Source organism: Saccharothrix sp. NBAS 001 (assembly GCF_056640475.1).
Genome location: NZ_CM153251.1, coordinates 7819749 through 8045078, shown reverse-complemented (window position 1 = coordinate 8045078; position 225330 = coordinate 7819749). Strand labels below are relative to the sequence as shown.

Here is a 225330-nt window from a genome sequence, read left to right as displayed (position 1 = left end):
GTTCCGGAAAACGGCTCTGCCAGCGGGCAGGAGGTCATCGGATGAGCCGTGCCACCGCCGGAGCCCGCCCCGCCGAGACCGAGCCCAAGAGCACACCACCCACCACAACGGCCGACCCCGCCACCACACAACAGGACGCGGCGCGTGGGCTGTCGTCGGCTCTGCCGGCCGGCGGGAGGTAGTCGGGATGAGCCGCGCCACCGCCAAAACCCGTCCCGCCGAGACCCAGCCCCGAGAGCACACCACCCACCACAACGGCCGCCCCCACCGCGAAACAGCAGGACGCAGCACGCAACCTGCCGTGCCTGGCGGCGGAAATCGACTCTGCCAGCGGGCGGGAGGTCATCGCATGAGCCGCGCCACCACCGAAACCCGCCCCGCCGCGACCAGGCCCGAGAGCACACCACCCACCCCGGCGGTCGACCCCACCACCACACGACAGGACGCGGCGCGCGGCCTGCCGTGTCCGGTCGCGGAAGGTGGCTCTGCAGGCCGGCGGGAGGTTGTCGGATGAGCGTGAAAACCGAGTGGGACGAGACCGTGCAGGCGTTGCTGATCGGCGCGCACCGGGCCGGCGCGGAGCCGGGCGAGCTGCTGGACCGGTGTGCCGCGCTGGGGGTGGCCGCGCACGCCGCCCGGCTGCCGGCCGTGCTCGACGTGCTGCCGCTGGCCGCCGCGCCCGTCTCCGCCGACCGGGTCGCGGACCGGGCGGCGCGGTCCGTGCTGGCGCAGATCCTGGCGCTGGACGACCAGATCCTGCTCACCGAGTGGTGCGGCCTGGCCGCCGCGCGCGGGGTCGTCGCGCACCCGAGGGAGCTGCCCGCGCTGCTCGGCCTGGCCACCGGCCACCCCGGGCTGCGCCAAGCGGTCGGCAAGGTGCTCGGCGCGCGCGGCCGGTGGCTGGCGTCGGTGCGGTCGGGCTGGGTGTGGGCGGTCGACGGCTCGTCCGACGAGGTCGACCTGGAGTCGGTGCTGGACCTGCCCGGCACCGCGCGCACCGCCGCGCTGCGCCGGGCCCGCGCCGCCGACCCGGCGGGCACCCGGGGGTTCCTGGCCGCGCAGTTCGCCGCGCAGCGCCGGGCGACCGACCGGCAGGCCCTGGTCGCCGCGCTGGAGACCGCGCTCTCGGCGGCCGACGAGCCGCTGCTGGAGCAGGCCCTGGACGACCGGGCGATCGGCGTGCACGACGAGGCGCTGCGGCTGTTGCGCGGCATCCCCGGTTCCCGGTTGGCCGAGCGCGCCGCGCAACGCCTGCACCGCGGGCTGTGGCTGACCGGGGACGGGTTCGACGTGCAGAGCGAGGAGCTGTGGACCGAGCGCGACCCGGAGCCGGAGGAGTCCCGCGACCTGCTGCGGGACGGTTCGGAGACGGGCGTGGCGGGCCGGTTGCGCGGTGCCGCGGCGAGCGTGCCGCCGAGCCACTGGACGAGCCGGCTGGGCACCGACGACGCGGGCGCGGCGAGCGAGTTGGAGCGCGGACCGTGGGCGGCGGCGCTGCTGCGCGGCGTGGCGCAGCGGCTGCGGTTGGCGGCGGACGCCGGGCCGTGGGCGGTCGCCGCGACCCGGACGCTGACCGGCATGGAGCAGCTGGAGATGCTGGCGACGCTGCCCGGCGAGCTGGCCGCCCGGACCATCGCCGAGGTGTCCCGCAACTGGAACTACGACCTGCTCGACCACGCCTGCTCGCAACTGCCCGCGCCGTGGTCGCCGGCCGCGACCGAAGACCTGCTGGCGCGCTACGCCGACATGCGCGACCCGAGGTGGCGGGCGGGCCGGCCGCCGGCCGTGCTGCTCGCCCGGGGCGACGCCGAGGTGCTCGGCGCGCACTGGGCCGCGATCACCGCCCGGTGGCCCGAGCAGACCGCCGACCTCGACGTGCTCCGCCTGCGGATGCAGCTCCGCGACGCCTTCACCCCCCGACCGGAAGGACACCTCCCGTGACCACCGAGACCGTGCTGCGCCCGTCCGCGGAGCAGGAGTACGCCGCCGAACTCGACGCCGTGGCGCGCGCGGACGACCGGGCGCGCCCGCCGCGCTGGCGGATGTCGCCGCAGGCCGTGGTCCGGTACGTGCTGGGCGGCACGCTGCCGGACGGCACGGTGATCACCCCGAAGTACGTCGGCGACCGCCGGCTGGTGGAGATCGCCGTCGGCACCCTGGTGACCGACCGCGCGCTGCTGCTGGTGGGCGTGCCGGGCACGGCGAAGTCGTGGCTGTCCGAGCACATCGCGGCGGCGGTGAGCGGCGACTCGACCCGGGTCGTGCAGGGCACCGCGGGCACCGGCGAGGACTCGGTGCGCTACGGCTGGAACTACGCGCGGCTGATCGCCGAGGGTCCGAGCGAGGCGGCGATCGTGCCGAGCCCGGTGATGTCGGCGATGCGCGAGGGCGCGGTGGCCCGGATCGAGGAGCTGACCCGGATGCCCGCCGAGGTGCAGGACTCGTTCATCACGATCCTGTCCGAGAAGTCGCTGCCGGTGCCCGAACTCGGCATCCAGGTGCAGGCCGTCGCCGGCTTCACGGTGATCGCGACCGCGAACGACCGCGACCGCGGCGTGAACCAGATGTCGTCGGCGCTGGCCCGCCGGTTCAACACCGTCGTGCTGCCGCCGCCCGCCACCGAGGACGACGAGGTGCGGATCGTCTCGGCGCGCGCCGCGCAGCTCGGCCGGGCGCTGGAGCTGCCCGCCGAACCGCCCGCCCTGGACGAGGTGCGCCGGGTGGTGCGGATCTTCCGCGAACTGCGCAACGGGTCCACAGTGGACGGTCGCACCCAGCTGAAGAAGCCCAGCGGCAGCCTGTCCACCGCCGAGGCGATCTCGGTGGTGACCAGCGGCATGGCGCTGGCCGGGCACTTCGGCGACGGCACGATCACCGCCGACGAGCTGGCGTCCGGTCTGCTGGGCGCGGTGGTGAAGGACCGCGTCTCGGACACCACCGCGTGGCAGGAGTACCTGGAGGCCGTGGTCAAGGAGCGCGCCGACTGGCGCGACCTCTACCGAGCGTGCCAGGACCGCTGATGGCCCGTGGACTCCCGGACCGGGTGACCCTGCTCGGCATCCGCCACCACGGCCCCGGCTCGGCCCGGATGGTGCAGGCGGCGCTGGCGCGCGTGCGACCGGAGCTGGTGCTGATCGAGGGCCCGCCCGAGGGCGACGCCCTGCTGGCGCACCTGCCGGACCTGGTGCCGCCGGTCGCGCTGCTGCTGCACGACGAGGCCGAGCCGTCGAGCGCCGCGTTCTGGCCGTTCGCGGAGTTCTCGCCGGAGTGGCGGGCCATGGTGTGGGCGCACCGCAACGGCGTGCCGGTGCGGTTCTTCGACCTGCCCGCCGCCGCGTCCCTCGCCGACGACCGCGCCGACGACCGCGCCGAGGACGGTTCCGCGCGGCCCCGGACCGCGCTCGACCCGCTGGGCGTGCTCGCCGAGGCGGCGGGCTTCGACGACCCGGAGCGCTGGTGGGAGGACGTGGTCGAGCACCACACCGACCCGGCCGACCTGGCCGAGGCGGTGACGGAGGCGATGACCGCGCTGCGCGAGGAGTTCGCCGACGAGGTCGACGCCCGGACCCTGCGCCGGGAGTCCGCGATGCGCCAGAACCTGCGCAGGGCGCTGAAGGACACCGACGGCGCGATCGCCGTGGTGTGCGGGGCGTGGCACGTCCCCGCGCTGACCGCCCTGCCGCCGGCCGCCGCCGACGCTGCGGCCCTGAAAGGCTTGCCGCGCAAGAAGATCTCCGGCACGTGGGTGCCGTGGAGCCACGGGAAGCTGGCCACCGCGTCCGGCTACGGCGCGGGCGTCGACTCCCCCGGCTGGTACGCCCACCTGTGGGAGTGCGCCCCGAAGGGCGACGCGGTGGCCCGCTGGTTCTCGCGGGCGAGCGCGGTGCTGCGCGCCGAGGACCTCCCGGCGTCCACCGCGAGCGCCGTGGAGGCGGTCCGCCTGGCCGACGCCCTGGCGGCGATGCGCGGCCGCCCGTCACCGGGCCTGTCCGAGGTGATGGAGGCCGCGAAAGCCGTGCTCTGCCACGGCGACCAGGTGCCCCTCGACCTCGTCCACGCCCGGCTCGTGGTCGGCGAACGCCTCGGCGAGGTGGGCGAGGACGTCCCGACCTCGCCGCTGGCCGCCGACCTCAACCGGCTGGCCAAGCGGCTGCGGCTGCCGTTCGACGCGACCCCGAAGCCGATCCGGCTGGACCTGCGCAAGGACACCGACCGGGAACGCTCGAAACTGCTGCGCCGGCTGGAAGTCCTGGGCGTCGCGTGGGGCACGCCGGACACCACCCGGACGCTCGGCACGTTCGCCGAGGCGTGGCAGCTGCACTGGCGGCCCGAGTTCGCGGTGGCGCTGGCGACCGCCGCCCGCCACGGCACCACGGTGGAGGCCGCCGCCCGACAGGTGCTGACCCGCCGCGCGGCCGACTCCACCCGCGTGGTCGACGCCGCCGGTGTCCTCGGGCAGGCCGTCGGCTGCGAGGTCGACCGGGCCGTGACCGCCGCCCGCGCCGCGCTGGACCGCTGCGCCGCCGCCGCGACCGACGCGCTGGAACTGCTGGCCGCCCTGCCGGACCTCGCCACCACCGTCCGCTACGGCTCGGTGCGCGGCACCGACCCGGAACTGCTCCGGGTCGCCCTGCACGGCCTGCTCACCAGGGGCGCGGTCGGCTTGGCGGTGGCGTGCCGCGCGGTGGACGACGACACGGCCGAGCGGGCCGTGGCGGCCGTCGACGGTGCGGACGACGCCGTGCGCCTGGCCGCCGACGAGGACCACCGGGCGACCTGGCGGCGGGCGCTGGAATCCCTGGTCGCCATGCCCGAGGCCCACGGCCTGCCCACCGGCCGGGCCACCAGGCTGCTGTGGGAGGCCGGGGCCCTCGACTCGGACGCGGTGGCCGCGCGGCTGCACCGGGCGGTGTCCCTGGCCACGGGCGCGACGGCGTTCGTGGCGGGTTTCCTGCGCGGCTCGGCGGCCCTGCTCACCGCCGACCCGAGGCTGTTCGGCGTGGTGGACGAGTGGCTGGCCGGGCTCGCGGGCGCGGACTTCGAGGCCGCCCTGCCGCTGCTGCGCCGCGCGGTCACCGACTTCACCCCGGCCGAACGCCGCATGCTCGGCGACCGGGTCAAGGGCACCGCCGCGGCGGGCCCGGACGCCGCGGACTGGGACGAGCCCCTGGCCGCCAGGCTCGCCGCCCACGTCCGGACCCTGCTCGCCACCACCTGACCCACCCACCAGCCGAGGAGTCCGCATGACCGACGAACGCCTGCGCCGCTGGCGGCTGCTGCTCGGCGGGGCGTCCGGCGACCTGGGCGCCCTGGCCGAGGACGACCGCCGCCGCGACGCGGCGCTGACCGGCCTCTACGGCGGCGGCGCGCCCACGACGGCGACCGACGCCCCCGACGCCAACGGCAAGCGCAGCGCGGGTCTCGGCGGTTCGTCGCCGGTGCTGCACCGCTGGCTGGGCGACATCCGCACGTACTTCCCGACCTCGGTGGTCCAGGTCATGCAGCGCGACGCGGTGGACCGCCTGGGGCTGCGCCAACTCCTGCTCGAACCGGAACTGCTCTCCGCCGTCGAACCCGACGTCGCCCTGGTCGGCACGCTGGTGTCGCTGTCCTCCGCGATCCCGTCGCGCACCAGGGAAACCGCGCGCGCCGTGGTGCGCAAGGTGGTGGAGGACATCGAACGCAGGCTGGCCGACCGCCTGCTGGCCGCCGTGCACGGCGCGATCGACCACGCGAAGCGCACCAGCCGGCCCCGGCTGTCCGACGTGGACTGGTCGCGCACGATCCGCGCCAACCTCAAGCACTACCAACCGGATCAGCGCACGGTGGTGGTCCAGGACCTGGTCGGCAACACCCGGCGCAGCCGGTCGGCGGCGCTCAAGGACGTCATCCTGCTGGTCGACCAGTCGGGGTCGATGGCCGAGTCGGTGGTCTACTCGGCGGTGATGGGCGCGAGCCTGGCCTCGCTCAAGGCGGTGGACACGAAGCTCGTCGTGTTCGACACCGAGGTGGTCGACCTGACCGAGGAGCTGGACGACCCGGTCGACCTGCTGTTCGCCACCCAGCTCGGCGGCGGCACGGACATCAACCGGGCGGTGGCGTACGGGCAGTCGCTGGTGCGCCGGCCGACCGACACGGTGCTGGTGCTGATCAGCGACCTCTACGAGGGCGGGGTGGCGCGCGAGTTGCAGCGCCGGGTCCGCGAGCTGGTGGCGAGCGGGGTGACGGTGGTGGTGCTGCTGGCGTTGTCGGACAGCGGGACCCCGGCGTACGACCACGAGCTGGCCGCGAAGCTGTCCGACCTCGGCGCGCCCGCGTTCGCCTGCACCCCGGACCGGTTCCCGGACCTGCTGGCGACGGCGCTGCGCAAGGAGGACGTCGCGACCTGGGCGGAGCGCAACGACATCGCGGTGGGCCGCTGACCCGCCGGACTAGCGGATCACCACCCGGCCGAGCGTGACGAACGGCGTGCCGAGGGTCAGCACGGCGGTGCGGCCCCGGTCGTCGGGGCCGGCCAGCCACAGGTTGCCGGTGCGCCGGACCTGCTCGCGCACCCGCTCGGGCATCTCGGGCAGCCGCAGGAACGTCCGGTCCGAGCCGTCGGTCTCCAGGTACGCCTGCCGGCCGACGCGCGCCCGTCCGGGCACGAACGACACGGCCACCTGGTGCCACGGGAACGACGCCACCAGCCGCCGCATCACCCGCCGGCTGAAGAAGTGCCGCAACCCCGGCGCCGCGAACTCGATGCACAGCGGGATCAGCACGAACACCCAGCGCGACCCGATCCACATCGACACCAGCCACAGCACGCCGAACGACAGCAGCGCGATGGCGATGAACCCGACCGCGCGGCGATCCGCCCGGGTCAGGCACCGCTGCGTCCACTCCTCGCCCACCACTGCTCCCACGAAACCAGATATTTCCGTCACCGGCTGGGCTAGCCGAAAAAATGATCATCAAAACCCCCGGAGACAAAACTCTCAGCAACCGGCCGCACCCGGACGATCACGCCACGACACCACCGCCCGGTCGCAGCCCTCGGTCAGCGCCGGCGGACCCGGGCCGGGAACAGGCGCGGAACGCCGCCGAAGGTGACCACCGTGTTGCCCCACCGGTCGGGGGCGACCAGCCACGCCCGGCGGTACCGGCTGATCCGGCCGCGCGCCAGCGGCCCGGCGCTCACGTCCAGCACGAACGACCGCTCCCCGTGCACGACGAGCAGCCCGTTGCGCCAGTGCACCCGCACGTGCTGCCACTCCCGGTCCGACAGCACCGGGGCCAACGGTCGCCGCCGGGCCGCCGCCACCACCACGACCACCACCGAGAACCCCAGCAGGACGACGGGCAGGTCGGACCGCACGTCCGCGACGTACACCAGGGCCAACTGCCCGCCGAACGCGAGCACGCCGAGGACGACCCACGCGAACGCCCGTCGACTTGCGATCTCCAGGCAGTGCCGGGTCCACTGGTCATCGAGCGCCGCACCTTCGGTGGACGGCTTCTTCGGCACGACCACGGGCACCTCCGCCAAGGCGGAGACCAGGCTAGAGCCACTACCCTCGCCACGTCAGCGGGCAACCACGAAGCGATCCCGGCGCCGGGCCGCGACCCGGCCGGGGCCGCGGTCCCACGGGGTGATCCGCCGATAGAGGGACTACCGCGCACGGCAGCCGGCAAGTTAGGCTGCCCTAAGTTGGGAGGTGAGCGGTGACCGAGAACCGTCGACCGCCCGCCCCGCACCCGGCGGAGCGCGCGCGGACCATCGCCGCACGGGGTGGGCGCGCGGCCCTGCTGCCGTCGGACGGCACGGAGAACCGGGTGGCCCCGGTGCTGCACCACGTGCACGCCTGCGGCGACGCCACGATCCTGCTGCCGGACGAGCACCCGCTGACCGGGGCGGCGCGCGGCACCGAGATCACCGCCATGCTGGAGATCGCCGACCACGCGGCCGTGCAGCTGCGCGAGCCGGTCCGGGGCCTGCTGTGGATCACCGGCTGGCTGCGCACGCTCGACCCGCAGGAGGCGCGCACCGCGTGCCTCGACGTGGCCGACGAGCGCCCGGACCCGCGCCTGCTGGACGTGGGCCACGGCGCGTCGGTGCTGCGGCTGAGCCCGGCGTCGCTGGTCGTGGCCGACGCGGAGGGCACGACGTCGCTGCGCCCGGAGCTGTTCGCGCAGGCCGACCCGGACCCGTTCCACCGGCAGGAGGACCACTGGCTGCGGCACCTTGAGCTGTCGCACCGCGACGTGGTCGGCCTGCTCGCCGCGCACCTGCCCGAACAGCTGCGCGGCGGTCACGTCCGCCCGCTCGGCCTGGACCGGTTCGGGCTGCGGCTGCGGGTGGAGGCCGAGCAGGAGGACCACGACGTGCGGATCGCGTTCTCCCGCCCGGTGGCCACGGCGGGCGAGCTGGCGGTGGAGCTGCGCCGGCTGATGGGCTGCCCGTTCCTGGCGCAACGGGGCTAACCTGCGCTGGTGATCGAGGAGCAGCCCGCGAACCACCGCGCGTACCGGATCGAGATCGTCCTGGTCTTCGCGGTGACGCTGGGCCTGTCGGGGCTGCGCAGCCTGGTCCGCCTGGCGGACAGCCTGCTCCAGCCCAAGCCGCTCAACCAGCAGTCCGTGGCGATCAACGTGCCGCAGGCCCGCTTCGACCTGCTGGACCTGCTCGCGCAGCTGCTCGGCGTGGTGCAACTGGCCGCGTGGGGCGGGCTCGGCCTCTACCTGCTGTGGCGCGGCGGCACCAAGCTCAAGGCGCTGGGCCTGGACCGCACCCGGATCGGCCCGGACGCGCTGGGCAGCCTGGGCCTCGCGGCGGTCATCGGCATCCCGGGCCTGGCCCTGTACTTCGCGGCCTGGAAGCTGGGCCTCAACCTCGCCGTCCAACCGTCTACTTTGGACGAATCGTGGTGGCGCGGCGTCACCCTGGTGCTGGCCGCGTTCGGCAACGCGTGGGCCGAGGAAGTCCTGGTGGTCGGCTACCTGCTGACCCGGCTCAAGCAGCTGGGGTGGCGGTCGAACACCGCGCTGCTGGCCAGTTCGGTCCTGCGCGGCAGCTACCACCTGTACCAGGGCTTCGGCGGGTTCGTCGGCAACGTGGTGATGGGCCTGGTGTTCGGCAAGGTGTTCCAGCGCACGAACCGCCTGTGGATCCTCGTCGTCGCGCACACGCTGCTCGACGTGTTCGCCTTCCTCGGCTACACCCTGTTGCGCGGCAAGGTCTCCTGGCTCCCCTGACCGGCCCGCGCCTCCCTCGCCCGAGGTAGCGCCGCCTCAACCGACAGGTTGACGCGCGCGCAAACGGCCCCTTGTGAGCATGGGCCGAACACCGGCAGATGAGGGGACGATCCGAGTGTCGACACCGCACAAACGCGTTCTGGCGCTGGCCGCAGGGCTCGCCGCGACGACCACGCTGCTCGTGGCCCCGGCCGCGAGCGCCGAACCGGCCACGACCGGCATCAAGATCACCATGCCCGCGCTCAGCGGGCGCTACCCGGTCGGCACCACCGACCTGCACCTGGTGGACGACGCCCGCCAGGACCCGTGGCGCCCGACCGAGAAGCGCGAACTCATGGTCACCGTCACCTACCCGGCCAAGCGCGACGGGCAGCGCGCCGACCTGATGACCGCCGGCGTGGCCCCGAGGCTCGGCGGGTTCGTGTCCGGCCCGGACTTCCTCGACGTGCCGCCCGGCACGGTGGACTGGGTGGGCTCCAAGCGCCAGGCGCGCACCGGGGCCACCGCCGACCGCTCGGGCGACTGGCCCGTGGTGGTGTTCTCGCACGGCTACGGCGGCGGCCGGGAGATCAACGCGGGCCTCACCGACGACCTGGCCAGCCGGGGCTACGTCGTGGCCTCGATCTCGCACACCGGCGAGTCGATCGCCGTGGAGTTCCCCGGCGGCCGGGTCGTGCCGAACGTGATCGACCAGCAGCACGACCCGCGGTGGAAGGAGGCGATCGACGCCCGGGTCGCCGACAGCCGGTTCGTGCTCGACCAGCTGACCAGGCTGGAGCGGGGCGACAACCCCGACGCCGAGCGCGACCCGCTGCCGCGCGGGCTGGCGGGCTCCCTGGACCTGTCGAAGGTCGGCATCTTCGGCCACTCCTACGGCGGCTACACCGCCGCCGAGGCGATGTACCAGGACCGCCGGTTCGACGCGGGCATGAACGTCGACGGCTCGATGGCGTGGGGCCCCGACGGCTACGGCGAGGCCGTCAAGCACGGCCTGGACCGACCGTTCATGCTGGTCGGCGGCGACATCGTGGACCCGGCCACGGGTGAGGTCTTCCAGCACTCGCACCTCGACCCCCGGCTGGACCCGACCTGGGGCGTGTTCTGGACCAACCAGCGGGGCTGGAAGCGCGACCTGCACTTCGACCGGAGCACCCACTACAGCTTCACCGACCTCCAGATCGTCGCGCCGCAGCTGACCTCGGTGCTCAAGCCCGGCAAGAAGGAGGAGCTGGTCGGCGCGATCGACGTGAACCGCTCGCTCAAGGCGCAGCACGAGTACTTCGGCGGGTTCTTCGACCACCACCTCAAGGGCCGCGACGGCCGGCTGTTCGGCCCGGCGGGCCCGGCGTGCCACCCGGACACGAGGTTCATCGCCTGACCTGCGGCCCGCCTATGGTGGACCCATGTTGACTCTCGCCGACGAACTGGCCCTGTTGGCCTACGACGACGACGGCACGTGCCGGCTGGGCCAGCCCTCCCTGGGCTACGGCCTGGCCGGCGCGGTGCTGGTGGAGCTGGCCATCGCGGGCCGGGTCGACGTGGTGGACAAGCGGGTCGCGGCGCTGAGCACGGTCCCCGTCGGGCACCCGGTCCTGGACGCGGCGCTGACCACGATCGCGGACGACAAGCTGCGCAGGCCCAAGGACTGGGTGCAGAAGCTGGGCAAGGGCATCACCGACGACGTGCTGGACGGCCTGGCCGACCAGGAGGTGCTGCGCCGCGAGCAGGACAAGGTGCTGTGGGTGTTCCCGCGCACCAGGTTCCCGTCGCCCGGCGGCGTGGAGCCGCCGCTGGAGACCGAGGTCCGCCGGCGGCTGGCCAGGGCGGTCGAGACCGACGACGAGGTCGACCCGCGCACGGCCGCGCTGTGCTCGATCATCAAGGCCGTCCAGTTCGACCGGAAGGTCTTCACCACCCAGCCGCGCGACCGGGTGAAGAAGCGGCTCAAGGAGATCTCCGAGGGCGGCTGGGCGGCGGACGCCACCCGCAAGGCGATCGAGGAACTCCAGGCCGCGCTGACGGCGGTGATGGTCGCCGTGATCATCCCGTCCACCATGACCTGAGCACCGGCTCAGGCGACCAGCAGGAACCTCTCGGCGGTGCGGGCGGCGGCGGCCACCACCGCCCGCGCGGTGCCGGCCGAGTCGATCAGCGACGGGTCCAGTTCGGTCGCGGAGACCGCCGAGTTCTCCACGATCCACCGCAGCGGCTCGGCGAGCGCGCCGGCCAGCGCCCGCCACCCGGTCACGTGGGCCGCGTCCCCCGCCGCCATGAGCGCGAGGCGTTCGCCGATCTCGGCCAGCCCGGCGCCGCCACCGGGCAGCACCCCGTCGTAGGCGGCGCTGCGGACCGCGCGCACGGTCCGCTCGACCCGCCCGACGTCCGCCGCGCCGGCCCGGAGGTACGCCCCCGTGTCGACGAACGCCGCGAGCGGCTCGCCGGTGCGGGCGCCGATCACGATCGTGTCCCGGTCGGTGGCCACGACCTTGGCCGCGTGCCCGAACGCCGTCACGTCGGCCGCCACCACCAGGTCCGCGTCGAGCACCAGCCCGCCCACGACCGGCTGCAACCGGCGGACCATCGCGGGCTCCGCGGTCACCACGACGATCGGCCGGTCCGGCTCGGAGTGGCGCAGCAGGTCCGACAGCAGCCCGTCGGACAGCTCCTCGCACACCAGCAGCAGCGGCCCGTTGCGCCGCTTGCCCAGCGGCGCGAGCACCCGGTCCACGAGCCGCCCGGCGAACAGCATCACCGACGCGTCGGCGAACACCGCCTCCCGCCGCGCGGGATCGGTGGCGAACTGCGCCGACGCGTACCCGCCGGTGAACCGCAGCCCCCGCGCGACCTCGTAGGACAGCCCGCCCCGGGTGCTCTCCTCGACCAGCACCGCACCGCGCCGCCCGGTCATCGTGACCACGTCCGCGACCAGGCCGCCGATCGTGTCGTCGCAGGCCGCCGCGACGGCCAGCCGGGTCAGGTCGGGCATCACCAGCGGCTGCGCCGAGGTGGCGACCAGCCGGTCGGCCAGCTCCGCCGCCTCCCGCACGCCGCGCAGCAGCCGCACCGGGTTGTGGCCCTCGCGCATGGCCTCGACCAGCCGGGTGACCGCGCCCTGCGCGACCGCGACCGCCGACGCGCCGCCGTCACCGCACTCCCGGTGCACCTGCGTGATCAGCTCCCGCACGTAGGACGCGCCCAGCGAATCCCGGGGGTCGTCCGGGTGGAAGGCCGACGCGATGGACGCCGCGTCGCCCAGCTCGACCGGCCGGCCGTCCACGAACACCACGGCCCGCCGGCCCAGCGGACCCAGCGTCCGGCACACCGGCTCGGCCGCCGCCCGGAAACCGCGCGCCACCAACAACTGCCCCGACGTGTACGACGCCGAGCGCCGCACCGCCACCGGCACGCCGCCGGCCCGCGCCACCCGCAGCGCCCCGCCGGCCGCCTGCGCGAAGAACTGGGGCGTCTGGTCCGGCCGCCGCCGCCGGACCTCCCGCGACGCGTAGGAGAACAGCTCGTTGACGTCGACCCACCCGTCGCCGTCGAGGTCCGCCGACCCGCTCGACAGCCCCTCGATCAGCACGTCGGTGAACAGCGACGCGCGCGGTGCCTCCAGCGAGAGGGTGTCCTCCTCGAACGCGTACTCGTAGGCGTTCGACGCGGTCAGCACGACGTACCCGGTGGCGGCGTCCAGCACCGGCGCGTCGCCCGCCTTGAACCCCTCGACGAACGCGCCGCTGAAGCAGCAGTCGAGCACCAGGATCCGCCCGGCGGCCCGGCAGTCCTCCAACTGCTCGTGCACGAACGACCGGGGCACGGCGCTGCCGGCGGGCCGGTCCTGCACGGTGTTCGCGGCGGCGAAGTAGAGCCGGCGGGTGGGCGTGGCCAGGCCGTGGCAGGAGAAGTAGACCAGCACCAGGTCGTCCGGGGACCGGGCGGCCAGCACGTCCTCCACGGCCCGCCGGATCTCGTCGTCGGCCGCGTCGCGCAGCACCCGGACCTCGGCGAACCCGCCCACGTCCGGGTCTTCGAGCAGCGCGGCGAGCCGCTCCACGTCCTGGGCGGGCGCGCGCAGCCGGCTGAGCCGGACGTCCTGGTACTCCCCGGTGGCGACGAGCAGCGCGTAGCGCCCCACGTCAGCCCTCGACCTCCGGCGCGTGCTCGGTGAGCCACTGCTCGACCAGCAGCTTCTGGGTGCGGGCGTCGCCGCCCTGGACGGTGATGGTCGAATCGCCCTTCTTGATCACGACCTTGCGCGCGCTGCCGCGCTGCACGAACGCCGTCACCACGGACGCGACGGCGGCGGCCACGGCGGCCGGCACCGCGCCGTTGAGCAGGAGTTCGGCGAGGGCCGTCCCGGTGCCGGACTTCGCGCCCTCGGGCAGCGCGGCGGGCGCGTGCCGGACGTCCACCCGGGCACCTCGCAGCAGTTCGTCCAGCAGCATGTTCGTCGCCGTCGCGGCGCTTCCCGGCGCGTCGACCGTCAAGTGGAACAAGGCGATCCCCTCCCCTTAGGTGCACGATCATCCCAGTCCCGGAGCACGCCGAGACAGTCCACGTCACAACGCAACGTTTGCACACAGCAAGTACCATCGGGCTTAACGAATCGCTGCATTCAGCCGTTCATACGATCGAGTTTCGCCAAGCTAGGCCACTCAGAGCTGCATGTTTCGCCACTGTCGAGTTACCCTCGCCTACGTGACTGCGCACATCGCCCAGACGGATTCCACCGACGGCGCGCCCTCGCCGGCGCCGAGGGTCGACAGCGAGGTCGGTCCACTGCGGACGGTGCTGCTGCACCGGCCCGGCGCCGAACTCAAGCGCCTGACCCCGCGCAACAACGACCAACTGCTGTTCGACGGCGTGCCGTGGGTGGACCGCGCCCAGGAGGAGCACGACGCGTTCGCCGAGGTGCTGCGCGGCCGGGGCGCGGAGGTGCTGCTGCTGTCGGACCTGCTGGTCGCCGCGCTGCACGACGACCGGGCGCGGATCGCGGGCATCCACAGCGCGGTCAACGAGCGCCGGCTGGGCATCGACCTGGCCGACGCGCTGCGCTCGCACCTGGAGTCGGTGTCACCCGACCAGCTCGCCACCGCCCTGATGACCGGCATGACCTTCGAGGAGCTGCCGGCCGCCGAGGGCGCGTCGCTGGTGCGCAAGATGCACCACCCGATCGACTTCGCCGTCGACCCGCTGCCGAACCTGCTGTTCACCCGCGACTCGTCAGTGTGGGTGGGCGACCGGGTGGCCATCACGTCCCTGGCGCTGCCCGCGCGCGACCGGGAGACCGCGCTGACCGACCTGATCTACGCCTACCACCCGAGGTTCCGCAAGACCGGCCGCGCCTACGGGGCCCACTCCGCGCCGGTCGAGGGCGGTGACGTGCTGCTGCTCGCGCCGGGCGTGCTGGCGATCGGCGTCGGCGAGCGCACCACCCCGGCGGGCGCGGAGTCGTTCGCCCGGTCCGCGCTCAGCGACGGGCTCGCGCACACCGTGCTGGCGGTGCCGATCACCCAGGAGCGCGCCACCATGCACCTGGACACCGTGTGCACGATGGTCGACCGGGACGCCGTGGTGATGTACCCGGCGGTGCGCGACAACCTGTTCGCCTACCCGGTGCGCTCGGACGGCAACGGGGGCGTGGTGGTCGAGGACCGCGCGCCGTTCCTGGACGCCGCCGCCGACGCGATGGGCATCGCGAAGCTGCGGGTCATCGACACCGGCCTGGACCCGGTGACCGCCGAGCGCGAGCAGTGGGACGACGGCAACAACACGCTCGCCGTCGGGCCGGGCCTGGTCGTGGCCTACGAGCGCAACGTGGAGACCAACGCCCGGCTGGAGGACGCGGGCGTCGAGGTGCTCCGGATCAGCGGCTCGGAGCTGGGCTCGGGGCGCGGCGGGCCGCGCTGCATGTCCTGCCCGATCGACCGCGCCGCGCTGGTCTAGAAAAGCCCGGGAAGGTTTGCCTATCTTTACCGAAGGTAGCCAGACCTTTCTTAGGCGGGCCTTTGTGAGGAAAGCCTCGGCATAATTTCGACAGCCTTGCCTGCAATGCATTAAACCGCATTCTCGGCTAATCTGTGCGCATGGCCTCCAACGTGAAGAAGATTCCAGCCCGCACGTCGAAGTTCCACGACCTGCTCCAGGAGCAGGTGCGCCACGAGTTCACCGCGGCGCAGCAGTACACGGCGATCGCGGTCTGGTACGACAACCAGGACCTGCCCCGCCTCGCGGCGCACTTCTACGCGCAGGCCCTCGAAGAGCGCAACCACGCGATGATGATCGTCCAGTACCTGATGGACAGCGAACTCAAGGTCGCCATCCCGGGCGTGGACGAGGTCCGCAACGACTTCGCCACCGCCCGCGAGCCGGTCGAACTGGCCCTCCAGCAGGAGCGCACGGTGACCGACCAGATCGTGACGCTCGCCCGCACCGCCCGCGACGAGGGCGACTACCTGGGCGAGCAGTTCCTGCAGTGGTTCCTCAAGGAGCAGGTGGAGGAGGTCGCGTCGATGACCACGTTGCTGACCGTGGTCGACCGCGCCGAGGGCAACCTGTTCCACGTGGAGAACTTCCTGGTCCGCGAGGCGAGCGGCGACGAGTCCGACCCGACCGCGCCGCGCGCGGCCGGCGGCGCCCTGTAACACCCCCACGAGGCCCGACGCGCCGCCCGTCGAACCCGACGGGCGGCGCGTCCCTCGCGTCCGGGCGGACTCGGCAGCCGCTGCCCGGCCGGCCGGTCCTGATTCCGGTCACCGGGTCGCCGCCGTCGAGGAAATAGAATTCGCAGCGAGTGTTCCCGGTCACTTACCAGGTGCACCGGTGGAGGTCCTCCACGACATCGGGGTACAGCTCCCGCAGCCGCGCCCGGGAATGGCCGAGGCGCAGCCCTTCCGGGGTCCGCACGCGGACTTCCACCCGGATCCGGGCCACCGCCCCGTCGGCCACCGCCACCCAGCCGCGCGCTTTCGCCAAGACCGCCACGGCCCGCCGTCCACGAACGTGCCGTGCCTGCCGCCCGTCGCCACGGCGCCCTCTCGGCGACACCGGCACGCCGTCGCCCGATGCCCCGCGACCGGCCGGCGGCCGGACCGAGGGCGGCTCGCCTGCTCAGGTCCGCGTTCGGGTCACAGCACGGGCAGCGGCCGGAACACCCCGTCGGCGTCCGGCGTGAACTCCTGCACGGCCACCACCGCATCGGCCGGGACCGGGCCGTAGACGTGCGGGAACCACGGCCCGGACTCGTCGCCGTCGCCGGGCTCCCACAGCACCGGCAGGCCCTCCGGGTCGATCACCAGCAGCACCAGGTCGTGCCGGCCGGGGAACATCCGGTTCGCCGGGAGGTGGACCGTGCCGGGGTCCGAGCAGTGCACGAAACCGTCCGGGTCGAGCGGGATCGCGCCGGCTTCCCGGTCGCGCGCCCACTCGGCCCGTGCAGCGATCCGCAGCAACATCCGTCCACACCTTCCCCTGATGTTGTCCACAACCTTATCCACAGGGTTCTGTGGACAACTGGGGTGCAGGCTGTGGACAACTACCTCAACGTGATCTGCCGGCCGCGCAGACCGTCCCGCGAGCGCCGCTCGGCCTCGGTCAGCGGCTCGTCGTCCAGGCTGGTCAACGCGTCCAGCAAACGCTTGCCCAGGCCCTCGGCCGGGGACGCCCACTCGCTGGAGTGCATCTCCCGGTCCAGGTCCCACACCGGCACCAGCAGGCCGTGCGCCCGGAACGACCCCGCGTACCGGGAGCCCTCGCCCAGGTCCAGCTCGCCGCGCACGGACAGCCGGGCCAGCGCCGCCAGCAGCTGCTCCTCGGGCTCCGGGCGCACCCAGCGCAGGTGCGCCTTGTCGCCCGCGTCCACCCAGTACGCCGCGTGCACGCCCGGCGCGTCGACCCGCTCGGTCGGCAGGATCGCCGCGTTGGCCCGCTCCAGCGACAGCGCCACGTCACCGGTCGGCTCGTTGTCCGGCGGCATCCACCACGCGAAGTCGGTGTGCAGCTCCGGGGTGATGGTCGCCTCCGGGTCGAGCAGGTCCTGGAGCCGGCCGGGGGTCGCGGCGTCGTCCGGGCCGACCACCGGGAGGGCCTCGCCGGTCTCGGCGGTGAGCACCCACTGGACCGCGCGGGCCAGGTCCCGGCTCAAATCACCCGAACGTGTCTGGACCTGGAGGCCGACGAACGCGGTGCCGTCGGCGCGGACCAGCGCGGCGGCGGCCATCGGCAGCACCGAGGCCAGCACCACCTCGCGGTCGGCGTCCTTGAGCGGCAGCCGCACCGTCGCCGAGGGCACGAACTCGCGCAGCGCGATCAGCTCGGTCTCCGCCGCGAGCCCCTGGAACGGCCGGGCCACGATGACGTCCGCACCGCCACCGGTACCGCCGTGGCACGCCTTGTAGCGCTTGCCGGAGCCACACGGGCAGGGTTGGCGCGGGTTGACGCCGTCCGCCGACTGGTTCTTCACGGCCGTCCGCTTCGCCACCGCCGCCTCCTTCAGGTCGTGCCCGTCAGGGCTGGTCGGGCGTCAAGTTAGCCGCTAGCACGCCGCGTGTCTGCGCCGGGTTGTTGGTCGCCAGGAACCGCACGCCGCGCTCGACGCACAACGCGATGTCAGCGGGCTCGTCCACCGTCCAGCAGTACGCCCCGCGGCCCCGCTCCGGGTGGCGTTTGAGCAGGTCGACGCCCGGTCCGGCGATGTCGGCGAAGGCCGGCAGCCGCGGCGGCCAGCGCCGCCCGAACAGCAGCACGGTCGGCACGGCGGGCGCGAGCGCCTTGAACCGCCGAACCGCGGTCGCCGAGAACGACATCATCACGGCGTCCACCCGGTGGCCGGCCAGCAGCTCGGCGAGCCGGCGCTCCACCCCACCCCGGTAGCGGACCGGGTGCTTGGTCTCCACGAACAGCCGCACGCCGCTGTCCGCGACCAGCTCCAAGAGGTCCACCAGGGTCAGCAGCGGCGCGGGTTCGTCGCCGAGCTTCGTGCCGTAGTCGTGCCGGCGCAGCTCGTCGAGGGTCATCGCGCTCACCACGCCGCGCCCGTCGCTGGTGCGGTCGATGGTGCGGTCGTGGACGCACACCAGGTGCCCGTCGCGGGTCAGCCGGACGTCGCACTCGACGCCGTCCGCGCCCTGGGCGATCGCCAGCTCGTACGCGGCGAGGGTGTGCTCGGGTCGGAGCGCGGACGCCCCGCGGTGGGCGATCAGTTCGGGCGGCACGGTGGGGAATGCTCCTGGTGGAGTACCGAACGGGTCAACTCGGCTACTTCTGGTCACGGATAGCTGAATATTTGAAAGAACAACCACACTCCAATGGACGCGAGCCGCGCTCAAGACCTACCGTCCGTCACCGTGACACCCTTCGACCAGCACGATCCGGCCTTCATCGCCGATCCGTACCCGGTGTTCGCCGAGCTGCGCGAGCAGGCCGAGGTGCACTGGCACGAGGAGATGGGCGTCGCCGTCGCCGTGTCGCACGCGTCCGCGTCCGCCGTCCTGCGCCACCGCGGCCTGGGTCGGCTGTGGACCGACGCGAAGCCCGTCGAGGAGTTCACCGGCTTCAACCTGCTGCACCGCAACTCGCTGCTGGAGAACGAGCCGCCCACGCACACCCGGCTGCGCCGGCTGGTCGCCGCCGCGTTCGGGCGCGGGCACGTCGAGCGGCTGCGGCCGTGGATCGCCGAGCTGGCCGACCGCCTGGTCGACGAGCTGGTCGCGAAGGTCCGCACGGAGGGCCGCGCCGACCTGCTCTCGCACGTCGCCGCGCCGCTGCCGGTGGAGGTGATCGCCGAGCTGCTGGGCGTGCCGGCGGCCGACCGCGCGCTGCTCCAGCCGTGGTCGAACGCGATCGTGAAGATGTACGAGTACGACCTGGCCCCGGACAAGAAGGCGGCGGCCGAGCGCGCGGCCACCGAGTTCGTGGCCTACCTGCGGGAACTGGTCGCACTGCGGCGCACGACGCCCGGCGACGACCTGGTGTCGGACCTCGTCGCGGTCACCGACACGGACGGCGCGAAGCTCACCGAGGACGAGCTGGTCGCCACGGCTGTCCTGCTGCTCATGGCCGGCCACGAGGCGACCGTCAACGTCATCGGCAACGGCGTGCACGCCCTCCTGGCCCACCGCGACCAGTGGGAAAGGGTGGTAGCGGATCAGTCCCTCCTCTCCACGGCGGTCGAGGAACTGATCCGCTACGACTCGCCCCTCCAGCTGTTCGAGCGGACCGCCACCGAACGGGTGGAGATCGCCGGGTTCGCGGTCGAGGAGGGTCAGAAGATCGCCGCCCTGCTGGGTGCCGCGGCCCGTGACCCGAAGGTGTTCGACCGGCCCGACGTGCTGGACGTGAGCCGCACGCCCAACGCCCACCTCGGGTTCGGCATGGGCATCCACTACTGCCTGGGCGCGCCGCTGGCGCGGATCGAGGTGCAGGCGGCGCTGTCGTCGCTGAGCCGCAAGCTGCCCGGCGCGGTGGTGGCCGCCGAGCCGCGCCGGCGGGCCGAGTTCGTCATCCGCGGCCTGCACGAGCTGCCGCTGGGCGAGGGCTGACCACGGCATCCCCCCGGCTGGTCAGTGCTTCCGGTAGGTGCGCGGGAGCGTGAACCCGCGCTCCTTGAGCACGGTGCGCAGCCGGTCGGGGTAGTCGGTGATGATGCCGTCCACGCCGTCGTCGATGAGCTTGTTCATCGTGGCCGGGTCGTCGACGGTCCACGGGACCACCTTGACGTGGTACCGGTGCGCCTCGTCCACGAGGGCTTTCGTGGTGAACGGGACGTAATCGGGGTCGCCGACCTCGCCGTTCTGCGGGTTGCCGTGCACCGGGGAGAGCGCGGACGCCCCGAAGCTCTTGACCGCTCGGACGACGCTGCCGCCGAAGTCCTCCAGCTTGAGACCGCCGGTCCACGGCGAGCCGGGGCGCAGGAACTCCGGCTGGGTGAGCGCGACCAGCGGCAGCCGCGGCTCCTTGCGGTGCCACAGCATCAAGGTGCCCCAGTCGAAGGACTGGATGGTGACGTTGCGGTAGAAGCCGGACTTGCGGACCTCGCGCGCGGTGACCTCCACGAACTGCTCGCGCGGCGCGGTCTCGTGCGGGGCGGCGGCCTCGACCTTGGTCTCGATGTTGAACTTCACGTCCCACGCCCGGTACCGGCGGGCGAGGGCGAAGAGTTCGGCGAGGGTCGGCATCTTCGCACCGGGCGAGGTGACCTGGCCGGGGAAGTCCGGGTGCGGGCGGGACCCGCAGTCGAGCGTGCGGACCTGCGCGAAGGTGAGGTCCTTGACGTACTTGCCCGCGTACGGGAACGCGGGGTCACCCGGCGTGGCGGGTGCCGTGTCGGCGCACTTGGCCGGGTTGGTCTTGCGGTCGTGCGTGATGACCTCGCGCCCGTCCTTGGTGATCTGGACGTCGAGTTCGAGCGTCGTCACCCCGGTTTCGAGGGCCCGGCCGAACGCGGCGAGCGTGCTCTCCACCGTCAACCCGATCCCACCCCGGTGGGCTTGGAGGTCGAACCCCTTCCGGTGGTGCGCCTGAGCCACACCGGGCCCGAGCAACGCCCCGACCACCACGACAGCCACCGATACCCCGAGTGCCCGCATGGGGCCACCGTGGCACGCCGACCGTCAGGAACCCAAGCCCCGCCGGAAGAACGCCCACTGAACAGCGGGGAACGTCAACACGCCACCGGCAGGGCACTTGGAATCACGCACCCCGACCACCGCACCGACAAACGCCACTTCCACGCAGTTGCCGTTGCTCCCGCCGCCACTTCGACTGCTCTTGCGCCACACCAGGCCGGTGGAGTCCACAGTGGACATAGACATCGCCTCTTTCACTCGGCCAGGACCCGCTCCAGCAGGACGACCGACTCCTCAGGGCTCAACGCCTGGTTCGCCAAGTGCCCGAACGCCATCTTAGCTTCGACCGTCAGCCTTTCCTCCTCCATGTGCAGCGAACCGAACGGGTGCTCCACGTAGAGGACGGACGGGTCGGCGGCGTCGGGGAAATTCAGCACGGTGAAGCCCCCTTCCATCGAACTGTGCGCGCCCCTCTCGTTGGGCAGCACGCGGACGGTCACGTTGGGGAGAGCCGCCATCCGGACCACGTGCACCAACTGCTCGCGCATGGTCTCCGCGCCGCCGACCAGCCTGCGCAGCGCGGACTCGTCGATGATCGCGTCCAGCCGCAACAGGTTCTCCGGATCGGTCAGCCGTCGTTGCCTGATCTGCCGGACTTTCAGGTCCGCCTCCAGCCAACGCCTGGTGCGCTGCAACGGGTGCGCCTGGAACACCGCGCGGGTGTACTCGGTGGTTTGCAGCAGACCGGGCACGACCGCCATGCAGAACTCCCGGATCTCCCCCGCTTCCGTCTCCACGTCGAGGTAGCCCTGGTTCTCGACGCCCAGCGAGAGCCACCAGCCGGGTTCTCGGGCTCGGACGGTTTCCTCGACCAGTTCGGGGTCGAAGTGGTCGTAGAGGTCCATCATCGACTTGACGAGGTGGACGTCGACCAGGGTCTCGCCCTTCTCGATCCGGTGGAGGGCGGACCTGGTCTTGAACAGGGCCTGGGCGGCGGTGTCGAGGGTCATGTCGGCGGAGGTCCGCATGCGGGCGAGCTTCCTGCCGAGGCGGCGTCGACGGAACGGTGGTTGGGTGCTCACGACATCGAGTATGCCGGCGAAATGATCGAATTCGGGATTCCCGAAAGTGTTCACCTCAAAGGGTGTTCGTCCCGCCCTCACAGTGGTCCCCATGGAAGCGAACCTGTTCTCGTTGGTGCCCGAGTCCGACCCTTCCCTCATCTTCGCGTGGGGGATGGAGATCGTGGACGACGACCACACCGACACGGTCGTCTACCGCCGCGACCCCGCCACCGGGCGCACCCTGGTCGCCCGGCACCACTCCGCCGAGGCCGCCCTGCGGCGGTGGAACCGGCTGGTCCCCCTGCGGCTGGTGTGGGAGTTCGAGGACGGTGACGTGTTCCAGGTCACCGGAGCAACAGAACGGCGCTGAGCGGCGTCCAGTAAGCGGACGTGTCACGTGACCAGGACGGGAGAGCGGTTTGGACGCGGCGTCGTCGTTCGACCGGTTCGTCCACGAGAACCAGCAGGGCCTGGTCCGGTACGCCGTGCTGCTCTCCGGCAGCAGCGCCGACGCCGAGGACATGGTCCAGGAGGTGCTCGTCCGGGTGTACCCGCGCTGGCCCGACCTGACCCCGGCCACCGCGTACGCCTACGTCCGGCGCGCGGTGACCAACGAGTACCTGTCCTGGCGTCGTCGCTGGAGCACCCGGCACATCCGGCCCGCCGGCGACGACCTCCCGGAAGGCGAGCACGTCGACCGCCCCCGCGACGATCGGGACGAGCGGTTGTGGCGGCTGCTGCGGGAGCTTCCGCGCCAGCAGCGGGCCGCGGTGGTGCTGCGGTACTACGAGGACCTGACCGACGAGGAGATCTCGCAGGTCCTCGGGTGCCGTTTGGCGACCGTGCGGTCCCATGTCAGTCGTGGCCTGGCCGGGCTCAGGTCGGCGATCGGGATGCCGGAACGCGCGTGGAGGGGCCATGACTGAGACCGAGGACGAGCTGCGCCGGATGCTCGGCAGGCGCGCCGACCGGGTGCGCTCGACGCTGTCCGGTCCGGCGATCCGCGCCCGCGCGTCGGCCCGCCGCCGCCCCCCGCTGCGCCGGTTCGCGCCGCTCATCTCGGCCGCCGCCGTGCTCGCGGTCGTGGTGGTGAGCCTGGTGCTGATCCCGCGCGGTCCGGGCGCGTCCGAACCCGGACAGGTGCCGACCGTCGCGCCCACGACGACCACGTCGGACTCCGTCCGGGTGAGCCCGACGCCGGAATCGGTGACGACCAAGCCGGAGTCCCCGAGCAGCACGATCACCACCAGCCGGGTGGAGGAGGGCCCGACCCGGACCACCACCAGCCCGGAGTCCGCGAACTGATTTTCGGAGAACTTCCCCGGGAGGTGCCACAGATCGGCACCGGGCCGCGTGGAGATGGGGACACCACCGGTGATTCCAGGAGGATTTCCCATGCGTTTCCCGACCGCCCTACGTTCCCGCCGCGCGCTGGTGGCGGCTGCCGTCGCGATCGGCGTGCTCACCGCCGGCGGCGTCACGATGACCGCGCTGGCCGACCCGTCGCCCACCGTGCCGGCACCGATCAGCGTGACCACGAAGCCGGGGTCGTCCACCCCGGATACGCCGGTCAGCACGGTCACCACCAGCCCGGGGGCGAGCGAGCCGACCAGCGCCGTGACCACGTGGCCGGAGCAGCCGACCAGCACCGTGACGACGAAGCCGGAACACCCGAGCAGCACGGTGACCACGAAGCCGGAACAGCCCACGACCACCGTGACGACCAAGCCGGAACACCCGAGCAGCACGGTCACGACCAGCCCGGGTGCCACCATCTCACCGACCCCGTAAGACCGATCGGGCGAGCGCACCGCCGGCCTCGGCGGCCTTTCCGCCGCCGAGGCCCATTCGCAAACCCGCGAAGTCTTCACTAAATTGGGTGAAGATCTCGGAAAACTGTTCCCGACGGTGACCAGATTGATCGACTGGCCCACTCCTACGCCAACCGGACCCCCGATGGAATCACCCACATGACAACGGCCGGCAAACTCCGACAGCCGCTACCGGCAATATTGCGGAAAACATCACCGAAGGGCCGTTCAGGCGCTTTTTGCGCACCTGGACAAATGTTATCGTCGGATGTTCGACGAGTACACCGCAGGGGCGAAGACCATGGGGTTGACCAGGCTGGCGGGAGATTGCGACAACGACGACTGTCCCACCGTCTACCTCACCGACCAGGGCACCGTGGCCGTGCGCGGGCTGGTCCTGACCGAAACCGGGGGCACCGACCCGTCACCCGGTGAGGCGATCGTGGAGATCTCCCGCGCGCTCTTGCTGGAGGCGGCTCGTGCGGCCCGGTGAGGGCGAACTCAAGTCCGGCCGGAACTGGTTGGTCGCGGACGCCTGGGACCGGCAGTGGGAGAACTTCTCGCGATCGGCGTTCCGCCTGGAAACCCTGCCGGAGTACCGGGTCGCGGCCGAGCGGGGGCTGTTGGAGCGATTCCTGGCGGACGAGCCGATGCCGGCCGGCTACAACGCCGCGTGGCACCGGCGGGTGGCCGAGTACCGCGACTCCGGGAGGTCCGTGCAACGGGTCCGGGTGGTGACCCGGCCGTTGACCGACTACCAGCGGCGGCAGTTCGCGTGGGCCTACCCGGGCAACGTGCGCGCGGGCGAGGACGTCCGGGTGTGGGACCTGACCGGGCGGCCGGACCCCGGCGTTCCGCTTTCCGACTTCTGGATCTTCGACGACAGCTCGGTCGTGCTGATGCACTACCGGGACGGCGTGCAGGTCGGCCGGGAACTGCTGGCCGGTGCGGAGCCCGCCGAGTACGTCCGGCGCAAGCAGGTGGCGTTGGCCGGCAGCGTCCCGTTCGCCGACTACCGGGGTCGTCCGCCGAGTTGAGCCGCGATGCCCGCTGAAGATCCGGCGGCGGTCCGGAACGAGGCGTCCGAACCGCTCGACGCCGTCGTGCAAGCCGGCACGATCCACGGCGGCGTCCACCTGCACCACGCCGAGCGTGCGGTGCCGCTGCGGCAGTTGCCGATGGCCCCGGTGCGCTTCGTCAACCGGCTCGAACAGCTCGGCTCGCTGGACGCGTGGTTGGCGGGCCGGACCGAGCGCACACCCGGCTCGGTCATGGTGACCGCCGTCGCGGGCGCCCCGGGCACCGGGAAGACGACCTTGGCCGTGCAGTGGGCCCATCGGGTCCGGCACCACTTCCCGGATGGCGATCTCTACCTGGACCTGCGTGGCTACGGTCCCGGCCGGCCGCTCACCTCGGGCCAGGCGGTGGAGTTCTTCCTGCACTCGCTCGGCCTGCCGACCGAGCGCATCCCGCTGGACGTGGACCTGCGCGCCGCCCTCTACCGATCGCTGCTCGACGGGCGGCGGGTGCTCATCGTCATCGACAACGCGGCCGACGCCGCCCAGGTCCGGCCACTGATCCCCGCCTCGCCCACCTGCCTGACGGTGATCACCAGTCGCGACAGCCTGTCCAGTCTCGTCGCCGTGGAAGGGGTGCGACCTGTCGTGCTGGACGTGCTCACCCCCGAGGAGTCCTTGGAAATGCTCGGCCGGATGATCGGCGACGCCAGGGTGCGCGGCGAACCCGACGCGGCGCTGCGCATCGTCCGCCGGTGCGGCTACCTGCCGCCGGCCCTGCGGATCGTCGCCGAGCGGCCGGCCGACCAGGACTACCTGCCGCTGGCGGAACTGGCCGACGAGCTGGACGACGAATACGGCAGGCTCGACGCCTTGGCGTCCGGTGACGACGACCTGGCCGACGTCCGAGCCGTCTTCTCGTGGTCCTACCACCGGCTGCCGGACGAGGCGGCGCGCCTGTTCCGCCTGCTCGGCCCGTACGCGGGCGCGGACATCGGCACGGCGGGCGCGGCCGCCCTGTCCGGCCGCACGAACCGGCAAGCGCGCCGGCTGCTCGGCCGGCTCGCCGGGGCCCACCTGGTGCAGCAGGTGTCCACCGACCGGTACCGGCTGCACGACCTGCTGCGCGCCTACGCCACCGAACGCGCCGAGCAGGACGAGACGCCGGCCGAGCGGCGGCAGGCGGCGCGGCGGATCACCCGGTGGTACCTCCTGTCGGCGGCCAACGCGCGCCGGTCGTTCCTGCCGGACCTGGACCTCGGGCCGGCCGACGAGGAGGACGTGCGCGACCCGGTCGACCCGCTGCGGTTCACCGACCGGGACGAGGCGATGGCGTGGTTCGAGACCGAGCGGTTCAACCTGGTCGACGCGCTGCGGCAGGCGGGCGCGCTCGGCGAGGACGACCTGGCCGCCAAGCTGCCGAAGGCGATCGCCGGCTTCTTCGAGATCCGCGCCTACTGGTCGGACTACCGCGACGTGTACGCGGCAGGCCTGCGGGCCGCGCGGGCCGCAGGTTCCTCCCGGTGGGAGTTGGCGAACCTGGTCGGCCTGGGCGATGCCGACCGCATCCTGAACCACGACGCGGCGGCGATGGACAGCTACCGCGTGGCGGCGGCGTTGGCCGCGCGGGTCGGCAACGGGCGCAGCGAGGGCTTCGCACTGCGCGGCATCGGCCTGCTGCACGAGCGGGCACGACGGTTCGATGACGCGATCGGGTACTACGAGCGCGCTCTCGCCACCCTGCACCGCGCGGGAGCCCGGCGCGGCGAGGGCATGTGCCTGCTCAGTCTCGGCGACTGCCATCGCGCCCTGGACCGGGTGGACCGGGCCGTCGACTTCGCGCTGCGCGCGCTCGCGGTCTTCCGCGAGACCGACGACCGGCTGACCCGGGGATTGGCGCTCACCTCGCTGGGCCGGTCCCTCCTGGCCCGAGGCCGGCCGCCGGAGGCCATCGCACGGCACCGGGAAGCGCTGGCGATCTTCCGCCAGTACGGGCACCCGCACAAGGAAGCGCTGAGCCTGCTCGCCCTCGCCGAGGCGCTGGACGCGTCCGGCGAGTCCGCCGAGGCCCGCGACGGACGGGCGGAGGCGCTGCTGATCCTGGAACGGATCAACGCGCCCGAAGCCGCTCAAGTGCGCGACCCGCCGACGCCGTGACGGGCCTCAGCGCGGCGAACCCGAGGCCCGGACGGCGCGCAGGAGCGGTTCCGGGGCGTCTTTCACGCCCACCAATCGCATCCGCCGCAACGCACCGGCCGGCACCGGCAGGAGCAGGGCGGTGATCCGGCGCACCAGCACGGCGGTCAGGATCGCCACGGCGGCGGCCAGCAGGTCGGCGACCGCGTGCAGCAGCACGCCGTCCGCCAGCGCCTGCACGCTCGACCGCAACGACCACAGGAACGTGCCGGCGGTGAACAGCACGGTGAACGACCACAGGCCCCACCACCAGCGGACCAGGCGGGACGGTCGGGGCCGGGCGTCGGCGGGCAGCCGCAGCGCGGCGTGCTCCAGCTCCGCCGCGATCGAGCCGGGCACCACCAGGTTCAGGCCGGGGATCAGCACCCCGGCGAGCACTTCGCCGTCCGACCGGGACGTGCCGTAGCCGGCGGCCGACGCGGCGGCGTTGCGGGCCCGGCGCAGCCACAGCAGGGTGAACAGCAGGCCGGCCGCCGCCGTCGCGATCGCGACGATGGACGACGCCCGGACCATCGCGTCGGAGACGTCGACGGTGCCGGCGGCCAGCGCGCCGTGCCTGCTGAGCAGCAGCAGCACGTACCGCCAGATCTCGCTGCCCGCCGCCCACAGCGCGGTCAGCCCGGCCAGGCCGAGGGCGCGCGACGCGGTCCGCGCCAGGCGCTGCACCTGCTCGACGGAGTCGGCGGGCTTGGCGTCGGTGGCCACCGACGTGGGCCAGCGCCACGCCAGCAGCGGGAAGCCCCACCGGGGCGGTACCGGGTAGGACGGCGGGCCGCCGTACGGGCGCGGCGGCGGGGCCAGCCGACGGTGCGGGTACGCGCCGGGCGGCGGGCTCGCCACCCAGTCCACGCGCATCGGCTGGAGGGCCATCTCAGATGACCTCCGGCTCCGCGCCGTCGACCTCGGCGACCAGCGGCCGGCCGGCCGCCGACCACACCTGCATGCCGCCGTCGACGTTGGTGGCGTCCCAGCCGTTGGCGTTGAGGTACTGCGTCACCCTGGCGGACCGGCCGCCGGCGCGGCACACCACGTAGAACTCGCTGTCGCCGGGCAGGTCGTCGAGCCGGCCGGCGAGTTCGCTCATCGGGATGTGCAGCGCGCCCGGCGCGTGGCCGGCCGCCCACTCGTCGGCCTCGCGCACGTCGAGCAGCACTTTGCCCTCGGGCAGCTCCGCCGGTACCGACGACACTTCAACGCTGGGAACGGTCACGGCGTTCATGCTGCCACGACCCCCGGTAAGCGGGGGATAAGGAGGGGCCGCTCCCCCGTCACCCGGACGGGCGGAGCGGCCCCGGAAACCCGCGACCGGGATCAGTGGCCCACGGCCTTCTCGGCGCCCACGCCGGTCAGCGCGCGGACCTCCATCTCGGCGTACTTCTCCTTGTCGTCCTCCTTGGACAGCACGGTGCCCAGCCAGCCCAGGAAGAACGCGATCGGGATCGACACGATGCCGGGGTTGGACAGCGGGAACAGGTCGAAGTGCGCGTTGGGGAACATCGACGTCGCCTTGCCGGACACCGCGGGCGACAGGACGATCAGCGTGATGGTCACGACGAGGCCGCCGTAGATCGACCACAGCGCGCCGGAGGTGTTGAACCGCTTCCAGAACAGCGAGTAGAGGATGGTCGGCAGGTTCGCCGACGCGGCCACCGCGAACGCCAGCGCCACCAGGAACGCGATGTTCTGGCCGTTGGCCGCGATGCCGCCGAGGATGGACACGATGCCGATCACGATCGCGGTCCGCCGCGCCACCTTGACCTCGGCGTCCTTGTCCTCGGCCACGCCCTTCTTGATGATGTTGGCGTAGATGTCGTGCGCGAACGACGCGGACGCGGTGATCGTCAGACCGGCCACCACGGCCAGGATCGTGGCGAACGCGACCGCCGCGATCAGCCCCAGCAGCAGCGGCCCGCCCAGGGCTTCGGCGAGCAGCGGGGCCGCGGAGTTGGCCTTGCCGGGCGCGCCGAGGATCTTGTCCGGCCCGACCAGCGCCGCCGCGCCGTAGCCGAGCACCAGCGTGAGCAGGTAGAACAGGCCGATCAGCCAGATCGCCCAGACCACCGAGCGGCGGGCTTCCTTGGCCGTGGGCACGGTGTAGAAGCGCATCAGGATGTGCGGCAGGCCGGCGGTGCCGAGCACCAGGGCCAGCGCCAGCGACAGGAAGTCCAGTTTGGTCGTCCCGGACGCGCCGTACTGGAGCCCCGGGCCGAGCAGCTTCTCGCCGGCCTTGGGCGCGTTGTCGACCGCCGCGCCGAGCAGCGACGACAGGTTGAAGCCGTACTTGCCGAGCACCCAGAAGGTCATCACGGCCGCGCCGACGATCAGCAGCACCGCCTTGATGATCTGCACCCAGGTGGTGCCCTTCATGCCGCCGATCAGCACGTAGGTGATCATCAGCGCGCCGACGACGGCGATCACCGCGGCCTGGCCGAGCTTGTCGTCGATGCCGAGCAGCAGGGCGACCAGGCCGCCCGCGCCCGCCATCTGCGCGAGCAGGTAGAAGAACGACACCGCCATGGTGGACGTGGCCGCCGCGGCGCGGACCGGGCGCTGCCGCATCCGGAAGCTCAGGACGTCGCCCATCGTGTACTTGCCGGTGTTGCGCAGCAGTTCCGCGACCAGCAGCAGCGCCACCAGCCACGCGACCAGGAAGCCGATGGAGTACAGGAAGCCGTCGTAGCCGTAGACCGCGATCGCGCCCGCGATGCCGAGGAAGGACGCGGCGGAGAGGTAGTCGCCGGCGATCGCGATGCCGTTCTGCGGACCGGTGAACGCGCGGCCGGCGGCGAGGTAGTCGGCGGCGGTCCTGGTGTTGCGGCTGGCCCGGATCACCACGAACAGGGTGGCGATCACGAAGACCGCGAAGATGCCGATGTTGAGCAGGGCGTTGTTGTTCACGCCTGACCCCCTTCGAGCTTGTCGCGGAGGGCTTCCGCGCGGGGGTCGAGGTTCTTGTTGGCGTGGCGCACGTAGAGGGTGGTGATGACGAACGTGGAGACGAACTGGAGCAGGCCGAGGACCAGGCCGACGTTGATGTTGCCGAGCACCTTGGTCGACATGAAGTCGTGCGCGTAGTCGGCGAGCAGGACGTAGACGAGGTACCAGACCAGGAACAGCCCGGCCATGGGGAACACGAAGTTGCGGAGCCTGCGGCGGAGTTCGACGAATTCGGGGCCGGACTGCACTTCGACCCAGTCGTGGGCCGCTCCGGCAGGGGTCGGGCCGTCCGAGGCGTTCTCGGTGGTGCTCATGATCCCCTCCTCGCGCTTGTCGACGGTGTGAACGGCACGTAACCCTCCCGGTGCGTTCAGATACGGGCTGCACCGTAGGGAGACGTGGGTCACGTCTGAAAGACCCCGTCCGTGGACTTGCGCTCAACAGTCGGGTGATGCGATGAGCGGTAGGAATGCTGAGACGAACAGACCGTCCCATGATCAACTCTCCGGTCACCTGATCGAGAGTTTGGACATCACCCGACCGTGAGATGTACCGCCACGCAGCGGTCAAACCGCAGGTCCGATCGGGTGGCGCAGCACCACGGCGGCCCCGCCCGCGAGGAGCAGCAGGCCCGCCGCGACCCAGCCCGCCGGGGCCACCCCGGTGGCGAAGAACACACCCCCGAGGACCACCACGCCGACCGTCCCGCCGAACTGCTGGGCGGTGTTGATCAACCCGGACGCCGCGCCGGTCTCGGCCGGCGCGACCAGCCCCAGCGCGGCGGTGAAGAACGGCGCGGTGAACGTCCCCGCGCCCAGCCCGCACAGCGCCAGCGCCACCGGCAGCGGGCCGGGCACCAGCACCAGCCCGACCACCATGACCCCGAGGCCCCAGAACAGCACCCGCGTGCCGTGGCGCGGCACCAGCCACGCGCCCGACGCCCACGACGCGACACCCAGCCCCACCGACCACGGCAGCAGCGCCAGCGCGGCGCTCAGCACGTCGGTGTGCAGCCACAGCACCACCACCAGCGGCAGCCCGGTCATCACCGCGAAGAACAGCCCCGCGCACGCCAGCGCCGCGGTGAAGTCCCGGCGCAGCAACCCGGCGACCGGCGCGGGCCGCACCCGTTCCTCCACCAGCAGCGGCACCAGGGCCAGCACCACCACCCCGAGCGGCACGTTGACCAGGAACGCCGCCCGCCACGACCAGGCCGCGGTGAGCAGCCCGCCCAGCACCGGCCCGCCGACCGCGGCCAGCCCCATCACCGGCCCGATCGCGCCCAGCGCCCGGGACCGCTCGGACTCGTCGAACGTGGCCCGGATCAGCCCGAGCGTCTGCGGGATCACCAGCGCCGCCGACGCGCCCTGCACCACCCGCCAGGCGATCAGCACGTCCGCCGACCAGGCGCCCGCGCAGCCCGCCGACGCGGCCACGAACCCCAGCAGCCCCCACCGGAACACCCGCCGCCGCCCGTGCACGTCGCCGAGCCGCCCGCCGACGACCAGCAGCAGCGCGAACGGGAGCGTGAAGGCGGCGGTGAACCACTGCTGGTCGGACTCCGGTCCGGGCAGGTCGGCGTGCACGGCGGGCGCGGCGACCTGGGTGATCGTCGCGTCCAGCAGGTTCATCGCCTCGGCGGTGAGCAGGGCGGCGAGGCCCGCCCACCGCAGGCGCGTCGGGTTCGTCATGCCGCGAACCTTCCGGTCGGCACCGGATTACTTCCAGCCACTGCGGGAAGACTTCGGAAAAGTTCCACGATCACGGTCTAGGATGCCGAATCGTGCTGGACGACCTGGACCGCGCGTTGGTGCACGCGCTGCACGTCAACGGCCGCGCGCCGTTCAACTGGATCGGCGCGGTGCTCGGGGTGTCCACCCAGACCGTGACCCGCCGCTACCGCAGGCTGCGCGCCGAGGCCGGGCTGAAGGTCGTCGGCCTGCCCGACCCGAACCACGCGGACGGGTCGCGCTGGCTGATCCGGCTCACCGCGAGCCCCGCCACCGCGCGCGACATCGCCGAATCGCTGGCCCGGCGGCCCGACACGTCGTGGGTGAAGCTCACCTCCGGCGGCACCGGGATCTCCGCGCTGATCACCGGGGATTCCCTGCTGGTGCAGGACATCCCGCGCACCGCGAGCATCACCGCGGTCTCCGCCCACCACCTCCTGCACACCTACCTGGGCGGCCCGACCGCGTGGCACGGCCGGGCGAAGGCGCTGACCCCGCACCAGCAGGCCAAGCTCACCCCGCCGAAGTCCCAGGACGGCCAACCGCTCGCCGACACCGACGCCGCCCTGCTCGCCGCGCTGCGCCGCGACGGCCGGTCCAGCCAGGCCGAACTCGCCGAGGCCACCGGCTGGTCACCGGTCACCGTCGCCCGCCGGCTCACCGCGCTGACCGCGAGCGGCGCGGTGTTCTTCGACGTCGAGATCGACTCGGCGCTGTTCGGCGCCACCACGCACGCCGTGCTGTGGCTGTCCGTGCCGCCCGCGCACCTCGACCACGTGGCGAGAACCCTGGCCACGCACGAGGAACTCGCGTTCGTCGCGGCCACCACCGGCCCCACCAACCTCACCGCCCAGGCGCTGTGCCCGACACCCCGCGCCCTGCACCGCTACCTGGTCGACCGGATCGGCGCCATCGAGCACATCACCGCCATCGAAACCGCGCCGGTGCTGCGGACCGTGAAAGCGCTCGGCTGACGCGATCGACACGTCCACCGTTTCACAAATTCACGCTATCGAGTGGCAAAAGTGCCCCGGGCCGCCGTTTCCGGAAAACCGGGTAACAACCGGCACAACGTTCTCGATGAACCGTCGTCCGACCTGATCCACCTGGTAGGAGCGGGTGGACGGGGAATTCCGGCGCGCCGCCGAACGTGCCCGGCCGCGCAGCCGCCGAAAGGGGCGCGGCGGTCCGCCGGGCGCGGGGGACCGCCGCGCTAACTCCACGGCGCGGGCGGGTCCCGCCGGTCCGGGCCCTCCGCCGACGGGCTGAACCGCTGCTCCCGGTCCCGCATGAACCCCAGCGGATCCGGCGCGTGCAGGCGCAGCAGGATCTGGCTCACGTCCTCCGGCCGCCGCCGGGCGGTCAACCGGCTGATCATCACCATCGTCAGGAACGACACCGGCACCGTCACCAGCGCGGGCATCGAGAACACCGACGGCGCCCAGCCGCCCGTGTACGAGCTGACCACGGTCACCGCCTGCGACCCGATCACCAGCCCGCCGCCCACCACCAGACCGGCGATCGCGCCCACCCACGTCAGGCCGCGCCACCAGATCCCCAGCACCAGCAACGGGCAGAACGTCGACGCGGCCAGCGCGAACGACATCGCCACCGTCAGCGACGCGTCCGCGCGCGGCAGCAGCAGCGCCAACCCGATCGCCACCGCGCCGGTCAGCACCGTCGCCCACCGGAAATCGCGCACCTTGCCCGGCAGGATGTCCGTCGACACCACCCCGGCCACGCTCACCACCAGGCCCGACGACGTGGACAGGAACGCCGCGAACGCGCCCGCCGCCACGATCGCCCCCAACACCTGGCCCAGCACGTTCGGCTGCATCGTGTACGGCAGCAGCAGCACCGCCGCGTCCGTCTTGCCGGTCACCAGCAGTTCGGGCAGGTACCGGCGGGAGATGATCCCCAGCACCGTCGGGAACAGGTAGAACAGGCCCAGCAGGTAGAGCACGTGCAGCGCGGTCCGGCGGGCCGCCTTGCCGTCCGGGTTGGTGTAGAAGCGCACCAGCACGTGCGGCAGGCCCATCGTGCCCAGGAACGTCGCGAAGATCAGCGAGTACGTCTCGAACAACCCGCCCAGGCCACCGGTCTGCGGTTTGAGCCAGTGCTCGTTGTCGGTGGGCGAATCGTCCACCACCGGCACCGGCGACCCCTTGGCGAAGCTCAGCACCGTGCCCTTGCCGATGGTGTAGGTGCCCGGCGTCCAGTACACCTCGCCGTCCGCGCGCCCGCCGTTGACCTGGCCGGACGCCGACAGCTCCATCGGCACCACGACCTGCACCCGCACCTGCTCGGCCGTGGTGACCGTGACCGCCTCGTGGAACCGCAGCACGCCCGCCTCGTCCACCGACTGCGCCCCGTTGCCCGGACCGCCCAGGAACACCGCGAACAGCACGAACGTCGGCGCGGCGATCGCGAACAGCTTGCCCCAGTACTGGAACGCCTGCACCAGCGTGATCGCGCGCATCCCGCCGCCCAGCACGTTCACCACGACGATCACCGTCACCACCGCGCCGCCCAGCCACGCGGGCAGACCGGTGATCGTGTTCAGCGTCAGCCCGGCCGACTGCAACTGCGGCACCAGGTACAGCACGCCGATGCAGATCACGAAGAACGTGCACACCCGGCGCAGGTACGGCGAACCCAGCCGCGCCTCGGCGAAGTCCGGCAGCGTGTACGCGCCCGAGCGGCGCAGCGGGGCCGCGACGAACAGCATCATCGCCAGGTAGCCCGCGGTGAAGCCGATCGGGTACCAGAGCGCGTCGATGCCGTCCTTGAGCACCAGCCCGGCCACGCCGAGGAACGACGCCGCCGACAGGTACTCGCCGGAGATCGCCGCCGCGTTGCGGGTCGCCGGGATCGCCCGGCGCGCCACCAGGAAGTCCGGCGTCGTGTTGGCCCGGCGCGAACCCACGTAGCCCAGCAGGAACGTGATCGCCGCGACGACCACGACCAACCCCAGGCTCCACAGGTTCTGGATCACCGGTCCACCGAGCTGACGAAGTCGTGTTCGTGCCGTTCGGCGAGTCTTCGGTAGGCGTAGCCCACCCCGTAGCAGAGCGGGAACGGCAGCACGCCCAGCATCAGCCAAGGCAGCCGCACGCCCGCCAGCTCCACCTCCGACAGGACCGGCACGAAGAAGAACACCAGCGGCAGCAGCGCGAGCAGCACCAGCGTGCCGCCGCCGAGCAGGAACGCGGTCTTGAGCTGCTGCCGGATCAGGTCGCGGATCAGCTTCTCGCCGACGCTGGTCTGCTCCTCCAGCTCGATGATCGTGCGCAGCACCCGACCCCGGCCGCGCGGGTCGGCCAGCACCACCCGCCGCCGGCGGTTCTTGCGCGCCGCGACCGACAGCCAGGCGTCCCGCTCCCCTGGCTGCGGTTGGTCGGGCTGCCCCGGCGGGCCGGAGTGCTTGCTCATCCCCAGCTGCTCTTGGGCGGCCGGACGATCCGCTCCTTCAGCTCACGGGTGTGCCGCCGGCTCACCGGCAGCTCCTTGGCGCCGTCACCGGAGCCGATCACCACCGCGTAGCCGTTCGACGTCATCCGCAGCTCGGTCACCAGCGGCAGCGCCACCAGGAAGGAGCGGTGGATGCGCACGAAACCCGCGTTCTCCCAGCGTTCCTCCAACTGGGCCAGCGGGATCCGGACCAGGTGGCTCTGGCCGTCGTTGGTGTGCAGGCGCGCGTAGTCGCCCTGCGCTTCGACGTAGCGGACGCTGGCCCGGGGCACGAGCTTGATCGTGCCACCCAGCTCGACCGGGATGACCTCGTCGTCGGTCGGTTCCTGCGCGACCGGCTCCGGCGTGACGGCCGGCGTCACCGCCACCCGCTCCACCACCCGTGAGATCGCCTTGTTGATGCGGTCCTCGTTGATCGGCTTGGTCACGAAGTCCAGCGCGCCGACCTCGAACGCCACCACCGCCTCGGAGTGCTCCACGCCCGTGACGAACACCAGCGCCGGCGGCGCGCGGAACGCACCCAGCACCCGCGCCAGGTCCGTGCCGCTGAGCCCCGGCATGTTGATGTCCGCGAACACCGCGTCGACCGGCGGCAGGCCGGCCTTGGTGCGGTCCATCACCTCGGGGTCGTAGTCACCCCGGAGGATGCGCAGGGCCTCGGCGGCGTCGAAGGCGGTGAGCACGCGCCGAATGTGCGGGCTGCTTTCGAGCAGATACTTGATCTCGCTCAGACCGGGTGCCTCGTCGTCCACCGCCAGAACGAGGAGGCCGGTGTTGTCGTGGGTACTCACTGTGCCGCGCATCTTGCCCATTTGGGCCGGGCCGTGTCTACGTGGGGTAGGGGGTGTGGACGGGACCGTGACCTCGGACCGCGCTACAACCCGAATCGCGACCAGCGCGCCCGCTCCTCCAAAGCGGCCAGCGCGGCCGGTACGAAGTCCCCCGATCGGGTGGTGCCACCGGCGAGCCCGAGGCGCGCGAGGAGCGGCCGGCGGGGTTCCGCGATCACGATCTCCGCGTCCGGGTAGCGCTTGGCGACGACCGAGCGGAGCGTGCCGATGTCGTCCACCAGGCCCAGGTCGCGGGCACGCGCCCCGGTCCACACCTCGCCGGTGAACAGCTCGTCGTCCGAGCCGGTGAGCTTCGGCCCGCGGCGCTGCTTCACCCAGGAGGTGAACTGCGCGTGCAGGTCGACGTGCAGGCCCTTGAGCCACTCCACGTCCTCGGGCTTGACCGGCTGGAACGGGTCGAGCCGGACCTTGTGCTCACCCGCGGTGAAAACCCGCCGCTCGATCCCGTGCCGCTCCAACAGCCCGTCCAGCCCGAACCCGGCGCTCACCACGCCGATCGAGCCGACCAGGGACGTGCCGTGCGCGAAGATCTCGTCACCCGCGCAGGCGAGCCAGTAACCGCCGGAGGCGGCGAGATCCTCGCAGAACGCGAGCACCGGAACCCGCTTCTTGCTCGCCAGCTCCCGGATCCGCTCGGCGACCAGCGCGGACTGGGTGGGCGCGCCACCCGGCGAGTTGATCAGCAGCGCGACGGCGACCAGCCGGTCGTGGTCGAAGGCCCGGGTGAGAGCGCTCTCGACGCTCTGGAGGCTGATCGTGTTGCGCGCCATCGGCGTCGGCGTGGGCGTGATCACCCCGTGCAACCGCACCGCGGCCACCACCGGACCGCGCTCGGCGCGATCGCTGACGATTTTGGGCAACCGGGCCGCGATCTTGTCCGTCACGCTCATGCGTCGACCTTACGTTGAGGGCCGGGAACGGGGGTGGCGGAGCTAACATCGGCCAGTGACGTTCAACCCGATCCGGTGGCTGGAGCGGTACGTCGAGTGGTGGGACGACCGAGGCCGGCAGAACGCGGACGGCCCGACCTCCATGCACATCTACTGGATGTGGATCGTCTGGTCGGTATGCGCGGTGATGCTGGTGACCACCCTGGCCATCGCGGCCTCCTGAGCCTCACCGAGTCGGCCCGCCCAACCAGTCGGCCCCACCCCCGTCAAGCCGCCCGAACGCAACGTCACGAACCCCGCATCATGAGCCTCGCGTCACGAGCCCCACGTCACGAACGTCACGAACGTCACGCCACGCACACCTGAACGCCACGCCACACCACATCACGTCAAGCCGCGAACGCCACGCCAAGCCACACGCGTGCTCACCGCCATCGACGCCAACGCCACTCACGCCCGACCACCACCCCGCCACCCAAGCCAGCCCGGCCAGCGGACCACCGGACCGCCAGACCGGCGCAGCGCCAGACCGGCGGACCGCCCGACCACCACCCAGGCCAGCCCGGACCGGCGGGCCTCCCACTCCGGACCGCGAGTTGCCGGCACTCAGCGCCTCCGTTGGTGGATTCCCGCGATCCGCTCCGAACAGCGAACTTCGCGCACGCCACGCCGCACCTCGCGCTCAGCACGCCGCGCCGCGCACTCAGTGCCTGCCCCACACGCCGCGCCGCGACTCGGGCCGCCACGCATTCAGCACGCCACATGCAGCACGCACGTGCCACGCCACGCACGCGGTGCCCAAACCGCCGGGCCGCACCAATCGGGCCCGCTCCGGACACCGCAACGCCGAATCGCCGCACGCAGTGCCCCACGAGTCGGACCGCGCCACTCGGGCTTGCGCCACGAGTCGGACCGCGCCACTCGGGCTTGCGCCACGTCTCGGGCCGCGCCACTCGGGCTTGCGCCACGTCTCGGGCCGCGCCACTCGGGCTTGCGCCACGTCTCGGGCCGCGCCACTCGGGTTCCCGCGCCCTCGGGATCTCGCGCCCTCGGGGCTGCCCGCCACTCGGGGCCGCCTGCCACTGGGGGCAGCGCGCCACTGGGGGCAGCGCGCCACGGACACCCGGCCCTGATCGCGGGAATCCACAAACGCAGGAATCCCAGGTCCGGATCCCGAGCGCAACCCCGCGCCGCCAAGCCAAGCCAGGCCGCCCGCACCGCCCAACTCCCGCACCGCCCAACTTGCGGCCGTCATGCACCCGGCCGCAGCCTGTCGCATCCCCTGCCGACTGCCGCGCGCCGGATTCCCCTCGCGCCGGCTGACCCGGCACCGGCTCGGCTCGCCCTGCGTCGGCTCGCCCTGCGTCGAGCGGCCTGGTGTCGACCGGCTCGGTGTCGGTTCCTTTGTGCTGCTGACCGGGCTGTTGGGGGAATCGCTCGTGGGCCTTCGTGGCTTGCGCCTCGCCGTGGGGGCCGCTTCCTTCGTTTACGGCAACGAAATCGGTGGGCGGAAAGTGCCCGCGCAGTTGTCGCTCGATCGGATGATCATTCGAAACCGCTGGTCAGGCGCGCACCACGGGCTGTTCCGACGTCTCCTCCAGTTTAGGGGGTACCAGCGGCAGGTTGGTGCGGACACCCGGCGAGTACTTGGGCACCTTCAGGATGATTTTCATGCCGGCGTCCGGCGCGGTCTCCACGACCAGGGCGTAATCGTCGCCGAAGACCGCCCTCATCCGGTGGTTGATGTTGCCCAGGCCGACGTGCGCGCCGGTCTGGTGGGCGTCCTTCAGGTCTTCGAACAGGCGGTCCGGGTCCATGCCCAGGCCGTCGTCCTCGACCGAGATCAGCGCTTCGGCGCCGTTGTCCTCGGCGATGATGGTGAGCAGCCCGCCGCCCGGCTTCTTCGCCAGGCCGTGCCGGACCGCGTTCTCCACCAGCGGTTGCAGGACCAGGAACGGGAGCACGACCTGGAGGACCTCGGGGGCGATCTTCAGCCTGACGTTGAGCCTCGGGCCGTACCGCGCCTGTTCGATGGTCAGGTAGCGGTGGATGTTGGTGAGTTCGTCGGCCAGCGTGGTGAAGAACCCGTCCGTCCGGAACGAGTACCTGGTGAACTCGGCGAACTCCTGCAGCAGCTCTCGCGCGTGCGACGGGTCGGTGCGGATCAGGGACGAGATCGTGTTCAGCGCGTTGTAGACGAAGTGCGGCGAGATCTGCGCCCGCAGCGCGCGGACCTCGGCCTGCGCCAGCGCCTGGCGGGACTTCTGGAGGACCTCCAGCTCCAACTGCGTCGAGACGAACCTGGCCGTCTCCTCCGCCATCCGGATCTGCCGCTTGTTCGCCACGCCGCTGACGACGATCAGCGTCCCGGCGACCTCGGATTCGACGATCAGCGGCACGATCACCGCCGAGTGCAGCGAGCACGGTCCGGGGAGTTCGCAGTCGAGCTTGCGGTGTTCGACGTGTTCCTTGTGGCACTCGCCGATGGCCCGCTCGATGTAGGTCCGCAGGAATTCGTAGTGGTCGTTGGCACCGCCGTCCCACGACAGCAGGGTGCCCTCGTGGTCGGTGATGCCGACGGCGACGCACCGCAGCATTTCGCGCAGGTGGGGTGTGGCCTTGTCCGCCGCGTCTTGGGTGAGCCCTTCTCGCAGGTCAGCGGACGCCTTGGACATCCGGTGCAGCATGTCCATCACGGCGTCTTCGACCGACGTGCTCACCCGGCGGGCACGGCACAGCATCACGAACAGGCCCAGCACGGCCAAGGTCGCGATGACACCGAGCACCGCGCGCTCGGTCAGGAGGTCACGCACGGCGTCCATGCTGTGCCGTGCAGTGGCCTCTAAGCAAGGGGTGGTGCACCGGATCGGGTAGACATCCGATGAATTTACCTTCGGAGGGTGGCCCACGGCACACCCTCTGTCGCCCCTCCCACCTGCCCGGTGGAACGGGTGCCACCCGGCGGTCCGCAGTTACCGCGCTGTTGGACGCGTTGCCCGCACGCCGATGACACCCCCTGTGCCGGCGTTCCGGGTGCATACTTTCCCCATCGGGTGACTTGTCACCTGACCAGTCACTCTTTGCACACGGAACGGCGAACGGCCGGCGGGGCGCTACTTCAGCAGCCGGGACATCCGGCGGTCGGCCAGCGGCTTGCCGCCGGTCTGGCACGTCGGGCAGTACTGGAACGCCTTGTCCGCGAACGACACCTCACGCACCGTGTCGCCGCACACCGGGCACGGCAGCCCGTTGCGCGCGTGCACCCGCAACCCGGACCGCTTCTCGCCCTTCAGCCGCGCCGCCGACTGCCCGACCGACCGCGCGACGGCGTCCGTCAGCACCCCGATCAACGCCTCGTGCAGCCGGTCCAGTGCCTCGGCGTTCAACTTCCCCGCCGTCGCATAAGGCGACAGATGGGCCGTGTGCATGATTTCGTCCGAGTAGGCGTTCCCCACCCCGGCCATGAGCGTCTGGTCCGTCAGCGCCGTCTTCAGCCGCTCGGTACGCCCCGCGAACAGGTCCTCCAGCTGCGTCCGGGTCACCGACAACGCGTCGGGCCCCAACCGGGCGATGCTGGGCACGGTCTGCGGGTCGGTGGTCACCCACGCGGCGAGGCCCTTCTTGGTGCCCGCCTCGGTCAGGTCGAACCCCGGCCCCTGCCCCGGCGGCCCCAGGTGCACGCGCAGCGCCAGCGGCCCCTTGCCGGGTTTGAGCGGCGCGGCGGACATCGTGTCGGACCACCTCAGCCACCCGGCCCGCGCCAGGTGCACGATCAGGTGCAGCCCGTCGCAGTCCAGGTCGAGGTGCTTGCCGTGCCGCCCGGCACCGGTCACGGTGCGACCTTGGAGGTCGGTCCACGGTGGCGTGAAGGTTTTCAGGACCTGCAACGACGCCACGTCGACGCGGTGCACGACGCGCCCGACGGCGTGTTCGCGCAAGTGGTCGGCCAGCGCCTCGACCTCGGGTAGTTCCGGCACCCGACCAGTGTCACCCGGGAAACCCGATCAGTCGACCCCGGCCAGGGGAAACGCCGGCCGGGGTGTGCCACCGGACGGGTGTCAGTCGACCGGTTGCAGCGGGCCGTCGAGGTCCGGCAGGGAGTACATCTCGATCTTGCGGGCCACGTTGGAGACCTCGTTGCGCACGGTCAGGAACCCGCGCACGGACCCCACCCAGCGCTCCGGCGGCAGTTCGTCGGTCTTCTTCGCCTCGGCCGCGACCAGCCACGGCCGGCGCACCGCCCACCGGGCCGGGAAGAACAGGAACACCAGGACCAGGGCGAAGATGAGCCACGCCGGCACGACGACGTCCTGCGGTGTCCAGGCGACCAGGATCACGCCCATCACCACCACGAACGCCAGCATGAGCACGCCCGGCCCGTGGCCGCCGCTCACGTCGTGCTCGAAGTCGGCGTCGGCGGACGGGTTGCGCCACTCGATCTGGCTGCGCACCGTCCACATCCGGCCGTCCGCACCGCGCACCAGCCGCGTCATCACCGTGCTCCTCAGCCTTCGAACGATCACTCAGCGGACTCAACGCTACCGGCAAACCGTTGCAACCAGCGGGTGAACCCGGCGGTAGCCGGCCGTGATCAGGACGATTTCAGCGGGCACGGCGTCGGGTGCAGGGTCACCGTCGTCGGGGTGACCGACGGCGTGGGCGTGACGACCGGCGTGGTGGTCGTGGTGCCGACCAGGGCGGTGGGCGGCTCGGCGGCGGTCGTGCCGGAGGACTGCGGGTCGCCCGGCCCTTCGAACAGCCGGAACGCCTCGGAGGTCGTGGTCGTGGCGGCGGCCGACCCGGGCTCCTGCGCCCGCGTGGTCGGGTTCCCGGTGCGCGCCGGCCGGGTCTCGGTGTGGGTGGTCACCCTCGGCCGCTCGACCGGCGGCTGCGCGGGCGGGGGTTCCGGCGAGGTCTCGCTGGTCGGCGAGCCGGTGATGGTCGGCGCGGTGGAGCGCAGTTCGAGCACGTCGTGGCCGTTGGGGCGGTCCGGGGAGGCGTCCACCAGGGCCGGTCCGGGCGCGCCGGTGAACGAGCCCGCGACCACGCCGAACAGGCCGACCGCGACCGACGCCGCCGACGCCGCGAGCACCAGCTTGACCCGGCCGGTGAGCCAGGCGGCCTTGCCCAGCACGGCGGGGCCGAGCAGCGCGGTCGCGGCGACCGGGACGGCGATGCTCGCCGCGTGCGCCCGCAGCGTCGAGCACACCTCGGTGAGTTCGGCGTGCAGCGAGTTGCACGAGGAGCAGGTCTGGAGGTGCTTGCGGATCCGCCGGTGCTCCGCGCCCTGCACGCCGCCGGCGGTGTAGTTGCCGAGCTTGGCGACCACGGAGTTGCACGCGCGGGGCCCCACGTCCTCCGCGAGGTGCGCCTGGAGGTAGGCGGCGCGCAGGCCCTCGCGGGCGCGGCGGGCCAGGGCGGCCATCGCGTTGGGGCTCAGGCCGAAGCTGGGCGCGACGGCGGCGGGCCGCTCGCCCTCCACCTCGACCTGCCACAGGACGGTCCGCCAGCGCTCGGGGAGGCTGGTGAACGCGCGCGAGATCAGCGCGTGCTCGGGTCGGGCGGCGGTGGCGTCCGGGAACGGCTCGACCCGGCGGGACAGCTCCTCGTCCTCGACCGGCACGTCCCGCCGCCGTCCGCTCCACTCCCAGGCGACGCGGCGGGCGACGGTCAGCAGGTAGGTGCGCACGTGGTCGGTGGGCCCGGTGCCCCGGCGGATCGCCTGGAGGACGCGGAAGAACGCCTCGGCGGTCAGGTCGTCGGCTTCGGCGTGTTCACGGACGTGCCGGAGGGCGAACCTGCGGACGGCGTCCGCGTGCCGGGAGAACAGCTCCCCGAACGCCGAGTCGTCGCCGGACCGCACCCTGGCGAGCAGTTCCCGGTCGAAATCGGCATCACCGGCCATCCCGCCCGGCACCTCCCGCCCGCACTGTGGTCCGAGGTCAAGATGCCACAGCCGGCTCCGACCGGCCCGAAGTGATAGCGACCCGATACCGAAGACCCGACACCCGGCGTGGGCCGTTCGGAGCAGTGGACCACTCTGGGTATCCCAACGCGCACTGCTAGCGCTCGGTGACGGACCGGTTACGGGTAGGCGTCAGGTGATGGGCGGCCCCGCCACGTTGGGCCGTTCGACCGGTAGTGTCCCGCCTCGTGGGCGACTGGCGCACAAGGGCTTCGGCCCTCCTCCCCGAGTTGAGCGCGGTCGTCGAGCGCGAGTCGTGGTCCTGCCACGTGTTCCTGTCGGAGCTGTGGCAGCTCGCGGCCGAGGCGCACCGGGCCGGGGACCAGGACGTGCTCCGGCGCGTGTACGGGTTCGCGCACTGGTGCTTCCGGCAGCCGGAGCAGTTCCTGGCCAACGCGTCGGTGGTCAGCTTCTACGAGCACGTGTTCGACGAGTGGGAGTTGCGCGACGAGGTCGCGCCCTGGCTGCCGACCGAGGTCGTGGACAAGGTGCGGCCGCTGTGGGAGTGGCGCTGGCCGGCCGAGCGGTTGTCCGAGGTAGACCGGCTGCTGGGGGCGACACCACCCCCCGGTCGCAATGTGGTTTGAGGCGTGGTCTATAGTTCTTCGTGTCAGGCGGATGTAGCGCAGTTGGTAGCGCATCACCTTGCCAAGGTGAGGGTCGCGAGTTCGAGTCTCGTCATCCGCTCTCGGTGAGGAAAAGGGCCCCGGGTTCGTTCCGGGGCCCTTTTTCGCGTGTTCCGGGTGTGATCCGGTCGGTCCGGGCCGGGCGTCGGCGGGTGATCGCCATTAGGTTTGGCGGCGAAGGCTTTTCCGACGTTCTGGATACGGAGTCCACCACCATGGCCACCACCCGCAAGGCGACCACGCACTGGGAAGGCAACCTGCTCCAGGGCAGCGGCACCGTGACGCTGGAGTCCTCCGGCATCGGCTCCTACGCGGTGTCCTGGCCGTCGCGCGCCGAGGAGGCGAACGGCAAGACCAGCCCCGAGGAGCTGATCGCGGCGGCGCACTCGTCGTGCTACTCGATGGCGCTCTCGCACGGCCTCGCGCAGGCCGGCACCCCGCCCACGCAGGTCGACACCTCCGCCGAGGTGACCTTCCAGCCGGGCACCGGCATCACCGGCATCCACCTGACCGTCCGGGCCGCCGTGCCGGGCCTGAGCGCCGACGACTTCGCCGCGGCCGCCGAGAACGCCAAGCAGAACTGCCCGGTCAGCCAGGCGCTGACCGGCACCACGATCACGCTGACCGCCGAACTGGCGCAGTGAGACCGGGGTACCGGCTCGACACCCCCGAGGTGTCGAGCCGGTACCGACACCCCGGAACGATTTGACCCGCCTGGGGGATGGCGGTAGTCAAGGTCAATGCTCACCGCAGCGGGGGGTCCGGCGCGGCTCGCCATCGGCGCATTAGCAGGCGCCGTGTTCGCCGCGCTGTTCGCGCACGGAGCCATGTCCGAAGCGCCCCAGGCGGTCCAGCCGGTCGGCGACGCGCACATCGTCGTCGTGTCCAACAGCGCGCAGCCCGGCCGGACCACCACGACCGCGGCCACGTCGACCGCCGGCAGCCGGTCGAGCGCCACGACGACCACCACCGCGTCGAGCACCACCACGACGACGGCCACCACGACCACGACGTCCGCCGCGACCACCACCGCGACCACGACGACGACCCGGCCGACCACGACCACCACGCGACCGACGACTACGACATCCCGAACCACCACGACGACCACTAGGCCGTGTGGATTGATTTTCTGCTGATCAACCTGCCAATGACTCACTCAGCGTGTTTTGGCAAGATCCCGGTGTGACGTTCAGCCAGGAGCCTGACCAGTCCCCGCAGAACAAGTCCCGACCGACCAACGACGCACCGACCCTCCGCATGTCGCCCGTCGCCACCCGGAACCGCCTCGCCGCGGCCTCGAAGACGCCTTCCGCCTCGACGGTCGCGACCGCGGAACGGACGTCCATGGCCGGAGTGCTGGCCGCCATCCCGTCGCCGGCCTCGCGGTCGACCGCCCCGGCCGCACCCCGGACCGCACCCCGGACCGCACCCGCGCCGAGCCCGGCCCCCGCGCCCGCCTCGAACGGCGTGCCGGCCGGTACCGGGGTCGACGGCGGGGCCGAGGCCGAGGCGGACACCGGAGTCGCCGCCCCGCCCGGGGCGGGGACGCCGGAGGCCGCGCCCGTGGACGCGGTGACGCCCGCCCCGATGGCCGGATTCCTGCCGGCGGTGGCCGCGCCGGTCGTGCAACCGCTCGTGGAACCGACCGCGGTGTCGGCCGAGCAGGATTCGGCGCGTGGCCTGTTCACGCCGGCGGTCCCGGTGGACGAACCGGTGGCGGACGTGCTGTCCGCAGCACCTCCTGTCACGCTCGCGCCCATCGCGCCCAAGCCCGTCGTGGCCCCGCCTGTCGCAGCACCGCCGGTCGCAGCACCGCCGGTCGTGGCCCCGCCCGTCGCACCGGCTGCCGTGGCGCAGTCGGCCGTGGCGCAGTCGGTAGCCGAAGTGCAGGCCGCCGTCGCCGCCAAGCCGGTAGCCAAGCCAGTCGCCAAGCCGGTGGCACCGCCCGTCGAGGAGCCCGCGCCACCGGTCTCGCCGGCGCAGGCGGCTGCCCCGACGGTCGTGTTCGCGCCCGTCGCCGCACCAGCACCAGCACCAGCACCCGCTCCGGCACCGACGCCCGCTCCGGCGGCGGAACCGGCGGTGGAACCGGAGGCTGCCCAGCCGGCCGCGCAGGTGAACGGGGCGGCCAAGGGGAAGTCCAAGAGCGCGTTGCGGCGGATCGCGCGGCGGATCGTCGGGCCGACCATCCTGACCAAGCGCAACTGAAAGGCGGCCCCACCGGCGTGCGGGGCCGCCTTCCGGCACCGTCGGATCAGGCGGCCACGACCGGGATCGTCTGGCCACCCTGGCAGTTGCCGCACGTGCCGACGAACAGGACGCCGCTGCCGGACCCGTACCTCCACGGGCCGTGCAGCACCGCCAGGTACGGGCCGGCGGGGACGTTGTGGAAGTCCACGCGGCCCTGGGCGTCGGTCCGGGCCGTGCCGACGACCGCGCCCGTGATCGAGTCGGTCAGCCGGACCTCCAGGTCGGCCACGGCCTCGCCCGCGTCGACGGTCCGGTCCTGGTCGCGGTCCTCGTAGTAGAACAGCCACGTGTCGGCGGGCGGCGCGGCGACGCGGGTGAACGCGCCGGCCTCGGGGTAGCCCTTCGGGGCGTCCGGGGAGTCGGGGCCGAAGTCGCAGGCGAAGCTCGCGGCCCCGTACCCGGTGGCCTTGTCGGGCACGGTCCCGCTGATCACGTAGGTGCGCGTCTGGCCGGCGGGCACGGTGACGCCCGGCCGCTCCCAGGCCAGGTCGCCCTCGTCGAGGTCGACCAGGTGCGGGCCCTCGCCGCCGCTGCGGTCGCAGCCCGACTTGATGCCGGCCACGTCGGTGGTGCCGGTGTTGGTCAACGTCACGGTGACCTGCGCGCGGTCGCCCACGGCGTGGTCCGCCTGGTCGAACACCGCCGAGGCGGTGAGCCGGTCGCTCAACGGCCGCTCGGCCCGGTACTCGACCTGCTCGTCGCCGTCGACGTCCACCTCCGTGCCGCGCGGCAGCACCCAGCCGTCCGGTGCCTCGTGGACGAACACGCTGTACCGCCGGACCGGCAGCCCGGTGAACGAGAACCGGCCGTCGGCGTCGGTGCGCGCGACGCGCCGGTTCGGCAGGCTCCAGTCCGACGCCTCGACGCGCACGCCCGCGAGCCCCTCACCGGGGTCGGCGACCTGGTTGCCGTTGCGGTCGCCGTAGACCCGGCCGCCGATGCTGCCGGTGGCCGAGTCCGGCGCGGTGACCGGCACCCGGACCTCGACCTCGTTGTTGGTGCGGTCGGCGTCGCCCAGGTAGAAGATCGAGAACCGGACGACGGGCGCGCCCTGCCAGTTGTAGATGCGGCCGGTGCCCGCCGCGGTGACCGACGCGCCCGGCGCGAGGGTGGCGCCGGGGTAGCGGACCGCGTCGAGCCCGCTGAGGCTCAGGTAGGAGCCGGACGTGGTCGCCGTGCTGACCGACACGTTGGTGGCGACCGCGTCGCCGAGGTTGGCGACGGTGACCCGGACCGGGATGTCCTGCCCCACGAGGTAGGGCCCGCCGGGCACCTGGACGGTGATGGCCGGGTCCGGGCCGGGAGCCGCGTGGGCGATCGACGTCGTGCCCAACACCAGGCCCAAGGCCGCGACGAGCACGACCGGACCGCGCGCCGAAAGGCGCGCTCGCTGCGCTGACAATCCATTCCCCCTGGAAGACGGGTGCACGCGCGGGCCTCGGTCCGCGACCTCCGCTCGCCCGCCGGCACCTACCGGCTTGTGGTTCGGACGCTAATGGAGCCCGCGCCCCGGTAGTTCGCCCGAAGGCGAAGTCCACCGGAGAGGACGAACGTGATCACCGCGCGGTGATCGGCACGGCGTCGTCGTTTTCCGCACGCACCAACGGATGTCCGGCTATCGGCCGATGCACGGCGGTCGCCGGGCGGGTACCGGGCCGGGGCGCGGGCCGTGGGAGACCTCCCCCGCGCGGAAGATCCACGCGGACGGAATTGCTCCGATCGGCCCTGGCGGACTGGGCCACAAAGACCAGCGCGAAGGCGAGCGGGGCTCTGTTCGGGCGGGTGGCCGCACGTGAGTCCGGCTCACTGACGGCAACGACAGCATCACAAGTGGCGGATGCCCGAAAGCCCGACCGGCCCATAGGTCACAATGGCGACCGCGCGGCTACTTTGGAGGGGCGGATGGCCTGGCAAGAGGACCTGGCGGAGCTGGACAGGACGTTGGCGGAGGGTCGGATCAGCGCCGACGAATACCGCCGGCGTCGTGACGAGCTCCTGGCTTCCGCCTCGGGCGCGGCGCCGCAACAACCCCCGCAGGGCAACGGCCCGTTCGGCGCGCCCTTCCGCTGGGAGGCGTCGCAGCCGCCCCAGGGCGGCCCGAACCCGGACGCGACCCAGGTGGTGACGCCCGGCCAGCCGCCGGTGCAGCCGCCGCCGAACCCGGACGCGACGCAGGTGGTCAGCGGCCAGCGGCCGCCGGACGCGGAGCGCACCCAGTACGTGCGCCCGGTCGCGCCCCCGCCGAACCAGATGCCCCCGCAGCCGCCCCAGCAGGGCGGTTGGGGTGGCGGCGCGGCCCCGGCGAACACCCCGCCGTGGGGCAACGACCAGGGTTTCGGCGTGGTCGGCGAGCAGACGCCGAGCTGGATCGCGCAGGGCCCCGAGGTGTTCGACGAGAGCGGCGGTGGCGGCGGCAAGAAGTGGCTGGCGATCGTCGGGATCGTCGTGGTGCTGGCGCTCGTCGGCGGCGGCATCTGGTTCTTCACCACCCGGGACGCCAACAGCACGGCCGGTGGCGAGACCACGCAGACCTCCGGTCCGCCGCCGACCACGACGACGACCAAGCCGAAGGACGGCCTGGAGGTCGCCAAGCTGCCGGGCGTGAGCCAGGACCAGTCGGGCGTGAAGAACTTCGCCGACGTGGTGGCGGGCAAGCTGCTCACCGCCGACGAGAACGAGGCGTACCAGGCGTCCGGCGCGGGCCGGTCGCGGCTGGGCGGCTCGGTGGTCTCCGGCGGCGCGATGTACACGCAGGTGCTGACCGTGAAGATGAACGGCCCGGCCGAGGCGAAGACCGCGCGTGACGCGCTGGGCGTGCTCCAGGCCAAGTTCGCGATGCAGCCTTACAGCGGCACGCTGCCCACGGGCGTCACGGCGTTCCAGGCCCCGCCGGCGGGCAACGGCCTCGGCGTGGCGCGCGCGCACTACATCTCCAAGGACGTCGTGGTCCGCGTGCAGGTGACCGGCAAGGACATGGCGCAGGTCACCAAGGCGTTCGACGAGCTGCTGCTGGCGCAGATCGAGCAACTGGCCGTGGATGCCTGATCGGCGGGTCGCCGGCAGCGCGGTGGTGGTCGGCGGGCCGGGCGCGGCGAGCGCCCTGGCCCGCTCCTACCGGGAGCACCACCCCGACCACGAGTTCGTGGTGCTGGTCGCCGACGCGTGGGAGGACGCCGGGGAGCTGCCCGGCGTCACCGTGCTCGCGGCGCGCGACCTGGGTGTGCCGGCGCGGGAGTACCTGCGGGCGGCGACCTGCGGCACGTCCGAGGGGCTGGTCCGCTTCGCCGCGCCGCTGCTGGTCCGCCGGCTGCTCGACGTGTACGACCTGGTGGTGCACTTCGCGCCGGACTCGCTGGTGCTGGGCCCGCTGCCGGACTTCCCGGCCGGCCTGACGCTGGTGCCGAAGCTGCTGGCGCCGCTGCCCGACGACGGCCGGCACCCCCGGCTGGTGGGCGGGTTCACCGAGAACTTCGTGGCGGTGGGCCGGGACGCGCGGGCGTTCGCGGACTTCTGGGCCGACCGGGCCCGCGCCGACCTGGTCGCGGACGCCCCGCGCGGGTGGGCCGCCGACGCCGCCGCCCTCTTCCCGCACCACGTGGCCCGCGACCCCGGGCTGGGCGTGGCCGCCTGGAACCTGCACGAACGCGAACCGTCCCGGGCGCTGGTGGTCGACTTCACCGGCCACGAGGACCCGTGGCTGACCGCGCCGGGCCACGACCGCGTGCTGCTCTCGGCGCACCCGGGCTGGCGGCGGCTCTACGAGCGGCACACCCCGGCCACGGCCCGTTCGGCGTTCGACGCGTTCCCCGACGGCGAGCCGATCACCGACGTGATGCGCGCGGTGTACCGGGAAGCGCTGCGGGTCGAACCGGACCCGTTGGACGACACCCCGAGGACCCCGCCGCCGCACGCGTTCGACGGCACCGCGTTCCGGGAGTGGCTCGTCTCCCCCGCCACGCCGGCGCAGCGCGCGTCCGGCATGAACCGGCTGCTGCACGGCGTGTGGCAGTCCCGGATCGACCTGCGGGCCGCGTTCCCGCGCCCGCTGGACGCCCTGGACCCCGGTTTCCGCGACTGGTGCGCGCGGCACGGCGTGCACGAGGGCGTGCCGGTGTGGGCGCTGCCGACCGCGCCGGTCGAGCCGGCCGCGCCGACGGCGGAGTTCGGCGTGAACGTGGCCGGCTACCACACGGCGGAGCTGGGCATCGGCGAGATGGGCCGGGTGGTCCTGGACGTGGTGGCCGCCGCCGGCGTGCCGCACGTGTCCGTTGTGGACGAGCACTCGGTGAAGGGCACCGCGCGCACGGGCGTGGCCGCGCCGGACTCGGTGGGCCGGCCGAAGTACCCGGTGAGCCTGATCACGGTCAACGGCGACTTCACCCGGTCGCTGCTGGAGGCCGACCCCGAGGTGGGGCACGGCCGGTACCGGATCGGCCTGTGGGCCTGGGAGCTGGAGGAGTTCCCGCCGACCATGCACCACTTCGGACTCGTCGACGAGGTGTGGACGGTCAGCGATTTCGTGCGGCGGGCGGTCGAGCCGCACTCGCCCGTCCCGGTGCGGACCGTGCCGGTGCCGGTGGTGGAGCGCGCCCTGGTGCGCGCCGAGCCGCGCGCGCCCGGTGAGACCACGGGCTTCCTGTTCGCGTTCGACTTCAACAGCACCGCGCAGCGCAAGAACCCGTGGGGCGTGGTGACGGCGTTCCAGCGCGCGTTCCCCGGCCGCGCGGACGTGCGGTTGGTCGTCAAGTCGACAAATGCCCACCTCCACCCGGGCGCGGCGGAGCGGCTGCGGCTGCTGGTCGCCGACGACCCGAGGATCACGCTGGTCGAGCGCTACCTGAGCGCGGGCGAGCTGGCCGAGCTGTACGCGTCCAGCCACGCCTACGTGTCGCTGCACCGCAGCGAGGGCTTCGGGCTGACCGTGGCGGAGGCGATGGTGCGCGGCCTCGCGGTCGTCGCCACCGACTACGGCGGCACGGCCGAGTTCGTGAACGCGTCGGTCGGCTGGCCGATCCCGCACGGCATGACCACCGTCGGGCCGGGCTGGCCGCCGTACCAGCCGGACGCCCGCTGGGCCGACCCCGACCTGGACGCCGCCGCGCGCGCCCTGCGCGAGATCGCCGACGACCCGCAGGAGGCGCACCGGCGCGGCCTGGCCGCCCGTGATCACCTGCTGCGCACCCGGTCGTTCGACGCCGCCGCCGCGTGGCTGCGCACCCGGCTCGACGCCGCGCACCGGACGTGGCTGGACCGCACCACCCCGCCGCACCGGCCGCCGCTGGTGCGCGCCGCGCGGCGGGTGCTCGGCCCGGCGGCCGGCCCGATCCGGCACGCGCTGGGCCGGGTGGAGGCCATACTGGACCGGCGATGACCGCTCACGAAGAGGCCGACCCGGACGCCAAGAACGTGCTGCCGCCGGTGCACGAGTCGCTGCTGCCGACCGAGCACGCGCTGCACCGCCCCCGGCACAGCGCCACCCAGCGGGTGTCGTTGATCTGCGCGGTGGTCTTCCTCACCCTGCCGGCGGTCGCGTTCGTGCTCGGCGCGCACCCGCGCGAGTTCGAGAACCGGGCGCTCACCGGGTTCCCCGGGATCACCGAGATCGAGAAGCTCCAGCCGTGGGCGAGCGACCACCTGCCGTTGCGCGAGCAGGCGATCGGCCTCTACGACGCGATCAGCCGGGGCGTGTTCGGCGAGCCGCCCGCGCGGCCCAAGTCCGACCAGGGCGGCGCGGTCATCCCGACCGAGACCAGCAAGCCCGCCAAGCCCAAGCGCCCGCCGGTCACCTTCCCGGACGTCGTGGAGGGCACGAACGGCTGGCTGTACCTGGGCAACGAGCTGGCCAGCCACTGCGCGCAGTCCTTCGCCACCGACGAGATCGTGCGCCGGCTGCGGACCCTGCGCGACGGCGTGACGGCGTCGGGCCGCAAGTTCGTCGTGGTGGTCGCGCCGGACAAGGCGACCCTCTACCCGCAGAACCTGCCGCCCGACCTGCCCGGCCGCGAGTGCCACCGCGAGGTGGTGGACGAGTTCTGGGCGGCGGTGTCCAAGGAGGACTACGTCCTGGACGTGCGCAAGGACCTCAAGGACTGGGGCGAGCGGCTGGGCACCCCGGTCTACGGCCCGGTGGACGCGCACTGGGGCGAGGAGGGCGGCGTGGTGACCGCCCGCCGGGTGGCCGAGAAGCTGCGGCCCGGCCTCACCTCGACGTGGCGGGTGGACGAGGGCCCGGCGTGGCAGTCGGCCGCCGACCTGCCGCCGCTGATCGGCCGCACCGGCACCACCACCGGCCTGTCCTACCGGATCCTGCCGGACGGCAAGACCTCGCGGACCCGCGACGACACCTCCCGCGACCTGAACAAGCCGTTGCGGCTCAACACGACCAGCGGTCCGGGCACGTACGCGCCGAAGGTCGGGATGCTCAGCGACTCGTTCACCATCCGCACCACGAAGTACCTGGGCAGCGCGTTCGGCGACCTGACGATCATGCACCACGGGCAGCTCGCGGCCGACCGGGGCGAGGCCGCCGGGAAGATGCTCGCCGACACCTCGGCGGTGGTGGTCGAGGTCGCCGAGCGCAGCCTCGCGGGCGGCACGTTCAGCCTGCTCAACCCGGTCGTCGTGGACACCATCGTGAAGGAGTTGCAGGCCAAACCGGTCCGCTGACCCGGTTGCGGCCCGCCCGCGCGGGCGACTGGCCTAGACTGCGCTCAGCCGCTCTCGGCGACTTCGCCCGCAATCTTTCGTTGGACGGTCCATGTCGCAAGCACGCCTGGCGGACGCCATCGTCCGCCTGGATAAGCACCGGAACCTCAACCTGCCGCTGCGCTCGCGGGACGTCTTCGGCAGATTCCTGCTGCGCCTGCTGTGGAAACGGCAGCTCAAGTGGCAAGTGGACTTCAACCTCGCGGTCCGCGACGCGGTCGACGCGCTGAGCCAGGGCGGCGGCGCGAACAGCGGCGCGGCCACCGGTGACGAGCTGGAGCAGCTGCGCGCCGCCGACCAGAACATCATGGCGGGCCTCAACCAGCGGCTGTACGCGGCGATCGGCGGTGTCCGCACCGAGGTCACCGACCTGCGGCTGCGGCTGGTCGACCGGGAGACCGCGACCGACGAGGTGACCGCCCGGCTGGACCGGATCGAGCGCCGGCTGGCCGAGCTGGACTCGGCGGCGCTGGACACCCGGCTGCGGCACGCCCAGCTCGACCTGTTCCTCGACCAGGCGCGGGCCACCACCCCCGAGGTCGAGGTGACCGCGGTGCCGGAGCGGGCCGCCGGCCTGGAGATCCCGGTGGCGCACCTGCTCGACGGCCCCGAGGAGCGCGTCCGCGCCGCCCGCGAGGTCTACCTGCCGGTGGTGCGCGCGGCCGGCGGGCCGGTGCTGGACGTCTCGCCCGGCCGGGGCGAGTGGCTGGAGGTGCTGCGCGCGGCGGAGGTGCCCGCGTCCGGCACGTCGGCCAACCCGTTCGTGGTCAAGCACTGCGCCGAACTGGGCCTGCCGGTGGCCGAGGCGGACCCGCTGGACGCGCTGGCGCGCACCGGCCGGCGCTCGCTGGGCGCGGTCACCGCGTTCCGGTTCGCCGAGCGGCACGACCCGGCCGAGCTGGCCCGGTTCTTCGACCTGTCGGCCCGCGCGCTCGCCTCCGGCGGCGTGCTGGTGCTGGAGACGCCGAACCCGGAGGGGCCTGGCCTGGCCGACTTCCACGTCGACCCGTTCGCGCGGCGGCCGGTGCACCCGACGTTCCTGCGGTTCCTGGCCGAGGTGGCCGGGTTCTCCCGGATCGAGGTGCGCTACCCGGACAGCGGCCCGCTCGACGGGTGGCCCGCCACGCCGCCCGCGACCGACGCGGCGCGGGCCGGCCGGTACTGCCTGCTCGCGTGGGTGTGACCATGCGGGTGGGCATGTGGAGCCCGCTGCCGCCCGAGCGCAGCGGGATCGCCGACTACACCTACGAGCTGCTGGGCCCGCTGGGCGACGAGGTGTCGCTGACCGCCGTGTCGCGGTCGGCCGCCGCGTCCTCGCCGGTGCCGGTGGTCCCGCCCGCCGAGGCGACCGGGCTGCCGGTCTACCAGATGGGCAACCACTCGGGCGTGCACTCGTGGATCTACCGGCGGGCGCTGGCCGAGCCGGGCGTGGTGGTGCTGCACGACACCTCGCTGCTGGACTTCCACCAGGGGTTCCACGGCGGCCTGGGCACCGCGGGCTTCCGCGACGAGCTGGTCTACGCGCACGGCCCGATCTGGGGCGACCCGGGCGACCCGGCGCTGCTGCACGGGTGGCCGGCGGTCGAGGCGGACGGCACCAAGTACCTCGACGCGATGACGATGACCCTGGAGCGGCGGCTGCTGGCCGCGAGCAAGGGCGTCATCGTGCACGACCCGTACACGGCGTCGCGGCTGCGCGGTCGGTACCCGGGGCTGCCGGTCTCGGTGGTGAACTCCGGCGCGCCGGTCCGCGGCGACGCCGAGCGCGCCTCGGTGCGGGCCCGGTTCGGCTGGTCCGACGACCACGTGGTGTTCGGCGTGTTCGGCGGGTTCAACCGGATCAAGCGGATCCTGGTGGTGGTGCTGGCGTTCGCGCAGGCCCGGCGGCGCTGGCCGCACGCCCGGCTGCTGATCGCCGGGCACGTGGACTACCCGGACGTGCACGCCGACGTGCTGCGGGCGCTGGAGCAGTACGGGCTGGCGCACTCGGTGCACCTGGAGCTGAGCCCGGCCAAGGACGACTTCGAGCGGCTGATCGGCGCGACCGACGCGGTGGTGAACCTGCGCTGGCCCACGGCCGGCGAGACCAGCGCGGTGATGATGCGGGCGTTCGGCGCGGGCCGGGCGGTGATCACCAGCGACCTGCCGCAGAACCGGCACTACGACGAGGAGTTCTGCTTCCGGGTGCCGCTGGAGCCGCAGGCCGAGGCCGAGGCGCTGGCCACGCTGATGGAGCGGATGATCGTCGAGCCCGGCGAGGTGCGGGCGGCGGGCGGGCTGGCCCGCGACTGGGTGGCCTCGGCCGCGTCGTGGCCCGCGGTGGCCCGGCAGTACCGGGCGGCGCTGGAGGCGTCGGCCGACCACGTGCCGCAGGTGGCGCGGGCGGCGGTGCCCGCCGACGTGACCGCGCCGCTGGAGGTCGCCACGCCGGGCGTGAACCTGTTCGCGGACATGCGGGCCACCACCGGGCTCTCCGAGTCGTTCCGGCGGGCCGGGCTGGCGCTGCTGGACACCGACGCGGGCCTGACCTACACCGAGTTCAACTCGCGCGCGCCGGTCCGCACGGTCGCGGTGCCGCGCGCGATGTCGGAGCTGCGCGGCGGCAAGGACTACCCGGTCGACCTGTGGATGGTGAACCTCAACGAGTTCCAGCTCATCCCGGACTCGGCGCTGGACCGGTACACGATCGCGCTGTGGGCGTGGGAGCTGCCGGAGATCCTGGACTACACGCTGGTCCAGCTGCCCCGCCTGGACGAGCTGTGGGTGGTGTCGTCGTTCGTCGGCGACGCGTTCCGGACCGTCACCGACATCCCGATCACGGTGGTGCCCAACGTGATCCCGGAGATCTCGGCGCGGCCGGACCGGGCGCGGTTCGGGCTGGCCGAGGACGCGTTCGTGGTGCTGTTCACGTTCAGCGCGTCCTCCAGCGACGCCCGCAAGAACCCGTGGGGCGTGATCGAGGCGTTCCGCCGGGCGTTCCCGGCGCACGAGCGCGGCACCTCGGCGCACCTGGTGATCAAGGCCATCGACCTGGACATCTTCCCGCTGATGGCGGCGGCGCTGGGCGACGCCGTCGCGGCCGTCGGCGGGACGCTGATCTCCGAGGACCTGAGCCGGGCCGAGATGGACGCCCTGCTGGCGTCGTGCGACGTGTACGCGTCGCTGCACCGCTCCGAGGGCTACGGCCTGGGCATGGCCGAGGCGATGATGCTCGGCAAACCGGTCGTGGCCACCGGCTACGGCGGCAACACCGACTTCATGCCGCCCGGCGCGGCGGCGACCGTCGGCTACGGCATCCGCCCGATCACCGCCAAGGACCACCGCTACGACAACCGGTTCGCCGACTGGTACCGGCCGGGCCAGCTGTGGGCGGAGCCGGACGTGGCGCAGGCCGGCCAGTGGCTGCGGCGGCTCGCCGACAGCCCCGGGCTGCGGGCGCGGATGGGCGAGCGGGCGCGGGAGGCGATCCGGGCGCACAGCGGCGCGGACGCCGTCGGCGCGGTGATGCGCGAGCGGATCCACCGGATCTACCGCGAGGGCAGGCACCTCGGCGGCGTGCACCGCAAGCGCGATCCGCGGGGATGAGCCCGGTGGCCCGGCCCGCGCGAGCGGGTCGGGTCAGCGGTTCTCCAGCTCCACCAGGCGCGCCTCCAGCGCGGCCAGCCGCCGGTGCGACCTGCCGAGCCGGAGTTCGGCCTCGCGCAGCGCGGCCCCCAGGTCTTCGATGTGCGCGGCGTCCTTGGCGCGGGCGTCCTGCGCCTCGCGGACCGCGTTCTCCAGCCGCCGGATGTAGCCGATCTCGGCCACCCGGGCGAGCCGCTGGTCGGCGTGCTCGGCCCGGACGAACCGGTCGAACACGTTCGCGGGCGCGGCCAGCACGGTGCGCGCCTGCTCGTCGGACTCCAGCGCGTAGAACCGGTTGAGCCCGTCGAAGAGGACCGGCGCGTAGCCGGCCGCGAGCAGCAGCGGCTCCCAGCCCTCGTGGCTGGGCGTCGGCGAACCGGGCTCGGTCGCCTCGACCAGCACCACCCGGGGTGCGTGCCGGGTCCAGTCCGCGCCCTCGATGACCGCCCGCTCCGCGCCCTCGACGTCGATCTTGAGGAAGTCGACCGGGCCGGGGAACTCGTCGAGCACGGCGGCCAGCGTGCGCACCTCGACCTCGACGTCGACCACCTGGAACTCGGCGCGGTAGCCCGCGGCCAGGTCGTCGTCCAGGGTGGACCAGCCGGAGCGGTCCTCGACCACGTGCAGGGTCGCGGTGCCCTCGGCCGCGCCGAGCGCGACGGCCAGCGTGACGTCGTCCGGGCGGGCTTCGCGCAGGCGCTGCGCGTGGTCCGGGATCGGCTCGACGTTGATGCCGCGCCAGCCCAGGTCGTAGAAGTGCTTGGTGACCGAGTCCTGGACGGCGTCGGCCGCGCCGACGTCGACGTAGCGGCCGGTGGTCCGCCCGTGGAACAGCCGGGCGAGGACGACGTCCTCCCCGTTCTGCGCGTAGGAGATCACCGCAGACCGGCCTTGCGCGCTTCCACGTCCAGGTCGTGGTCGACCATCATCGCGACCAGCTCGGCGAACTCCACCTGCGGCTTCCAGCCGAGCTTCTCGTGCGCCTTGGCCGCGTCGCCGACCAGCAGGTCCACCTCGGCCGGGCGGAAGAAGCGCGGGTCCTGGGTGACGTGGGACTCCCAGTCCTCGATGCCCGCGTGGGTGAACGCGGCGCTGACGAAGTCGCGCACCCGGTGCGTGACACCGGTCGCGATCACGTAGTCGTCGGGCTGGTCCTGCTGGAGCATCTGCCACATGGCCTGCACGTAGTCGCCGGCGAAGCCCCAGTCGCGGCGCGGCTCCAGGTCGCCCAGCACCAGGGTGTCCTGGAGGCCGAGCTTGATCCGGGCCACCGCGTTGGTGATCTTGCGGGTGACGAACTCCAGGCCCCGGCGCGGCGACTCGTGGTTGAACAGGATGCCGGAGCAGGCGTAGAGGCCGTAGCTGTCGCGGTAGTTGACGGTGATGTCGTGGCCGAAGACCTTGGCCACGCCGTACGGCGACCGGGGGTAGAACGGGGTGGTCTCGCGCTGCGGGGTCTCCCGCACCTTGCCGAACATCTCGGAGCTGGACGCCTGGTAGAACCGGATCGGGTTGTTGGTGCTGCCGCCCGCCATCCGGATGGCCTCCAGCATCCGCAGCACGCCCAGGCCGGTGACGTTCGAGGTCAGCTCGGCCTGCTTGAAGCTCAGCGCGACGAACGAGATGGCCGCGAGGTTGTACACCTCGTCCGGCTGGGTCTGCTCGACCGCGGAGATGAGGCTGGTCAGGTCCTGGAGGTCGGCCGAGACCACCTCGACGAACGGCAGTTCCTGCTGCACCAGCTCGGCGCGCGGGTTGCTCTGGCCCTTGACCAGCCCGAACACCTCGTACCCCTTGTCGTGCAGGAGTTCGGCGAGATATCGGCCGTCCTGACCGGTGATACCGGTGATCAATGCACGCGCCACCGCGCAAGGATAGCCGTGGGCGAGTCCTCCCCTTCACCCGATCCGGGACGGTCGGCGGGGACAGGGGTTGGTCGCGCCGGCCGCAGGCAACCCCCGTCCCATGCGCGGCGTCTCTTCTGGTGATGACATCCCCCGACCGACCGGAGAAGCAGATGTGGCTTGCTGTGAGCCTGGTCACTTTGGGAGCGGTCACATTTTCGGCGCGCGCGGTTTGGACACTGCGGTGCGTATCGAAAACAGACCGGGATCGTCCCCGCATTGAGACCACATCGTCCACCTAGGCCCTATGGGGGATTGTGCGCTTGCCGTACGATCTTTTTCGGGTCACCAGACCTGTGCCTGCTAGGGGACCTCAGATACAGAGGTAGGTGCGCCATGGATCTCGCACTGAGCAAGGTCATCGAGCTGCGCGAGAGCGGTTTCCAGTTCCTCCACCTCCGGGACGAGGACGGACAGCTCGATCGCATCATGGCGTTCAAGCAACGCAGAGGGTTCATCGACTCGATCCTGTTCTGGTCCGAGACCGAGGCGCGCGCAGGCCGCCTACCTGCGGTTCGGGACAGCACCAGGGCCGCCCAGGCGGTCTGGATCTACGAGGGTCCGCTGGTCGAGGCGGTCGACCGGCTGCTCGACCTGCCCGAGCCGGGTTCCCGCAACGCGCCCACGCTGATGAAGCGGACCGCGTCGGATCTGGCCGTTGTGACGACGCTGCCGTTCAAGCTGAAGCTGCCGCCGGGCGCCATCGCCTGACCACCGCTCGATCCCGGGCCCCGCGTGAAGAACGCGGGGCTTCTTGGGCTGGTCACCCTCCGTGCATTTTTCCGGCCACCCGATCGCTTTACGTGACGAGCATATGCACCCTCGCACGCGGGTTCCCAGAATGTGCGACGAATACGACCAATACCCTGGGTTACCAGAGGTATAACAATTCCTCATACTGTCGGGTTATGGCCGACGGGGGCTCACCAAACCCGATTCGTACGCGAGCACGACTAGTTGCGCCCGATCCCGCGCGGCCAGTTTCGTCATCACCCGGCTCACGTGAGTCCGCGAAGTGGCCGGGCTGATGACCAGGTGTGCGGCGATCTCGTCGTTGGACAGGCCGCCCGCCACCAGCGCCAGGATCTCCCGTTCCCGGGCGGTCAGTTCGCGCAGCGCTTTCGGATCCGGCCGGCGGTGCTCCGGGCGGGCCGCGAACTCCTCGATCAGGCGACGGGTGACGCTCGGCGCGAGCAGCGCGTCCCCCTGCGCGACCACCCGCAGGGCGTGCAGGAGCTCGACCGGGTCGGTGTCCTTGAGCAGGAAGCCCGACGCGCCGCCGCGCAGCGCCTCGAAGACGTACTCGTCGACGTTGAACGTGGTCAGCACCAGGACCTTGACCTCCGGCAGCTCGGCGCAGATGTCGCGGGTCGCGGTCAGCCCGTCCACGCCGGGCATCCGGATGTCCATCACCACCACGTCCGGCCGGTGCTCACGCGCCAGCAGCAGGGCCTCCGCGCCGTCGCCGGCCTCGCCCACCACCTCGAACCCGTCCTCGGTGTCCAGCAGCAGGCGGAAACCCGCCCGCACCAGCACCTGGTCGTCGGCCAGCACCACCCTGATCACGCGCCACCTCCCACGGCAGAACCGCACGCACCTCGAACCCGCCCTCCGGCCGGGGGCCGGCGGCCAACCCGCCGCCCAGCGCCTCCACCCGCTCCCGCATCCCGCGCAGCCCCGACCCCGCGCCCTGCCCGGCCTGCGCGCCGCCGGTGCCGTCGTCGCGCACCGAGATCTCCAGGTGCCCCGCCCCGTCGCGGCCGGGCTCGGCGCGGGTGAACGTGATGGTGATCGCCGTCGCGTCCGGGGCGTAGCGCAGGGCGTTGGTCAGCGACTCCTGCACCACCCGGTAGGCCGCCGCGTCGACCGGTGCCGGGACCTCGCCCGGGTCGCCGACCACGCGGGCCTTGGGGACCGGGGCGAGGAGTTCGGGCAGCCGGGACAGCGAGGGCACGGGCGTGACGCCCTCCCCGGTGCGCAGGACGCCGAGGGTCGCGCGCAGGTCGTCCAGCGCGTGGCCGGAAGCCTCCTTGATGGCCCTGAGCGCCTTCACGGCCTCCTCGGGGCGGCGGTCCGCGACGTGCGCGGCGACGCCGGCCTGGACGTTGATCATGGCGAGGCTGTGCGCGACCACGTCGTGCACCTCGCGGGCGATCCGCAGGCGTTCCTCTTCCATCCGGCGATCCCGACGTTCGGCGATGCGCACCCGGCGCAGCGACAGGAGCGCGAACGCCGGGACGACGATCAGCGGGCCCCCGTGGCCGGTGACGTAGTAGAGCCACGTGGACACCCCGGTCACCGCGATGACGGCGACCGGGAAGCGGCGACGCCACAGCAGCGGCACGAACGTCGCCGCGAACCACACCCACGCCAGCCAAGCCACGGCACGACCGTACGGGAGCGCCACCAGCGAGGACATCGCCCGCCAGGCGTGCCCGCCGCGTACGACCCCGGTCGTACCCCGGGCGGCACCGCCCCACGGCCCGTCCTGCGGCACTGCGGCCACCGCTCCGGGTGAAGAAGTCCACTCGGAGGAGGTAGCGAGCTTGATCCGAGGGGCCGAACTGCGAAATTTTCCGCTCCATGGATCTCAGGAAGACCTCGTGGCCGGCCGGCGGGACGACCGCGACCCGGGACGTCGACTGACCGATCCACCCGGAGCCGGAACGGTCCCGGCCCCCTCCCCCTCGGGCCGGGGCCGTTCCAACCCCAGTCCCACTCCGACCCGGTCCCGCCGGGTCCAAGGCCCCGGCGGTCCGGGGTCAGCGGCCGGCGGCGTAGCCCTGGTTGCCCCGGGCGTTGGCGGCGGCGCGCAGGAAGCCGGTGCCGGGGTCGCGGGCCACGGCGGACATCCGGCCGAGGGACCACGGGCCCGCGTCGACCACCTCGTGGCCGCGTTCGCGCAGCGTCGCCAGGGCCGCCGCGCCCAGGCGCGACTCGACCACCAGCTCGCCGGGCGTCCAGGCGCGCGGGTAGAACGAACTCGGGAACGCGTTGCTGTGCCACATCGGCGAGTCGATGGCCTCCTGGAGGTTCAGGCCGCCGACCGTGTGCGCCAGCCAGAACCCGAGCTGCCACTGGTCCTGCTGGTCGCCGCCGGGGGTGCCGAAGCCGACCGCCGGTTCGCCGTCGCGCAGGGCGAGCGTCGGGGACAGCGTGATGCGCGGGCGCTTGCCGGGGGCGAGGGTGTTGGGCAGGCCCTCGTCCAGCCAGAACATCTGCGCGCGGGTGCCCAGGCAGAACCCGAGCGACGGGATGGTCGGGGACGACTGGAGCCAGCCGCCGGACGGGGTGGCCGAGACCAGGTTGCCCCAGCGGTCCACCACGTCGATGTGCACGGTGTCGCCGCGGACCGCGCCGGTGCGCGAGACGGTCGGCTCGCCGAGGGCGCCGCCGCCGTCCACCCCGGCGGCGGGAGCGCCCGCCCGCACGTGCGCGGGGAGCACCGGGTCCAGCCCGCCGGGGGAACCCGGGCGCAGCTCGCGCGACGCCGTCTCGCCGACCAGCGCGGCGCGGGCCTGCGCGTAGTCCTTCGACAGCAGCGCCTCCAGCGGCACGTCACCGCTGTCGCCGTACCACGCCTCGCGGTCCGCGAACGCGAGCTTGGCGCACTCCACCGCCAGGTGCACGGTCTCCGCGGTCGGCAGGCCGTCCACGTAGGACAGCCGGTCGGCGAACGCCTCCAGCAGCCGCAGCTGCTGCAACAGCACCGGCCCCTGGGACCACCCGCCGATCTTCGCGACCGTCCACTCGCCGAAGTCCGCGGTCACCGCGTCCTCGTAGGTCGCCTGCCACGACGCCATGTCCTGCCCGGTCAGCACGCCGGCGTGGTCGGCGCCGGAGTCGTCGCGGAACGCGGTCCGGCAGAACTGCTCGACCTGCGCCGCCACGAACCCCTGGGACCACGCCCGCCGGGCCGCCTCGATCTGCGCCTCGCGGTCGCTGCCGGCCGCCTCGCCGGCCGCGAGCAGCCACTCCCAGGTGTCGGCCAGCTTCGGGTTGCGGAACCGGGCGCCCGGTCGCGGGGCCTTCCCGTCCGGCAGCCACAGGGCCGCCGAGGACGACCAGTGCTCCCGGAACAGGTCCGACACCGTCTCGACGGTCGCCGAGACGCGCTCCAGCAGCGGGAACCCGTCGCGCGCGTACCCGATGGCGTACCCGAGCACGTCCCGCAGCGACTTGGTCCCGTGGTCGCGCAGCAGCGTCAGCCACCCGTCCCACGCGCCCGGCACGGTCGCCGCGAGCAGCCCGCTGCCCGGCACGAGGTCCAGGCCGAGCCCCCGGTAGTGGCCGGTGGTGGCCCCGGCGGGGGCGACGCCCTGGCCGCAGAGCACCTTCGGGGTCGCGTCGCCCGCCGCGGTGAACACCACGGGCACCTCGCCGCCCGGACCGTTCAGGTGCGGCTCGACGACTTGCAGGACGAAGCCTGCGGTGACGGCCGCGTCGAACGCGTTGCCGCCGTCTTCCAGCACCGCCATGCCCGCGCTGGAGGCGAGCCAGTGCGTGGACGCGACCATGCCGTGGGTGCCGACGAGTTCCGGGCGGGTTGTGAACACGCGGACAACCTACGTGGACATCCCATCTTTGGTTAACCTCGCGAACTAAATTGTGTCCTGATGTACGACGGTCGGCTCAACCCGCTGCGGCGGGCTGCTTGCGCCCCAGCCCCTGGAGGGCCAAACCCGCGCGGTGCAAGGCATCCGCGTCGAGGTGGTTGCGGGTGTCGAGCACCACGGCACCGTTCATCAGCCCGGCCACGCGGCCCCAGTCGAGGGCCCGGAACTCGGGCCACTCCGTGAGCAAGACCACCGCGTCGGCGTCCCGGACCGCCTGGTAGGCGTCGTCCACGACGGTCATCCCGACCAGCGGCCGGCTGATCTCGGGGTCGTGCGCGACCAGCTCGGCCCCCTCGAACGCGAGCAGCTCGGCCACCGCGAGCGCGGGCGAGTCCCGCAGGTCGTTGGTGCCCGCCTTGAACGCCAGCCCGAGGATGCCGATCCGGGCGCCGGCGAGGGTGCCGCCGACCGCGTCGCGCACCTTGTCCACGACCCGCTGCTGCTGCCGCCGGTTGGTGTCGATGGTGGACCGGACCAGCTCGAAGTCGACCCCCACCGACTCCGCGATCCGGACCATGGCGTGGGTGTCCTTGGGCAGGCACGACCCGCCCCAGCCGGGTCCGGGCCGCAGGAACGACTGGCCGATCCGCCGGTCGTAGCCCATGCCGTCGGTCACCGACGAGACGTCCGCTCCGACCAGCTCGCACAGCTCGGCGATCGCGTTGACGTAGGACAGCTTCATCGCCAGGAAGCAGTTGGCGGCGTACTTGACCATCTCGGCGCTGGCCGCGTCCATCAGCACGGTCGGCGCGCCGAGCTTGGCGAACAGCGCGGCGACCCGCTCGGCGGCCTGCGGCGAGTCGGAGCCGACGACGATCCGGTCGGGGTGCAGGAAGTCGCGCACCGCGCTGCCCTCGCGCAGGAACTCCGGGTTGGACACCACGGCCACGTCCTCGCGGCCGAGAAGCCCCGCGACCCGGGTCGAGGTGCCGACCGGCACGGTGGACTTGCACACCACGACCGTCCCGTACGGGAGCACTTCGCGCAGGTCGCGGGCCACCGACTCGACCGCGGACAGGTCCGCCGCGCCGCCCGCGCCCATCGGCGTGGGCAGGCACAGGAACACCACCTCGGCGTCGGCCACGGCGGCCCGCGCGCCCTCCACGAACTCCAGCCGCCCGGCGGCCTGGCCCTCGGTGACCAGTTCGGTCAGGCCCGGTTCGAGGATGTCGACCTGACCGGCGCGCAGCCGGGCGACCTTCAGCGTGTCCACGTCGGCGCAGACGACCCGATGCCCCAGGGAGGCCAGGCAGGCCCCCGTGGTCAGGCCCACGTAACCCGTTCCCACGACCGCGATCCGTCGGACGAACATATTCCAGACGGTCGCAGCCGAAGTTGGCCGTGGGTCGAACGCAAGTTGTATGCGGAGAGTGAGGTAGGTAGTCCTCTGGGGGTACGCCGAAACAGCCCTGGCGGCGGACGCGCGGGCACCTCCGGTACGTGCATCGTTCAGGTATGGAACTGCTGCTGATCTTGGCGATCTTCGCGGGGCTGGCGCTGGTCGCCGCCGTGCCGTTGGTCGCATTGCTGCACCTGTCCGACCACAAGCAGCTGAACGGCCGTTAACCTCCGGACCCGGCAGAGTCGCTGGGCAACGGAGGGTGTGGCATGCAGATCGAGGCAACCGCGGCGATCGTGACCGGCGGGGCGTCCGGGCTGGGCAACGCGACCGCGCGGGCGCTGGCCGCGAAGGGCGCGCGGGTGTTCGCCCTGGACATCCGGGTGGACGACGCGGAACCCGTCGAGGGCGTCACCTACCTGGCCGCCGACGTGACCTCGGAGGAGGACGTCCAGGCGGCCGTCGACACCGCCGCCGGCTCCGGCGTCCCGCTGCGCGTGGTGGTGAACTGCGCGGGCATCGGCCCGTCCACCCGCACCGTCGGCAAGTCCGGCCCGCACCCGCTGGACCTGTACCGCAAGGTCATCGACGTGAACCTGGTCGGCACGTTCAACGTGCTGCGGCTCGCGGCGGCGGCGATCGGCAAGACCGAGCCGCTGGAGCACGGCCAGCGCGGCATCGTGATCAACACCGCCTCGATCGCGGCCTACGACGGGCAGATCGGCCAGGTCGCCTACGCCTCGTCCAAGGCGGCCGTGGTGGGCATGACGCTGCCGGCCGCGCGCGACCTGTCGTCGGTGGGCGTGCGGGTGATGACGATCGCGCCGGGCATCGTGGACACGCCGATGCTGGCCACCGTCTCCGAGGAGTTCCGGGCGGGCCTGGCGGCGGGCGTGCCGTTCCCGAAGCGGCTGGCGCTGCCCGAGGAGTTCGCGCGGCTCGCCGTGTCGATCGTGGAGCACGACTACCTCAACGGCGAGGTCATCCGGATGGACGGCGCGCTGCGGATGGCCCCCAAGTAGGTCCCTAGAGGTCGCCCGCGAACGGCAGGCCGGCCATCGCGTCCGAGGTCATCCACTCGCGCAGCGCGTGGGTGGCCCGGACGTCGTCCTCGTTGTACTCCAGCAGCCGGCGGCGCTGGGCCGGGTCGGGCGGCGGGCCGTCCATGCCGACCGCGTCGCGGTACCAGCGCATCGAGTTCTCGCCGCCCGCCTCCGGGTCGCGCCAGGAGAACCCGGCGACCGGGGCGATGGTCTTGAGGCCCTTGCCGTGGGCGCACAGGAACTGCTCCTGGACGATGCCGAACAGGTCGACCCACGAGTCGGACGTGATGAACTCGCGCACCTGGGCGGTGGTCGGGATGCCGGGCCGCCCCTTGAACCGCTCGGCCGAGCCGAGCAGCCACCGGTTCTCGGCCAGCTCGTTGTAGCAGTAGGCGCGGAAGCTCAGGCCGCGGGCGCGGGCGCGCAGCCGGACGGCGGTCAGCCAGCCCCAGAACTCGGCGAACGACCGGGCCTCGTCGTCGCAGGGCAGCGGGTCCCAGGTGGCGAACGCGCGGTAGCCGGGCTCCTCGCCGACGTCCGCGCCGGACAGCAGGCAGCCCCACATGTACGCGCCCAGGTCGCCGAAGCTCTCCATGTCGACGTCGACCTCGACGTCGGCGCGCGGCACGTCCATGTACGGCACCCGCCGCACGACGGTGAGGTCGCGCAGCCAGGCCCGCGCCAGGATCACCGCGTCCGGGTAGAGCATCCCGACCAGCGGGGTGACCGGCGGCTTGTGCGGGTCGAGGGCGGCCAGGTCGTCCACCGTGGACACGCCGATCCGGCGCAGCGCCACGGCGTCCTCGCCGCGCACCACCAGGCTGACGTCCCGCGAGGTCTTCAGGTCGACCTCGCACACCGGCCACCACGGGCAGGACCGGCACTCGACGATCCGCGACGGCCGGGCCAGCGGGTGCGCGCCGGTCACCGCGGCCGTGGCGACGGCCAGCCGGTCGGAGAACCGGGAGTCGTACTCGGCCAGCGCGGTCCGGCCGCCGGGCCAGGTGGGGGCCTCCAGGTCGTGCCAGACGACGACGTCGCCGTCCATGCCGACCACGCCGCCGTAGGACCGGCCGGCGGCGGCGAACCCGGACGCCTGCAACTGGCGCTGGGCGTGGGCCAGGCGGAGCTGGTCGCGGGGCTGCGGGCGGACCTTGCGCAGCGGGTCGACGCGCGCGCCGCCGGGCAGCGGGTGCGACAGCGGCGACGTGCGCGCGCCCGTGCCCGGATCGGTGACCTTGTGCCGCACGACGAGGACCGGCACGTACCCGGTCGAGTCCTTGACCAGCAGGTCGATGCCGCCGCGCCGGCCGCCGCGCTCGTCGCGGGGCAGCATCGCGCCCCAGATGAACGGCACCCCGGCGCCCATCGCGGCGGCGGTGACGCGTTCGCGGTCGCCGCTGGGCACGTCCTGCGGGATCTCCATCAGGTCGGAGCCCACCACTCGGCCGAGCGCCTCGGCGACCACCCGGCGGTGCTCGGTCGCGTCGGCCTTGCGGAGTTGGCCGGTCGGGTCCGGCGCGGCTTTCGGCGCGTCGCGCATCGCTGGATCGTGTTCGAGGTGCACCCGCCGCCGGCAACGAGTGACCACGCCGGCGTCCAACTGCACCTGGGAAGTCACGGCAAGTAGGGTATGCCGCCGCGCCGACGCTTGTACCGGCAACCTGATGGACCGGATTCGATCTTTTGTGCACGACACCGGTCCGACCTCTACTGTTCGGGTGAGGAGGTGTGCGGCGATGGCACGCGAACGGAGCAAGGGCTTCACGCCCGGCCGGGCGAAGAACCTGGTCGGCGTGGCCAAGGTCGTGGCCCCCGCGCTGATCCCCGTGGTGGCGCCGCTGGCGGCCCGCGCGGCGGCGGTGGTGAGCGACCGCTACGACCAGTACCGGGCCCGCAGGCTGGGTGTGCCGGTGGGCGAGCTGTCCCGCTACTCCGGGCACGGCGCGCGCCTGCACGCCCGGATCGCCGGGTTCGCGGGGGCGCTGGAGGACGTGCGCGCCCAGGACCGCGAGTACGTGGAGAGCACCGAGGCGCGGCTCACCCAGCTCACGGCCGCGGTACGGGCTTCCGAACGGATGCCCGCGCCGCGCCGCAAAGCCGCGCACCGCGCCGTGGGCGCGGACCTGGACGCGCTGGAAGCCGAGCTGCTCAGGCGCCTGGGCGTGTCCTGACGATCTGCTCCACGGTGAGCAGGGCGGTCTCCTCGGGCCCGAAGCAGACCTCCTCCATGACCTCGGCCACGCGCTCCTCGCGCCGGATCATCGGATCGCTGCGCAGGTCGCGGGCCAGCGACACGCACAGCCCGACCATGACCACCGCGAACGGCAGCGCGGCGATGATCGTCAGGTTCTGCAGCCCGGTCAGCGCGTTCGAGCCGCCGACCAGCAGCATCACCGCCGCCACCGCGCCCATCAGCACGCCCCAGAACACCACCACGCCCCTCGACGGCGTGAGGGAGCCGCGCTGCGAGAGCGTGCCCATGACCACCGACGCGGCGTCCGCGCCGGACACGAAGAAGATCGCCACCAGGATCATCACCAGCACGGAGGCCACGCCCGCGAGCGGGAACTGGTCGAGCATGCCGAACAGCTGGCTCTCCGCCGACGACTCGCCCGCCAGGTCGGTGCCGGTGCGCTGGAGGTGGATGGCGGTGCCGCCGAACACGCAGAACCAGACCAGGCTGACCGCGCTGGGCACGCCGATCACGCCGGTCACGAACTGCCGGATGGTGCGGCCCCGGCTGATCCGGGCGATGAACATGCCGACGAACGGCGTCCACGAGATCCACCACGCCCAGTAGAAGATCGTCCAGCCGGACAGCCACGCCTCGGTGGCGTCGCCGCCGGACGCGGCGGTGCGGCCCGCCATGTCGGCCAGCTCGCGGAAGTAGTCGCCGATCGCGGCGGGCACCAGGTTGAGCACGAACACCGTCGGCCCGACCACGAACACGAACGCCGCCAGCACCACGGCCAGCACCATGTTGGTGTTCGACAGCCACTGGATGCCCTTGGCCACCCCGGACACCGCCGACGCGATGAACACCGCCGTCAGCACCGCGATGATGCCCACCAGGATCGCGTTGCCGACCTCCCAGCCGGCCTTGGTCAGGCCGCTGCCGATCTGGAGCGCGCCCAGGCCCAGCGACGCGGCCGAGCCGAACAGGGTGGCGAAGATGGCCAGCACGTCGATCGCCCTGCCCGCCGGGCCGTTCGCCCGCCGCTTGCCGAGCAGCGGGGTGAACGCGGCGCTGATCAGCTGGCTGCGCCCGCGCCGGAAGCTGCCGTAGGCGATGGCCAGGCCCACCACGGCGTAGATCGCCCACGGGTGGACGGTCCAGTGGAACAGGGTGGTCGCCATCGCGTTCTGCAGCGCCGCGTCGCTCTGCGCGGCGACCGTGCCCGGCGGTGGTTTCACGAAGTGGGACAGCGGCTCGTTGACGCCGTAGAACATCAGCCCGATGCCCATGCCCGCGCTGAACATCATCGCGATCCAGGACACCGTCTTGAACTCGGGCTCCTCGTCGTCGCGGCCGAGCGGGATCCGACCGTACCGGCTGATCGCGAGCCACAGCGCGAACAGCACGAAACCTGACGCGACCAGCACGAACGCCCAGCCCAGGTTGCGGATGACCCAGTCCAGGGCGGCCTTCGAGGCGGCGGCCAGGGACTCGGTCCCGAAGACGCCCCAGCCCAGGAAGGCGAGGGTCACGGCGGCGGCGACCCCGAACACGACGGGGTCGAGGCGGGGTCGCCGCCCGGCCCCCGGTTCACCTGGCAGCGACTGTTCGACGGGTTCAGACACGGTCTTCACGGGTAGCCCTTACCACCGTTCGGCGCAACCCAAACCCCTCTACGACCGGAGCGCCTCACACCTTCGGGCGCCGGTCTCCTACGCTCTGTGCATGACCAGAAGTCCGGCCTCGACCCGCCTCGCGCGGGCCGTTCTACTGGCCGTGACCTCTGCCGCACTCAGCGTGGCCGCGCACGGGGCGGCCGGGGGCGATCTGACCGAGTTCGCGCCCGCCCTCCCGCTGACCGCGCTGGTCGCCCTGGCGGGCACCGCCCTGGCCGAGCGCGGGCGCAGCCCGTGGACGATCCTGGCCACGCTCGGCGTGGCGCAGGTCGGCCAGCACGCGCTGCTCAGCCTGGGCCACCACGTCCCCGAAGGGCCGGGGCTGGGCTTCGGCCCGCTGACCATGACCGCCGCGCACGTGGTGGCCGGGCTGCTCACCGGGCTGCTGCTGGCCCGCGCGGACAGCGCGCTGTCCGCGCTCGCGTCGGCGGTGTCCCGGCTGGCCCCGGTCCTGGTCCCGTTCGTACCCGTCGAGCACCGGACGTGCCCGCTGCCGTCGTCCACGACGCCGGACACGTTGACCGCCGTGGTGCTGCGGCGGGTGAACGGGCGTCGTGGCCCACCCGTACTCCTGATCACCCGAGCCGGATAGCCACACCCCTCTGGTCAATCAGGAGAGACAACTCCATGTCGACAAATCGTTTTGGCGTGCGCACGTTCGCCAAGGGCGGTGCCGTGCTGGCCGCGGCGGCCTTCCTCGCGCTGGGCACGGCGGGCCTGGCCTCGGCGCACGTGACCGCGTCCACCCCGAAGGACGCCGTCCAGGGCGGCTACACCAAGGTCACCATCCGGGTGCCCAACGAGCGCCCGAACAACGGCACCGTGAAGCTCGAACTCACGCTGCCCGCCGAGTACCCGCTGGCGTCGGTCAGCACCAAGCCCACCGCCGGCTGGAAGGTCGAGGCGGTCAAGGGCAAGCTCGACAAGCCGGTGCAGGTCCACGGCCGCGAGGTCACCGAGGCGGTCCGCTCGGTGGTGTGGACCGCCGACCCGGGCGTCCGGATCGAGCCGGGCCAGTTCAACGAGTTCGACCTGTCGGTCGGCCCGCTGCCGGACAACACCGACAAGCTGCTCCTGCCGACCAAGCAGACCTACGACAACGGCGAGGTCGTGGACTGGAACGCCCCGCCGCCCGCCGAGGGCGCCGAGGAGCCGGAGAAGCCCGCGCCGGTGCTGAACCTGGTCAAGAAGACCGAGGGCGCGGACCACCACGGCGACGCCGGCAACGCCTCGGCCAAGACCGACGACCACGCCGCCCCGGCGGCCGGCCAGGACAACACCGCCCGCTGGCTGGGCGGCGCGGGCCTGGTCGTGGGCGCGCTCGGGCTGGGCTTCGGGACCGGGGCCGTGCTGCGGTCGCGCCGCGCGGGCAAGCCGAACGCATGAGGCGCGCGCTCTCACTGACGCTGGCCGCGTTCCTCGCGGGCGGTCTGGCGCTGCTCGGCACCGGCACCGCGTTCGCGCACAACGTGCTGGTCGGCAGCGACCCGAAGGACGGCCAGGCGTTGGAGGCCGGACCGGCGGAGATCACCCTGGTGTTCGACCAGCCGGTGCAGGGCGGTGACAAGTTCAACACCATCACCGTCAAGGGCCCGGACGGCAACCGGTGGGAGGACGGCGGCGAACCCGTCATCCGGAACAACTCGGTGATCTTCAAGGTGCGGCCGCTCGGCCCCGCCGCCGAGTACCAGGTGGGCTACCGGATCCTGTCCGCGGACGGGCACCCGGTGACCGGGAACCTGAAGTTCTCCACCACCAAGGCCGGCAACGGCACCCCGAACGCGGCGACCGAGACGGCGCAGGCGGCCACGTCCTCGTCCTCCTCGGACCAGGGCGGCGTGCCCATCTGGGCGTGGATCGCGGGTGCCGTGGTGCTGCTCGGCGGGGGCGTGTTCTTCGCCCTGCGCGGCGGCTCGGGCACCGGTCCCGGGGAGTCCACGCGGCGATGACGACGAACCGGACCACCACCCCCGCCAACCGGTACTGGGTACTGGGCGGCCTGCTCGGCGGCGGAGCCGTCGGCGCGTTCCTGGGCCTCGGCCTGTCGACGACCCCGGTGGACGTCGGCATCGCCGAGCCGGGGGTGGTGGTCCAGTTCGCCCAACCGCTGGTCAGGACGTTGCTGGACCTGTCGGCCACGGTGGTCGTCGGGTTGAGCCTGCTGCCGAAGCTGCTCGGGTTCTCCCGGCCCGCGCTGACCGAGCCGGTGCTGCGCGTCGCCCGTCCGGGCGCCGTCGTCGCAGCCGCGGTGTGGGTCTTCACGGCGTTGCTGTCCATCGTCATCCGGGCCTACGAGACCCGGCCGGACGTGCCGGTGACCATGGCGTCGGTGGTCGACTACGTGCAGCGGGTCGGCGCGGGGCAGGGGTTGCTGTTCAGCGCGGTGTGCGCGTTGATCTACCTGTGGATCGGCGTCCTGGCGGTGCGCAAGGGCGAATCGGTGCCCGCCGAGCTGCGGATCCTGGTGTCGATGTTCGGGCTGCTGCCGCTGCCGGTGACCGGGCACGCGTCGAACTGGAAGTACCACGACTACTCCATGATCTCGATGGAGTTGCACGTGCTGGGCGCGGCGGCGTGGACCGGCGGGCTGGGCGCGCTGATCGTGCTGGTGGCGCACCGCCGGGGGCTGCTGGCCGACGCGCTGCCGAAGTTCTCGAAACTGGCCACGGTGAGCCTGGTCGTGGTGTCGGTGACGGGGTTGTTCAACGGCTTGCTGGAACTGGCGCTGAACCCGGTGATCACGTTGCCGGGCTCGTTGTTCACCACGTCGTACGGGCTGATCCTGGTCGGCAAGATCGTGTGCGCGGCGGTGCTCGCGGTGCTGGGTGCCAACATCCGGTGGCGGATGCTGCCGCACATCGCGCAGCACAAGACGACGGCGATCGTGGGCTGGGCGGCGTTCGAACTGGCCGTGATGGGCATCGCCTTCGGCTTGGCGGTCGTGCTTTCCCGCGCCCCCGTCGCCTAGGCGTGGAAAATGGCCGCCGAGAGCTTTTCCAGCCCCGTGTAGGCGGTTCCATGAGGGATCACCAGGTGGCTGAGGTCGAGGGCCGACAGTGGACCGAAGTCGCCGTCGAAACCGCGGATGCCGCGCATTTCGAGGACTTTCAGCCCGGTGAGCCGGGCGAGCGGGGCGACACTGCGCACGCGCATGTACGTCAGCGACAAACTGATCAACGACAACGGCAGCACACCCAGGTCGACATCGCTGAAGTCCGACAGGTGCAGGGACTCGATCCGGCCGAAGACGCGCACCGCGTTGACCGGCGCCGCCCCGTCGACCGGGTGGCTCAGGCTCAACGACCGCACGCTGTCCAAGCGGTCCAACGCGGACAGGCGCGCGTCCGCGTAGCCGCCGATCAGGCAGTACTCCAGGGCCGGCAGGTCGGCCAGGGGCGACAGGTCCTCGGTAGTGTCCAGACCCCGTAGCCGGAGGTAGGACAGGCGCCGACTCGCGCCGAGCGCGCGCAGGTCGTGGGACTTGCCCGGGTCGACCTCGACCGCCAGCGACACCAGCTCGGGGAGGTCGGCGAAGACGGCCAGGTCCTCGACCACCTCGCGGTGGTCGAGGCGGATCCCCAGGGTGGTCAACCCGGACAGCCGCCGGACGTAGGGGATCAGCTTCCGGGAGTTGATCTCCAACTTGCCGCCGTCGAGCAGGGAGTCCGCCAGGACGACGTCGGCGAAGCGCTCCGGGTCGAAGTAGTGCCACGACCGGATCAGCTCCTCGTGCACCTCGCCCCGGTGGTCGCGGGCGTAGCCGGCGAGCAGCGGCAGCGCTTCGGCCGTCCCGGTGAGCGCGGCGGACCGGACGACCGCGACGGCACCCGCCGTGGACAGCTCGTCCAGGTCGGTCGGCAGGTAGCGCAGCACGCGGTGGCCGATCGAGGCCAGCGACCTCGTCTCGGTCAGGCTGCGCGGTGGGAAGAGCTTGTCCTGCGCCAAGGCGTCGATCCGGGCGCTCACCTCGGGCGCGATGTCCCGCACGGTCTCCAGGCAGGCGGTGGCCAGGAGGCGGAAGTGCCGGGCCTTCGCGGGCTCCTGCTCGCCGCGGTCGACGATGCCGGTCAGCAGGGCGCTGGTCTGCGTGGTCGTCGCGTGGCCGCACGCCATCACCACCGTTTCCCACCAGGTGTCGAGGTGGGCGTGCGAGACCAACGTGGCCACGTGGTGCTGTTGGATCGCCTCGTCGGCGGCCAGGTATTCCAGGAAAGTCCGGTGGACGAAGTCGACCTTCCCCGGAACGGGCTCCCGCAGCACGCCGCTGCGTTCCAGGAGGTGGTTGAAGACGGGTTCGGGCTCGGCGGCGACGTTGGGCATTCCGGGCAGTTTGCGCTCGATGTGCGCCAAGGCGTCCGCGGTCGACAACTCCACCTTGTTGGCCAGCGTGAGACGCCAGGCCAGGTCGCGCAGCAGTACCCGTTTCTCGGTGTCCCCCAGCAATCCCGGGATGCCGCGCTCCGCGTCACGCAGGTGCAGCAACATCGCCAACGCCTTGGCGTACAGGTCCATCCGGTTTCGCGGCAATTCCGAGCGGTGCGAGAGGTTCAGGGCGCACAACATCGCGCACAGCAGCGGGCTCGCCGCCAACTGGCGCAGGTGCGGGCGTTCGAGTTGGGCGCGCAAGCGGTGTTCGGCGTCGCCGACCTCCGCGCCGGACAGCTCCGCCGCCTGGTGCCAGCGCCGGACGAAGTCCAGGACGTTCGCCGGGTTCATCGGCTCCAGCGTCACCGCCCGGAACTCCTCGGCCGCCAGCCACCGGCTGTCCGCCGCCGCCGTCCGCGCCGTGACGACCACGTAGGTGTCCGGGAACGTCGAGAGCAGGTCGCGCAGCCACACCCGCACCTCGCGCCGCCGCGCGGCCGGCACCTCGTCCACGCCGTCGACCAGGAGCATCGCCCGGCCGCCGGCCAGCAGCCGGTGCACCCACCCGACCGGCATGACCTGCGCGATCATCGGGGTGCACTGCGCGACGAAGTCCTGCGGGTTGGGCAGGTCGCCCTCCGCGAACGTGCGCAGCCGCACCACGAACGGCACCCGGTCGTGCCACCCGGCCGGCACGTCGGACAGCTCGCCCAGCGCCGCCCGCACCGCGAGCCAGTTCAACAGGGTCGTCTTGCCGGAACCGGCGTCCCCGCGCAGCAGCACCCGGGGGTTGTCGCCGATCGCCGCCTCGACCGGCACGCCCTCCGCGTCCCGGGTCTCGTTCCTGGCCAACGGGTCGAACCAGTTCTCCGACCGCACCCGGTCGCGCCGCGCCCTGGCCGGACCGGGCGAACCCGACACGCTCAGGCTCAGGTACGCGACGGTCAGCGCCAGCGTCGGCTGCTCGTCGCCGGGCAGCCCCAGCAGCTCCAACCGGTCCAGGGTGGTGGCCAGCCTGGCCAGGTACTCGACCCGGAACGCCTCGTCGTCGTCCGTGCCGGCCGGGGCGTAGAGGCTGGTGGTCGGGGTGCGGGCGAGCAGGTTCTCCAGCTGGTCGGCCTGGGCGGTGAGCCTGCCCAGCACCTCGGCCAGCGCCGCCGGCTGGAACGACGGCAGGTGGCGGACCACCTGCACCAGGTGCCGGCACGCCAGGTCCAGCGCGAGTTCGTGCAGCTCCTCGGCGCGCGGCGTGAGCAGCGCGGCCCGGCGCGGGAACTGCGCGCGCACGCGCTTGGCCAGCACCTCGGCGTCGGCGTCGGCCGCCAGCAGGGCCTCGTCGGACAGGTCCACGTCCGCCAGCACGTCGGCCACGCCCAGCACCGCCGCCTCGGCCTCGGCCTCGGGCACGTCGGCGAACCGGCCCGACAGCACCGGGACCAGCTGCTCGGCCACCTGCTGCCCGATCCGGCCGACCAGGTTCTCCAGCTTGCGCTGCCGCAACGGGCCCTTCAGCTCGGCCTGCGCCAGCTCGGCCAGGCTCGCCGACCGCTCGAACGCCGCCTTGCGCCGGCGCAGCCAGGACTTCGCGCCCGCCGACGCGATCGTGCCGCCCAGCTTCAGCGCGGCGCTCTCCAACCCGACGATGACCGCCTCCCCTCTCGGCCTGATGCATAGCCGACCGGGCCGCCATCGCCGCCGCAAAAATGTCGTACTCCCCTGGTCTACTCGAAGCATGGACCGACTCATCCTGGTACTGGGGGCCACCGGGTCGACCGGCCGGCGGGTGGCCGCCCGGCTCACCGCCACCGGGCACCCCGTCCGCAGGGCGTCGCGGCACGGCGACGTCCGGTTCGACTGGACCGACCGCGACACGTGGCGCCCGGCGCTGGCCGGCGCGCACGGCCTCTACCTGATGGCCCCGCACGAACTCCCGGTCGACCCCGAGTTCCTGGGGGAAGCCGTCGGGCAGGGCGTCCGCCGGGTGGTGCTGCTCTCCAGCCGGGGCATCGAGGAGATGCGCGACCAACGGCTGCTCGCCGCCGAGCGGGACCTGCGCGCCTGCGCCGCCGACGCGACGATCCTGCGCGCGGACTGGTTCGACCAGAACTTCGACGAGGGCTTCTTCCGCCCGGCGGTCGACGCCGGGCGGCTCGCCGTCCCGCTCGGCGACACCCCTCAGGCGTTCGTGGACGCGGGCGACATCGCGGCCGTCGCCGCCACCGCGCTCACGACCCCCGGCCACGAAGGCCGCACCTACGAGGTGACCGGTCCGCGTGCGCTGCCCTTCGCCGAGGCGTTCGCGCTGATCGGCGCGGCCACCGGCCGCGACCTCGCCTTCGACGGCACCCCGGAGGGCTACCGCGCCCAGCAGGAGCGGCTCGGGATGCCCGCCGAGCGGACCGAGGCCGAGATCGAGGCCTACGCCCGGCTGCGCCCCGCCGGGGCGACCGAGGTCGTGCCCGAGGTGACCGGCCGGCCCGCAGTCGACTTCGCCGGCTACGCCACGCGGGCATGGGGCTCTGTGCGGTGAGTGGACCGTTCGGTGCGGTGAGCTGCGCCGAGCGGGCTAGTCGGTGATCAGTCGCGCTGTAGGGTCCTCGCGCAGCTTGCCCAACGTCGCCATGGCCTGGTGGCCGCGCCGGTCGAGTTCCTTCGCGTCGATCCAGCCGTGCGCGAAGTAGCGGTAGTCCTGGGCGAGCTTGACCAGTTCGGCCAGGTAGTCGGCGGAGCGGCGACGGCGGTCCTCGTCGAACGACGCGAGCAGCGGCAGCTGGGTGTCCACGACCTCGTCCAGCATCCGCGCCGCCTCCAGCGCGCGCTTCGTGCGCCTGCGCCGAGCACCCACCAACTGTCCGATCACGTGCACCTCACCGCAGTCACGCAGCCCCCGTCGCTGCGTGAGTCGGAATCGGCGGCCCGGGTGTTACCGGTTCGTTCCCCCACGTGCGCGAGTTCAACGGTAGGGCGACCACGGGGTCGTGGTATCGCCGGCGCGCAGCGCCCGGAGGCGTCGGCGCAGCTCGTCCCGCACGTCCGGGTGACTTCGCAGGATCGGCAGCACGCTGGTGGTCAGCTTGAGTTCGCGCACGTCGCGCAGCACCGGGAAACCCGGCCACCGGGTCACGTCGAAGCCGTACACCCCGGCCAGCTGCCGGTACCACCGCGCGGGGTGGCCGAACCGGGCCACGCCGACCGGCAGCGTGCTCAGGTCCCACTCCCGGGGCCCGATGCTGGTCGAGTCGAAATCGCAGATCACCGGCCCGGCGGGGCTCGGGATGAGGTTGCCCGGGTGCGCGTCGCCGTGCACCACGCCCTCCGGCAGCGCGGTCGACAGGCCGGCCAGCCGCGCCTCGGCCTCGGCCACCCGGTCCTCCAGGAACGCGCGGTCCGCCGCGGACAGCTCCTCGGCGTCGGCGATCCGCCGGCGCACGTCGTCCAGCGGCGACCAGCGCGGCAGCTCGAACGGCGGCGCGGGCAGCGAGTGCAGCCGGCGCAGCAGGTTCCCCAGGTCACGGCCGTCGACCGGCGGACCGGAGGAGGGCACGGTGTGCCAGATCGTCGCCTGGTGCTCGCCGATGGCGAGGGGCTGCGGGAACTCCTCGACCAGCCGCACCGCGGGCACGTCGTGCGCGGCCAGCCAGCGGGCCACCCGGACGACCTTCGCGGCCCGGTGCCGCAGGGCCATCGACCCGACGATCCGGACCACGACCCGGTCGGCGGGGAGGTCGAACACGGCGTTGGAGGTGAACTTCACCAGCCGCGCGTCGCGGTGCGCCAACCCGAGGTCGGCGCAGATCCGCTCCAACACGGCGGTCAGCGTGGCGGGGGTGAACCTGCCATCCAGCGCGACGCCCAGGATCAGGCCGCGCTGTCCGTGCCGGTGAACTTGGCGACCCGGTCGGCCAGTTCACGTGCGTCCGGGTTGTTCCGGCGCTTCTCCGCCTCGACCTGCAACGGGACCATGCGGTCCTTGGTGCGCACCGACTTCAGCCCCTCGGACAGGTCGATGGCCTGCTTGCCGATCCGCGCGCCGTGGTCGATGTCGCCTTCCAGCAGGTGGTTGATCGACAGCGCGGTCAGGTTGAACGACCGGCTGCGGCTCATGTCCTCGCCGAACCCGTTGATGGCCTTGGACAGCGCCGGGATCGCGATGCGGGTGTACTTCTTCGCGTCCACGGTGAGCGCCAGCTCCGTGTGCACCGTGCCGATCATCGCGGACAGGTCGTTGGAGTCGAAGAACTTCGCCCACGCGGGCGCTTCGCCGATGTTGGCGCGGGCGAACTCGTCGCGCGCCCGGCCCAGCAGCTTGAGCGCCTGGTCGTCGGAACCCATCTTCGCGTAGGCCCACGCCTCGTTGGCGCACAGGATGCCGACCGCGAGTTCGGAGCCGGAGTTCTGCGCGGCCAGCTGGCCGAGCTGGAACACCTTCAGCGCGTCGTCGGGCGCGTTCTGGTGCAGGTAGACGCGGCCCATCCGGTACAGGATGTTCGCGACCAACTCCTCCTTGCGGCCCTGCTTCGCGAGCCCGAGGGCCTGGCCGAAGTGGTTGCGCGCGGAGTCGTACAGGCCGGTGTCGAACGAGGTCCAGCCGGCCAGGTTGTGCAGGTCGGCCAGGGCGACGTAGAGCCGCTCCTTGACCAGGTCGGTCGCGTTCGCGCCGAGCATCTGCTGCCCCCACGACAGCTGCGCGACGACGGCGTCGCGGCACGAGCCGCCGCCGTACTGGTAGTCCAGCGTGCGCAGCGCCCTCGTGGCCGCTTCGACCTGTCGGACGTCGGTCATGCCGATCCGTCCGGGGGCCGGTGTCTGCGCGGGCGACGATGCCCAAGACCCGGAGTCCGTGCCGAACACGGCCGCACCCACGGTGATGGCGGCGGCGTGCGCGAGGAACTTCCTTCGCTTCACCGACTCGTCCTCCTCAGACTGGGGTGCCTCCGCGGTCGCGGCCACCCGCACTGCCGTGGCCTCGTCGTAGGCGAGGCCCATGTATCCCCTGGGGACACCCAAGCCCTGGGCGATCCTGGCGAGGACGTCGTAGGCCATGACCTGACGCCCCTTCAAGATCTCCGAGACTTCGGACTGCGACTGGCCCGTCAGCGCCGCGATCTGGCGCTGGGACACGCCGTGCCGTCGGAGCAGCCGGTACACCGAGCTGATCTCTCGTCTGGCCAGCGCGTCCCGCATCTCCTGCTGGTCCCAGACATCCGGAGTAACAGGAGAGCTTTGCGAACCGATGGTGTTCAATTGCGCCCCCTCACAGTCCTTTGGGCGTCACCGGCAGAGTAGGGGCACTCCCCCAAGTGCAGGAAGTACCGATCGGCGAGGCTGATCGGCCCTGCCGAACTCCACTGACCGCTTACCGTGGAACGACCACCGGCCAGCGCTATGACGTCCCGATCCGGGTTGAATCATCGCAATCTAGGTTCCGGTAAGCGAGTGAGCACGGAGAGGAACTCGGCTGTGGACCTGATCGAGCGGGCGGTGACCACCTCAGGTGGGTCGGCAGCGCGCGCCGTCGCCACGGCTGCTTCTCCGGCTTCCCTGACTGTCCCGGAGTCGACCGACCTCGACTCCGGATGGCGCGGCTCGACCGGGCAGCGTCGCTGGTGGCGGATTCGTTGCAGTGACGTGGTGGACCGGGAGCGCTGCCTCACCGTGCTGGTCGACCAGGGCCGCGTGGTCCTGGTCGGCCCGCCGGGTGAGACCGCGGTGCTCTCGGCCGACCAGCTCGTGCAGCTCAGGGCCGCGCTACGCGAAGCCGCCGAGCAGGCGGAAAGGTGACGGTGACGTTTCGGTGGACGAGATCCTCGGACAAGTTCTTCGCAACGCGGTGTGGGAGCGGCTGGACCTGCTCAACGAGCTGGCCAACGAGGCCGACGCCCCGTCCCTGCTCTCGGTGGCCAGGTCCGAGCTGCCCCGGCTGACCGAGGGGTGGCGGGCGCTGCTGGCCTCGCACGAACCCGACGAGAAGGGCAACTGCCCGGAGTGCTCCGGGCGGTGGCGGCAGCAGAAGAGCCCGTGCTCGGTGTGGCGGGCGGCGTACGAACACCTGGTCGCGGGCGGTCTGGCCCCGCGTCCCGCTCGGCACCTGCGCTCCGCGCCGGTGACCCCTCCGGTCACCCGGTCGCGACGTGCGGCGGTGGCCCGAGCCCACTGAACGGGCGGCCCCGACCTGTCGTTCCCCCGACGCGACACGGTCGAGCACCCGCCTACTGGCCGGCGGTCCGGGACGTGCGAACCCCCGACCGCGACGAACGGACCGCCGGCCGGCCAGAACTTCCCGACCGACAACTCCACAAAGCATCCGCGGGCCGGTGTTGTGCACCTCCCTCCCCGACCGGCACTGGTCCGCGGGCACCACGTCGGCCCCGATTGTCTGCCCCTCCCGCGCAGACAATCGGGGCCGGTTCCACGCTCAGCGCCGGGTGCCGGTGAGCCAGGTGAGGTGGCCGGTCAGGCCGGGCAGCAGCCGGCCGGCCAGCTCGAACGCCTTGAGCTGCCACGGGAACACCCGTTCGGCGCGGTCGCGTTCCACCACCCGGAGGATCTCCACCGCCACCCGCTGCGGTGTCACGGTCGGGATGAGCCGGGCGATGGTCGGGATGCGGTCCTCGGCACCGGGGTTGTTGGCGAAGTACCGGCTGCTCACCTTGCCGGGCACGACCTCGCTCACGCCGACGCCGGTCCCCTTCAGGTCCAGCCGCAGGGCGGCGGTCAGCCCGCGCAGCGCGTACCGGGACGCGGCGTAGCCGGTCGCGCCGGGCCACGGCAGCCGCGACACCGGCGAGTTCACGTTGACGATCCGGCCGCTGCCGCGCTCGCGCATCCCCGGCAGGAACTCCCTGGTCAGGTGCATCGCCGCGGTGAACGGCAGGGCGGTCATCGCGTCGAGTTCGGCGGGCGGCGTCTCGTCCAGGAACAGCCACCGCCCCGCGCCCGCGTTGTTGACCAGCACGTCCGGCACGCCGTGCGCGGCCACGACCTCCCGGGCCAGCGCGCGGACCCGGTCGCCGTCGGCGAGGTCGGCGGGGATGGCGACCGCCCGCCCGCCGAACCCGGAGATCCTCCCGACGACCGCGTCGAGCGCTCGCGCGCCCCGGGCCACCAGGACGACGACCGCTCCCCGCCGGGCGAACACCTCGGCGGCGGCGGCGCCGATGCCCTGCGACGCCCCGGTGACCACGACGATCCGATCCCGCACCAGCACAAATCCTCCTAAGCGACGGACCGGACCCGGACGACGAGCCCGGCCGCACACAGTGTGGCCAGTGCGGACACCAGGAACAGGCCCCGGTAGCCGCCCAGCCCGGCCAGCACGAACGACGTCAGCAGCGGCGCGACGACCTGCGGCAGCGAGTTGGCGATGTTCACCACGCCGAGGTCCTTGGCCCGGTCGGAAGCCGCGGGCAGCACCTGGGTGAGCAGCGCGAGCGCCACCGCCCAGTACCCGCCGAACCCGACGCCCAGCAGCGGGGCGGCGATCAGCGCGGCCGGCCAGGTCGGCCACACCGCGAGCAGCAGCGCGGCCACCGCCATCACGCCGGCGGCGGCGAGCACGAACGGTTTGCGCCGCCCGTTGCGGTCCGACCAGGCCCCGAACCAGAACGCGCCGCCGGCCAGCGCCACGCCGTAGAGCAGCATCAGCACCAGCAGGCCGTCCTCGGGCGAGGGGTGGTGCACCTCGTCGCCGAGGAAGTACAGCAGGTAGAGGGTGCCGAACGCGTTGCCCAGGTTGATCATGAAGTGGCAGCCCCAGGCCCACGCGAAGTCCGGGTGCCGGCGCGGCGAGACCCACAGCTCGCGCCACCGCAGCGCGGGCCGCTCGGTCAGCCGCGCGTCGGGCGTGCGCAGCACGAACACCAGCGCGCCCACCACGACGACGGCCGCGCACGCCAGGTAGCCGCTGGTCAGACCGCTGACCAGGACGGTGACCACGATCGCGCCGAGCACCGTGCCGAGCATCTGGCTGATGCCGACCAGGCCGCCGACCTTGGCCCGCTGCCGCACCGGCACCCGGTCGGGCACGGCGGAGGTCAGCGCGGCCAGCATCCCGTTCAACCCGGCCTGCACCAGGCACCAGCCGACCACCAGCACCGCCACCGAGGACGCGGTGGACAGCACGGCCAGGCCGAGCGCGCCGACCAGCGCGCCGCCCAGCGTCCACGGGTGCCGCCTGCCCCACCGCGCGGTGGTGCGGTCCGAGGACAGCCCGACCAGCGGGTTCACCACCAGCGCGACCAGCGCGCCGACGCCCATGACCAGCCCGAACACCGTCTCCTTGGACGTGCCCGCGAGCAGTTCGGCCTGCTGCGGCAGCAGCACCTGGATGGGCGCGTAGATGCCCAGCCACAGCCCGAGGTTGGCCAGGAACAGCAGCACCATCCACGACCGGCGGACCGGGACGACCGGTTCGCCGAGCGGGTCCGCCCGGTCGGGCGTCACGTCGGGGGCGGTCATCGGCCGATCCGGTCGCGGTACCAGGCGAACGACGAGCGGGGCGTGCGCTCCTGCGTCCCGTAGTCCACGTGCACCAGTCCGAAGCGCTGCGCGTACCCGGCGTCCCACTCGAAGTTGTCCATCAGGGACCAGGTGAAGAACCCCCGCACACCGGCCTGTTCGGCGGCGGCGATGTGTCCGTCCAGGTAGGAGATCCGGTCCTGGTCGTCCACTTCGGCGTAGCTGCACCCGCTCTCGGTCACGTAGACCGGGGGCAGGTCCGGGTACCGCGCGCGCAGCTCGGCGATCACCTCGCCGAGCCCGGACGGCACGACCGGCCAGCCGAACCCGGTCTTCGGGTACTCGTCGATCTCGACCAGCTCGAACGGCAGCGGGTTGCCCTCGCCCGGCGCGCGCAGCCGGGTCGGGTTGTAGTAGTTGACGCCGTAGAAGTCGAGCGGCTCGGCGGTGATCGCCGGATCGCCGTCCAGCAGCGGCAAGCGGTCGGCCAGCTCCGGCGGGTAGTTGCCGGTGAGCAACGGGTCGGCGAACAGCCAGTTGTGCAGGGCCGAATAGGCGGCTGCGGCCTCGGCGTCGGCGGGCGTCTCGGGCCACGCGGGCGTGTGGTTGTTGGCGGTGCCGACGGCCCGCGCGCCACTGGCCCGCAGCGCGCGCACCGCCAGGCCGTGGGCGAGGTTGAGGTGGTGGGCGGCCGGCAGCGCGTCGTAGAGCAGGGTCCTGCCGGGTGCGTGTTCGCCGATGGCGTAGCCCTGGAGGGTGACCATCGCGGGTTCGTTGACCGGGATCCACATCGCGACGCGGTCCGCGAGCAGGTCGCCGACTGCGGAGGCGTACTCGGCGAACCGGTACGCGGTGTCGCGGTTGAGCCAGCCGCCGGCGTCCTCGACGGTGAGCGGGGTGTCCCAGTGGTAGAGGGTGGCGACGGGCGCGATGCCGGCGTCGAGCAGGGCGTCCACCAGCCGGTCGTAGAAGCCGAGGTCGGCCAGCCTCGGCCAGGCGACGGAGAACCGGTACGCGCCGACGCCGAGGTCGCGCATCAGGGCGATGTCCTCGCGGTAGCGGTGGTAGTGGTCGCAGGCGACCGCCCCGGTCTCGCCGCTCGGCACCGGGAACTCGTCCCAGACCGAGGGCACCCGGCCGTCCTCGCGCAGGGCGCCCTCGATCTGGAACGCCGATGTCGAGACACCCCAGAGGAAACCGTCGGGCAAGGTCACGTCGCGCCTCCCAAACATGAAATGGATTCGGATCGTAGGCGTGTTGCGGCCCAACTGGAAGTGCGGGAGCCGACAACCGGGCACTATGGAACCCCGCACACCATCGACCAGGAGTCGCCGTGACGAGTTCGACCCCACTGCGCCGGCAACCGGTGCAACAGCGCAGCGCCAAGCGCGTCGAGCGGATGCTCGAAGCCTGTGCCTCGCTCATCGAGGAGGTCGGCTACGACGGCGTGACAACCACGCTCATCGCGGAACGGGCCGGGGTCGCGGTCGGCTCGCTCTACCAGTTCTTCCCCGACAAGCGGGCCGTCGTGCAGGCGCTCACCCTGCGCAACCTGGAGAAGTTCATCCAGACCGTGGACGGCCGCTTCACCTCGACCACGCTGGAGCACTGGTGGGACGCCGTCGACTCGATCTTCGACGTGTACGTCTCGATGCACCGCGAGGTGCCCGCGTTCAGCAAGCTGCACTTCGGCGACGTGGTCGACATGCGCCTGCTGGACGACCGGCGGGACAACAACACCGTCATCTCCGACCGGATCGCGGAGATGATCTCGACCAAGTTCGACATCCCGCTGGCCGAGCTCCAGCTGCCGATCTCGATCGCGGTCGAGGCGGCGGACGGCGTGCTGAACCTGGCGTTCCGCCGCGACCAGGCCGGTGACCAGCGCATCCTGGACGAGGCCAAGGCCCTGGTCCGCGGCTACCTGTCCACCCGCCTGCCGGACTGACCCCGGCGCGCCCGGCCGGGTCAGCCGAACGACCGCTGTTCGCCCCGGTAGGTGGGCACGGTCCGGGTCACCACGTCGCCGTCCACGACGTGGTAGTGCGTGAACCGCTCGGCCGGTTCGCCGGCCTTCGCGTGCCGCAGCCACACCCGGTCCCCGAGGACCAGCTCGTCGGCGGCCCGGCCGACCACCGGCGTCTGCACCTCGCCCGCGCCCTCCAGCGCCAGCAGCTTGAGCCCGGACGGCAGGTACGGCGTCGGCTGACGATCGGGGGTGGCCGTGCCGGAGGCGATGTACCCGCCGGAGAACAGCGTGGCCACGTGCTTCTTCGGCCGGCGCACCACGGGCAGCGCGAACAGCACGGCGGGCCGAGGCCGGAAGCCGGTGTAGCCGTCGAACAGGGTCGGCCCGATCAGCCCGGACCCGGCGGCGAGTTCGGTCACCGACTCGTCGGCCCCGGTCACCTCCAGGCTCCCGGTGCCGCCGCCGTTGACGAACTCCAGGTCCGCGACCCGGCGCACCGCCGCCACGGCCGCGCCGCGCCGGTCCACCAGTTCCGCCGCCGACCGCTTCTGCATCCACCGCAGCGCGAGCCCGCGCAGCGGCTGTCCGGGCGGGGCGTCGCCGAGCCCGGCGATCTGCCCCTCGTAGGCCATCACGCCCACCAGCCGGAACCCCGGCCGGTCGGCGATCCGGCCGGCCAGCGCCCCGGCGTCGCGCGCGGTGTGCACCGGCGAGCGGCGCGGGCCGACGTGCAGGCCGGGCACCGGTCGCCACGACACGTCCAGCTCCAGGCACACCCGGATCTCCGGGTGGCCGGACCCGAGCGCGGCGGTGACCAGGTCGAGGTGGGCGGTCGAGTCGACCACCAGGGTGATCCGGCGGCGCGCGGTCGCGTCCAGGGCGAGTTCGCGCAACGCGCCGTGGTCGACCGTCGGGTACGCGACCAGCAGGTCCTCGGAGACGTCCAGCGACGACAGCCACAGGGCCTCGGCCAGTGAGTAGCACATCACCCCGGCGTAACCCGGCCGGTCGAGCACTCGTTCGAGCAACCAGCGGACCCGGACCGATTTGCTGGCCACCCGCACCGGCTTGCCGCCGGCCCGGCGCGCCACGTCGGCCGCGTTGTGGTCGAACGCGCCCAGGTCGGCGACCGCGAACGGAGGGTCGAACTCCTTCGTCGCGCCGTCGAGGCGGCTACGGGGTTGCATGGACCTACGGTACTTGAAAGGTGAATTGTTTTCACCTACGGTTCGTGGATTGAGTCACACCGGAGGTGACATGGGTACGCCGTGGACGAACTGGGCGCGCACCGCGACCGCGAACCCGCACCGCGTCGAGCACCCGGCGAGCGCGGACGAGCTGAGCGACGCCGTCGCGGCGGCCTCCAGCCTGCGCCCGCGCGGCAGCGGCCACTCGTTCACCGGCATCGCGGTCGCCCCCGGCACCGCCCTCGACCTGGACCGCTGGACCGGCGTCACCGACGTCTCCGGCACCCTCGTCACGGTCCGCGCGGGCACCACGATCCGGCAGCTCAACGCCCTGCTCGACGCCCTCGGCCTGGCCATGCCCAACCTCGGCGACATCGACGCGCAGACCATCGCGGGCGCGACCAGCACCGGCACCCACGGCACCGGTGCCAAGCTCGGCAGCCTGTCCACCCAGATCACCGCCCTGGAACTGGTCCTGGCGAACGGCGAGCGGGTGCGCTGCTCGGCCACCGAGCGCCCCGACCTGTTCGCCGCCGCCCGGGTCGGGCTCGGCGCGCTCGGCGTGATCAGCACGATCACCCTGCGCTGCGTGCCCGCGTTCGTGCTGCACGCCCGCGAGACGCCCGGCCGGCTCGACGCGATCCTGGAGGAGTTCGACCACCTCACCTCGGTGGAGGACCACGTCGAGTTCCACTGGTTCCCGCACAGCGACGACGTGATCGTCAAGCGCAACAACCGGGTGGACGAGCCCGTCGCGCCGCTGTCGAAGTTCCGGCGGTTCTACGAGTACGAACTGATGGAGAACGGCGCGTTCGGCCTGGTCTGCCGGGTCGCCAAGACCTTCCCCGGCACCGCGCGCGGCCTGAACCGCTTGTGCGGCAAGCTGATCTCCGAGCGCGTGTACCGCGACGTCTCGCACCGCGTGTTCGTCACGCCGCGCCGGGTCCGGTTCGTGGAGTCCGAGTACGCGGTCCCGCGCGAACAGCTGCACGCCGTGCTCACCGAGCTGCGGCGGGCGGTCGCGAAGCTGGACCACGGCGTGATCGTGCCGGTCGAGGTGCGGGTGGCGCAGGGCGACGACATCTGGCTGTCCACCGCGCACGGCCGCGACAGCGCGTACATCGCCGTGCACCAGTACGTCGGGATGCCCTACAAGCGGTACTTCGACGCGTTCGAGAAGATCGCGACCGCGGTCGGCGGCCGGCCGCACTGGGGCAAGCTGCACACCCGCGCCGCCGCCGACCTCGCGCCGGTCTACCCGCGCTTCGCCGACTTCACCCGGCTGCGCGCCGAACTCGACCCGACCGGCAAGTTCGCCAACGACTACCTGGACCGGGTGCTCGGGAACGCGTCGGCCACCGGCGTCGACCCGGAGATCACCTCGTAGACGTGGCCGGCGGTCTCCGGCCGCCGCAGCACCTCCGCGACCACCGCCGCCACGTCCGCGCGCGGCACCACCCCGCGCAGCAGCTTCTCCGACACCTCGACCAGCCCGGTGCCGGGGTCGTCGGTCAGCCGACCGGGCCGCAGGATCGTCCACGCCAGCGGGCGGGCGCGCAGGTCGTCCTCGGCCGCGCCCTTGGCCCGCAGGTAGGCGTCGAACACCTCGTCGCCGGTCACCCGGCCGATGCCGGTGGTGCTGATCTGCACGAACCGGGACACCCCGGCCACCTGGGCGCCGGCCGCGAACAGCCGCGCCGCCCCGAGGTCGACCGTCTCCTTGCGCGCCACGCCGCTGCCGGGACCCGCGCCGGCCGCGAACAACGCGGCGTCCGCGCCGCCCAGCACGGCGGCGAGTTCGTCCGACGTGGACGATTCGAGGTCGCACAGCACCGGCTCACCGCCGGCCGCGCGCACGTCGTCGAAGTGCGAGGGGTTCCGCACCAGCGAAACCACCTGATCACCTCGCCGGGACACCAGCCCGGTCGTCAGCAGTGCGATCTTGCCGTGGCCACCCGCGATCACCAGACGCATGGCCTCGACGGTAGATCAGGAAGCCGTGGTCAGCAGCTGCTCGTAGACCAGTTCGTTCACCCAACGGGTGGTCGCGGTGTCCTCGACCGGCACGGTCTCGTTGCGGCCGGCCACGTCCGTGGACAGCTCGCACTCCTCGTCGGCCAGCAGCACCGAGACGCCGTAGCGGCGGACCCGGGGCAGGCAGTTCGCCAGGTAGTCGTGGGTGAACGCGACCGAGGAGGGCAGCACGGCCGCCGCGTTGCCGAACCGGGCGAAGGGCACCGCGGAGGCCAGCGCGGTGCGCCAGTGGCGGGCCACCGCGAGCACGCCGATGATCCGCACGGCGGCCGGTGGCACCCGGCCGTCCATCTCGGGCCACACCCAGGTGGACACCGTGGTGCGGTCGGACTCGGGGCCCGTGCCCAGGCAGACGCGCTCGGCGTGCGCGTCGGCGAGCAGTTCGGCGACCACGATGACCTTGCGGCCCATCAGCACCATCTCGGGCAGCACCACGCCGTGCCAGCCGAGGCGCACCGCCGCCGCGGCGGCCAACTCCTCCACCGAGCCGGGCAGTTCCGGAACCGGGATCGCGATGGACGACAGCGCCCGTGCGTCGCCGGTGTCCGCGATCCGTGCTGGTGTGCTGCTCACGCCAGGGCCTCCTCGGCAACCACGGCGGTGGGCCCCGCCGCGTTTCGACTCGTGCTCTGCATAAGACCTACCACCCGTCAACTCCGCCGCCCCCCAGCTCAACGGGCCCCTGCGATCGACGGCGCGGACGCATCGGTAACCGGTCGATACCGCCTGGAGGGAGTTCGGCCCGGCCATGCTGCCGTCCGGGTGACATGTGGGGGCCCGGACCCCCGGAAAAGGTGCTCAGCGTGCACAGCCCACGCACGCGCCGGCCACCGACGTGACCCACGCCACCACAAGCACCCCCGCCGGACCGACCGTTCACCGCCCGAAATCGACCGACCGACCCCGCTTCGACCGCTCACCGGGGCGAACCGGTGCCGCCCGGCGGGGCGGGCCCCCCAACGGCCCCGCCGGACAGCACCGCCGCGACCTGGAGGAGGGAGAGTCCCCCGGTCGCCGCGCGGGGCCGTCGACACCCCCAAAGCCGACGGGCCCACCGGCAACTATGCCCAGCGACCGGGCCCGCCGGAATCGGCCCGCGTGGTCAGTTGTGGTCAAACCGCGCGCACGCGTGAACGGCGGCCCGGCGCGGCCCACCATTGACCGCCATGGACACCCGCTTGGTCGTGCACACCGATCCGGGACTGGACGACGCCCTGGCCCTGGTCTACCTCGCCGGTCGGCGCGCCGACCTGGTCGCGGCCGGCAGCGTGCACGGCAACCTGCCCGCCGACGCCGCCGCCGGCAACGCCCTGCGGGTGCTCGAACTGCTCGGCCACCAGCACGTCCCGGTGGCCGTCGGCGCGGACCGGACGTGGCACGGGCGGCGGCCCGAACCCGGGCTGAGCGGCCAGGTGGTGCACGGCCGCGACGGGCTCGGCGGGCGCAGCGGGCCGCCCCCGGCGGGCCGGCCGGTGCCCGGCTCGGCCGCCGAGCAGCTGGTCCGGCTGGCCCGGGAGCGGCCCGGCGAACTCACCGTGCTGGAACTGGGCCCGCTGACCAACCTGGCGCTCGCGCTGGACCTGGAGCCGAGGCTGCCCGCGCTGGTCCGCGAGGTGGTGTGGATGGGCGGCTCGTTCCGGCTCGACGGCAACGTCACGCCGTTCGCCGAGGCCAACGCGTTCCACGACCCGGAGGCCGCCGAGCACGTGCTGGCCGCCGGGTTCCCGCTGACCGTGGTGCCGGTGGACGCCACCGACCCGGCCTGGGTGGACGCCGCGTGGCTGGACCGGGTCGCGGCGGCGGACACCCCGGTCGCCCGCCGGGTGACCGCGTGGATCGGCCACTACGTCGAGGTCCAGACGTGGGAGCACGGCGTGCGCGGCTGCCACCTGGACGACGTGGTCGCGGCGGCGATCGCGGTCGACCCGGCGGTGGCCACCGAGACCGAGCTGGTCGAGGTCACCTGCGAGACCACCGGCCACTGCCGGGGCCGGCTGCTCACCGACCGCCGGCCGGTGAAGTTCGGCGTGGCGCTGCCGCCCCGGCCGCCGGTCAAGGTCGTCCTCAAGGCCGACACCGGGCTGGTGCTCGACCGCCTGCTGCGCACGATCCTGACAGGATCGGCCACGTGACCGGGTGGACCGTGGAGCAGGCCGGCGCCGACCGGATCCCCGACGACGAGCGGCGGGGTGCGCCCGCCGGGCAGTTCTGGCCGTGGGCGGCGGCGAACCTGGGCATCTACGGCATCACCACCGGGGTCTACGTGGTGGCGCTCGGCCTGGCCTGGTGGCAGGCGCTGATCGCCATCGCGGTCGGCGTGGCCCTGTCGTACCCGCTGGTGGGGCTGGTCGCGGTGGCCGGCGCCCGGGGCGGCGCGCCGACCACGGTGCTGTCCCGGGCGGCGTTCGGGGTGCACGGCAACGCGCTGCCCGGCGCGTTGAACTACCTGGCGCTGGTCGGCTGGGAGACGTTGGCGGTGTCGCTCGGGGCGCTGTCCGCGCGGACCGTGCTGACCCGGCTCGGCGCGGACCCGGACGTCTCGCTCGTGGCGGGGTTCGTGCTGGTGACGGGTGCCTCGGTGGTGCTGGGCGGGTACGGCCACGCGGTGATCCTGCGGGTGCACAAGTGGATCACCGCCGCGCTGGTGGCGGCGACGGCCGGCTACCTCGCGCTGGTGCTGCCCGACCTCGACCTGACGGCCCTGCCGACCGGCGGTGGCGGCTCGCTGCTCACCGGCGTCACGATCGTCGCCGCCGCGACCGGCCTGGGGTGGGTGACCGGCGGCGCGGACTACAGCCGCTACCTGCCGCGCGACTCGTCGGCGAAGGCCGTGGCGGGCTGGACCGCGCTCGGCGGTGCCCTGCCGCCGCTGGTGCTGATGACGGCGGGCGTGCTGCTCACCGCCGACCCGGCGCTCGCCGCCGACGCCGCCGGCGACCCGATCGGCGCGCTCGCCGACCGGCTGCCGACGTGGTTCCTGGTGCCCTTCCTGACCGCCGTGCTGCTGAGCCTGGTCGCCTCCGGCACGCTCGGCGTCTACTCGTCCGGCCTGGCGCTGCAGGCCCTCGGCGTCCGGATCCGCCGCCCGCTCACCGTCGTGCTGGACGGGGTGCTGGTCGTGCTGTTCGGCGGGTACGTGGTGTTCGGCGCACCGAGCTTCCTGGGGCCGTGGCAGGCGTTCCTCACCGCGCTGGGCGCGGTCACCGCCGCGTGGGCCGCCGTGTTCGCCACCGACTTCCTGCTGCACCACCGGACCGGCCACGACCCGCACGCCCTCGCCGACCCGGCCGGCCCGTACCGCAGGTTCCACGCGGCGGGCCTGATCGCGCTGGTCGCGGGCGCGGCGGTCGGCTGGTTCGCCGACCCGGTGACCGGCTTCGCGGCCGCTGCCGCGCTGCACGGCGTGCTGACCACCACCGTGCTGCGCCCTAGGTCCCCGGCCGGGGGCGGACGGACTGGACGCGCTGGATGATCTCGTCGGCGCGCGGGTCGGAGAGCAGGTCGTACAGCTCCCACGCCCGTTCGCGGGACGCCTGGCCGCTCCCCCCGGTCGTCTCCGCCAGGTCGGCCTGGCGCAGCAGGGCGTCCGCCTCGCCCCGGCGGTCGCCACCCCGGCGGAACGCGGCCACCGCGCGCCGGGCCTCCGCCGGGTCGCCGCGCTCCTCGGCCAGCTTCGCCAGCTTGAGCCACGCGCGGCCCTGGCCGTCGAAGATGTCCAGGGACTCGAACAGCCCCAGCGCGGTGCGCACCTGCTCCCGCGCCGCGTCCGGGTCGCCGGGCAGCGCGTCCACCCGGGCCAGCAGGACCTCGGCGGTGCCCTCCTGGTCGCCGACCTCGGCGAAGATCCGCAGGGACTGCTCGGCGCGGTCCAGCGCCTCGGACAGCCGGCCCTCGTCCACGGACAGGAACACCAGCCCGGCCAACGTCCACGCCTGGCCGTAGAGGTCGTCGCGCCGCCGCCGGACGTCCAGCGCGTACTCGTACCGGGCACGGCTCGCCTCGAAGCACTTCTGCTGGTGGAACGCCTGCGCGAGGTTCGTGCACACCCAGGCGTCCGCCTCCGCGTCCAGCGCGCGGCGGGCCGCCCGCAGCGCCGCCTCATGCGTCTCCAGCCACACGACCGACGGCTTGCGCACCTGCAACCAGTCCCACAGCACCACGGCCAGCTGCCACGCGGGCGTCCACTGCCGGTACCGGTAGGCCAGCCGGATGGTCGGCGCGAAGTTCTCCGACTCCTCGTCGCACCAGGCCAGGGCCGCCAGGTCGGATACGAACCGGCCCGGCTCCACACCCTCGGCCGGGCGCGGCAGCGTGAACGGGAGCGTCCGGTGCGGCGCGAGCATCCGCCCGGCGGCCCGCGCGGTGTGCACGTACCACTCGACCAGCCGGCGCGCGGCCTCCGCGCGCTCCTCCTCGGTGTCCTCGGCTTCGGCGCGTTCGACCGCGTACGCGCGCAGCAGGTCGTGCAGCCGGTACCGGTCCACGCCGCACGGCTCGACCAGGTGCACGCTCGCCAGCTCCTCCAGCAGCCGCCGCGCGACGGGCTCGGCAACCCCGGCCAGGGCCGCCGCCGCGGGCACGCCCAGGTGCACGCCCCGGTAGAGCCCGAGCAGCCGGAACACCCGGGCCGCCGGGTCCGGCAGCTCCCGGTAGGACCAGCCGATCACCGCGCGCATCGCCGTCGACCGGTCGCCGGTGTCCAGGCTGTCCAGCCGCTGCTGCTCGTCGGCCAGCCGCGCGACCAGGTCGTCCACCGGGTGGCGCGGGTGCCTGGCCACCCACTCGCCCGCGATCCGCAGCGCGAGCGGCACCCGCCCGCACCGCTCGACCAGCGCCGCGAGCGCGTCGGCCGAGGTCTCCGCGCGGTCGCCGACCACGCTGTGCACCAGGGACGTCGACTCGTCCGCCGACATCGGCCGGACGGTGACCCGGGTGACGCCGGTGCGCACCGCCAGGCCGGTCAACTCGCGCCGGGAGGTGACCAGCACGGTGCACGACGCCGAGCCCGGCAGCAGCGGCTCGACCTGCTCCTCGCGGGCCGCGTTGTCCAGCACGACCAGCACCCGCCGGTGGTCCAGGGCGGAGCGGAACAGCCGGGAGCGCTCCTCCAGGCCGGTCGGGACCTCCCGCAGGCCGAGCGCGGTCAGGAACTCCTCCAGCACGTCCGCCGGGTGCACCGGGGCCTGCGCGGGCGAGTAGCCGTGCAGGTTCGCGTAGAGCTGACCGTCCGGGTACCGCTCCTTCACGTCGTGCGCGACCCGCAGCGCCAGGCTGGTCTTGCCGATGCCGGGCGGCCCCTCGACCACGACGACCCGCGCCGACCCGTCGGCCCGCTCGCCGTCGACGGCCGCGTGCAGCAGCCGCAGCTCCTCGGCCCGGCCGACGAACGGGCTGACCACGGCGGAGAGCTGCGCGGGCCGCCGGCGCAGGGTGGCGATCAGCCGCCCGCCCGCGCCCAGCGCCCGGTCGACCTGCTCGGCGAGGTCCAGCTTGGGCGCGCGCCGCCCGCGTTCGACGCCCGCCAGGTGGCTGGGGTCGTAGTTGGTGTGCTCGGCCAGCGACCGGAACGACCGCCCCTGCTCCTCCCGCAGCCGCTTCATCAGCTTGCGGAACGGGTCGTGCTCGCCGGTGGTCAGCACCGCACCACCGCCGCGTAGTACGGGTACCGCCCGCCGGCCTCGACCGGTTCCGGCCCGTCGGGCACCCAGCGGGGCACCGGCACCAGGCCGGGTTCGACCAGCGTCCCGGCCGGGAGCAGCGCGGCGACCTCCCGCCGGGAGCGCAGCGTCGGGGCGCCGGGGCAGCGCGCGGCGATCCCGTGCAGCGCCGGTTCGGTGTCCGCGCTCGGGTGCGACAGGACCAGCAGGCTGCCCGGCGCGAGCCCCGCGCGGTAGCCCGCGACCACGCCCGCCGGGTCGTCCGCGTCGCGCACGAACTCCAGCACCGACACCAGCAGCACGGCGACCGGCAGCCCGAAGTCCAGCCCGGAGCGCGCCGCCTGGGCCAGCACCCGGTCGGGCCGCCGGCAGTCCGCCTCGAACACCCCGACGCCGGCCGCGGCCAACGTCGTGTGCGCGACCACCTCGGGGTCCACGTCGACGCACACCACCCGGCAGCCCAGCCCTCCCACCAGCGCGAACGGCGAGTCGTCGCGGGGCGCGCCGCACCCGACGTCGAGGAACTGGCGCACCCCGTCGGCCACGCAGAACCCGACCGCGCGCCGCAGGAACGCCCGGTTCTCCCGGGCCAGCCGGCCGGGTCCGGCGGACAGCGCGGCCGACAGCGCGGCGATCCGCTCGACCAGCCGCCGGTCGGGGTCGTAGTTGGCGATGCCGCCGAGCAGCCCGTCGTACACCCCGGCCATGGTCGGTTCGCCGAGGTCGCCGCTCATTGCCCAAACCCTGGTCCCCACCCGGCACCGGGGGCAAGCGCCGCCCGGCCGACTCCCGCGCGCCCGCGCGCGCACCGTGCGACGTAGATCACCACCGGTGCGCAGGCCGCCACCCCCGAAGCGGACCCCGAACCAGCCGAGCGCGCACGGCGGAGAGTGACGCACATCACCAATCGAGACACGGCGCGCGGCCCGGACGGACCAGCGGTTCCGCTAGCCCGAACGAGTGGTCTACGCCACAGCGACACCCGGATGCCGGAAAAGCGAAGAGGCCCCGCGCTTGCGGGGCCTCTTCGTTCACTTCTACTCTCGAACCCTGGAGTGAATCCCGGATTCCGAGTGGGCGAGGGGGGAGTTGAACCCCCACGTCCTTTCGGACACACGGACCTGAACCGTGCGCGTCTGCCATTCCGCCACTCGCCCGGAGCGACGTGGAGAACACTAGCACGGCCCTCGTCCGGGTTACCAATTGCCCCGTGTACCGCCACGTCACCCCGGATACGATCGGTCCCGAGAAGTCGACCGAGTCGGAGGGTTGCCGTGGGCCGCGTACAGCGCTTCGAGCGCCGTCTCGAAGGCATCGTCGGCAACACCTTCGCGCGTGTGTTCGGCGGCAACGTCGTCCCGCAGGAAGTGGCCCAGGCCCTCGAACGGGAGGCCGAGGTCAACATCCGCGAACTGGCGGGTGGCAGGCTGCTGGCGCCGAACCACTTCATCGTCCTGCTGGGTCCCCAGGACCACGATCGGCTTGCCGGTGACGGCCAGGATGAACTACGCATCACCCAGCTTCTCGGGGACTCCGTCCGGGAGCACCTCGAAGAGAGCGGATGGGATACCTATGGTGACGTCGTAGTCTCCCTGGAGCGCTCCGACGCGCTGCACACCGGACAGTTCCGAACCAGCTCGTCCGTCGACCCCGATGTGAAAGTTTCCAGCCGACGGTCAGCACCACCTCGCACAGGAGACGGATCCATGAGCCAGCCTCCCGGCTACGGACAAGGACAGGGCCAACCCGGCTACGACCCCTACGCGCAGGGCGGCTACGGCCAGCAGCAGGGTTATGACCAGCAGCAGGGCTACGGCCAGCAGCAGCAGGGCTACGACCAGGGATACGGCCAGCAGCAGCAAGGCTACGACCAGGGTTACGGCCAACAGCAGCAGCAGGGCTACGGCCAGCAGCAGCAGCAAGGCTACGACCAGGGTTACGGCCAGCAGGGCTACGACCAGGGCTACGGCCAGCAGCAGCAGGGTTATGACCAGGGCTACGGCCAACAGCAGCAGCAGGGCTACGACCAGGGTTACGGCCAGCAGGGCTACGACCAGGGCTACGGCCAGCAGCAGCAGGGCTACGGCCAGCAGGGGTACGACCAGGGCTACGGCCAGGCCGGCTACCAGGACCCGGCGCAGGGCTACGCCCCTCCGGCCGTGCAGTCCGGGCCGCGCCAGCTCAACGCCACCCTGCACCTGGACGACGGCTCGAACCGGACGTACAACCTCAAGCAGGGCGGCAACGTGGTCGGCCGCGGCCAGGAAGCGGACTTCCGGCTGCCCGACACCGGGGTCTCCAGGAGGCACCTGGAGATCACCTGGGACGGGCACAGTGCCATGCTCGCTGATCTCGGTTCGACAAACGGGACCACGGTGAACGGCACTCCGGTGCAGACTTGGCAACTCGCGGAAGGCGACGTCGTCCGCATCGGCCACTCCTCGCTGGTTTTCCGCACCCAGGGCTAGTGGTCGAGACGGGCGAAGGCGTGACGGCACTCAAGGCAGGAGCGGTTACAACCGGTGCCAGAGCTGGTGATGCAGCTGACCAGAGCGGGCTTCCTCGTCCTGCTCTGGTTGTTCGTGTTGGCTGCGCTGAGGGTGGTCCGGTCCGACCTGTACGCGGCGTCGGGACAACGCGTTCCGACGCCCGGAGTACTGCGTAGAGGAGCCAAGAAGGCCGCGAAGGGGAACAAAGCACCCCGTCAACTCGTCGTGACGCACGGCGCGCTGGCGGGCACCCGCATCTCCCTGGACGGCAGGCCGATCCTGATCGGCCGCGCGGACGACTCCACGCTCGTGCTGGACGACGACTTCGCGTCGACCAGGCACGCGCGGCTGTCCATGCGCGGGACCGACTGGTACGTGGAGGACCTGGGCTCCACGAACGGCACCTATCTCGACCGGGCGAAGGTCACGGCCCCACTCCGGGTCCCGCTCGGCTCCCCGATCCGGATCGGCAAAACGGTGATCGAGCTGCGCTCATGACCCTCGTCCTTCGATACGCGGCCCGCAGCGACCGGGGCCTGGTTCGTTCCAACAACCAGGACTCCGTGTACGCCGGCCCCCGCCTGCTCGCGCTCGCCGACGGCATGGGCGGACACGCCGCGGGCGAGGTGGCCAGCAAGGTGGTCATCGCCGCCCTGGCCCCGCTCGACGACGACGAGCCCGGCGACGACCTGCTCGGCCAGCTGCGCGAGGCGGTGATCGCCGGCAACGGCGCGATCTCCGAGCTGGTGCAGTCCGACCCGGACCTGGACGGCATGGGCACCACGCTCACCGCCGTGCTGTTCGCGGGCTCCCGGCTGGGCATGGTGCACATCGGCGACTCGCGCGCCTACATGGCCCGCAACGGCACGTTCACCCAGATCACGCACGACGACACGTTCGTCCAGTCGCTGATCGACGAGGGCCGGATCACCGAGGAGGAGGCGGCCACGCACCCGCAGCGGTCGCTGCTGCTGCGCGCGCTGACCGGCCACGAGGTGGAACCGCGCCTGATGGTGCGCGAGGCCCGCCCCGGCGACCGCTACCTGCTGTGCTCCGACGGCCTGTCCGGCGTGGTGAGCCAGGAGACGCTGGAGGAGGCCATCCGCATCCCGGACCCGCAGGCGTGCGCGGACCGGATGATCGAACTGGCGCTCAAGGGCGGCGGGCCGGACAACGTGACGGTCGTGATCGCCGACGTGGTCGACGTCGACTTCGGGGAGGACGTCCCGATAGTGGGCGGCGCGGCCGGCGACGGCAGCGACGACCCACCTCCCCCCGACTCGCCCGCCTCGCGGGCGAGTTCGATAACGGGGCCCCGGCCGATCCCGCAGCGGGTCGAGCCGCCGCAGCCGCCGGTGGACCCGCGCCGGGCGCGCGGCAACCGGGTCAAGGCGCTGGCCCTGGTGGTGTTCCTGCTCCTGCTGCTGGTGGCGGCCGGTCTGGGCACCCGCTGGTACGTGCTGCGCCAGTACTACGTGGGCGCGGGGTCCGACGGCCAGGTGTCGGTGTTCCGGGGTGTCCCGGGCAGCTTCCTGGGCTTCGACCTGCACACCCAGGTGGAGGGCTCCTGCCCGCCCGGGGCGCAGGCGTGCGAGCCGATCACCGTCGACGACCTGAAGGTCTCCACGCGGGACGTGGTGCGCAACGGGATCACCGACGTGGACGGCCTGGAGGGCGCGCGGGAGGCCATCCGCCGGCTGCGCACCGAGCAGACGCTGCCGTTCTGCCCGAAGGACCAGACGACCTCGCCGGCGACCACCACGACCACCACCCCGGTGGACCCGTCGGCAACCACCACCACGCCCACCACGTCCACCACTCCGGAGGGCACCCCGCTGCCCTCGCCCGTGCAGAAGCCGGGCACGGATTGCCGGAAGGGTCAGTAGACGTATGGGTTCGCCGGTCCCCGGCGCGGAAGGCACGCCACCCGCGACGGCGGGAGGCAGCGCACCGCTCGCGGCGAGCAGCACCTCGCCGGGGTTGAAGCCGCCCACCAAGCGGTCCACGGAACTGTTCCTGCTCGCGTTCGCCGCCGGCCTGGTGACGATCGCGCTGATCCTGGTGGAGGCGAACCAGGAGCAGGAGCTGACGATGAACATCGTCTGGCTCGGCCTGGCCTACATGGGTCTGCTCACCGTCGCGCACCTCGCCGTGCGCTGGTGGGCCCCCTACGCCGACCCGGTGATCCTGCCGTGCGTGGCGATGCTCAACGGCCTGGGCCTGGTGATGATCCACCGGATCGACCTGGCCATGGCCGACGTGAAGCTGCCCAACAACGCGGTGTGGTCGCCGGCCGCGCCCAAGCAGGTGCTCTGGACGGCCATCGCGCTGGTGCTGTTCTGCACCGCGCTGAAGGTGCTCTCCGACCACCGCACGCTGGCCCGCTACGGCTACACCTTCGGCTTCCTCGGCCTGATCGCGCTGGTCCTGCCAGGTGTGCTGCCGAGCTTCATCGCGCCGGAGATCAACGGCGCGAAGATCTGGCTGAGCTTCGGCGCGTTCTCCATCCAGCCGGGCGAGTTCGCCAAGATCCTGCTGATGGTCTTCTTCGCCGCGTTCCTGGTGTCCAAGCGCGAGCTGTTCACCACGGCGGGCCGCCGGTTCCTGGGCCTGGACCTGCCCCGGGCGCGCGACCTGGGCCCGCTGATCGGCGCGTGGCTGATCGGCGTCGGGATCATGGTCTTCCAGAAGGACCTCGGCTCGTCGTTGCTCTTCTTCGGCATCGTGCTCGTACTCCTCTACGTGGCGACCGAACGCGCGGCGTGGGTGGTGATCGGCGTGGTGCTGTTCTGCGTCGGCGCGGTCATCGCGTGGAAGATGTTCAGCCACGTCCAGATCCGGGTGGCGAACTGGCTCGACCCGTTCGCGGACGCGACGAACAAGGGCTACCAGATCGTCCAGTCGCTGTTCGGCCTGGGCACCGGCGGCCTGTTCGGCGCGGGCCTCGGCGGCGGCCGGCCGGACCAGATCCCGGAGGCCAACACCGACTTCATCACCGCGGTGATCGGTGAGGAGCTGGGCTTCGTCGGCCTGGCCGCGGTGCTGCTGATCTACACCGTGTTCGCGATGCGCGGGATGCGCGGCGCGCTGGCCGTGCGGGACACGTTCGGCAAGCTGCTCGGCGGCGGCCTGGCGTTCGCGGTGGCGTTCCAGATCTTCATCGTCATCGGCGGTGTCACCAAGCTGATCCCGATGACCGGCATCACCGCGCCGTTCCTGTCCTACGGCGGGTCGTCGCTGCTGGCCAACTACATCCTGGTCGCGCTGCTGCTGCGGATCTCCGACGCCGCGCGCTCGCCGAAGGCCACGCCCAAACCGCGGCCGCAGCAGCCCGCGATCGCCGACCAGTTCACAGTCATGGTGGAGCGTCCCAAATGAACACACCGCTCCGCCGCGTCGGCATGGCCATGATGGTGATGATGCTGCTCCTGCTGGCCAACGCCACGTACGTGCAGGTCATCAAGGCCGACGACTACCGCAAGGACCCGCTCAACCGGCGGGTGGTGCTCGACCAGTACTCGCGCGAGCGCGGCCAGATCATCGCCGCCGGCGGCGAGCCGCTGGCGACCGTGGAGAAGACCACGGACCGGCTGCGCTACCTGCGCAAGTACGCGGGCCCGGCGTTCGCCCCGGTGACCGGCTACTTCTCCACGGTGTACGGCGCGGGCGGCCTGGAGCGGGCCGAGGACGACCTGCTCAACGGCTCGGACGACCGGCTGTTCACCCGCCGGGTCTCGGACCTGATCACCGGCCGCGACCCGAAGGGCGGCAGCCTCCAGCTCACCGTGAACGCCGCGCTCCAGCAGGCCGCCTACGACAACCTCCAGGGCGTGACCGGCGCGGTGGTGGCGATCCGGCCGCAGACCGGCGAGATCCTGGCCATGGCGTCCACCCCGACGTTCGACCCGAACACGCTGGCCAGCCACGACGTGGACGAGCAGCAGACCGCGTGGAAGGGGCTCAACGCCCCGGACGCGGGCCTGCCGCTGCTCAACCGCTCGGTCGCGGGCCTCTACGCGCCCGGCTCGACGTTCAAGCTGGTGGTCGCGGCGGCGGCGCTGGCCGACGGCAAGACCAAGGACAGCGAGGTCGACGGCCGCCCGGTGATCACCCTGCCGGGCACCAACACCACGCTGCCCAACTTCAACGACACCAACTGCGGCAACGGCGTGACGGCGACCCTCCAGGAGGCGCTGGCCAAGTCGTGCAACACCGCGTTCGCGGTGCTGGCCGACCAGCTGGGCAAGGACAAGCTGAACAAGCAGGCCGCGAAGTTCGGGTTCGACGACGCGGACCTGAAGGTCCCGCTGGCGGTGGAGACCTCGACGCTGGGCCCGATGAAGGACCGGCCGTCGGTCTACCAGACCGGCATCGGCCAGCGCGACGTGCTGGTCACGCCGCTGGAGAACGCGGTGATCGCGGCCACCATCGCCAACGGCGGGGTGCGGATGAAGCCGCACCTGATCCACAAGGTGCTCGCCCCCGACCTGTCGGTGATCAGCGAGGACAAGGGCGACGACGTCGGCGACGCGATGGAGGTCGAGCACGCCCGCGCGCTGCGCGACATGATGATCGAGTCGGAGAAGAACACCTTCCAGGGCGGGCGGCTGTCGGGCGTGACGATCGCGTCCAAGACCGGTACCGCCGAGCGCGGCGAGGACGTGAAGGCGACCAAGCCGAACGCCTGGTACGTGGCGTTCGCGCCGGCCGAGAAGCCGGAGATCGCGATCGCGGTCATCGTGGAGAACGGTGGTGACGTGGGCCTGTCCGCGACCGGCGGGCGGGTCGCCGCGCCGATCGGCCGCGCGGTCATCGGCGCGTATCTCGGGAGTCGATGATGCTGACCTCCGGCCAGTTGCTCGCCGAGCGGTACCGCTTGTCCAAGCGGATCGCGGTGGGCGGCATGGGCGAGGTCTGGGAGGCCGCGGACACCCGGCTGGACCGCAAGGTCGCGGTGAAGGTGCTCAAGGCGGAGCTGTCCGGTGACGCGGAGTTCCTCAACCGGTTCCGGATCGAGGCGCGCACCACGGCGTCGCTCAACCACCCCGGGATCGCCGCCGTGCACGACTACGGCGAGACCGCGGCGGTGCCGGACGGGCCGGAGGACACCGCGTACCTGGTGATGGAGCTGGTCGAGGGCGAGCCGCTGGCGGCGGTCATCGCGCGCGGCCGGTTGACCGCCGAGCGCACGCTGGACGTGCTGGAGCAGGCGGGCAACGCCTTGCAGGCGGCGCACGAGCGCGGCCTGGTGCACCGGGACGTGAAACCGGGCAACATCCTGGTGACGCCGACCGGCAAGGTGAAGATCACCGACTTCGGCATCGCGAAGGCCGCCGACGCGGTGCCGGTGACGCACAACGGCATGGTGATGGGCACCGCCCACTACATCGCGCCGGAGCAGGCGCTCGGGCACGCCGCCGAGCCCGCGAGCGACGTCTACGCGCTGGCCGTGTGCGGCTACGAGTGCCTGACCGGGCACCGGCCGTTCCGGTCGGAGAACGCGGTGACCGTGGCGATGATGCACATCAGGGACCTCGCCCCGCCGCTGCCGCCGGACGTGCCGCCGGGGCCGCGCGCGCTGATCGAGGCGACCCTGGTGAAGGACCCGCGCCAGCGCTACCGCAACGGCGGCGAGTTCGCGGCGGCGGTGGGCGCGATCCGGGCCGGCCAGCCGCTGCCCGCGCCGACCGGGCTCGCGATGGCGGTCGGCTCGGCCCCGATCCCGCAGCAGTTGCCGCCGCAGATGCCGCCCCCGCAGCCGCCGCAGGCGGTTTCCCAGCCGATGGGACAGCTCACCCACCCGTCGATCCCGTTGACCCATCCGGGCTCCCGGCCGGGGATGCAGCCGGTGCCGCCGCAGGTGAACACTCCGCGCACGGGCGCTTTCGGACCGTTGCCACCGCCGCCTGGGCCACCGGGGCGCAATCGCGCGCTGCTGTGGGTTATGGTCGCTGTGCTGGTGGCTGTGCTGCTGGTACTCGGCGTGGTCATCCTGCGCGGGTTGGGCAAGGACGACGAGGGGCCCGGTGGGACGAGCCAGCAGGGCACCACGAGCGCCCGAACGTCCCCGCAGGACTCGACCGATCGTCTCCCCGGCAGGCCGAAGGTCACGATCGCGAAGGCCGATTTCGTCGACCTCCCGGCCGACGAGGTCGAGAAGAAGCTCTCCGGGTACGGCCTGGAACCGGAGGTGCGCGCCGAACCCGGCGGCGCGCCTCGGGACCAGCACAAGTGCCTGGTGTCGGACGTGAGCCCGACCGGTGAGGTTGCGATCGGCTCACGGGTGACGGTGACGTGTGTACCGACGTAACGGCCGAACGGTACTAAGGCGGACGGAAGCGATGGCAGGACCGTTGACGAGGAGCGGGACGAAGCACTGATGAGCACTCCGCGACTGCTCTCCAACCGCTACGAACTGGGTGAGACCCTCGGCTACGGCGGTATGTCGGAGGTCCACAAGGGCCGCGACGTGCGGCTCGGCCGGGACGTGGCGATCAAGGTGCTCCGTGCCGACCTCGCCCGCGACACCCAGTTCCAGGAGCGGTTCCGGCGGGAGGCCCAGAACTCTGCGGCGCTGAACCACCCCGCCATCGTCGCGGTCTACGACACCGGTGAGACCAACACCGAGTACGGCCCGCTGCCCTACATCGTCATGGAGTTCGTCGACGGGCGGACGCTGCGCGACATGGTCAAGACGCAGGGTCCGCTGACCGGCAAGCGCGCCATGGAGATCATGGCGGACGTCTCGGCGGCGCTGGACTTCAGCCACCGGCACGGGATCGTGCACCGGGACGTGAAACCCGCGAACGTGATGATCACCCGGGCCGGCGCGGTGAAGGTGATGGACTTCGGCATCGCGCGGGCCGTGCACGACGGCCAGGCGGCGGTGACCCAGACGGCCGCGGTGATCGGCACCGCGCAGTACCTGTCGCCGGAGCAGGCCCGCGGCGAGGCGGTGGACGCCCGGTCCGACGTGTACGCGTCGGGCTGCGTGCTGTTCGAGCTGCTGACCGGCGAGCCGCCGTTCACCGGGGACTCGCCGGTGGCGGTGGCCTACCAGCACGTGCGCGAGGACCCGAAGCCGCCGTCGTCGCTGAACCCGAAGGTGACGCCCGCGCTGGACGCGATCGTGCTCAAGGCGATGGCGAAGGGCCCGGCCAACCGCTACCAGTCGGCCGCCGAGATGCGCGCCGACCTGGTGCGCGTGCTGTCCGGCCAGCGCCCGTCCGCGCCCGCGGTGATGACGCCCGAGGACCGCACCGCGGTGATGAACCAGTCGCCGCGCACCGAGGTGGCCTCCGGCGGCCGGCACCGCCCGTCGGCGCTGCGCGAGGAGCCCGACGACTACGACCCGATCGCCGAGGAGGAGGCGGAGCGCAAGGCCCGGCGCAAGAAGACGATCATGATCACGCTGGTCGTCCTGCTCTGCGTCGCGGTGCTCGCGCTGGCCGCCTGGATCACCACCTCGCTGCTCAAGGGCGATGAGAACTCCGGCTCCACCAAGGTCTCGATCCCGGACCTGAAGGGCCAGACCGCGGCGTCCGCGTCCGACGAGCTGCGCCGGCGGAACCTGGAACCGGTGCTGGAGAACCGGCCGTGCCAGCCGCAGGCCGGCGGGGCGCCGACGTGCACCGCCGAGCAGGTCGGCCAGGTGCTGGAGACCGACCCGCCGTCCGGCCGCGAGGTCGACAAGTACACCAAGATCAAGGTCGTGGTCGGCGCGCCCGCCGAGGCCGTCGTGGTCCCCGACGTGCGGAGCATGTCCCCCGCCGACGCGCAGAAGACGCTCGAAGAGGGCAACTGGGTCTTCAAGCAGGCCGCCGAGCCCACCGAGGTCGAGGACGCGAAGCTGATCGGCAAGGTCGCCGACCAGAGCCCGGCGCCGGGCACCAAGGCCCCCAAGGGCAGCACGATCACGGTGACCCTGGGCAAGGGCCCGGACACCGTGCAGGTGCCCGACGTGACCGGCCAGACGCTCCAGCGGGCGCGCGAGACGCTGGAGGGCAACGGGTTCAAGGTGCAGACCAAGGACGTGGACAGCCCGAAGGACCAGGGCGAGGTGGTGGCCCAGAACCCGGTGCCCGGCCGCGCCGAGAAGGGCTCGATCGTCACGCTCAGCGTGTCCAAGGGCAACCAGTTCCTGATGCCGGACCTGACCGGGCTGACCGAGGGCCAGGCGCGGTCGAAGCTCGGCCAGCTCGGCTGGACCGGCGACCTGAACGTCTCGGAGCGGGTGCCGACCACCGAGCTGGGCCAGGACAAGAAGATCGCCGAGACCGAGATCAAGACCGACCAGCCGGTGGGCAAGAACGCCCGGATCAACGTGAAGGTGTTCGACTTCAAGATCGGCAGCACCACGACCCGGTAGTCCCGGACGTGGGAAGGCCCCCGTGCTCCGCGGAGCACGGGGGCCTTTTCGGATCGTCAGACCTGGCGGGCCGCCGCGGCCAGTTCGCGCATCCCGTTCTCCAGCTGGGCCACCGTCCCCTCGGGGACCTCGAACCCGCACACCGCGAGCCAGTTGGCGAGCATCCGGTGGCCGCCCTCGGTGAGCACGGACTCCGGGTGGAACTGGACGCCCTCGACCGGCAGCTCCCGGTGCCGCATGGCCATCACCACACCGGTGTCGGTGCGGCCGGTGACCTCGAACTCCGCCGGGATGGTGTCCGGCAGCACGGTCAGCGAGTGGTACCGGGTCGCGGTGAACGGGCTGGGCACGCCGGCCAGCACGCCCACCCCGTCGTGGTGCACGACGGAGGTCTTGCCGTGCAGGAGTTCCGGGGCGAGGTCGACGGTGCCGCCCCACACCGCCCCGATGGCCTGGTGGCCGAGGCACACGCCGAACACCGGGACGCCGCGGTCCGCGCAGTGGCGGATGACGTCCATGCTCCGGCCTGCCTTGTCCGGGGTGCTGGGGCCGGGGCTCACCAGCACGCCGCCGACCTCGCCGACCTCGTCGAGTTCCACGGCGTCGTTGCGCCGCACCACGCACTCGACCCCGAGCTGGGCCAGGTACTGGACGAGGTTGTAGACGAAGCTGTCGTAGTTGTCGACCACGAGCACGCGCATGGCCGCCAGCGTAGCCGTGACCAACCTCTCGCCAGAAGTGAGCTTAGGCTCACCTAATCTATACTCATGACACGTTCTCTGCGCGTCGCCGTCGTCGGCGCGGGCCCTGCGGGCATCTACGCCGCCGACATCCTGACCAAGTCGGACGCGGACGTCTCCATCGACCTGTTCGAGCGGATGCCCGCCCCCTACGGCCTGATCAGGTACGGCGTCGCGCCGGACCACCCGCGGATCAAGGGCATCGTGACCGCCCTGCAGCGGGTGCTCGACCGGCCGGAGATCCGGTTCTTCGGCAACGTCGAGTACGGCGTGGACGTGAAGCTGGAGGACCTGCGCCAGTTCTACGACGCGGTCGTGTTCTCCACCGGCGCGGAGAAGGACCGGCCGCTCGACCTGCCCGGCATCGACCTGGACGGCTCGCACGGCGCGGCCGACTTCGTCTCCTGGTACGACGGCCACCCCGACGTACCGCGCGACTGGCCGCTGACCGCGTCCCAGGTCGCCGTGCTCGGCGTCGGCAACGTCGCCCTGGACGTCGCCCGCATCCTCGCCAAGACCGCCGACGAGCTGCTGGTCACCGAGATCCCGGACAACGTCTACCAGGGCCTGCGCACCAGCCCGGTCACCGACGTGCACGTCTTCGGCAGGCGTGGGCCCGCCCAGGCCAAGTTCACCCCGCTGGAGCTGCGCGAACTCGACCACTCGCCCAACGTCGAGGTCATCGTGCACCCGGAGGGCATCGACTTCTGCGCGGCCAGCATGGCGGCCATCCGGTCGAACAAGCAGGTCGAGATGGTGGTCAAGACCCTGCAGGAGTGGGCGATCCGCGACGTCGGCGACCGACCCCGGCGGCTGCACCTGCACTTCCTGGAGGCCCCGGTCGAGGTGCTCGGCGCGGACGGGTCGGTCGCGGGCCTGCGCACCGAGCGGATGCGGCTGACCGGCGACGGCGGCGTCGAGGGCACCGGCGAGTTCACCGACTGGCCCGTGCAGTCGGTCTACCGGGCGGTCGGCTACCTGTCCACGCACCTCGCGGACCTGCCGTTCGACCACACCTCGGGCACCGTGCCGCACCAGGCGGGCCGCGTGCTCGACCTCGACGACCAGGCCATCACCGGGGTCTACGTCACCGGCTGGATCAAGCGCGGCCCGATCGGGCTGATCGGCCACACCAAGGGCGACGCGCTGGAGACCGTGACCAGCCTGCTCGCCGACGCGCCGAACCTGCCCGAGGCCCCGGTGGTCGACCCGCACGCGGTGGTCCGGTTCCTGGAGCAGCGCGCGGTCCCGTTCACCACGGTCGACGGCTGGCGCAAGCTCGACGCGCACGAGATCGCGCTGGGCGCGGACCAGGGCCGCGACCGGGTCAAGGTCGTGGACCGGGGGGCCATGACCGACATCTCCCGCGCCTGACCTCGACGGACAGCGCACAGCCGGAGCCCCGTGCGCGGGGCTCCGGCTGTCGTGTCAGGGCTACTGGGCGGTCGTCACGTTGTTGAACGGCAGCTTCGGCTCCGCCCACGGGAACACCACGAACATCAGCAGCGCCACCACCCCGGCCACCAGGACCAGGGCCTCCAGCACGCGCAGCGGCAGCGGGCCGGGCAGGTGCCGCCAGATCCAGCCGTACATCACTGCTCCTTGAGTTCTTCGGGCACGAACCCCGGTGCCTTGGGGTACGCCTGGGTCAGCACCGCGTGCACGATCAGCCGCTGCTTGTCGGAGAACCTCGGGTGGCAGGTGGTCAGCGTCATCAGCGCCGCCTGCTGCGCCTCCGGCGCGGTCCCGGTGAAGTGCGGCACCGCGTTGATCACCTCGCCCTGGGTGGGCAGCACGATCTCCTGGCCGACCGTCTTGTCGTAGGAGCCGCCCAGCGGCGAGACCTTCGCGCAGTTCTTCGCCTTGGCCTTGTCGCCCGCCGCCCAGCCGGCGATCTCCGAGGACTTGGGCAGCATCCGGTAGACGAACCAGTTGGTCTGCGTCTCGACCACGATCGCGTCGCACGAGGCGAGCAGGTCCAGGTCGTTGAACGGCGCGCCCTTGCCGACCCGGTGGCCGGCCACCGCGAAGTTGCCCGGGTTGCCGGGCAGCGCGGTGTTCACGTAGTGGCCGGGCCCGATCTCCAGGTCCTTGTCGGTGGTGCCCTCGACCACGGAGAACTTGTAGTCCGGGCCGAACACCGGGATGTACATCTTGGCGAACGCCTGGCCCGCGATCAGGTCGTACTTGGCCTGCCGCTGCTCGTCGGTGGGCTCGACGGTGTTGGCGTTCCACTTGTCGTCCAGGGCGTGCGTGGCGTCGTCCTGCTTGCCGGCCGAGATGAGGTCGGTGACGTACACCTCGTAGACCACGAACAGCAGGATCACCAGACCGGCCGTGATCAGCAGCTCGCCCACCGCGCGCACGGTCTTGCGGCCAGCGCTGTCCTTGGGGCGCGTCGGAGGCTCCTCGTAGTCGTCTTCGTCGTCGTAGTACTCGTCGTCGTAATCGTCGTACTCGTCGTCGGCGTAGTCGTCCACGACCGGCGCGATCACCTCGGTCGGCGGGTCGACCGGCCGGGGGCGGCGCGGAGGTGCCGGCCGCGCCCCGGGCCCGCCCTGGGGAGGCCCGCCCGGCACCGGTCCGCCCTGGGGAGGCCCGGGTGGGACGGGTGCCGCGCGCGGGTGGTTCGGGCCGGGTGGCGGCGGGAGGCTGCCGGAGAACGCGTTGGTGTAGCGGGTCGCGTCGGCCGGTGGTCCGGGGCGGGGCGGGCGGCCCGGCGGCGGGCCGGCCTCGCCGCGGAATGGGAGGTCGCCGCCGTCGAGCCGGCCGCTGAGCGACGGGGTGTCCGGGCGGGGCTCGGGGCCGCGCGGGTCGACCGCCCGGGGGTGCCCGCCGGGGGGTGTCGGGGGCCTGCGGACCGAAGGTTCGTCCCAGCTCCCCGAAGAGATCGAGGTGACCTCCTCCGGCTCCGGAGGAGGGGCCGTGCCGGGCCGGCGGTCCCCTGGCCTGGGACGAGGCGACCGTCCCGGCGGCAGGCCCGACGGGCCGCCTCGCGGCGGGGGCGGGTCGTGGCTCACCGAAAATCCTCCCGGTCCGAACGTTCCAGAACTGCGCAGTGCTCTTCAGTGACCTGCTCGGCTACGTTAACGTGTTCATCCAGCAGTGGACGTAAACTCGCGCCACTGGAGGCTCATCCACCCCCGTCAGGCGAGGACAGAATGCCCAAGTCCAAGGTCCGCAAGAAGGCCGTGTACACGGCGCCGACCGATCGCCGCACCCCGGTGAAGGTGAAGGCGGCCGGTCCGTCCCACCCGGTCTACATCGTCGTGATGCTCGGTCTGATGCTGCTCGGCCTGGCGTGGCTGGTGGTCAACTACATCGCGGGCGAGAAGGTCCCGGTGATGATGGACCTCGGGAGCTGGAACTTCGGCATCGGGTTCGCCCTGATGATCGTCGGACTGCTGATGACCATGCGGTGGCGCTGACCACGCGCTACGCCACGTGGCGGACGGCCCGGACGTGCAACACGTCCGGGCCGTCGTGCGTCAACCGGTAGTTCACCCAGTTCACCCGAGGGTCACCGAAGCACAGGGGTGTAACTCATCCCCAATGGGGACAACTCCTGTGGACAACTTTGCGCCAATTTGCACAAGCGCCGGTAGAGCCCTCCAGTTGTCCACATGCGCGACACTCGACGGCGTGACCGAACCTCGTTCCTGGGCCCCGAAACCGGCCGTCGTCGGCGTCGCCTGGGCGCTGGCCGCGATCGCCCTCCTGGCGGCCGTGCTGAGCGCCGAACCCACCACCAGGCTGCTCCTGGGCACCGCGACCGCCTTCGTGGCCGCCCTGGCGGCCTACGGCACGTTCCTGCGCCCCAAGCTCGCCGTCGACGACACCGGGCTGACCGTGCGCACCGTCACCGGGCCGCGCCACCTGCCGTGGCACGAGGTGAAGGTGAAGCTCGCGCGCACCCGCCGGCTCGGCCGCGAGGTGACCACCCTGGAGCTGGACTGGGAGCGCGGCGAGGACGAGCAGCTGTACGTGCTCACCATCACCGACCTGGGCGCGGACCCGCGCGACGTGGCCGACGTGCTGCACGCGCTCAGGCCGTGAGGTCGACCGCGAACCCCGGCACGGCGACGTCCACCGGCCCCGGGTAGCCCTGCGCCGCGGCGGCGGCCGACACCTCCGGCGACGAGTCCGGCCACAGGTGGGTCAGCACCAGCCGGCCCACCCCGGCCGCCGTCGCCCACCCGCACGCCTGGCGGGCCGTGGACAGGAACGGCGCGTTGTCGGCCGGGCGCACGGCGTCCGGGAACGTCGCCTCGGCCAGGAACACGTCCGCGTCCCGGGCCAGGTCCACGATCGCCGGGCTCGGTCCGGTGTCGCCGGTGTAGGCCAGGACGTGCCGGTCGGTGCTCAGCCGCAGGCCCGCGTTCGGCACGAAGTGCGGCAGGTCGAAGGTGTCCACCCGGAACGGCCCCAGCTCGACCGGGCCAACCGCTTGCCCCCCGATCGCGTGGAGGGTGTACGCGCTGGTCAGCGGCACCTGGTCGAGCGCGAGCACCCGGTCCAACGCCCCGGCCGGCGCGTAGAGCGGCAACGGCGGCAGGTCGTCGTCCCCGAGCGCACGGGCGCGCAGCAGCGGGTTGAGGTCGGCGCAGTGGTCCGGGTGCCCGTGCGTCACCAGCACCGCGTCGACGGCGGACACCGGGAGCAGCGACAGCAGCGCCGGGAAGGTCGCGTACCCGGGATCCACCAGCACGGTGAACCCGTCGTGCGACACCAGGTAGCCGCTCGCCGCGGCGGAGGCGGAGGGCCACGCGCCCACCCCGCCCAGCACGGTCAGCCGCAAAGGTCAGCCCAGCTGGCCGGTGCGCACGAACGCCATCACGACCAGCAGCACGACCGCGCCGACCACCGCGGCGGCCTGGTACCGGTCGCGGTTCGCGGTCGGGGCGTAGATCAGCCCGGCGGCCACCGCCGCGCCGACCACCAGCCCGCCCACGTGGCCGAGCAGCGAGATGCCCGGCAGGGTGAAGCTGAGCACCAGGTTCAGGCCGATCACGCCCAGCGCCGAACCGGGGTTGAGCTTGAGCTTGAGCACGGCCACCAGCAACGCGCCCATCAGGCCGTACACCGCGCCGGACGCGCCCGCCACGGGCGTGTTGATCCCGCCGAACAGGTACACCGCGACCCCGCCGCCGAGCAGCGACACCAGGTACAGGGCGAGGAACCGGACCTTGCCGAACGCCGGTTCCAGCTCACGCCCGAGCACGTACAGGGCGATCATGTTCAACCCCAGGTGCGCGGGCCCGTAGTGCAGGAACCCGGAGGTGACCAGCCGCCACCACTCGCCGTACCAGATGCCGACCGGCCACAGCACGAAATCGGCGAACAGCGGCGAGGCGGCGTTGTTCGACACGCTGCCCGCCTGGACCGCCGTCACCACGTAGGCCAGCACGTTCAACGCGACCAGCACCGGCGTCACGACCAGCTTGGCGGAGAACTCCGCCCCCACGAACGTCTTCCCGCGCCGGACCGTGCTCCGGCTCTCGGCCACGCAGTCGACGCACTGGAAACCGACCGACGCCTCGCGCAGGCAGTCCGGGCACGCGGGGCGGTCGCACCGCGCGCACCGCAACCCGGTGGCCCGGTCCGGGTGCCGCACGCAGACGGCGGCACCGACCGGGTCACCGGGGGCAGTGGGCGAGGTCATCGCGTCAGGAGGCGCGCTCGATCGAGACCTTCTCGATCACCACGTCGGTGACCGGGCGGTCGCCGGCACCGGTCGGGGCGCCGCCGATGGCGTTGACCACGTTGACCGACTCCTGGTCGGCCACCTCGCCGAAGATCGTGTGCTTGAAGTTCAGCCACGTGGTCGGCGAGACCGTGATGAAGAACTGGGAGCCGTTCGAGTTGGGCCCGGCGTTCGCCATCGCCAGCAGGTAGGGCTTGTTGAACTGGAGTTCCGGGTGGAACTCGTCCGCGAACTTGTAGCCGGGGCCGCCGCGGCCGGTCCCGGTCGGGTCGCCGCCCTGGAGCATGAAGCCCGCGATGACGCGGTGGAAGATCGCACCGTCGTAGAACGGACCGGTGGCCTCCCCGCGCGCGTTGGCCTCGGAGTAGTCCTTGGTCCCCTCCGCCAGGCCGACGAAGTTGGCCACCGTCTTGGGCGCGTGGTCGGGGAAGAGGTTGATCCGGATGTCACCCTGCGAGGTGTGCAGGGTGGCCGTCACCTTGGTCCCGACGAGCGAGTCGTTGCTGTCTGCCACGTACACCATCGTGCCATCCGGGGGCGGGAAGGTTCGGGAAGGGGCAGGATGGGTATTGCCGGAGGGTGACTGACCGACAGCTTGTGGAGCGCGACATGGACGAGGTGGACGCAATGGCCCGAGCCGGTGAATCGGTGGGCAAGGCGGTCGGCACGGGTCTTCGCGCCGTCCGCCGCGGAGCCGTCCGCGCAGGTCACGCCGGTGCCGACGCCGCCGTCACGTGGGCCGAGCGGGCGGAGGGCAAGCTCGCCGAACGCGGCGTCACGGCCGAGCACGTGCGCGGCGTGGTCGCGGACCGGGCGGGCGCGCTGGTGGAGAAGGCCGAGGAGGTCGAGAAGTCGACCCGCAAGACCCGCAAGCAGCTGGCGAAGAAGGCCAAGGGCGTCCGCAAGGACGTGACCAAGGTCGCCGACCGGGCCCGCAAGGAGACCAGGTCGCGCGCGAAGGACGTGCGCAAGGCCGCCAAGCAGGCCCGCAAGGACTTCGCCGCGGCGCAGCAGCCGAAGAAGAGCCGCAAGTGGCCGTGGCTGCTGGGCCTGGCCGCCGCGGTGGCCGTCGCCGGGTACGTGGCGCTGACCCGCCGCCCGGAGGAGGTCCACCTGGAAGAGGTCGACGAGCAGGTCGAACCGCCGCCCGCGACCGAGCGCACGACCGCCGAGCACGCCGCCCGCAACGGCCGCCCGGCGGACCAGAGCGTCACCGACCGGCACTGACCGGCCCGGCCACGATCGCGCCGACCACCTCCGGCGGAGGCGGCCGGCGCGGTCGCACGCCTACAGGCCCAGGTTCCCGATCACCGTCTCGGCGATCCGCTTGGCCTTGATGGTCTGCTGCTGGTTGCTGGTCACGACCACCGCCGCGCCGCCCTTGGCGACCGCGTAGACCGCGCCCTGGTCGCCCGCCAGCGAGCCGCCCGCCCAGCCGGCGGGTGCCGACGCGGGGCTGGAGTCCGCGACCGGCGCGGCCCGGTCGACCACCGCCTTCGCGGTCTTCGGCTCGCCCTCGAACACCCAGACGGACAGCTGCACGTCGGTGGCGTTCGCGTAGAAGAAACAGGCCGGTCGGGGCTGGTCGGCGGACAGCCGGACTTTCCGCACCAACTGCCCGTTGGCCTCGGCGACGAACGCCGTCTCCAAATACGGACACGTCCCATCAGCGGTCGGCTCCGGCACCGCCGGCGGGCCCGCCGGTGCGGGCGCGCTCGATTGCGCGCTCGACGTGGCGGGCGGGGTCGTCGGGCCGGTCTTGGCCGGTTCCGCGGTGCCGCAGGCGGTCAGCGCGCCGAGGACCAGCAGGGATGGCAGGGCAATGCGCAGCGCTCGGTTCATAGGGCTGCCAGTCAATCAGAATCCCAACAGCTAATCGACAGGGTGACGACCTAGGCACGCACCGTTATGAGGGTTAGCTTGTCCTTACCCCTGCCAGGCCGCCCTGCGATGTGAGGACTGACCCTGATGAACGTCTTTGACCGCGGTCGTGATCACGCCCTAGCTGTGTTCCGGATCGTCGTCGGCGTGTTGTTCGTGTGTCACGGGGCACAGAAGTTGTTCGGTGTGCTGGGCGCCGAGGAAACGGTGTCCATCACCTCCTGGCCGGGCGGTCCGGCCGGGCTGATCGAACTCGTCGGCGGTGTGCTGATCACCCTCGGACTGGGCACGCGCGTCGCCGCGCTGGTGTCGTCCGGGGCGATGGCGTACGCCTACTTCGTGGTGCACCAGCCCGCCGGGCTGCTGCCGATCCAGAACCACGGCGAGCTGGCTGCCGTGTACTCCTGGGTCTTCCTGCTCCTGGTGTTCACCGGCCCCGGCTCCTGGGCGCTGGACAAGGTGATCGCCTCGCGCAAGCAGCACGACAGCTCGGCCAGTCTGGCCAACGCCTGAGGAGACTGGACGCCGGAAGGCCGGGAGTCGCACCGTCGCGACTCCCGGCCTTCCGGCATTCGGTAGCCGGTCCTACTTCTTGTTCACCCGGTAGCGCACGTGCGTCACGAGATCGGTCCCGCGCACCTCGACCGGTTCCAGGTCCAGGTCGCCCACCCCGGTGAACAGCCGCTCACCCGATCCGAGGACGACCGGCGCGATGTGCAGCGACAACTCGTCCAGCAGACCGGCGGCCAGGTACTGGTTCACGGTCGACGCGCCGCCCGCGATCGACACGTCCCGGTCGCCCGCCGCCGCCCGCGCCCGCCGCAGCGCCGACTCGATCCCGTCGGTGACGAAGTGGAACGTCGTCCCGCCCAGCATCTCGATCGGCTCGCGCGGGTGGTGGGTCAGCACGAACACCGGCCCGTGGTACGGCGGCTCGTCGCCCCACCAGCCGCGCCAGTCCGGGTCCCACTCGCCACGACCGGGGCTGAACATGTTGCGGCCCATGACGTACGCGCCGGCCGACGTCAGCGCGGCCAGCTCGGCGGTGTGCTGGTCGGCCTGCTCGAACATCCAGCGGTGCAACCCGTCCGAGCCCTCACCGATCGGGTGATCGAGGGACTGGTTGGGCCCGGCGACGAAACCGTCCACCGACACCGCGATCCCGCACGTGACCAGGCCCATGCCGACTCCTCCGGTATCGCACCGCAGCGGGCGAAAACGACAAAAGGCCCGCGCGGCACGCGAGCCTTCAGTACGTGGAGACGAGGGGAATCGAACCCCTAACCCCCGCCTTGCAAAGGCGGTGCTCTGCCAATTGAGCTACGTCCCCTCGCGAGGAGCGGCAGATGTCCGCCCTTCGCGGGTTCAGTCGGTCGGAGCAGTGGCCTCGCGCCACAGGTCCGCGTCGGCCTTGGCCGAGCGGTTGCGCTTGACGAAGAACAGAACCGCACCGGCGACGGCGACAAGTGCGATGATCTTCTTCACAGCATTTCCCCTCTGCAATCCTGCGGAACTTCCGGTGGGCCTAGGAGGACTTGAACCTCCGACCTCTTCATTATCAGTGAAGCGCTCTAACCGCCTGAGCTATAGGCCCTCGGGGCAACGACCGCAACAGTACACGATCCACTGTCGTGGCCCCAAATCCGGGGTCACTCGCGCTCGGACAAGGTCACTTCCAGACCACCCGCGAGATCGGCCGACACGTTGTAGACGAACGCGCCGACCGTCGCCAGCGCCGTGAACAGCACGATGTTGACCGCGCCCACGATCGCCGCCACGCCGAACACCCGGCCCGCGCTGATCAACGGGTCGCCGGACGCCTCGTTGCCCTGCAGCAGGTCGTTCGCGGTGTTGTTGATCTTGTCCCACACGCCCATGCCGTTCAGCACGCCGTACAGCACGCCGACCGCGACCAGCCACACGAAGAACAGCGCGACGCTGAGCACCAGGGCGAGCTTGAGCACCGACCACGGGTCGACCCGCTTGACCTGGAGGCTCGCCCGGCGCGGACCCCGGCCGGGGCGGCGGGCCGACGGCGCGGACTGCGCCGGCCGGCCGTTCGCCGCACCGAGGTTCACCGACGTCCGGGCCGAACCGCCGAGCAGACCGCCCGGCACGGCCGAACCGGGCGCCACCGGGCGGGCCACCGCCACCGTGTCCGGGTCGGAGGCCGGGTACGCGGGCTGCGCGCCGACCTCCACCGTGGGCTGCTCGGGTGCCACGTCACCCGGCCCGACCTGCTGCGCCTCGCCGTAGCGCGCGTCACTGGTGACCCGCTGCCAGGGCGGCGGGGCGGCGGGCGCCTCCTGCTCGGCCGCCGCGGGCTCGGCCGCCGGTGTCCCGCCGGCCGGCGTGGCCGGTGCGGCGGGCGTGGCGGCGGCCGCCGCGGCGGGCCCACCCGATGAGGTCTGCACCGCCGGCTGCTCCGGTGTCGACTCGGCACTCGGCCGGGTGATCACCGCGGTCTTGTCCTCTGGCTTCTCGGGTGAACTCACGAGCAGTCCTCAACCTCTCGTTCGCGCGCTAGTTGGCAGGCTCGGCGTCGACCGATTCCCCGCCGTCACCATTGGGGACGTCTCCGGCCTCGTCCGCGTTGCGTGCCACCGCGATGAGAGTGGTCCCTTCACCGAGGTTCATCAACCGGACGCCCTTCGTCTGCCGGCCCGCTTTGCGCACCTCCACGGCGCTGGTCCGGATGACCCCGCCCGAGGAGGTGATGGCGTACAGCTCGTCGTCGACGTCGACGATGAGCGCGCCGACAAGCCTCCCACGCCGGCGGTCGTGCTGGATGGTCAGCACGCCCTTGCCGCCGCGACCCTGGACGGGGTAGTCCTCGATCGGCGTGCGCTTGGCGTACCCACCATCGGTGGCCACCAAAACAAACAGGCCCTCCTGCACGACACCCATCGACAGCAGCTCGTCGCCGGTGTTGAAGCGCATCCCCAGCACACCCGAGGTGGCGCGGCCCATCGGCCGCAGCGCCTCGTCACCCGCGTGGAACCGGATGGACTGGCCGTCGGCCGACACCAGCAGCAGGTCGTCCTCCGCCGAGCAGAGCACCGCGCCCACCAACTCGTCGTCGTCGCGCAGGTTGATGCCGATAAGACCACCCGATCGGTTGGAATCGAAGTCGGACAGCTTCGACTTCTTCACCAACCCCTTCTTGGTGGCCAGCACCAGGTACGGCGCCACCCCGTAGTTCTTGATCTGGATGACCTGGGCGATCTCCTCGTCCGGCTGGAACGCCAGCAGGTTCGCCACGTGCTGGCCGCGCGCGTTGCGGTTGGCCTCGGGCAGCTCGTACGCCTTGGCCCGGTACACCCGGCCCTTGTTGGTGAAGAACAGGATCCAGTCGTGCGTGGAGCACACGAAGAAGTGCTGCACGATGTCGTCCTGCTTGAGCTGCGCGCCCTGCACGCCCTTGCCGCCGCGCTTCTGCGAGCGGTAGAGGTCGGTCTTGGTGCGCTTGGCGTAGCCCGTGCGGGTGATCGTGACGACGACGTCCTCGACCGCGATCAGGTCTTCCATCGACACGTCGCCGTCGAACGGCACGATCTTCGTGCGCCGGTCGTCGCCGTGCTTGTCCACGATCGCCAGCAGCTCCTCGCGCACGATCGCGCGCTGCCGCTCCGGCTTCTCCAGGATGTCCTTGAGGTCCGCGATCTCGACCTCGATCTCGGCCAGCTGGTCGATGATCTTCTGCCGCTCCAGCGCGGCCAGCCGGCGCAGCTGCATCTCCAGGATCGCGTTGGCCTGGATCTCGTCGACGTCGAGCAGCTCGATCAGGCCGGTGCGCGCGATGTCGGGCGTCTCCGACCGGCGGATCAGCGCGATCACCTCGTCGAGGTGGTCGAGCGCCTTGACCAGGCCGCGCAGGATGTGGGCGCGCTCCTCGGCCTTGCGCAGCCGGAAGCGGGTGCGCCGGACGATGACCTCGATCTGGTGCTTCACGTAGTGCCGGATCATCTGGTCCAGGCGCAGCGTGCGCGGCACCCCGTCGACCAGCGACAGCATGTTCACACCGAACGAGTACTGGAGCTGGGTGTGCTTGTAGAGGTTGTTCAGCACGACCTTGGCGACCGCGTCCCGCTTGAGCGTCACCACGATCCGCATGCCGATGCGCTTGTTCGACTCGTCGGCGATGTTCGCGATGCCGGTCAGCTTCTGGTCGCGCACCAGGTTCGCGATGTTCTCCACCAGGTTGTCCGGGTTCACCTGGTAGGGCAACTCGGTGACGACCAGGATGGTCCGCCCCTTGCTGTCCTCGTCGATCTCCACGACCGCGCGCATCTTCACCGAGCCGCGACCGGTCCGGTAGGCGTCCTCGATGCCCGCGGTGCCCAGGATCTGCCCGTAGGTCGGGAAGTCCGGGCCCTTGACCCGGGCGATCATCGCCTCCAGGGTCTCCTCGTCGGGCGCGTCCGGGTTGTCCAGCGCCCACACCACGCCGTCCGCGACCTCGCGCAGGTTGTGCGGCGGGATGTTGGTGGCCATGCCGACCGCGATCCCGGACGAGCCGTTGATCAGCAGGTTCGGGATCCGCGACGGCAGGACGACCGGCTCCTGGATGCGGCCGTCGTAGTTGTCCCGGAAGTCGACCGCGTCCTCTTCGATGTCGGCCAGCATGTGCATGGCCAACGGGGTGAGGCGGCACTCGGTGTTGTGGCTGACGAAACCGTCCGTGACGAAGGCGTGGTCCTCGGTGTCGACGCGGAGGCTGAACACCGCCCGGACGCCGGCGTCCGTGACGGACTCGACCGCCGCGTAGTAGAACCGCCCGTCCACCAGAGGCTCGACCACGTCGAGCACCTCGCGGTTGGTGATCCGCGCGGAGATCTGGTCGTGGTCCCGCTCCCACCGCTCCACGCGGTCGACGTTGTGCCGGCGCAGCCAGTCGCGCTCGGTCCACCGGGTCGCGCCGTGCGCGCGGATGTAGTCGCCGACGAACGGGACGTGGTCACTGCTCATCGCCCGGCTCTCCGCCGGGATCGCGCCCAGGACGGCCATGAGCTTGTCCTGCTTGACGCCGAGGAAACCGACGTTGCGCGCGAACAGCCGGGCGTCCCGCCGATTGGTGACGACGACCTTGATCTCGCCGTCCTCGTAGTCCACCAGCGAGCTGATCACGCCGAACTCCAGCAGCAACTGCTGGACCTCGCGCGCGAGTCGCGAACTGCGGGTCGAGTAGGACACCTGCACGGTGTTGCGCGGCAGGGCGGAGGCCGAGCCGTCGCCGGTGAACAGCGACGCGAGGAAGATCCGCTTGGTCCCCGTGCCCCCCTGCCAGACGAACTCGGGCACCTGCTTGGCGGCGCTGCGCTGACCGGACATCGGGCCGAGCACGCTCGACCGGAGGCTGGTCAGCTCCTGGACGTCGAGTTCGTGCAGGACGGACCCGGACTTGATGGTGCGGCTGTAGGCGTAGCGCGCCCCGCCGACCACGAGGTCGTAGGCGGCGAGCACGCCGGCGAAGTAGTCCGCGTCGACGTTGTTGAAACCCGCGCGGTTCTCGGAGACGTACCCCTCGCTGACGAACGCGCCGGCCAGCAGCGCCTCGGCTTCCTGCTCGGGAGTGAGCGCCACCGCCTCGTCCTGCGGCGCGCGCTGCAGCACCACGCGGTCGCCCGGCTGGATCTCCTCCAGCAGCTTCCACAGCAGCGTCGGCACGCCGAGCACGCTCACCAGGCAGAGCACCGGGTGGTTGTGCGTGCCGTTCAGCTCGTACCCGTTGCGGGTGCGCAGCTTCAGCGTCGGGTGCTCGCCCGAGTGGAACAGCACGTCGGCACGCACCGGGTCGCCGTTGCGGTCGAGCACCTTCAGGTCGATCGGGTTGTCGCTGTTCGGCAGCGCGCCCGGCACGATGTCACCGATGCGCGGCGTCGAACCATCTGCCAGCCGAACGCGACTTTCAGATGACACGCAGTAGCGCATGGCGGCTGCCGGGTCGTTGCCCTGGGAGCCGAAGTTGCCCTGGCCGTCGATCAGCGGGTACCGCAGGGCCCACGGCTGGGCGAGGCGGACCAGCGCGTCGTAGATCGCCGAGTCGCCGTGCGGGTGGTAGTTGCCCATCACGTCGCCGACCACGCGGGCGCACTTGTTGTAGCTGCGGTCCGGGCGGAAGCCCGAGTCGAACATCGAGTACAGGACGCGGACGTGCACGGGCTTGAGGCCGTCGCGCACGTCGGGCAGCGCCCGGCCGACGATCACGCTCATCGCGTAGTCGATGTACGAGTTCTGCATCTCCTGCTGGAGATCGCGCGGCTCGGTGCGGTCACCACCGCCAGGAGGCAGCGTCGTCTCAGTCACGGTTCTTCTTTCCTCTTCGCCGGCCGGGGTGGACTAACGCAGACGCTCAGACGTCCAGGAACCGCACGCCCTTGGCGTTGCGGGTGATGAACGAGCGGCGCGCCTCGACGTCCTCGCCCATCAGCACGCTGAACAGCTCGTCGGCCGTGGCCGCGTCGTCCATGGTCACCTGGAGCAGCACCCGGTTGGCCGGGTCCATCGTGGTCTCCCACAGCTCCTCGGCGTTCATCTCGCCGAGACCCTTGTAGCGCTGGATGTTGTCGTCCTTGCCGATCTTCTTGCCCGCGGCCAGGCCCTGCTGGATCAGGCCGTCGCGCTCGCGGTCGGAGTAGGCGTACTCCGGCTCCTGCCGCTGCCACTTGATCTTGTACAGCGGCGGCTGCGCGAGGTACACGTGCCCGGTCTCCAGCAGCGGGCGCATGAAGCGGAACAGCAGGGTGAGCAGCAGGGTGCGGATGTGCTGGCCGTCGACGTCGGCGTCGGCCATCAGCACGATCTTGTGGTAGCGCAGCTTGCTCAGGTCGAACTCGTCGTGGATGCCGGTGCCCAGCGCGGTGATCAGCGACTGGACCTCGTTGTTCTTCAGCACGCGGTCGATGCGCGCCTTCTCCACGTTGATGATCTTGCCGCGGATCGGCAGGATCGCCTGGAACATGGAGTCCCGGCCCTCCTTGGCCGAACCGCCCGCGGAGTCGCCCTCCACGACGTAGATCTCGCACTCCTCCGGGTTGGTGGAGCGGCAGTCCTTGAGCTTGCCGGGCAGGCCGCCGATGTCCAGCGCGCCCTTGCGGCGGACCAGCTCGCGGGCCTTGCGCGCGGCGATCCGGGCCTGGGCGGAGGAGACCGCCTTGGTGACGATCGTCTTGGTCTCGTTCGGGTGGCGCTCGAACCAGTCGGCCAGGTGCTCGTTCGCGGACTTCTGCACGAACGACTTGGCCTCGCTGTTGCCCAGCTTGGTCTTCGTCTGCCCCTCGAACTGGGGCTCCTTGAGCTTCACCGAGATGATCGCGGCCAGACCCTCGCGGATGTCGTCGCCGGTGAGGTTGGTGTCCTTCTCCTTGAGCAGCTTCTTCTCGCGCGCGTACTCGTTGACCACGCGGGTCAGCGCGGCGCGGAAGCCCTCTTCGTGGGTGCCGCCCTCGTGCGTGTTGATGGTGTTGGCGAAGGTGTAGACCGACGGCGTGTAGCCGGTGTTCCACTGCATCGCGACCTCGACTTCGAGGTCCTCGCCCTTGGCCTCGAACGAGATGACCTTCTCGTGCACGGCCTCGCGGGTGTGGTTGATGTGGCGGACGAAGTCCTCCAGGCCGCCGGGGTAGTGGAACTTGCGCTCCTTGACCGCCGCGACGTGGCCCTCGGCGTCGGCCTCGGCGTCGGAGTCCTGCACGCGCTCGTCGCGCAGGATGATGGTGAGCCCCTTGTTGAGGAACGCCATCTCCTGCAACCGGCGCGAGATGGTCTCGATGTTGTACTCGGTGGTCTCGAAGATCTCCGGGTCCGCCCAGTACGTGATGGTCGTGCCGGTCTCCTCGGTCGCCTCGCCCTGGCGCAGCTCGTGCGCGGGCTTGCTGGCCTCGAACCGCTGGTTCCACGTGAAACCGTCGGTCTTGACCTCGACGTCGATCGCGGTCGACAGCGCGTTCACCACGGAGATGCCGACGCCGTGCAGGCCGCCGGACACCGCGTAGGAGTCGCTGTCGAACTTGCCGCCGGCGTGCAGCTTGGTCAGCACCACCTCCAGGGTGGGCTTCTGCTCCACGGGGTGCATGCCGACCGGGATGCCCCGGCCGTCGTCGATGACCCGGACGCCGCCGTTGGCCAGCAGGGTGACGTCGACCTTGGTCGCGTACCCGGCCATGGCCTCGTCGACGGAGTTGTCCACGACCTCCCAGATGAGGTGGTGCAGACCGCGCTCGCCGGTCGACCCGATGTACATGCCGGGCCGCTTGCGGACCGCCTCCAGACCCTCTAGGACGGTGATCGAAGACGCGCTGTACTCATTCTTCTTGGCTGCCACGGGCCTGGTGTCTCCTCGGACGTCAAGCGACTCGCCACCGGAGGGTGCGACGCTGCGGTCACGCTATACCCCTCGATTCTACTGGGCGAGACGTCCAGAAACCCACCAAGGACACCCCTGGTTTGCTCACAGACGGCCCAAAGTGAAGACGCAAGGGTCCGCGAGGCGGTTGCCGGGGTGTGAAACGGCTGCTGAGCGCTCACCGCGCCGTAGAATCGCCGCTGACGCCCTGGCGAAGCTCACCCGTAGGTGTCACGTGGTCCGCGGCCCGGAACGTGCCTGGGCCCGTACCGCCAGCTGGGTGCCGCCGGCCCCTGCACCTTGAGCTTGTGCACGACGCCGTTGCCGACACCGGCCGCGATCCGCTTCAGCAGCTCCCGCTGCAGCAGTCGCAACTGGGTGGCCCACGCCGTGGAATCGGCCTGGACGGTCAACTCTCCGTCACTGAAAGCGACGGGCTGCGCGTGCTCGGCCACGTCCTCGCCGACCAGTTTCGGCCACCGGGCGAACACCTGGCCGCCTGCCAACCGCTCGGTCCACCCCCGGTCGGCGGCGATCCGGGAGGCCAGCCTGCCCAGCGGCTGCGGGTCCCGGTCGTCCGGCCCCGGCCCCGACCAGCGCCGCCGGCGGCGACGGGCGGCGCCACCCGACGAGCCCTTGCGGGCGACCCGCGAACCGCGCTCCTTGGCCGACGCCCGCGCGGCCTCCAGGGCGGCCCGAGCGAGGTCCGACCCCCTCAATCCACCCCCTTGTGTGACTTCAGGTGTGGACAGGTGCCCTTCTGTGGCCGAGTTATCCACACCATCCACAGGGTTGTCCCCAGATGTGGGTCCAATCACACCCGATTGGCGGATCTCCTCAGGCACGGTGCACCTCCCCGTGGCGAACCTCGAAACGCGCGCCCTCCAGCTCCTCGGGCACGTCCTCGGCGACCGCCGCGGTGATGAAAACCTGCTCCGCCGCCGCAGCCACCTTCGCCAGTTGCCGCCGCCGATCCCGGTCGAGTTCGGCGAACACATCGTCCAGCACGAGCACCGGCTCGGAGCCCTCGACACGCAGCATCTCGTAGCCGCCGAGCCGCAGGGCCAAGGCGAAGGACCATGACTCTCCGTGACTGGCGTAGCCCTTCGCGGGCAGCTCGCCGAGCGCCAGCTCCAGGTCGTCGCGGTGCGGGCCGACCAGGCACACGCCCCGGTCGATCTCCTGCCCGCGCACCCGGCGCAGCTCGGCCAGCAGCGCTTCCTCCAGCGCCGCCCGGTCGTGCGTGCCCGGGAACGCCTCGCCCAGGCTCGACCGGTACCCGATCACCGCCGGCCGCGACTCCGGCGCGACCTCCGCGTACGACCGCGCCACGTGCGGCGCGATGTCGGCCACCAGGTCCAGCCGGCCCGCCAGCAGCTCCGCGCCGTGCCGGGCGAGGTGCCCGTCCCACACGTCCAGCGTGCCCACGTCCGCCGACCGCACCGACCGGATGCTCTTGAGCAGCGCGCCGCGCTGCTTCAACACCCGCTCGTAGTCGCTGCGCACACCGGCGTAACGAGGAGACCGGGTGGTGAGCAACTCGTCGAGGAACCGCCGCCGCTCACCGGGGTCGCCGCGCACCAGCGCCAGGTCTTCCGGCGCGAACAGCACCGTGCGCAGGATGCCCAGCACGTCACGCGGGCGCGGCACCGGGCCGCGGTTGATCCGCGCCCGGTTCGCCTTGCCCGCGGTGATCTCCAGCTCGACCAGCAGCTCCCGGCCCTCGTTGACCACCGCCACGCGCACCACCGCGCGCGCAGCCCCGTGCCGGATCAGCGGCGCGTCGGTCGCCACCCGGTGCGAGCCGAGGGTGGCCACGTAGCCGAGCGCCTCGACCAGGTTCGTCTTGCCCTGGCCGTTGCGCCCGACGAGCACGCTCACCCCCGGCTCGAACGCCAGGTCCGCCTGCTCCCACGATCTGAAGTCCGCGACTTGCAGGTGTCGGACGTACAAGGCTCAGCTCTGTGTGCTGCCGGAACCGGAAGAGGGACCGGCAGCCTGCACGGCGTGGCCGCCGAACTGGTTGCGCAACGCGGCGACCGCGCGCATCGCGGGCGAGTCGTCCTGGCGGGAGGCGAACCGGGCGAACAGCGCGGCGGAGATCACCGGCGCGGGCACCGCGTGGTTGATCGCCTCCTCGACGGTCCACCGGCCCTCGCCGGAGTCCTCGACGTGTCCGCGCAGGTCGTCCAGCTCCGGGTCCGAGTCCAGCGCGCGGACCAGCAGGTCCAGCAGCCAGGAGCGGACCACGGTGCCGCGCTGCCACGCCTTGATCGTGGCCGGCACGTCCTCGACCAGCTTCGAGGCTTCGAGCAGTTCGAAGCCCTCGGCGTAGGCCTGCATCAGGCCGTACTCGATGCCGTTGTGCACCATCTTCGCGAAGTGCCCCGCGCCGACCTTGCCCGCGTGCGCGAAACCCTCCTCGCGCGGACCCTCCGGGCGCAGCGCGTCGAAGATCGGCATCGCCCGCTCGACGTGCTCGGCCTCGCCGCCGACCATCAGGCCGTAGCCGTTGTCCAGGCCCCACACGCCGCCGGACACGCCGGCGTCGACGTACGCGATCCCCTTGGCGTCGAGCGCCTCGGCGTTCTTCGAGTCGTCGGTGAACCGCGAGTTGCCGCCGTCGATCACCAGGTCGCCGGGCGCGAGCAGGTCGCCGAGTTCGGCGATGGTCTGCCGGGTGATGTCACCGGCGGGCACCATCACCCACACCACGCGCGGCGCGGCGAGCTTGTCCACCATCCCGGCCAGCGAGCCGGCGTCGGTCACGTCCGGGTTGCGGTCGTAGCCCACCACCTCGTGACCCGCGCGGCGGATCCGCTCGCGCATGTTGAAGCCCATCTTGCCGAGGCCGACGAGTCCGAGCTGCACGGTCGTGTTCTCCCCTGGGTCTTGGTTGATCAGCCGGGCAGGCGCACGGGCATGAGCAGGTAGAGGTAGCCGGGCGCCACGTTGCCATCCTCGTCCACCGGCTTGAGCAGCGCCGGGCGGCTGGGTGTGGTGAACGACAAGTGCGCCTTGGGGGTGCGCACCGCCTGGAGGCCCTCGTGCAGGTAGGTCGGGTTGAACGCGATGGTGACCGCGTCGCCGGTGTAGTCGACCGGCAGCTCCTCCTCGGCGCTGCCCTCGTCGTCACCGCCGGCGGAGAGCTTGAGCACCGAGTCGGCGAACTCCAGCCGGACCTGCGTGCCGCGCTCGGCGACCAGCGAGACCCGCTTGATCGCCTGCACCAGCGAGTCGACCTCGATGATCGCGGCGGCGGAGTGCTCGGTCGGCAGCAGCTGGCGGTACTTCGGGAAGTCCGCGTCGAGCAGCCGGGTGGTGGTGCGCCGCCCGGTGCCGGACAGGCCCAGCAGGCCGTCGTTCGCGGCGAGCGAGAGTTCGATCTTCGCGCCGGACGCGCCGAGCGTCTTCGCGGAGTCGTTGAGCGTCTTGGCCGGCACGAGCACCGCGACCTCGCCGAGCGAGTCGTCGGGCTGCCACTCGAACTCGCGCATCGCGAGCCGGAAGCGGTCGGTGGCGACCAGGGTCAGCTTGCCCTCGCCGATCTCCAACCGGACGCCGGTCAGCATCGGCAGCGTGTCGTCCTTGCCCGCCGCGACAGCGACCTGGGAGACCGCCTCGCCGAACACCTCGCCGGGCAGCTGGCCCGCGAGCTGCGGCATGGACGGCAGCTGGGGGTAGTCCTCGACCGGCATGGTCGGCAGCGAGAAGCGCGCCGAGCCGCAGCTGATCGTCATCCGGGAGCCGTCGACGGCGATCTCGACCGGGTGGTTGGGCAGCGCCTTGGTGATGTCCGCGAGCAGCCGGCCGGAGACCAGCGCCTTGCCGCCGTCCGCGATCGTGGCCGGCACGCCGCACTGCGCCGAGACCTCGTAGTCGAACCCCGAGACGGTGAGCGCCTCGCCGGAGCCGTCCTCCGCCCCGGCGTCGAGCAGAACACCACCGAGCACCGGGACCGGCGGCCTCGACGGCAGGCTGCGCGCGACCCAGGCGACGGCGTCGGCCAAGCCGTCGCGCTCGACGCGGATCTTCATGAGGCGTCCTCTCTCAAAGTCCTCAAGTCGGCATGGTCCACGACAACAGCGAGCGTTGCGGTGGGGGTTGGGGAGCCGCGTCCCTCGCCGGATCGTTCCGACCCTCGGCGCGGAGGCTCCACCGTAGAGCGTCGGGGAGCGGTTCGTCACCTCGGGGCCACACCCGGGTTCCCCCGGGGGCGGCGCCCTGTCCCCGGGCCCGACCCCCGCTGTTTTTTCTTTGTTCTTCTCTTCAAGGGAAGACAACAGCAACAGCAGTAAGGGTTGTGGATTGTGTGGACAACAGGCGTTCTCGCAGCTCGTCACCCCCTTGGAGGTGTGGACGAACACGGGTTGTCACCCGGGGACAGATCGCCGCACCCGGGGAGAACTACGGCGGTGCTCCGTTCGGTCCACAGATGAGCCGAGTTGTCCCCGGGTGTATCCCCGGGTGTGGGCGGGGTTGTACCCGGGTGCTGCACAGGGTGATCGTGGCCTGGATCTCCCCCGATCGGCGACTTTTGCGGCCCTGTGGACAACCGGAAGCCGCCGGTTCACCTGGAGATCGCCCGCCACCACCCGGGGTCGGCCCCGGGTTCGAGCGCCCGCGGACCTCGTTCGGCGAGCCCGTCGAACGGCCGCGGACAGCCCGGAACCGCCCCTCCGCGAACGTTTGCGCCCCGCACGGCGAGCGTCCCGGCACCCGTCACCGGACCTCGCCCCCGGCCGTCCGGCACCCGGGCGCGAGCCCGATCCGGGCCCGCCGCACCCGGGGCCGGCCCCGACCCGAGCCGCCCGCACCCGGGTGCGCCGCCCCGTCCCCGGGTGCGGGCGGAGGCCCCCGGGGACGGGGCGGCCGAGCCGCGCGGCGCGTCAGCCGACCGGTCGCGGCGACCGCCCGGCCCGTTCGGCGGTCGCGGTGGCGTCGGCGGTCTCGCGCAGCACCCGGTCGAGCCGGTCGGTCGCGGCCTCGGCGGCGTCGATCGTCCGGGCCGCTTCCTCCGCGGCCCGCTGCGCGGTCTCGGCCGCCCCGACCGCCGCGTCCGCCTCCCGGCGCAGCCGCCGCGCCAAGTCGAGCCGCCCGGCCCGCTCGGCCGCGTCGGCCCGCTCCCCGGCCAGGGCCGCCGCGCGCCGCGCCTGCGCGCCGGCGTCGAACGCGGTCGTGGCGACCAGCTCGGCAGCGGCGACCGACTCGGCGTCGTGCAGAGCGGTCGCCGGACTGCTCGGCTTGTACGGCGTCACCGGCCCGCGTCGGGAGCAGCTCAACGCGCCCGGCCTCACCCAGGAGTCGGCGACCCTGGCCGACTACGAGGAGCGCGCGACGCGAATCACCGACTGGTCGCCGCTGCTGGTGCCGGGCCTGCTCCAGACGCCGGACTACGCCCGCGCGTTCATGCTGGACGACGGGCTCACCTCCACCGAGGTCGAATCGCGGCTCGCCGCGCGGCTGCGGCGGCAGGAGCGGCTGGACCGCGACGACGTCCACTACACCGCGCTGCTCGGCGAACCGGCGTTGATCGGCAACGACGACATCCACCGGGACCAGTTGGCCGCCCTGGCGGTCGCCGCCGAGCGCCCGAACGTGACGATCCGGGTGGTGCCGACCCGGTCGATGCCACGCCTGGGCCGCGTCGGTGCCTTCATGGTCTTGGACATCCCGCCGCAAACCGTGGTGCACGTCGAGATGGCCCGCTCGGGCGCGTTCCTGGACGCCGAGGCGTTCACCACTCCTTATCTCCGTCGCGCTGGACGACTCGGGGAGGTCGCGCTCAGTGCGACACTGTCGCTGCGTCGGATTGTCGGTCTGCGAGACGAAGTGGGTGTGTGATTGATGCGGCTACCTGCACCGATGTGGCGGAAGTCGACCCGGTCGCAGTCCCAGTCGAACTGTGTCGAGGTGGCCTCGCTGGGGGACGGTGGTGTTGCGCTGCGGGACAGCAAGCTCGGCGCGGCGAGCCCGGTGCTGGCGCTCGACCAGGCCGGGGCGGCGGCGTTCCGCGACGCGGTCAAGCGCGGCACGTTCGACCCGGCCTGACCTCCGGCCACAACGCGACGCGGCGGCGACCTCACCGGGTCGCCGCCGCGTTCTCGTCTCGGGGTGGATCCGCCTCAGGGGGTGTGACGGGCGCGCTGCTTGATGCGCGAGGTCAGCTCCTGCACCTGCTCGTACACCCGGCGGCGCTCGGCCATCTCCTTGCGGATCTTCTTGTCCGCGTGCATGACGGTCGTGTGGTCGCGCCCGCCGAACGTCTGGCCGATCTTCGGCAGCGACAGGTCGGTGAGTTCGCGGCACAGGTACATGGAGATCTGGCGGGCCTGGGCGAGGACCTTCGTCTTCCCCGGGCCGCACAGGTCGTCCATGGTCACGCTGAAGAACTCCGCGGTGACCGCCATGATGGTCGGCGCGGTGATCTCCGGCGCGTGCGAGTCCGGGATGAGGTCGCGCAGCACTATCTCGGCGAGCTGGATGTCCACCGGCTGCCGGTTCAGCGACGCGAACGCGGTGACCCGGATGAGCGCGCCCTCCAGCTCCCGGATGTTGCGCTCGATCCGCGACGCGATGAACTCCAGCACGTCGGCGGGCGCGGCCAGGCGGTCCTGGGCGGCCTTCTTGCGCAGGATCGCGATCCGGGTCTCCAGCTCGGGCGGCTGGATGTCGGTGATCAGACCCCACTCGAACCGGGTGCGCAGCCGGTCCTCCAGCGTCTCCAGCCGCTTGGGCGGCCGGTCGGAGGACACCACGATCTGCTTGTTCGAGTTGTGCAGCGTGTTGAACGTGTGGAAGAACTCCTCCTGGGTGCCTTCCTTGCCCTCCAGGAACTGGATGTCGTCCACCAGCAGCACGTCGATGTCGCGGTAGCGCCGCTGGAACGCGACCTTCCGGTCGTCGCGCAGCGAGTTGATGAAGTCGTTGGTGAACTCCTCGGTCGACACGTACCGCACGCGCATCCCGGGGAACAGCCGCTGGGCGTAGTGCCCGACGGCGTGCAGCAGGTGGGTCTTGCCCAGCCCGGACTCGCCCCAGATGAACAGCGGGTTGTACGCGCGGGCCGGCGCCTCGGCGACCGCGACCGCCGCCGCGTGGGCGAACCGGTTCGACGCGCCGATCACGAAGGTGTCGAAGTTGTACTTCTCGTTGAGCCGGGTCTGCGACGAGGCCGGGTTCGCGGGCCGGGTGAACGGCGTGCCGCTGGGCGCGCCGCCGCTGAACGTGGGCCAGATCTCGGTGACGGCGGCGAGCGCGTCGCCCTCCTCGTCGACCTCTTCGTCGGTCTCGGACTCCTCGGTGCCGACGACGCCGGCGGGGCCGACCGGCAGTTCGGTCTGCCCGATGCCGTTGGTCGGCGGGCCCGGCACGGGCATCGGCATCGGCTTGATGCCGGGCACGGGGATCGGCGTGGTCGGCGGGCTGTTCACCGGTTCGGGTGAATCGACCTTCACCGCCAGGGACACCGCCCGGCCCAGTCGGCGCGACAGCGCGGCCGTGATCGGCTCGCGCAGCGCCCGCTCGATCGCCTCTTTCGCGAAGTCGGAAGGCGCGGCCAGCAGCGCGGTCCCGTCGAGCAGACCGATGGGGCGGGTCACGCGCATCCACGCGCGTTGCTGCGGGGACAACGTGCTGGCTGCCAGCTCCTGCACGACCTGCTCCCACACGCGACCCAGATCGGCCTGGTGGTCGGACACCTCAGCGCCCCCTCCCCTCGGTGTGACTGCCCTGCGGTCGGTCCCCGGGGACCGACACGACGTGGACACGGAGAATAGAGGCATCCACAGAGTTATCCACAACTGTGCACGAACGGCGCGTCGGGTCGCAGCGGATCCCCCCGTTGCTCCCGAACACCCAGCGGTGCGTGTCACGACGTCCCGTCGGCCCACGGCTGCCCGCGAAGGCAGCACGCTAACAAGGCGCGGGCCATGCCACAAGACGTAGGTCGTCGCAAGCGTTTTACGTGCCCGGCACGTCGCGGACCGTGGCCGCGCCCACCCTACCGGGGACCCCGATTTGAGTCCCGCACCCGGGGCTGCGTACCCTGGAACTGTCTCCGCTTGCGAGGCGTGCTCTTTGCGCGCGCCCATGGACCCGCTGGGGACGACCACAGACGTTAAGCACCCGGGAGTCCGACCGTGAGCAAGGGTAAGCGCACTTTCCAGCCCAACAACCGCCGCCGCGCGAAGACGCACGGCTTCCGGCTGCGTATGCGCACCCGTGCCGGTCGCGCCATTCTGGCCGCGCGCCGCAGCAAGGGCCGCAAGCAGCTGTCCGCCTGATCGCCGTAGAGCCGTGCTTCCCGCGGCCAATCGGCTGACCCGCAGCCAGGACTTCGGCCTGGTGGTCCGCCGAGGCCGCCGGGCCGGCCGGCCCCGGCTGGTCGTGCACGCCCTGATGCCCGGAGTCCCGGACTCCGCCGACATCGGGGGGCGACCGCGTACCTCGGCGCAGCCCACCTTGGACCAGTCCAAGGTGGGCTTCGTCGTGAGCAAGGCCGTGGGCAACTCCGTGGTCCGGCACCGGGTCAGCCGCAAGCTGCGGCACCTGGTGCGGGACCGGCTGCCCGGCCTGCCCGCCGGCACCTCCCTGGTCGTGCGCGCGCTCGCGCCGGCCGCCGCGGCGAGCAGCGCCGAACTCGGCGACGACTTCGACGCCGCGTTGCGCAGGCTGCTGCGATGACCGAGCGGGTGAGCCCCGTGACACGGGTGTTGCTGCTGCCGATCCAGTTCTACCGGCGGTTCATCTCCCCCGCGTTGCCCCCGACCTGCCGTTTCCACCCGAGTTGCAGCACCTACGCGGTGGAGGCGCTGACCGTCCACGGTCCGTTGCGCGGCTCCTGGCTGGCCATCCGCCGGCTGGGTCGCTGCGGACCCTGGCACCCTGGTGGCCTGGACCCCGTTCCGCCGAGGCGAACCACGGTCCCCGACCTTCCTGCCGAGGAGTAGCTAGTGCTCAACTTCATCTACTACCCGGTGTCCTTCATCCTGTGGTGTTGGCACTGGGTGTTCGGCCACGTCTTCGGCGAGTCGAGCGGGATCGCATGGGCGCTGTCCGTGGTGTTCCTCGTCTTCACGCTGCGCGCGCTGCTGTTCAAGCCGTTCGTCGGCCAGGTGCGCTCGATGCGCAAGATGCAGGAGTTCGCCCCCGAACTCCAGAAGATCAAGAAGAAGTACGCGAACGACCGGCAGCGCCAGGCGCAGGAGATGCAGAAGCTCCAGTCCGAGCACGGGGTGAACCCGCTCGGCGGCTGCCTGCCGATGCTGGTGCAGATCCCGGTGTTCATCGGTCTGTTCCACGTGCTGCGCTCGTTCAAGCCCGGCTGGGGCGAGGTGTACTTCTTCGACGCCCAGGGCGTCGAGTCGTTCGTCCAGGCCAAGCTGTTCGGCGCGAACCTGTCGACGTTCATCACCATGCCGGCCGACGAACTGGCGAAGTTCGCGACCGAGCGCAACTCGGTGCTGTTCGTCGCGATCCCGCTGATGATCGTCGCCTCGATCGCCACGCACTTCACCGCGCGGCACTCGGTGGCCCGGCAGACGCAGGTGGCGGCGGAGAACCCGCAGACCGCCATCATGAACAAGCTGACGCTCTACATCTTCCCGCTGGGCGTCCTGGTCGGTGGCTTCTTCTTCCCGATCGCGATCCTGCTCTACTGGCTGAGCAACAACGCGTGGACGCTGGCCCAGCAGTACGTCGTGTACCACCGCATCGACCGCGAGGAAGCGGAGAAGAAGGAAGCCGCGACGCAGCAGCGCCAGGCGCTGGCCCCCAAGCCGGGGGTGAAGCCCAAGCCGGGCGCCAAGCCCGTGGCCGGTGCCAAGCCCGCCGCCGGCGCGAAGCCCGCTGCCGGTGCGAAGCCGGCCGCCGGGGCCAAGCCCGCCGCCGCGAAGAAGCAGGACACGCCGCCGTCCGACTACCCGGCCGAGGCTGACGAGCCGGCGACGAACGGCGCGCCGGCCACCGAGATTCCCGGTCTGAGCCCAGACCGATCCCCAGGCAAGAAGCAGGGCAACAAGAGGCGTCGTTGACCCTGGAGAGGAGACATCGTGTCGGAGACGTTGCAGGCGACCGACGTGGACGTGCCCGAGGCCGAGGCCCCGCAGGCGCGGTCGGGGAGTTCGGAGGACCTGCTCGTCCAAGAGGGCGACATCGCGGGTGACTACCTGGAGCGGCTGCTCGACCTGCTCGACTACGACGGTGACATCGACCTCGACGTCGAGGCGGGTCGGGCCATCGTCAGCATCGACGGCGGCGACGACCTGGAGAAGCTGGTCGGCCCGCGCGGCACCGTGCTGGAGTCGTTGCAGGAGCTGACCCGGCTGGCCGTGCAGCAGGAGACCGGCGTGCGCAGCCGGCTCATGCTGGACATCGCCGGGTGGCGGGCCGGCCGGCGGGCCGAGCTGGCCGAGCTGGGCAAGACGACCGCCGAGAAGGTCGTGGCGAGCGGGGAGAAGGTGCGGCTGCACCCGATGACCCCGTTCGAGCGCAAGGTCGTGCACGACGCCGTCGCGACGGTGGCGGGCGTGCACAGCGAGAGCGAGGGCGAGGAGCCGCAGCGCCGAGTCGTGGTGCTGCCCAAGCCCTGAGCGAGGTTTGCGGAGCGGCCCCCGGTTTCACGTGAAACCGGGGGCCGCTTTCGTTTGTACCGGGAGCCGTTCAACCACGTTGCGCCGTCGGTGGGCGGTGCGGTCGAAGGCCGGTGGGCGGCCTCCGGCCCGGCCTCGGCGCAGCCGGTTGCCCTGTTGGTCGCCTTGTTGGCCGCGGCGTTCGGGGATGGTGGCGGGGATGTGCCGTCGACGGAGTTCGGCGCGGATGGCGCGGGTGGAGTAGCCCTCGTCCGCGAGCACCCGGGCCGGCCGAGCCGCCGCACGCCCCGGCCGATGGCATGATCGCCCGGCTCACCGTGCCCGTCGCACGACCCGACCCCCGAGCCAGACGCGGTCGCACGACGGGCACCGGCCGCGTGCTGGTGGGCGCGCACGATGTTCGAGTCGACCGACCGCCGGGTTCGTCTGTCAGCTCATGCCTGCGCAACCACGACCCGAGATCAAATCAAGATCAGCCAACCCGGCTATGAGGGCAGGCTTTAACGGCGGCTGAGGATCAGGTAGCGCTCGTCGGTGGTCGGGCCGCCCCACAGCGCGGGGTCGTCGAGCACCTGGAGGTCGGCCTCCTGCCGGTAGCGGCGGACCAGGGTGGTGCAGTCGTCGGGTCCGGCAACGTCCACAGCACGTGGCGCGCCAGGACGACATCGGCGGACGCCGCCGGGTACGGCGGTGCGGAGGCGTCGCCTTCGCGGAACGTGGCGGTCGACCCCTTGGCGATCGCGGCGGCGACCATGCGGGGCGAGAGGTCGAGTCCGCGGACGTCGTGGCCGGCGTCGGCCAGGAGCACGCTGAGACTGCCGGTGCCGCAGCCCAGGTCGACCACGCGCGACCCCGGCGGCACCAGTGGCAGCAGGATGCTCCCCCACGCCGCGCGCACCGCCGGGTCGCGGAGGCCGTGGTCCGGCTCGTCGTCGAACGTGTCGGCCTGCCGGTCCCAGAAGTGCCGGCTCTCTTCGCGCAAATGCTTCACATCGTCGAGTTTCACGTGAAACGGTCCGAGGATGACTGAGATCGTCCGGAAGCTTCGGGTCGCGGCCTACGCGGTGATCATCGACGACGACGACCGCATCCTGCTCTCCCGGTGGCTGGGCCCGGAGCGTCCGCGCTGGATCCTGCCCGGCGGCGGGATCGACCACGGCGAGGATCCCTACGACGCGGTGATCCGCGAGGTGTTCGAGGAGACCGGGTACCGGGCCGAGGTTCAGCGGCTGCTCGGTATCCAGAGCGTGCGGGGGCCGCTCAACCTCGACGGCGACGACCTGGACTACCACCGCCTGCGGATCCTGTACGAGGCGAAGGTGGTGGGCGGCGAGTTGACGTTCGAGGTCGGCGGATCGACGGACCAGGCGGCCTGGGTGCCGCTCATCGACCTACCGGAGTTGGACTACGTCGAGTCGGTCGACGCCGGTCTGGAGCTGTACCGGAAGCGGCCGGCGGACGGGCGGCCGAGCGGTCTGACGTGACCGCTCCCCCGTTTCACGTGAAACACGGTCGTTCTGGTCACGTCGATTTGGCGTGTCGGCGGGGTGATCCGTCATAGTGGGCGTCGGCACATCTGGCGGGCGTTCGACGCCCCCGCGAACCCCCCATCAACCCACCGGCTCAGTACCGCCGTGTGGTTTCACGTGAAACGACGGAGACATGGCCGTAGCTCTGGAGGACCGCGCGAAGCGGGTTTTCGGTGACCACTACCCCCAGGCGGTCGCCTTCTGGAACCTGCTCGTGGAGCACGGGGTCGAGCGCGGACTCATCGGTCCGCGCGAAGTCGACCGCCTCTGGGAGCGGCACATCCTCAATTCGGCCGTCGTCGCGGAGTTGCTTCCCGAGGGTTGCCGCGTGGTGGACGTAGGCTCGGGCGCGGGCTTGCCGGGGATCCCCCTGGCGATCGCCCGCCCCGACCTCGACCTCACGCTCCTGGAGCCCATGGCTCGCCGGGTGGCGTGGCTGACCGAGGTGGTCGACGCGCTGGGACTCAAGACCGAAGTGCTCCGTGGACGGGCCGAGGAGGTGGCGGTGCGGGAACGGCTGGCCGGCAGCGATGTCGTGACAGCTCGCGCCGTGGCTCCGCTGGAACGGCTCACCCGGTGGTGCCTGCCGCTGGTGCGACCGGGTGGACAGCTGGTCGCTCTCAAGGGCGAGAGCGCCGCGGAGGAACTGGAACGTGACGCCGAGGCGGTGCGGCGGGCCGGCGGGATCCGGCCCCGAGTCGTCGCCTGCGGTGGCGATGTACTCGAACTGCCGACAACCGTCGTGCTGGTGGAGCGCGACGAGCAGGCGAGCCGCCGTGACGGCGCGCGTCGCAAGAGGAAGGATCGGTGACCGTGTACCCCGACCCCCTGCAACCGGTGTTCCAAGCGGCCGGTGTTTCACGTGAAACCGACCCCGCGGGCGCGGTAGGTGCGGGTGAAGTACTCCGCCCCGACACCGCACCGAGTGTCAGCGGACCGACTGCCAACGGCTCGGACGACAACGCAGGAGACAGCACCGTGTGGACCCCCATCGCGGAGGAAGCAGCGCGCGCTACCCGTGTTCTGCACCCCGACTCCCTCCAACTCCCCCGCCCCGCCCGCCGTCGCGTCCTCACCGTCGCGAACCAGAAAGGCGGCGTGGGCAAGACGACCAGCACGGTGAACGTGGCCGCGGCGCTCGCGATCCACGGCCTCAAGGTCTTGGTGATCGACCTCGACCCGCAGGGCAACGCGAGCACCGCGTTGGCCGTCGAGCACCGGTCCGGCACCCCCTCCGTGTACGAGGTGCTGATCGGTGAGATGTCCGTCGCCGAGGCCGCTCAGGTCAGCCCGACGTCGCCCAACCTCTACTGCGTGCCGGCCACGATCGACCTGGCGGGCGCCGAGATCGAACTCGTCTCGATGGTCGCTCGCGAGTCGCGGCTCAAGGAGGCGCTGAGCCCCGAGGCGCTGGACCCGATCCGCCCGGACTACGTGTTCATCGACTGCCCGCCGTCGCTGGGCCTGCTCACCGTCAACGCGATGGTGGCGGCCCAGGAGGTCCTGATCCCGATCCAGTGCGAGTACTACGCGCTGGAGGGATTGGGGCAGCTCCTGCGCAACATCGAGCTGGTCCAGGCACACCTCAACCCGACGCTGCTCGTCAGCACCATCCTGCTGACGATGTACGACGGGCGGACGAAACTCGCCGACCAGGTCACCAGCGAGGTGCGCGGGCACTTCGGCGATACGGTCCTCAAGACGGTGATTCCGCGCAGCGTGAAGGTGTCGGAAGCACCAGGATTCGGTCAGACGGTGCTCACCTACGACCCCGGTTCCCGGGGTGCGATGAGCTACCTGGACGCGGCACGGGAGATCGCCGAATACGGCGCGGAGATGGGGTCGGCATGACGGAGCAGCGCAAGGGTGGGTTGGGTCGCGGGCTCGCGGCCCTGATCCCGAGCGGTCCACCGGTTGGTGCGCCGACACCGGCCAGGGCGGGTTCGAACGGGAACGGCACCACCCCTGCGCCCTCCCCCGTCGACGCCTCGCCCTCGGGCCAGGTCGCCGGCGCGGTGTACCAGGAGCTGTCGGTCACCTCGATCCGCACGAACCCGAAGCAGCCGCGGCTGGTGTTCGACGAGGACGCGCTGCGCGAGCTGGAGCACTCCATCCGCGAGTTCGGCCTGATGCAGCCGATCGTGGTGCGGGCGACCGGGCCGGACACCTACGAGCTGGTGATGGGTGAGCGCCGGTGGCGTGCCACCCAGCTCGCCGGCCTGAAGACGATCCCGGCCATCGTCCGGCACACCGCCGACGACGTGATGCTGCGGGACGCGCTGCTGGAGAACATCCACCGGGTCCAGCTCAACCCGTTGGAAGAGGCGGCGGCGTACCAGCAGCTGTTGGAGGAGTTCGGCGTCACGCACGAGGAGCTGGCCGACCGGATCGGCCGCAGCCGGCCGGTCGTGACCAACACGATCCGACTGCTGAAGCTGCCCCTCCCCGTGCAGCGGCGGGTGGCGGCGGGCGTGCTGTCGGCCGGTCACGCGCGGGCGCTGCTCGGCCTGGAGGACCCGGGGGTCCAGGAGGAGCTGGCGACCCGGATCGTGGCCGAGGGCATGTCGGTGCGGGCGACCGAGGAAGCGGTGACGCTGGCGAAATCGGCCGAGCCGTCGAAGGCGAAGCAGGTGCGCCGCAAGCCGATCCAGGCACCGGGGTTGCAGGAGCTGGCGGAGCGGCTGTCCGACAACTTCGACACCCGGGTGAAGGTCGAACTGGGTCAGCGAAAGGGCCGGATCGTGGTCGAATTCGGGTCCGTTGACGATCTTGAACGGATCATCCAGCTCATGTCGCCAGAAGCGACAAATCGGACTCGTTCATCCGACGTGTGATCACCCACGGGACTTATGTCACGGTGACGATGACGGCCCGTATCCAATCGGATACGGGCCGTTTCCTTACTACTGAGCAATGTTCAACGTGAAACAGCGCGCTCGATGAGCCCCGCGTAGATCTCCCCCAGCGACGCGCCGGCCGCCTCGACCGCCATCGGCAGCAGCGACGTCTCGGTCAAGCCGGGCGAGACGTTCACTTCGAGGAAGTGCACCGTGCCGTCCGCCGCGACGACCGCGTCCGTCCGCGACACGTCCCGCAGACCGAGCAGCCGGTGCGCGGCCACGGCGAGTTCGCCGACCGCCTGACTCGTCTTGTCGTCCAACCGCGCGGGCGCGTGGAAATCGGTGAGGCCGGCGGTGTAGCGCGCGGTGTAGTCGTAGATGCCGCTCTCCGGCACGATCTCGACGGCCGGCAGGGCGTACGGCCCGTCGGGCCCGTCGACGACCGCCACCGCCACCTCGACGCCCGCCACGTACCGCTCGGCCATCACCGTGTCGCCGTACGCCAGGCACCCGACCATCGCGGCGGGCAGGTCCGCCGCCTCGCGCACCACCTGGGCGCCGAGCGCCGACCCGCCCTGGTCGGGCTTGAGCATCAGCGGCAGGCCGAACCGCTCGACCAGCGCGTCGAGCACCGGCTTCGCGCCGAGTTCCCGGAACGTCGCGTGCGGCAGCACCGCCCACTCCGGCGTGGCCAACCCGGCGCGCGCGATCTCGCCCTTGGCGGTCGGCTTGTCCCACACCCGTCGGCACGCCCGCGAGTCCGTGCCGACGAACGGCACGCCGACCAGTTCCAGGATCGTCTGCACCGAGCCGTTCTCGCCCTCGCCGCCGTGCAGCGCGACGACGACGGCGTCGGGCCGGTGGCCGCGCAACCGGGTCAGGAGCTGGGCGTCGGCGTCCCACTCCTCCACGACCAGGCCCGCCGAACGCAACGCGGCGGAGAGCCTGCGACCGGATCGCAGGCTCACCTCGCGCTCGTGCGACAGACCACCGGACAGCACGGCGACCCAGTGGTCAGACAACGTTCTTCTCCTGCGGTGTGGAGCCCGTGCCCGAGGGGCTCAGGCGGTGTCGGGCGAGGGGTTCTGCGGCCCGGAGACGGCACGAGCGGCCGTGGGGCCGAACGTCTCGTGCAACTCCATCTCGTCCTTGATCACGTTCGCCAGCCGGCGCACGCCCTCGCGGATCCGCTCCGGCGTCGGGTAGCAGTACGAGATGCGCAGCTGACGGCTGCCCAGCCCGTCCGCGTAGAAACCGGTGCCGGACGCGTACGCCACGCGCTGGGTGATCGCGCGCGGGAGCATCGCCTTGGTGTCGACGCCCTCGGGCACGGTCAGCCACACGTAGAACCCGCCGTTCGGCTTGTTCCACGTGGAACCGACCGGCATGTGCTGTTCGAGCGCCGAGATGGCCGCGTCCCGGCGCTCCCGGTACGCCTCGCGGTAGGTCTTGATCTGACCCTTCCAGTCGTGCGTCGACAGGTAGCGCGACACGATCAGCTGGTTGAGGGTCGGCGGGCACAGCGTGGCCGACTCGGCGGCCAGGACGAGCTTCTCGCGCACGGCGTGCGGCGCGAGCACCCAGCCCACCCGCAGCCCCGCCGCGAACGTCTTGGAGAACGACCCGAGGTAGACCACGTTGTCCGGGTCGGTGGACCGCAGTGCGGGGTACGTGGTGCCGTCGAAGCCGAGCAGCCCGTACGGGTTGTCCTCGACCACGAGGATCCCGTGCCGCCGGCAGATCTCCAGCACCTCGGCCCGCCGCTGCACGGCCAGCGTCACGCCGGCCGGGTTGTGGAAGTTCGGGATCGTGTAGAGGAACTTGACCCGCCGGCCGGCCTTCTCGACCGCCAGGATCGCCTCCTGCAGCGCGGCGGGCACCAGGCCGTCCGCGTCCATCGCCACGTGCACTACCTGCGCCTGGTAGGCCGAGAACGAGCCGAGCGCGCCCACGTAGGACGGCCCCTCGGCCAGCACGACGTCACCGGGGTCGCAGAAGATCCGGGTGACCATGTCGAGTCCCATCTGGGAGCCGACGGTCACCACGACGTCGTCCGGGTGGCCGGCGATGCCCTCCAGCGCCATCACGTCGCAGATCTGCTCCCGCAGCTCGGGCACGCCGTGCGCGGAGCCGTACTGGAGCGCGACCAGGCCGTCCTGGGCGATCAGGTCGCCGATCTCGACCGAGAGGGAGTCGAGCGGAAGTGCCGCCAGGTGGGGCATCCCCCCCGCCAGGGACACCACCTCGGGCCGGCTCGCCACCGCGAACAGCGCCCGGATCTCCGATGCCGTCATCCCCGCCGTGCGCGCCGCGTACCGGCGCAGGTGGGGATCGAGGCTTCTGGCGCCCTGCTTGGCGGGCTGTCCGGGTAGGTTCACGGGGAACTCCGACGTAGTAGTGGTTACCGGCGGGTTTGTTCCCGGCTGAGTGTAACCGCCGTCCCGTTCGGGGCATCTGTCTTCCAGACGGGGGTCACATCCGCCTATCCTCGTAGGGGTTGCATTCGGGGGCTTGGGAGGTCGGAGTGTCGCGACGCGTTGTGGGCGTCACTCTGGACAACCTGGAGCACCTCTCCAAGCACAGTCGGACGTGCGTGTTCTGGGAACTGGCGCCACACCTCAAGGAGCAGGCCGAGGAGTACGGCGACACGGAGTTCGAGAAGGAAGCCTGGGTTTCCAGCGTCCTGCTCGAATGGGGTTCGTGCGGCCGGATCATCCACCTCGACGGCATCCCGGCCGGTTCGGTGTTCTACGCGCCGCCGGCGGCCGTGCCCCGGTCCCTGGCCTTCCCCACCTCCCCCGCCAGCCCCGACGCGGTGCTGATGACCGGGCTTGAGGTGCTGCCGGAGTTCCGCGGCGGCGGGCTCGGGCGGGTGCTGGTGCAGACCGTGGCGAAAGACCTGACCCGGCGCGGCGTGAAGGCCATCGAGGCGTTCGGGGACAACCAGCCCTCCGACGACGAGCGGTCGTGCGTGACGCCCGCCGACTTCCTGCTCCAGGTGGGCTTCAAGACCGTCCGCCCGCACCCCAAGTGGCCTCGGCTGCGGTTGGAGCTGCGCAGCGCGTCGTCGTGGAAGGAAGACGTCGAGGCGGCGCTGGAGCGCCTGCTGAGCACGGTCTCCGTGTCCACGGCCACCGCGGAACCCAGCTTCCGCCCGGTCTGAGCCGACCGGGCCCCCGCCGACGCGGTCGAAGCCGGTGGCCGTAGCCGCCGGCGGCGCTGTGCTGCGGTGGTGCCAATCGCCCTGGTGGTCGCCAAGGACCCCGGCGGTCCTGGAAGCCGGATCCGGCCGCTCGGCACGGCGGCGCTTGCATGTGCTCTGACCTGCTTTTATGCCACGTCGATTGACATGCAGGTATTTACCTGCCGTCACGCAGCACCTGGGGGTGCTGGAGGCCGCGAACCTGATCACCACCGTCCACCGGGGGCGGGAGAAGTTGCACTACCTCAACCCGGTGCCGCTGCACGAGATCCAGCAGCGGTGGATCGAACGTTTCGAGCAACCGCGACTGCGGGTGCTCAGTGCGATCAAACGACAGGCTCGACCCGGGAACACCGCCGCTCCGACGGCTCCGGGATCGTCGACGTGGTCGGCGAGATCGTCGTCAGCGAGCCGCCGCACCGCCTGGTGACCACGTGGCGGTCCCCGGACGGCGCAGGCGCGGTCTCCACCGTCACCTACGCCGTCCAGTCGCACGAGGGCGTCGTGCGGCTCACCGTGACCCACGTCGGACTGTCCGACGAGACCGCGTTCTCCGAGATCTCCGACGGCTGGCCGGCCGTGCTGTCCAACCTCAAGTCGTTGCTGGAGAACGGGCAGGCGCTGTCCACCGCGCCGTGGGAGGTGCCGGTCGGATAACGCGGGGGGCACGCGCCCGGTGATCGGATTAGTTTGACCGCGTGCTGTACGCGATCCTCGCCGTGATGACGGCCGTGTTCTTCGTCCTCGGTGTGCGTCGCGACCGCAGGCGGGTGGCCAACGCCGTCTGGCTCGGCTTGACCCTGGTGTTCGGGTTCCTGTGGCTGGTGTCGCGGGACGACCTGCCGCAATGGCTCAACGACGCCATCGGGTACGCGGTCGCGATCACCCTGCTCGGCTCGGTGCTGGTGCTGCCGGTGGCGCTGATCGTCAACGGGCTGATGATGGTGCGGCGCGAAGGCCGGTCGCTGGGCAACCTGCTGTCGCTGCTCACCGGCCTCGCGATCATCGCGTTGGTGGTGGTCTTCGTGTTCGCCCTGGCCTCCGGCCGGACGTGGGTGCACGCGGTCGTCGGGTCACTGGTGATCGTCGCGGTGTACGTCGCCTTCCTGTTCGTCAGCCTGCTGATGTACTCGATCATCTACGGCAAGACCGGCCGCCGCACCGGGTTCGACGCGGTGATCGTGCTCGGCGCGGGCCTGATCGGCGACCGCGTGCCCCCGCTGCTCGCGGGCCGGCTGGACCGGGCGCACAAGGTCTACCGCCGCGAGGTGGCCGCCGGACACGCGCCGGTGATCGTCGTTTCCGGTGGTCAGGGGGCGGACGAGGACACGTCCGAGGCGGCGGCGATGCGCGGGTACCTGCTGGAGCGCGGGGTGCCCGACGCGGTGATCGTGCTGGAGGACCGGGCGACCACGACCGAGGAGAACCTGAAGTACAGCAGGGCTTTGCTGGACGAGCGCGGGCACACCGGCCGGACCGTGGCGGTCACCAACAACTACCACGTGTTCCGGACGGCCGTGCTCGCGCGCCGGTTGCGGATGAAGACCGAGGTCATCGGGTCGCGCACGGCGTGGTACTTCTGGCCCAGCGCGTTCCTGCGCGAGTTCGTGGCCATCCTGGCGAGGCGGCCGGTCCCGCACGTGCTGGTGTGCGGCGTCCTGGTCGGCCTCTACCTGCTGCTGGTGCTGCTCTGAGACGACGGCTCGATCGCCGCGAGCAGTTCGAACATGCCGGAGGACGGGTTGTCGTGCGGGCACTCGGTCTGGTCACGCGCGTGGCGGCGGGCGAGGGCCGCAGCGCGTTCGGCGGCCGTTTTGCGCAGCGGCATGTACTTGTCGGCGTCGATCCGCTTGCCGCTGCGGCCTTCGAGCTTGCGGCTGTGCCGTTCGGCGGCGTCGGTGTTCTGGTGCGAGGTGCACTCGGTGAAGTGCAACGCGAGCCACAACTCGAAGCAGGGATTGGAGATCGCCAGTCGGATGCCGTGCTCCTGCGCGAGGCTGACGGCCTGCCGGAGATTGGGGTGGTGCTGGGGCCACTCGACGTCGAAGACGCACCAGCACTCGTCGACTTCCTTGTCGGCAGAGCGCGCGATGGCGAGTTTCACCAGGGTGAGCGGCACGCCGGAATCGGGGTCGATCTCGACGTTGATCGCGGTGTTGCCCTTGACCTCGGGTAAGCGCTTGAGACCGTTGATGTAGTCGGGTTCGGAAGCGATGCCCTCGCAGAAGACGACGATGGTCTTGCGCTCCGGCCTGGTCGCTGTCTTGCGGCGCAGGTCTTTGCCGCCAGTCCTCCGGCTGCGCGTGGTCAACCGATCAATCCCAGCGCGCGGAGGACTTCGGTGCGGTCCACGTCCGGCAGAGCCCCGAACCTGCCGTGCAGGTAGGCGTTTTCGAGGTTCTGGGACTTGCGGACGCGTTCCCCGGCGAATTCGGCCAACGCGCCGAGCCTGGTGGTGCCGGTGGTGGACTTCTCGGTCAGCCAGACCTCGTCGCGGTTGAGGTGGTTGAGCAGGCTGGTGTCGTGCGAGGTGAAGACCAACTGGGCACCTTTGGGGTTGGTCGTCGGGTCGTGGAAGAGCCGGATCAGTTCGGCGGACAGGGTGGGGTGCAGGCTCGCGTCCAGTTCATCGAACAACAGCAGCGAGCCGTGGCGGAGCGCGGTCAACACCGGGCCGATGAGGCTGTACCAGGTCCGGGTGCCTTCGGACTCGTTGCTCAGGTCGAACGGCACGCGCTGGTCGTCGGTGCGGTGCACCAAGCGCACCCTTTGCCGAGGTGGCGCAGTTCTGTAGGTTCGACGCTCTCCCGCCGCGGTCGACCCATCCTTTTCGATCACCACGTCATCGATGCCGAGATCGGCCAGGCGGAGCATCGCCAGGGCCTGGGCGTGCTCTTCTTGAGCAGATCGGAATAGATCGTTCTGCCCGTCGAACCACCGAGCGGTTGATCGGGTGTCGAAGGAAGAAGATGGTCCGGTGCTCTGTGGTAGGCCAAGAGCTTGAAGTTCGAGCAGTTGATCGCCAAAGCTGTTGATGAGGGGCTCTCTGAACCTCCGGGCAACTGAAAGCGCCAATGAGCAGGGGGCGAGGAGTTCACGGGTGCCGGACAAGCCGCCGAGGCCGCGCTGAAGTTTGAGGTCGTCCCCCTCACGCTCGAAGATCCGCCGCCGCTTCTTTTCCGGGTAGTGGAACAGGCCCTCATAGTGGACCCGGTGCTGATCGAGTTCGAGCACGTACTCGAATCGGACACCGTCGATGACCAACTCCACGGTGAACTCCGACGGCCGTTCCGGGCCATCGGCGAAGGCGAAGGGCTCGGTGGGGATCCGGTCGTCCCAGAAGCGCAGCGAGTCGGCTACCGCCACCGTGAGCCAGTGCAGCGCGATGACCACGTTGGACTTGCCGGAAGCATTGGGGCCGAAGATCGCGGCCACCGGGAGCAGGCTCTCGCCGAGGTTGGGCACCGGGCGTGCTTCTGGGCGGTCGAGGTCGACGGCGACCATCGAGAGTTCGACCGGGTCCAGGATCGAGCGGAAGTTCGCCACCTCGAACCTGATCAACACGGTGGTCCCTCTCGGTCTCTCTGTCGCAGTTACAGGCCAATTTTCGTCAAGTATGGACGAAAACGGCCAGTTGTCGACCTGTCGGGCGCGCTCAGCCGCGCCGCGCGGTGACGAACGACTGCCACCTGACCACGGGGAAAGCGATCACCGGACCGGTGGGGTTCTTGGAGTCCCGGACGGCCATGCGGGAGCCCGTGGAGGCGATCTCCACGCAGTCGCTGTTGCCGCCGCCGCTGTGGCTGCTCTTACGCCACGCCAGCCCCTTGGTCATCGCGGTCCTCTCGACGGTCGTAGTGGTCCGCCCAACGGGCCAGGACCGACCGGGATTGTTCCGCATCGAGCGCCATGCCTGCGAGTACCTCTCGTTTGCGCTGGTACGCCCTGATCGCCTCGGGTTCTTCGACGAACACCGTGGCCACGTCGGTTTCGCTGTAGGCGACCGGGCCGACCGGCGGCTTGAAGGTCATCAGGTTGAACGGGTGGGACAGCGCCGGGTGGCCGCCGGTCGACACCGGGATCACGCGCAGCCGGATGCGCGCCCAGTCGCACATGAAGTGCAGCCGCATGACCTGGTCGTGCATGATCCGGTTGGTGCCGATCCGGGCCGCCAGGCTCGACTCGTGGACGAAGAACTCGACCGCCGGCGAGTCCGGGCCGGTCAGGACGGACTGGCGGTTCATCCGGCCCGCGAGCATGAACGACAACTCCTCCGCCGCGTCGGCTCCGTTCTGCGCGATCACGGTGCGGGCGTAGTCCTCGGTCTGGAGCAGGCCCGGCACCAGCATCGGTTCGTACTTGCACATGGTGAGCGCCGTGCGCTCGTGGAGGGTGAGGCACGTCAGGTTGTCGGCGAGCCTGCCGTCGTGCGTCCTGAGGAAGTGGCCCAGGTCCCGTTCCTGGATCAGCCGGCGGATGCGGGTGCGGCTGGCGGCGTCTATCTCCAGGCGGCCCAGCAGCGCGCCCAGGTCGAAGTCGCTGGCTCCTCGTTGGCCGTGCTCCAACCGGCTGACCTTGCTCGCCGACCAGCCCAGCGCCTTGGACAGCTTGTCCGCCCGCAAATTGATCCGGGTGCGGGCGTCGCGGAGTTCCGCACCCAGCTCACGGCTGCGGACGGTGGTGGCGCGTTCCGTTCTCATGGCGTCCGACGCTAGTGGGTCCGCCTGCACGTCATGCCTGATCAGGGGCGGAATCCACCCCGTCGCATCAGCTCCCTACCGGGCTTGCCCGGTGGTCAACTCGTGGCGCATCAGGTCGTCCAGGGTGAACGTGCCGGTGGGCTGGTCGTCCTTGCCCAGCAGGTAGAGGCGCTTGACCGCGACCAGGATGCCCTCGGCCACGACGTCCCGGAACGACGGGTTCGCGAGCCTCGCCCGGTCGCCCGGGTTGGTCAGGTAGCCGACCTCCACGCGCACCGCGGTGCACCTGGTCATCCGGAGCATGTCCCACGTCTTCGGGTGGGTGCCGCAGTCGAGCATCCCGGTGCGGGCGATCAGCTCGCGCTGGATGAAGCCCGCCAGCGCCTCGCCGACCGTGGACGACGTGCCGTTGCCCGTCCCGAAGTGGAAGCTCGCCACGCCCGCCGCCAGCGCGGACGGGTTCGCGTCGCTGTGCAGCGACAGGATCAGGTCGGCGCCCGCCTCGTTGGCGAACTTGGCCCGCTGCCCCTCGTCCGGGCAGTGGTTGGGCCCCCGGGTGAGCAGGGCCTCCATGCCGGTCGCGGCCATCTTGCCTTCGAGCAGCCTGGCCAGGTCGAGCATCACGTCCGCCTCGGACACGCCGTCGACCACGACGCCCCGGTCCGGCCCGCCGTGACCCGGGTCGATGATGATCCGCTTGCCGGACAGCCTGGGGCCGGCCTTGCGCACCCGCTCCTGCTCGCGCAGGAACACCGGTCTGCCGCCGCGCACCTTGGGCTGCAACTGGCGCAGCGCCCGCACGGTGTCCGGGCCGCACATCCCGTCGCTGATGAGCCCGTAGTCGCGCTGGAAGCTCCTCAGCGCCTGCTCGGTCTGCTGGCCGAACTCGCCGTTCGCGCGCCCGGCGTCGTAGCCCAGTTCCAGCAGGCGCTCCTGGAGGGCGAACACGTCGTCGCCGGTCACCGGCTGGGACATCAGGAACGCCAGTGGGCGGTCGCCCAGGCGGAACGTGGCGTCGCGCAGCGCGCGGTACGTGGCCGGGCCGACGATGCCGTCGGTGATGAGACCCCGCTGCTGCTGGAACGCGCGCACGGCGTGCTCGACCGGGAGGTCGAACACCTGCGACGGCTGCGGATCGGACAGCAACCCGAGCCTGGTCAGCGTGGCCCTGACCTCGGCGACGTCCGGACCGAAATCCCCGCGGCGGAGTAGCGGCATGTACCCCTCGTTCACTATGGCGCCGACGTCCGTCGACGCGCTGGTTGACGCCTCATTGTGCCTTGCCTGAACGGATGACCCACGTTGGGCTACTGGGAGTGGTTACCCGCACGAAAAAGCGTGACCCGTCCGTCCTTCGTTGGACGGACGGGTCACGCTCCGGGTTGCACTCAGGCCAGGACTTCGGACAGGTCGTTGAGCAGCGCCGCCTTCGGCTTCGCGCCCACGATCTGCTTCACCGGCTTGCCGCCCTGGAACAGGATCATCGTCGGCACCGACATGATCTGGTAGTCCCGCGCGATCGACGGGTTGGCGTCGATGTCGAGCTTCGCGACGGTGATCTTCTCGGCGTGCTCGGCCGCGATCTCCTCCAGCACCGGGGCGACCATCTTGCACGGGCCGCACCAGGTCGCCCAGAAGTCGACCAGGACCGGCTTCTCGCTCTGGAGCACGTTCTCGAAGAACGTGTCCTTCGTCACCGGCACGGTGGCGCCTGCCATGTTGTTTCTCCTCTGTCCGGAAGGGTTCTAGCTGGTGGTAACGGGCTCGCTGTAGCCGCCGCCGACGTGCTCGGCGGCCAGCGCGGCCTCCGGGGTGCCGTGCTCGGCGAGCCAGCGCTCCGCGTCGATCGCGGCGGAGCAGCCCGACCCGGCGGCGGTGATCGCCTGCCGGTAGGTGTGGTCCACCAGGTCCCCGGCGGCGAAGACACCGGGGAGGTTCGTGTACGTGGTCTGGCCCTCGACCTTGACGTAGCCCGCGTCGTCCACGTCGATCTGGCCGCGCACCAGCTCGCTGCGCGGGTCGTGGCCGATGGCGACGAAGAAGCCGGTGAACGGGTGCTCGCCGACCTCACCCGTCCGGGTGTCCCTGACCTTGACGCCGGACACCGTGCCCTCGCCGAGCACCTCGGTGACCTCGGCGTTGAGCAGCCACTTGATCTTCTCGTTGCTCCGCGCCCGCTCCAGCATGATGCGGGACGACCGGAACTCCTCGCGGCGGTGGATGATCGTCACCGACCGGGCGAACCGGGTCAGGAACGTCGCCTCCTCCATCGCGGAGTCGCCACCGCCGACCACGGCGATGTCCTGGTCGCGGAAGAAGAAGCCGTCGCAGGTCGCGCACGCCGACACGCCGCGGCCGAGCAGTTCCTGCTCACCGGGGACGTGCAGGTAGCGCGCCGCCGCGCCCATGGCCAGCACCACGGTCTTGGCCGCGTAGCGGGTGCCGTTGGCGGTGACGTACTTGACGTCGCCGTCCAGTTCCACCGACTCCACGTCCTCGGCGCGCAGCTCCGCGCCGAACCGCTTGGCCTGCTCCCGCATCTGCTCCATGAGGTCGGGGCCCATGATGCCGTCGCGGAAGCCGGGGTAGTTCTCGACTTCGGTCGTGGTCATCAGCGCGCCGCCGTACTGCGAGCCCTCGAACACCAGCGGTTCGAGCTGCGCGCGCGCCGCGTAGACCGCGGCGGTGTACCCGGCGGGCCCCGATCCCACGACGATCAGGTTCCGAACGTCCGACACCCTCGACCTCCGTTAGTCGTGACAGGCGTTGCCTGCACTGCCTTCAACGGATCGTAGGGTGCCGTGATTCCTCCCCGGTCGGGTGAGGTGGGCTACTACGGGGTGATGTTGCTCTTGGCGAGCACGCCGTTCGGGTTGTCCGGACCACACGTTTCAGGGTCGAGCACCACGATCTGGAACGCTCCGGGCTTGCCACCGGGCAGGATCGCCATCACGGCGTCGCGGCCGTCGAGGGTGATGGGGCTGACGCCCAGCGGCCGGGAGCCGACGATGTCGCCGCCCTTGAGGCAGCCCGCCAGCTTGTCCTGGTTCTCCAGGGGGCCGTAGTTCTGGGCCTTGAGCACGTCGCCGAACACCGGGCCGAAGTCGTTGCCCTTGACCGCGAGCGGGGACGTGCCCGGCCCCGTCACCGGGGTGTTCGTCCTGGTCTCGGGCCGCGCCTGGACGTCGCCGGATGGCGGCGCGGCGCTGTTGCCCTGGGTCGAGACCACGACGACGCCCACCGCCACGGCGGCGGCGGCGAGCAGGCCCGCACCCCAGCCGAGCTGCTTCTTGCGGCGCTTGGCGGCCAGGTCGACCACCGGCGCGACGGGGCGCGCCTCCTCGGCCAGGGCCGCGTCGATCCGGTCGGCCACGTGCCTGGGCATCGGGATCGGCGGGAGGTCGCGCAGGTCGTCGAGCGTGGCGTCCAGGGCGGCCAGGACGGCCTGCGCCTCGGGGTCCTGCTCGACCGCCGACCGGAGTTCGGCTTCGCTACGGGGGTCCAGGACCCCGGCGTGCAGATCGGCCAGCAGGTCGACGGACCACGGCGGCCCGGAGCGCCGCACATTGCCGGTCATCGTTCCTCCAACTGACGTCCCTGTTGCACCTGCACATCGGTGACTGGGACGTTCGCATCTGCACTTTGGTTCCGGAGGTGCCCCAGAACTTTGGCCAGCTTCGCCCGGCCCCGGGCGCACCGCGACTTCACGGTGCCCTCCGCGATCCCCAGGAGCTGGGCCGTTTCGGCCACCGAGTAGCCCTCGACGTCGACCAGCACGATCGGCGCGCGTTGCTCCTCCGGGAGTTCCGCGAGCGCCTCCTGGACCACCAGCCGGGTCTCCCGCTCGGCCATCGCGTCGCGCGGGGCGACCGGCTCGCCGGGCCCGGCCTCGGGCAGCGGCACGGTCGGCCGGGTCTGCCGCCGGCGCATCCGGTCCAGGCAGGCGTTGACCACTATTCGGTGCAGCCAGGTGGTGACCTGCGACTCGGCGCGGAAGCTCGCGGCGGCCCGGAAGGCGGAGATGAACGCCTCCTGCAACGCGTCCGCGGCCTCCTCCGGGTCCCGCAGGGTGCGCAGCGCCACCGCCCACATCCGATCTCGGTGCCGTTTCACCAACTCCGAGAACGCGTGCGGGTCGCCCGCGGCGTGCGCCGCGATCAGGTCTGCGTCCGAGCTGGCTGCGGCGGTCACAGGTCAGAGGGTATCGGCCCTCGTGCGTGTTGCTCCGGTCACCCGTTCAGTGCAGCACCCGGGGTGTCGGACGCGGTGGGTTCCGGTTCGGCCGCTTTCCGGCGCAGCCGCTCCCGGCCGAACGCGACCGCCCACACCACCAGCGCCGAGCCGGCCAGGGCCAGCAGGACCACCTCGACCCACGCCGGCGCCTCACCGTCGACCGTGAGCACCGACCCGGCCAGCAGGAACGCCGCCAGCGGCAGGTACAGGCTGGTGCGCTTCGGGGGCATGCGGGGGTCCTCTCGCGGCCGGGCTACTGGGCCCGGGTGTAGACCAGTTCGGCGATCTCGGACTTGTTGTTGCGCCCGCTGCCACCGAGCTTGGTGATCCACACCAGCACGTGCTGGGTCGCGTCGTGGTCGTTGAGCTGGATCTGGGTCTGCCCGGCGGACAGCGTCGCGGTCGCGATGACCTTGGTCTCCTCCAGCGGCGCGCCCTCCGACGCGGCCACCCGGATCTCCACCACGGTGCCCTCGCTGGGCGAGGTCACGGTCACCGACGCGAGCTTGACCTGCTCGGCGAAGCTCGCCATCAGCCCGATCCCGGGCTTGAGCGACGGGAACGGCTGGAAGTAGTTCTCGGTCTGCCAGACCGTGGTCGGGTTGTTGTCCACCGCCCGGTTCGCGCGGTTCGCGTTGTCCGGCTGGTTGGTCACGTCGTAGACGCCCACGGCCGCCGGCTGCACGGGCCCGGCCGGGGTCGGCGCGGGCGGTGCCGGCTGGCCCGAGCCCGCGGGCGTCGACTGGCCGATCACCACCGTCGGCCCGCCGCCCTTGGACGGCGAGTCGCTGAAGAAGCCGACGATCTGGAAGCCCAGCCACACCACGACCGCCAGCGTGGCGATCGCCAGCACCGCCACGCTGATCATCAGCTTGCGCTTGTGGTCCTTGCCCCGGGCCGGGCGCTGGGTGGTCCACACCGCGCCGTCGTCACCCGGTTCGGGCACCGGTGCGATCAGCGCGGTCTGCGCCTCGGACTCGGCGATCTGGTCGAGCACCTGGAGGATCGCCGCCGACGTGCGGATGCCGCCCACGCTGGTGTCCTCCAGCGAGCGCACCGCCACCGACGACAGCTCGTGCGGCACGTACGGGTGCAGCGCGCTCGGCGCGACCACCGCCCCGTCCGGCCCGGTCGGGGCCACCGGCACGCCCTCCGGGCCGCCGGGCAGCGCCCACCGGCCGGTGAGCAGCAGGTAGAGGATCGCGCCCAGGCCCTTCACGTCGTCCCGGGCGATCGCGTCCGGCCGGGGGCCGGGGAACGCCAGCCGCAGCCGGCCGTCCGAGGTCACCCGGATCCGCTGCGGGTGGTCCGCGCCGAGCACCAGGCCCGCGTGGTGCGCGCCCTCGATGGCCGCGCCCAGCGGTTCCAGCAGCCGGGTCGCGGCGCCCGCGGGCAGCGGGCCCTCGGCGATCAGGTCCATCAGGTCCGTGCCCTGGGTCCACTCGGCCACGACCATGCCGAGGATGCCCTCGTCGAACCGGATCCCGGTGCCGGGGGTGAGCACGTCGATCACCCGCGAGACGCCGGGGTGGGTGAAGCTCGCCGCGTGCATCGCGCGCTCGACGGTCCGCTTGGCGCGGGCCAGCGCGGCGTGGTCGGCCGGGTTGCCGACCAGGATGGTCAGCGCCACGTCCCGGTTGAGCTGGCCGTCGCGGGCGCGCCACAGGTGTGCGTCACACCGCCGGTCGATCCCCGACTGGGCGAGCAACCGGTAGCGACCGTCGCCGATGACCCCGCCGGGTACCAGCGAGGTGTTCTGGATCGGGCCGCTGCTCACGCGCCCGAGGGTACGGGAATCGGCAGGAAGGGCGCGGTCATCGCCGCCGCACCAGTCGGCTGATCTTGTCCATCACCGGCTTCACCTCGGGTACCCGGAACACGGCCAGCAGCGCGAAACTCAGCGGCAGCCCCACGATCGTGAGCACCACCATCTCCACCCAGGCGGTGGACACCGGGCCTTCGGTTCCCAGCAGCCGCACGGCGAGCCACGCCGCGCCCGCCGCCACCGCGAAGCCGATGGCCGAGGCCACCACGGTCAGGCAGATCGTCCACGCGGTGTACCCGGTGCGCAGCCGCCCCAACCGGATCCGCAGCCACAGCTGGCCGACCAGGCACCCGACCACGAAGCTCAGCGACATGGCGATGGAGACGCCGACCGCGAGCTTCTCCGGCGGGGAGAACGCGAGGAACGCGTAGAGCAGCGCGATCCGGACCACGACGATGATCCCCTGGATCAAGGTCGGCGTCCGCGCGTCCTTCAACGCGTAGAACACCCGCAGTTGGAGCAGCGTGATCGCGTAAGGCACCAGCCCGAACGCGGACAGCGCCAGCGCCATGCCGATCCGCTCGCCGCCGATCAACCCCGACTCGCCGTGCGAGAAGATCGCCAGGCCGACCGAGAGGCCCGCGACGGTCATCAGCGCGCTGAACGGCATCAGCAGGATCGACGACATCCGGTTGCCGAACGACAGGTCGCCGACCAGCGCCTGGGTGTCGTTCGCGGCGGCGGCCCGCGACATCTTCGGCATCAACGCCGTCAGCAGCGAGACGCCCAGCACGCCGTAAGGCACCTGCGCGACCAGCCACTGGTAGTTGTACGCGGTGAGCGCGCCCTCGGCGTTCAGCGCGACCCGGGTCAGCACGATCATGCTGACGAACCCGAGCCCCACGTAGATCAGCACCCAGAACGCCAGGCCGCCGAACTCGGCCAGCCGCCGGTCCCAGCCCCACCGCCAGCGGAACCGGAAGCCGGAGCGCTTCATCGCGGGCAGCATCACGGCCGCCTGGACCGCCACGCCGAGCATCGTGCCCAGGCCCAGCACCAGCAGCTTCGGCTCGCCCATGCGGACCGGGTCGAGGGTGATCTCCCCCGGCATCAACCAGTACACGGCCAAGGTCGCGATCACCACGACGTTGTTCATCACCGGCGCCCAGGTGGGCAGGCCGAACACGTGCCGGGTGTTGAGGATCGCGCCCAGCAGCGCCGACAGGCCGTAGAACACGATGCCGGGCAGCACCAGGTAGGCGAACGCCGTCACCAGCGCGGGGTTGGCCTTCGAGTTGCTGTCGATGAACAGCGAGGTGAGCAGCGGGGCGCAGGCCATCGCGATCGCGGTGCCGACGCCGAGCACCACGACCGACATGGTGATCAGCCACTGCGCGTAGGACTCGCCGCCGTCCGGGTCCTCCTTCTCGGCGCGCACCAGCAGCGGGATCGCCACCGACGTGAGCACGCCGCCCAGGAGCAGCTCGTTGATCATCGTCGGCAGCGTGGTGGCCGCCTGGTAGGAGTCGTTGAGCATGCCGGAGCCGATGATGGTGATCAGCATCAGCTTGGACAGCAGCCCGGACGCCCGGCTGACGATCGTGGCGATGGCCATCGAGCCGGAGGCCCGTGCCACCGAGGGGGGCTTCGCCTGCTCGACCACCGTGGTTGTTCCGCTCAACTCGCGCTCGACTTCTCGGGGGTGACGCCCGAGGCGTCGTTGGGCACCGCCGCCGCGGCGGCCCGCGATGCCTTCGCCCGCCGGTAGATGCGCCGGGCGGACAGCAGGACCAGCAGGGCGCCGGCGAGGACGGTGATGACGATGGTGATCGTCCCGTACGCGGAGGAGGAGACCTCCAAGCGGGCCCGTTCACCGAGTTCCACGCCGTCCGGCGTGGTCAGCCTGATGTGCACCGGGAACCGGCCGGACCGCTGCACCTCGACCGGCACGGTCAGCTGCCGGTCGCCGCCCGCCGGCAGCAGCTGGTCCGGGAGCTGCTGGGTGACGATGCCAGGGGTCTCCTCGACCACGATCCGGACCGTGATCCGCACGTCCAGCCGGTTGCGGATGGTCACCGGGATCGGGCTGTCGCCGGAGGCGAGCAGGATCGGGCTGTTCGGCTCGGTCACCGACACCTTGCCGCGCAGGCCGGCGATCTGGTTGTCCGCGACGCCCAGCGCGGCCCGCGCGCCCGCCTCGTTGCCGCGCCACGCGCCGGAGACCGACCGCAGCAGGCTCAGCCGCAGCGGCGCGACCAGCTCCTCGGGCTTGGTGGACTCCCGGTCCTGCTGGCTCATCGCGTTGGACAGCTCCTGGAGCTGCCGCCAGGACGCGGCCACCTCGGTGGTCACCGCGGGCGGCACCTCCTGCGCGCCCGCCTCGACCGGGTAGCTCAGCGCCGCGGGCGGCTCGGTCGTGCCGCCGAGCAGCGACTGGAGCCCGACCGGGGTGGCGAACCCGGAGCCGACCAGGGACTTGGTGACCTGGAGGAACGTGTTGACCTCGCCGGTCGGCGCGTTCCACCGGCGCGGCGGGCTGATCACCACGTTCTGGCCGTTGGCCTGGAACCCGGTCCGGTAGGCCAGCGCGGCGAGCGCGTTCTGCACCGACACCGGGCGGGTCTCGGTGGGCGTGGTGATGCCGCCGGACAGCGGCCGGGGCACCGCCGCGCCGCGCAGCGCGTCGGAGACCATGCCGTCGATCCGGATGGCGGCGATCTGCTTGCCGCCCGCGTCGAGGGTGACCGGGCCGCTGCCCGGCGTGCCCGCGACCGCGGACTGGTCGACCACCATGGCGGTGACGCCCTGCTCGGCCAGGTCGGCGAGCGTCTGCTGGTCCAGCACCCCGTCCTCGGGCCACGCCAGACCGGGCTGCGCCTGCACCTCCAGCACGGTGAGGACCTCCTGCGCGCCCTTGGTCGCCAGCGCGACCAGGTCGGTCAGCCGGGCCCGGGACAGCGCGACCAGGTCGGCGTCCGCGTCGGGCAGCGCGATCACGCACCGGCCGCCGGCCAGCAGTCGCAGCTGGGCCAGCCACAGCTCGGCCTCGTTGCGGCCCTTGCCCGCGCCCTGGCCCTGCACCTGGTAGCCCTTGCTCATCGCCCGCACGGTGCGCAGCAGGTCCGGGTCCACGCCCAGGCAGACCGCGCCGCCCAGCGGCCCCTCCAGCGCCGACTCGTACGCCTTGAGCAGGCCGTACAGCCGGCCGCCGAGGGCCAGCGAGGAGGCCAGCTCGTCGTCGGCGAACACCGGCTCCAGCCCGCCGGAGAGCATCCGGGGGCGGTCGGCCAGCGGCCACAGCAGGGTGATCTTCGCCGGGTTCGGCGGCACCGAGAGCGCCGCGCCGTCCGGGACCGCGAGCACCGGGAGCAGGGTGCTCAGCGCGGCCAGCCGGGCGCGGTAGCCGCGGTCCAGGCTGCCGTTGATGTTGGCCAGGATCGGGTACACGCCCGGCTGGTCGATGCGCAGCGAGGTGTTCTCCGGCCCGCGCACCGGCACGGTCAGGCTGAACGGCTTGGTCTGGCCGATCTTGAGGTCGTCGGCGATGCGGGTGAACCAGGGCTGCACGGATTCCGCGTCGGTCGGCTCCCGCAACGCCTGCCGGACGGCTTCCTCGCTGGTCAGCGCTTCGCCGCGCTCCAGCCGCAGTTCCAGGTCGGAGATGTCGCGGTCACCGACGTTGACGATCTTGCCGCTGATCGTGACCGAGCCGGTGGCCGCGGTGACCACCCTCGGCGACAGGTCGTCGATGTCCAGGCGCAGCAGCGGCTGCGCGGTGTTGCCGGGCTGGTAGGACGCCGGGCGGGTGGCCCACACCTGGGTCGCGGGCGCGGGCTTGACCGGGATCCGGCCGCCGTCGGCCGGCGCCGCCACCGCGGGCGTGCCGACGACGAGCATCCCAGCCGCCGCGAGCGCGGACAGCAGCCGTTTCACGCCGACTCCGCCCCGTCCGCCCCGGCGTCGGCGAGGCCGGGTCCGGCCGGTGCCGAGTCGAGCAGCTCGACCGCGCGGCGGACCAGCCGCCGTTCGTCCGCGTACGCGAGCCGCTCGTCCAGTTCGCCAAGAGGCACCCACGCCACCTCGGTGACCTCCACGTCTTCGTCGGAAAGCTCGCCGCCCAGCGCTTCGAGGAGGAAGTGGTGGACGGTCTTGTGCACCCGGCGGTCCTCGGCGACGAACCAGTAGTCGATCGAGCCGAGGGGCCGGAGCACCTTGCTATGAATACCGGTCTCCTCCGCGACCTCGCGCACCGCGGTCTGTTCCGCGGTCTCGCCGGCCTCGATGTGCCCCTTGGGCAGTGACCAGAGCAGCCTGCCACGTCGGTCCAGCCTGCCGATGATCGCGGCGGCCCGGTGGAGGTCGTCCAGCACGAGTCCGCCCGCCGAGGTCTCGTCCACCGTCTTCAGGCGGCGGCCGCGACGCCGGTTCCGGCGCCTCGGCTTGGGACCGCCGGAGCGACCGGACGAGTGGGGCATGGCCCTGATGGTAGTGGTGAGCAGCGATTACAGGGCGTTGCTCCCCGATTGCCGGCGGTGATCGACTTCGGGGTGCCGGGGCCGGCGGCGGCGGTCGACGCGTGCGGGACGCGGCCGCCGTACCAGTACGCTGGCTCTTCGTGTCCGAGCCGAACGTGTCCACCGATGTGGTGGAGCTGCTGAGCGCCTTCCCCGTGGCCGATGAACTGGCCGGGCGGTTCGCCGCCGCGGGCCACCGGCTGTACCTGGTCGGCGGCAGCGTGCGGGACGCCCTGCTCGGGCGGCTCTCCGGCGCGTTCGACCTGGACTTCACCACCGACGCCCGACCGCCCGCCGTGCAGAAGCTGCTGTCCGGGTGGGCGGACGCGATCTGGGACACCGGGATCGCGTTCGGCACGGTCGGCGCGACCAAGCACGGCCAGACCGTCGAGATCACCACGTTCCGCGCGGACGCCTACGACGGCGTGACCCGCAACCCCGAGGTGACCTTCGGCGACACCGTCGAGGGCGACCTGGTGCGCCGCGACTTCACCGTCAACGCGATGGCCTTCGACCTGGTGAACCGCGAGCTGGTGGACCCGACCGGCGGGCGCGCGGCGCTGGCCGCGCGGGTGCTGGACACCCCGGCCACGCCGCAGGAGTCGTTCTCCGACGACCCGCTGCGGATGCTGCGCGCCACCCGGTTCGTCTCGCAGCTCGGGTTCACGCCCGCGCCGAGGGTGGTCGAGGCGATGACCGCGATGGCGGGCGAGCTGGGCCGGATCACGCCCGAGCGGGTGCAGGCGGAGCTGTCCAAGCTGCTGACCGGCGCGCGCCCGCGCGCGGGCGTCGAGCTGATGGTGGCCACCGGGCTGGCCGACGTGGTGCTGCCCGAGCTGCCCGCGATGAAGCTGGAGATCGACGAGCACCACCAGCACAAGGACGTGTTCCACCACTCGCTGGTCGTGCTGGACCAGGCGATCGACCTGGAGGACGGGCCCGAGCCGGACCTGGTGCTGCGGCTGGCCGCGCTGCTGCACGACATCGGCAAGCCGGACACCCGGCGGTTCGAGGAGGGCGGCGGCGTCTCGTTCCACCACCACGAGGTGGTCGGCGCGAAGATGGTCCGCAAGCGCTTGCGGGCGTTGCGGTACTCCAAGGAGGTGGTCGAGGACGTCGCCCAGCTCGTCTACCTGCACCTGCGGTTCCACGGCTACGGCACGGGCGAGTGGACGGACTCGGCGGTGCGCCGGTACGTGACCGACGCCGACCACCTGCTGTCCCGGCTGCACAAGCTGGTGCGGGCCGACTGCACCACCCGCAACAGGCGAAAGGCGAACTCGCTCCAGCGCACCTACGACGAGTTGGAGCGCCGGATCGCCCGGATCGCCGAGGAGGAGGACCTCCGCCGGGTGCGGCCGGACCTCGACGGCAACGAGATCATGCGGCTGCTCGGCCTGCCGCCGGGACCGCAGGTCGGGCGGGCGTGGAAGTTCCTCAAGGAACTCCGGCTGGACCGCGGGCCGCTGGACCACGACGAGGCCGTGGCGGAGCTGTTCGCGTGGGCCAGGGCGGAAGGAATCGAACCACTCGGGTGACTGATGGCTGAATCACCCGCTTTCCGTTAGCCAAGTGACAGGCAGTTGCGGGACCATGACTGTGTGCGTCGGACGCACACTGGGGGTGGTTTCGGATGAACACGTGGGGACTGTCGGCCGAGGGCGTCACGCGGGAACAGGGCCTGGCCGCGCTGAGCGACCAGCAACGGGCCGTGCTGCGCTGCCTGGCGCGCGGGTTGGCCGACCACGAGATCGCGCGCGTGCTGGCGGTGAGCCAGCGGCACGTCGGGACGGTGGTCACCGAGATCCTGCGCGCGCTGAACCTGCGCGACCGGATGGCCGCGGTGGTGTTCGCGCACGAGACGGGCATCATCCGGCTGCCCGTGCCGGGGAGCCCGGGTTAGCGCGCCCGGCGGTTGAGCACCAGGTAGGCCAGCGCGCCGACCAGGTAGGTCAGCGCCGCGGCGACGATCAGGCCGGGTGAGCGGCCGTCCAGGGGGACGACGGCCGCGGCGGCCGAGATCGCCACGACCTGCATGATGTTGAACAGGGTGTCGTAGAGGGCGAACACCCGGCCGCGGATCTCGTCGCCGATGTCGCCCTGCACGGACGCGTCCACGCACAGCTTCACGACCTGGCCCGCGAAGGTCAGGAAGAACGAGGCGGCCAGGATGGTCGGCAGCACCATCGGCAGGCCGAGCGCGAGCTGGGCGACGGCGGCCACGCCGAGCGCGCCGCAGATCACGCCCGAGCGGCCGAGCACGTCCACCAGCCGGTCGGTCACCAGGCCCGCGACCAGCAGGCCCGCGCCGCCGGTCAGGGCGACCTCGCCGAGACCGGCGAGGCCGGCCTTGAGCGGGCCGAAGTCCTCCAGGCCGTTGCGCATCAGCAGCAGGGTGAGCAGCAGCGAAGCCCCGAACGCGGCCCGGTGGGCGAGCAGCGCGGCCAGCGACGCGGTCACCGAGGGCGCGCGCCAGGCGGCCCGGCCGCCGTCGAGCAGGCCCATCGCCACGGCGGTCATCGTCCGGCTCGGCTCGTCCACCTCGTCCGGCCCCAGCGCGCCGCGCCGGAACCGGGCCGCCAGCACCGCCGCGACCAGCGGCCCGGCCACCGCGCACGCCGTGGTCCAGGCGGAACCGCCGTCGCCCGCGCCGAACAGCTCGCGCAGCCCGACCGCGCACCCCGCGCCGAGCACGGTGGTCAGCGAGCCGAGCGTGGTGACGAACGCGTTGGCCTCGACCAGGTGGTCGGGCTCGACCACGTGCGGCAGCGACGCGGACAGGCCGGAGCCGACGAACCGGCTCACCCCGGTCACGAACAGGGCCGCCGCGTACAGCGGCACGCCGTCCAGGCCGAGCCCGACCGCGCCGGCCGTGAGCAGGATGAAGACCGCGCGGGTGAGGTTGGCCACGACCAGCACCCGGCGCCGGTCCCAGCGGTCCAGCAGCGCGCCCGCGAACGGGCCCACGACCGAGTACGGGAGCAGCAGCACGGCGAACCCGGCGGCCACCGCCAGCGGGTCGGCGTGCCGCTCGGGGTTGAACAGGACGGCCCCGGCGAGCCCCGCCTGGAACACGCCGTCGCCCCACTGGCCCGCGACCCGGGTGGCGAACAGCCGCCGGAAGTCGGCGGTCGCCAGGAGCTTGCGGGCACCGAGGTGGTGCTTCGCCGTGGCGGGACCGGCAGTCGTCACCCGTCGAGCCTATGCCTTGCAACCGCGAAGGCCGGACCCGCAGTGGGTCCGGCCTTCCCGGGCCAGACGCCCGGTCGCCTCTCGGCGGGTTGCGCTACGCGGCTCCAGCCGGACGGTATTCCGCGAAGGCAGTTTATGTTGGGCCCGGGGGACTCGATGGCGCCTGACGGTTCGTACAACGACAACGGTAACCCGGATGTTCCGCTCCCGGTGTGATGTACATCGTCTGGGATCATGGTGACCGTGCGCCCTGATGCGGAAGTCGAACCGGGTTCCCTGCTGGTCGCGGCGACGAGCCTGACCGACTCGAACTTCCGCCGCACGGTGGTCTACATCATCGACCACCGCGGCGAGGGCACCCTGGGCGTCGTGCTCAACCGGCCCAGCGAGGTGGCCGTGCACGACGTGCTGCCGGCGTGGGGTCCGCACGTGACCCGGCCGCAGGCGGTCTACATCGGCGGCCCGGTCGAGCAGAAGACCGCGCTGTGCCTGGCCGCGCTGCGCACCGGCGAGGACCACCAGTCGCTGGAGGGCGTGGTGAACGTGCACGGCCCGGTCGCGCTGATCGACCTCGACTCGGACCCGGACGCGCTGGTCGAGAAGGTGCGCGGGCTGCGGGTGTTCGCGGGCTACTCGGGGTGGGGCGAGGGCCAGTTGGCGGGCGAGATCGAGCGCGGCGACTGGATCGTCGTGCCCGGCCTGCCCGACGACGTGCTGAGCCCGCCGAACACCGACCTGTGGGGTCGGGTGCTGCGCCGCCAGGGGATGCCCACGGCGCTGCTGGCCACCTTCCCGGTCGACGTCCGCCGCAACTAGCGGCGGCGCGCCCGGGTGCGGGGTCGCGGGGTCAGGCGCGCTGGAGCACGCCGCACGCGCCGGCGCACGCGCAGCCGCCGCAGCCCGAAGGCGCGGGCTCGGGCAGCGCCTCGGCCGCGCGGTGGCCCAGCACGCCGCCGGCACCGGCGATCACCAGCGAGCCGACCAGCCCGAGCAGGCCCACGACCAGCGCGGACGACGAGTCGACGGCCACCGCCGCGGCCGTCACCAGGGCGATCGCGCCGGCCACCACCGTGGGCACCGCGGCGACCTTGTTGGCGAGGGTGAACGCCTCGTCGTCACGCAGCGTGGCCTTGGTGCGCACCCCGAAGAACCGGTTGCGGTGCAGGCGACCGCGCATCCCCAGGACGCCGACGGCCCCGAGTGCGCCACCGACCAGCCCGAGCACGACAAGCAGCACGATGTTCACACCGTCGAGGGTAGGCGCGGGCGTCGGCCGGGAACGCACCAGGTCCGCCGAACGTGGTCACCCGACTGAGCGCTATCGCGTCGATCACCGGCCCGGCAGGCTCAGCACACATGAGATTTCGATCTTGCCTGGCCGTCGCGGCGCTGGTCGTCACGACGGCCGTGGCCGCCGCCCCGGCCGCCGCCGCCGCTCCGGCTGCCCGCTACCTCGGCTTCGCCACGCTCCCGCACAAGGTCGCCTTCGAGGGCACCACGGTCGGCGGCCTGTCCGGCATCGACCGCGACCCCCGCACCGGTGAGTACGTCCTGATCAGCGACGACCGCTCGAACACCAACCCGGTGCGTACCTACACCGCGCGGCTGGACGTGGACGAGACCGGCGTGCACGACCTGGCGCTCACCGGCACCACGGCGCTGCGCCGCCCGGACGGCAGCACCTACCCGCCCAACGCCGTGGACCCCGAGGACGTCCGGGTCGACCCGCTGACCGGCGACTACTGGTGGTCCCAGGAGGGCAACCGGTCCGCGACGCCGATCCAGCCCTCGATCGAGCGCTCCACCCGGTCCGGCGCGCACCGCTCGACCCTCCCGCTGCCCGCGAACTACGCGATCACCCCGGACGCGGGCCCGCGCGGCAACCGCGCGCTGGAGGCGATCACGTTCGACGGGGCCGGCGCGCTGCTCACCTCGGTCGTGGAGGGCCCGCTGCTGGAGGACGGCGAGGAGTCGACCGCCGAGCACGGCTCCCTGGCCCGGATCACCGTGCAGACCCGGTTCGGGCACGTGCTGTCCCAGCACGTCTACCCGCTGGAGCCGCTGTTCGCCGCGCCCGAGCCCGGCCCGTGGGGCCCGGACACCGGCGTGCCCGCGATCCTGTCCGACCCGCAGCGCCCCGGCCACTACTTCACCCTCGAACGCAGCTGGGTGCCCGGTTCGGACTACAAGGTGCGGCTCTACGACATCGACCTGTGGGGCTCGACCGACGTGAAGGGCGTGCGCAGCCTCCAGGGCTCCGACGCGAAGCCGGTGCGCAAGAAGCTGGTCGCCGACCTGCACGACTTCCCGCTGCCGCTGATCGACAACGTCGAGGGCCTGGCCTGGGGCCCGCGCCTGGCCTCCGGCGAGCGCACGCTGGTCCTGGTCAGCGACGACAACTTCGCCGCCGAGGAGGTCACCCGGTTCATCGCGCTGGCGATCCGCTGACGCGACCGCGCGGCGGCGTGCCCGTCGCCCCGGAGGACTCGGCGCTGTCACACGGACGGGTGACGTCCGTGGTGGCGGGCCCGCTGCTCCGGGGCGGCGACCCCCGCGCCGCGCGGATCACCCGGTTCATCGTGCTTGCGCTGCGCTGATACCGTGGAGGACATGAGCACGGCCCGCCTGCTCCTTAGCTAGCCGCGCGGACCCACAAGGGTCGGCGCGGCAACCCCTCATGCCTGTCCTGGGCTGGGGGGTTTCGTCGTGTCAGGGGCCGGCAACCGAAGGGAAGACCCGAGATGAGCACCGACGCGTCCGAGACGCCCGCGTTCCGCTACACCGCCGCCGTGGCCGGCGAGATCGAGCAGCGGTGGCAACGGGAGTGGGAGGAGCGCGGGACCTACCACGCGCCCAACCCGGTCGGGCCGCTCAAGGGCGAGGTGCCGGCCGACAAGCTGTTCGTGCAGGACATGTTCCCCTACCCGTCGGGCTCGGGCCTGCACGTCGGCCACCCGCTGGGCTTCATCGGCACCGACGTGTACGCCCGGTACCACCGGATGAACGGCCGCAACGTCCTGCACACCATGGGTTTCGACGCCTTCGGCCTGCCCGCCGAGCAGTACGCCGTGCAGACCGGGCAGCACCCGCGCGCGACCACCGAGGCGAACATCCGGACCTACCTGCGGCAGATCCGCCGGGTCGGCCTGGGCCACGACGAGCGCCGCCGGATCTCCACCATCGACCCGGGCTACTACAAGTGGACCCAGTGGATCTTCCTGCAGATCTTCGAATCCTGGTTCGACGACCGGGTGCGCAAGGCCCGCCCGATCGCCGAGCTGGAGGCGGAGTTCGCGGACGGCGCGCGGGCCACGCCGGACGGCCGGCCGTGGGCGGAGCTGACCGGCCCGGAGAAGCAGAAGGTGCTGGGCGGGTACCGGCTGGCCTACCTGTCCGAGGCGCCGGTCAACTGGTGCCCCGGCCTGGGCACCGTGCTGGCCAACGAGGAGGTCACCGCCGACGGCCGCAGCGAGCGCGGCAACTTCCCGGTGTTCCGGCGCTCGCTGCGCCAGTGGATGATGCGGATCACCGCCTACTCCGACCGCCTGATCGACGACCTGGACCGGCTGGAGTGGCCGGAGAAGGTCAAGTCCATGCAGCGCAACTGGATCGGCCGCTCGCACGGCGCGCGGGTGCGGTTCGCGGTGGGCGGGCACGACGTCGAGGTGTTCACCACCCGCCCGGACACGCTGTTCGGCGCGACCTACCTGGTGCTGGCCCCCGAACACCCGCTGGTGGACCGGATCGCCGCGCCGGACCAGGTCGCCGCGATCGCCGAGTACCGCCGCGCGGTGGCCCGCAAGTCCGACCTGGACCGGCAGGAGAACAAGGACAAGACCGGCGTGTTCACCGGCGCGCACGCGGTGAACCCGGCCAACGGCGCGGAGATCCCGGTCTACGTCGCCGACTACGTGCTGATGGGCTACGGCACCGGCGCGATCATGGCGGTGCCCGGCCAGGACCAGCGCGACTGGGACTTCGCCACGGCGTTCGACCTGCCGATCATCCGGACCGTGCGACCGGCGGACGGTTTCGACGGCGAGGCGTACACCGGCACCGGCCCGGCGATCAACAGCGGTTTCCTGGACGGGCTGGACGTCGCCGAGGCCAAGAAGACCATCATCGACTGGCTGGAGGAGCACGGCCGGGGCGAGGGCACCGTCCAGTACAAGCTGCGCGACTGGCTGTTCTCCCGCCAGCGGTACTGGGGCGAGCCGTTCCCGATCGTCTACGACGAGGCGGGCACGCCGATCGCGCTGCCCGAGTCGATGCTGCCGATCGAGCTGCCGGACGTGGACGACTACTCGCCGCGCACCTTCGACCCGGAGGACGCGAACTCCGAGCCGTCGCCGCCGCTGTCGCGCGCGGGCGAGTGGGTCGAGGTCGAGCTGGACCTGGGCGACGGGCCGCGCAAGTACCGCCGCGAGACCAACACCATGCCGAACTGGGCGGGCTCCTGCTGGTACCAGCTGCGGTACGTGGACCCGACGGAGACCGAGCGGTTCGTCAACCCGGAGAACGAGCGCTACTGGCTGGGCCCGCGCCCGGCCGAGCACGGCGTGGACGACCCGGGCGGCGTCGACCTGTACATCGGCGGCGTCGAGCACGCGGTGCTGCACCTGCTGTACGCCCGGTTCTGGCAGAAGGTGCTGTTCGACCTGGGCCACGTGTCCGGCGACGAGCCGTACCGCCGGCTGTTCAACCAGGGCTACATCGAGGCGTACGCCTACCGCGACGACCGGGGCGCGCTGGTGGAGGCCGCGCAGGTCGAGGAGCGCGACGGGAAGTTCTTCTTCGAGGGCGCCGAGGTCAAGCGCGAGTACGGCAAGATGGGCAAGAGCCTGAAGAACGCCGTCACGCCGGACGAGATGTGCGACCAGTACGGCGCGGACACGTTCCGGCTGTACGAGATGTCGATGGGCCCGATGGACGTGTCCCGCCCGTGGGCGACCAAGGACGTCGTCGGCGCGCAGCGCTTCCTGCAACGCCTGTGGCGCAACCTGGTCGACGAGGAGACCGGCGCGCTGCGGGTCACCGAGGACCAGCCGGCCGAGGACGCGCTACGGCTGCTGCACAAGACGATCGCGGGCGTGCACGACGATTTCGCGAACCTGCGCTACAACACGGCGGGCGCGAAGCTGATCGAGCTGAACAACTACGTCACCAAGCACTTCGCGGGCGGAGCGCCGCGCGTGGTGGCCGAGCCGCTGGTGCTGCTGCTGGCCCCGCTGTGCCCGCACGTGGCCGAGGAGCTGTGGTCGAAGCTGGGCCACGCGCAATCGCTGGCGCACGGGCCGTTCCCGCAGGCCGACGAGCGGTACCTGGTCGAGGACACCGTGGAGTACCCGATCCAGGTCAACGGCAAGGTGAAGGCCCGGGTGGTGGTGGCCGCGTCGGCGTCGCAGGACGAGGTCAAGGCGGCGGCGCTGGCCGACCCGAAGGTGGCCGAGCTGCTGACCGGCGAGCCGCGCAAGGTGATCGTGGTGCCCGGCCGACTGGTGAACGTCGTGCTGTGAGCCGACGTGCGGGGCACCCCCGTCCACCTCGGTGGCGGAGTGCCCCGCACGTGGTGCGGCCCGGTTCCGGCGACCGCTCGCGGCCGGGCCGGGTCAGCCTCGGTCGTCGGACGTGTGCCGGTGGTTTTCGGTGAACGCGGCGAATGCGCGTGCTGGGAACAGCAGGACGGCGCTCGCGTCGCCGAGCTTGCTGTCGCGTACGCCCACGGTCGTGTCGTCGGCACAGGTGCCGATTTCGACGCACTGACCGTTGGTGGCTGATCGGGTCGACTTGCGCCAGGACCACGTGGTGGTCATCTCTTCAACTCCTCGCGGATGCTGCCGATCATCGCCGCCGAGTCCGATTCGGGGAGCGCCAACTCCAGCAGCCGCCCTGCCACGGCGACGTACTCGTCGATTTCCTCGACATTGTCCCGGTACCGGCCGCCGATTCGATCCTCCACGTAGACGACGCCGGGATCGCGGGCGATGGGGAACTCCATGACCGTGAACGGTCCGTGCAGCGCCGGGTGCACGCCCGCGGTGTACGGCAACACCCTGATCGAGACGTTGGGCCGCTGTGCCGCCGTGAGCAGGTGGTCCAGTTGGCGGCCGAGCACGAGCGGGCCGCCGATCTGCCGGCGCAGAACGGCTTCGTCCACCACCGCGACCAGTTCGACCGGGGACTCCGCGCGGTCGAGGACGTCCTGTCGCCGGATCCGCAGGTCGAGCCTGCGGCGGAGTTCGTCGTTGGAGAGCGTCGTGTCGTGCCCCCGCAGCAACGCCTCGGCGTAGGGCGCGCACTGCAACAGGCCGATCGTGGCCATCGCGTCGTAGGTCAGGATGCGGCTCGCGCCCTGCTCCAGTCCCAGGTAGAGGTCGAAGCCGGGCGGCAGGGTCATCGACTCGTCGGGCTCGAACACCGAGGTCGTCGTCCTGGCCTGGACGATCAGTTCCTTGAAGCCCTCGACCAGGTCGGCCGCGCCGTAGAACGGCAGCAGGATCTCGACGTCGGTGAGCTTGGGCAGGTTGCGGCCGGACTCGAAGTGGGCGATGCGCGCCTTGGAGTTGTCCAGCCGCTTCGCTGCGTCGGCCTGGCTCAAGCCGACCGTCCCGCCGGGCAGGACGACGGATTCGCGCAGCCGCCGCAGTTCGAACGCGATGTAGCGGCGCAGCACGGTGGGCGTCGTCGTCAACGCCATGGAACACCTCTTCACCCGATCGGATACCTAGTGCAGTAACCGATTACCTCGTAATCTGATACTGAGAGCAAGGTTACATCTACTGCGGATGGGCACACGTTCCCACGGCGGCGGCTCCCCGATCGTGAAGGGTCCGCGAGCTGGCGGCCGGTGCCGGATCGGGAGAGGGGCCGACGTGTCGGTGAAGGTGTACGGGGACGCGGGACCGGTGGTGCGACCGTGACGTGGCCGCAGACCCAGATCGTGACGAGCATGGGGCTCCACCTGGACGACAGCACGAGCGTCGACCTGCGGGCGGGTCGGGAGTCGTCGGCGTTCCTGGCCATCGGCAACGGCATCGAGATCACGTTGAGCGCGGCGCACGTGCGCACGCTGTTCGAGCGGGCGGCCGACGTGCTGGGCGACCTCGGGCAGCTCGAACGGGCGGAGCGGGTGCTGGAGGACGTCTACCACGCCGGCGCCCAGGCGCGGACCGCCGGCGAGTCGGCCGCGCGCCAGGCCGAGGCCGCCCGGCGGGCCGGTGCGGACGAGCAGGCCGACGCGGCGCGGGAAGCGGCCAGGGTCGCCGGCGACGCCGCCGGGCGCGCCCAGGCCGCGGTGCGGACCGCGGCGGAGGCGATGGACCTGGCCGACGACGCGGCGGCGAAGGCCGCGCAAGCGGCGACCGCAGCGGCCGAGGCGGCGGCGCTCGCACAGTCCGGTCCCGCTTTCGCGCGCGGTGGTCCCGTTACGGGCCGGTGAAGCCCATCTCGTCGAGGATCTGGGCCAGCATCGAGTCGAACATCGGTTCCGGGTTGGCCACGGCGAACGGGAAGCGCCCGAACACCTCCAGCGCGACGTGCCCGTAGAGCCGGACCCAGGACTGCGTGATGTGGTAGACCGCGCTCAGCGGCAGCTGCCCGACGTCGACCGGGACACCGCGCGCGTTGACGGTCTCGATCAGGACCTGTTGGAACAGCGTCAGGTCCGCGTGCAGGTCCGCCGGCACCGGGTCGCCGTGGTCCTGGTGCGCGGAGTGGCTCGCTATCAGCCGCCCGGCGACCTCCAGGAAGACCCGGCCGAACTGGTCGCCGACCTGGCTGCGGTCGTCCGGTCGGCACGCGCCGAGCTTGGCCTCGGTGGAGGCGAACACCAGCGCGAACTCCTGCGGGTGCGCCAGCGCCCAGTGGCGGAAGCCCCGGCACACCGCGTAGACCTGCGCGGTCACGTCGTCCTCGGGGATGCGGGCCAGGCCCGCGTCGAGTTCCGCCGCGAGGTCGGTGCAGATCTCGTCGGCGAGGTGGTGCAGCAGGTCCTCGCGCGAGTCGTAGTACCGGTAGAGCGCGGGTGCGGTGATGCCGAGTTCGCGGGCGATCGCGCGCAGGGTGACGGCGTCCCGGCCGTGCGCCACGAGCAGGGCACGCGCCTGGCGGCGAATGTCACGCTCCGTCTCGGCACGCAGCCGCTCTCGGCGGGTGGCCTCGGTCATATGTCACCCCATCGGGTTGTGCATGGTGTTCACCAGTTGTACGGTCGGTCACAACTTCAGTAAACGGTGTTCACAAAGTTGACGCCATTCACGCCACCGTAACGCATCAGCCTGGGAGGACGCGTGTTCGCGAACTGGGGATCGCTGGCGTACCGCCGCAGATGGGTGGTGTTGATCGCGACGGTGGTGCTGGCGGTGACCGGCGGCGTGTGGGGTCTCGGCGTCTTCGACAAGCTCAGCCAGGGCGGCTACGACGCGCCCGCCAGCGAGTCCGCGCGGGCCAACCAGGTGGCCCAGGACGCGTTCGGCCGGCAGGGCGGCGACGTCGTGGTCGTCTACGACACCGTCGACCCGGCCCTGCTCGGCAAGATCGCCGACCGGCTCTCCGGGCTGCCCCGGGACGCCGTGCTCCAGGTGCAGCCGCCGTTCCCGTCGGCCGAGGCGGGCAAGTCGCTGGTCGCGATCACCTTGCGCGGCGCGGATTCCAACACCCACGTCAAGCAGTACGAGCAGATCGCCGACAAGCTGGCGGTCGACGGCGTGACGCAGCAGGTCGGCGGTCTCGTGCCGACCCAGAAGGCCATCAACGACATGTCGTCGTCGGACCTCACCAAGGCCGAAGCCGTGTCGCTGCCCATCGTGCTGGTGCTGCTGGTGATCATCTTCGGCGGCCTGGTCGCGGCGTCGCTGCCGGTGCTGGTCGGCGGCCTGTCGATCATGGGGTCGCTCGGCGTGCTGCACGCGATCTCGTTCGGCGCGGAGGTGAACTCCTTCGCCGTCAACGTGGCCAGCCTGCTCGGCCTGGGCATGGCGATCGACTACGGGTTGTTCATGGTCGGCCGGTTCCGGGAGGAGTTGGCCGCCGGGCGCAGCACCGAGGACGCGGTCAAGCGGACCGTGATGTCGGCCGGCCGCACGGTGGTGTTCTCGGCCACCCTGCTGGTGATCGCGCTGTCCGGGCTGCTGCTGTTCCCGCACGGGTTCCTCAAGTCGCTCAGCTACGGCGGCATGTCGGCGGTCGCGATCGCCGCCGTGGTCTCGCTGACCCTGCTGCCCGCGCTGCTGGGCGTGCTCGGCCACCGGGTGGACAAGCTCGGCGTGCCGTGGCGGAAGAACCGGACGCCGTCCGAGCGGGGCTGGCGGCGGCTGGCCGGCCAGGTGATGAAGCGGCCGGTGCTGTTCGCGCTGCCGATCATCGGCGTGCTGGTCGCGCTCGGCACCCCGTTCCTGGGCGTGAAGTTCGGCGAGGTCAGCGAGAAGGTGCTGCCCGAGGGCAACACCGCGCGGGTCGCCGCCGAGACGATCAGCCGGGACTTCGCCGGGCTCGCGTCCGGCGGGATGAAGATCGTGGTCACCGGCGACCCGGCGCAGGCCGACGTCCAGGCGTTCGTGGGCCGGATCGGCGACGTGCCCGGCGTCGGCGACGTCCGGATCGCCGCCGAGCCCAAGGGCGGCGTGTGGCTGCTCAACGCCGGCCTGGAGCACGACCAGCTCTCCGACGAGTCCAAGCAGGCGCTCAAGGACGTCCGCGCGCTCGCCCCGCCCGGCTCCGGCGAGGTGCTGGTCGGCGGCAGCACGGCGGTGGTGTCCGACAGCCTCGACGCCATCCGGGACAAGCTGCCGTGGATGGTGCTGCTGCTGGTCGGCGCGACCTTCGTGCTGATGTTCCTGGCGTTCGGCTCGATCCTGCTGCCCGTCAAGGCGGTCGTGGTCTCCGCGCTGTCCCTGTCGGCCACGTTCGGCGTGCTGGTGTGGGTGTTCCAGGACGGCCACGGGGCGTCGCTGCTCGGCGTCACGCCCGCGCCGCTGGAATCCGGGATCGTCGTGCTGATGGCGGCCATGGTGTTCGGCCTGTCCACGGACTACGAGGTGTTCCTGCTGTCCCGCATGGTCGAAGCGCGCGGTCGCGGCGCGTCCACCGAGGAGGCGGTGACGGTCGGCCTGGCCAAGACCGGGCGGGTGATCACCGCCGCCGCGCTGCTGCTGATCGTGGTGACCGGGGCGTTCGCGTTCTCGCAGATCACCATGATGCGGTTCGTCGGCGTCGGGATGATCCTGGCGCTGGCGCTGGACGCCACGGTGGTGCGGATGCTGCTCGTGCCGGCCGTGCTCAAGCTGCTCGGCGACGCCGCGTGGTGGGCCCCGGGACCGTTGCGGCGCATCCAGGAGCGGATGGCGATCCACGAGGACGCGCCCCCGGTCGAGGAGGAGAAGGTGCCGGCCCGGGTCTAGCCGGGGACCGGTTCGAACGCGACGGCCGTGGCCTCGAAGCCCCGGCCGTCGTCGTTGAGGCCGCTGAGGTGGAAGGTCGCCAGCACCGAGTTGTCCGCGCTGTCCAGCAGGGTCGTGGTCTTGCCGCCGGCCAGGAACACCCGCCGGTCGCCGGGCGCGATGGCCAGGCTCTTGACGCCCAGGTCCAGCTCGGTCGTGGTCCCGGCGTCGGTGTCGACCACGGCGACCTTCCGGTCCAGCGCCACGTAGACGTGCCGGCCGTCCGGGGTGACCGCGAGGCTGCCCGCGCCCTCCCCGACCGGCATGGACCACACGGCCTTGCGGGTCCTGGTGTCGATCGCGGTGATCGTGCCCGGCTTGTCGCCCAGGTGCAGCGCGCTCACGTAGACCTGGCGGCCGTCCGGGGAGATGGCGAGCTGCTGCGGCAGGCCGCCCAGCTCGACGGTGGTGATCACGGTGGCGGACTTGGTGTCCAGCACGCTGACCGTGCCGTCCTGCGCGTTGGCCACGTACAGCTCGTCGCCGTCCGGGGTGACCACGATGCCCTGCGGCTGGCGGCCCACCCGGGTCGTGGCCACCACCCGGAACGGCTCCAGCTCGACCGCCGCGACCACGCCGCTCCCGGTGACGTACAGGCGTTGCCCGTCCGGCCGCAGCACGGCCTGCGCCAGCTGCGCCCCGGTGTGGATGCGGCCCACCACGCCGGCTCCCGGGTCGACGGCGGTGATCACGCCCGCCCGGCCGTTGACCACGTAGATCCGCCGGCCGTCCGCCGCCACGGCCGCGCCGGTCGTCCACGCGCCCGTGTCGTCGTGCGAGAGGACCGCGCCGGTCCGCGTGTCGAGCACCTCGACCAGGCCGTTGTGGCCGATCAGGTACGCCCGCTGGGCTTGCGCGCCGGCCACCGCGACGACGGCGGGCGCGGGGGTCTGGGCGGCGAGGGCGCAGCAGACGAGCAGAGCCGCGATACCGAGGACCGCTCGCTTGTTGGCCATGCACGAATCGCAACACCGGTCGACGCGACCGGCCACCGTGGTCCTACGGTCGAGCGGTTTCTTCGCTGGAACGGGTGACTTCAGCGGCGTGTCGGATCGACTGCCGCCCGCGACGGCGGGGCGGGCGGCAGCGCGCCACAAGTGCGTCCGGCGCCGGTCGCTCGGGGGGCGAAACGACCGACGCCGGACTCCTGCCGGTGCGGTGCACCGGTGGCCTGTTCCCCCGACGTCGTAGAACTACCACCAGGTTGACGCAAGGTGGGGCGTTTTGGATCCCGTGCGCTACGAATTTGCCGAAATTCGTCGCGTTGCCACCAACTTGGCGTAACGGGTGCCCGCCGTCAGGAGGACGAGCCCGGCACCGGTGAACGCCAGCACGCGGGCGATCCCGTCGAGCGCGGACAGGTCGAAGAGCAGCAGTTTCGCCACCGCCGAGGCCACCAGGACCAGGCCCGCGACCCGCAGCGACCGCACGTCGATGCCGCGCACCAGCAGGACCAGCGCGGCGACCGTCCACGACACGGTGACCACCGAGTGGCCGAACACGAACCCGGTCGCGGTCTGCGCCACCGACAACGCCGCGCACATCACCACCCCGGCCGCCGCGTAGAGCACGACCAGGCCGATCCCGATCCACGGCGCGGGGTTGCGCTTGAGCACGTCGAGCTTGACCGCCGCCCACGGCAGCACGACCGCGAGCACCAGCAGCACCGAGGAGGTCAGCAACCCGGTGACCAGCCGGCCGGTGCCGATCTGGTCGGCCTGCTGGACGAGCAGCAGCCGCAGCGGCACCACGTGCGCCGAGGTCAGCACCAGCCCGACCCCGCCGAACAGCGCCGACCCGAGCAGCGCGCCGCGCGACTCCAGGCGGGTGGCCAGCAACGCCAGCAGCAGCGCCTCCCCCAGCACGACGGCGGCGCGCGGGCTCGCGTCCAGCGCCACCGTCGTGGTGACGAACAGCGCGAACACCCCGACCCCGGCGACGCCCGCGGCGAACGGCGCGGGCAGCGACTTGCGGCCGAACAGCCACAACCCGACCATCAGCACGGCGATCACGCCGGCCAGGCCCGCCGCCCAGGTCCGGTCCAGGACGGCGGTGGTGAGCAGCGCGGGCATCGGCGAGCCGAGCGCGAGGCCCAGCGCCGTCCGGTCGTCCGGCCGGACGCGGGCGGTCAGCACCGCCGACGCCACGCCCGCCAGCGCGGCGGCCAGCGCGACGCCCGCCAGCACGAGCTGGTCGTCCGTCCGGCCGATCGCGATCACCGTGGCGACCAGCGGCGGGATACCCGCCGTGACGGCCAGCGCCGGCCAGTTCCGCTTGAGGTGCACCGGACTCGCGGCCATCTTCAGCACCAGCAGGAACGCCACCAGCAGCGGCGTGAAGCCCTGGGTCAGGATCGGCGCGCACACCGCGCCCGCGCCCACCACGCCGATCGCGAACACGACCGAGTCCCACCGCATGGCCAGCAGCAGCCCGCCGGCCGCGACGGCGAGCCCGGCCGTCAGACCGGCCCCCTCGGGCAGGTACTCGTAGATCGAGGTGGCGGCGACGACGTCCAGGTACAGCACCGCGAAACCGGTCGCGGCCACCGCGAACGCCCCGGTCCGCGCGGTCTCGCTGCGGTGCAGCCGCAGCGCGGTGCCGATCAGCGCCGCGCCGAGCAGCGCGCCGCCGACCACGCGCGGCACCGGGCCGAGGTAGCCGCGCTGGACGGCCAGCACGAGCAGCATCACCACGCCGAGCAGGGTGACCGCGCCGCCGACCCAGGCCAGCAGCTTGCTGCCCGCGCCGGGCTTGCTCAGCCGGTCGAACAGGGTGGGGCGCGGCGGGCGCGGCGGCAGTTGCGGGCCGCCCCACGGCATCGGCGCGGCCTGCGGCATCGGCTGGGGCACTGGTTGGGGCATCGGCTGGGGCTGCGGCACCGGGTGCGGCAGTGGTTGCGGCGCGGACGGCGACCACGCGGGCGGGCCGTAGCCGGAGCCGACCGCCCCGGGCCACTGCGGCGCGACCGGGGCCGGTGCGGGGGCGGTGATCGTCGGGGTGGTGCGGACGGCCCGCAGCTCCACGCCGACCGCTTCGAGTCGGCGGCCGAGGTGGCCGAGTTCGTCCGCCAGCTTCAGCAAGGGGTCCGGTCCGGTCATGTGACCAGGTTCGCGGCAAACCGGTGTATCCGGATCCGTACCTCTACTCAACCGGCCGTACCGAACAGGTCACGGCCACTGAATCGAAACACTTGACAACGACCCCTGTGTAACCGATTAACTGACCCCTGTAATCGATACCACGTGACCGAGGAGGTGCGCAGCGTGACCACGATCAAGGACGTCGCGCAGCACGCCGGCGTCTCGACCGCGACCGTGTCCCGCGTCCTCAACGGCCACGCCGCGCCCACCGAGGAGACCCGGACCCGCGTCCTGGCCGCCGTGGACGACCTCGGCTACCGGCCGAACGCCCTGGCCCGCAGCCTGCGCACGACCTCCACCACCACGCTCGGCCTGGTGATCAGCGACCTGCTCAACCCGTTCTTCGCGGAGATCGCCCGCGCGGTCGAGGAGGAGGCTCGCGCGCACGGCTACTGCGTGATCGTCGCCAACGCCGACGAGTCCGCCGACCAGCAGGCCACCTACGTCCGCACCCTGCTCGACCGCCGGGTCGACGGCCTGCTGGTGTGCCCGGCCACCGACGACCCGTCGTGGATCGCCGAGGTCGAGGCCCGGGACGTGCCGCTGGTCCTGCTCGACCGCACGGTGCCGGGCGCGACCTGCCCGGTGGTCCGCGCGGACGGCGCGCAGGCGCTCGCCGACCTCGCCGCCGCGCTCAAGGCCGCCGGTCACCGCCGGGTCGGCGTGATCGCCGGCCCCGCCGACACCAGCACCGGCCGGGAGCGGCTGGAGCAGTTCGGTCGCGGCGGCCTGGACCTGGAGGTCGTGCACGGCGATTTCCGCCGGGAGAGCGGGGCCCGTGCCGCCGCCGCGCTGCTCGACCTCGCCGACCGGCCGACCGCCCTGGTCGCGATGGACAACCTGATGGGCCTGGGCGCGCTGGAGGAGCTGCGCCGGCGCGGCCTGAAGGTGCCGGCCGACGTGGGCCTCGCGGTCTACGACGACCAGCCGTGGTTCCCGCTGCTCGACCCGCCGATCACGGTGGTCGCCCAGCCCACCGTGGAGATGGGCCGGGCGGCGGCGCGCAGCCTGCTCGCGCTGATCGCGGGCGAGCAGCCGGCCGACGTCCGGCTCAGCGCGCGCCTGGTGGTGCGCGGTTCCTGCGGGGAGGCGACCGGTGCTGCTTAGCGCCCGGGGGATCACCAAGAGCTTCACCGGCGTCAAGGCGCTCGACGGCGTGGACTTCGACGTGCGGCCCGGCGAGGTGCACGTCCTGCTCGGCGAGAACGGCGCGGGCAAGTCCACGCTGGTCAAGATCCTCGCGGGCGTCCACGCGCCGGACAGTGGAACGATTCAACAGGCCGCCGGCACCCGCCTCGCGGTCATCCACCAGGAACTCGCCCTGGTCCCGGCGCTCTCGGTGGCGGAGAACCTGTTCCTCGGCCGCCCACCGCGCCGGTTCGGCTTTGTCGACAAAGCGCGAATGCGACAAGACGCCGAACGCCTGCTGGACCGGGTCGGCCTCGCCGTGCACCCGGACACCCCGGTCGGCGAACTCGGCATCGCCGGGCAGCAGATGGTGGAGATCGCCCGCGCGCTCGACCTGGACGCCCAGGTCCTGGTGCTGGACGAGCCGACCGCCGTGCTCACCGACACCGAGACCGACCGGTTGCTGGGCATCATGGCCGGCCTGCGCGAGCAGGGCGTGGGCCTGGTGTTCATCACCCACCACCTGGACGAGATCCGGCGCGTCGCCGACCGGATCACCGTGCTGCGCGACGGCCGCAGCGTCGGCACCCTCCCGCGCGGCGCGACCGTCGACCGGATGATCGAGCTGATGGTGGGCCGGGCCATCGCCGAGCAGTACCCGCGCCGCCGCGAGCGGCCCGGCGAGGTGCTGCTCAAGGTGGCCGGGCTGACCCGCGCGGGCGCGTTCCACGACGTGTCGTTCCAGGTCCGCGCGGGCGAGGTGGTCGGCATCGCCGGCCTGGTCGGCGCGGGCCGCACCGAGGTGGTGCGCGCGGCGTTCGGCGTCGACCGCTACGACTCCGGCCGGGTCGAGGTCGCCGGCCGCCCGCTGCCCGGCCACGACGTCGGCGCGGCGCTGCGGGCCGGGCTCGGCCTGGTCCCGGAGGACCGCAAGGGGCAGGGCCTGGTGCTGACCTCGACGGTCGGCGAGAACCTCGGCCTGGTCACCCTGCGCACCACCGCCCGCTTCGGGCTGGTGGACCGGGCGGGCCGGCGCCGGCGGGCGCGGGACATGGCGGCGGCGCTGCGGGTCAAGACCTCCGGGCTCGACCAGCCGGTGCGCGAGCTGTCCGGCGGCAACCAGCAGAAGGTCGTCATCGGCAAGTGGCTGATGGCCGACCCGAAGGTGCTGGTGCTCGACGAGCCGACGCGCGGCGTGGACGTCGGCGCGAAGGTCGAGATCTACGAGCTGGTCAACCGGATGACCGCGGCCGGCCGCGCCGTGCTGCTGGTGTCCTCCGACCTGCCCGAGGTGATCGGGATGAGCGACCGGGTCGTGGTGATGGCACAGGGCCGGGTCGCGGGCGAGCTGCCCGCCGGCCCGACCCAGGACGAGGTGATGGCGTTGGCCGTTCAGGAGTTCGAGGAATGAGTTCCACTGTGGACAGTCGGGTGCCGGCCGGGCGGGCGGCGCTGTCGGTGCGCCGGGCGCTGGCCGACAACGGGGCGCTCGCGGGCCTGCTGGTGATGGTGGTCGCGCTGTCGATCCTCGCGCCGTCGTTCCTGAGCACCCAGAACCTGCTCAACGTCGGGGTGCAGGCGGCCGTGGTCGCGGTGCTGGCGTTCGGCTCGACGTTCGTCATCGTCTCCGGCGGCATCGACCTGTCGGTGGGCAGCGTGGCCGCGCTGTCGGCGATGGTCGGCGCGTGGTCGTCGGCCGACGCGGGCCTGCCCGGACCGCTCGCGCTGCTGCTCGGCCTGCTGACCGGCGTGGTCGCGGGCCTGGTCAACGGGGCGCTGGTGGCCTACGGGAAGCTGCCCGCGTTCATCGCCACGCTCGCCATGCTCAGCGTCGCGCGCGGCCTGACCCTCGTGGTGTCCCAGGGCAGCCCGACCGCGACCCCGGACGTGGTGGGCTTCCTCGGCTCGAACCTCACGCCGTACCTGCCGATGCCGCTGCTGGTGATGCTGGTGTTCTTCGGCATCACCGGGTTCGTGCTGTCGCGCACGTACTCCGGCCGCGCGATGTACGCCATCGGCGGCAACGAGGAGGCCGCGCGGCTGTCCGGCATCGACACCCGCCGGCAGAAGCTGGTCGTCTACGCGCTGTCCGGGCTGTTCGCCGCCGTCGCCGGGATGCTGCTGGCGGGCCGGCTGTCCTCGGCCGGGCCGCAGGCCGCCGCCGGCTACGAGCTGGACGCGATCGCGGCCGTGGTGATCGGCGGCGCGTCGCTGTCCGGCGGCGTCGGCCGGGCCACCGGCACGCTGGTCGGCGCGCTCGTCCTGGCCGTCCTGCGCAACGGCCTCAACCAGTTGCAGGTGTCGCCGTTCTGGCAGCAGGTCGTGATCGGTTCGGTGATCGCGCTGGCCGTGCTGCTGGACACCCTTCGCCGCCGTACCCGATGAACCCGATGAGAGGAAACCGAAAGATGAAGCTCCGCGGTGTCGCCGCGCTGTCCGCGCTCGCGCTCGCGCTGACCGCGTGCGGTTCGGGGACGCAGGCCGGCGGTGGTGGTGGCGAGGTCACCATCGGGCTGGCCGTCTCGACCCTGGACAACCCGTACTTCGTGGCCCTCAAGCAGGGTGCGGAGAAGGCCGCCGCCGAACTGGGCGTGAAGCTGACCGTGGTGGACGCGCAGAACGACGCGACCAACCAGGTCAACCAGGTGCAGACGTTCACCACCCAGGGCGTGCAGGCGATCATCATCAACCCGGTCGACTCCAAGCAGGCCGGCCCCGCCGCCAAGGCCGCCGAGAACGCCACCATCCCGCTGGTCGCGGTGGACCGCTCGGTGGACGACGGCAAGGTCGCCTCCGAGGTGGCCTCGGACAACGTGCAGGGCGGCACGCTCGCCGCGATCGAACTCGGCCGCGCCACCACCGGCGAGGTCGTGCACCTCCAAGGGATCCCGGGCGCGTCCGCGTCCCGCGACCGGGGCCGGGGCTTCGAGCAGGGCCTGAACTCCGGCGGCATCAAGGTCGTCGCCGGCCAGCCCGCCGACTTCAACCGGGCCAAGGGCCTGGACGTGATGACCAACCTGATCCAGGCCAACCCCGGCATCAAGGGCGTGTTCGCCGACAACGACGAGATGGCGCTGGGCGCGATCAAGGCGCTGGGCGACCGCGCGGGCAAGGACGTGCAGGTCGTCGGCTTCGACGGCACCCCGGACGGGCTGAAGGCGATCGAGGAGGGCACCCTGGCCGCGACCATCGCGCAGCAGCCCGACGTGCTGGGCCGCAAGGCCGTCGAGCAGGCGGTCAAGGCGGCGAAGAAGGAGCCGGTGCAGGAGGTCGTCGACGTCGAGGTCAAGGTAGTGACCAAGAAGAACCTCGCCGAGTTCAAGAAATGACGGTGTCGCCGAAGTGACGGTCCTGGTGCTGGGCTCGGCCAACGCGGATCTCGTCGTCGCGGTGCCCCGGCGGCCCGCCGGCGGCGAGACGGTGCTCGGCGGCGACACCGCCGTGCTGCCCGGCGGCAAGGGGGCCAACACGGCCGCCGCCGCCGGCCGGCTGGGGTGCGACGTCGCGCTGGTCGGCGCGGTGGGCCGGGACCAGTACGGGGACCTGCTGCGGCGCTCGCTGGCCGAGGCCGGGGTGCGGACCGACCTGGTCCGCACCTCGGACCGGCCGACCGGGCTCGCCTACATCACCGTGACGCCGGACGGCGAGAACTCGATCGTCGTCGCGCCCGGCGCCAACTCCGACGTGGCGGAGTCCGATGTGGACGGTCTGTCGTGGGACGGCGTGACGGTCCTGGTGTGCTCGCTGGAAGTCCCGTTGGCGACCGTGGTGCACGCCATCTCGGTAGCGGCCTCTCGTGGGGCGAGGCCGGTGCTGAACCTGTCCCCGGTGGCGCGGGTGCCGGCGACGACGCTGGCGCTGCTGGACCCGCTGATCGTCAACGAGCACGAGGCGCTGGAACTGGCCGACTCGTTCGAGGGGCTGCTCGACCTCGGTCCGCGCTCGGTCGTGGTGACCCTGGGCGCGCGCGGCGCGGCCGTGGTCACCGCGTCCGGCGTGGTCGAGGTGCCCGCGCCCGAGGTGACGCCGGTCGACACCACCGGCGCGGGCGACGCGTTCGCGGGCGCGCTGGCGGCCGGGTTGGCGAACGGCGAACCGCTGGTCGACGCCGCCCGGTACGCGGCGCGGGTCGCGGCCACGTCGGTGACCAGGGCCGGCGCGCAGCCGTCCTACCCCGGGCCGGACGAGGTGCTGGGGTGAAGCGGGCGGGCATCCTGCACGCCGCGCTCAACGCCGAACTCGCCCGGCTCGGGCACACCGACGAGGTCGTGGTGGCCGACTGCGGCCTGCCGATCCCGGCCGGTCCGGCGGTGGTGGACCTGGCGTTCACGTTCGGCGTGCCGACGTTCCTCCAGGTGCTCGACGGGGTGCTGGAGGAGCTGGTGGTGGAGCGGGCGCTGGTCGCGGGCGAACTGGACGAGCGCAACCCGTCCTGCGCGTCGGCGCTGGCGCGGCGGCTGCCGCTGATCGACCGCGTCGACCACGACGAGTTCAAGGCGCGGGTCGGCGGAGCCCGGCTGGTCATCCGGACCGGCGAGGCCACGCCGTACGCGAACGTCCTCCTGAGGTGTGGTGTTCCCTTCTGATCCGGTGCCATCCTGGGTCCACCGCACGGGAACGGGGGTGGGGTCGTGCTGCACGACTGGCGGATCGAGCCACGTGAGTACGCCCGCCAGGAGGAGCGGCGCGGCCGCCGGCACGCGTACCGCGAGCTGACCCCGCAGCGCACGGCGCTGGTGGTGGTCGACATGGTGCCGTTCTTCGTGGAGGCCAACGCCTACTGCCGGGGCGTCGTGCCCAACATCGCCCGGCTCGCCGAGGCGTTGCGCGGCGCGGGCGGCGTCGTGGCGTGGGTGCTGCCGGCGGCGGTCGGGCCGTCCGAGTGGGCGGTGGGCTTCTACGGGCCGGCGGTCGCCGCCGTGTTCGCCGCGTCCGGCGGCACGGGTCCGCTCGCCGACCGGCTGTCGCCCGAACTGCCGGTGCGGGCCGAGGACCTGATCGTGGAGAAGACCGCGCCGTGCGCGTTCTTCCCCGGCCGGTGCGCGCTGCCGGAGCGGTTGCGGGCGCGGGGCGTGGACACGGTGCTGATCACCGGCACGGTGACCAACGTGTGCTGCGAGTCGTCGGCGCGCGACGCGAGCACGTTGGGGCTGCGGGTGGTGATGGTCGCCGACGCCAACGCGGCCCGCCGCGACCAGGACCACAACGCCACCCTGCACACGGTCTACCGGTCGTTCGGCGACGTGCGGCCGACCTCGGAGGTGCTCGCCCTCATCGCGGGCTGAGCCGGAACGGCGGTGGTGGGCGCCGCGTCGCAGGTGTGTGCTGCGCTACCTGGTGGTCGTAGGGGCGGGATGTGCGGTCGTCGCGCTGTTCTTACCGCTGGACTACGGCCGGCCGGAGGCGATCGACTATCCGTTGATCGTGCCGGTGGCGGTGGTGGTCGGGGCGGCGATCGGCGCGCTGCGCGGGTGGCGGGTCTTGGCGGCGGTCGCGGCCGCAGTGGCGTTCGTCGCCGTGGTGGTGGCGGTCGTGGTGGACGTGCGCAACGGTCTGCCCGCGCGTGACCTGCCGGTTCTGGCCGTGGGGGCGTTGGCGGTGGCGGTCGGCGCGGTGGGGTCGGGCTCTGGTGCGCCGTGGCGGAAGCAGTTGGTCGGAGTCGTCGCGGGGGTCGTGGTGGCGGGGGTGGCCCTGATCGCGCCCGGAGCGGCCGACGCCGCTGCGGCGGCGTCCGTGGTCGGTGCGGCCGGGCCGGTGGCGGAGGTGGCCGAACGGCCCGGTGGCCGGCGGTGGGAGTGGCAGCCGGGCGCGCCGGTGACCGAACTGGTCGCGGCGGGCCGAGGGGTCGCGGCCGGGCTGGAGAACGGCGTGGTCGTGGGCCTGAACGGCGCGGACGGCACCGAGCTGTGGCGTTACGAGCGGCCCGGCGCGCGGGTCGGCGGGCTGGTCGCGTCGGCGGACCGGCGGACGGTGCTGGCGCTCTACAAACGTGGCCAACGTCCGGCGAACCGGCTGCTGGTGGTTTTCGACGCGGTGACCGGTGCGGTGCGCTTCGAGCGGGTGGTGGACCGGCTGGGGCCGGGTGGGCTGAAGGCCGGCGCGAACGTGTACGTCGTGGACGACAACTCCGCGATCACCGCCCACGACCTGGCGACCGGCGAGGTGCGCTGGCAGTGGACCGGGGTCGAGGAGTGCGGCGCGCCGCAGGCGAACATCGCCGGAGTCGGCCGGGAACGGGTGTCGCTGGCACTGGACTGCGGCGACCGGCTGGCCGTCGTGGGCCTGGACGAGAACGGCGGCGAGGAGCGGTGGCGGCACGAGGTGCCGCTGGTCGCGGAACGCCTCGCCGTGACGCGCCGGGTGGAGGCCGAGGCGAACGCGGACGGTTCGGTGCTCGTGGTGGAGATGAGCGGGCAGAAGCTGCCCGCCGACGCGATCACCAACGGCCTCGTGGACACCGCGACCGGCAAGCTGGTCCGGCTGGAGGGACCCGCGTCGAAGGTCGTCGTGACCGCCGGGCCGAGGCCGTTGATCAGGGACCAGGACAAGGCCGAGGTGCTGGACCTGCGGGCGGTCGACCCGGACACGGGCGCGACCACCGCGCTGGACATCGGGAGCTGCCCGATCACCCGCGCGGAGACCACGACCGCACACACCTACCTGCGGATCTGCTTCGGGCGTGAGTCGGGCCTGACCGTCGTCACCCAGGACCTGGCCGGCGGCCCGGCGTCCGCGATCCCGCTGGGGAGCTTCGGCGCGGGCAGCGGAATCGACGCGCGGCTGGTCGCAGCAGCGGGCGGCGTGGTGCTGGCCGGCGCGGCGTCGTGGAAGAACCCGATCCCGATCGTCGGGTTCGCTCCCTGAAGCCTCCCCCAGGAGGTGGCACCGCACCTCGGCGGACGGTTGGCGACCACCCCCGGCAGGTCGGCATCGAGGCCGAGCCGGAACGGTGGTGGTTGGAGCCTCGCTGCCGGAGGGCGTCGTCCCGGTCGTCGGCTTCACTTTCCTGAACACCGCAGGGTGGATCGGGACCCGGCCTGGACGAAATCTCACCTCGGCGCGGTGGCAACTGGACGGGGTGGCACCTGGACGGGGTGGCACCTGGACGGGGTAGCCGGCAGGCTCGCTGCGGCGGTCCGGGATCACGGCCGGGCCTTCGGCTCGGTCGCCGGAACTCGATGACGATCAACTACCCCTGGATGCGGGCGGCAGGCTCGTCGGCACTGGTGACGTCGGGTGTCGCCGCGAGCATGATTGCTGCCATGATTCCGAGCAGTGTGAGCGATATTCGGATTGACCTCCACGGGAATCGTGGCACGCTGGCGCACCTCGACGTCCACATCCTGGGGGCGCCGATCCGGCGGAATAGGATGGGAACAGGGGGGCAATGACCTACAGCACCACCACGGGGTTAGAGCCGGAACAGACACACGAACGTGTCCGGCGCATCAGCCGCATAGCCACCGTCCGGCCGCACCTCGGACGACGACCCGTCCTGTCGCTGTCCGACGCGGTACGCCTCACCCTCGTCATGTTGCGCCACAACACCACCCAGGCCGTACTCGCCGACCTTTTCGGAATCTCGCAGCCGACCGTGTCACGCACATTCCGACGCATCGCGCCGCTCATCGGAAAAGTCCTGTTCCTGCGCCGGCCTGTACTGTCCGACGCCACCTGCGGACGCCTCGTGCTCATCGACGGCACCCTCATCCCGACCGGCAACCGCGCAGGCCACGAGCACAAATACAGCGGCAAGAGGCACAAAGCCGGCCTCACCGTCCAGATCCTGGCCGACACCAACGGCACCCTCCTCGCCGTGTCCGAACCCTGCGAAGGACGAACCCACGACCGGACAGCGCTGCGCGAAGTCGGCTGGGAACACGACCTCGCAGCCGCGACACTTCTCGGCGACCTCGCCTATCTCGGCACCACCGTCATCACCCCGGCCAAGAACCCAAAGACTGGGACCTGTCCCCCGGCGAACGGGAAAGCAACAGGAGAATCGCGGCCATCCGGTCCGCCGTGAACACGCCATCGCCGACCTCGAACAATGGCGCATCGTCGCCATTGGTTGGCGGGGCCACCTCGGCAAACTGCCCAACGTCATCCGCATCGTGTCCGCACTGGAATTCTACCGACTCGGCTGGTGACGCCGGGAACCGGATACGAATAACGCTCTGTGTCCGCCGGTTGTCGCCAGGGCATCGATTTCCTTCCTTGGGGATTACATCTTCCGCGACCAGATCTACCTCTGCGGAACGCGGCGGGCATGGTGCGACGGAAACGTTCACCCCGACGGTCAGGAAAGTGGGCCCGTTCGAAGGGGTTGCGGCAGTGGGCGATCCGCCCCAGGGCGATCAGCGAGTTGGCCCTGTCCGGATAGTCGCCACCGAGCTGATCACGATGCTGATCGACAAGTGCGGGCGCAACTCACCGACAGTGATCATGCCGGTGATCGCATAGTGCGGTCAGAACTCACTGACATCCGTGGTCGTCCGGGTGTGGCCGCCTTCGGCCCCGCTGGGCGGAGTGGCCCGCGTCGGCCCCGGCTGGTCTGGCAGGCGACCACCAGTCCGCCTGAACTCCGTGTCTGGCGTCTCGCATCGGCGGGCGACTGGGGCGGCTGGCTGTGGGTGGGCGACTGGCTGTGGGTGGGCGACTGGGTGGTGGGCGACTGGGGCGGCGGGTGGTTGGGGTGGTGGAGAGTGGCTGTGGGCGGGTGGCTGGGGTGGCGGAGACGGGCTGCGGCTGAGGTCGTCTTCGGTGGGTGGCCGTTCAGTCGTGGGCGTGGTGGCTGTGGCTGTGCGGGTGGCGGGTGGCGGGTGTGGTGGGTGCCGGTGGGTGTGGTGGGTGTGGTGGGTGTGGTGGGTTTGGGTTGTGGGGTGGCTGCCGGAGGCGGGTTACGGGTGGGTTTCCTGCGGTAGCGGAGTGGGCGGAAGTGGCGTTGGCTGTTCACGTCCCGTCGACCCGAAGGGTATGGTCTAGACCATGTCGAGCGCGCGGCTGAGCGGTGTCGGTGTCAGTTCCGGTCGGGCTTCCGGGCCCGTGGTGCGAGTGGCCGAGGCGCTGGGTGAGCCTCCGTCCACACCGGCTCCCGACGACTTGGCCGCCGAGGCGGCGCGCATCCGGCCGGCGGCCGACCTGGTCTCCGAACGCCTCTTCACCCGTGCCGCCCAGGTGAGCGGTGACGCCAAGGCCGTGCTGGAGACGACCGCCGCGATGGCGGCCGACCCGGCGCTGCTCTCCCAGGCCGAGAAGCTGGTGGCCGAGAAGTCGCTGCCCGCCGCGCGCGCCGTGCACCAGGCCGCAGCCGGGTTCATCACCGCGCTGGAGGCCGCCGGCGGCTACATGGCCGAGCGCGCCCGCGATGTGCAGGACGTCCGCGACCGGCTGGTCGCCGAACTGCTCGGCGTGGCCGCGCCCGGGGTGCCCGAACTGTCTTCGCCGAGCGTCCTGGTGGCCCGCGACCTCGCGCCCGCCGACACCGCCGGCCTCGACCCCGCCAAGGTGCTCGCCCTGGTCACCGAGGAGGGCGGCCCCACCTCGCACACCGCGATCCTGGCCCGCTCGCTCGGCATCCCCGCCGTGGTGGCCTGCCGGGGCGTGCTCGCGCTGGACGCCGCCGCGCTCGCCGTCGACGGCGACACCGGGACCGTCGAGGAGTCCGACGGCACGGTCCTCGCCGCGAACACCGGCGAGAAGGCCGAGTGGAACGGCGTCGGCGTGCTGCGCGACGGCCTGCGGGTCAAGGTCCTGGGCAACGTCGGTTCGCCGGGTGACGCCGAGGCCGCCGCGGCCGGTGGCGCGGAGGGCGTCGGCCTGTTCCGCACCGAGTTCTGCTTCCTCTCCTCGACCGCCGAGCCGACGGTGGAGGAGCAGCGCAAGGCGTACGCGGCGGTGCTCGCGCCGTTCGCCGGCAAGCCCGTCGTGGTGCGCACGCTGGACGCGGGCGCGGACAAGCCCTTGGCGTTCCTGGAGCCCGACCCCGAGCCGAACCCGGCGCTGGGCGTGCGCGGGCTGCGGGTCGCCTTCGACCGGCCCGACGTGCTGGACCGGCAGTTGGAGGCGATCGCGCTGGCCGCCGGCGACAGCGGTGCGGACGTCTCCGTGATGGCCCCGATGGTCGCGACCGCGGCCGAGGCCTCCTGGTTCGTGGAGCGGGCCCGCAAGGCGGGCATCGAACGGGTCGGGGTGATGATCGAGATCCCGGCGGCGGCGCTGGCCGCCCGGGAGATCCTGGCCGTCGTGGACTTCGTGTCGCTGGGCACGAACGACCTGGCCCAGTACGTCTTCGCGGCCGACCGGCAGGTGGGCGCGGTGGCCGCGCTGAACGACCCGTGGCAGCCCGCGCTGCTCCGGCTGATCAAGCTGGTCGGCGAGGCGGGCACGGAACTGGGCAAGCCGGTCGGCGTGTGCGGCGAGGCGGCGGCGGACCCGTTGCTCGCCTGCGTGCTGATCGGGCTGGGGGTGACCAGCCTGTCGATGAACCACACCGCGCTGGCCGGGGTCGGCGCGAAACTGGCCGGCACCAGCTTCGACCTGTGCCAGCTCGCGGCCCGGGGCGCGCTGTCCGCGGCGGACCCGGCCACCGCCAAGCTCGCCGCCCGCGCACCGCACTGAGCAGCCCCGCCTCTGGTTCTCCCTCATCTTCGCCTGCCTCCTGTTGTCGTCGGGTTGACGACTTCCACGATGGACGAAGGGGGTCGCGGGATGCCAGGGGTGTCATGCCGGCGGGTGATGTGTGGTGTTGTCGGCGGGAGCGGACGTCACTCGATCAGGTCGGGGAGGGGCCGGCTGCGGCGACCAGGGCTTCGCACACCGACCTGATCAGCGGGTGGTCCTCGGCACCTTTGCGGACCGCCGCGAACACCCGGCGCAGCGGGGCCGCGCCCACCACCGGCACGCCCCGCAGCGCGTGCCGGGGCACCAGCGCCACCCCCGCGCCCGCCGCGACCAGCGCGCCGATCGCGCTGAAGTCGTTGGACGTCCCGGTGATCCTCGGCGCGAACCCGGCGTCGCCGCAGGCCAGCTCCACCACGTCGCGCACCGGGTTGCGCGGCGGCGTGGCCACCCAGTCGTCCTCGGCCAGCCGCCGCAGGTCCACCGGCCGCCCGTCGGCCAGCGGGTGGCCGGGCGGCAGCACCACGTCGAACGGCTCGGTGTAGAGCGGGAACCTGGTCAGCCGGCCGTCGTCGCGCCGGGGCCGGTACTCCTCGGTGATCGCCAGGTCGATCTCGCCGTCGAGCAGCAGCGGCACCGACGCGTCGCCCTCCACGTCCCGCACCCGCACGACCACGTCCGGCGCGGACGCCCGCAGCGCGGCGAGCGCGGGCGCGACCACCAGTGTGATCGCCGAGGCGAAGCTGGCCACGTCGACCAAGCCCGAGGTGCCCGACGCGAGCCCGGCCAACGTCGCCTGGGCGCGTTCCAGCTCGGCCGCCACCGCGTTCGCGTGGCGGACCAGGAGTTCACCGGCCGAGGTCAGCGACACCCGCCGGCCGCGTCGGCGCAGCAGTTCCTGCCCGACCTCGGACTCCAGCGCGGCCAGTTGCTGTGACACGGCCGAAGGGGTCAGGTGCAGCGCCTGCGCGGCGGCGGTCACCGTGCCGTGATCGGCCAGTGCCCGCAGCACGCGCAGCCGTCGAGGATCGATCACCCGCCCATTGTCCGGTCGTCGCCGGTTCCCGCTCGGCCCGCCCGCCGGTTCGCTCCGACGGGTCAGCCCGCCTCGCGCATGATCGCGCGTGCGGCGACGAACGCGTCCACCGCCCGGTTCACGTCGTCGGTCGAGTGGGCCGCCGACATCTGGGTGCGGATCCGCGCCTTGCCGTGCGGCACCACCGGGTAGGAGAACCCGATGACGTAGATCCCCTGCTCAAGCAGCAGATCCGCCATCCGGGACGCCTCGGCCGCGTCGCCGATCATCACCGGGATGATCGGGTGCTCGCCGGGCAGCAGGTCGAAGCCCTCGGCGGTCATCCGCTCCCGGAACAGCTTCGTGTTCTCCCGCAACCGGGTGAGCAGCTCGCTGGAGGACCCGAGCAGGTCCAGGGTGGCGATCGCGGCGGCGGTGATCGACGGCGCGAGCGAGTTCGAGAACAGGTACGGCCGCGACCGCTGGCGCAGCATCTCCACGATCTCCGCACGCCCGGAGGTGTAGCCGCCGCTGGCCCCGCCCAGCGCCTTGCCGAGCGTGCCGGTGACGACGTCCACCCGGTCCTGCACGCCGAACAGCTCGGGCGTGCCGCGCCCGGTCGGCCCGGTGAAGCCGACCGCGTGCGAGTCGTCGACCACGACGAGCGCGTCGTAGCGGTCGGCCAGGTCGCAGATCTCGTCCAGCGGGGCCAGGTAGCCGTCCATGGAGAACACGCCGTCGGTGGCGATCAGCCGGTACCGGGCGTCGGCGGCGTCCTTGAGCTGCCGCTCCAGGTCGTCCAGGTCGCGGTTCTTGTAGCGGAAGCGGCGGGCCTTGGACAGCCGCACGCCGTCGATGATCGACGCGTGGTTCAGCTCGTCGGAGATGATCGCGTCCTGCGCGCCGGTCAGCGTCTCGAACAGCCCGCCGTTGGCGTCGAAGCACGAGCTGTACAGGATGGTGTCCTCGGTGCCGAGGAACTCCGAGAGGCGGCGCTCCAGCTCCTTGTGCGGCTCCTGGGTGCCGCAGATGAAGCGCACCGACGCCATGCCGAAGCCCCAGCGGTCCAACCCCTCCTTGGCCGCCGCGACCAGCGTCGGGTGGTCGGCCAGGCCCAGGTAGTTGTTGGCGCAGAAGTTCAGCACCTCGTCGCCCGCGCCGACCCGGACGGCCGCGCTCTGCGGGGTGCCGATCACCCGTTCCGCCTTGTAGAGACCCGCCGAGCGGATCTCGTCCAGGCCGGTACGCAGGTCGTCGCGCATCGCGCCGTACATTCAGTGTGCTCCTGTCCAGTCGAGGATGACCTTGCCGCACTTGCCCTCGCGCGCGGTGGCGAACGCCTCTTCGTGCGCGGTGTGGTCGAACCGGTGCGTGATCACCGGGGTCAGGTCGAGGCCGCGCTGGAGCAGCACGGACATCGAGTACCAGGTCTCGAACATCTCGCGGCCGTAGATCCCCTTGATGTGCAGCATCTTCAGCACGACGCTGCTCCAGTCGACGGCGAACTCCTCGGCGGGCAGGCCCAGGATCGCGATCCGGCCGCCGTGCGCCATGTTGCCGATCATGTCCTGGAGGGCCACGGGCTTGCCGGACATCTCCATGCCGACGTCGAAGCCCTCGGACATGCCCAGTTCGAGCTGCGCGTCCGCGATGGCGTGCTCGGCGACGTTGAGCGCGAGGTCCACGCCGACCTTGCGGGCGATGTCCAGCCGGTGCTCGCTGACGTCGGTGATCACGACGTTGCGCGCGCCCGCGTGCTTGGCGACGGCGGCGGCCATGATGCCGATCGGGCCCGCGCCGGTGATCAGCACGTCCTCGCCGATCACCGGGAAGGACAGCGCGGTGTGCACGGCGTTGCCGAACGGGTCGAAGATCGCGGCCACGTCGAGGTCGACGGGCGTGCGGTGGACCCACGCGTTCTGCTCGGGCAGGACGACGTACTCGGCGAACGCACCGTCGCTGTGCACGCCGAGCCCCCTGGTGTGCGCGCACAGGTGGCGGCGGCCGGCCTTGCAGTTGCGGCACGTGCCGCAGACCAGGTGGCCCTCGCCGCTGACCAGGTCACCGACCTTGACACCGGTCACCGAAGGCCCGGTCTCGACCACCTCGCCGACGAACTCGTGCCCCAGCACGAGGGGCGTCTTGATGTTGTGCGCCGCCCACTCGTCCCACGAGTCGATGTGCAGGTCGGTGCCGCAGATACCGGTGCGCAGGACCCGGACCACCACGTCGGTGGGCCCGGGGGTGGGGTCGGGGACGTCCACGAGGGACAGTCCCGGCCCGGCGGCCGCCTTGACCAGTGCCTTCATGCCGGCAGTGTGCCTCCGTCCCGCTTGTGCAGTCCATCAGGACTTTCTGAACTCGCTTGTAAGCTCCGCTTCACTGGTGATGTTGCGGACCATGCCGCCGAACACCAGACCGTGGAACGGCCAGACGGCCCACCAGTAGAGGTGCCCGGCCAGCCCGCGCGGCACGAAGACGGCGCGCTGGCGGTAGGTGGACCCGCCCTCGCCGTCGTCGGCCACCTGGAGTTCCAGCCACGCCAGACCCGGCACCAGCATCTCCGCGCGCAGCCGCAGCAGGTGCCCCCGCTCGATCTCCTCGACCCGCCACCAGTCCAGCGCCTCGCCCACGTGCAGGCGCCGCGGGTCCCGCCGGCCGCGCCGCAGCCCGACCCCGCCGACGAGCCGGTCCAGCCACCCGCGCACCGCCCAGGCCAGCGGGAACGAGTACCAGCCGTGCTCGCCGCCGATGCCCTCGACCACGGCCCAGAGCCGGTCCGGAGGGGCCTTCGTGCGCTGCTCGCGGACGTCCGCGTAGGACGAGCCGCCCGACCAGTCCGGGTCGGAGGGCAGCGGGTCGGAGGGCGCGCCGGGCAGGGACGCGTTGGACCACCGGGTCTCCACGTCGGCGTCCATGATCTTGGCCAGCGCGAGTTCCACGGCCTGGTCGTAGCCGGTGGTCGGGCCGGGCAGCAGGCGCAGCACGTCGTGCTCGCGGCACACCACCTCGTGCACCAGCGACTCGATCAGCGGTGCGGCGATCGAGCGCGGGACCGGCGTCACCAGGTTCACCCAGTGGGATGACAGTCTCGGCGTCAGGAACGGCACCCCGACGACCTTGCGCGGCAGCAGGCGGGCGACCCGCGCGTACCGCACCATCATGTCCTCGTAGGTCAGCACGTCCGGGCCGCCGATGTCGAACGTGCGGTTGATCCCGTCCGGCAGGCCGACCGATTCGACCAGGTAGCGCAGCACGTCGCGGACCGCGATCGGCTGGATCCGGTTGTGCACCCAGCGCGGGGCGACCATCACCGGCAGGCGTTCGGACAGGTAGCGCAGCATCTCGAAGCTGGCCGACCCGGACCCGATGATGACGGCCGCCTGGAACACCACCGCGGGCACGTCGGAGGCCAGGAAGATGTCCCCGACCTCCTTGCGCGAGGCCAGGTGCGGCGAGAGGTCGGCCCCCGGCGGGTGCAGTCCGCCCAGGTAGACGATCCGCTTGACCCGGGCCTGTTCGGCGGCGCGCGCGGTGTTCTCGGCGGCCTTGCGGTCGGCGTCGGCGAAATCGGAGTTGTTCAGCGAGTGGACGAGGTAGTGCACGACGTCGACGCCGTCGAACGCGGCCGGCAGCGTCGACGCGTCCAGCACGTCGCCCCGGACCACCTCGACGTCGCCGACCCACGGGACGTCCCGGAGCTTCCCGGGATCCCGCACCAGACAGCGGACTTCGTGGCCCTCGGCGAGCAGGCGCGGCACCAGCCGCCCGCCGAGGTACCCGGTCGCTCCTGTGACAAGGCAACGCATCCCCCGATCCTGGGTGCGCGGGCGTCATCGCGCAGAACAGCGCGCCGGCCGGCGCGCCCGAGCGGGACCGGTTTTGTCGGTGGTCGTGGTTACCGTCGTCGGCATGATCCGGTACCTCGACGGTGATGCCACCTCCCCGCAGGCCAAGGGCGTCAAGATCATCGCCCACGTGTGCAACGACCGAGGTGGGTGGGGCAAGGGGTTCGTGGTGGCGATCTCGAAGCGGTGGCCCGGACCGGAGGCCGCGTACCGGAGATGGCACCGGGAACGGGCCTCGAACGACTTCGGGCTGGGCGCGCTGCAACTCGTCCAGGTCGCGGCGGACGTATGGGTGGCCAACATGGTCGGGCAGCACGGGACCAAGACCTCGCGGAGCGTCGGGGTCCCGGTGCGCTACGACGCGATCCGCAGCGCGTTGCGGCTGCTGGCGGGGCGGGCCGTGGAGTTGGGGGCGAGCGTGCACATGCCGCGCATCGGGTGCGGGCTGTCCGGCGGGAAGTGGGCCGTGGTGGAGCCGATGATCGTGGAGGAGTTGGTCGGGCCGGGCGTCGCGGTGACGGTGTACGACCGGGCGTGACGGGTGGGCGGGACGTGCGTCCCGCCCACGTGACGTCAGATCCGTCCGGTTTTGAGTCCGTTGAGGAGTCCGGTGAAGCTCGCCGGTGGGAATGTCAGCGTGGGGCCGGTGCGGTTCTTCGAGTCCCGCAGGCCGACGACGTCAGGCGTGCGGGTGACCTCCACGCAGTTGTTGTTGCCTTCGGTGTAGCCGGCCTTGCGCCAGCGTGTGGTGGGGAAGTCCGGGGCCGGCATGTAGGTGCCCCCTTCGTTACCTCGGTTCGACGGTGTACTACCAGGTGTGACACGTGGGCGGGACGTGCGTCCCGCCCACGTGACGTCAGATCCGTCCGGTTTTGAGTCCGTTGAGCAGCTCGGTGAAGCTCGCCGGTGGGAATGTCAGCGTGGGGCCGGTGCGGTTTTTCGAGTCCCGCAAGGCCACGACGCCGGTCACGTGCGCCACTTCGACGCAGTTGTCGTTGCCTTCGGTGTAGCCGGCCTTGCGCCAGCGTGCGGTGGGGAAGTCCGGGGCCGGCATGGGTGCCCCTTTCGCTACTTGAGTTCGCTGATCCGACAATCCAACATCTTCGCCGATGTCCGGTCGTCCAGGGCCGTCACCCGGAGTCGGTCGAACGCCAACGCGTAGACGTCGGTCTCCTTGGGGTGGTCCAGGTAGTTGGCGTCGGTCAGACCTTCGAGGTACGCGATTGACAGCGCCGGGATGTTCAAGCGCAGCAACGTGAACGGCGTGCCGACGGCGTGGTGCTCGCCCTGTTCCAACGGCAGCACTTGCAACGTCACGTGCGGCAGGTCGACCAGTTCGCGCAACCGTTCCAACTGGGCTCGGAACACCTCGGCACCGCCGATCGGGCGCAGCAGCGCGGGTTCCGCGATGACGAGCCAGAAGTCTGGCGGGTTGTCGGACGTGAGAAGGGCTTGGCGCGCCGCACGCTCGCGTGCCGCGTTGGCCACCTCGGAGGGCGGCGTGGTGAGCGACATCGAGAGCAGCGCCCGCGCGTAGTCCTCGGTCTGGACCGTGCCCGGCAACATCGTCTCGTAGAACATCTTGATCTCCGAAGCGTGGGCTTCGAGGACCTTGTACGTGTCGCCCCAGGCGGGGGTGCGTCCGCCGCCGGTGCGGATGCGGGCGATCGCGCCGAACTCGTGCAGCTTGGCGGCTTCGGGCTCGGTGACGCCGTACGCCTCCAGGAGTCCGGTCAGCTCCTCCTCGGTCAGCCGCACGGTTCCGGCTTCGAGCTTGCTGACCTTGCCGACGCCGTACCAGCCGAACCGCTGCGCGATCTCGGTCGGGGTCACGCCGGCGCGCTCCCGGAGGCTGCGCAGGAAGATGCCGAGCACGACGCGGTAGGTCGTCGCTGCCGGTGACGTCATGCCGTGGTCCTCACGTGTCGGCGGATCCGCTACATCCTGCCGCCTCGACGCGCCCGGACTCGCAGCAGCACTTTCACCCGTTTGGTTACCCGTGATTCGCCAATTTACTCGCTAGCATCCACCAAACAGAGGTAATCAAACGAGTAACTTACTCAATTTCCCGGGAGTGTTTCCATGATCGACATCTCGAAGCCCGAACTCTGGACCGCCGCCGACTTCGACGACGACGTGCGCATCGCCCACCAGACCGGCGCGGACTGGGCCAAGTTCACCTTCCCCGGTGGACAGGTCGAACTGACCTTCAGCACCGGAGCCCTGGTCAAGATGATCAGCGCCGGTCAGGAGGCGCTGGACGCGATGCGGGAACACGCGGCGTCCCGCACCCGGTGAACCGGTGCGTTCAACGCACGGCCGGGAACGGGTGGGCTGTCGCGAACTCCGGCGCGGTCAGGCCCATCAGGACCACGTCGTGGTGCCGTCCCGCGAAGAACTCGTGGTCGCGCAGCAGGCCCTCGTGCCGGAACCCGAGCTTTTCGTGCAACGCGACCGACGCCGTGTTGAACGCGTGTACCGACACCGCGCACTTGTGCAGCCGTCGCTCGCCGAACATGTACGTCAGCAGCAGCACCACGGCCTCCGCCGCGTACCCGCGCCGCTGGTGCTCCCGGCCGATCCCGATCCCGTACGAGAACCGCCCGGCCCGCACGTCCACCGCCGACGTGGACAGCGCGCCGACCACCTCCCCACCGGCCTCGATCGCCAGTTGGAAGACGTCCTGGTCCTCGCGCAGCGCCTGCGCCCCGGCCCACGCCCGGTACCCCGCAGCGGATCGGGGCGGGTACACCGCGTCTACGTCCCGCATGTCCGACACGTGCGCGTCGAACCGCCGGAACGCCGCCCAGTCCTCCGGCTCGATCGCCCGCAGCCGGACCTTCTCCCCAGTCCACATCCCGCGATCGAAGCAGGCGGGCGCCGCTCCGGGCGACTCTGTTCCCGTCGCCGGCGCGTCACACCTGCCCGAACCACTTGCCCTTCGTCTTGATCTCCAGCGAACCGCCGGTCACGTTGCCGCGCAGCACGAAGTGCGGTCGGCCGCCGGTCCCGCCGACCTTGTCCTTCAGCGAGCCCGCCGACAGTTGCACGCCGTCCGCGTCCACCGACGCGCCCTGCGGCAGCACCAGCTTCACCGAACCGGCCATCACGTCCAGCTCGATGTCCACCACGGCGTGCGCGATGGTCGCCTCGCGGAAGTCCAGGTCCGTCGAGCCCAGCCGGTTGCGGACCACCATCGTGCGCGGCACCACCCACGACCCCTTGCGGCGCACGGTGGAGAACGTCGACTTCAGCTCCACCTGCTTGTCCGCCGGGAAGGCGGCCGTCGCGCCCCAGGTCGACGCCTGCACCGCCGCGAACTGCTGCTGCTCGGTGTTCACCAGCCCGGTCAGGTCGAGCAGCACCACGTTGAGGTCTTCGCGGGTCCGCGCGGCCAGCGCCTTGTCGGACCGCTCGGTGAACTCGTCCAGCGTGATCAGCCCGCGCCCGACGGCCTTCTGCAACAGCTCCACCACGTGCTCGCGCTCGGCGTCGGACACCCGCCACTGCCTCGGATCCGTCATGTCCCCTCCGGTTCGACGTCGAGTCCGTGCTCGATGGCGTAGCGCGCCAGCTCGACACGGTTGTGCAGTTGCAGCTTCCGCAGGGTGGACTGCACGTGGTTCTCCACGGTGCGGTGCGAGATGACCAGCCGGTTCGCGATCTGGCGGGCGGTCAGGCCCTTCGCCACCAGCCTGAGCACCTCGGTCTCCCGGTCGGTGAGCTGCGGTTTGTCCTCGTCGGGCGTGGCCGCCATCCGCCGGTACTCGCCGAGCACCAGGCCGGCCAGGCCCGCCGTGAACACGGCGTCGCCGGCGGCCGTCCGGTTCACCGCCTCGACCAGCTCGTCGGCCGACGCCGACTTCACCAGGTACCCGGACGCGCCGGCCTTCACGGCCTCCAGCACGTCGTCGTGCTCGCCGCTCGCGGACAGCACCAGCACCCTGGTGTCGGTCAGCGAACCGGTGATCATCGTGGTCGCCTCGACCCCGGACTGCTCGCCCAGGTTGAGGTCCATCAACACCACGTCGGGCCGCACGGCGCGCGCGATGCGCACCGCCGACGCCGCGTCGCCCGCGGTCGCGACCACCTCGAACCCGCGTTCGGCCAGGTCCCGCGCGACACCGTCACGCCACAGCGGGTGGTCGTCGACCACCATCACGGACACGCTCATCGGTAGACCCGCACCTCCCACTCCGTGCCCTCCCCCGGGCCGGTCTGCAACTCCAGCGTGCCACGCAGCGCCTCGACCCGGCCCCGGATCGACTGGGCGATGCCCATGCGGCCCTCCGCCTCGGCCGACGCCAACCGCCCGTCCGGGATGCCGGGGCCGTCGTCGCGCACGCTGAGCACGACCTCCTCGCCCAGATCCTCCAGCAGCACCCACGCCTTCGCGCCGGCGGCGTGCTTGTCCACATTGGACAGCGCCTCGCGGACCACCGCGGTCAGCTCGAACGCCGTCCCGGCGGGCAGCATCACCTGGGTGGCCGGAGTGGACACCTGCACGCGCGGCGTGGCCAGCAGTTGCAGCGCGGGCCGCAGGTCCGCGTCACCGTCCACTGTCGACTCGGTCGGCGCGGCGGCCACCAGCGAGCGCAGCGCCACCTCCTGCTCGCCCGCGAGTTCGGCCAGCTCGGCGGCCTCACCGCCCAGCTCCAGGCCGCGCTTGCGGACCCGGGCGAGGACCTGGAGCACGCCGTCGTGGATGGACCGGGCGAGGCGCTCGCGCTCGGCCGTCGCCGCCTCGGTCCGCAACGCCTGCGACAGCCGCACGGACGCCCGCCGGGCGGTGCTCGACGCCATGCCGACGACCAGGCCCGCGCCCGCCAGCAGCACCACGTCGCGCACCAGGTCGACGGTGAGCGCGCCCCGGTTCAGGTAGGTGCTCAGGCCGACCACCAGGCCCGCCATCGCACCCGCGACCTGCCCGCCGAGCGCGCCCGCGGCCACCGCCGGGACGCACGCCCAGATGGTCGTGATGAGCGGGACGTTGTAGAGGAACTGGGTGTCGGTCATGATCAACGACGACAGGGACATCAACCCGCACACGACGGCCAGGTCCGCGGACACCACCCACGGCCGCCGGCCGCACTCCCGGCTGTACGCCTGGATCGTGAACACCGACCAGGCCGCCATCGCCCCGATCACCGTCCAGGCGAGCCACGGTCGGGCGTAGGTGCTGTGGTGCACGATCGCGTTGCCCAGGGCGAACAGGAACGTCACGATGCGTAGCGCGACGGTTCCCCGCCAGAGGTGCGCGACGGGGTCCTCGGTCACCGATGGACCCGCCTGGGCGACATGTGTGTGCACGGCGTGCTCCCTTCACCCCTGATTTTGCCGTGTCGGAGTGGCGTGGCTAACCCCCAGGTGGCCGTCTGTTCCGTAACAACCATGTGTGGAAGGCTGGCCAGCATTACTGGGTGTGACTTTCCGGGGACACCGCGCCATTCGACTCCAACGACGCCGGGGGGTGCGCTGAGCGTGCGAGAGTGGCCACTGTGGACGCTGAAGCGGTCCGCGCTGGCCTACTGGCTGCTCATCGACGCCCTCGCCCTCGCGGTGGTTGTGTACGTAATCGCCGCGTCCCCGCAGCCCGACCACGACGAGGTCGCCCGGTTCGGCGCGATCGCCGGCACCGCCGGGGCGGTGATCATCGGCAGTTCGATCTACAGCCACCGGATGGGCGAGTCGGAGCGCAACCCGTGGGCCGCGCACCTGTGCTACCTCACCGCCGGCGTGATCGCCCTGCCGTGCAACCTGCTGGTCCTGCTGCTGTTCGGGCCCGCGCTGCACGGCGTGCTGGGCCAGCGCCCCGAATCGCACCGCTGGGTGTTCACGCTGTCCGCGACCGCCCTCGCCGTGTTCGCCACCCGGTACCTGATCGGCTGGAACGACCCCACCCGGGACCTGGCGCTGACGGTGCTCGGCGGGGCCGTGCTGCTGGTGGTGCGGGCGTCGGTGATCGCGCTCGGCCTGAAGCTGCGCAGCCCGCGCTCGACGGCGGAGGAGGTCGTCGGCGAGCCGATCGACGCCGTGCTGGGGATCGTCGCGGTGAGCATCGGCGGCCTGATGGGTTTCGTGGCGACCGCCACCCCGGTGCACGCCCTGATGGCCGCCGCGCCGATGGCCCTGCTGGAACGCGCGGCCCAGCTGCCGCACTGGCGCAGGTCCGCGCAGCGGGACGCGAAGACCGGCCTGGCCAACGCCGTGCACTGGGACGGTCGCGCGCGCTACGAGCTGTCCAAGGCCCGTTCGCACAGCCGGCCGATGGCCGTGATGCTGCTCGACCTGGACCACTTCAAGCGGGTCAACGACCGGATCGGGCACCTGGCGGGCGATGCGGCGCTGAGCGCGATCGCGGTGCTGCTGTCCGGCACGGTCCGGCGCGGCGACCTGGTCGGGCGGTTCGGCGGTGAGGAGTTCGTCGTGCTGCTGCCCGACGCCGAACCCGCGATCGCCCGGTCCGTGGCGCAGCGGGTCCGGCACGCGGTGGCGGACCTGGCCGTGACCACGGTCGGCACGGACGGCCGGGAGCACCTGCTCACCGGGCTGACCGTGAGCATCGGCGTGGCGACCACCCAGCGGTTCGGCTACGAGCTGCCGGACCTGCTGGTCGCCGCCGACTCCGCGCTGCTGGCCGCGAAGGGCTTCGGCCGCAACCTGGTGGAGATGGCCTAAGCCGTCCTCCGGGCCGGCCATCAGTCCTTCTTCTCTTCGTCCTTCTCCGCGCCGGCCGCGTCCTGGCCGTCGTCTTCCGCGGTGTCATCGTCGTCGCCGTCGTCGACGCGGTCCCCGCCGGTGTCCGGCGGGCCGCTCTCCTGGGGTTCGAGGACGTCCACGCTCTTGGGCGCGACCGCCTTGTCCGCGTCGGAGAGCAGCGAGCGGATGCCCGAGTTCAGCACCGCCAGCAGCGGCACGGACAGCAGCGCGCCGGAGATCCCGCCCACGACCAACCCGGCGGTGATCGCCAGCACCACGGCCAGCGGGTGCAGCTTCACCGCGCGGCCCAGCAGCAGCGGCTGGAGCACGTGGCTCTCCAGCTGCATCACGCCGATCAGGATGGCCAGCACGACCAGCGCCGCCACCGGCCCGACCGCGACCAGCGCCACCAGGACCGACACCGCGCCGGTGATCACCGCGCCGATGATCGGGATGAACGCGCCGAGGAACACCAGCGCGGACAGCGGCACCACCAGCGGCACGCCGACGATCCACAGGCCGATGCCGACGCCGACCGCGTCGACCACCGCCACCAGCGCGGTCGCCCGCACGTAGGAGACCAGCGAGGCGAACCCGCGCCGCCCGGCCACGTCCGCCCGGTCGCGCACGTCCGTCGGCACCGCGCGGACCAGGAACCGCCAGATCCCGTCGCCGTCGTGCAGGAAGAAGATCAGCGTGAACAGCGCCAGCAGCAGCCCGGTCAGCAGCTCGCCCACGGTCGCCGCCGTGGTCAGCGCGCTGGAGGTGATCTGCGCCTGGTTGTCCTTCACCGTCTGCAGCGCCTTGTCCAGGTACTGCTGCAACTGGAGGTCGCTCAGGTGCAGGTCGTCGTGCAGCCAGCCGCGGATGGTGTCGATGCTCGCGCTGATCTGCTTCTGCAGCTCCGGCAGGCCGTTGGAGAACTCGGTGATGACGAACGTCAGCACCCCGCCCACCACGGCGATCCCGCTGATCAGCACCAGGCCGGTGGCCAGGCCGCGCGGCACGCCGACGCGCACCAGCGCCGCCACGGCCGGCGACAGCAGCGCCGCGAGCAGCAGCGCGATCCCGGCCGGGATCACGATGGTGGTCAAGTACCCGACCACCATGCCGACCACGTACAGCGCGGCGACCACCGCGACGAACCGCCAGCTCAACGCCGCGCTGATCCTCAACAGCCGCGGCACCCGGGCACTGATCTCCGACTCGCTCCCCGTCACACGATCACCGTAGCCCGCGTTTCGTTTCCGCACGTCGAACAAACCGACAACATGGCCGCGAGTTGACCGAAACGCTGGTCACACCGGTCGCCCGGATGATCGGATCGGCTGGTGACCGACGCCGAGGAGTTGATCCGCGCCGCCTTCGCGGCGGGCCGCCGGATCCGGTTCGACGCCAAGACCCCCCGACCGGACCGGACGGTGCGCGGCGAGGTGCTCTCGGCGCTGCTGGTCGAGCGGATCCCCGGCGCCGCGCTGAGGCTGGTCGGCGCGCACGTGGTGGGCCTGTTCGCGCTGGAGGGCACGCGGGTCGAGCACGTCGTGGACTTCCTCGACTGCACCTTCGAGCAGCCGCCGGACCTGCGGATGGCGCACCTGGTCGGGCTGCGGATGCGCGGCTGCAAGGTGCCCGGCCTGTGGGGCCGCAACCTGCGCGTCGCCAGCGACCTGGTGCTGGAGGCCGGGTTCACCAGCGACGGCGTGGTCGACCTGACCGACGCCACCGTCGACGGCACGTTCCGGCTGGCCGGCGCGGTGCTGCGGAGCAAGGGCGACCACGCGCTGCTGGCCGCGCGGATCCGGCTGTCCGGCTCGATGCAGGCCATCGCGCTGCGCGCGGGCGGCGAGGTGCGGCTGCGCGGCGCGAACATCGGCGGCTCGGTGCACCTGGGCGGCGCGCGGCTGGTCAACCCCGGCCAGAACGCCCTCGACGCCTCCGGCGTCACGATCGCGGGCAACCTGTTCTGCGACGCCGAGGGCGGGCGGTTCACCACCGAGGGCCGGATCCTGCTCGACGGCGCGCGGGTCGGCGGCAACGTGGTGTTCTCCGGCGCGCGGCTGCGGGCCAGCGTGGTCGACCGGCCGGTCCTGGTGATCCCGCGCGGCACCGCCGACGAGTCCGCCGCGCTGGTCGCCGACCGGATCCGGGTGGAGGGCAACGTCGAGCTGGACGACGGGTTCACCTCCAGCGGCACGGTCCGGCTGCCCAACGCGGAGGTCGGCGGCTACCTGCGGCTGTCCGGCGCGGCCATCGGGCAGCAGGAGGTCGTGGAGGAGCTGGAGGCCCGCGAGATCGTGGACCGCATCCCGGTGGCGTTGCACGCCGACGGCATCCAGGTGCGCGGCGACCTCGAAGCGCGTGGTGCGGTCAACGGCGGGTTCCAGGGTGATGGGGCGCGCGAGTCGGCGTTGCGCGCTTACGGGCAGGTGCGACTCGTGGACGCGTACGTGAAGGGCAGCGCGAGCCTCTCGGGCGTCCAACTGCACGGGCCGGGCATCGACGTCCTGTTCGCCGACAGGCTGCGCGTGGGCGGCACCTTGTTCTTACGCGACCTGCGGGCGAAAGGGTCGTTGCGGCTGCAGAACGCGGAGATCGGTTCGACCCTCGACTGCTCGGGCGCGTCGCTGCTGTCGCCGCGCCGGCGCGTGAACGGGACGCTCAAGCCCTCGTTGGACGCGCGGGTCGCCACGATCGGCAAGGACTTCCTGTGCAGCCACGGGTTCACCGCCGAGGGCGGCGTGCGGATCAGGTTGGCGGAGGTCGGCAAGATGGCCACGTTCACCGGGGCGCGGCTGGGCGGTCCGAACTCCGAGATCGCGCTCAACGCGTACGGGCTGACCGTGCAGCAGCTCGTGCTGCGGCTGTCCGAGGACACCATCCCGGTCGGCCGCGTGGTGCTGCGGCGGGTGAGCGCGACGGCCGTGCACGACGGTCCGGCGCTGTGGGCGGCGACCGGCGGTGTGGACGTGGAGGATTTCACGTTCGCCTCCATTTCTTCGACGCCGCCGGTGGACGTGCGCACGCGGTTGCGTTGGCTGCGCGAGGTGCAACCGGACTTCGCGCCGGGGCCTTACGAGCAGTTGGCGAACGTCTACCGCGACGGCGGCGAGGAAGAACTCGCGCAGCACGTCCAACTGGAGAAGCAGCACCGGCGGTACTCCGAGCTGGGCCGGGCCGGGCGGGTGTGGGGTTTCCTCCAGCGCTGGACCGTGGGCTACGGCTACCGGCCGTGGCTGGCGATCGCCTGGCTGACGGCGTTCTGGCTGGTGGGGGCGCTGTGGTTCCTCGGCCACGAGATGCCGAACCTGAACAAGGACGAGTCGCCCACGTGGAACCCGTGGCTGCTCTCGGTGGACCTGCTGATCCCGATCGTGGACCTGGGTCAGGACGGCAAGTGGAAGTTCAGCGGGGCCTCGCAGTGGCTGTCCAGCGCGCTGATCGCGGTCGGCTGGATCCTCGCCTCGACGGCGGCGGCGGGCGCGGCCCGGGTGCTGAAGAGGGTCTGACCAGTGTCAAACACGCAGAGTCAACCCTGACAACACTCTGTGTTGATCACACGATCCGGGGAACCCGCCGGCGAAGGGGTGCGGGCCGCCCTCGCCGGCTGGCACGCTCGACGGCGTCGGCTTGATCACCTTCGATCCTCCGTGTCGACACACTCATGGCGTTCAGGTGGAGGTACCAGTGTTGTCGTCGGCCGGTCGAGCGGGTTCGGGGGTGCGCCGCGCCAAGCGGTTGCTCTCCCGTGCGCTGCTCGTCGCCGGCGGCACGCTGGCTGGCACTGCCGCCGCGTGGGCGCTCTCCACCGCACCGGCCTCCGCACAGGTGGCCGATCCCGACGACGTGGTCGCCGCCGTCACGCAGGTCGTGGCGGACCGACCCGCACCCGAGGCCCTCGCACCGGTCGGCGAGATCGTGCAGGGCCTCGACACCTCGTTGCTCGCCCGGCGGGCGAGCGAGGCGACCCAGCCCGACCTGGGCCGCGTCGCGGAGGACCTCCGCGCCGCGGTGGACCAGGTGGGCGCCTGGTTCGAGCCGAACCTGCCCGCGCCGACCGCGCCGGTCCGCGCCGGGGCCCCTTCGGGCCGCCCGGTGGAGACCGAGGTCCAGCGCGTCGAGCCCGCTCCCGCTGCCACCGCCGTGCCGACTCCGGTCGACACCCCGGTGGTGCGGGGGCCGTTCGGCAGGTTCAGCGAGACCTGGGCGTCCGCGCCGGTGCAGCCGCTCGACGTGCTGTCCGACGAAACCCCGCACTACTCCCAGCCGGGAGACCCCGCCGGACTGCCGTTCGTCCCGTTCGCGCCGCCACTTGGGGTGCCGGCGCACTGTTCGTGTGGCGGCGACGGTTCCGGCTCCGCAGGCGGCAACAGCGGCCCGTTCACGGCCGAGTCCGCCGACACCTTCGATTCCGCTGTGGCACGGGCACTGCTGCCCGCCACCGAGCGGAACACCGTGATGCCCGGCAAGTCGCCCGGCATCACCCCTGACTGATTTCCGCGCGCGGTCCGCGACGGCTCACCAGCCGTCCCGGTAGTCGACCGTCGCGCGTCCTCGCGCACCTCTGAAACACCGGTCGACCAGCCGCGCCACCACCCCCCGATCCGGGTGGTCGCCTCCTGACGCGGTGCAACGCGTCCGACCACCCTTCACCTCCCGCAAGGGACATTGGCAGAAGGAGAACCCATGCAAACCTGGGCCAAGCGCGGTATCCAATCCGCACTTGTCACGGGTGGTTTGCTGATGCTCGGTACGGGCATCGCTTCAGCCCAGGAGAACGTCAACCCCGACGCGCCGCCCCCGCACCTGGACGCGCTGCTCCAGATGCCGTTGAAGGTCGACGACAACAACCTGGGCACTCCGGCCGGCCACCGCGCGCCGGAGATCGACCGGGAGATCGGCGCCCGCAGCGTGAACGGCGCTCCGCTCAACCCCCTGGTCCGCAACGGGCAGTACCGCTCCATCCCGCTCGACGCCTCGCCGCTCGCCCGGGGCCACCGGGCCGACCTCGACGTCGTCTCGCCCGCCCAGCTGTGCGCCGCCGCGTTCGCACCCGGCGGTGACGCCGCGTCGCTGAGCACCTGCGAGCACGCCGCCGGGAAGACCGGCGGGTTCCGCTCGGACGGCTCGATCGCGGGCCGGGAGTTCGCCGTGCCGGAGACCGAGCTGGGCGACCTCCCGGACACCGCCGTCGCGGTGCCGGGCGGCGACCTGCTCGCCGACACCATCGCGAAGCTGCGCGCCCAAGCCGGCGACGTGGCCCTGCCCACCACCGGCCGGACGCCGGTGGCCGGGCAGCGGTCGCTGCCCGCCGAGACCGGCCCGGCCTCCGCCGAGAGCACCTACTCCGGCCCGGAGGCCAACGGCCACCGAGGCACCGGCACCGGGAGCGTGGCCGGCACCGTCGCCGGCCTCCCGCTGACCGCGCCCACCGCGCTCGCCCCCTCGACCGGCGGCACGCCCGCGCCGACCGCCGGCGACGTGCAGGCACCCACCGGGGGCACGACCGCCCCCGCGCAGCCCGACCCGACCACCGCCACCCAGCCCACCGACCCGACCGGTGACACGGCCGTGCCCACCCAGACCGCGCCCGCCCAGACGGCGCCCAGCCAGACCGCTCCCGCGCAGACTGCTCCCGCGCAGACTGCTCCCGCGCAGACTGCTCCCGCGCAGACCGCTCCCGCGCAGACCGCGCCCGTCCAGACCGGCCAAGGAGGGGAGGACGCGCAGGCACCCGCCAAGGGCGTCGACCCGACCGCGCTCGGCAACCCGGCCACCCTCCCGGTGAACCTGCCGGTGGCCGGCAGCGGCGTGGGCGGCCTCCGGGGCACGCCCTCGGGCCGGTTGCTCGACACCCCGACGAGCCGTCGGGCCCTGATCGACCACACCCGCACGACGCTGTCCGGCCACGACCTGGTCGCCCCGCCGAACGGCACGGTCGACGTGTGCGGCAAGGGCGTCCCGGACGGCCTCGTCTCTTCCCTCGACTGCGAGCAAGGCGCGGACTCGACCTCCGGCGGTTACACCGGTACCACCGGCCACGACGGGGTCGTTCCCGGCAGCCTCGGCAAGGTCCCGGCGGGCACTCCCGCCTCGGGCCTGGCCAACGAGGTCGGCGCCGTGGGCGACGCGTCCCGGAACACCACCGAGGACAAGGTGATCAAGACCGGCGGTCCCGCCACGACACGGGACGACAACAGCACTGCTCTCGGCAACGCGGTCACCGCGCCCACGGCGCTCGGCCGCTCCGCCCCCGCCGCGCCCGGCCGCCAGTCGTTCAACGACGCGGCCCGCCAGGCGTTCGGCGACCCGGTCCGGCAGGCCGGCGCGACCGGCAAGCTCGGCGCGGTGGTCGGCGACATCTTCGAGACCGCCACGTCGGGTCCGGGGCACGCTTCCGGCGACACCGCGGTGCTGCTCGGCACCGGCGTCTCGGACGTGACCGGCGGGTTCGTCCCGCACGCGGGCGTCCCGGCGACCGGCGAGCCGGGCGCGCGCAGCCTGGCCCTGCCGGCCGAGGCGCCCACCGCGCTGGGCTCCTACGGCGGCGGCGGCGAGCACCCGGCCGCCGACCAGTTCCAGTCCGTCGCCCGAGGGGTGGTCGTGACCTCGGGCAACCGCGACTCGGTGGTCGGCGACGGGGCGGCCGGGCAGCGCGCCCTGCCGGTCCAGCCGTTCACCGAGACGGTGACCGACACCGCCGGCGCGGGCGTGGTGCCCGACAGCGCGGCCTCCGAGGTCCTGGCCTCGGTGCCCGCGCACCTCCAGCCGGCCGCCCTGGGCGACCCGGCGACGGCCGCCGGCGTGACCGACTCGCTCGCCACGCCGGACCTGGCGAACCTGCCGGTGATCCACGACGTGCCGACGGGCGTGGTGGACAGCGCGACGGCGGCGCTGCTGGCCCGCGCGGCGGAGCTGGCCGCCGACCCGGTCGCGGCCCAGGCCGCCGCCGACGAGGCCGCCCGCACCGCCGAACTCCAGGGCGTCGACCTGCCCCGCAGCATCGACAGCCTGATGGAGTCGACCGACCTGCCGACGTTGAGCAGCCTCGACCGGCTGCGCTCGTTCGGCAGCCTGGACCGGATGTCCGACCTGGGCGTGACCCGCTTCCTGGCGGACCCGGCCCGGTTGGCGGACCCGGCCGTGCTGGCCAACCCGGCGGCCCTGGTCGGCCGGGGCGCGCTGACCGACACCGTCCAGCTGCCCAAGCTGACCGACCCGCGCGGGCTGCCGCTCAACCAGCTGCCCGACCCGGTCGGGCTGGGCGGCCTGCCGACGGGTGTCGTGCCCGCGCCGCGCAACGTCCTGCCGCAGGTGCCGGGCCTGGCCAACGCGGGCCTGCCCGACGTGTCCTCGATGACCGACACCGTCCAGCTGCCCAAGCTGCCGGTCGACCTCCCGCTGAACCACCTGCCGCTCAACGACCTGCCCGACCCGACCCGGTTCGACGGCCTGCCCGAGACCCGGGTGGCCACGCCCGACGACGTGACGACCGAGTTCGCGGTGCCCGCCTTCGCGGCACCCGCGCTGCCCGCCGTCCCGGCGGTCCCGGACGCCGGCAACCCGCCGCGCATCGGCGGGGTGCCGGACGTGTCGTCGCTGGTCGACGTGCGCGGCCTGCGCCGCGTGGCGGCCACGGTCAACCGGCAGCTCGACTCGCTCCAGGGCCCGGAGGGGCTGGGCCGCGTGCAGTCCGGCCTGAGCCACGTCCAGGGTCCGGAGGGGCTGGGCCGCGCGGACCTCACGCCGTACGTCGACTACGCGCAGGGCCCGGAGGGCCTGGGCCGGCTCGACCGCGCCGAAGGTCTCGGGCGCGTGGACGAGGGCCTGGCGCGTGCGCAGGGCCCGGAAGGCATCAAGCGGCTGGACCGCATCGAGCGCGCGGGTGCCCGTGAGCTGGTCAACGGCCTGGCCGACCGGCTGTTCCACGCCGCCGCGACCGCCGAGCTGCCCCAGCTGAAGTCCGGTGTGCCGGTGCCGTCGCTGGTCGAGGAGCGCTCGTTCTCCGGCACGTTGCCGCTGGTCGGCGACGCGGCCGGGCTGCCGCACCTGCCCCGGCTCGGTGCCCGGGGCCAGCAGCGCCGGCTGCCCACGTCCCAGCTCGGCGTGCCGCAGCTGGCCGCGCCGCACGGCCTGCCGATCGTGCTGCCGCTGCCGGGTGTCGCCCAGCCGCGCCAGATCACGCCGGACCTGCCCCCGCTATCGGTGGCCAGGCCGCAGTTCAACCGGGTGAGCGGGGTCGGCGTGCCGAACCCGCTGGCCCCGGAGCGCGCGCACTCGCCGGCGATGGCCGGGCTGCACGCGTTCGACGCGATGGAGGACACGGCGATCCTGCCGCGGATCTGATCGACCGCCGCGCCACCCGCAGCTGAGCCCCTGGCACCCGGAGCCAGGGGCTCAGCCCTGTTCCGGGGTCGATCACCCTCCGGGTTCAGTGCCGGAGGCGGTCCTCTACGTGGGTGACGACCGCGTGGGTGGGGGCGTCACCGTCGCTGGTCACCCAGCACACCCGGACGCCGGGCCGGAGCCGCCGCCCGGCGATCCGCACCGCCCGCCCGGCCAGCTCGCGCACCCTGGCCGCGACCGCCTCGCCGCTGCCGTTCGGGTGTTCCGCGACCACCGCGAACTCGTCGCCGCCGAACCGGGCCACCGTGTAGTCGTCGCGCAGGCCCTCGCGCAGCCGGCCCGCGATCACCGCCAGCACCTCGTCGCCGCGCTGGAAACCGTGCTCCCGGTTCACCGCGGCGAGCTGGTGCACGTCGACCAGGACCAGCGACGCCAGCGTGCCGTGGGTCCGGGCCCTGGTCAGCGCCTGGTCCAGCCGGTCGAGCAGCAGCGCCCGGCCGGGCAGCCCGGTCAGCGCGTCGAGCATCCGGGCCGAGTGCGGCACGTCCGCCTGCACCGGCCGGAGCACCACCAGGACCTGTCCGCGCAGCTCCAGCGGGTGGTACTCGGCCCAGACCCGGGCGTGCGCCAGCACCTCCGGGATGACCAGCGGGGCGCCGGTGCGCAGCACCTGCTCGGCCAGCTCGGCGCACGAGGGCAGCGGCGCGCCCGAGGCGTCCCACGCCTCGGTCCGGCGGAAACCGGGCAGCGCGGCGCACGACACGCCCATCATCGAGCCCGCGACCCGGTTGCCCGCGAGCACCGCGCCGGTCTCGTCCAGCAGCAGCACCCCGAACGGGAGTCCGGAGACGAGGTCGTCCCACACGGCACGGGAAGAAGTGGTCTGCACGGTGCTCATAGGACTCGTGCCTTCCGCCGGATGGAGGCTGTTCGTCAAGAGCCTCCCCGCAGGTCGCGGCGTTTTCAATAGCCCCGACGCCACCCGGTCCGGTGATCTTTTCTCACCGGTGTAACGAAACCACCATCGATTGGAAGTCCCCCTCCGACACGATCGGCACGCGGTAGGCCCGCGCGCGCCGGGCCTTGCCGGACAGCGTGAACGGGTCGGCCGCCACCAGGACCCGGGTCGACCGGGTGACGTAGCCCTGGCTGACCAGACCGGCGGCGTGCGCGCGGGAGATCCAGACGTCGCGCGGCTCGGTCATCTGGCCGGTGAACACCACCAGGTCGCCCCGGTTCAGCGGCACGTCCGGCGCGGTCCGCACGACGGTCGCGTGCCCGCGCCGGACCTCGGCCACGTCGTCGCCGGGCAGGCGCGGCCACGGCACGGTCGGCCCGTCCAGCCGCCCGTCGCGCAGGTAGTGCGCGAGCAGCCGGCCGGTGGCGCGCGCGTCGTGCAGGGCGGAGTGCGCGTCGTCCAGGACGACGCCCGCCGCGTCGCAGCACGCTTGCAAGGAGCGCTTCGCGCCGGGCAGGAACAGGGCGGCCAGGCGCATCGTGCACAGGCCGTCCACCGCGAGGTCGACGCCCAGCCGGCCGAACTCGGCGGCCAGGAACCGCGCGTCGAACGCCAGGTTGTGCGCCACCAGCACCCTCCCGGCCAGCAGCCGCGCGAGCGTCCCGGCGACCTGCGCGAACGTCGGCGCGTCCCACACGTCGGCGGCGCTGATCCGGTGCACGTGCTGCGGCCCGAGGTCCCGGCCGGGGTTCAGCAGCGTGCACCACTCGCCGGCGGGCCGGCCGAGGTCGTCCAGCAGCACCACCGCGATCTCCACGACCCGGTCCGAACGCCCCGCCGCGAACCCGGTCGTCTCGACGTCGACCACGGCATACCCCATGATCGACAGACCTTATCGATCACGGCCACCCGCGCAGCGCCCGGAGCGTGAGATCGACGACCGTGTCGGAGAACGTCCCGGTCAACGGGCCCGTGCGCAGCAACCACCGCTGGTACACCGGGCCCAGCAGCAGTTCCACCGCGGCGGGCACGTCCACGTCGCCGCGGATCTCCCCGGCCCGCTGCGCGGCGGTCAGGCGTTGCTCCATGACCACCCGGCGGGGCGTGAGCAGGAGCGTGACGAGGTCCGTGCGCGCCTCGTGCACGAGGACCCGGCACACCTGGTCGAACCGCCGCTCGACCAGTTCGTCGATCGCGTCGCGCAGCTCGGCCTTGAGGTCGTCGCCCAGCTCGCCCCACGGCCGCACGGCCCGTCCCGACGCGCTCAGCTCGACGAACGCGTCGAACAGCAGCGGTCCCTTGGACGGCCACCACCGGTAGATGGTCTGCTTGCCCACCCCGGCGCGGGCCGCCACGGCCTCGATGGTCAACTTCGCATACCCCAGCGTTTCGACCAGCTCCAGGGCGGCGGCGAGGATGGCCCGCCTCGAACGGTCGCTCCGCCGCGCCGCGTCGGGTGCCATCCCTTGATCGTATGCGCCGTTTTGCGGCCGTTCACATCTCTTGAGCCGAGCCATTCGGGTACACCGGTGATCCGACCGGGGACGGATCCGGTGCCGCGGTCCAGCGGTGGGCCAGCAGGGTCAGGCCGGTCGGGGTGCAGGTGTGCAGGACGGCCTTGCCGTGCCGGCGGCTGGTGATCAGGCCGGCGTTGCGCAGCACGGTGGCGTGCTCGGAGGCCGAGGACTTGCCGATCCCCACCTCGCGGGCGATGTCGCCGGTGGTGAGCGTGCCGGTGAGCACGGACAGCACGTGCGCCCTGGTGAAGCCGAGCAGGGCGATGAGCGGGTCGTCGGCCGGCGCGGCCATCATCTGCGGCAGGCCGCACAGCGCCGGGTACAGCAGGAGCGTCGGGCCGCCGGGTTGCGGCGCGATGAGCGGGCGGCCGGTCCAGATCATCGACGGCAGCAGCCTGATCCCGCGACCGTCCGGCACCAGGTCGAGGTCGCGCGGGTGCGGGACCTCCAGGACGGTGTCGTGCCAGCGCAGCCCCACCCAGTCGGCGAGCACCTGCCGCGCGCCCAGGCCCGCCAGCTGCCGGGTGCGCCAGGCGCGTTCCAGCCGGAAACCGGAGGCCACCAGGTCCCAGCGGGGGCGCAGCACGCTCTCGTGGGCGGTGCGCAGGGACCGGTGCAGGGTCCGCCACGCGCGGCGGTCGTGGGCCAGCAGGTCGCGGGTCCACGGGCTGGGGCTCGGCCGCGAGTCGAGCACCTTGTGCAGTTCGGCCTCGACGACCGGGCGCGGCGCGGTCATGACCTGGTCCAGCCCGTGGTCGAGGTCGGGGGTGGGCGGGTCGAGGAACAGCGGGCCGTTCGCGGCGGCGGGCATGATCTCCATCAGCAGCCGGGCGGGCGCGGGCAGTTCCGGGCGCAGCCGCCGGCGCCAGTCGTGCAGCTCCGGGCGGGCGCCGTCGTCGCGTTGCAGCGTGGCGAGCGCCAGCGACAGCTCCATCAGCGGCGCGGGCTCCTCGGCGAAGGTCACGTCCAGCAGGTCTGCCGGTGTGAAGTGGACGCGCAGCACGGTTCCCCCTCCCGGCCGGACCGCCCGCCCGGTTCGGCCCTGGCCGAATCCATGGTGCGCACCCCGGCGGCGGGGCCACCATGGAACGGGTCGGATTCATCCGAACGGTCACCGGGTCGGGGGCCGCGGATCCGTCCGGTCGGCCCTGGGGGTGTCGACCGGACGGGTCTGCGGCCGGTGCGCCGGGCGGTTCGTCGGTGCGGCGCGGGAGGCCGGGGCGACCAGGGCACAATGGCCCGGGTGCAGATCGGGATGCTGGGACCATTCGAGGTCCGCACGGGCGGCGGCGTCGAGGCGGCCGTGCCGGGGGCCCGGCTGCGCGCGCTGCTGATCGCCCTCGCGCTGTCACCCGGTCGGGTGGTCCAGAAGGCGACGCTGGTCGACTGGATCTGGGGCGAGCAGCCGCCGGCGGACGCGGCGAACGCCTTGCAGCGGCTGGCCTCCCGGCTGCGGCGGGTGCTGCCCGACGGCGTGGTCGACGGCCAGGCGGGCGGCTACCGGCTGGTGGTGGACCCCGACGCGGTGGACGCGGTGCGGTTCGAACGGCTCGTCGGGCAGGCCCGGGGTGGCGACCAGGAGCAGCGGGTGCGGTTGCTGCGCGAGGCCCTGGGCCTGTGGCGCGGCGCGGCCATGCAGGAGGTCGGGCTGACCGACAGCGGTGCGTTCGACGCGGCGGTGGTCCGGCTGGAGGGGCTGCGGCTGGCCGCGCTGGAGGACCGGTTCGAGGCGGAGGTCCACCTCGGCAACGGCGCGGAGCTGGTCACCGAGCTGACCGGGCTGGTGGCCGCGCACCCGGTGCGCGAGCGGTTGGTCGCCGCGCTGATGCGCGCGCTCGGCGCGGCCGGGCGCGGCACCGAGGCGCTGGTGGTCTACCAGCGCGCCCGGGAGGCCCTCGCCGACGCGCTGGGCGTCGACCCCTCGCCGGAGCTGTCCGCGCTGCACGTCGCTCTGCTGCGGGGCGAGGTCGGCCGGCGGGAGGAGAGCCGCACGACCAACCTGCGCGCCGAGCTGACCAGCTTCGTCGGCAAGGACGCCGATGTCGCCGCCGTCCGCGAACTCGTCACCGGGCACCGGCTCACCACGCTGATCGGGCCGGGCGGCTCGGGCAAGACCCGGCTGGCCACCGAGACCGCGCGCACGCTGCTCGACGTCCCGCCGGACGGGGTCTGGCTGGTGGAACTCGCCTCCGTCGGCGCGGGCGGCGACGTGGCGCAGGCGACGCTGGCCGTGCTCGGCCTGCGGGGCGGGCTGTTCGGCGGCACGGCGGACGCGGACCCGGCGGACCGGGTGGTCGCCGCGCTGCGCGAGCGGGAGGCGCTGCTGGTCCTGGACAACTGCGAGCACGTGATCGAGGCGGCGGCGGCGTTCGCCCACCGGGTGCTCGGCGAGTGCCGGCGGGTGCGGGTGCTGGCGACCAGCCGGGAACCGCTGGGCATCACCGGCGAGGCGTTGTGGCTGGTCGAGCCGCTGGCGCTACCGTCGGGCGACGCGGACGCGGAGGCGATCGAGTCCTCGCCCGCGGTCCGGCTGCTGCGTGACCGGGCCGCCGCGGTGCGCAACGACTTCGTGGTCGACGCCCCGGTGCTGGCGACCATGGCGCGCGTCTGCCGGGCGCTGGACGGGATGCCGCTGGCCATCGAACTCGCCGCCGCCCGGCTGCGCACCATGTCCCTCGACCAGGTCGCGCACCGGCTCGACGACCGGTTCCGCCTGCTGACCGGCGGCAGCCGGACCGCGCTGCCCCGGCACCGGACGCTGCGCGCGGTGATCGACTGGAGCTGGGAGCTGCTCAACGACGACGAGCGGGTGGTGCTGCGCCGGCTCGCGGTGTTCTCCGGCGGTGCGGGGCTGGAGGCGGCCGAGCGGGTCTGCGCGGGCGAGTCCGTCGAGTCGTGGCAGGTGCTCGAACTGCTCACCGCGCTGACCGAGAAGTCCCTGGTGGTCACCGAAGGCGACGGGGCCCCGCGCTACCGGATGCTCGGCACGATCAAGGAGTACGCCGGGCACCGGCTCGCCGAGGCCGGGGAGGTGGACCTGGCGCGCCGGGCGCACCTCGCGCACTTCACCGGGCTGACCGAGACCGCCGAGCCGCACCTGCGCCGGGCCGAGCAGCTGGAGTGGCTCGCCCTGCTCGAAACCGAGCACGACAACATCAACGCCGCGATCCGGGGCGCGATCGCCGCGGGCGAGGCGCAGGACGCCATGCGGCTCGCGGCGGCTGCCGGCTGGTACTGGTGGCTGGGCGGGCACAAGGCCGAGGGCGGCGAGCTGATCATGGCGGCCACCGCCGTGCCCGGCGAGGTGACCGAGGACGTCCAGGCGGCGGTGTACGCGTTCGTCACCACGTTCCTGACCTCCGGGCGCAGCCGCGACCAGCGCCAGGCGGAGGAGTGGATCCGCAAGGTCGCCGAGATCAACCGGCGCTCGCCGGACCTGCACCCGGCGGTCCCCCTGGTCGCCGCGCTGGAACGGCTGCTGCGCGCGCCGGACTCGTTCCTGCTCGCCTACGAGCCGCTGCTCGCCCACGAGGACCCGTGGGTGCGCGCCGTCGCCCGGATCCAGCTCGGCAAGATGCGGATCATGAACGGCCACGGCGGCCGGGACGCGGACGCCTACCTGGAGCTGGCGCTCACCGAGTTCCGCGCGGTCGGCGAGCGGTGGGGGATCTCGTTCGCGCTGACCGAGCTGGCGAACCGGATCGCGATGCGCGGCGAGTTCGCCGGCGCGTGCGACTACTACGAGCAGGCGATCGAGGTGGTCACCGAGGTCGGCGCGACCGAGGACGTCGTGCGGATGCGGTCGCGGCAGGCGCAGCTGCACTGGCTGGCCGGGGACGAGCGGTCGAGCGAGGCGGCCCTGGCGGAGGCCCGCCGGTACGCGCGCCGGGTCGCCTGGCCGGAGGCGCTGGCCGACCTGGCCCTGGCGGAGGCGGAGCTGGCCCGCTGGAGCGGCGACGCCGAGCGGGCCCGCCGGCAGCTCGCGGTCGCCGAGGGCCTGCTGGGCGGCGACGCCGAGCAGCCCTACATCCGCGCGATGTCCCACGACCTGCTCGGCTACCTCGCCGAAGGTCTCGACGAGACCCGCGAGCACCGCGTCGCGGCCTTCCACGCGGTGTCCGAGTCGGGGCACGCGATCCTGGTCGCGCAGGTCCTGGTCGGGATCGCCGACCTGGCCCTGCGCGAGGAGCGGCCCGAGCGGGCCGCGCGGCTGCTGGGGGCGAGCGCCGGCGTGATCGGCCTGACCGACCGCACCCAACCGGACGGGGCGCGGATCGAGCGGGTGGTGCGGCACCGCCTCGGCGATCCGGCGTTCACCGAGGCGGTGCGGGAGGGGTCGGCGGCGGACTGGCGCGAGCTGGCCTCGGTCACGCTCGCTTGCTGAACTTCGCCCGCGACCACAGGTAGCCGACCACGGCGATCCCGACGCACCAGGCGATCGCGGCGGTGGTCTGGCCGGCGGCCGGGGTGCCGTCGACGAACCCGCGCAGGCTCTCGATGATCGGCGTGAAGGGCTGGTACTCGGCGAACTGCCGGACGCCTGCCCCCATCTTCCCGGCCGGGACGATCGCGCTGCTGAAGAACGGCAGCATGATCAGCGGCACGGTGGCCATCCCGGCCGACTCCACGGACTTCGCGGCCAGGCCCAGGGCGATGGTCAGCCAGGTGACCGCGACGATCGTGAGCAGGATGACGCCGATGGCGGCGAGCCAGTGCAGGGCCGTGCCGGACGGGCTGAACCCCATCAGGAAGGCCACCCCGAGCACGGCCGCCACGGCGATCGCGGTGCGCGCCACCGTGGCCACGACGTGACCGGTCAGCACCGCGCCCCGGGAGACGTCCATGACCCGGAACCGGTTGATGATCCCCTTGGTCATGTCCGAGTTCACCGCCGTCGAGGTGGCGCTGAGCCCGTAGGTGATGGCCATCAGGATCAGGCCCGGCGTCGCGTAGTCGATGTAGTCGACGCCGACGTCGAACGCGTCGCCGAACACGTAGACGAACATCAGCATCAGCACGATCGGCAGCAGGATCGCGTTGAAGACGGTGACCGGGTTGCGGACGGAGTGCTTGAAGTTGCGGCGCAGCATGATCGCCGAGTCGGTCCAGGGTGCCGTGGTGGTGCTCATCGTGCGGTCTCCTCGGTGCTCGCGTGTCCGGTCAGGGCCAGGAAAACGTCGTCGAGGTCCGGCGTGTGCACGGAGAACTCCTCGACCTCGACGGACTGCTCGTCCAGCCGGCCCAGCAGGGCCCGCAACGACCGCACGCCGCCGTCGCCGGGCACCCGCAGGACCAGGGCCTCGGCGTCCGGGGTGGAGCCGGCCAGCACCCGCGTCGCCGTGCCGAGCGCCTCGGCGTCGGCGAACCGGAGCCGGACGTGGCTGCCGGGGACCTGGCGCTTGAGGTCGGCGGCGGTGCCCTCGGCGACCAGCCGGCCCTGGTCGAGCACGGCGATCCGGTCGGCGAGGTGGTCGGCCTCCTCCAGGTACTGGGTGGTGAGGAAGATGGTCATGCCGTCGGCGACCAGGCCCCGGACGATGTCCCACACGGTGCGCCGGCTGCGCGGGTCCAGGCCGGTCGTCGGCTCGTCCAGGAAGATGATCCGCGGGTCGCCGACCAGCGTCATCGCCAGGTCGAGCTTGCGGCGCATCCCGCCGGAGTAGGTCGCGGCCTGCTTGCGCGCCGCGTCCACCAGGTCGAACCGCTCCAGCAGCGCGGCGGTGACCCGCTTGCCCTCGCGGGTGCCCAGGTGGTGCAGGTCCGTCATCAGCCGGAGGTTCTCCTCCCCGGTCAGCAGGTCGTCCACCGAGGCGAACTGGCCGGTGACCCCGATGGCCGCGCGCACCGCCCGGGTCTCGGTCGCGACGTCGTGCCCGGCGACCCGGACCACCCCGCCGTCGGCCTTGAGCAACGTGGTCAGCACGTTGACCGCGGTGGTCTTGCCCGCGCCGTTCGGGCCGAGGAGGGCGAAGACGGTGCCGGCGCGGACGTCCAGGTCGATGCCGGCCAGCACGGTCTTGTCCCCGTAGTTCTTCCGTAGCCCCGAGGCCACGATCGCGGAAGTTGTCATGCGGCCACTGTCACCGGCCGCGCTGACACCGACCTGCTCTCCCCCTGACACCGGCGCTGACACGTGTTCTCACTGGTCAAGCGGCCTCTACGGGGCGGTTGCGGTCCAGGTGACCGGCAGCTCGTGGACGCCGTAGATGTTCATGTCGGTCTTGAGCCGCACCTCGCCGGCGGGGACGGCCAGTTCGAGCGTCGGGAACCGGCGCAGCAGCGCCCCGAACCCGGCGCGCAGCTCGATGCGGGCCAGCTGCTGGCCGAGGCACTGGTGGACGCCGTGGCCGAAGGACAGGTGACCCCGGGCGTTGCGGCGGACGTCGAGCACGTCGGGGTTCTCGAAGCGCCGGGGGTCGCGGTTGGCGGCCAGCACCGAGACGACGACGGTCGACCCCGCCGGGATGGTCTCGCCGCCGAGTTCGACGTCCTGCGTGGCGTAGCGGTAGAAGACGTCGACGACCGACAGGTAGCGCATGAGTTCCTCGACCGCACCGGGCAGCAGGTCCGGGTCGGCGCCGAGCGCGGCGCGCTGCTCCGGGTGCTCGGCGAGCGCGAAGGTGCCCAGCGCCAGCAGGTTCGCGGTGGTCTCGTGGCCGGCGATCAGCAGCAGGAAGGCGATGCCGGTCAACTCCTCGACGGTGAGGTCGTCCTGGCGGGCCAGGTCGGACAGGATGTCGTCGTCGGGGGCGGCGCGCTTGCGGGTGACCAGTCCGGACAGGTACGAGGTCAGCGCCCCGTACGCGGCGATCTTCTCCTCCAACGCCTGGTCCTTGACCAGGAACTGGGCGGAGTTCGCCTGGAAGTCCGCCCGGTCCGCGTAGGGGACGCCGAGCAGTTCGCAGATCACCAGCGAGGGCACCGGCAGCGCGAACTCCGCGACCAGGTCGACCGGCGGGGTGAGGCTCGCCAGGTGGTCGAGCTGCCGCTCGACCACGTCGACGACGTGCTCCTCCAGCGCCTTCATCCGCTTGACGGTGAACGCGCCGGTGAGCTTGCGCCGCAGCCGCGTGTGGTCCGGCGGGTCCATGGCGATGAACAGGCCCGGCACCTGCGGGGACGGCTCGGTGGCGGCGGGCATCCCGGGCGTCTCGTACGGCACGTGCAGGACGTCGAGGTCCTGGCGCGAGCTGAACCGGGTGTCGGCCAGGACCTGGCGGACCTCCTCGTGGCCGGTGACGACCCAGCCCCGGTGGCCGTCCGGGAAGGTCATCGGGCTGACCGGGCCGGCCGCGCGCAGCGCGGTGATCTGCCGCGGCGGGTCGAAGGGGCCCGCGTCGCGTTCGGTGGAGAGGCTCTGCGGGACGGGAACCGTCTGATTCATCGGTGATCCTCGACGTGGTGGGGTTGGTACCGCCACCGTCACCGCCCGCCCTGACACCGCCCTGACACCGCTCGGACACCGTCCGCGCGCGGGTCGGTCAACGGCCGCCGGGCAGCGTCGAGGCGACCTCGAACCCCACCTCGCACGCCGGGCACGTGCTCTGCCCGAAGACGTGCACGACCACCCGTGCCACGTCGTGCCTGCCGTGCGCGGACACCAGGTCGTGCAGCCTGCGGCCGACGCCCGCGAGCCGCGCGGCCGGGAGCACGGGCGTCGTCCCGTCGACGCACTCGGTGCGAGCCTCGTCCGCGAGGGTGATCACGAGGTCGGTGCCGCACGCCGGGCACGCCGTCCAGTGCTCCTCGCCCCGGACCAACCCGGCGAGGGCGTCGCTCCAGTAGGCGACGCCCTCGAAGGTCAGCAGGCACTCCAGCAGGTACGGGTAGGAACCGTCGGCGGTGGGCAGCAGGCGGTTCGTCACGGCCGCCAGGCGGCCGGCGGTCCCGGCGTGCTCCCGGTGGGCGGCGTCGCCCCCGGCGGCGAGAATCGCGCCGGCGAGGGCGACGGCCCGGCCGGCCTGCTCCGGGCCGGCGGCCTCGGCGAGGTCCGCGAGCCGCGCGAGCGCCGCGAGACTGGCCGGGAACGTCGTGCCCTGGTGGCACAGCGCAGACCAGAGTTCGTTCCACTGCGCCTCGTCGGGCTCGGCGGCGAGCCGGTCCAGCCTCCGGGGGACGTCCTCGGCGGTGCCGTAGGCGTGGGTCAGCCGGGACCAGTCCGTCATGGGGTGATCGCAGCACACGCCGGCACGCGGGTCGTGCCGGGGCGGCTCAGACGAGCACGACGCGCCGGCCGCGCGTGTGGCCGGCGTGGCTGTCGACGTGTGCCGCCGCGGCCTCGGCGAGGGTGTACGACTTCTCCACCGGGATGTGGAGCTTGCCCCGCGCGATGAGGTCGGCGGCCTCGGCGAGCGCGTCCGGCACGCTGCCGGCCACGCCGGAGAACCGGACGCCGAACTCCGGCGCGCCGAGGTCGGCGATGGTGATCACCTTGCCCGGGTCCCCGGTCAGTTCGACCAGTTCGCCGATCACGCCCGACCCGGCCAGGTCCAGCGCGGCGTCGACGCGGCCGAGCCGCCGGACCCGCTCGACCCAGCCCTCCCCGTAGGTCGTGGCGAGGGCGCCCAGACCGCGCAGGTAGTCCTGGTTGCCCGGCCCGGCCGTGCCGATCACCGTGATGCCGCGCTCCCAGGCGATCTGGAGCACCGCCGACCCGACTCCCCCGGACGCGCCGCTGACCAGCAGCGTCTGCCCGGGCCGCACGCCGACCTCGCGGATGACGCGCAGCGCGGTCTCCACCACCGACGGGTACCCGGCCGCTTCGGCGAAGTCGAGGCCCTCGGGCATCGGCGCCCAGGCCGTCAGCACGGAGAACTCCGCGTAGGTGGCCGTGCCCTCGCCGAACACGCGGTCGCCGACCTCGACCCCGGCGACGCCCTCGCCGACCTCGTCGACCACCCCGGCGGCGTCCAGCCCGACGCCGGCGGGCAGCTCGATCGGGTGGGCGCCCAGGACCTGGCCCTCGCGCAGCCGCCAGTCGACGGGGTTCACGCCCGCCGCCCGCACGGCGATGCGCACCTGGCCGGGGCCCGCGTGGGGCTCCTCGGCGTCTTCGAGCCGCAGGACGTCCGGACCGCCGAACTCGGCGAAGCTCACTCTCTTCATGTCGCCGACCGTAACACTAACGGTTAGTGTTTTGAAACAGTTACGTTCTTGAACCTGATAGCATCAGCGGGTGACCGAGCCGCCCGGACGCCGTGAGCGCAAGAAGGCCGCGACCCGCCGGAAGATCGCCGACACGGCCCTGCGCCTGTTCCTCGAACGCGGGTACGACGCGGTGGGCATCCGGGACGTGGCCGCCGCCGCCGACGTGGCCGTGACCACGCTGTTCTCCCACTTCGCCGCGAAAGAGGCGCTGGTGTTCGAGCAGGACGAGGGCTTCGAGCAGGGGCTCACCCGGGCGGTCACCGACCGCGCGCCGGGCGAGCCGCTCATCCCCGCCCTGCGCGCGGAGGTGCACGCCCTGGTCCGGCACTGCGCGGCCCCCGAGGCCGCCCCGGTCCGGCGCATGATCGACGGGTCGCCCGACCTGCGCGAGTACGAGGAGTCGATGCGGTTGCGCCACGCGGAGTCGCTGGCGACGGCCATCGCCGCCGCTCCCGACCTGGTGCGGGGCACCACGGCCTGCCGGACGATCGCCAGGTTCGTGATCGACGCCTACTCGCTGGCCCGCGAGGCACCCGACCCGGACGCCGCCGTGGACGAGATCTTCCGGATGGTCGACGCGGCCTGGGCGGTCACCGGCCCGGCGTGATCGGGGCCGGGCGGGACGCGCCGGCGGCGGTGAGCGGGGCGACGGCGTCGCGCACCCGACCGCGCAGCCACCGCGCGGCCGGGTCGTCGTCGACGCGGCGGTGCCAGCGCAGTTCGACGTCGGCGGTGGGCAGGTCGAAGGGCACTTCGTGACGGCGCAGCGGCACGCCCCGCTCGACCAGGTGGGTGGCCGTCACGTTCGGCACGAGGCAGATGACGCCCTGCTCCAGAGCCATCAGCGCGCCCACGGCGTAGGACGGGACGACCGCCGCGACGTGGCGGGACCGGCCGACCCGCCCCAGGGCGTCGTCGAGCGGACCCCGGCTCAGGCCGCGCCGCGAGGCCGAGACGTGGGGGTGGTCGCACAGGTCGTCCAGGGTGAGCCGCCGGGCGCGGCCCAGTTCCGAATCGGCGGCGACGACGGCGACGAAGTGGTCGGTGAACAGCGTCGACGCGTGGATGTCGGGCGGTGGCGGGTCCGCGACCCCGACATCGAGGTCGATCGAGCCGTCGCGCAGCGGGTCCGGTTCCTCGGAGTCCTGGCCGACGAACCGCACGCGGACACCGGGTGCCTCGTCGGCGATCCGGCGGGTCAGCCGAGCGGCGAGGACCGGGACGAGGGCGTCGTTGAGGCGGATGGCGAAGGTGCGCCGCCAGGAACGCGGGTCGCCCTCCGCCGGGTCGGCCCGCAGGCCGGCCGCCGCTTCGAGCAGCGCTTTGACCTTGCTCGCGGAGTGCAGCGCGAAGGGCGTGGGCACCAGGCCGCGACCCGCCCGCACCAGGATGGGGTCGTTCATCGCGCGTCGCAGCCGGCCCAGCGCCCGGCTGGTCGCCGGCGGCGACAGGTGCAGGCGTGCCGCCGCCTCGGTGACGCTGCCGGTGTCCATCAGCGCGTCGAACACGCGCAGCAGGTTGAGATCCAGGTCCTCTGCCACGGCCGTCCCCCATTCGTGCGTGTGACGCAATTACTCCTTACCGATGTTGCACTGGAAATCATGCCCGGGTCGTCCAATACTCGTTCTCAGGGGTCCTCGGCAGCCGATGCGCCGCTCTCGACAGGACACCCGACCGGTCGCGCCGGCCTTCGCCGGGCAGTGCCGACCGCCACCCCACCGACGACAGGAGTCCGACCATGCCCAAGATCGTGCGCCCGACCGCCTACGGCACCCCCGACGTGCTCGCCGTGACCGAGGTGGAGATCCCCCGCGCGGCCCCCGACGGCGTCGTGGTCGAGGTGCGGGCGGCAGGCGTCAACCCGATCGACTGGAAGCTCTACAGCGGGGCCTTCCACACCGTGGCCGAGGACCACGAGGACGCCGCCGGGATCAGCGCCTCGATGCCCGCGCTCGGCCTGGAGTGCGCGGGCGTGGTCACCGAGGTCGGTGCCGAGGTGACCGGGGTGCGGGTCGGGGACGAGGTCGTCGTGTACCCGGTGACGGCCGCCTACGCCGACTACGTCACCGCCCCGGCGACCTCGGTCCTCGCCAAGCCCGCCGGGCTCGGGTGGGCCGAGGCCGGGTCGTTGATGCTGACCGGCACCACCGCCGTCCACGCGCTGCACGCCGCCGGCGTCGGTGCCGGTGACGTCGTGCTGGTCCACGGCGGGGCCGGCGGGGTCGGCCTGATGGGCGTGCAACTGGCCGCCGCCGCCGGCGCGGCGGTGATCGCCACCGCCTCCGAGCGCAACCACGCGCTGCTGCGCGAACTCGGTGCCACCCCGGTCGTCTACGGCCCCGGGCTCGCCGACCGGGTGCGCGCCGTCGCGCCGGGAGGCGTCACCGCCGCGGTCGACTTCGCCGGGACCGCCGAGGCGCTCGACGTCTCGCTGGAACTGGTGGCCGACCGCGCCCGGATCGCCTCGATCGTCGGGTCGCCCCGACGCGCCGAGGCCGGCATCAAGCTGCTCGGCTACGGCCCCGGCCAGGACGCGGGCACCGAGATCCGCACTGCCGCCCGTGCCGACCTGGTCGAACGCGCGGGGTCCGGTGCGCTGCGGGTCGTCGTCGACGCCACCTTCCCGCTCGCCGACGCCGCGAAGGCGCACGAGGTCGGCATCGCCGGGCACGGTCCCGGCAAGCTCGTCCTCATCCCCTGACCGGCCCGGTGCCGGTCAGCGCGGAAGGCGGGCCGCGACGCCGTCGAGGAGGAATTCGAGGCCGGTCCGGAAGGTCTCGTCGGCGTCCAGGTGCGGGCCGTCGCGGACGACCGTGGCCAGCGCGGGGAACCGTCCGGTGGCGAAGGTCCGTTCCAGGTAGGGCCCGTGGCTGCGCTGCCACTGCTGCTCGTCCATCCCGGAGGCCCGCTCGGCGCGCCGCTCGCCGACCTCCCGGCGTACCGCGCCGACCACGTACGCGTTGACCGCGGCGACCGCCGGCACGACGGTGCCCAGGTCGACGCCGTCCATCGCGGCCAGCACGGCTTCCCCGCAGGCCAGCCGGTTCGGGCCGAGCTGGGGTCGCCCGCCGAGCAGGTCGGCGAGCCATTCGTGCCGGTGGGCGGCCTGTCGGGTGGCCTCGGCCAGGGACCGCAGCACCTCGCGCCACCCGTCGCCGACCGGCCGGACCTCCGCGTGGACCGCGTCGACCATCAGGTCGAGCAGCTCCTCCTTGGTGGCGATGTAGCCGTAGAGCCGCATCGGCCCGACGTCCAGCGCGGCGGCGACCTTGCGCAGCGACACCGCGTCCAGGCCCTCCGCGTCGGCGAGCCGGATCGCCGTGCGGACGATCCGCTCCCGGCTCAGCGGGGCCGGCACCGGTCGATCCGACGGCTCCGGCCGCTCCCACACCAGCATGACGGGAACAATACAGTGTTGGTCGGTGATACGGTGTATTGACTGATACGGTGAATCGAGGGGGATCATGAGAATCGCCATCGTCGGAGCCGGCATGGGCGGCCTGGCCCTTGCCCGGGTGCTGCACGTGAACGGCGTCGAGGCCACCGTCTACGAACGTGAACCGTCGCGGGACGCGCGTGGCCAGGGCGGCATGCTCGACATCCACTCCGGGCAGCGGGCGCTGCGCGAGGCCGGCCTGATCGACGGCTTCCACGCGATCGCCCGTGGCGAGGGCCAGGACATGCGGCTCCTGGAAGCGGACGGCACCCTCCTGCTCCAGGAGGACACGCCCGAGGACGCGCCGCTGTTGCGGCCCGAGGTCGACCGCGCCGACCTGCGCGCCCTGCTGCTGGACTCCCTACCCGGGCACGCGGTGCGCTGGGGGCACGCGTTCGAGTCCGCCGAGGACGGCGTGCTGCGGTTCGCGGGCGGCGGCAGCGCGCCGTACGACCTGCTGGTCGGGGCCGACGGCGCGGGCTCGCGGGTCCGCGCGCTGCTCACCGACGCCCGCCCGGCGCACCTCGGCCAGAACGTCGTGGAGATCGGCATCCCCGACATCGACCGCACCCACCCCGACCTCGCGGCGATGGTCGGGCGCGGCAACTTCTGGGTGTTCGGCACCGGGCAGTCCCTGGCCGCGCAGCGCAACGGCGACGGCCGCGTGCGCATCGGCCTGAGCTTCTACAACACCGCCGAGGACTGGTTCGCCACCAGCGGGATCCCGTTCGACGACCCGGCCGCCGCCCGGGCGCGGCTGGTCGAGCTGTACGCCGGCTGGGACGCGCGGTTCACCGCGTTGATCGAGGCCTGCGACGACACCGTCCAGCCGCGCTCGCCCACCACCCTCCCGATCGGCCTGACCTGGCCGTCGTCGCCGAGCGTCACGCTGCTCGGCGACGCCGCGCACCTGATGCCGCCGGTGGGGGAGGGCGCGAACATGGCGCTGCTCGACGGCGCCCTGCTCGGCCTCGCGCTGGCCGCGCACCCGGACGACCCGGCCGCCGCCGTGCGGGAGTACGAGAGCGAGATGTTCGAACGCACCGGTGCCGCCGCCCGGATGTCGGCGAAGGTGCAGGAGCTGCTGATGTCGCCGGACGCCGCCCGGCGGTTGCTCGCGTTCTTCCAACCCGGCTGACGAGGCAAAGCCACCGGCCTGACGTTTCCCGCTGGGCGAAGCCGCGGGATCGGTTCCGATCGTCTGCGCAACCATCGTGATCGAAGGTTCCCTGGGTCGTCTCACGGCCGAGCGCATCTCGGGTGAGACGTTGCCGCAGGCAAATCGAATTGCTCTCGCTGCGAAGATCAGCGCATGGCCCAACCCACGTTGCACACCCGGCGGCTCACTCTCGTGCCGCTGGCCGACGAGCACCTCGGGTGGGAAATCGAGCTGGACTCCGACCCCGAGGTGATGCGCTATCTCACCGGCCGAGCCGCCTCGCGCGCCGAGGTCGAGCGCTCGCATCGCCGCCGGCGTGCAGCTTCGCGCGAGGCGGCCGGCCTCGGGTTCTGGGTCGGCTTTGCCGAGGACGGGTTCGTCGGCTGGTGGTTGCTGCGGCCGCCGCATGGGCCGGATCAGCCCGAAGTCGCCGGCGAGGCGGATCTCGGCTACCGGCTGCTGCGCCGCCGGTGGCGCCACGGATATGCCACCGAGGGGGCCCGTGAACTCATCCGCTACGGCTTTGCCGACCTCGGGCTCAACCGCATCTTCGCGCAGACCCTGGCCGTCAACACCGCGTCACGGGCCACCATGACCGCCGCCGGGCTCTCGTTCGTCCGAGCGTTCCTCTCCGCCGGACACGACGACGACCCAGTGCCGGGCGCCGAGCAAGGTGAGGTCGAGTACGAGATCACCCGGACCACCTGGGCGCAGAGCCGAGTTCCCCTCGGATCTGGTGGTCCCGCCGACTGAATCGGCTGCCAAGATCACGGAGGATCCGCCGAAGCCGCCGAGAACCTAAAACGGACGGGTCAGATCGACCCGCCGATACCGCTGCCACGACAAGTGCAGCACAGCCGACCGCACCAACGCGTTCGGCACCGTCGGCAGGACTCCCGACGACATCAGCGGCGAGATCCCGAAGGGCCCCGGCTCAGGACTGGGCGAGGTCGGCGAAGCGGCTGTAGTGCAGCTGGTGGGCCACGGTGATGGTGGCGGTGGGGCCGGCGCGGTGCTTGGCGATGATCAGGTCGGCTTCGCCGGCGCGGGGGTCGTCGCGCTCCCAGGCGTCCGGGCGGTTGATCAGGATCACCATGTCGGCGTCCTGCTCCAGCGAGCCGGACTCGCGCAGGTCGGACAGCTGCGGGCGCTTGTCGGTGCGCTGCTCCGGGCCTCGGTTCAGCTGGCTGATCGCGATCACCGGGACCTCCAGCTCCTTCGCGATCAGCTTCAGGTTCCGGGAGAACTCCGAGACCTCCTGCTGGCGCGACTCGCTGCGCTTGCCCGAGGACATCAGCTGGAGGTAGTCGACGATCACCAGGCGCAGGTCGTGCCGCTGCTTGAGCCGCCTGGCCTTCGCCCGGATCTCCATCATGGTCAGGTTCGGCGAGTCGTCCACGAACAGCGGCGCCTCGCTGATCTCGCTCATCCGGCGGGCCAGCCTGGTCCAGTCGTCGTCGCTCATCCGGCCACCGCGCATGTCGCCCAGGCGGATCTTCGCCTCGGCGGAGAGCATGCGCATGACGATCTCGGTCTTGCTCATCTCCAGCGAGAAGATGGCGCTGGTCAGGCCGTGCTTGACCGAGCACGACCGGGCGAAGTCCAGGCCCAGCGTCGACTTGCCGACACCGGGACGGGCCGCGACGATGATCATCTGACCGGGGTGCAGGCCGTTGGTCAGCTCGTCCAGGTCGGCGAAGCCGGTCGGGATGCCCAGCGACGACCCGCCGCGCGAGGCGATGGCGTCGATCTCGTCCATGGTCGGCTGGAGCAGTTCCTCCAGCACCACGTAGTCCTCGGTGGTGCGCCGCTCGGTCACCTCGTAGATGGCGGCCTGCGCGCGGTCCACCACCTCGTCCACGTCCGCGCCCTCGGCCCCGTTGTAGCCGAGCTGGACGATCCGGGTGCCCGCCTCGACCAGCCGCCGCAGCACGGCCTTCTCGGCCACGATCTCCGCGTAGTAGGACGCGTTCGCGGCGGTCGGCACGGTCGCGATCAGGGTGTGCAGGTACGGCGCGCCGCCCACCCGCAGCAACTCGCCCCGGCGCTCCAGCTCCGCCGACACGGTGATCGGGTCGGCCGGCTCGCCGCGCCCGTAGAGGTCGAGCACGCAGTCGTACACGGCCTGGTGCGCGGGCCGGTAGAAGTCGTTCGGGGCGAGCACCTCGACCACGTCGGCGATGGCGTCCTTGCTCAGCAGCATCCCGCCGAGCACCGACTGCTCCGCGGCGAGGTCCTGGGGCGGCTGCCGTTCGAAACCGGGCTCGGTCATGCCCCGGTCGTCCACCAGCGCCACCGCGAACTCACCCCAATCTGTTCGTGACCCCAAGTTCTACCTCGCGGGTACGACAATTTCGGCGAGGCACGCTCAGCGACCTCGCGGACGCTAGAGCCCCCCGGATGGACCAGGCAAACGCGCCTGTGGACAAGCCCGTGGACAGCCTGGGGATGGTTTCGCCGGGTTGGCCACAACGCCCTGGAAAGCTGTGGACAACCTGGGTACAACTCCGGCTGTGACAGAAGTTTTCGCAGGTCAATCCCTGTGGATAAGTGTGTGGAAAAGTGCTTCGTCACACCCTCGGCGTGTCGCGTGTAACCGCTCGCACGGCGTGTCGCGGCCTACCCGTCACATCGAGTTGTCCACAGCCGGACGTGCGAAAGGGCCGCCCGACCGGAGTATCCGGCCGAACGGCCCTTTCGGCGACGAAACGAGCGCGGGGCTCAGCTCGTGGCGGCGACCTCGACGGCCAGCGCCACCGTGACCTCGGGGTGCAGGCGCACCGACACGGTGTGCTTGCCCAGGGTCTTGATGTGGCCGGCGATGTCGATCGTCCGCTTGTCCAGCGTCGGGCCGCCCGCGGTGCGGACCGCCGACACGATGTCGGACGAGGTGACGGAGCCGAACAGCTTCTTCGAGCCGACGGCGGCCTTCGCCTTGAGGGTCACCGAGCCCAGGCCCTCCAGGGAGGTCTTGATCTCCTTGGCGTGGTCCAGGTCGCGGACCCGGCGGGTCTCCTGCGCACGGCGGATGACCTCGACCTGCTTGGCCGCGCCCTTGGTGGCGATGATCGCCAGGCCGCGGGGCAGCAGGTAGTTGCGGCCGTAGCCGTCCTTGACCTCGACGATGTCGCCGGGGCCACCGAGGCCGCTGACGTCAGCGGTGAGGATGAGCTTCACGGTGTCTCCCCTTTCTCAGCGGGCGGTCGAGGTGTAGGGCAGCAGCGCCATCTCGCGGGCGTTCTTGACGGCGACCGCGACGTCGCGCTGGTGCTGCGAGCAGTTGCCGGTCACCCGGCGGGCGCGGATCTTGCCCCGGTCCGAGATGTACTTCCGGAGCAGGGTGGTGTCCTTGTAGTCGATGGCGTGCGCGTTGCGGTCCTTGCAGAACGCGCAGACCTTCTTCTTGGGCTTGCGCACAGGCGGCTTGGCCATGTGGTTACTCCTGGTATGACGCGGTGAGGTATGGGGTGCGGTCTAGAAGGGGGGCTCGTCGGAGAAACCGCCGCCGGAACCCGCCGGGGGCGCGGAGCCCCACGGGTCGTCGGCCGGGGCACCGCCGCCGCCACCGCCGCGAGACTGACCGCCGCCGCCGCCGAAGCCGCCGCCACCGCCGTCTCCACGGCTCACCTTGTTGACCTTCGCGGTCGCGTACCGCAGCGAGGGGCCGATCTCGTCGACCTCAAGCTCGATGACGGTGCGCTTCTCGCCTTCCTTCGTCTCGAAGGAACGCTGGCGCAGGCGCCCGGTCACGAGCACGCGAGAACCCCGGGTGAGGGACTCGGCCACGTTCTCCGCGACCTGCCGCCACACGTTGCACCGCAGGAACAGGGCTTCCCCGTCCTTCCACTCCCCCGACGCCTTGTCGAAGGTGCGCGGGGTGGAGGCGACCGTGAAGCTCGCCACCGCCGCGCCGGACTGGGTGAAGCGCAGTTCGGGATCGGCGGTCAGGTTCCCGACCACCGTGATCGTCGTCTCGCCAGCCATGTTCGCCAGTGCTCCTAAGCCTTGACGGGCGCGGCCTTGACGGGCTTCTGCCGCGGCGCCTTGGCCGGCTCGCGACGCAGGACCTTGGTCCGGAGCACCGTTTCCTGGAGTCCGAGCTGGCGGTCCAGCTCCTTCACCGCGTCCGGGGACGAGATCAGGTCGAGCACCGCGTAGATGCCCTCGGAGTTCTTGTTGATCTCGAAGCTCAACCGGCGCTTGCCCCACACCTCGACCTTCTCGACGTTCCCGCCCGTGGTGCGGATGACGTTGAGGAACGTGTCAAGGGACGGCGCGATCGTGCGCTCGTCGAGACTGGGGTCGAGGATGACCATCACTTCGTAATGACGCATGAAGACCACTCACCTCCTGTGGACTCGGCGGCCACGGACTTTCCGTGGCAGGAGGGTCGTCGCGTCAGCAACCCGCAGAGGGTAGCAACCGGTGCCCGGGGCGCTGCCGCCGGGGGCCGGTTTCCGCTGGTCCCCGCCGGGTCAGGCGGTCGCCCGGCGGAGCACCCAGGTGCGCACGAGGGCACCGGTCACGCAGGAGAGCAGGAGCACCGCCAGCAGCACGGGCGCCGCGACGCCGCCGCCCATCCGGCCGGTGCCCGGCAGCGCCTGGGCGCGCCCGGCGGTCTGCACGCCGTCCGCGTCCGCGCCGGGCAGCCCGAAACCGGGCCGGTAGCCGGGGATGTTGCCGCCGTAGCGGACCCCCGGCGACGGGGTGAACTGGCCGGGCATCGCGAACGGCAGCGAGCCGTAGCTGAACAGCGGCACCCGGCCGAAGTTCCCGCCGAACGGGTTCGACCCGTAGAGCGGCAGGTCCAGCCCGCCGACGCCGCCGACCGGCGTGAACCCAGGTTGGCCGCTGCCCGGCTGCCCGGTGCCCGGCGTGCCGCCCGGCGGGGTGCCGGGCTGACCGGTGCCGGGCGGGGTGCCTGGCTTGGGCGTGGGCTTGGCGCCGACCCCGCCGGGCAACTGGCCGACCGCCTCCTGGGAGGCGTCCGCGATGCCCTTGGTGCCGTCCTGCACGGGCGCGGCGACGGCGTTCACGCCGGTCACCGTCACTCCGCAGAGCTGGGTCAACGTGGTCCGCACGCCGGTGGTCAAGGTGGTCAGCACCGGGCCGAGCAGCGGGATCTTGCCCAACTCGGCCACGACCTTGTTCGCGATGTCGCCGCCGGTGATCACGCCGGACCCGGTGGGGATCGCGCCGATCGGGATGGGCGGCATCGCGCCGAACGCCTTCTTGAACGGCTCGGCGAGCGGTGGTCCGAGCAGCGGAATCGCCCTGACCAGGTCGAACACCGGCTGGACCACCGCGCCGGTGCTCAGCGACACGGGCGTGCCCGGTGCTCCCTGGACGGTGGTGGCACAACTGCCGACGACCACGGGTTCGGCCGCCTGGGCCGTGCCCGCGCCGACCGCACCGACCGCGAACACCACGGCCACCGCCACCGACAGCCGGGTGAGTCGGGTCCGCATGTCCAGCCTCCCTGGCCTGCCTCCGCGCCGTTTCCTACTTACAAGTAACGAGCGTAGGGCCTCGTGGTGACGTGAGTCATGTCCCGATCTGACAATTTTCGTATCGGCGGTCGCGACCGGGTCGTTGCAGCGCCCGACTACTCTGCACAGTCATGCGCATCGGGGCTCACGTCCGCGACGACGACCCAGTGGGCGCCGCGGCTGCCCGCGACGCCGAAGTCGTCCAGTTCTTCCTCGCCGACCCCCAGGGGTGGAAGGCGCCGGCGCCGCACCCCCAGACCGAGGCGCTGCTGGCCTCCGACCTGGACGTCTTCATCCACGCGCCCTACCTGGTGAACGTCGCGTCGCTGAACAACCGGATCCGCATCCCGTCCCGCAAGATGGTCCTCCAGCACGCCGACGGCGCGGCCAAGGTCGGCGCGAAGGGCCTGATCGTGCACGGCGGCCACGTCACCAAGGGGGAGGACCCGGCCGACGGCATCGCGAACTGGCGCAAGATGTTCGAGCGCCAGGCGCAGGACGGCGGCTTCGCGGTCCCGATCCTGATCGAGAACACCGCGGGCGGCGACAACGCCATGGCCCGCACCTTCGACATGCTGGCGCGGCTGTGGGACGCGGTGGGCGAGTTCGACGCCGGGTTCTGCCTGGACACCTGCCACGCGTTCGCCTCCGGCGAGGACCTGGTCGGCATCGTCGACCGGGTGAAGGCCATCACCGGCCGGATCGACCTGGTGCACCTCAACAGCTCGCGCGACGAGTTCGGCTCGGCGCGCGACCGGCACGCCAACATCGCGTCGGGCACGATCGACCCGGAGCAGTTGGTCGCGGTGGTCGCCGCGGCCGACGCGCCCGCACTGGTCGAGACACCGGACGAGGGGCAGGCGGAGGACATCGCGTTCCTCCGCGAGCACCTGGACCGATGAGCGTGACACGGGAGGTGGCCGCGGTGCCCGAACGGGCGTCCGGGCGGCGGTCGCACCGGTTCGGCCGGTCCGCGCTGGCCGTGCTGGTCCTCCTGTGCGGGCTGACGCTGCTCGCGGGCTTCGCGAACAAGGACCGCTGCACGGGGCCCTCGTTCGACCAGTGGGGCCGCACCCAGCCGGACTACGAGAAGCGCAACAAAGAAGACGTCTGCTACTCCGACATCCAGCACCTGTGGATCGGCCGCGACGTCGACCGGCACGTGTTCCCGTACGTCGACGGCAGCATCACCGACAACGGCGTGCTGGTCGGCGGCACGGTCGAGTACCCGGTGCTGACCGGCCTGCTGATCTGGGCGGGCGCGATCTTCGCGCACAACGACGCCACGTTCCTGCTGTTCTCCGCGCTGCTGATGGCCCCGTTCGGGCTGGCCACGGCGTGGCTGCTGGGCAAGCTGAGCCGCTGGCGCGCGCTGCTGTGGGCGATAGGCCCGCCGATGGTGCTCTACGCGTTCCACAACTGGGACCTGCCGGTGGTGTTCTGCGCGGTCGCGGCGGTGTTCGTCGTGCACCGGGGCTGGGGACGCACACCGCGGCCGTTGGTGGACCGCGCGGTGGTCGCGTCGGTGCTGCTCGGGCTCGGGTTCGCGTTCAAGATCTACCCGGCGGCGTTCGTGCTGCCGCTGTGCCTGTACGTGCTGACCGGCGGGCGCGAGGGCCTGGCCGAGGGGCGCAAGCTGGACTGGCCGGGCGCGGTGAAGGTCGCGTTCGCGTCGGTGGCCACGGTCGTGCTGGTGAACCTGCCGTTCGCGGTGTTCGGGTTCGAGGGCTGGCAGGCGTCGTTCACGTTCCAGCAGCTGCGCCGGGTCGACATCACCACGAACTCGATCTGGTTCTGGTCGATGCGGCCGTTCATGCCGGACGAGACCATGCAGGCGATCGTCGGCGTGCTCTCGCCGCTGGGCATCCTGGCGTCGTTCGCGCTGGCGTGCTGGATCGGCTGGCGGCGGTTCCAGCGCGAGGGCGTCTACCCGTGG

Annotated in this window: 214 protein-coding genes, 4 tRNA genes and 3 pseudogenes (1 of these 221 cut by a window edge); 101 read left to right on the top strand and 120 right to left on the bottom strand. The window is 72.2% G+C overall.

Going from position 1 to position 225330, the window contains the following annotated elements:
- Positions 1 to 510 precede the first annotated feature (510 nt).
- The 4 genes from AC0HI0_RS35405 to AC0HI0_RS35390 are packed head-to-tail and all read left to right on the top strand — an operon-like array spanning position 511 to position 6422.
- Entirely contained in the window at positions 511 to 1941 is a 1431-nt protein-coding gene (locus AC0HI0_RS35405) for a DUF5691 domain-containing protein (RefSeq protein WP_480927826.1), read from the top strand.
- Positions 1938 to 3020, top strand: a complete 1083-nt coding sequence (locus AC0HI0_RS35400; protein WP_480927825.1) for an ATP-binding protein — start codon at positions 1938 to 1940, stop codon at positions 3018 to 3020. The genes AC0HI0_RS35405 and AC0HI0_RS35400 overlap by 4 nt, the downstream gene beginning before the upstream one ends.
- On the top strand, positions 3020 to 5218 hold the full coding sequence (locus AC0HI0_RS35395) for a DUF5682 family protein (protein ID WP_480927824.1): 2199 nt from the start codon (positions 3020 to 3022) through the stop codon (positions 5216 to 5218). Before AC0HI0_RS35400 ends, AC0HI0_RS35395 begins: the two co-directional genes overlap by 1 nt.
- A 25-nt stretch (positions 5219 to 5243) precedes the next feature.
- Positions 5244 to 6422, top strand: a complete 1179-nt coding sequence (locus AC0HI0_RS35390; protein WP_480927823.1) for a VWA domain-containing protein — start codon at positions 5244 to 5246, stop codon at positions 6420 to 6422.
- Positions 6423 to 6431: 9 nt separating this feature from the next.
- Here the strand turns inward: AC0HI0_RS35390 and AC0HI0_RS35385 are convergent, their stop codons facing one another.
- Both AC0HI0_RS35385 and AC0HI0_RS35380 read right to left on the bottom strand, forming a co-directional pair.
- A complete protein-coding gene (locus AC0HI0_RS35385) occupies positions 6432 to 6908 on the bottom strand; it encodes a hypothetical protein (protein WP_480927822.1) in 477 nt (158 codons plus the stop codon).
- 134 nt (positions 6909 to 7042) lie between these two features.
- Positions 7043 to 7522, bottom strand: coding sequence for a hypothetical protein (locus tag AC0HI0_RS35380; RefSeq protein ID WP_480934459.1), 480 nt, complete (start codon positions 7520 to 7522; stop codon positions 7043 to 7045).
- A 185-nt stretch (positions 7523 to 7707) separates the two neighbouring features.
- Here AC0HI0_RS35380 and AC0HI0_RS35375 point away from each other — a divergent pair, with 185 nt between their 5' ends.
- The 4 genes from AC0HI0_RS35375 to AC0HI0_RS35360 all read left to right on the top strand — a co-directional run bounded on the left by AC0HI0_RS35375 (position 7708) and on the right by AC0HI0_RS35360 (position 11300).
- Positions 7708 to 8466 (top strand): DUF2470 domain-containing protein, encoded by a 759-nt coding sequence (locus AC0HI0_RS35375; RefSeq protein WP_480927821.1) that lies wholly within the window; start codon positions 7708 to 7710, stop codon positions 8464 to 8466.
- A 9-nt stretch (positions 8467 to 8475) separates the two neighbouring features.
- Positions 8476 to 9237: a CPBP family intramembrane glutamic endopeptidase gene (locus tag AC0HI0_RS35370; RefSeq protein WP_480927820.1), complete on the top strand. Its 762-nt coding sequence runs from the start codon at positions 8476 to 8478 to the stop codon at positions 9235 to 9237.
- Positions 9238 to 9352: 115 nt separating this feature from the next.
- Positions 9353 to 10615 (top strand): alpha/beta hydrolase family protein, encoded by a 1263-nt coding sequence (locus AC0HI0_RS35365; protein ID WP_480927819.1) that lies wholly within the window; start codon positions 9353 to 9355, stop codon positions 10613 to 10615.
- A gap of 25 nt (positions 10616 to 10640) precedes the next feature.
- Complete coding sequence (locus tag AC0HI0_RS35360) at positions 10641 to 11300, top strand: GOLPH3/VPS74 family protein (RefSeq protein ID WP_480927818.1); 660 nt, start codon at positions 10641 to 10643, stop codon at positions 11298 to 11300.
- 8 nt (positions 11301 to 11308) lie between these two features.
- Here AC0HI0_RS35360 and AC0HI0_RS35355 read toward each other — a convergent pair whose 3' ends face one another.
- Both AC0HI0_RS35355 and AC0HI0_RS35350 read right to left on the bottom strand, forming a co-directional pair.
- A complete protein-coding gene (locus AC0HI0_RS35355) occupies positions 11309 to 13372 on the bottom strand; it encodes a caspase, EACC1-associated type (protein WP_480927817.1) in 2064 nt (687 codons plus the stop codon).
- 1 nt (position 13373) lies between these two features.
- Positions 13374 to 13733: a hypothetical protein gene (locus AC0HI0_RS35350; protein WP_480927816.1), complete on the bottom strand. Its 360-nt coding sequence runs from the start codon at positions 13731 to 13733 to the stop codon at positions 13374 to 13376.
- A 169-nt stretch (positions 13734 to 13902) separates the two neighbouring features.
- Between AC0HI0_RS35350 and AC0HI0_RS35345 the strand changes: the two genes are divergently transcribed.
- Positions 13903 to 15183: an arginine deiminase gene (locus tag AC0HI0_RS35345; protein ID WP_480927815.1), complete on the top strand. Its 1281-nt coding sequence runs from the start codon at positions 13903 to 13905 to the stop codon at positions 15181 to 15183.
- Positions 15184 to 15323: 140 nt separating this feature from the next.
- Positions 15324 to 15881 carry a ferritin gene (locus AC0HI0_RS35340; RefSeq protein WP_480927814.1) on the top strand — a complete coding sequence of 186 codons (558 nt, stop codon included), beginning with the start codon at positions 15324 to 15326 and terminating at the stop codon, positions 15879 to 15881.
- 163 nt (positions 15882 to 16044) lie between these two features.
- On the opposite strand, the gene AC0HI0_RS35335 is transcribed toward AC0HI0_RS35340, so the two are convergent.
- The 4 genes from AC0HI0_RS35335 to AC0HI0_RS35320 form a co-directional block, all read right to left on the bottom strand.
- A complete protein-coding gene (locus AC0HI0_RS35335; RefSeq protein ID WP_480927813.1) occupies positions 16045 to 16221 on the bottom strand; it encodes a hypothetical protein in 177 nt (58 codons plus the stop codon).
- A gap of 143 nt (positions 16222 to 16364) precedes the next feature.
- Positions 16365 to 16691 carry a DUF952 domain-containing protein gene (locus tag AC0HI0_RS35330; protein WP_480927812.1) on the bottom strand — a complete coding sequence of 109 codons (327 nt, stop codon included), beginning with the start codon at positions 16689 to 16691 and terminating at the stop codon, positions 16365 to 16367.
- A gap of 80 nt (positions 16692 to 16771) precedes the next feature.
- Entirely contained in the window at positions 16772 to 17716 is a 945-nt protein-coding gene (locus tag AC0HI0_RS35325) for a DUF5926 family protein (protein WP_480927811.1), read from the bottom strand.
- A gap of 25 nt (positions 17717 to 17741) precedes the next feature.
- Positions 17742 to 18449 carry a glycerophosphodiester phosphodiesterase gene (locus AC0HI0_RS35320; RefSeq protein WP_480927810.1) on the bottom strand — a complete coding sequence of 236 codons (708 nt, stop codon included), beginning with the start codon at positions 18447 to 18449 and terminating at the stop codon, positions 17742 to 17744.
- Positions 18450 to 18542: 93 nt separating this feature from the next.
- Between AC0HI0_RS35320 and AC0HI0_RS35315 the strand changes: the two genes are divergently transcribed.
- Entirely contained in the window at positions 18543 to 19775 is a 1233-nt protein-coding gene (locus tag AC0HI0_RS35315) for a cytochrome P450 (RefSeq protein WP_480927809.1), read from the top strand.
- A gap of 21 nt (positions 19776 to 19796) precedes the next feature.
- Here the strand turns inward: AC0HI0_RS35315 and AC0HI0_RS35310 are convergent, their stop codons facing one another.
- The 3 genes from AC0HI0_RS35310 to AC0HI0_RS35300 are packed head-to-tail and all read right to left on the bottom strand — an operon-like array spanning position 19797 to position 21976.
- Entirely contained in the window at positions 19797 to 20822 is a 1026-nt protein-coding gene (locus AC0HI0_RS35310; RefSeq protein WP_480927808.1) for a glycerophosphodiester phosphodiesterase, read from the bottom strand.
- Positions 20823 to 20846: 24 nt separating this feature from the next.
- The gene (locus tag AC0HI0_RS35305; protein WP_480927807.1) at positions 20847 to 21041 is read right to left on the bottom strand and encodes a DUF397 domain-containing protein; all 195 of its coding nucleotides are present in this window, start codon (positions 21039 to 21041) and stop codon (positions 20847 to 20849) included.
- A gap of 14 nt (positions 21042 to 21055) precedes the next feature.
- Positions 21056 to 21976, bottom strand: a complete 921-nt coding sequence (locus AC0HI0_RS35300; protein WP_480927806.1) for a helix-turn-helix domain-containing protein — start codon at positions 21974 to 21976, stop codon at positions 21056 to 21058.
- On the opposite strand from AC0HI0_RS35300, the gene AC0HI0_RS35295 reads away from it, so the two are divergent.
- The 7 genes from AC0HI0_RS35295 to AC0HI0_RS35265 all read left to right on the top strand — a co-directional run bounded on the left by AC0HI0_RS35295 (position 21975) and on the right by AC0HI0_RS35265 (position 26849).
- Positions 21975 to 22235, top strand: coding sequence for a hypothetical protein (locus tag AC0HI0_RS35295; RefSeq protein ID WP_480927805.1), 261 nt, complete (start codon positions 21975 to 21977; stop codon positions 22233 to 22235). The two genes, AC0HI0_RS35300 and AC0HI0_RS35295, sit on opposite strands and share 2 nt — an antisense overlap.
- A 49-nt stretch (positions 22236 to 22284) precedes the next feature.
- A complete protein-coding gene (locus AC0HI0_RS35290) occupies positions 22285 to 22791 on the top strand; it encodes a SigE family RNA polymerase sigma factor (protein WP_480927804.1) in 507 nt (168 codons plus the stop codon).
- Complete coding sequence (locus AC0HI0_RS35285; protein ID WP_480927803.1) at positions 22784 to 23170, top strand: hypothetical protein; 387 nt, start codon at positions 22784 to 22786, stop codon at positions 23168 to 23170. Before AC0HI0_RS35290 ends, AC0HI0_RS35285 begins: the two co-directional genes overlap by 8 nt.
- Positions 23171 to 23260: 90 nt before the next feature.
- Entirely contained in the window at positions 23261 to 23656 is a 396-nt protein-coding gene (locus tag AC0HI0_RS35280; RefSeq protein WP_480927802.1) for a hypothetical protein, read from the top strand.
- 288 nt (positions 23657 to 23944) lie between these two features.
- Positions 23945 to 24169 carry a hypothetical protein gene (locus tag AC0HI0_RS35275; protein ID WP_480927801.1) on the top strand — a complete coding sequence of 75 codons (225 nt, stop codon included), beginning with the start codon at positions 23945 to 23947 and terminating at the stop codon, positions 24167 to 24169.
- A complete protein-coding gene (locus AC0HI0_RS35270; protein WP_480927800.1) occupies positions 24156 to 24713 on the top strand; it encodes a DUF6879 family protein in 558 nt (185 codons plus the stop codon). The genes AC0HI0_RS35275 and AC0HI0_RS35270 overlap by 14 nt, the downstream gene beginning before the upstream one ends.
- A 6-nt stretch (positions 24714 to 24719) precedes the next feature.
- Entirely contained in the window at positions 24720 to 26849 is a 2130-nt protein-coding gene (locus AC0HI0_RS35265; RefSeq protein WP_480927799.1) for an ATP-binding protein, read from the top strand.
- Between the two features lie 6 nt (positions 26850 to 26855).
- Here the strand turns inward: AC0HI0_RS35265 and AC0HI0_RS35260 are convergent, their stop codons facing one another.
- The 5 genes from AC0HI0_RS35260 to AC0HI0_RS35240 form a co-directional block, all read right to left on the bottom strand.
- Positions 26856 to 27758 (bottom strand): DUF4328 domain-containing protein, encoded by a 903-nt coding sequence (locus AC0HI0_RS35260; protein ID WP_480927798.1) that lies wholly within the window; start codon positions 27756 to 27758, stop codon positions 26856 to 26858.
- A gap of 1 nt (position 27759) precedes the next feature.
- Positions 27760 to 28107 (bottom strand): rhodanese-like domain-containing protein, encoded by a 348-nt coding sequence (locus tag AC0HI0_RS35255; RefSeq protein WP_480927797.1) that lies wholly within the window; start codon positions 28105 to 28107, stop codon positions 27760 to 27762.
- Positions 28108 to 28199: 92 nt separating this feature from the next.
- Positions 28200 to 29786 (bottom strand): solute symporter family protein, encoded by a 1587-nt coding sequence (locus AC0HI0_RS35250; RefSeq protein ID WP_480927796.1) that lies wholly within the window; start codon positions 29784 to 29786, stop codon positions 28200 to 28202.
- The gene (locus tag AC0HI0_RS35245) at positions 29783 to 30139 is read right to left on the bottom strand and encodes a DUF485 domain-containing protein (protein ID WP_480927795.1); all 357 of its coding nucleotides are present in this window, start codon (positions 30137 to 30139) and stop codon (positions 29783 to 29785) included. The genes AC0HI0_RS35250 and AC0HI0_RS35245 overlap by 4 nt, the downstream gene beginning before the upstream one ends.
- A gap of 252 nt (positions 30140 to 30391) precedes the next feature.
- Positions 30392 to 31516: an MFS transporter gene (locus AC0HI0_RS35240; protein ID WP_480927794.1), complete on the bottom strand. Its 1125-nt coding sequence runs from the start codon at positions 31514 to 31516 to the stop codon at positions 30392 to 30394.
- A gap of 92 nt (positions 31517 to 31608) precedes the next feature.
- Between AC0HI0_RS35240 and AC0HI0_RS35235 the strand changes: the two genes are divergently transcribed.
- Positions 31609 to 32529 carry an Lrp/AsnC family transcriptional regulator gene (locus tag AC0HI0_RS35235; protein WP_480927793.1) on the top strand — a complete coding sequence of 307 codons (921 nt, stop codon included), beginning with the start codon at positions 31609 to 31611 and terminating at the stop codon, positions 32527 to 32529.
- A 239-nt stretch (positions 32530 to 32768) separates the two neighbouring features.
- Here AC0HI0_RS35235 and AC0HI0_RS35230 read toward each other — a convergent pair whose 3' ends face one another.
- The 4 genes from AC0HI0_RS35230 to AC0HI0_RS35215 all read right to left on the bottom strand — a co-directional run bounded on the left by AC0HI0_RS35230 (position 32769) and on the right by AC0HI0_RS35215 (position 36767).
- Positions 32769 to 34550, bottom strand: a complete 1782-nt coding sequence (locus tag AC0HI0_RS35230) for a sodium/solute symporter (RefSeq protein WP_480927792.1) — start codon at positions 34548 to 34550, stop codon at positions 32769 to 32771.
- Positions 34547 to 34987 carry a hypothetical protein gene (locus AC0HI0_RS35225; RefSeq protein ID WP_480927791.1) on the bottom strand — a complete coding sequence of 147 codons (441 nt, stop codon included), beginning with the start codon at positions 34985 to 34987 and terminating at the stop codon, positions 34547 to 34549. The genes AC0HI0_RS35230 and AC0HI0_RS35225 overlap by 4 nt, the downstream gene beginning before the upstream one ends.
- On the bottom strand, positions 34984 to 35838 hold the full coding sequence (locus tag AC0HI0_RS35220; protein ID WP_480927790.1) for a LytR/AlgR family response regulator transcription factor: 855 nt from the start codon (positions 35836 to 35838) through the stop codon (positions 34984 to 34986). Before AC0HI0_RS35220 ends, AC0HI0_RS35225 begins: the two co-directional genes overlap by 4 nt.
- A 62-nt stretch (positions 35839 to 35900) precedes the next feature.
- Positions 35901 to 36767 (bottom strand): S49 family peptidase, encoded by an 867-nt coding sequence (locus tag AC0HI0_RS35215; protein ID WP_480927789.1) that lies wholly within the window; start codon positions 36765 to 36767, stop codon positions 35901 to 35903.
- A gap of 55 nt (positions 36768 to 36822) precedes the next feature.
- Here AC0HI0_RS35215 and AC0HI0_RS35210 point away from each other — a divergent pair, with 55 nt between their 5' ends.
- Positions 36823 to 36990: a hypothetical protein gene (locus AC0HI0_RS35210; RefSeq protein ID WP_480927788.1), complete on the top strand. Its 168-nt coding sequence runs from the start codon at positions 36823 to 36825 to the stop codon at positions 36988 to 36990.
- Between the two features lie 1339 nt (positions 36991 to 38329).
- Here AC0HI0_RS35210 and AC0HI0_RS35205 read toward each other — a convergent pair.
- The 4 genes from AC0HI0_RS35205 to AC0HI0_RS35190 form a co-directional block, all read right to left on the bottom strand.
- Positions 38330 to 39589 (bottom strand): sensor histidine kinase, encoded by a 1260-nt coding sequence (locus tag AC0HI0_RS35205; protein WP_480927787.1) that lies wholly within the window; start codon positions 39587 to 39589, stop codon positions 38330 to 38332.
- Positions 39590 to 39880: 291 nt separating this feature from the next.
- Entirely contained in the window at positions 39881 to 40744 is an 864-nt protein-coding gene (locus AC0HI0_RS35200; RefSeq protein WP_480927786.1) for an Fpg/Nei family DNA glycosylase, read from the bottom strand.
- An 81-nt stretch (positions 40745 to 40825) separates the two neighbouring features.
- Entirely contained in the window at positions 40826 to 41260 is a 435-nt protein-coding gene (locus tag AC0HI0_RS35195) for a DUF983 domain-containing protein (RefSeq protein WP_480927785.1), read from the bottom strand.
- Positions 41261 to 41358: 98 nt separating this feature from the next.
- On the bottom strand, positions 41359 to 42672 hold the full coding sequence (locus AC0HI0_RS35190) for a sigma-70 family RNA polymerase sigma factor (RefSeq protein WP_480927784.1): 1314 nt from the start codon (positions 42670 to 42672) through the stop codon (positions 41359 to 41361).
- Between the two features lie 248 nt (positions 42673 to 42920).
- Here AC0HI0_RS35190 and AC0HI0_RS35185 point away from each other — a divergent pair, with 248 nt between their 5' ends.
- The 5 genes from AC0HI0_RS35185 to AC0HI0_RS35165 all read left to right on the top strand — a co-directional run bounded on the left by AC0HI0_RS35185 (position 42921) and on the right by AC0HI0_RS35165 (position 45569).
- A complete protein-coding gene (locus AC0HI0_RS35185) occupies positions 42921 to 43319 on the top strand; it encodes a DUF7674 family protein (protein WP_480927783.1) in 399 nt (132 codons plus the stop codon).
- A 27-nt stretch (positions 43320 to 43346) separates the two neighbouring features.
- Positions 43347 to 43419, top strand: a tRNA-Gly gene (locus tag AC0HI0_RS35180).
- Between the two features lie 154 nt (positions 43420 to 43573).
- Positions 43574 to 44002: an OsmC family protein gene (locus tag AC0HI0_RS35175; protein ID WP_480927782.1), complete on the top strand. Its 429-nt coding sequence runs from the start codon at positions 43574 to 43576 to the stop codon at positions 44000 to 44002.
- A 96-nt stretch (positions 44003 to 44098) separates the two neighbouring features.
- On the top strand, positions 44099 to 44497 hold the full coding sequence (locus tag AC0HI0_RS35170; RefSeq protein WP_480927781.1) for a hypothetical protein: 399 nt from the start codon (positions 44099 to 44101) through the stop codon (positions 44495 to 44497).
- A 46-nt stretch (positions 44498 to 44543) separates the two neighbouring features.
- The gene (locus tag AC0HI0_RS35165; RefSeq protein ID WP_480927780.1) at positions 44544 to 45569 is read left to right on the top strand and encodes a hypothetical protein; all 1026 of its coding nucleotides are present in this window, start codon (positions 44544 to 44546) and stop codon (positions 45567 to 45569) included.
- Positions 45570 to 45615: 46 nt separating this feature from the next.
- On the opposite strand, the gene AC0HI0_RS35160 is transcribed toward AC0HI0_RS35165, so the two are convergent.
- Positions 45616 to 46971 (bottom strand): SdrD B-like domain-containing protein, encoded by a 1356-nt coding sequence (locus AC0HI0_RS35160; RefSeq protein ID WP_480927779.1) that lies wholly within the window; start codon positions 46969 to 46971, stop codon positions 45616 to 45618.
- A gap of 542 nt (positions 46972 to 47513) precedes the next feature.
- On the opposite strand from AC0HI0_RS35160, the gene AC0HI0_RS35155 reads away from it, so the two are divergent.
- The 5 genes from AC0HI0_RS35155 to AC0HI0_RS35135 all read left to right on the top strand — a co-directional run bounded on the left by AC0HI0_RS35155 (position 47514) and on the right by AC0HI0_RS35135 (position 55901).
- Positions 47514 to 48656: a hypothetical protein gene (locus AC0HI0_RS35155; protein WP_480927778.1), complete on the top strand. Its 1143-nt coding sequence runs from the start codon at positions 47514 to 47516 to the stop codon at positions 48654 to 48656.
- Positions 48649 to 50982: a glycosyltransferase gene (locus AC0HI0_RS35150; RefSeq protein WP_480927777.1), complete on the top strand. Its 2334-nt coding sequence runs from the start codon at positions 48649 to 48651 to the stop codon at positions 50980 to 50982. Before AC0HI0_RS35155 ends, AC0HI0_RS35150 begins: the two co-directional genes overlap by 8 nt.
- Entirely contained in the window at positions 50979 to 52277 is a 1299-nt protein-coding gene (locus tag AC0HI0_RS35145) for an alginate O-acetyltransferase AlgX-related protein (protein WP_480927776.1), read from the top strand. The genes AC0HI0_RS35150 and AC0HI0_RS35145 overlap by 4 nt, the downstream gene beginning before the upstream one ends.
- Positions 52278 to 52368: 91 nt before the next feature.
- Complete coding sequence (locus tag AC0HI0_RS35140; protein ID WP_480927775.1) at positions 52369 to 53499, top strand: class I SAM-dependent methyltransferase; 1131 nt, start codon at positions 52369 to 52371, stop codon at positions 53497 to 53499.
- Between the two features lie 2 nt (positions 53500 to 53501).
- Entirely contained in the window at positions 53502 to 55901 is a 2400-nt protein-coding gene (locus tag AC0HI0_RS35135) for a glycosyltransferase family 4 protein (RefSeq protein ID WP_480927774.1), read from the top strand.
- Positions 55902 to 55934: 33 nt separating this feature from the next.
- On the opposite strand, the gene AC0HI0_RS35130 is transcribed toward AC0HI0_RS35135, so the two are convergent.
- Together AC0HI0_RS35130 and gmd are read right to left on the bottom strand one after the other, a co-directional pair.
- Complete coding sequence (locus AC0HI0_RS35130; protein ID WP_480927773.1) at positions 55935 to 56819, bottom strand: FkbM family methyltransferase; 885 nt, start codon at positions 56817 to 56819, stop codon at positions 55935 to 55937.
- Positions 56816 to 57805 (bottom strand): GDP-mannose 4,6-dehydratase, encoded by a 990-nt coding sequence (gmd, locus tag AC0HI0_RS35125; protein ID WP_480927772.1) that lies wholly within the window; start codon positions 57803 to 57805, stop codon positions 56816 to 56818. Before gmd ends, AC0HI0_RS35130 begins: the two co-directional genes overlap by 4 nt.
- 375 nt (positions 57806 to 58180) lie before the next feature.
- On the opposite strand from gmd, the gene AC0HI0_RS35120 reads away from it, so the two are divergent.
- Positions 58181 to 58555, top strand: a complete 375-nt coding sequence (locus tag AC0HI0_RS35120) for a hypothetical protein (RefSeq protein WP_015097510.1) — start codon at positions 58181 to 58183, stop codon at positions 58553 to 58555.
- 195 nt (positions 58556 to 58750) lie between these two features.
- Here AC0HI0_RS35120 and AC0HI0_RS35115 read toward each other — a convergent pair whose 3' ends face one another.
- The 4 genes from AC0HI0_RS35115 to AC0HI0_RS35100 form a co-directional block, all read right to left on the bottom strand.
- A complete protein-coding gene (locus AC0HI0_RS35115) occupies positions 58751 to 59395 on the bottom strand; it encodes a response regulator transcription factor (RefSeq protein ID WP_480934458.1) in 645 nt (214 codons plus the stop codon).
- Positions 59277 to 60350 carry a sensor histidine kinase gene (locus AC0HI0_RS35110; protein WP_480927771.1) on the bottom strand — a complete coding sequence of 358 codons (1074 nt, stop codon included), beginning with the start codon at positions 60348 to 60350 and terminating at the stop codon, positions 59277 to 59279. Before AC0HI0_RS35110 ends, AC0HI0_RS35115 begins: the two co-directional genes overlap by 119 nt.
- A 256-nt stretch (positions 60351 to 60606) precedes the next feature.
- A complete protein-coding gene (locus tag AC0HI0_RS35105) occupies positions 60607 to 62400 on the bottom strand; it encodes a gamma-glutamyltransferase family protein (RefSeq protein WP_480927770.1) in 1794 nt (597 codons plus the stop codon).
- A 76-nt stretch (positions 62401 to 62476) separates the two neighbouring features.
- Complete coding sequence (locus AC0HI0_RS35100) at positions 62477 to 63772, bottom strand: UDP-glucose dehydrogenase family protein (RefSeq protein ID WP_480927769.1); 1296 nt, start codon at positions 63770 to 63772, stop codon at positions 62477 to 62479.
- Between the two features lie 296 nt (positions 63773 to 64068).
- Here AC0HI0_RS35100 and AC0HI0_RS35095 point away from each other — a divergent pair, with 296 nt between their 5' ends.
- The gene (locus tag AC0HI0_RS35095) at positions 64069 to 64821 is read left to right on the top strand and encodes an SDR family NAD(P)-dependent oxidoreductase (protein WP_480927768.1); all 753 of its coding nucleotides are present in this window, start codon (positions 64069 to 64071) and stop codon (positions 64819 to 64821) included.
- A 4-nt stretch (positions 64822 to 64825) separates the two neighbouring features.
- On the opposite strand, the gene AC0HI0_RS35090 is transcribed toward AC0HI0_RS35095, so the two are convergent.
- Positions 64826 to 66463 carry a TM0106 family RecB-like putative nuclease gene (locus AC0HI0_RS35090; protein ID WP_480927767.1) on the bottom strand — a complete coding sequence of 546 codons (1638 nt, stop codon included), beginning with the start codon at positions 66461 to 66463 and terminating at the stop codon, positions 64826 to 64828.
- A gap of 118 nt (positions 66464 to 66581) precedes the next feature.
- Here AC0HI0_RS35090 and AC0HI0_RS35085 point away from each other — a divergent pair, with 118 nt between their 5' ends.
- Complete coding sequence (locus AC0HI0_RS35085) at positions 66582 to 67016, top strand: DUF6474 family protein (protein ID WP_480927766.1); 435 nt, start codon at positions 66582 to 66584, stop codon at positions 67014 to 67016.
- On the opposite strand, the gene AC0HI0_RS35080 is transcribed toward AC0HI0_RS35085, so the two are convergent.
- Positions 66994 to 68622, bottom strand: coding sequence for a BCCT family transporter (locus tag AC0HI0_RS35080; RefSeq protein ID WP_480934457.1), 1629 nt, complete (start codon positions 68620 to 68622; stop codon positions 66994 to 66996). The genes AC0HI0_RS35085 and AC0HI0_RS35080 overlap by 23 nt on opposite strands.
- Before the next feature lie 124 nt (positions 68623 to 68746).
- On the opposite strand from AC0HI0_RS35080, the gene AC0HI0_RS35075 reads away from it, so the two are divergent.
- From AC0HI0_RS35075 to AC0HI0_RS35060, 4 genes are read left to right on the top strand one after another with little or no spacing between them, the layout of a single operon-like run.
- The gene (locus tag AC0HI0_RS35075) at positions 68747 to 69289 is read left to right on the top strand and encodes a hypothetical protein (protein WP_480927765.1); all 543 of its coding nucleotides are present in this window, start codon (positions 68747 to 68749) and stop codon (positions 69287 to 69289) included.
- Positions 69290 to 69324: 35 nt separating this feature from the next.
- Positions 69325 to 70083 carry a YcnI family copper-binding membrane protein gene (locus tag AC0HI0_RS35070; RefSeq protein WP_480927764.1) on the top strand — a complete coding sequence of 253 codons (759 nt, stop codon included), beginning with the start codon at positions 69325 to 69327 and terminating at the stop codon, positions 70081 to 70083.
- Positions 70080 to 70646, top strand: coding sequence for a copper resistance CopC family protein (locus AC0HI0_RS35065; RefSeq protein ID WP_480927763.1), 567 nt, complete (start codon positions 70080 to 70082; stop codon positions 70644 to 70646). Before AC0HI0_RS35070 ends, AC0HI0_RS35065 begins: the two co-directional genes overlap by 4 nt.
- On the top strand, positions 70643 to 71665 hold the full coding sequence (locus AC0HI0_RS35060; RefSeq protein WP_480927762.1) for a copper resistance D family protein: 1023 nt from the start codon (positions 70643 to 70645) through the stop codon (positions 71663 to 71665). The genes AC0HI0_RS35065 and AC0HI0_RS35060 overlap by 4 nt, the downstream gene beginning before the upstream one ends.
- Here the strand turns inward: AC0HI0_RS35060 and AC0HI0_RS35055 are convergent.
- Positions 71662 to 74697, bottom strand: coding sequence for an NACHT domain-containing protein (locus AC0HI0_RS35055; RefSeq protein WP_480927761.1), 3036 nt, complete (start codon positions 74695 to 74697; stop codon positions 71662 to 71664). The genes AC0HI0_RS35060 and AC0HI0_RS35055 overlap by 4 nt on opposite strands.
- A gap of 97 nt (positions 74698 to 74794) precedes the next feature.
- Between AC0HI0_RS35055 and AC0HI0_RS35050 the strand changes: the two genes are divergently transcribed.
- Complete coding sequence (locus AC0HI0_RS35050; protein WP_480927760.1) at positions 74795 to 75592, top strand: SDR family oxidoreductase; 798 nt, start codon at positions 74795 to 74797, stop codon at positions 75590 to 75592.
- A 36-nt stretch (positions 75593 to 75628) separates the two neighbouring features.
- On the opposite strand, the gene AC0HI0_RS35045 is transcribed toward AC0HI0_RS35050, so the two are convergent.
- From AC0HI0_RS35045 to AC0HI0_RS35035, 3 genes are all read right to left on the bottom strand, one after another.
- Positions 75629 to 75922 (bottom strand): hypothetical protein, encoded by a 294-nt coding sequence (locus AC0HI0_RS35045; protein WP_480927759.1) that lies wholly within the window; start codon positions 75920 to 75922, stop codon positions 75629 to 75631.
- Positions 75923 to 76015: 93 nt separating this feature from the next.
- Complete coding sequence (locus AC0HI0_RS35040; RefSeq protein ID WP_480934456.1) at positions 76016 to 76906, bottom strand: aminoglycoside phosphotransferase family protein; 891 nt, start codon at positions 76904 to 76906, stop codon at positions 76016 to 76018.
- A 14-nt stretch (positions 76907 to 76920) separates the two neighbouring features.
- Positions 76921 to 78246: an NsdA family TPR-like regulatory protein gene (locus tag AC0HI0_RS35035; RefSeq protein WP_480927758.1), complete on the bottom strand. Its 1326-nt coding sequence runs from the start codon at positions 78244 to 78246 to the stop codon at positions 76921 to 76923.
- 252 nt (positions 78247 to 78498) lie between these two features.
- Here AC0HI0_RS35035 and AC0HI0_RS35030 point away from each other — a divergent pair, with 252 nt between their 5' ends.
- Positions 78499 to 78843, top strand: coding sequence for a hypothetical protein (locus AC0HI0_RS35030; RefSeq protein WP_480927757.1), 345 nt, complete (start codon positions 78499 to 78501; stop codon positions 78841 to 78843).
- 13 nt (positions 78844 to 78856) lie between these two features.
- Positions 78857 to 79219: a hypothetical protein gene (locus tag AC0HI0_RS35025; RefSeq protein ID WP_041311488.1), complete on the top strand. Its 363-nt coding sequence runs from the start codon at positions 78857 to 78859 to the stop codon at positions 79217 to 79219.
- 258 nt (positions 79220 to 79477) lie between these two features.
- On the opposite strand, the gene AC0HI0_RS35020 is transcribed toward AC0HI0_RS35025, so the two are convergent.
- Genes AC0HI0_RS35020 through AC0HI0_RS35010 form a run of 3 tightly spaced genes read right to left on the bottom strand, consistent with a single transcriptional unit; the run spans position 79478 to position 82751 of the window.
- Positions 79478 to 80269, bottom strand: a complete 792-nt coding sequence (locus tag AC0HI0_RS35020; protein WP_480927756.1) for an SDR family NAD(P)-dependent oxidoreductase — start codon at positions 80267 to 80269, stop codon at positions 79478 to 79480.
- An 8-nt stretch (positions 80270 to 80277) separates the two neighbouring features.
- Positions 80278 to 81519 (bottom strand): MFS transporter, encoded by a 1242-nt coding sequence (locus tag AC0HI0_RS35015; RefSeq protein ID WP_480927755.1) that lies wholly within the window; start codon positions 81517 to 81519, stop codon positions 80278 to 80280.
- Positions 81516 to 82751 carry a glycoside hydrolase family 1 protein gene (locus AC0HI0_RS35010; RefSeq protein ID WP_480927754.1) on the bottom strand — a complete coding sequence of 412 codons (1236 nt, stop codon included), beginning with the start codon at positions 82749 to 82751 and terminating at the stop codon, positions 81516 to 81518. Before AC0HI0_RS35010 ends, AC0HI0_RS35015 begins: the two co-directional genes overlap by 4 nt.
- 101 nt (positions 82752 to 82852) lie before the next feature.
- Between AC0HI0_RS35010 and AC0HI0_RS35005 the strand changes: the two genes are divergently transcribed.
- Positions 82853 to 83467, top strand: coding sequence for a TetR/AcrR family transcriptional regulator (locus AC0HI0_RS35005; RefSeq protein ID WP_480927753.1), 615 nt, complete (start codon positions 82853 to 82855; stop codon positions 83465 to 83467).
- Positions 83468 to 83487: 20 nt separating this feature from the next.
- Here the strand turns inward: AC0HI0_RS35005 and AC0HI0_RS35000 are convergent, their stop codons facing one another.
- Positions 83488 to 84675 (bottom strand): amino acid deaminase/aldolase, encoded by a 1188-nt coding sequence (locus tag AC0HI0_RS35000; protein ID WP_480927752.1) that lies wholly within the window; start codon positions 84673 to 84675, stop codon positions 83488 to 83490.
- A 70-nt stretch (positions 84676 to 84745) separates the two neighbouring features.
- On the opposite strand from AC0HI0_RS35000, the gene AC0HI0_RS34995 reads away from it, so the two are divergent.
- On the top strand, positions 84746 to 86062 hold the full coding sequence (locus AC0HI0_RS34995; RefSeq protein ID WP_480927751.1) for a D-arabinono-1,4-lactone oxidase: 1317 nt from the start codon (positions 84746 to 84748) through the stop codon (positions 86060 to 86062).
- Here AC0HI0_RS34995 and AC0HI0_RS34990 read toward each other — a convergent pair.
- Together AC0HI0_RS34990 and AC0HI0_RS34985 are read right to left on the bottom strand one after the other, a co-directional pair.
- Positions 85999 to 86649, bottom strand: a complete 651-nt coding sequence (locus AC0HI0_RS34990; protein ID WP_480927750.1) for an NAD(P)H-binding protein — start codon at positions 86647 to 86649, stop codon at positions 85999 to 86001. The genes AC0HI0_RS34995 and AC0HI0_RS34990 overlap by 64 nt on opposite strands.
- 15 nt (positions 86650 to 86664) lie before the next feature.
- Positions 86665 to 87282, bottom strand: a complete 618-nt coding sequence (locus AC0HI0_RS34985; protein WP_480927749.1) for a hypothetical protein — start codon at positions 87280 to 87282, stop codon at positions 86665 to 86667.
- 593 nt (positions 87283 to 87875) lie between these two features.
- On the opposite strand from AC0HI0_RS34985, the gene AC0HI0_RS34980 reads away from it, so the two are divergent.
- A complete protein-coding gene (locus tag AC0HI0_RS34980) occupies positions 87876 to 88841 on the top strand; it encodes a nucleoside hydrolase (RefSeq protein WP_480927748.1) in 966 nt (321 codons plus the stop codon).
- Positions 88838 to 90181: a purine-cytosine permease family protein gene (locus AC0HI0_RS34975; RefSeq protein WP_480927747.1), complete on the top strand. Its 1344-nt coding sequence runs from the start codon at positions 88838 to 88840 to the stop codon at positions 90179 to 90181. The genes AC0HI0_RS34980 and AC0HI0_RS34975 overlap by 4 nt, the downstream gene beginning before the upstream one ends.
- Here AC0HI0_RS34975 and AC0HI0_RS34970 read toward each other — a convergent pair.
- The 3 genes from AC0HI0_RS34970 to AC0HI0_RS34960 all read right to left on the bottom strand — a co-directional run bounded on the left by AC0HI0_RS34970 (position 90138) and on the right by AC0HI0_RS34960 (position 93523).
- Positions 90138 to 92348, bottom strand: a complete 2211-nt coding sequence (locus AC0HI0_RS34970) for an ATP-binding protein (protein ID WP_480927746.1) — start codon at positions 92346 to 92348, stop codon at positions 90138 to 90140. The genes AC0HI0_RS34975 and AC0HI0_RS34970 overlap by 44 nt on opposite strands.
- Positions 92342 to 93100 (bottom strand): SAM-dependent methyltransferase, encoded by a 759-nt coding sequence (locus AC0HI0_RS34965; RefSeq protein ID WP_480927745.1) that lies wholly within the window; start codon positions 93098 to 93100, stop codon positions 92342 to 92344. Before AC0HI0_RS34965 ends, AC0HI0_RS34970 begins: the two co-directional genes overlap by 7 nt.
- A 340-nt stretch (positions 93101 to 93440) precedes the next feature.
- Positions 93441 to 93523, bottom strand: a tRNA-Leu gene (locus AC0HI0_RS34960).
- A 117-nt stretch (positions 93524 to 93640) separates the two neighbouring features.
- Between AC0HI0_RS34960 and AC0HI0_RS34955 the strand changes: the two are divergent.
- The 8 genes and pseudogenes from AC0HI0_RS34955 to pknB all read left to right on the top strand — a co-directional run.
- Positions 93641 to 93940 (top strand): annotated as a pseudogene (locus AC0HI0_RS34955) (DUF3662 domain-containing protein); the annotation flags it as partial.
- Between the two features lie 132 nt (positions 93941 to 94072).
- The gene (locus AC0HI0_RS34950) at positions 94073 to 94834 is read left to right on the top strand and encodes an FHA domain-containing protein (protein WP_480934455.1); all 762 of its coding nucleotides are present in this window, start codon (positions 94073 to 94075) and stop codon (positions 94832 to 94834) included.
- A 54-nt stretch (positions 94835 to 94888) separates the two neighbouring features.
- On the top strand, positions 94889 to 95353 hold the full coding sequence (locus tag AC0HI0_RS34945; protein ID WP_360727686.1) for an FHA domain-containing protein FhaB/FipA: 465 nt from the start codon (positions 94889 to 94891) through the stop codon (positions 95351 to 95353).
- On the top strand, positions 95350 to 96741 hold the full coding sequence (locus AC0HI0_RS34940; RefSeq protein WP_480927744.1) for a PP2C family protein-serine/threonine phosphatase: 1392 nt from the start codon (positions 95350 to 95352) through the stop codon (positions 96739 to 96741). The genes AC0HI0_RS34945 and AC0HI0_RS34940 overlap by 4 nt, the downstream gene beginning before the upstream one ends.
- 4 nt (positions 96742 to 96745) lie before the next feature.
- Entirely contained in the window at positions 96746 to 98233 is a 1488-nt protein-coding gene (locus tag AC0HI0_RS34935; RefSeq protein ID WP_480927743.1) for an FtsW/RodA/SpoVE family cell cycle protein, read from the top strand.
- On the top strand, positions 98230 to 99693 hold the full coding sequence (locus AC0HI0_RS34930; protein WP_480927742.1) for a peptidoglycan D,D-transpeptidase FtsI family protein: 1464 nt from the start codon (positions 98230 to 98232) through the stop codon (positions 99691 to 99693). Before AC0HI0_RS34935 ends, AC0HI0_RS34930 begins: the two co-directional genes overlap by 4 nt.
- Positions 99693 to 101165, top strand: a complete 1473-nt coding sequence (locus AC0HI0_RS34925; protein ID WP_480934454.1) for a serine/threonine-protein kinase — start codon at positions 99693 to 99695, stop codon at positions 101163 to 101165. Before AC0HI0_RS34930 ends, AC0HI0_RS34925 begins: the two co-directional genes overlap by 1 nt.
- A gap of 69 nt (positions 101166 to 101234) precedes the next feature.
- The gene (gene pknB, locus AC0HI0_RS34920) at positions 101235 to 103223 is read left to right on the top strand and encodes a Stk1 family PASTA domain-containing Ser/Thr kinase (RefSeq protein ID WP_480927741.1); all 1989 of its coding nucleotides are present in this window, start codon (positions 101235 to 101237) and stop codon (positions 103221 to 103223) included.
- 56 nt (positions 103224 to 103279) lie between these two features.
- On the opposite strand, the gene AC0HI0_RS34915 is transcribed toward pknB, so the two are convergent.
- Complete coding sequence (locus AC0HI0_RS34915) at positions 103280 to 103924, bottom strand: aminodeoxychorismate/anthranilate synthase component II (RefSeq protein WP_480927740.1); 645 nt, start codon at positions 103922 to 103924, stop codon at positions 103280 to 103282.
- Positions 103925 to 103990: 66 nt separating this feature from the next.
- Between AC0HI0_RS34915 and AC0HI0_RS34910 the strand changes: the two genes are divergently transcribed.
- Complete coding sequence (locus AC0HI0_RS34910) at positions 103991 to 105337, top strand: FAD-dependent oxidoreductase (RefSeq protein WP_480927739.1); 1347 nt, start codon at positions 103991 to 103993, stop codon at positions 105335 to 105337.
- Positions 105338 to 105397: 60 nt separating this feature from the next.
- On the opposite strand, the gene AC0HI0_RS34905 is transcribed toward AC0HI0_RS34910, so the two are convergent.
- Entirely contained in the window at positions 105398 to 105556 is a 159-nt protein-coding gene (locus AC0HI0_RS34905) for a hypothetical protein (RefSeq protein WP_480927738.1), read from the bottom strand.
- Entirely contained in the window at positions 105556 to 106443 is an 888-nt protein-coding gene (locus AC0HI0_RS34900; RefSeq protein ID WP_480927737.1) for a class E sortase, read from the bottom strand. The genes AC0HI0_RS34905 and AC0HI0_RS34900 overlap by 1 nt, the downstream gene beginning before the upstream one ends.
- A gap of 681 nt (positions 106444 to 107124) precedes the next feature.
- Here AC0HI0_RS34900 and crgA point away from each other — a divergent pair.
- Both crgA and AC0HI0_RS34890 read left to right on the top strand, forming a co-directional pair.
- Positions 107125 to 107391: a cell division protein CrgA gene (gene crgA / locus AC0HI0_RS34895; RefSeq protein ID WP_480927736.1), complete on the top strand. Its 267-nt coding sequence runs from the start codon at positions 107125 to 107127 to the stop codon at positions 107389 to 107391.
- A 214-nt stretch (positions 107392 to 107605) separates the two neighbouring features.
- Entirely contained in the window at positions 107606 to 108019 is a 414-nt protein-coding gene (locus tag AC0HI0_RS34890; protein ID WP_480927735.1) for a PH domain-containing protein, read from the top strand.
- On the opposite strand, the gene AC0HI0_RS34885 is transcribed toward AC0HI0_RS34890, so the two are convergent.
- The 3 genes from AC0HI0_RS34885 to AC0HI0_RS34875 are packed head-to-tail and all read right to left on the bottom strand — an operon-like array spanning position 108009 to position 110181.
- Entirely contained in the window at positions 108009 to 108761 is a 753-nt protein-coding gene (locus tag AC0HI0_RS34885; RefSeq protein ID WP_480927734.1) for an MBL fold metallo-hydrolase, read from the bottom strand. The two genes, AC0HI0_RS34890 and AC0HI0_RS34885, sit on opposite strands and share 11 nt — an antisense overlap.
- A gap of 3 nt (positions 108762 to 108764) precedes the next feature.
- The gene (locus AC0HI0_RS34880; RefSeq protein ID WP_480927733.1) at positions 108765 to 109625 is read right to left on the bottom strand and encodes a rhomboid family intramembrane serine protease; all 861 of its coding nucleotides are present in this window, start codon (positions 109623 to 109625) and stop codon (positions 108765 to 108767) included.
- A gap of 4 nt (positions 109626 to 109629) precedes the next feature.
- Complete coding sequence (locus AC0HI0_RS34875) at positions 109630 to 110181, bottom strand: peptidylprolyl isomerase (RefSeq protein ID WP_480927732.1); 552 nt, start codon at positions 110179 to 110181, stop codon at positions 109630 to 109632.
- Between the two features lie 95 nt (positions 110182 to 110276).
- Between AC0HI0_RS34875 and AC0HI0_RS34870 the strand changes: the two genes are divergently transcribed.
- A complete protein-coding gene (locus AC0HI0_RS34870; protein WP_480927731.1) occupies positions 110277 to 110894 on the top strand; it encodes a hypothetical protein in 618 nt (205 codons plus the stop codon).
- Between the two features lie 60 nt (positions 110895 to 110954).
- Here AC0HI0_RS34870 and AC0HI0_RS34865 read toward each other — a convergent pair whose 3' ends face one another.
- A complete protein-coding gene (locus tag AC0HI0_RS34865) occupies positions 110955 to 111509 on the bottom strand; it encodes a DUF2020 domain-containing protein (protein WP_480927730.1) in 555 nt (184 codons plus the stop codon).
- 126 nt (positions 111510 to 111635) lie between these two features.
- Between AC0HI0_RS34865 and AC0HI0_RS34860 the strand changes: the two genes are divergently transcribed.
- The gene (locus AC0HI0_RS34860) at positions 111636 to 112061 is read left to right on the top strand and encodes a DoxX family protein (RefSeq protein WP_480927729.1); all 426 of its coding nucleotides are present in this window, start codon (positions 111636 to 111638) and stop codon (positions 112059 to 112061) included.
- Positions 112062 to 112133: 72 nt separating this feature from the next.
- Here the strand turns inward: AC0HI0_RS34860 and AC0HI0_RS34855 are convergent, their stop codons facing one another.
- The 12 genes and pseudogenes from AC0HI0_RS34855 to AC0HI0_RS34800 form a co-directional block, all read right to left on the bottom strand.
- Entirely contained in the window at positions 112134 to 112730 is a 597-nt protein-coding gene (locus tag AC0HI0_RS34855; RefSeq protein WP_480927728.1) for a dihydrofolate reductase family protein, read from the bottom strand.
- Positions 112731 to 112805: 75 nt separating this feature from the next.
- Positions 112806 to 112878: transfer RNA gene (locus AC0HI0_RS34850), tRNA-Ala, on the bottom strand.
- Between the two features lie 38 nt (positions 112879 to 112916).
- A pseudogene (locus AC0HI0_RS34845) lies at positions 112917 to 113033 on the bottom strand (DLW-39 family protein); the annotation flags it as partial.
- 35 nt (positions 113034 to 113068) lie between these two features.
- Positions 113069 to 113142: transfer RNA gene (locus AC0HI0_RS34840), tRNA-Ile, on the bottom strand.
- Positions 113143 to 113197: 55 nt separating this feature from the next.
- Positions 113198 to 114043 (bottom strand): DUF3566 domain-containing protein, encoded by an 846-nt coding sequence (locus AC0HI0_RS34835; protein ID WP_480927727.1) that lies wholly within the window; start codon positions 114041 to 114043, stop codon positions 113198 to 113200.
- 28 nt (positions 114044 to 114071) lie between these two features.
- Complete coding sequence (gene gyrA, locus AC0HI0_RS34830) at positions 114072 to 117854, bottom strand: intein-containing DNA gyrase subunit A (protein WP_480927726.1); 3783 nt, start codon at positions 117852 to 117854, stop codon at positions 114072 to 114074.
- A gap of 46 nt (positions 117855 to 117900) precedes the next feature.
- Positions 117901 to 119871: a DNA topoisomerase (ATP-hydrolyzing) subunit B gene (gene gyrB / locus AC0HI0_RS34825; protein WP_480927725.1), complete on the bottom strand. Its 1971-nt coding sequence runs from the start codon at positions 119869 to 119871 to the stop codon at positions 117901 to 117903.
- 239 nt (positions 119872 to 120110) lie between these two features.
- A complete protein-coding gene (locus AC0HI0_RS34820; protein WP_480927724.1) occupies positions 120111 to 120611 on the bottom strand; it encodes a DciA family protein in 501 nt (166 codons plus the stop codon).
- A gap of 118 nt (positions 120612 to 120729) precedes the next feature.
- Positions 120730 to 121845: a DNA replication/repair protein RecF gene (recF, locus tag AC0HI0_RS34815; protein ID WP_480927723.1), complete on the bottom strand. Its 1116-nt coding sequence runs from the start codon at positions 121843 to 121845 to the stop codon at positions 120730 to 120732.
- A gap of 3 nt (positions 121846 to 121848) precedes the next feature.
- A complete protein-coding gene (gnd, locus tag AC0HI0_RS34810) occupies positions 121849 to 122763 on the bottom strand; it encodes a phosphogluconate dehydrogenase (NAD(+)-dependent, decarboxylating) (protein ID WP_480927722.1) in 915 nt (304 codons plus the stop codon).
- A gap of 29 nt (positions 122764 to 122792) precedes the next feature.
- Positions 122793 to 123929 (bottom strand): DNA polymerase III subunit beta, encoded by a 1137-nt coding sequence (gene dnaN / locus AC0HI0_RS34805; RefSeq protein WP_480927721.1) that lies wholly within the window; start codon positions 123927 to 123929, stop codon positions 122793 to 122795.
- An 852-nt stretch (positions 123930 to 124781) separates the two neighbouring features.
- Positions 124782 to 125150 carry a hypothetical protein gene (locus tag AC0HI0_RS34800; protein WP_480927720.1) on the bottom strand — a complete coding sequence of 123 codons (369 nt, stop codon included), beginning with the start codon at positions 125148 to 125150 and terminating at the stop codon, positions 124782 to 124784.
- On the opposite strand from AC0HI0_RS34800, the gene AC0HI0_RS34795 reads away from it, so the two are divergent.
- Positions 125137 to 125736, top strand: a complete 600-nt coding sequence (locus tag AC0HI0_RS34795; protein WP_480927719.1) for a DUF5753 domain-containing protein — start codon at positions 125137 to 125139, stop codon at positions 125734 to 125736. The two genes, AC0HI0_RS34800 and AC0HI0_RS34795, sit on opposite strands and share 14 nt — an antisense overlap.
- Positions 125737 to 125739: 3 nt before the next feature.
- On the top strand, positions 125740 to 125943 hold the full coding sequence (locus AC0HI0_RS34790; RefSeq protein WP_480927718.1) for a DUF397 domain-containing protein: 204 nt from the start codon (positions 125740 to 125742) through the stop codon (positions 125941 to 125943).
- A 74-nt stretch (positions 125944 to 126017) separates the two neighbouring features.
- Here AC0HI0_RS34790 and dnaA read toward each other — a convergent pair whose 3' ends face one another.
- Positions 126018 to 127592 (bottom strand): chromosomal replication initiator protein DnaA, encoded by a 1575-nt coding sequence (gene dnaA, locus AC0HI0_RS34785; RefSeq protein ID WP_480927717.1) that lies wholly within the window; start codon positions 127590 to 127592, stop codon positions 126018 to 126020.
- Positions 127593 to 128033: 441 nt separating this feature from the next.
- On the opposite strand from dnaA, the gene rpmH reads away from it, so the two are divergent.
- From rpmH to AC0HI0_RS34760, 5 genes are read left to right on the top strand one after another with little or no spacing between them, the layout of a single operon-like run.
- Positions 128034 to 128177 (top strand): 50S ribosomal protein L34, encoded by a 144-nt coding sequence (gene rpmH / locus AC0HI0_RS34780; protein ID WP_033428178.1) that lies wholly within the window; start codon positions 128034 to 128036, stop codon positions 128175 to 128177.
- A gap of 13 nt (positions 128178 to 128190) precedes the next feature.
- Complete coding sequence (gene rnpA / locus AC0HI0_RS34775) at positions 128191 to 128577, top strand: ribonuclease P protein component (RefSeq protein ID WP_480927716.1); 387 nt, start codon at positions 128191 to 128193, stop codon at positions 128575 to 128577.
- Positions 128574 to 128843 (top strand): membrane protein insertion efficiency factor YidD, encoded by a 270-nt coding sequence (gene yidD, locus AC0HI0_RS34770; RefSeq protein ID WP_480927715.1) that lies wholly within the window; start codon positions 128574 to 128576, stop codon positions 128841 to 128843. The genes rnpA and yidD overlap by 4 nt, the downstream gene beginning before the upstream one ends.
- A 3-nt stretch (positions 128844 to 128846) precedes the next feature.
- Positions 128847 to 129926 carry a membrane protein insertase YidC gene (gene yidC / locus AC0HI0_RS34765; protein ID WP_480927714.1) on the top strand — a complete coding sequence of 360 codons (1080 nt, stop codon included), beginning with the start codon at positions 128847 to 128849 and terminating at the stop codon, positions 129924 to 129926.
- Positions 129927 to 129944: 18 nt separating this feature from the next.
- Positions 129945 to 130484: a Jag family protein gene (locus AC0HI0_RS34760; RefSeq protein ID WP_480927713.1), complete on the top strand. Its 540-nt coding sequence runs from the start codon at positions 129945 to 129947 to the stop codon at positions 130482 to 130484.
- A 66-nt stretch (positions 130485 to 130550) separates the two neighbouring features.
- On the opposite strand, the pseudogene AC0HI0_RS34755 reads toward AC0HI0_RS34760, so the two are convergent.
- A pseudogene (locus AC0HI0_RS34755) lies at positions 130551 to 130894 on the bottom strand (transposase family protein); the annotation flags it as partial.
- Between the two features lie 107 nt (positions 130895 to 131001).
- Positions 131002 to 131475, bottom strand: coding sequence for a class I SAM-dependent methyltransferase (locus tag AC0HI0_RS34750; protein ID WP_480927712.1), 474 nt, complete (start codon positions 131473 to 131475; stop codon positions 131002 to 131004).
- A 31-nt stretch (positions 131476 to 131506) separates the two neighbouring features.
- Here AC0HI0_RS34750 and AC0HI0_RS34745 point away from each other — a divergent pair, with 31 nt between their 5' ends.
- From AC0HI0_RS34745 to AC0HI0_RS34730, 4 genes are all read left to right on the top strand, one after another.
- Positions 131507 to 131968 carry an NUDIX hydrolase gene (locus AC0HI0_RS34745; protein ID WP_480927711.1) on the top strand — a complete coding sequence of 154 codons (462 nt, stop codon included), beginning with the start codon at positions 131507 to 131509 and terminating at the stop codon, positions 131966 to 131968.
- Positions 131969 to 132146: 178 nt separating this feature from the next.
- Positions 132147 to 132824 (top strand): 16S rRNA (guanine(527)-N(7))-methyltransferase RsmG, encoded by a 678-nt coding sequence (gene rsmG, locus AC0HI0_RS34740; protein ID WP_480927710.1) that lies wholly within the window; start codon positions 132147 to 132149, stop codon positions 132822 to 132824.
- Between the two features lie 167 nt (positions 132825 to 132991).
- Positions 132992 to 133864 carry a ParA family protein gene (locus AC0HI0_RS34735; protein WP_480927709.1) on the top strand — a complete coding sequence of 291 codons (873 nt, stop codon included), beginning with the start codon at positions 132992 to 132994 and terminating at the stop codon, positions 133862 to 133864.
- On the top strand, positions 133861 to 134847 hold the full coding sequence (locus AC0HI0_RS34730; RefSeq protein WP_480927708.1) for a ParB/RepB/Spo0J family partition protein: 987 nt from the start codon (positions 133861 to 133863) through the stop codon (positions 134845 to 134847). Before AC0HI0_RS34735 ends, AC0HI0_RS34730 begins: the two co-directional genes overlap by 4 nt.
- An 83-nt stretch (positions 134848 to 134930) precedes the next feature.
- Here the strand turns inward: AC0HI0_RS34730 and AC0HI0_RS34725 are convergent, their stop codons facing one another.
- Together AC0HI0_RS34725 and AC0HI0_RS34720 are read right to left on the bottom strand one after the other, a co-directional pair.
- On the bottom strand, positions 134931 to 135875 hold the full coding sequence (locus tag AC0HI0_RS34725; protein WP_480927707.1) for a D-alanine--D-alanine ligase family protein: 945 nt from the start codon (positions 135873 to 135875) through the stop codon (positions 134931 to 134933).
- A 39-nt stretch (positions 135876 to 135914) separates the two neighbouring features.
- Positions 135915 to 137231, bottom strand: coding sequence for an aminotransferase-like domain-containing protein (locus tag AC0HI0_RS34720; protein WP_480927706.1), 1317 nt, complete (start codon positions 137229 to 137231; stop codon positions 135915 to 135917).
- 146 nt (positions 137232 to 137377) lie between these two features.
- Here AC0HI0_RS34720 and AC0HI0_RS34715 point away from each other — a divergent pair, with 146 nt between their 5' ends.
- The 3 genes from AC0HI0_RS34715 to AC0HI0_RS34705 all read left to right on the top strand — a co-directional run bounded on the left by AC0HI0_RS34715 (position 137378) and on the right by AC0HI0_RS34705 (position 139749).
- On the top strand, positions 137378 to 138016 hold the full coding sequence (locus AC0HI0_RS34715) for a GNAT family N-acetyltransferase (protein WP_480927705.1): 639 nt from the start codon (positions 137378 to 137380) through the stop codon (positions 138014 to 138016).
- Between the two features lie 186 nt (positions 138017 to 138202).
- A complete protein-coding gene (locus tag AC0HI0_RS34710) occupies positions 138203 to 138712 on the top strand; it encodes an SRPBCC domain-containing protein (RefSeq protein WP_480934453.1) in 510 nt (169 codons plus the stop codon).
- Positions 138713 to 138753: 41 nt separating this feature from the next.
- Entirely contained in the window at positions 138754 to 139749 is a 996-nt protein-coding gene (locus AC0HI0_RS34705) for a YdcF family protein (RefSeq protein ID WP_480927704.1), read from the top strand.
- Here the strand turns inward: AC0HI0_RS34705 and AC0HI0_RS34700 are convergent.
- The 14 genes from AC0HI0_RS34700 to AC0HI0_RS34635 all read right to left on the bottom strand — a co-directional run bounded on the left by AC0HI0_RS34700 (position 139725) and on the right by AC0HI0_RS34635 (position 153228).
- Positions 139725 to 140366 carry an RloB family protein gene (locus tag AC0HI0_RS34700; protein ID WP_480927703.1) on the bottom strand — a complete coding sequence of 214 codons (642 nt, stop codon included), beginning with the start codon at positions 140364 to 140366 and terminating at the stop codon, positions 139725 to 139727. The two genes, AC0HI0_RS34705 and AC0HI0_RS34700, sit on opposite strands and share 25 nt — an antisense overlap.
- The gene (locus tag AC0HI0_RS34695; protein WP_480927702.1) at positions 140363 to 141619 is read right to left on the bottom strand and encodes an AAA family ATPase; all 1257 of its coding nucleotides are present in this window, start codon (positions 141617 to 141619) and stop codon (positions 140363 to 140365) included. The genes AC0HI0_RS34700 and AC0HI0_RS34695 overlap by 4 nt, the downstream gene beginning before the upstream one ends.
- A 91-nt stretch (positions 141620 to 141710) precedes the next feature.
- On the bottom strand, positions 141711 to 141890 hold the full coding sequence (locus AC0HI0_RS34690; RefSeq protein ID WP_480927701.1) for a DUF397 domain-containing protein: 180 nt from the start codon (positions 141888 to 141890) through the stop codon (positions 141711 to 141713).
- Positions 141865 to 142755, bottom strand: coding sequence for a helix-turn-helix domain-containing protein (locus tag AC0HI0_RS34685; RefSeq protein WP_480927700.1), 891 nt, complete (start codon positions 142753 to 142755; stop codon positions 141865 to 141867). Before AC0HI0_RS34685 ends, AC0HI0_RS34690 begins: the two co-directional genes overlap by 26 nt.
- A gap of 75 nt (positions 142756 to 142830) precedes the next feature.
- Positions 142831 to 143973 (bottom strand): N-acetylmuramoyl-L-alanine amidase, encoded by a 1143-nt coding sequence (locus AC0HI0_RS34680; RefSeq protein WP_480927699.1) that lies wholly within the window; start codon positions 143971 to 143973, stop codon positions 142831 to 142833.
- A gap of 170 nt (positions 143974 to 144143) precedes the next feature.
- Positions 144144 to 144473 carry a thioredoxin gene (trxA, locus tag AC0HI0_RS34675; RefSeq protein ID WP_480927698.1) on the bottom strand — a complete coding sequence of 110 codons (330 nt, stop codon included), beginning with the start codon at positions 144471 to 144473 and terminating at the stop codon, positions 144144 to 144146.
- A gap of 27 nt (positions 144474 to 144500) precedes the next feature.
- Positions 144501 to 145493, bottom strand: coding sequence for a thioredoxin-disulfide reductase (trxB, locus tag AC0HI0_RS34670; RefSeq protein WP_480927697.1), 993 nt, complete (start codon positions 145491 to 145493; stop codon positions 144501 to 144503).
- 95 nt (positions 145494 to 145588) lie between these two features.
- On the bottom strand, positions 145589 to 146332 hold the full coding sequence (locus AC0HI0_RS34665) for a hypothetical protein (RefSeq protein ID WP_480927696.1): 744 nt from the start codon (positions 146330 to 146332) through the stop codon (positions 145589 to 145591).
- Positions 146329 to 146946 (bottom strand): RNA polymerase sigma factor SigM, encoded by a 618-nt coding sequence (sigM, locus tag AC0HI0_RS34660; RefSeq protein ID WP_480927695.1) that lies wholly within the window; start codon positions 146944 to 146946, stop codon positions 146329 to 146331. Before sigM ends, AC0HI0_RS34665 begins: the two co-directional genes overlap by 4 nt.
- A gap of 38 nt (positions 146947 to 146984) precedes the next feature.
- Positions 146985 to 147218 carry a hypothetical protein gene (locus AC0HI0_RS34655; RefSeq protein WP_480927694.1) on the bottom strand — a complete coding sequence of 78 codons (234 nt, stop codon included), beginning with the start codon at positions 147216 to 147218 and terminating at the stop codon, positions 146985 to 146987.
- A gap of 23 nt (positions 147219 to 147241) precedes the next feature.
- Positions 147242 to 148765: a protein kinase family protein gene (locus AC0HI0_RS34650; RefSeq protein ID WP_480927693.1), complete on the bottom strand. Its 1524-nt coding sequence runs from the start codon at positions 148763 to 148765 to the stop codon at positions 147242 to 147244.
- A gap of 37 nt (positions 148766 to 148802) precedes the next feature.
- A complete protein-coding gene (gene murJ / locus AC0HI0_RS34645; RefSeq protein ID WP_480927692.1) occupies positions 148803 to 150434 on the bottom strand; it encodes a murein biosynthesis integral membrane protein MurJ in 1632 nt (543 codons plus the stop codon).
- Entirely contained in the window at positions 150431 to 152686 is a 2256-nt protein-coding gene (locus tag AC0HI0_RS34640) for a DUF6049 family protein (protein WP_480927691.1), read from the bottom strand. Before AC0HI0_RS34640 ends, murJ begins: the two co-directional genes overlap by 4 nt.
- On the bottom strand, positions 152683 to 153228 hold the full coding sequence (locus AC0HI0_RS34635) for an NUDIX hydrolase (RefSeq protein WP_480927690.1): 546 nt from the start codon (positions 153226 to 153228) through the stop codon (positions 152683 to 152685). The genes AC0HI0_RS34640 and AC0HI0_RS34635 overlap by 4 nt, the downstream gene beginning before the upstream one ends.
- Before the next feature lie 140 nt (positions 153229 to 153368).
- Between AC0HI0_RS34635 and AC0HI0_RS34630 the strand changes: the two genes are divergently transcribed.
- Both AC0HI0_RS34630 and AC0HI0_RS34625 read left to right on the top strand, forming a co-directional pair.
- Positions 153369 to 154805: a CCA tRNA nucleotidyltransferase gene (locus AC0HI0_RS34630; protein ID WP_480927689.1), complete on the top strand. Its 1437-nt coding sequence runs from the start codon at positions 153369 to 153371 to the stop codon at positions 154803 to 154805.
- A 95-nt stretch (positions 154806 to 154900) separates the two neighbouring features.
- Complete coding sequence (locus AC0HI0_RS34625; protein ID WP_480927688.1) at positions 154901 to 155170, top strand: response regulator transcription factor; 270 nt, start codon at positions 154901 to 154903, stop codon at positions 155168 to 155170.
- On the opposite strand, the gene AC0HI0_RS34620 is transcribed toward AC0HI0_RS34625, so the two are convergent.
- Positions 155167 to 156459 carry an MFS transporter gene (locus tag AC0HI0_RS34620; RefSeq protein ID WP_480927687.1) on the bottom strand — a complete coding sequence of 431 codons (1293 nt, stop codon included), beginning with the start codon at positions 156457 to 156459 and terminating at the stop codon, positions 155167 to 155169. The two genes, AC0HI0_RS34625 and AC0HI0_RS34620, sit on opposite strands and share 4 nt — an antisense overlap.
- Positions 156460 to 156693: 234 nt before the next feature.
- Here AC0HI0_RS34620 and AC0HI0_RS34615 point away from each other — a divergent pair, with 234 nt between their 5' ends.
- Positions 156694 to 157275: a YqgE/AlgH family protein gene (locus tag AC0HI0_RS34615; protein ID WP_480927686.1), complete on the top strand. Its 582-nt coding sequence runs from the start codon at positions 156694 to 156696 to the stop codon at positions 157273 to 157275.
- Positions 157276 to 157306: 31 nt separating this feature from the next.
- Here AC0HI0_RS34615 and AC0HI0_RS34610 read toward each other — a convergent pair whose 3' ends face one another.
- The gene (locus tag AC0HI0_RS34610) at positions 157307 to 157705 is read right to left on the bottom strand and encodes an SdpI family protein (RefSeq protein ID WP_480927685.1); all 399 of its coding nucleotides are present in this window, start codon (positions 157703 to 157705) and stop codon (positions 157307 to 157309) included.
- Between the two features lie 110 nt (positions 157706 to 157815).
- Between AC0HI0_RS34610 and AC0HI0_RS34605 the strand changes: the two genes are divergently transcribed.
- Positions 157816 to 158907, top strand: coding sequence for an esterase-like activity of phytase family protein (locus tag AC0HI0_RS34605; RefSeq protein WP_480927684.1), 1092 nt, complete (start codon positions 157816 to 157818; stop codon positions 158905 to 158907).
- Between the two features lie 293 nt (positions 158908 to 159200).
- Positions 159201 to 161975 carry a leucine--tRNA ligase gene (gene leuS / locus AC0HI0_RS34600; protein ID WP_480927683.1) on the top strand — a complete coding sequence of 925 codons (2775 nt, stop codon included), beginning with the start codon at positions 159201 to 159203 and terminating at the stop codon, positions 161973 to 161975.
- A gap of 93 nt (positions 161976 to 162068) precedes the next feature.
- On the opposite strand, the gene AC0HI0_RS34595 is transcribed toward leuS, so the two are convergent.
- A complete protein-coding gene (locus tag AC0HI0_RS34595; protein ID WP_480927682.1) occupies positions 162069 to 162272 on the bottom strand; it encodes a DUF397 domain-containing protein in 204 nt (67 codons plus the stop codon).
- Positions 162269 to 163156, bottom strand: a complete 888-nt coding sequence (locus AC0HI0_RS34590; RefSeq protein ID WP_480927681.1) for a helix-turn-helix domain-containing protein — start codon at positions 163154 to 163156, stop codon at positions 162269 to 162271. Before AC0HI0_RS34590 ends, AC0HI0_RS34595 begins: the two co-directional genes overlap by 4 nt.
- A gap of 219 nt (positions 163157 to 163375) precedes the next feature.
- Here AC0HI0_RS34590 and AC0HI0_RS34585 point away from each other — a divergent pair, with 219 nt between their 5' ends.
- A complete protein-coding gene (locus tag AC0HI0_RS34585; protein ID WP_480927680.1) occupies positions 163376 to 163897 on the top strand; it encodes a hypothetical protein in 522 nt (173 codons plus the stop codon).
- On the opposite strand, the gene AC0HI0_RS34580 is transcribed toward AC0HI0_RS34585, so the two are convergent.
- Positions 163884 to 164624, bottom strand: coding sequence for a TetR/AcrR family transcriptional regulator (locus AC0HI0_RS34580; RefSeq protein ID WP_480927679.1), 741 nt, complete (start codon positions 164622 to 164624; stop codon positions 163884 to 163886). The two genes, AC0HI0_RS34585 and AC0HI0_RS34580, sit on opposite strands and share 14 nt — an antisense overlap.
- Positions 164625 to 164747: 123 nt before the next feature.
- On the opposite strand from AC0HI0_RS34580, the gene AC0HI0_RS34575 reads away from it, so the two are divergent.
- Positions 164748 to 166856 (top strand): MMPL family transporter, encoded by a 2109-nt coding sequence (locus AC0HI0_RS34575; protein ID WP_480927678.1) that lies wholly within the window; start codon positions 164748 to 164750, stop codon positions 166854 to 166856.
- Here AC0HI0_RS34575 and AC0HI0_RS34570 read toward each other — a convergent pair.
- Both AC0HI0_RS34570 and AC0HI0_RS34565 read right to left on the bottom strand, forming a co-directional pair.
- The gene (locus AC0HI0_RS34570; RefSeq protein ID WP_480927677.1) at positions 166853 to 167851 is read right to left on the bottom strand and encodes a YncE family protein; all 999 of its coding nucleotides are present in this window, start codon (positions 167849 to 167851) and stop codon (positions 166853 to 166855) included. The two genes, AC0HI0_RS34575 and AC0HI0_RS34570, sit on opposite strands and share 4 nt — an antisense overlap.
- Before the next feature lie 282 nt (positions 167852 to 168133).
- Positions 168134 to 169993, bottom strand: coding sequence for a DUF2339 domain-containing protein (locus tag AC0HI0_RS34565; protein WP_480927676.1), 1860 nt, complete (start codon positions 169991 to 169993; stop codon positions 168134 to 168136).
- 144 nt (positions 169994 to 170137) lie between these two features.
- Between AC0HI0_RS34565 and AC0HI0_RS34560 the strand changes: the two genes are divergently transcribed.
- The 10 genes from AC0HI0_RS34560 (at position 170138) to ptsP (ending at position 181783) form a co-directional block, all read left to right on the top strand.
- Positions 170138 to 171142, top strand: coding sequence for a LacI family DNA-binding transcriptional regulator (locus AC0HI0_RS34560; RefSeq protein WP_480927675.1), 1005 nt, complete (start codon positions 170138 to 170140; stop codon positions 171140 to 171142).
- Positions 171132 to 172574, top strand: coding sequence for a sugar ABC transporter ATP-binding protein (locus tag AC0HI0_RS34555; RefSeq protein WP_480927674.1), 1443 nt, complete (start codon positions 171132 to 171134; stop codon positions 172572 to 172574). The genes AC0HI0_RS34560 and AC0HI0_RS34555 overlap by 11 nt, the downstream gene beginning before the upstream one ends.
- The gene (locus tag AC0HI0_RS34550; RefSeq protein ID WP_480927673.1) at positions 172571 to 173548 is read left to right on the top strand and encodes an ABC transporter permease; all 978 of its coding nucleotides are present in this window, start codon (positions 172571 to 172573) and stop codon (positions 173546 to 173548) included. The genes AC0HI0_RS34555 and AC0HI0_RS34550 overlap by 4 nt, the downstream gene beginning before the upstream one ends.
- A gap of 23 nt (positions 173549 to 173571) precedes the next feature.
- Positions 173572 to 174492 carry a substrate-binding domain-containing protein gene (locus tag AC0HI0_RS34545; RefSeq protein ID WP_480927672.1) on the top strand — a complete coding sequence of 307 codons (921 nt, stop codon included), beginning with the start codon at positions 173572 to 173574 and terminating at the stop codon, positions 174490 to 174492.
- Between the two features lie 13 nt (positions 174493 to 174505).
- Entirely contained in the window at positions 174506 to 175363 is an 858-nt protein-coding gene (locus AC0HI0_RS34540) for a ribokinase (RefSeq protein ID WP_480927671.1), read from the top strand.
- Positions 175360 to 175749 carry a D-ribose pyranase gene (gene rbsD, locus AC0HI0_RS34535; RefSeq protein WP_480927670.1) on the top strand — a complete coding sequence of 130 codons (390 nt, stop codon included), beginning with the start codon at positions 175360 to 175362 and terminating at the stop codon, positions 175747 to 175749. Before AC0HI0_RS34540 ends, rbsD begins: the two co-directional genes overlap by 4 nt.
- Before the next feature lie 45 nt (positions 175750 to 175794).
- A complete protein-coding gene (locus AC0HI0_RS34530) occupies positions 175795 to 176448 on the top strand; it encodes an isochorismatase family protein (protein WP_480927669.1) in 654 nt (217 codons plus the stop codon).
- Positions 176449 to 176485: 37 nt separating this feature from the next.
- Positions 176486 to 178027 carry an outer membrane protein assembly factor BamB family protein gene (locus AC0HI0_RS34525; RefSeq protein ID WP_480927668.1) on the top strand — a complete coding sequence of 514 codons (1542 nt, stop codon included), beginning with the start codon at positions 176486 to 176488 and terminating at the stop codon, positions 178025 to 178027.
- A 523-nt stretch (positions 178028 to 178550) separates the two neighbouring features.
- Positions 178551 to 179189, top strand: coding sequence for a transposase family protein (locus AC0HI0_RS34520; protein WP_480927667.1), 639 nt, complete (start codon positions 178551 to 178553; stop codon positions 179187 to 179189).
- A 962-nt stretch (positions 179190 to 180151) separates the two neighbouring features.
- Positions 180152 to 181783, top strand: coding sequence for a phosphoenolpyruvate--protein phosphotransferase (gene ptsP, locus AC0HI0_RS34515; protein WP_480927666.1), 1632 nt, complete (start codon positions 180152 to 180154; stop codon positions 181781 to 181783).
- A 154-nt stretch (positions 181784 to 181937) separates the two neighbouring features.
- Here the strand turns inward: ptsP and AC0HI0_RS34510 are convergent, their stop codons facing one another.
- From AC0HI0_RS34510 to AC0HI0_RS34495, 4 genes are all read right to left on the bottom strand, one after another.
- A complete protein-coding gene (locus AC0HI0_RS34510; protein WP_480927665.1) occupies positions 181938 to 182819 on the bottom strand; it encodes a LysR family transcriptional regulator in 882 nt (293 codons plus the stop codon).
- Between the two features lie 62 nt (positions 182820 to 182881).
- Complete coding sequence (locus AC0HI0_RS34505; RefSeq protein ID WP_480927664.1) at positions 182882 to 184072, bottom strand: glycine C-acetyltransferase; 1191 nt, start codon at positions 184070 to 184072, stop codon at positions 182882 to 182884.
- Positions 184073 to 185107 (bottom strand): L-threonine 3-dehydrogenase, encoded by a 1035-nt coding sequence (tdh, locus tag AC0HI0_RS34500; RefSeq protein WP_480927663.1) that lies wholly within the window; start codon positions 185105 to 185107, stop codon positions 184073 to 184075. It abuts the gene before it with no gap.
- 36 nt (positions 185108 to 185143) lie between these two features.
- Positions 185144 to 186607, bottom strand: coding sequence for an SDR family oxidoreductase (locus tag AC0HI0_RS34495; RefSeq protein WP_480927662.1), 1464 nt, complete (start codon positions 186605 to 186607; stop codon positions 185144 to 185146).
- Between the two features lie 103 nt (positions 186608 to 186710).
- On the opposite strand from AC0HI0_RS34495, the gene AC0HI0_RS34490 reads away from it, so the two are divergent.
- Positions 186711 to 187184, top strand: coding sequence for a macro domain-containing protein (locus AC0HI0_RS34490; RefSeq protein WP_480927661.1), 474 nt, complete (start codon positions 186711 to 186713; stop codon positions 187182 to 187184).
- A gap of 35 nt (positions 187185 to 187219) precedes the next feature.
- On the opposite strand, the gene AC0HI0_RS34485 is transcribed toward AC0HI0_RS34490, so the two are convergent.
- The 3 genes from AC0HI0_RS34485 to AC0HI0_RS34475 all read right to left on the bottom strand — a co-directional run bounded on the left by AC0HI0_RS34485 (position 187220) and on the right by AC0HI0_RS34475 (position 188554).
- Positions 187220 to 187417, bottom strand: a complete 198-nt coding sequence (locus tag AC0HI0_RS34485) for a DUF397 domain-containing protein (RefSeq protein ID WP_480927660.1) — start codon at positions 187415 to 187417, stop codon at positions 187220 to 187222.
- An 85-nt stretch (positions 187418 to 187502) separates the two neighbouring features.
- Complete coding sequence (locus AC0HI0_RS34480) at positions 187503 to 187700, bottom strand: DUF397 domain-containing protein (protein WP_480927659.1); 198 nt, start codon at positions 187698 to 187700, stop codon at positions 187503 to 187505.
- A gap of 14 nt (positions 187701 to 187714) precedes the next feature.
- Positions 187715 to 188554 carry a helix-turn-helix domain-containing protein gene (locus AC0HI0_RS34475; protein WP_480927658.1) on the bottom strand — a complete coding sequence of 280 codons (840 nt, stop codon included), beginning with the start codon at positions 188552 to 188554 and terminating at the stop codon, positions 187715 to 187717.
- Between the two features lie 174 nt (positions 188555 to 188728).
- Here AC0HI0_RS34475 and AC0HI0_RS34470 point away from each other — a divergent pair, with 174 nt between their 5' ends.
- Positions 188729 to 188944, top strand: coding sequence for a hypothetical protein (locus AC0HI0_RS34470; RefSeq protein WP_480927657.1), 216 nt, complete (start codon positions 188729 to 188731; stop codon positions 188942 to 188944).
- Between the two features lie 10 nt (positions 188945 to 188954).
- On the opposite strand, the gene AC0HI0_RS34465 is transcribed toward AC0HI0_RS34470, so the two are convergent.
- Genes AC0HI0_RS34465 through macS form a run of 4 tightly spaced genes read right to left on the bottom strand, consistent with a single transcriptional unit; the run spans position 188955 to position 191923 of the window.
- Positions 188955 to 189503, bottom strand: coding sequence for a GNAT family N-acetyltransferase (locus AC0HI0_RS34465; protein WP_480927656.1), 549 nt, complete (start codon positions 189501 to 189503; stop codon positions 188955 to 188957).
- 58 nt (positions 189504 to 189561) lie between these two features.
- Positions 189562 to 190170, bottom strand: coding sequence for a DUF1707 SHOCT-like domain-containing protein (locus AC0HI0_RS34460; protein ID WP_480927655.1), 609 nt, complete (start codon positions 190168 to 190170; stop codon positions 189562 to 189564).
- Positions 190167 to 190820: a response regulator gene (locus AC0HI0_RS34455; protein ID WP_480927654.1), complete on the bottom strand. Its 654-nt coding sequence runs from the start codon at positions 190818 to 190820 to the stop codon at positions 190167 to 190169. The genes AC0HI0_RS34460 and AC0HI0_RS34455 overlap by 4 nt, the downstream gene beginning before the upstream one ends.
- Positions 190817 to 191923: a MacS family sensor histidine kinase gene (macS, locus tag AC0HI0_RS34450; RefSeq protein WP_480927653.1), complete on the bottom strand. Its 1107-nt coding sequence runs from the start codon at positions 191921 to 191923 to the stop codon at positions 190817 to 190819. The genes AC0HI0_RS34455 and macS overlap by 4 nt, the downstream gene beginning before the upstream one ends.
- Positions 191924 to 192127: 204 nt before the next feature.
- Between macS and AC0HI0_RS34445 the strand changes: the two genes are divergently transcribed.
- On the top strand, positions 192128 to 193324 hold the full coding sequence (locus AC0HI0_RS34445; RefSeq protein WP_480927652.1) for a GGDEF domain-containing protein: 1197 nt from the start codon (positions 192128 to 192130) through the stop codon (positions 193322 to 193324).
- Positions 193325 to 193344: 20 nt separating this feature from the next.
- Here the strand turns inward: AC0HI0_RS34445 and AC0HI0_RS34440 are convergent, their stop codons facing one another.
- Positions 193345 to 194565, bottom strand: coding sequence for an AI-2E family transporter (locus AC0HI0_RS34440; RefSeq protein ID WP_480927651.1), 1221 nt, complete (start codon positions 194563 to 194565; stop codon positions 193345 to 193347).
- A 111-nt stretch (positions 194566 to 194676) separates the two neighbouring features.
- Here AC0HI0_RS34440 and AC0HI0_RS34435 point away from each other — a divergent pair, with 111 nt between their 5' ends.
- From AC0HI0_RS34435 to AC0HI0_RS34425, 3 genes are all read left to right on the top strand, one after another.
- A complete protein-coding gene (locus tag AC0HI0_RS34435) occupies positions 194677 to 196851 on the top strand; it encodes a hypothetical protein (RefSeq protein WP_480927650.1) in 2175 nt (724 codons plus the stop codon).
- Positions 196852 to 197062: 211 nt separating this feature from the next.
- On the top strand, positions 197063 to 197836 hold the full coding sequence (locus tag AC0HI0_RS34430) for a hypothetical protein (RefSeq protein ID WP_480927649.1): 774 nt from the start codon (positions 197063 to 197065) through the stop codon (positions 197834 to 197836).
- Positions 197837 to 198085: 249 nt separating this feature from the next.
- Positions 198086 to 201688, top strand: a complete 3603-nt coding sequence (locus AC0HI0_RS34425) for a hypothetical protein (RefSeq protein WP_480927648.1) — start codon at positions 198086 to 198088, stop codon at positions 201686 to 201688.
- An 85-nt stretch (positions 201689 to 201773) separates the two neighbouring features.
- Here AC0HI0_RS34425 and AC0HI0_RS34420 read toward each other — a convergent pair whose 3' ends face one another.
- From AC0HI0_RS34420 to AC0HI0_RS34405, 4 genes are all read right to left on the bottom strand, one after another.
- The gene (locus tag AC0HI0_RS34420; protein WP_480927647.1) at positions 201774 to 202586 is read right to left on the bottom strand and encodes a GGDEF domain-containing protein; all 813 of its coding nucleotides are present in this window, start codon (positions 202584 to 202586) and stop codon (positions 201774 to 201776) included.
- A 103-nt stretch (positions 202587 to 202689) separates the two neighbouring features.
- Positions 202690 to 203526: an exonuclease domain-containing protein gene (locus AC0HI0_RS34415; protein WP_480927646.1), complete on the bottom strand. Its 837-nt coding sequence runs from the start codon at positions 203524 to 203526 to the stop codon at positions 202690 to 202692.
- Between the two features lie 19 nt (positions 203527 to 203545).
- Positions 203546 to 204109, bottom strand: a complete 564-nt coding sequence (locus AC0HI0_RS34410) for a TetR/AcrR family transcriptional regulator (protein ID WP_480927645.1) — start codon at positions 204107 to 204109, stop codon at positions 203546 to 203548.
- Positions 204110 to 204140: 31 nt separating this feature from the next.
- A complete protein-coding gene (locus AC0HI0_RS34405; protein ID WP_480927644.1) occupies positions 204141 to 205166 on the bottom strand; it encodes an ArsR/SmtB family transcription factor in 1026 nt (341 codons plus the stop codon).
- Positions 205167 to 205406: 240 nt separating this feature from the next.
- Between AC0HI0_RS34405 and AC0HI0_RS34400 the strand changes: the two genes are divergently transcribed.
- On the top strand, positions 205407 to 208547 hold the full coding sequence (locus AC0HI0_RS34400; protein ID WP_480927643.1) for an ATP-binding protein: 3141 nt from the start codon (positions 205407 to 205409) through the stop codon (positions 208545 to 208547).
- Here the strand turns inward: AC0HI0_RS34400 and AC0HI0_RS34395 are convergent.
- From AC0HI0_RS34395 to AC0HI0_RS34375, 5 genes are all read right to left on the bottom strand, one after another.
- Positions 208531 to 209292 carry an ABC transporter permease gene (locus AC0HI0_RS34395; protein ID WP_480927642.1) on the bottom strand — a complete coding sequence of 254 codons (762 nt, stop codon included), beginning with the start codon at positions 209290 to 209292 and terminating at the stop codon, positions 208531 to 208533. The two genes, AC0HI0_RS34400 and AC0HI0_RS34395, sit on opposite strands and share 17 nt — an antisense overlap.
- Complete coding sequence (locus tag AC0HI0_RS34390) at positions 209289 to 210233, bottom strand: ATP-binding cassette domain-containing protein (protein WP_480927641.1); 945 nt, start codon at positions 210231 to 210233, stop codon at positions 209289 to 209291. The genes AC0HI0_RS34395 and AC0HI0_RS34390 overlap by 4 nt, the downstream gene beginning before the upstream one ends.
- 87 nt (positions 210234 to 210320) lie before the next feature.
- Positions 210321 to 211547, bottom strand: coding sequence for a cytochrome P450 (locus AC0HI0_RS34385; protein WP_480927640.1), 1227 nt, complete (start codon positions 211545 to 211547; stop codon positions 210321 to 210323).
- A 97-nt stretch (positions 211548 to 211644) separates the two neighbouring features.
- A complete protein-coding gene (locus AC0HI0_RS34380) occupies positions 211645 to 212328 on the bottom strand; it encodes a hypothetical protein (RefSeq protein ID WP_480927639.1) in 684 nt (227 codons plus the stop codon).
- 46 nt (positions 212329 to 212374) lie between these two features.
- The gene (locus tag AC0HI0_RS34375) at positions 212375 to 213268 is read right to left on the bottom strand and encodes an NADP-dependent oxidoreductase (protein ID WP_480927638.1); all 894 of its coding nucleotides are present in this window, start codon (positions 213266 to 213268) and stop codon (positions 212375 to 212377) included.
- Positions 213269 to 213338: 70 nt separating this feature from the next.
- On the opposite strand from AC0HI0_RS34375, the gene AC0HI0_RS34370 reads away from it, so the two are divergent.
- Positions 213339 to 213917, top strand: coding sequence for a TetR/AcrR family transcriptional regulator (locus AC0HI0_RS34370; RefSeq protein ID WP_480927637.1), 579 nt, complete (start codon positions 213339 to 213341; stop codon positions 213915 to 213917).
- On the opposite strand, the gene AC0HI0_RS34365 is transcribed toward AC0HI0_RS34370, so the two are convergent.
- Entirely contained in the window at positions 213901 to 214851 is a 951-nt protein-coding gene (locus AC0HI0_RS34365) for a LysR substrate-binding domain-containing protein (protein ID WP_480927636.1), read from the bottom strand. The two genes, AC0HI0_RS34370 and AC0HI0_RS34365, sit on opposite strands and share 17 nt — an antisense overlap.
- 197 nt (positions 214852 to 215048) lie before the next feature.
- Between AC0HI0_RS34365 and AC0HI0_RS34360 the strand changes: the two genes are divergently transcribed.
- Positions 215049 to 216011, top strand: a complete 963-nt coding sequence (locus AC0HI0_RS34360; protein ID WP_480927635.1) for an NADP-dependent oxidoreductase — start codon at positions 215049 to 215051, stop codon at positions 216009 to 216011.
- Between the two features lie 15 nt (positions 216012 to 216026).
- On the opposite strand, the gene AC0HI0_RS34355 is transcribed toward AC0HI0_RS34360, so the two are convergent.
- A complete protein-coding gene (locus AC0HI0_RS34355) occupies positions 216027 to 216707 on the bottom strand; it encodes a TetR/AcrR family transcriptional regulator (protein ID WP_480927634.1) in 681 nt (226 codons plus the stop codon).
- A gap of 67 nt (positions 216708 to 216774) precedes the next feature.
- On the opposite strand from AC0HI0_RS34355, the gene AC0HI0_RS34350 reads away from it, so the two are divergent.
- Together AC0HI0_RS34350 and AC0HI0_RS34345 are read left to right on the top strand one after the other, a co-directional pair.
- Positions 216775 to 217884, top strand: coding sequence for an FAD-dependent oxidoreductase (locus AC0HI0_RS34350; RefSeq protein WP_480927633.1), 1110 nt, complete (start codon positions 216775 to 216777; stop codon positions 217882 to 217884).
- A 174-nt stretch (positions 217885 to 218058) separates the two neighbouring features.
- The gene (locus AC0HI0_RS34345) at positions 218059 to 218658 is read left to right on the top strand and encodes a GNAT family N-acetyltransferase (RefSeq protein WP_480927632.1); all 600 of its coding nucleotides are present in this window, start codon (positions 218059 to 218061) and stop codon (positions 218656 to 218658) included.
- Between the two features lie 181 nt (positions 218659 to 218839).
- On the opposite strand, the gene dnaB is transcribed toward AC0HI0_RS34345, so the two are convergent.
- From dnaB to AC0HI0_RS34315, 6 genes are all read right to left on the bottom strand, one after another.
- Positions 218840 to 220201, bottom strand: coding sequence for a replicative DNA helicase (gene dnaB / locus AC0HI0_RS34340; protein WP_480927631.1), 1362 nt, complete (start codon positions 220199 to 220201; stop codon positions 218840 to 218842).
- A 425-nt stretch (positions 220202 to 220626) separates the two neighbouring features.
- Positions 220627 to 221082 carry a 50S ribosomal protein L9 gene (gene rplI / locus AC0HI0_RS34335; RefSeq protein WP_480927630.1) on the bottom strand — a complete coding sequence of 152 codons (456 nt, stop codon included), beginning with the start codon at positions 221080 to 221082 and terminating at the stop codon, positions 220627 to 220629.
- Positions 221083 to 221097: 15 nt separating this feature from the next.
- Positions 221098 to 221337: a 30S ribosomal protein S18 gene (gene rpsR, locus AC0HI0_RS34330; RefSeq protein WP_015105786.1), complete on the bottom strand. Its 240-nt coding sequence runs from the start codon at positions 221335 to 221337 to the stop codon at positions 221098 to 221100.
- Positions 221338 to 221379: 42 nt separating this feature from the next.
- Positions 221380 to 221889 carry a single-stranded DNA-binding protein gene (locus tag AC0HI0_RS34325; protein WP_480927629.1) on the bottom strand — a complete coding sequence of 170 codons (510 nt, stop codon included), beginning with the start codon at positions 221887 to 221889 and terminating at the stop codon, positions 221380 to 221382.
- 14 nt (positions 221890 to 221903) lie between these two features.
- Positions 221904 to 222239 carry a 30S ribosomal protein S6 gene (gene rpsF, locus AC0HI0_RS34320; protein ID WP_480927628.1) on the bottom strand — a complete coding sequence of 112 codons (336 nt, stop codon included), beginning with the start codon at positions 222237 to 222239 and terminating at the stop codon, positions 221904 to 221906.
- A gap of 141 nt (positions 222240 to 222380) precedes the next feature.
- Positions 222381 to 223373 (bottom strand): hypothetical protein, encoded by a 993-nt coding sequence (locus AC0HI0_RS34315; RefSeq protein ID WP_480927627.1) that lies wholly within the window; start codon positions 223371 to 223373, stop codon positions 222381 to 222383.
- Between the two features lie 152 nt (positions 223374 to 223525).
- On the opposite strand from AC0HI0_RS34315, the gene AC0HI0_RS34310 reads away from it, so the two are divergent.
- A complete protein-coding gene (locus AC0HI0_RS34310) occupies positions 223526 to 224296 on the top strand; it encodes a deoxyribonuclease IV (protein WP_480927626.1) in 771 nt (256 codons plus the stop codon).
- On the top strand, positions 224293 to 225330 hold the 5' portion of the coding sequence (locus tag AC0HI0_RS34305) for a glycosyltransferase family 87 protein (RefSeq protein WP_480927625.1). Its footprint extends 366 nt past the window's final position; the window shows 1038 of its 1404 coding nt (coding positions 1-1038); the start codon lies at positions 224293 to 224295; its stop codon lies off the right edge, out of view. The genes AC0HI0_RS34310 and AC0HI0_RS34305 overlap by 4 nt, the downstream gene beginning before the upstream one ends.

Bases quoted from the DNA above. Each gene is read 5' to 3' on its own strand.
- AC0HI0_RS35405 (WP_480927826.1), top strand. From the start codon at position 511: ATGAGCGTGAAAACCGAGTGGGACGAGACCGTGCAGGCGTTGCTGATC.
- AC0HI0_RS35395 (WP_480927824.1), top strand. From the start codon at position 3,020: ATGGCCCGTGGACTCCCGGACCGGGTGACCCTGCTCGGCATCCGCCAC.
- AC0HI0_RS35390 (WP_480927823.1), top strand. From the start codon at position 5,244: ATGACCGACGAACGCCTGCGCCGCTGGCGGCTGCTGCTCGGCGGGGCG.
- AC0HI0_RS35360 (WP_480927818.1), top strand. From the start codon at position 10,641: ATGTTGACTCTCGCCGACGAACTGGCCCTGTTGGCCTACGACGACGAC.
- AC0HI0_RS35345 (WP_480927815.1), top strand. From the start codon at position 13,903: ATGTTTCGCCACTGTCGAGTTACCCTCGCCTACGTGACTGCGCACATC.
- AC0HI0_RS35340 (WP_480927814.1), top strand. From the start codon at position 15,324: ATGGCCTCCAACGTGAAGAAGATTCCAGCCCGCACGTCGAAGTTCCAC.
- AC0HI0_RS35330 (WP_480927812.1), bottom strand. From the start codon at position 16,691: ATGTTGCTGCGGATCGCTGCACGGGCCGAGTGGGCGCGCGACCGGGAA.
- AC0HI0_RS35315 (WP_480927809.1), top strand. From the start codon at position 18,543: ATGGACGCGAGCCGCGCTCAAGACCTACCGTCCGTCACCGTGACACCC.
- AC0HI0_RS35310 (WP_480927808.1), bottom strand. From the start codon at position 20,822: ATGCGGGCACTCGGGGTATCGGTGGCTGTCGTGGTGGTCGGGGCGTTG.
- AC0HI0_RS35305 (WP_480927807.1), bottom strand. From the start codon at position 21,041: ATGTCCACTGTGGACTCCACCGGCCTGGTGTGGCGCAAGAGCAGTCGA.
- AC0HI0_RS35295 (WP_480927805.1), top strand. From the start codon at position 21,975: ATGGAAGCGAACCTGTTCTCGTTGGTGCCCGAGTCCGACCCTTCCCTC.
- AC0HI0_RS35300 (WP_480927806.1), bottom strand. From the start codon at position 21,976: ATGGGGACCACTGTGAGGGCGGGACGAACACCCTTTGAGGTGAACACT.
- AC0HI0_RS35285 (WP_480927803.1), top strand. From the start codon at position 22,784: ATGACTGAGACCGAGGACGAGCTGCGCCGGATGCTCGGCAGGCGCGCC.
- AC0HI0_RS35280 (WP_480927802.1), top strand. From the start codon at position 23,261: ATGCGTTTCCCGACCGCCCTACGTTCCCGCCGCGCGCTGGTGGCGGCT.
- AC0HI0_RS35275 (WP_480927801.1), top strand. From the start codon at position 23,945: ATGTTCGACGAGTACACCGCAGGGGCGAAGACCATGGGGTTGACCAGG.
- AC0HI0_RS35265 (WP_480927799.1), top strand. From the start codon at position 24,720: ATGCCCGCTGAAGATCCGGCGGCGGTCCGGAACGAGGCGTCCGAACCG.
- AC0HI0_RS35260 (WP_480927798.1), bottom strand. From the start codon at position 27,758: ATGGCCCTCCAGCCGATGCGCGTGGACTGGGTGGCGAGCCCGCCGCCC.
- AC0HI0_RS35255 (WP_480927797.1), bottom strand. From the start codon at position 28,107: ATGAACGCCGTGACCGTTCCCAGCGTTGAAGTGTCGTCGGTACCGGCG.
- AC0HI0_RS35245 (WP_480927795.1), bottom strand. From the start codon at position 30,139: ATGAGCACCACCGAGAACGCCTCGGACGGCCCGACCCCTGCCGGAGCG.
- AC0HI0_RS35240 (WP_480927794.1), bottom strand. From the start codon at position 31,516: ATGACGAACCCGACGCGCCTGCGGTGGGCGGGCCTCGCCGCCCTGCTC.
- AC0HI0_RS35225 (WP_480927791.1), bottom strand. From the start codon at position 34,987: ATGAGCAAGCACTCCGGCCCGCCGGGGCAGCCCGACCAACCGCAGCCA.
- AC0HI0_RS35220 (WP_480927790.1), bottom strand. From the start codon at position 35,838: ATGGGCAAGATGCGCGGCACAGTGAGTACCCACGACAACACCGGCCTC.
- AC0HI0_RS35215 (WP_480927789.1), bottom strand. From the start codon at position 36,767: ATGAGCGTGACGGACAAGATCGCGGCCCGGTTGCCCAAAATCGTCAGC.
- AC0HI0_RS35205 (WP_480927787.1), bottom strand. From the start codon at position 39,589: ATGGACGCCGTGCGTGACCTCCTGACCGAGCGCGCGGTGCTCGGTGTC.
- AC0HI0_RS35195 (WP_480927785.1), bottom strand. From the start codon at position 41,260: ATGACGCGGCTGGTGCGCGGTGCGGACGGCCGGATGTGGACGGTGCGC.
- AC0HI0_RS35190 (WP_480927784.1), bottom strand. From the start codon at position 42,672: ATGGCCGGTGATGCCGATTTCGACCGGGAACTGCTCGCCAGGGTGCGG.
- AC0HI0_RS35175 (WP_480927782.1), top strand. From the start codon at position 43,574: ATGGCCACCACCCGCAAGGCGACCACGCACTGGGAAGGCAACCTGCTC.
- AC0HI0_RS35170 (WP_480927781.1), top strand. From the start codon at position 44,099: ATGCTCACCGCAGCGGGGGGTCCGGCGCGGCTCGCCATCGGCGCATTA.
- AC0HI0_RS35155 (WP_480927778.1), top strand. From the start codon at position 47,514: ATGGCCTGGCAAGAGGACCTGGCGGAGCTGGACAGGACGTTGGCGGAG.
- AC0HI0_RS35150 (WP_480927777.1), top strand. From the start codon at position 48,649: ATGCCTGATCGGCGGGTCGCCGGCAGCGCGGTGGTGGTCGGCGGGCCG.
- AC0HI0_RS35145 (WP_480927776.1), top strand. From the start codon at position 50,979: ATGACCGCTCACGAAGAGGCCGACCCGGACGCCAAGAACGTGCTGCCG.
- AC0HI0_RS35140 (WP_480927775.1), top strand. From the start codon at position 52,369: ATGTCGCAAGCACGCCTGGCGGACGCCATCGTCCGCCTGGATAAGCAC.
- AC0HI0_RS35135 (WP_480927774.1), top strand. From the start codon at position 53,502: ATGCGGGTGGGCATGTGGAGCCCGCTGCCGCCCGAGCGCAGCGGGATC.
- AC0HI0_RS35120 (WP_015097510.1), top strand. From the start codon at position 58,181: ATGGATCTCGCACTGAGCAAGGTCATCGAGCTGCGCGAGAGCGGTTTC.
- AC0HI0_RS35100 (WP_480927769.1), bottom strand. From the start codon at position 63,772: ATGTTCGTCCGACGGATCGCGGTCGTGGGAACGGGTTACGTGGGCCTG.
- AC0HI0_RS35095 (WP_480927768.1), top strand. From the start codon at position 64,069: ATGCAGATCGAGGCAACCGCGGCGATCGTGACCGGCGGGGCGTCCGGG.
- AC0HI0_RS35085 (WP_480927766.1), top strand. From the start codon at position 66,582: ATGGCACGCGAACGGAGCAAGGGCTTCACGCCCGGCCGGGCGAAGAAC.
- AC0HI0_RS35075 (WP_480927765.1), top strand. From the start codon at position 68,747: ATGACCAGAAGTCCGGCCTCGACCCGCCTCGCGCGGGCCGTTCTACTG.
- AC0HI0_RS35070 (WP_480927764.1), top strand. From the start codon at position 69,325: ATGTCGACAAATCGTTTTGGCGTGCGCACGTTCGCCAAGGGCGGTGCC.
- AC0HI0_RS35065 (WP_480927763.1), top strand. From the start codon at position 70,080: ATGAGGCGCGCGCTCTCACTGACGCTGGCCGCGTTCCTCGCGGGCGGT.
- AC0HI0_RS35060 (WP_480927762.1), top strand. From the start codon at position 70,643: ATGACGACGAACCGGACCACCACCCCCGCCAACCGGTACTGGGTACTG.
- AC0HI0_RS35050 (WP_480927760.1), top strand. From the start codon at position 74,795: ATGGACCGACTCATCCTGGTACTGGGGGCCACCGGGTCGACCGGCCGG.
- AC0HI0_RS35035 (WP_480927758.1), bottom strand. From the start codon at position 78,246: ATGCGGGACGCGCTGGCCAGACGAGAGATCAGCTCGGTGTACCGGCTG.
- AC0HI0_RS35015 (WP_480927755.1), bottom strand. From the start codon at position 81,519: ATGACCGCCCCCGACGTGACGCCCGACCGGGCGGACCCGCTCGGCGAA.
- AC0HI0_RS35010 (WP_480927754.1), bottom strand. From the start codon at position 82,751: ATGTTTGGGAGGCGCGACGTGACCTTGCCCGACGGTTTCCTCTGGGGT.
- AC0HI0_RS35000 (WP_480927752.1), bottom strand. From the start codon at position 84,675: ATGCAACCCCGTAGCCGCCTCGACGGCGCGACGAAGGAGTTCGACCCT.
- AC0HI0_RS34995 (WP_480927751.1), top strand. From the start codon at position 84,746: ATGGGTACGCCGTGGACGAACTGGGCGCGCACCGCGACCGCGAACCCG.
- AC0HI0_RS34990 (WP_480927750.1), bottom strand. From the start codon at position 86,649: ATGCGTCTGGTGATCGCGGGTGGCCACGGCAAGATCGCACTGCTGACG.
- AC0HI0_RS34980 (WP_480927748.1), top strand. From the start codon at position 87,876: ATGGACACCCGCTTGGTCGTGCACACCGATCCGGGACTGGACGACGCC.
- AC0HI0_RS34965 (WP_480927745.1), bottom strand. From the start codon at position 93,100: ATGAGCGGCGACCTCGGCGAACCGACCATGGCCGGGGTGTACGACGGG.
- AC0HI0_RS34950 (WP_480934455.1), top strand. From the start codon at position 94,073: ATGAGCCAGCCTCCCGGCTACGGACAAGGACAGGGCCAACCCGGCTAC.
- AC0HI0_RS34940 (WP_480927744.1), top strand. From the start codon at position 95,350: ATGACCCTCGTCCTTCGATACGCGGCCCGCAGCGACCGGGGCCTGGTT.
- AC0HI0_RS34935 (WP_480927743.1), top strand. From the start codon at position 96,746: ATGGGTTCGCCGGTCCCCGGCGCGGAAGGCACGCCACCCGCGACGGCG.
- AC0HI0_RS34930 (WP_480927742.1), top strand. From the start codon at position 98,230: ATGAACACACCGCTCCGCCGCGTCGGCATGGCCATGATGGTGATGATG.
- AC0HI0_RS34925 (WP_480934454.1), top strand. From the start codon at position 99,693: ATGCTGACCTCCGGCCAGTTGCTCGCCGAGCGGTACCGCTTGTCCAAG.
- pknB (WP_480927741.1), top strand. From the start codon at position 101,235: ATGAGCACTCCGCGACTGCTCTCCAACCGCTACGAACTGGGTGAGACC.
- AC0HI0_RS34915 (WP_480927740.1), bottom strand. From the start codon at position 103,924: ATGCGCGTGCTCGTGGTCGACAACTACGACAGCTTCGTCTACAACCTC.
- AC0HI0_RS34910 (WP_480927739.1), top strand. From the start codon at position 103,991: ATGACACGTTCTCTGCGCGTCGCCGTCGTCGGCGCGGGCCCTGCGGGC.
- AC0HI0_RS34905 (WP_480927738.1), bottom strand. From the start codon at position 105,556: ATGTACGGCTGGATCTGGCGGCACCTGCCCGGCCCGCTGCCGCTGCGC.
- crgA (WP_480927736.1), top strand. From the start codon at position 107,125: ATGCCCAAGTCCAAGGTCCGCAAGAAGGCCGTGTACACGGCGCCGACC.
- AC0HI0_RS34880 (WP_480927733.1), bottom strand. From the start codon at position 109,625: ATGACCTCGCCCACTGCCCCCGGTGACCCGGTCGGTGCCGCCGTCTGC.
- AC0HI0_RS34870 (WP_480927731.1), top strand. From the start codon at position 110,277: ATGGACGAGGTGGACGCAATGGCCCGAGCCGGTGAATCGGTGGGCAAG.
- AC0HI0_RS34865 (WP_480927730.1), bottom strand. From the start codon at position 111,509: ATGAACCGAGCGCTGCGCATTGCCCTGCCATCCCTGCTGGTCCTCGGC.
- AC0HI0_RS34860 (WP_480927729.1), top strand. From the start codon at position 111,636: ATGAACGTCTTTGACCGCGGTCGTGATCACGCCCTAGCTGTGTTCCGG.
- AC0HI0_RS34855 (WP_480927728.1), bottom strand. From the start codon at position 112,730: ATGGGCCTGGTCACGTGCGGGATCGCGGTGTCGGTGGACGGTTTCGTC.
- dnaN (WP_480927721.1), bottom strand. From the start codon at position 123,929: ATGAAGATCCGCGTCGAGCGCGACGGCTTGGCCGACGCCGTCGCCTGG.
- AC0HI0_RS34790 (WP_480927718.1), top strand. From the start codon at position 125,740: ATGCGGCTACCTGCACCGATGTGGCGGAAGTCGACCCGGTCGCAGTCC.
- yidD (WP_480927715.1), top strand. From the start codon at position 128,574: ATGACCGAGCGGGTGAGCCCCGTGACACGGGTGTTGCTGCTGCCGATC.
- AC0HI0_RS34745 (WP_480927711.1), top strand. From the start codon at position 131,507: ATGACTGAGATCGTCCGGAAGCTTCGGGTCGCGGCCTACGCGGTGATC.
- rsmG (WP_480927710.1), top strand. From the start codon at position 132,147: ATGGCCGTAGCTCTGGAGGACCGCGCGAAGCGGGTTTTCGGTGACCAC.
- AC0HI0_RS34730 (WP_480927708.1), top strand. From the start codon at position 133,861: ATGACGGAGCAGCGCAAGGGTGGGTTGGGTCGCGGGCTCGCGGCCCTG.
- AC0HI0_RS34710 (WP_480934453.1), top strand. From the start codon at position 138,203: ATGCAGGTATTTACCTGCCGTCACGCAGCACCTGGGGGTGCTGGAGGC.
- AC0HI0_RS34690 (WP_480927701.1), bottom strand. From the start codon at position 141,890: ATGACCAAGGGGCTGGCGTGGCGTAAGAGCAGCCACAGCGGCGGCGGC.
- AC0HI0_RS34685 (WP_480927700.1), bottom strand. From the start codon at position 142,755: ATGAGAACGGAACGCGCCACCACCGTCCGCAGCCGTGAGCTGGGTGCG.
- AC0HI0_RS34680 (WP_480927699.1), bottom strand. From the start codon at position 143,973: ATGCCGCTACTCCGCCGCGGGGATTTCGGTCCGGACGTCGCCGAGGTC.
- trxA (WP_480927698.1), bottom strand. From the start codon at position 144,473: ATGGCAGGCGCCACCGTGCCGGTGACGAAGGACACGTTCTTCGAGAAC.
- AC0HI0_RS34665 (WP_480927696.1), bottom strand. From the start codon at position 146,332: ATGACCGGCAATGTGCGGCGCTCCGGGCCGCCGTGGTCCGTCGACCTG.
- AC0HI0_RS34655 (WP_480927694.1), bottom strand. From the start codon at position 147,218: ATGCCCCCGAAGCGCACCAGCCTGTACCTGCCGCTGGCGGCGTTCCTG.
- AC0HI0_RS34635 (WP_480927690.1), bottom strand. From the start codon at position 153,228: ATGCCCCACTCGTCCGGTCGCTCCGGCGGTCCCAAGCCGAGGCGCCGG.
- AC0HI0_RS34625 (WP_480927688.1), top strand. From the start codon at position 154,901: ATGAACACGTGGGGACTGTCGGCCGAGGGCGTCACGCGGGAACAGGGC.
- AC0HI0_RS34615 (WP_480927686.1), top strand. From the start codon at position 156,694: ATGGTGACCGTGCGCCCTGATGCGGAAGTCGAACCGGGTTCCCTGCTG.
- AC0HI0_RS34605 (WP_480927684.1), top strand. From the start codon at position 157,816: ATGAGATTTCGATCTTGCCTGGCCGTCGCGGCGCTGGTCGTCACGACG.
- leuS (WP_480927683.1), top strand. From the start codon at position 159,201: ATGAGCACCGACGCGTCCGAGACGCCCGCGTTCCGCTACACCGCCGCC.
- AC0HI0_RS34595 (WP_480927682.1), bottom strand. From the start codon at position 162,272: ATGACCACCACGTGGTCCTGGCGCAAGTCGACCCGATCAGCCACCAAC.
- AC0HI0_RS34590 (WP_480927681.1), bottom strand. From the start codon at position 163,156: ATGGCGTTGACGACGACGCCCACCGTGCTGCGCCGCTACATCGCGTTC.
- AC0HI0_RS34580 (WP_480927679.1), bottom strand. From the start codon at position 164,624: ATGACCGAGGCCACCCGCCGAGAGCGGCTGCGTGCCGAGACGGAGCGT.
- AC0HI0_RS34570 (WP_480927677.1), bottom strand. From the start codon at position 167,851: ATGGCCAACAAGCGAGCGGTCCTCGGTATCGCGGCTCTGCTCGTCTGC.
- AC0HI0_RS34565 (WP_480927676.1), bottom strand. From the start codon at position 169,993: ATGACCGGACCGGACCCCTTGCTGAAGCTGGCGGACGAACTCGGCCAC.
- AC0HI0_RS34550 (WP_480927673.1), top strand. From the start codon at position 172,571: ATGAGTTCCACTGTGGACAGTCGGGTGCCGGCCGGGCGGGCGGCGCTG.
- AC0HI0_RS34545 (WP_480927672.1), top strand. From the start codon at position 173,572: ATGAAGCTCCGCGGTGTCGCCGCGCTGTCCGCGCTCGCGCTCGCGCTG.
- AC0HI0_RS34520 (WP_480927667.1), top strand. From the start codon at position 178,551: ATGACCTACAGCACCACCACGGGGTTAGAGCCGGAACAGACACACGAA.
- ptsP (WP_480927666.1), top strand. From the start codon at position 180,152: ATGTCGAGCGCGCGGCTGAGCGGTGTCGGTGTCAGTTCCGGTCGGGCT.
- AC0HI0_RS34505 (WP_480927664.1), bottom strand. From the start codon at position 184,072: ATGTACGGCGCGATGCGCGACGACCTGCGTACCGGCCTGGACGAGATC.
- tdh (WP_480927663.1), bottom strand. From the start codon at position 185,107: ATGAAGGCACTGGTCAAGGCGGCCGCCGGGCCGGGACTGTCCCTCGTG.
- AC0HI0_RS34495 (WP_480927662.1), bottom strand. From the start codon at position 186,607: ATGCGTTGCCTTGTCACAGGAGCGACCGGGTACCTCGGCGGGCGGCTG.
- AC0HI0_RS34490 (WP_480927661.1), top strand. From the start codon at position 186,711: ATGATCCGGTACCTCGACGGTGATGCCACCTCCCCGCAGGCCAAGGGC.
- AC0HI0_RS34485 (WP_480927660.1), bottom strand. From the start codon at position 187,417: ATGCCGGCCCCGGACTTCCCCACCACACGCTGGCGCAAGGCCGGCTAC.
- AC0HI0_RS34480 (WP_480927659.1), bottom strand. From the start codon at position 187,700: ATGCCGGCCCCGGACTTCCCCACCGCACGCTGGCGCAAGGCCGGCTAC.
- AC0HI0_RS34475 (WP_480927658.1), bottom strand. From the start codon at position 188,554: ATGACGTCACCGGCAGCGACGACCTACCGCGTCGTGCTCGGCATCTTC.
- AC0HI0_RS34470 (WP_480927657.1), top strand. From the start codon at position 188,729: ATGATCGACATCTCGAAGCCCGAACTCTGGACCGCCGCCGACTTCGAC.
- AC0HI0_RS34465 (WP_480927656.1), bottom strand. From the start codon at position 189,503: ATGTGGACTGGGGAGAAGGTCCGGCTGCGGGCGATCGAGCCGGAGGAC.
- AC0HI0_RS34460 (WP_480927655.1), bottom strand. From the start codon at position 190,170: ATGACGGATCCGAGGCAGTGGCGGGTGTCCGACGCCGAGCGCGAGCAC.
- AC0HI0_RS34455 (WP_480927654.1), bottom strand. From the start codon at position 190,820: ATGAGCGTGTCCGTGATGGTGGTCGACGACCACCCGCTGTGGCGTGAC.
- AC0HI0_RS34425 (WP_480927648.1), top strand. From the start codon at position 198,086: ATGCTCGGTACGGGCATCGCTTCAGCCCAGGAGAACGTCAACCCCGAC.
- AC0HI0_RS34420 (WP_480927647.1), bottom strand. From the start codon at position 202,586: ATGAGCACCGTGCAGACCACTTCTTCCCGTGCCGTGTGGGACGACCTC.
- AC0HI0_RS34415 (WP_480927646.1), bottom strand. From the start codon at position 203,526: ATGGGGTATGCCGTGGTCGACGTCGAGACGACCGGGTTCGCGGCGGGG.
- AC0HI0_RS34410 (WP_480927645.1), bottom strand. From the start codon at position 204,109: ATGGCACCCGACGCGGCGCGGCGGAGCGACCGTTCGAGGCGGGCCATC.
- AC0HI0_RS34395 (WP_480927642.1), bottom strand. From the start codon at position 209,292: ATGAGCACCACCACGGCACCCTGGACCGACTCGGCGATCATGCTGCGC.
- AC0HI0_RS34390 (WP_480927641.1), bottom strand. From the start codon at position 210,233: ATGACAACTTCCGCGATCGTGGCCTCGGGGCTACGGAAGAACTACGGG.
- AC0HI0_RS34385 (WP_480927640.1), bottom strand. From the start codon at position 211,547: ATGAATCAGACGGTTCCCGTCCCGCAGAGCCTCTCCACCGAACGCGAC.
- AC0HI0_RS34380 (WP_480927639.1), bottom strand. From the start codon at position 212,328: ATGACGGACTGGTCCCGGCTGACCCACGCCTACGGCACCGCCGAGGAC.
- AC0HI0_RS34375 (WP_480927638.1), bottom strand. From the start codon at position 213,268: ATGAAGAGAGTGAGCTTCGCCGAGTTCGGCGGTCCGGACGTCCTGCGG.
- AC0HI0_RS34360 (WP_480927635.1), top strand. From the start codon at position 215,049: ATGCCCAAGATCGTGCGCCCGACCGCCTACGGCACCCCCGACGTGCTC.
- AC0HI0_RS34355 (WP_480927634.1), bottom strand. From the start codon at position 216,707: ATGCTGGTGTGGGAGCGGCCGGAGCCGTCGGATCGACCGGTGCCGGCC.
- AC0HI0_RS34350 (WP_480927633.1), top strand. From the start codon at position 216,775: ATGAGAATCGCCATCGTCGGAGCCGGCATGGGCGGCCTGGCCCTTGCC.
- AC0HI0_RS34345 (WP_480927632.1), top strand. From the start codon at position 218,059: ATGGCCCAACCCACGTTGCACACCCGGCGGCTCACTCTCGTGCCGCTG.
- rpsR (WP_015105786.1), bottom strand. From the start codon at position 221,337: ATGGCCAAGCCGCCTGTGCGCAAGCCCAAGAAGAAGGTCTGCGCGTTC.
- AC0HI0_RS34325 (WP_480927629.1), bottom strand. From the start codon at position 221,889: ATGGCTGGCGAGACGACGATCACGGTGGTCGGGAACCTGACCGCCGAT.
- rpsF (WP_480927628.1), bottom strand. From the start codon at position 222,239: ATGCGTCATTACGAAGTGATGGTCATCCTCGACCCCAGTCTCGACGAG.
- AC0HI0_RS34315 (WP_480927627.1), bottom strand. From the start codon at position 223,373: ATGCGGACCCGACTCACCCGGCTGTCGGTGGCGGTGGCCGTGGTGTTC.
- AC0HI0_RS34310 (WP_480927626.1), top strand. From the start codon at position 223,526: ATGCGCATCGGGGCTCACGTCCGCGACGACGACCCAGTGGGCGCCGCG.